The sequence below is a fragment of the Flavobacterium turcicum genome, assembly GCF_011365745.1.
Classification (GTDB): Bacteria; Bacteroidota; Bacteroidia; order Flavobacteriales; family Flavobacteriaceae; genus Flavobacterium; species Flavobacterium turcicum.
Genome location: NZ_JAAOBY010000001.1, coordinates 692059 through 915606 on the forward strand (window position 1 = coordinate 692059; position 223548 = coordinate 915606).

Annotated in this window: 195 protein-coding genes and 7 tRNA genes (1 of these 202 only partly in view); 111 read left to right on the forward strand and 91 right to left on the reverse strand. The window is 35.5% G+C overall.

Features of this window, described 5'->3' with window-relative positions; all coding sequences use genetic code 11:
• The 8 genes from murI to G9Q29_RS03035 all read right to left on the reverse strand — a co-directional run.
• Positions 1–594, reverse strand: the 5' portion of a protein-coding gene (gene murI, locus G9Q29_RS03000) for a glutamate racemase (RefSeq protein ID WP_166133135.1). 186 nt of this gene lie to the left of the window's left edge; 594 of the gene's 780 nt are visible here — the first part of the coding sequence; it begins with the start codon at positions 592–594; the stop codon falls past the left edge of the window.
• A gap of 103 nt (positions 595–697) precedes the next feature.
• Positions 698–1198, reverse strand: a complete 501-nt coding sequence (locus tag G9Q29_RS03005) for an OmpH family outer membrane protein (RefSeq protein WP_166133137.1) — start codon at positions 1196–1198, stop codon at positions 698–700.
• Between the two features lie 25 nt (positions 1199–1223).
• Positions 1224–2243, reverse strand: a complete 1020-nt coding sequence (locus G9Q29_RS03010; protein ID WP_166133139.1) for an OmpH family outer membrane protein — start codon at positions 2241–2243, stop codon at positions 1224–1226.
• A 35-nt stretch (positions 2244–2278) separates the two neighbouring features.
• Positions 2279–5014: a BamA/OMP85 family outer membrane protein gene (locus G9Q29_RS03015; RefSeq protein ID WP_166133141.1), complete on the reverse strand. Its 2736-nt coding sequence runs from the start codon at positions 5012–5014 to the stop codon at positions 2279–2281.
• Complete coding sequence (locus G9Q29_RS03020) at positions 4947–5687, reverse strand: isoprenyl transferase (RefSeq protein WP_166133143.1); 741 nt, start codon at positions 5685–5687, stop codon at positions 4947–4949. Before G9Q29_RS03020 ends, G9Q29_RS03015 begins: the two co-directional genes overlap by 68 nt.
• A 3-nt stretch (positions 5688–5690) precedes the next feature.
• The gene (porG, locus tag G9Q29_RS03025) at positions 5691–6365 is read right to left on the reverse strand and encodes a type IX secretion system protein PorG (RefSeq protein ID WP_166133145.1); all 675 of its coding nucleotides are present in this window, start codon (positions 6363–6365) and stop codon (positions 5691–5693) included.
• A gap of 169 nt (positions 6366–6534) precedes the next feature.
• The gene (locus tag G9Q29_RS03030; protein ID WP_166133147.1) at positions 6535–7419 is read right to left on the reverse strand and encodes an NAD kinase; all 885 of its coding nucleotides are present in this window, start codon (positions 7417–7419) and stop codon (positions 6535–6537) included.
• A gap of 50 nt (positions 7420–7469) precedes the next feature.
• The gene (locus G9Q29_RS03035) at positions 7470–8129 is read right to left on the reverse strand and encodes a CBS domain-containing protein (protein ID WP_166133149.1); all 660 of its coding nucleotides are present in this window, start codon (positions 8127–8129) and stop codon (positions 7470–7472) included.
• Between the two features lie 115 nt (positions 8130–8244).
• On the opposite strand from G9Q29_RS03035, the gene G9Q29_RS03040 reads away from it, so the two are divergent.
• The 15 genes from G9Q29_RS03040 (at position 8245) to serB (ending at position 20509) form a co-directional block, all read left to right on the forward strand.
• Positions 8245–8958: a pyridoxine 5'-phosphate synthase gene (locus G9Q29_RS03040; RefSeq protein WP_166133151.1), complete on the forward strand. Its 714-nt coding sequence runs from the start codon at positions 8245–8247 to the stop codon at positions 8956–8958.
• Positions 8959–9106: 148 nt separating this feature from the next.
• Entirely contained in the window at positions 9107–9886 is a 780-nt protein-coding gene (locus G9Q29_RS03045) for an alpha/beta fold hydrolase (protein ID WP_166133153.1), read from the forward strand.
• A 40-nt stretch (positions 9887–9926) separates the two neighbouring features.
• Complete coding sequence (locus tag G9Q29_RS03050) at positions 9927–10271, forward strand: phage holin family protein (RefSeq protein ID WP_166133155.1); 345 nt, start codon at positions 9927–9929, stop codon at positions 10269–10271.
• A gap of 195 nt (positions 10272–10466) precedes the next feature.
• The gene (locus tag G9Q29_RS03055; RefSeq protein WP_166133157.1) at positions 10467–10838 is read left to right on the forward strand and encodes a hypothetical protein; all 372 of its coding nucleotides are present in this window, start codon (positions 10467–10469) and stop codon (positions 10836–10838) included.
• A gap of 156 nt (positions 10839–10994) precedes the next feature.
• The gene (locus tag G9Q29_RS03060; protein WP_166133159.1) at positions 10995–11381 is read left to right on the forward strand and encodes a heavy-metal-associated domain-containing protein; all 387 of its coding nucleotides are present in this window, start codon (positions 10995–10997) and stop codon (positions 11379–11381) included.
• Positions 11382–11465: 84 nt separating this feature from the next.
• Positions 11466–11936 carry a TlpA family protein disulfide reductase gene (locus G9Q29_RS03065; protein WP_166133161.1) on the forward strand — a complete coding sequence of 157 codons (471 nt, stop codon included), beginning with the start codon at positions 11466–11468 and terminating at the stop codon, positions 11934–11936.
• Between the two features lie 4 nt (positions 11937–11940).
• The gene (locus G9Q29_RS03070; protein WP_166133163.1) at positions 11941–12462 is read left to right on the forward strand and encodes a heavy-metal-associated domain-containing protein; all 522 of its coding nucleotides are present in this window, start codon (positions 11941–11943) and stop codon (positions 12460–12462) included.
• Positions 12463–13266: a hypothetical protein gene (locus tag G9Q29_RS03075; protein ID WP_166133165.1), complete on the forward strand. Its 804-nt coding sequence runs from the start codon at positions 12463–12465 to the stop codon at positions 13264–13266. It abuts the gene before it with no gap.
• A 39-nt stretch (positions 13267–13305) separates the two neighbouring features.
• Positions 13306–14040, forward strand: coding sequence for a DUF3347 domain-containing protein (locus G9Q29_RS03080; RefSeq protein WP_166133167.1), 735 nt, complete (start codon positions 13306–13308; stop codon positions 14038–14040).
• A 214-nt stretch (positions 14041–14254) separates the two neighbouring features.
• Positions 14255–14326 (forward strand) — tRNA-Glu (locus tag G9Q29_RS03085).
• Positions 14327–14763: 437 nt separating this feature from the next.
• A complete protein-coding gene (locus G9Q29_RS03090; protein WP_166133169.1) occupies positions 14764–16089 on the forward strand; it encodes a trigger factor in 1326 nt (441 codons plus the stop codon).
• A 420-nt stretch (positions 16090–16509) separates the two neighbouring features.
• A complete protein-coding gene (gene clpP, locus G9Q29_RS03095; RefSeq protein ID WP_166133171.1) occupies positions 16510–17184 on the forward strand; it encodes an ATP-dependent Clp endopeptidase proteolytic subunit ClpP in 675 nt (224 codons plus the stop codon).
• A gap of 77 nt (positions 17185–17261) precedes the next feature.
• On the forward strand, positions 17262–18494 hold the full coding sequence (gene clpX, locus G9Q29_RS03100; protein WP_166133173.1) for an ATP-dependent Clp protease ATP-binding subunit ClpX: 1233 nt from the start codon (positions 17262–17264) through the stop codon (positions 18492–18494).
• Positions 18495–18626: 132 nt separating this feature from the next.
• A complete protein-coding gene (locus G9Q29_RS03105) occupies positions 18627–19037 on the forward strand; it encodes an SRPBCC domain-containing protein (RefSeq protein ID WP_166133175.1) in 411 nt (136 codons plus the stop codon).
• 239 nt (positions 19038–19276) lie between these two features.
• Entirely contained in the window at positions 19277–20509 is a 1233-nt protein-coding gene (gene serB / locus G9Q29_RS03110; protein WP_166133177.1) for a phosphoserine phosphatase SerB, read from the forward strand.
• Between the two features lie 120 nt (positions 20510–20629).
• Here the strand turns inward: serB and G9Q29_RS03115 are convergent, their stop codons facing one another.
• Together G9Q29_RS03115 and G9Q29_RS03120 are read right to left on the reverse strand one after the other, a co-directional pair.
• On the reverse strand, positions 20630–21931 hold the full coding sequence (locus G9Q29_RS03115) for a DUF2927 domain-containing protein (RefSeq protein WP_166133180.1): 1302 nt from the start codon (positions 21929–21931) through the stop codon (positions 20630–20632).
• Positions 21932–22058: 127 nt separating this feature from the next.
• Positions 22059–23570 carry a GH3 auxin-responsive promoter family protein gene (locus G9Q29_RS03120; protein ID WP_166133181.1) on the reverse strand — a complete coding sequence of 504 codons (1512 nt, stop codon included), beginning with the start codon at positions 23568–23570 and terminating at the stop codon, positions 22059–22061.
• Positions 23571–23715: 145 nt separating this feature from the next.
• Between G9Q29_RS03120 and G9Q29_RS03125 the strand changes: the two genes are divergently transcribed.
• On the forward strand, positions 23716–24510 hold the full coding sequence (locus tag G9Q29_RS03125) for a DUF2797 domain-containing protein (protein WP_166133183.1): 795 nt from the start codon (positions 23716–23718) through the stop codon (positions 24508–24510).
• A 230-nt stretch (positions 24511–24740) separates the two neighbouring features.
• On the opposite strand, the gene G9Q29_RS03130 is transcribed toward G9Q29_RS03125, so the two are convergent.
• Together G9Q29_RS03130 and sppA are read right to left on the reverse strand one after the other, a co-directional pair.
• Complete coding sequence (locus G9Q29_RS03130; protein WP_166133185.1) at positions 24741–27359, reverse strand: AsmA-like C-terminal region-containing protein; 2619 nt, start codon at positions 27357–27359, stop codon at positions 24741–24743.
• 166 nt (positions 27360–27525) lie between these two features.
• The gene (sppA, locus tag G9Q29_RS03135) at positions 27526–29286 is read right to left on the reverse strand and encodes a signal peptide peptidase SppA (RefSeq protein ID WP_166133187.1); all 1761 of its coding nucleotides are present in this window, start codon (positions 29284–29286) and stop codon (positions 27526–27528) included.
• 139 nt (positions 29287–29425) lie between these two features.
• Here sppA and folK point away from each other — a divergent pair, with 139 nt between their 5' ends.
• Entirely contained in the window at positions 29426–30571 is a 1146-nt protein-coding gene (gene folK, locus G9Q29_RS03140) for a 2-amino-4-hydroxy-6-hydroxymethyldihydropteridine diphosphokinase (RefSeq protein ID WP_166133189.1), read from the forward strand.
• A gap of 15 nt (positions 30572–30586) precedes the next feature.
• Here the strand turns inward: folK and G9Q29_RS03145 are convergent, their stop codons facing one another.
• The 3 genes from G9Q29_RS03145 to G9Q29_RS03155 form a co-directional block, all read right to left on the reverse strand.
• The gene (locus tag G9Q29_RS03145) at positions 30587–32752 is read right to left on the reverse strand and encodes an Ig-like domain-containing protein (protein ID WP_225872877.1); all 2166 of its coding nucleotides are present in this window, start codon (positions 32750–32752) and stop codon (positions 30587–30589) included.
• Positions 32753–32779: 27 nt separating this feature from the next.
• Positions 32780–33319 (reverse strand): RNA methyltransferase, encoded by a 540-nt coding sequence (locus G9Q29_RS03150; protein ID WP_166133192.1) that lies wholly within the window; start codon positions 33317–33319, stop codon positions 32780–32782.
• Positions 33320–33388: 69 nt separating this feature from the next.
• On the reverse strand, positions 33389–33838 hold the full coding sequence (locus G9Q29_RS03155) for a DUF1573 domain-containing protein (RefSeq protein ID WP_166133194.1): 450 nt from the start codon (positions 33836–33838) through the stop codon (positions 33389–33391).
• A 158-nt stretch (positions 33839–33996) separates the two neighbouring features.
• Here G9Q29_RS03155 and mutS point away from each other — a divergent pair, with 158 nt between their 5' ends.
• The 4 genes from mutS (at position 33997) to G9Q29_RS03175 (ending at position 37416) form a co-directional block, all read left to right on the forward strand.
• Complete coding sequence (gene mutS / locus G9Q29_RS03160) at positions 33997–36633, forward strand: DNA mismatch repair protein MutS (protein WP_166133197.1); 2637 nt, start codon at positions 33997–33999, stop codon at positions 36631–36633.
• Between the two features lie 142 nt (positions 36634–36775).
• Positions 36776–36848 (forward strand) — tRNA-Gly (locus G9Q29_RS03165).
• 15 nt (positions 36849–36863) lie between these two features.
• Positions 36864–36949, forward strand: a tRNA-Leu gene (locus tag G9Q29_RS03170).
• A 119-nt stretch (positions 36950–37068) separates the two neighbouring features.
• Positions 37069–37416: a YegP family protein gene (locus G9Q29_RS03175; RefSeq protein WP_166133199.1), complete on the forward strand. Its 348-nt coding sequence runs from the start codon at positions 37069–37071 to the stop codon at positions 37414–37416.
• A 135-nt stretch (positions 37417–37551) separates the two neighbouring features.
• On the opposite strand, the gene G9Q29_RS03180 is transcribed toward G9Q29_RS03175, so the two are convergent.
• From G9Q29_RS03180 to G9Q29_RS03190, 3 genes are all read right to left on the reverse strand, one after another.
• Positions 37552–37779: a PG1828 family lipoprotein gene (locus G9Q29_RS03180; protein ID WP_166133201.1), complete on the reverse strand. Its 228-nt coding sequence runs from the start codon at positions 37777–37779 to the stop codon at positions 37552–37554.
• A 171-nt stretch (positions 37780–37950) separates the two neighbouring features.
• Positions 37951–40149 carry a S46 family peptidase gene (locus G9Q29_RS03185; protein WP_166133203.1) on the reverse strand — a complete coding sequence of 733 codons (2199 nt, stop codon included), beginning with the start codon at positions 40147–40149 and terminating at the stop codon, positions 37951–37953.
• A 341-nt stretch (positions 40150–40490) separates the two neighbouring features.
• Entirely contained in the window at positions 40491–40937 is a 447-nt protein-coding gene (locus G9Q29_RS03190; RefSeq protein ID WP_166133205.1) for a GNAT family N-acetyltransferase, read from the reverse strand.
• 319 nt (positions 40938–41256) lie between these two features.
• On the opposite strand from G9Q29_RS03190, the gene G9Q29_RS03195 reads away from it, so the two are divergent.
• From G9Q29_RS03195 to G9Q29_RS03210, 4 genes are all read left to right on the forward strand, one after another.
• Entirely contained in the window at positions 41257–41751 is a 495-nt protein-coding gene (locus G9Q29_RS03195) for a hypothetical protein (protein WP_166133207.1), read from the forward strand.
• Between the two features lie 403 nt (positions 41752–42154).
• Positions 42155–44155 (forward strand): S9 family peptidase, encoded by a 2001-nt coding sequence (locus tag G9Q29_RS03200; protein WP_166133209.1) that lies wholly within the window; start codon positions 42155–42157, stop codon positions 44153–44155.
• A 165-nt stretch (positions 44156–44320) separates the two neighbouring features.
• Positions 44321–45415: a sensor histidine kinase gene (locus G9Q29_RS03205; RefSeq protein WP_166133211.1), complete on the forward strand. Its 1095-nt coding sequence runs from the start codon at positions 44321–44323 to the stop codon at positions 45413–45415.
• Positions 45416–45421: 6 nt separating this feature from the next.
• Complete coding sequence (locus G9Q29_RS03210) at positions 45422–46144, forward strand: LytR/AlgR family response regulator transcription factor (protein WP_086453683.1); 723 nt, start codon at positions 45422–45424, stop codon at positions 46142–46144.
• A 244-nt stretch (positions 46145–46388) separates the two neighbouring features.
• Here the strand turns inward: G9Q29_RS03210 and G9Q29_RS03215 are convergent, their stop codons facing one another.
• The gene (locus G9Q29_RS03215; RefSeq protein WP_166133213.1) at positions 46389–47615 is read right to left on the reverse strand and encodes a 3-deoxy-D-manno-octulosonic acid transferase; all 1227 of its coding nucleotides are present in this window, start codon (positions 47613–47615) and stop codon (positions 46389–46391) included.
• A 222-nt stretch (positions 47616–47837) separates the two neighbouring features.
• Between G9Q29_RS03215 and G9Q29_RS03220 the strand changes: the two genes are divergently transcribed.
• Positions 47838–48968 (forward strand): DegT/DnrJ/EryC1/StrS family aminotransferase, encoded by a 1131-nt coding sequence (locus G9Q29_RS03220; RefSeq protein ID WP_166133215.1) that lies wholly within the window; start codon positions 47838–47840, stop codon positions 48966–48968.
• 75 nt (positions 48969–49043) lie between these two features.
• The gene (galE, locus tag G9Q29_RS03225) at positions 49044–50057 is read left to right on the forward strand and encodes a UDP-glucose 4-epimerase GalE (protein WP_166133217.1); all 1014 of its coding nucleotides are present in this window, start codon (positions 49044–49046) and stop codon (positions 50055–50057) included.
• 42 nt (positions 50058–50099) lie between these two features.
• Here galE and G9Q29_RS03230 read toward each other — a convergent pair whose 3' ends face one another.
• Together G9Q29_RS03230 and fabD are read right to left on the reverse strand one after the other, a co-directional pair.
• Positions 50100–50351, reverse strand: coding sequence for a hypothetical protein (locus tag G9Q29_RS03230; protein ID WP_166133219.1), 252 nt, complete (start codon positions 50349–50351; stop codon positions 50100–50102).
• 95 nt (positions 50352–50446) lie between these two features.
• A complete protein-coding gene (gene fabD / locus G9Q29_RS03235) occupies positions 50447–51319 on the reverse strand; it encodes an ACP S-malonyltransferase (RefSeq protein WP_166133221.1) in 873 nt (290 codons plus the stop codon).
• A gap of 165 nt (positions 51320–51484) precedes the next feature.
• Between fabD and G9Q29_RS03240 the strand changes: the two genes are divergently transcribed.
• Positions 51485–53128 carry a hypothetical protein gene (locus G9Q29_RS03240; protein WP_166133223.1) on the forward strand — a complete coding sequence of 548 codons (1644 nt, stop codon included), beginning with the start codon at positions 51485–51487 and terminating at the stop codon, positions 53126–53128.
• A 62-nt stretch (positions 53129–53190) separates the two neighbouring features.
• Here the strand turns inward: G9Q29_RS03240 and G9Q29_RS03245 are convergent, their stop codons facing one another.
• Both G9Q29_RS03245 and G9Q29_RS03250 read right to left on the reverse strand, forming a co-directional pair.
• Complete coding sequence (locus tag G9Q29_RS03245; protein WP_187038233.1) at positions 53191–53520, reverse strand: DUF6370 family protein; 330 nt, start codon at positions 53518–53520, stop codon at positions 53191–53193.
• Between the two features lie 36 nt (positions 53521–53556).
• Entirely contained in the window at positions 53557–53919 is a 363-nt protein-coding gene (locus G9Q29_RS03250) for a DUF983 domain-containing protein (RefSeq protein WP_166133225.1), read from the reverse strand.
• A 91-nt stretch (positions 53920–54010) separates the two neighbouring features.
• On the opposite strand from G9Q29_RS03250, the gene G9Q29_RS03255 reads away from it, so the two are divergent.
• Entirely contained in the window at positions 54011–54874 is an 864-nt protein-coding gene (locus tag G9Q29_RS03255) for an AraC family transcriptional regulator (protein ID WP_166133227.1), read from the forward strand.
• A 228-nt stretch (positions 54875–55102) separates the two neighbouring features.
• Here G9Q29_RS03255 and purT read toward each other — a convergent pair whose 3' ends face one another.
• From purT to G9Q29_RS03275, 4 genes are all read right to left on the reverse strand, one after another.
• Positions 55103–56263 (reverse strand): formate-dependent phosphoribosylglycinamide formyltransferase, encoded by a 1161-nt coding sequence (gene purT / locus G9Q29_RS03260; protein WP_166133229.1) that lies wholly within the window; start codon positions 56261–56263, stop codon positions 55103–55105.
• Positions 56264–56741: 478 nt separating this feature from the next.
• A complete protein-coding gene (locus tag G9Q29_RS03265) occupies positions 56742–58610 on the reverse strand; it encodes a peptidase U32 family protein (RefSeq protein ID WP_166133231.1) in 1869 nt (622 codons plus the stop codon).
• Between the two features lie 259 nt (positions 58611–58869).
• Positions 58870–60057, reverse strand: a complete 1188-nt coding sequence (locus tag G9Q29_RS03270; protein WP_166133233.1) for a pyridoxal phosphate-dependent aminotransferase — start codon at positions 60055–60057, stop codon at positions 58870–58872.
• A gap of 46 nt (positions 60058–60103) precedes the next feature.
• Positions 60104–61201, reverse strand: coding sequence for a fatty acid desaturase family protein (locus tag G9Q29_RS03275; protein ID WP_166133235.1), 1098 nt, complete (start codon positions 61199–61201; stop codon positions 60104–60106).
• Positions 61202–61307: 106 nt separating this feature from the next.
• Here G9Q29_RS03275 and rsmG point away from each other — a divergent pair, with 106 nt between their 5' ends.
• On the forward strand, positions 61308–61937 hold the full coding sequence (gene rsmG, locus G9Q29_RS03280; RefSeq protein ID WP_166133237.1) for a 16S rRNA (guanine(527)-N(7))-methyltransferase RsmG: 630 nt from the start codon (positions 61308–61310) through the stop codon (positions 61935–61937).
• Between the two features lie 125 nt (positions 61938–62062).
• Here the strand turns inward: rsmG and pruA are convergent, their stop codons facing one another.
• From pruA to G9Q29_RS03295, 3 genes are all read right to left on the reverse strand, one after another.
• Complete coding sequence (gene pruA, locus G9Q29_RS03285; RefSeq protein ID WP_166133239.1) at positions 62063–63691, reverse strand: L-glutamate gamma-semialdehyde dehydrogenase; 1629 nt, start codon at positions 63689–63691, stop codon at positions 62063–62065.
• Between the two features lie 286 nt (positions 63692–63977).
• Positions 63978–64364: a Co2+/Mg2+ efflux protein ApaG gene (gene apaG, locus G9Q29_RS03290; protein ID WP_166133241.1), complete on the reverse strand. Its 387-nt coding sequence runs from the start codon at positions 64362–64364 to the stop codon at positions 63978–63980.
• Positions 64365–64445: 81 nt separating this feature from the next.
• Positions 64446–65711, reverse strand: coding sequence for a type IX secretion system plug protein (locus G9Q29_RS03295; protein WP_166133243.1), 1266 nt, complete (start codon positions 65709–65711; stop codon positions 64446–64448).
• Positions 65712–65881: 170 nt separating this feature from the next.
• Between G9Q29_RS03295 and G9Q29_RS03300 the strand changes: the two genes are divergently transcribed.
• Positions 65882–68692, forward strand: coding sequence for a M16 family metallopeptidase (locus tag G9Q29_RS03300; protein WP_166133245.1), 2811 nt, complete (start codon positions 65882–65884; stop codon positions 68690–68692).
• 53 nt (positions 68693–68745) lie between these two features.
• Here G9Q29_RS03300 and G9Q29_RS03305 read toward each other — a convergent pair whose 3' ends face one another.
• From G9Q29_RS03305 to G9Q29_RS03375, 15 genes are all read right to left on the reverse strand, one after another.
• Positions 68746–71652 carry a DEAD/DEAH box helicase gene (locus G9Q29_RS03305; protein ID WP_166133247.1) on the reverse strand — a complete coding sequence of 969 codons (2907 nt, stop codon included), beginning with the start codon at positions 71650–71652 and terminating at the stop codon, positions 68746–68748.
• A gap of 111 nt (positions 71653–71763) precedes the next feature.
• Positions 71764–72528: a class I SAM-dependent methyltransferase gene (locus G9Q29_RS03310; RefSeq protein ID WP_166133249.1), complete on the reverse strand. Its 765-nt coding sequence runs from the start codon at positions 72526–72528 to the stop codon at positions 71764–71766.
• A gap of 101 nt (positions 72529–72629) precedes the next feature.
• Entirely contained in the window at positions 72630–73004 is a 375-nt protein-coding gene (locus G9Q29_RS03315; RefSeq protein WP_166133251.1) for a GxxExxY protein, read from the reverse strand.
• A gap of 57 nt (positions 73005–73061) precedes the next feature.
• The gene (gene map, locus G9Q29_RS03320; protein ID WP_166133253.1) at positions 73062–73880 is read right to left on the reverse strand and encodes a type I methionyl aminopeptidase; all 819 of its coding nucleotides are present in this window, start codon (positions 73878–73880) and stop codon (positions 73062–73064) included.
• Positions 73881–73923: 43 nt separating this feature from the next.
• The gene (locus tag G9Q29_RS03325; protein ID WP_166133255.1) at positions 73924–75312 is read right to left on the reverse strand and encodes a TolC family protein; all 1389 of its coding nucleotides are present in this window, start codon (positions 75310–75312) and stop codon (positions 73924–73926) included.
• A complete protein-coding gene (locus G9Q29_RS03330; protein ID WP_166133257.1) occupies positions 75312–76658 on the reverse strand; it encodes an HlyD family secretion protein in 1347 nt (448 codons plus the stop codon). The genes G9Q29_RS03325 and G9Q29_RS03330 overlap by 1 nt, the downstream gene beginning before the upstream one ends.
• Before the next feature lie 2 nt (positions 76659–76660).
• Entirely contained in the window at positions 76661–78328 is a 1668-nt protein-coding gene (locus G9Q29_RS03335; RefSeq protein ID WP_166133259.1) for a peptidase domain-containing ABC transporter, read from the reverse strand.
• Positions 78329–78334: 6 nt separating this feature from the next.
• Positions 78335–79006 (reverse strand): TetR/AcrR family transcriptional regulator, encoded by a 672-nt coding sequence (locus G9Q29_RS03340; protein ID WP_166133261.1) that lies wholly within the window; start codon positions 79004–79006, stop codon positions 78335–78337.
• Positions 79007–79045: 39 nt separating this feature from the next.
• On the reverse strand, positions 79046–79678 hold the full coding sequence (locus G9Q29_RS03345) for a leucine-rich repeat domain-containing protein (RefSeq protein WP_166133263.1): 633 nt from the start codon (positions 79676–79678) through the stop codon (positions 79046–79048).
• A 156-nt stretch (positions 79679–79834) separates the two neighbouring features.
• Positions 79835–80611: a DUF2490 domain-containing protein gene (locus tag G9Q29_RS03350; protein WP_166133265.1), complete on the reverse strand. Its 777-nt coding sequence runs from the start codon at positions 80609–80611 to the stop codon at positions 79835–79837.
• Positions 80611–81378, reverse strand: coding sequence for a carbonic anhydrase (locus tag G9Q29_RS03355; protein WP_205729822.1), 768 nt, complete (start codon positions 81376–81378; stop codon positions 80611–80613). Before G9Q29_RS03355 ends, G9Q29_RS03350 begins: the two co-directional genes overlap by 1 nt.
• A 190-nt stretch (positions 81379–81568) precedes the next feature.
• The gene (locus tag G9Q29_RS03360) at positions 81569–81727 is read right to left on the reverse strand and encodes a hypothetical protein (protein ID WP_166133267.1); all 159 of its coding nucleotides are present in this window, start codon (positions 81725–81727) and stop codon (positions 81569–81571) included.
• The gene (gene gpmI, locus G9Q29_RS03365) at positions 81724–83241 is read right to left on the reverse strand and encodes a 2,3-bisphosphoglycerate-independent phosphoglycerate mutase (protein WP_166133269.1); all 1518 of its coding nucleotides are present in this window, start codon (positions 83239–83241) and stop codon (positions 81724–81726) included. The genes G9Q29_RS03360 and gpmI overlap by 4 nt, the downstream gene beginning before the upstream one ends.
• 140 nt (positions 83242–83381) lie before the next feature.
• Entirely contained in the window at positions 83382–85799 is a 2418-nt protein-coding gene (locus G9Q29_RS03370; protein WP_166133568.1) for a DUF5916 domain-containing protein, read from the reverse strand.
• 136 nt (positions 85800–85935) lie between these two features.
• Positions 85936–88323: a DUF5916 domain-containing protein gene (locus G9Q29_RS03375; RefSeq protein ID WP_166133271.1), complete on the reverse strand. Its 2388-nt coding sequence runs from the start codon at positions 88321–88323 to the stop codon at positions 85936–85938.
• Between the two features lie 192 nt (positions 88324–88515).
• Between G9Q29_RS03375 and G9Q29_RS03380 the strand changes: the two genes are divergently transcribed.
• The 3 genes from G9Q29_RS03380 to G9Q29_RS03390 all read left to right on the forward strand — a co-directional run bounded on the left by G9Q29_RS03380 (position 88516) and on the right by G9Q29_RS03390 (position 89692).
• On the forward strand, positions 88516–89238 hold the full coding sequence (locus tag G9Q29_RS03380) for a murein L,D-transpeptidase catalytic domain family protein (RefSeq protein WP_166133273.1): 723 nt from the start codon (positions 88516–88518) through the stop codon (positions 89236–89238).
• Between the two features lie 263 nt (positions 89239–89501).
• Positions 89502–89574 (forward strand) — tRNA-Gly (locus tag G9Q29_RS03385).
• A gap of 45 nt (positions 89575–89619) precedes the next feature.
• A tRNA-Gly gene (locus G9Q29_RS03390) sits at positions 89620–89692 on the forward strand.
• A gap of 120 nt (positions 89693–89812) precedes the next feature.
• Here the strand turns inward: G9Q29_RS03390 and pepE are convergent.
• Entirely contained in the window at positions 89813–90520 is a 708-nt protein-coding gene (gene pepE, locus G9Q29_RS03395) for a dipeptidase PepE (protein WP_166133275.1), read from the reverse strand.
• A 135-nt stretch (positions 90521–90655) separates the two neighbouring features.
• Between pepE and G9Q29_RS03400 the strand changes: the two genes are divergently transcribed.
• The 7 genes from G9Q29_RS03400 to G9Q29_RS03430 all read left to right on the forward strand — a co-directional run bounded on the left by G9Q29_RS03400 (position 90656) and on the right by G9Q29_RS03430 (position 96982).
• Positions 90656–91414: a hypothetical protein gene (locus tag G9Q29_RS03400; protein WP_166133277.1), complete on the forward strand. Its 759-nt coding sequence runs from the start codon at positions 90656–90658 to the stop codon at positions 91412–91414.
• Positions 91407–92138, forward strand: coding sequence for a hypothetical protein (locus G9Q29_RS03405; protein ID WP_317164725.1), 732 nt, complete (start codon positions 91407–91409; stop codon positions 92136–92138). The genes G9Q29_RS03400 and G9Q29_RS03405 overlap by 8 nt, the downstream gene beginning before the upstream one ends.
• On the forward strand, positions 92128–92886 hold the full coding sequence (locus G9Q29_RS03410; protein WP_166133279.1) for a hypothetical protein: 759 nt from the start codon (positions 92128–92130) through the stop codon (positions 92884–92886). Before G9Q29_RS03405 ends, G9Q29_RS03410 begins: the two co-directional genes overlap by 11 nt.
• Positions 92887–93089: 203 nt before the next feature.
• A complete protein-coding gene (locus G9Q29_RS03415; protein ID WP_166133282.1) occupies positions 93090–93593 on the forward strand; it encodes a DUF6702 family protein in 504 nt (167 codons plus the stop codon).
• A gap of 64 nt (positions 93594–93657) precedes the next feature.
• Positions 93658–95901, forward strand: coding sequence for a M1 family metallopeptidase (locus tag G9Q29_RS03420; protein WP_166133284.1), 2244 nt, complete (start codon positions 93658–93660; stop codon positions 95899–95901).
• A gap of 110 nt (positions 95902–96011) precedes the next feature.
• On the forward strand, positions 96012–96413 hold the full coding sequence (locus G9Q29_RS03425) for a twin-arginine translocase TatA/TatE family subunit (RefSeq protein ID WP_166133286.1): 402 nt from the start codon (positions 96012–96014) through the stop codon (positions 96411–96413).
• On the forward strand, positions 96413–96982 hold the full coding sequence (locus tag G9Q29_RS03430) for a phosphatase PAP2 family protein (RefSeq protein WP_166133288.1): 570 nt from the start codon (positions 96413–96415) through the stop codon (positions 96980–96982). Before G9Q29_RS03425 ends, G9Q29_RS03430 begins: the two co-directional genes overlap by 1 nt.
• A 113-nt stretch (positions 96983–97095) precedes the next feature.
• Here the strand turns inward: G9Q29_RS03430 and G9Q29_RS03435 are convergent, their stop codons facing one another.
• Positions 97096–97737: an O-methyltransferase gene (locus G9Q29_RS03435; RefSeq protein ID WP_166133290.1), complete on the reverse strand. Its 642-nt coding sequence runs from the start codon at positions 97735–97737 to the stop codon at positions 97096–97098.
• A 110-nt stretch (positions 97738–97847) separates the two neighbouring features.
• Here G9Q29_RS03435 and rlmN point away from each other — a divergent pair, with 110 nt between their 5' ends.
• The 6 genes from rlmN to dnaG all read left to right on the forward strand — a co-directional run bounded on the left by rlmN (position 97848) and on the right by dnaG (position 105118).
• On the forward strand, positions 97848–98891 hold the full coding sequence (rlmN, locus tag G9Q29_RS03440) for a 23S rRNA (adenine(2503)-C(2))-methyltransferase RlmN (protein WP_166133292.1): 1044 nt from the start codon (positions 97848–97850) through the stop codon (positions 98889–98891).
• A gap of 78 nt (positions 98892–98969) precedes the next feature.
• Positions 98970–99947, forward strand: a complete 978-nt coding sequence (locus G9Q29_RS03445; RefSeq protein ID WP_166133294.1) for a polyprenyl synthetase family protein — start codon at positions 98970–98972, stop codon at positions 99945–99947.
• Between the two features lie 149 nt (positions 99948–100096).
• Positions 100097–100657: an RNA polymerase sigma factor gene (locus tag G9Q29_RS03450; RefSeq protein WP_166133296.1), complete on the forward strand. Its 561-nt coding sequence runs from the start codon at positions 100097–100099 to the stop codon at positions 100655–100657.
• Complete coding sequence (locus G9Q29_RS03455; RefSeq protein ID WP_166133298.1) at positions 100644–101381, forward strand: hypothetical protein; 738 nt, start codon at positions 100644–100646, stop codon at positions 101379–101381. Before G9Q29_RS03450 ends, G9Q29_RS03455 begins: the two co-directional genes overlap by 14 nt.
• A gap of 36 nt (positions 101382–101417) precedes the next feature.
• Positions 101418–102998, forward strand: a complete 1581-nt coding sequence (locus tag G9Q29_RS03460; RefSeq protein ID WP_166133300.1) for an OmpH family outer membrane protein — start codon at positions 101418–101420, stop codon at positions 102996–102998.
• A gap of 131 nt (positions 102999–103129) precedes the next feature.
• Positions 103130–105118: a DNA primase gene (gene dnaG, locus G9Q29_RS03465; RefSeq protein ID WP_166133302.1), complete on the forward strand. Its 1989-nt coding sequence runs from the start codon at positions 103130–103132 to the stop codon at positions 105116–105118.
• Here the strand turns inward: dnaG and G9Q29_RS03470 are convergent.
• Both G9Q29_RS03470 and nadE read right to left on the reverse strand, forming a co-directional pair.
• Complete coding sequence (locus tag G9Q29_RS03470; RefSeq protein ID WP_166133304.1) at positions 105115–105744, reverse strand: response regulator transcription factor; 630 nt, start codon at positions 105742–105744, stop codon at positions 105115–105117. The two genes, dnaG and G9Q29_RS03470, sit on opposite strands and share 4 nt — an antisense overlap.
• A 97-nt stretch (positions 105745–105841) precedes the next feature.
• On the reverse strand, positions 105842–106639 hold the full coding sequence (gene nadE / locus G9Q29_RS03475) for an NAD(+) synthase (RefSeq protein ID WP_166133306.1): 798 nt from the start codon (positions 106637–106639) through the stop codon (positions 105842–105844).
• A gap of 100 nt (positions 106640–106739) precedes the next feature.
• Here nadE and gldB point away from each other — a divergent pair, with 100 nt between their 5' ends.
• Positions 106740–107696 (forward strand): gliding motility lipoprotein GldB, encoded by a 957-nt coding sequence (gene gldB, locus G9Q29_RS03480; RefSeq protein ID WP_166133308.1) that lies wholly within the window; start codon positions 106740–106742, stop codon positions 107694–107696.
• The gene (gene gldC, locus G9Q29_RS03485) at positions 107696–108037 is read left to right on the forward strand and encodes a gliding motility protein GldC (protein ID WP_166133311.1); all 342 of its coding nucleotides are present in this window, start codon (positions 107696–107698) and stop codon (positions 108035–108037) included. Before gldB ends, gldC begins: the two co-directional genes overlap by 1 nt.
• Before the next feature lie 59 nt (positions 108038–108096).
• Here gldC and yihA read toward each other — a convergent pair whose 3' ends face one another.
• Together yihA and G9Q29_RS03495 are read right to left on the reverse strand one after the other, a co-directional pair.
• Positions 108097–108717 carry a ribosome biogenesis GTP-binding protein YihA/YsxC gene (gene yihA / locus G9Q29_RS03490; protein ID WP_166133313.1) on the reverse strand — a complete coding sequence of 207 codons (621 nt, stop codon included), beginning with the start codon at positions 108715–108717 and terminating at the stop codon, positions 108097–108099.
• A 29-nt stretch (positions 108718–108746) separates the two neighbouring features.
• Positions 108747–109520, reverse strand: a complete 774-nt coding sequence (locus tag G9Q29_RS03495; RefSeq protein WP_166133315.1) for an alpha/beta fold hydrolase — start codon at positions 109518–109520, stop codon at positions 108747–108749.
• 383 nt (positions 109521–109903) lie between these two features.
• Here G9Q29_RS03495 and mraZ point away from each other — a divergent pair, with 383 nt between their 5' ends.
• From mraZ to G9Q29_RS03580, 17 genes are all read left to right on the forward strand, one after another.
• The gene (mraZ, locus tag G9Q29_RS03500) at positions 109904–110377 is read left to right on the forward strand and encodes a division/cell wall cluster transcriptional repressor MraZ (RefSeq protein WP_166133317.1); all 474 of its coding nucleotides are present in this window, start codon (positions 109904–109906) and stop codon (positions 110375–110377) included.
• Positions 110352–111260 (forward strand): 16S rRNA (cytosine(1402)-N(4))-methyltransferase RsmH, encoded by a 909-nt coding sequence (rsmH, locus tag G9Q29_RS03505; RefSeq protein ID WP_187038234.1) that lies wholly within the window; start codon positions 110352–110354, stop codon positions 111258–111260. The genes mraZ and rsmH overlap by 26 nt, the downstream gene beginning before the upstream one ends.
• An 11-nt stretch (positions 111261–111271) precedes the next feature.
• Entirely contained in the window at positions 111272–111619 is a 348-nt protein-coding gene (locus G9Q29_RS03510) for an FtsL-like putative cell division protein (RefSeq protein WP_166133321.1), read from the forward strand.
• A complete protein-coding gene (locus tag G9Q29_RS03515; protein WP_166133323.1) occupies positions 111610–113613 on the forward strand; it encodes a penicillin-binding protein in 2004 nt (667 codons plus the stop codon). Before G9Q29_RS03510 ends, G9Q29_RS03515 begins: the two co-directional genes overlap by 10 nt.
• Positions 113610–115073, forward strand: a complete 1464-nt coding sequence (locus tag G9Q29_RS03520) for a UDP-N-acetylmuramoyl-L-alanyl-D-glutamate--2,6-diaminopimelate ligase (RefSeq protein WP_166133325.1) — start codon at positions 113610–113612, stop codon at positions 115071–115073. The genes G9Q29_RS03515 and G9Q29_RS03520 overlap by 4 nt, the downstream gene beginning before the upstream one ends.
• A 62-nt stretch (positions 115074–115135) precedes the next feature.
• Positions 115136–116365, forward strand: coding sequence for a phospho-N-acetylmuramoyl-pentapeptide-transferase (gene mraY, locus G9Q29_RS03525; protein ID WP_166133327.1), 1230 nt, complete (start codon positions 115136–115138; stop codon positions 116363–116365).
• 1 nt (position 116366) lies between these two features.
• Positions 116367–117698, forward strand: coding sequence for a UDP-N-acetylmuramoyl-L-alanine--D-glutamate ligase (murD, locus tag G9Q29_RS03530; protein ID WP_166133329.1), 1332 nt, complete (start codon positions 116367–116369; stop codon positions 117696–117698).
• A 38-nt stretch (positions 117699–117736) separates the two neighbouring features.
• Complete coding sequence (locus G9Q29_RS03535) at positions 117737–119023, forward strand: FtsW/RodA/SpoVE family cell cycle protein (protein ID WP_166133573.1); 1287 nt, start codon at positions 117737–117739, stop codon at positions 119021–119023.
• 28 nt (positions 119024–119051) lie between these two features.
• The gene (gene murG, locus G9Q29_RS03540) at positions 119052–120146 is read left to right on the forward strand and encodes an undecaprenyldiphospho-muramoylpentapeptide beta-N-acetylglucosaminyltransferase (protein WP_166133331.1); all 1095 of its coding nucleotides are present in this window, start codon (positions 119052–119054) and stop codon (positions 120144–120146) included.
• Positions 120147–120210: 64 nt separating this feature from the next.
• Complete coding sequence (gene murC, locus G9Q29_RS03545) at positions 120211–121560, forward strand: UDP-N-acetylmuramate--L-alanine ligase (RefSeq protein ID WP_166133333.1); 1350 nt, start codon at positions 120211–120213, stop codon at positions 121558–121560.
• On the forward strand, positions 121547–122269 hold the full coding sequence (locus G9Q29_RS03550; protein WP_166133335.1) for a cell division protein FtsQ/DivIB: 723 nt from the start codon (positions 121547–121549) through the stop codon (positions 122267–122269). Before murC ends, G9Q29_RS03550 begins: the two co-directional genes overlap by 14 nt.
• 6 nt (positions 122270–122275) lie before the next feature.
• Positions 122276–123649, forward strand: a complete 1374-nt coding sequence (gene ftsA / locus G9Q29_RS03555) for a cell division protein FtsA (RefSeq protein ID WP_166133337.1) — start codon at positions 122276–122278, stop codon at positions 123647–123649.
• Positions 123650–123699: 50 nt separating this feature from the next.
• Complete coding sequence (gene ftsZ, locus G9Q29_RS03560) at positions 123700–125640, forward strand: cell division protein FtsZ (RefSeq protein ID WP_166133338.1); 1941 nt, start codon at positions 123700–123702, stop codon at positions 125638–125640.
• Positions 125641–125963: 323 nt separating this feature from the next.
• Positions 125964–126413 (forward strand): GatB/YqeY domain-containing protein, encoded by a 450-nt coding sequence (locus G9Q29_RS03565; protein ID WP_166133340.1) that lies wholly within the window; start codon positions 125964–125966, stop codon positions 126411–126413.
• A 168-nt stretch (positions 126414–126581) separates the two neighbouring features.
• Positions 126582–126655, forward strand: a tRNA-Arg gene (locus tag G9Q29_RS03570).
• Positions 126656–126733: 78 nt separating this feature from the next.
• Positions 126734–127534: a zinc-dependent peptidase gene (locus G9Q29_RS03575; protein WP_166133341.1), complete on the forward strand. Its 801-nt coding sequence runs from the start codon at positions 126734–126736 to the stop codon at positions 127532–127534.
• A 195-nt stretch (positions 127535–127729) separates the two neighbouring features.
• Positions 127730–128989: a YeiH family protein gene (locus G9Q29_RS03580; protein ID WP_166133343.1), complete on the forward strand. Its 1260-nt coding sequence runs from the start codon at positions 127730–127732 to the stop codon at positions 128987–128989.
• A gap of 89 nt (positions 128990–129078) precedes the next feature.
• Here the strand turns inward: G9Q29_RS03580 and rpe are convergent, their stop codons facing one another.
• The 6 genes from rpe to G9Q29_RS03610 all read right to left on the reverse strand — a co-directional run bounded on the left by rpe (position 129079) and on the right by G9Q29_RS03610 (position 135642).
• Positions 129079–129741: a ribulose-phosphate 3-epimerase gene (gene rpe, locus G9Q29_RS03585; protein ID WP_166133345.1), complete on the reverse strand. Its 663-nt coding sequence runs from the start codon at positions 129739–129741 to the stop codon at positions 129079–129081.
• Positions 129742–130291: 550 nt separating this feature from the next.
• On the reverse strand, positions 130292–131155 hold the full coding sequence (locus tag G9Q29_RS03590; RefSeq protein ID WP_026707723.1) for a sigma-70 family RNA polymerase sigma factor: 864 nt from the start codon (positions 131153–131155) through the stop codon (positions 130292–130294).
• Between the two features lie 307 nt (positions 131156–131462).
• On the reverse strand, positions 131463–133598 hold the full coding sequence (locus G9Q29_RS03595) for a polyribonucleotide nucleotidyltransferase (RefSeq protein ID WP_166133347.1): 2136 nt from the start codon (positions 133596–133598) through the stop codon (positions 131463–131465).
• 234 nt (positions 133599–133832) lie between these two features.
• Positions 133833–134099 carry a 30S ribosomal protein S15 gene (gene rpsO / locus G9Q29_RS03600; protein WP_086453034.1) on the reverse strand — a complete coding sequence of 89 codons (267 nt, stop codon included), beginning with the start codon at positions 134097–134099 and terminating at the stop codon, positions 133833–133835.
• Between the two features lie 120 nt (positions 134100–134219).
• Positions 134220–135185, reverse strand: coding sequence for an energy transducer TonB (locus G9Q29_RS03605; RefSeq protein WP_166133349.1), 966 nt, complete (start codon positions 135183–135185; stop codon positions 134220–134222).
• 1 nt (position 135186) lies between these two features.
• On the reverse strand, positions 135187–135642 hold the full coding sequence (locus G9Q29_RS03610; protein WP_166133351.1) for a GAF domain-containing protein: 456 nt from the start codon (positions 135640–135642) through the stop codon (positions 135187–135189).
• Between the two features lie 77 nt (positions 135643–135719).
• On the opposite strand from G9Q29_RS03610, the gene xrtF reads away from it, so the two are divergent.
• The 3 genes from xrtF to G9Q29_RS03625 all read left to right on the forward strand — a co-directional run bounded on the left by xrtF (position 135720) and on the right by G9Q29_RS03625 (position 137499).
• Complete coding sequence (xrtF, locus tag G9Q29_RS03615; protein ID WP_166133353.1) at positions 135720–136256, forward strand: exosortase family protein XrtF; 537 nt, start codon at positions 135720–135722, stop codon at positions 136254–136256.
• A complete protein-coding gene (locus tag G9Q29_RS03620) occupies positions 136246–136689 on the forward strand; it encodes an exosortase F system-associated membrane protein (protein ID WP_166133355.1) in 444 nt (147 codons plus the stop codon). Before xrtF ends, G9Q29_RS03620 begins: the two co-directional genes overlap by 11 nt.
• A gap of 129 nt (positions 136690–136818) precedes the next feature.
• Positions 136819–137499, forward strand: a complete 681-nt coding sequence (locus tag G9Q29_RS03625; RefSeq protein WP_166133357.1) for a DedA family protein — start codon at positions 136819–136821, stop codon at positions 137497–137499.
• Positions 137500–137693: 194 nt separating this feature from the next.
• On the opposite strand, the gene groL is transcribed toward G9Q29_RS03625, so the two are convergent.
• The 7 genes from groL to miaB form a co-directional block, all read right to left on the reverse strand.
• Positions 137694–139325 (reverse strand): chaperonin GroEL, encoded by a 1632-nt coding sequence (gene groL / locus G9Q29_RS03630; protein ID WP_166133359.1) that lies wholly within the window; start codon positions 139323–139325, stop codon positions 137694–137696.
• Positions 139326–139397: 72 nt separating this feature from the next.
• Positions 139398–139673, reverse strand: a complete 276-nt coding sequence (locus G9Q29_RS03635; RefSeq protein WP_007137725.1) for a co-chaperone GroES — start codon at positions 139671–139673, stop codon at positions 139398–139400.
• Between the two features lie 138 nt (positions 139674–139811).
• Positions 139812–140150 (reverse strand): preprotein translocase subunit SecG, encoded by a 339-nt coding sequence (gene secG, locus G9Q29_RS03640; RefSeq protein WP_166133361.1) that lies wholly within the window; start codon positions 140148–140150, stop codon positions 139812–139814.
• Positions 140151–140153: 3 nt separating this feature from the next.
• The gene (locus G9Q29_RS03645; protein WP_166133364.1) at positions 140154–141005 is read right to left on the reverse strand and encodes a tetratricopeptide repeat protein; all 852 of its coding nucleotides are present in this window, start codon (positions 141003–141005) and stop codon (positions 140154–140156) included.
• A 73-nt stretch (positions 141006–141078) separates the two neighbouring features.
• On the reverse strand, positions 141079–141582 hold the full coding sequence (locus tag G9Q29_RS03650) for an LptE family protein (RefSeq protein ID WP_166133366.1): 504 nt from the start codon (positions 141580–141582) through the stop codon (positions 141079–141081).
• A 36-nt stretch (positions 141583–141618) separates the two neighbouring features.
• Entirely contained in the window at positions 141619–142875 is a 1257-nt protein-coding gene (locus G9Q29_RS03655; RefSeq protein WP_166133368.1) for a sigma-54 interaction domain-containing protein, read from the reverse strand.
• 79 nt (positions 142876–142954) lie between these two features.
• On the reverse strand, positions 142955–144400 hold the full coding sequence (gene miaB, locus G9Q29_RS03660; RefSeq protein ID WP_166133370.1) for a tRNA (N6-isopentenyl adenosine(37)-C2)-methylthiotransferase MiaB: 1446 nt from the start codon (positions 144398–144400) through the stop codon (positions 142955–142957).
• 459 nt (positions 144401–144859) lie between these two features.
• Here miaB and topA point away from each other — a divergent pair, with 459 nt between their 5' ends.
• The 7 genes from topA (at position 144860) to G9Q29_RS03695 (ending at position 154422) form a co-directional block, all read left to right on the forward strand.
• Entirely contained in the window at positions 144860–147388 is a 2529-nt protein-coding gene (topA, locus tag G9Q29_RS03665) for a type I DNA topoisomerase (protein WP_166133372.1), read from the forward strand.
• Between the two features lie 3 nt (positions 147389–147391).
• Entirely contained in the window at positions 147392–148543 is a 1152-nt protein-coding gene (locus tag G9Q29_RS03670; protein WP_166133374.1) for a formimidoylglutamase, read from the forward strand.
• Positions 148544–148670: 127 nt separating this feature from the next.
• The gene (gene porK, locus G9Q29_RS03675; protein ID WP_166133376.1) at positions 148671–150077 is read left to right on the forward strand and encodes a T9SS ring complex lipoprotein PorK/GldK; all 1407 of its coding nucleotides are present in this window, start codon (positions 148671–148673) and stop codon (positions 150075–150077) included.
• Between the two features lie 39 nt (positions 150078–150116).
• Entirely contained in the window at positions 150117–150764 is a 648-nt protein-coding gene (gene porL, locus G9Q29_RS03680) for a type IX secretion system motor protein PorL/GldL (RefSeq protein WP_166133378.1), read from the forward strand.
• A 44-nt stretch (positions 150765–150808) separates the two neighbouring features.
• Positions 150809–152350, forward strand: a complete 1542-nt coding sequence (gene porM / locus G9Q29_RS03685; protein ID WP_166133380.1) for a type IX secretion system motor protein PorM/GldM — start codon at positions 150809–150811, stop codon at positions 152348–152350.
• Positions 152351–152397: 47 nt separating this feature from the next.
• Positions 152398–153288, forward strand: a complete 891-nt coding sequence (gene porN, locus G9Q29_RS03690; protein ID WP_166133382.1) for a type IX secretion system ring subunit PorN/GldN — start codon at positions 152398–152400, stop codon at positions 153286–153288.
• 84 nt (positions 153289–153372) lie between these two features.
• The gene (locus G9Q29_RS03695; RefSeq protein ID WP_166133384.1) at positions 153373–154422 is read left to right on the forward strand and encodes an NAD(P)/FAD-dependent oxidoreductase; all 1050 of its coding nucleotides are present in this window, start codon (positions 153373–153375) and stop codon (positions 154420–154422) included.
• Between the two features lie 4 nt (positions 154423–154426).
• Here the strand turns inward: G9Q29_RS03695 and G9Q29_RS03700 are convergent, their stop codons facing one another.
• A complete protein-coding gene (locus tag G9Q29_RS03700; RefSeq protein ID WP_166133386.1) occupies positions 154427–154810 on the reverse strand; it encodes a DUF983 domain-containing protein in 384 nt (127 codons plus the stop codon).
• 85 nt (positions 154811–154895) lie between these two features.
• Between G9Q29_RS03700 and G9Q29_RS03705 the strand changes: the two genes are divergently transcribed.
• Complete coding sequence (locus G9Q29_RS03705; RefSeq protein ID WP_166133388.1) at positions 154896–156803, forward strand: ABC-F family ATP-binding cassette domain-containing protein; 1908 nt, start codon at positions 154896–154898, stop codon at positions 156801–156803.
• Between the two features lie 30 nt (positions 156804–156833).
• Here G9Q29_RS03705 and G9Q29_RS03710 read toward each other — a convergent pair whose 3' ends face one another.
• A complete protein-coding gene (locus G9Q29_RS03710) occupies positions 156834–157802 on the reverse strand; it encodes an App1 family protein (RefSeq protein WP_166133390.1) in 969 nt (322 codons plus the stop codon).
• Positions 157803–157863: 61 nt separating this feature from the next.
• Here G9Q29_RS03710 and G9Q29_RS03715 point away from each other — a divergent pair, with 61 nt between their 5' ends.
• Positions 157864–158751 carry a diacylglycerol/lipid kinase family protein gene (locus tag G9Q29_RS03715; RefSeq protein WP_166133392.1) on the forward strand — a complete coding sequence of 296 codons (888 nt, stop codon included), beginning with the start codon at positions 157864–157866 and terminating at the stop codon, positions 158749–158751.
• Here the strand turns inward: G9Q29_RS03715 and G9Q29_RS03720 are convergent.
• On the reverse strand, positions 158744–159892 hold the full coding sequence (locus tag G9Q29_RS03720; protein WP_166133394.1) for a GNAT family N-acetyltransferase: 1149 nt from the start codon (positions 159890–159892) through the stop codon (positions 158744–158746). The two genes, G9Q29_RS03715 and G9Q29_RS03720, sit on opposite strands and share 8 nt — an antisense overlap.
• Before the next feature lie 97 nt (positions 159893–159989).
• Here G9Q29_RS03720 and G9Q29_RS03725 point away from each other — a divergent pair, with 97 nt between their 5' ends.
• Positions 159990–160271 (forward strand): 4a-hydroxytetrahydrobiopterin dehydratase, encoded by a 282-nt coding sequence (locus tag G9Q29_RS03725; RefSeq protein WP_166133396.1) that lies wholly within the window; start codon positions 159990–159992, stop codon positions 160269–160271.
• 37 nt (positions 160272–160308) lie between these two features.
• On the opposite strand, the gene G9Q29_RS03730 is transcribed toward G9Q29_RS03725, so the two are convergent.
• Positions 160309–160791, reverse strand: a complete 483-nt coding sequence (locus G9Q29_RS03730) for a DUF1761 domain-containing protein (protein ID WP_166133398.1) — start codon at positions 160789–160791, stop codon at positions 160309–160311.
• A 177-nt stretch (positions 160792–160968) separates the two neighbouring features.
• On the opposite strand from G9Q29_RS03730, the gene G9Q29_RS03735 reads away from it, so the two are divergent.
• The 6 genes from G9Q29_RS03735 to G9Q29_RS03760 all read left to right on the forward strand — a co-directional run bounded on the left by G9Q29_RS03735 (position 160969) and on the right by G9Q29_RS03760 (position 168800).
• Positions 160969–161823 carry a leucine-rich repeat domain-containing protein gene (locus tag G9Q29_RS03735; protein ID WP_166133400.1) on the forward strand — a complete coding sequence of 285 codons (855 nt, stop codon included), beginning with the start codon at positions 160969–160971 and terminating at the stop codon, positions 161821–161823.
• A gap of 313 nt (positions 161824–162136) precedes the next feature.
• Entirely contained in the window at positions 162137–163168 is a 1032-nt protein-coding gene (locus G9Q29_RS03740; protein ID WP_166133402.1) for a LacI family DNA-binding transcriptional regulator, read from the forward strand.
• A 463-nt stretch (positions 163169–163631) separates the two neighbouring features.
• Positions 163632–163802 carry a hypothetical protein gene (locus G9Q29_RS03745; RefSeq protein ID WP_166133404.1) on the forward strand — a complete coding sequence of 57 codons (171 nt, stop codon included), beginning with the start codon at positions 163632–163634 and terminating at the stop codon, positions 163800–163802.
• Between the two features lie 335 nt (positions 163803–164137).
• Entirely contained in the window at positions 164138–164653 is a 516-nt protein-coding gene (locus tag G9Q29_RS03750) for a cupin domain-containing protein (RefSeq protein ID WP_166133406.1), read from the forward strand.
• A 795-nt stretch (positions 164654–165448) separates the two neighbouring features.
• A complete protein-coding gene (locus tag G9Q29_RS03755; RefSeq protein WP_225872878.1) occupies positions 165449–167755 on the forward strand; it encodes a GH92 family glycosyl hydrolase in 2307 nt (768 codons plus the stop codon).
• 208 nt (positions 167756–167963) lie between these two features.
• Positions 167964–168800 carry an alpha/beta hydrolase gene (locus tag G9Q29_RS03760; RefSeq protein ID WP_166133408.1) on the forward strand — a complete coding sequence of 279 codons (837 nt, stop codon included), beginning with the start codon at positions 167964–167966 and terminating at the stop codon, positions 168798–168800.
• Between the two features lie 209 nt (positions 168801–169009).
• Here the strand turns inward: G9Q29_RS03760 and G9Q29_RS03765 are convergent, their stop codons facing one another.
• The 5 genes from G9Q29_RS03765 to G9Q29_RS03785 all read right to left on the reverse strand — a co-directional run bounded on the left by G9Q29_RS03765 (position 169010) and on the right by G9Q29_RS03785 (position 172010).
• Entirely contained in the window at positions 169010–169579 is a 570-nt protein-coding gene (locus G9Q29_RS03765) for a hypothetical protein (RefSeq protein WP_166133410.1), read from the reverse strand.
• Entirely contained in the window at positions 169566–170060 is a 495-nt protein-coding gene (locus G9Q29_RS03770; protein WP_166133412.1) for an RNA polymerase sigma factor, read from the reverse strand. The genes G9Q29_RS03765 and G9Q29_RS03770 overlap by 14 nt, the downstream gene beginning before the upstream one ends.
• 1 nt (position 170061) lies before the next feature.
• Entirely contained in the window at positions 170062–170898 is an 837-nt protein-coding gene (locus tag G9Q29_RS03775; RefSeq protein ID WP_166133414.1) for an alpha/beta fold hydrolase, read from the reverse strand.
• Positions 170899–171489: 591 nt separating this feature from the next.
• Positions 171490–171741 carry a GIY-YIG nuclease family protein gene (locus G9Q29_RS03780; RefSeq protein WP_166133416.1) on the reverse strand — a complete coding sequence of 84 codons (252 nt, stop codon included), beginning with the start codon at positions 171739–171741 and terminating at the stop codon, positions 171490–171492.
• Between the two features lie 196 nt (positions 171742–171937).
• Positions 171938–172010: transfer RNA gene (locus G9Q29_RS03785), tRNA-Met, on the reverse strand.
• Positions 172011–172422: 412 nt separating this feature from the next.
• Between G9Q29_RS03785 and G9Q29_RS03790 the strand changes: the two genes are divergently transcribed.
• The 7 genes from G9Q29_RS03790 (at position 172423) to G9Q29_RS03820 (ending at position 179484) form a co-directional block, all read left to right on the forward strand.
• Positions 172423–172617 (forward strand): hypothetical protein, encoded by a 195-nt coding sequence (locus G9Q29_RS03790; protein WP_166133418.1) that lies wholly within the window; start codon positions 172423–172425, stop codon positions 172615–172617.
• 304 nt (positions 172618–172921) lie between these two features.
• Entirely contained in the window at positions 172922–173803 is an 882-nt protein-coding gene (gene era / locus G9Q29_RS03795) for a GTPase Era (protein ID WP_166133420.1), read from the forward strand.
• A gap of 486 nt (positions 173804–174289) precedes the next feature.
• Complete coding sequence (locus G9Q29_RS03800; protein WP_166133422.1) at positions 174290–174838, forward strand: DUF2975 domain-containing protein; 549 nt, start codon at positions 174290–174292, stop codon at positions 174836–174838.
• Between the two features lie 3 nt (positions 174839–174841).
• Positions 174842–175051, forward strand: coding sequence for a helix-turn-helix domain-containing protein (locus G9Q29_RS03805; RefSeq protein ID WP_086453359.1), 210 nt, complete (start codon positions 174842–174844; stop codon positions 175049–175051).
• A 170-nt stretch (positions 175052–175221) separates the two neighbouring features.
• Positions 175222–176532: a ribosome biogenesis GTPase Der gene (gene der, locus G9Q29_RS03810; RefSeq protein ID WP_086453366.1), complete on the forward strand. Its 1311-nt coding sequence runs from the start codon at positions 175222–175224 to the stop codon at positions 176530–176532.
• A gap of 332 nt (positions 176533–176864) precedes the next feature.
• Positions 176865–177932: a protein kinase domain-containing protein gene (locus G9Q29_RS03815; protein ID WP_166133424.1), complete on the forward strand. Its 1068-nt coding sequence runs from the start codon at positions 176865–176867 to the stop codon at positions 177930–177932.
• A gap of 1 nt (position 177933) precedes the next feature.
• Positions 177934–179484: a tetratricopeptide repeat protein gene (locus tag G9Q29_RS03820; protein WP_166133426.1), complete on the forward strand. Its 1551-nt coding sequence runs from the start codon at positions 177934–177936 to the stop codon at positions 179482–179484.
• 166 nt (positions 179485–179650) lie between these two features.
• Here G9Q29_RS03820 and G9Q29_RS03825 read toward each other — a convergent pair whose 3' ends face one another.
• The 8 genes from G9Q29_RS03825 to G9Q29_RS03860 all read right to left on the reverse strand — a co-directional run bounded on the left by G9Q29_RS03825 (position 179651) and on the right by G9Q29_RS03860 (position 187257).
• Positions 179651–180391: a DUF2490 domain-containing protein gene (locus G9Q29_RS03825; RefSeq protein WP_166133428.1), complete on the reverse strand. Its 741-nt coding sequence runs from the start codon at positions 180389–180391 to the stop codon at positions 179651–179653.
• A gap of 146 nt (positions 180392–180537) precedes the next feature.
• Positions 180538–183135 (reverse strand): TonB-dependent receptor, encoded by a 2598-nt coding sequence (locus G9Q29_RS03830; RefSeq protein WP_166133430.1) that lies wholly within the window; start codon positions 183133–183135, stop codon positions 180538–180540.
• Between the two features lie 223 nt (positions 183136–183358).
• Positions 183359–183772, reverse strand: coding sequence for an RrF2 family transcriptional regulator (locus G9Q29_RS03835; protein ID WP_166133432.1), 414 nt, complete (start codon positions 183770–183772; stop codon positions 183359–183361).
• Between the two features lie 102 nt (positions 183773–183874).
• Positions 183875–184681 carry a TPM domain-containing protein gene (locus G9Q29_RS03840; RefSeq protein WP_166133433.1) on the reverse strand — a complete coding sequence of 269 codons (807 nt, stop codon included), beginning with the start codon at positions 184679–184681 and terminating at the stop codon, positions 183875–183877.
• Complete coding sequence (locus G9Q29_RS03845) at positions 184681–185118, reverse strand: TPM domain-containing protein (protein ID WP_166133435.1); 438 nt, start codon at positions 185116–185118, stop codon at positions 184681–184683. Before G9Q29_RS03845 ends, G9Q29_RS03840 begins: the two co-directional genes overlap by 1 nt.
• Positions 185119–185200: 82 nt before the next feature.
• Positions 185201–185782 carry a LemA family protein gene (locus G9Q29_RS03850; RefSeq protein WP_166133437.1) on the reverse strand — a complete coding sequence of 194 codons (582 nt, stop codon included), beginning with the start codon at positions 185780–185782 and terminating at the stop codon, positions 185201–185203.
• 55 nt (positions 185783–185837) lie between these two features.
• Positions 185838–186170, reverse strand: coding sequence for a MerR family transcriptional regulator (locus tag G9Q29_RS03855; protein WP_166133439.1), 333 nt, complete (start codon positions 186168–186170; stop codon positions 185838–185840).
• Between the two features lie 109 nt (positions 186171–186279).
• Positions 186280–187257 (reverse strand): M23 family metallopeptidase, encoded by a 978-nt coding sequence (locus G9Q29_RS03860; RefSeq protein ID WP_166133441.1) that lies wholly within the window; start codon positions 187255–187257, stop codon positions 186280–186282.
• A gap of 338 nt (positions 187258–187595) precedes the next feature.
• Here G9Q29_RS03860 and alaS point away from each other — a divergent pair, with 338 nt between their 5' ends.
• From alaS to G9Q29_RS03880, 4 genes are all read left to right on the forward strand, one after another.
• The gene (alaS, locus tag G9Q29_RS03865; protein ID WP_166133443.1) at positions 187596–190232 is read left to right on the forward strand and encodes an alanine--tRNA ligase; all 2637 of its coding nucleotides are present in this window, start codon (positions 187596–187598) and stop codon (positions 190230–190232) included.
• Positions 190233–190348: 116 nt separating this feature from the next.
• Entirely contained in the window at positions 190349–191116 is a 768-nt protein-coding gene (locus tag G9Q29_RS03870; protein WP_166133445.1) for a hypothetical protein, read from the forward strand.
• A 95-nt stretch (positions 191117–191211) separates the two neighbouring features.
• A complete protein-coding gene (locus tag G9Q29_RS03875; RefSeq protein WP_166133447.1) occupies positions 191212–192162 on the forward strand; it encodes a GSCFA domain-containing protein in 951 nt (316 codons plus the stop codon).
• 2 nt (positions 192163–192164) lie between these two features.
• Complete coding sequence (locus tag G9Q29_RS03880; protein WP_166133449.1) at positions 192165–192785, forward strand: DUF4230 domain-containing protein; 621 nt, start codon at positions 192165–192167, stop codon at positions 192783–192785.
• Between the two features lie 208 nt (positions 192786–192993).
• On the opposite strand, the gene G9Q29_RS03885 is transcribed toward G9Q29_RS03880, so the two are convergent.
• From G9Q29_RS03885 to G9Q29_RS03910, 6 genes are all read right to left on the reverse strand, one after another.
• Positions 192994–194751: an aromatic amino acid hydroxylase gene (locus G9Q29_RS03885; protein WP_166133577.1), complete on the reverse strand. Its 1758-nt coding sequence runs from the start codon at positions 194749–194751 to the stop codon at positions 192994–192996.
• A gap of 219 nt (positions 194752–194970) precedes the next feature.
• Positions 194971–196107, reverse strand: coding sequence for an esterase-like activity of phytase family protein (locus tag G9Q29_RS03890; RefSeq protein ID WP_225872879.1), 1137 nt, complete (start codon positions 196105–196107; stop codon positions 194971–194973).
• Positions 196108–196153: 46 nt separating this feature from the next.
• Entirely contained in the window at positions 196154–196552 is a 399-nt protein-coding gene (locus G9Q29_RS03895; RefSeq protein WP_166133451.1) for a group III truncated hemoglobin, read from the reverse strand.
• Between the two features lie 59 nt (positions 196553–196611).
• Positions 196612–197148, reverse strand: a complete 537-nt coding sequence (locus G9Q29_RS03900; RefSeq protein WP_166133453.1) for a DUF4136 domain-containing protein — start codon at positions 197146–197148, stop codon at positions 196612–196614.
• A 45-nt stretch (positions 197149–197193) separates the two neighbouring features.
• The gene (locus G9Q29_RS03905; RefSeq protein WP_166133455.1) at positions 197194–199206 is read right to left on the reverse strand and encodes a urocanate hydratase; all 2013 of its coding nucleotides are present in this window, start codon (positions 199204–199206) and stop codon (positions 197194–197196) included.
• A gap of 51 nt (positions 199207–199257) precedes the next feature.
• On the reverse strand, positions 199258–199434 hold the full coding sequence (locus tag G9Q29_RS03910; RefSeq protein WP_166133457.1) for a DUF5522 domain-containing protein: 177 nt from the start codon (positions 199432–199434) through the stop codon (positions 199258–199260).
• Positions 199435–199527: 93 nt separating this feature from the next.
• Here G9Q29_RS03910 and G9Q29_RS03915 point away from each other — a divergent pair, with 93 nt between their 5' ends.
• The 5 genes from G9Q29_RS03915 to hemL all read left to right on the forward strand — a co-directional run bounded on the left by G9Q29_RS03915 (position 199528) and on the right by hemL (position 205180).
• Positions 199528–199857 (forward strand): hypothetical protein, encoded by a 330-nt coding sequence (locus G9Q29_RS03915; protein WP_166133459.1) that lies wholly within the window; start codon positions 199528–199530, stop codon positions 199855–199857.
• 300 nt (positions 199858–200157) lie between these two features.
• Positions 200158–201993, forward strand: a complete 1836-nt coding sequence (locus tag G9Q29_RS03920; protein ID WP_166133461.1) for a T9SS sorting signal type C domain-containing protein — start codon at positions 200158–200160, stop codon at positions 201991–201993.
• 91 nt (positions 201994–202084) lie between these two features.
• Positions 202085–202981, forward strand: a complete 897-nt coding sequence (locus tag G9Q29_RS03925) for a 1-aminocyclopropane-1-carboxylate deaminase/D-cysteine desulfhydrase (protein ID WP_166133463.1) — start codon at positions 202085–202087, stop codon at positions 202979–202981.
• Entirely contained in the window at positions 202974–203864 is an 891-nt protein-coding gene (locus G9Q29_RS03930; RefSeq protein WP_166133465.1) for a glucosaminidase domain-containing protein, read from the forward strand. The genes G9Q29_RS03925 and G9Q29_RS03930 overlap by 8 nt, the downstream gene beginning before the upstream one ends.
• A gap of 29 nt (positions 203865–203893) precedes the next feature.
• On the forward strand, positions 203894–205180 hold the full coding sequence (gene hemL, locus G9Q29_RS03935) for a glutamate-1-semialdehyde 2,1-aminomutase (protein WP_166133467.1): 1287 nt from the start codon (positions 203894–203896) through the stop codon (positions 205178–205180).
• 72 nt (positions 205181–205252) lie between these two features.
• Here hemL and G9Q29_RS03940 read toward each other — a convergent pair whose 3' ends face one another.
• Positions 205253–205717, reverse strand: a complete 465-nt coding sequence (locus G9Q29_RS03940) for a hypothetical protein (protein WP_166133469.1) — start codon at positions 205715–205717, stop codon at positions 205253–205255.
• 389 nt (positions 205718–206106) lie between these two features.
• On the opposite strand from G9Q29_RS03940, the gene G9Q29_RS03945 reads away from it, so the two are divergent.
• Positions 206107–207642: a DUF4394 domain-containing protein gene (locus tag G9Q29_RS03945; RefSeq protein ID WP_166133471.1), complete on the forward strand. Its 1536-nt coding sequence runs from the start codon at positions 206107–206109 to the stop codon at positions 207640–207642.
• A 78-nt stretch (positions 207643–207720) separates the two neighbouring features.
• On the opposite strand, the gene G9Q29_RS03950 is transcribed toward G9Q29_RS03945, so the two are convergent.
• Both G9Q29_RS03950 and lysS read right to left on the reverse strand, forming a co-directional pair.
• Positions 207721–208236, reverse strand: coding sequence for a porin family protein (locus G9Q29_RS03950; RefSeq protein ID WP_166133473.1), 516 nt, complete (start codon positions 208234–208236; stop codon positions 207721–207723).
• Between the two features lie 225 nt (positions 208237–208461).
• Positions 208462–210171 carry a lysine--tRNA ligase gene (gene lysS / locus G9Q29_RS03955; RefSeq protein ID WP_166133475.1) on the reverse strand — a complete coding sequence of 570 codons (1710 nt, stop codon included), beginning with the start codon at positions 210169–210171 and terminating at the stop codon, positions 208462–208464.
• 262 nt (positions 210172–210433) lie between these two features.
• Here lysS and G9Q29_RS03960 point away from each other — a divergent pair, with 262 nt between their 5' ends.
• On the forward strand, positions 210434–211162 hold the full coding sequence (locus G9Q29_RS03960; protein WP_166133477.1) for a hypothetical protein: 729 nt from the start codon (positions 210434–210436) through the stop codon (positions 211160–211162).
• 112 nt (positions 211163–211274) lie between these two features.
• Positions 211275–211991: a lipoyl(octanoyl) transferase LipB gene (lipB, locus tag G9Q29_RS03965; RefSeq protein WP_166133479.1), complete on the forward strand. Its 717-nt coding sequence runs from the start codon at positions 211275–211277 to the stop codon at positions 211989–211991.
• Between the two features lie 4 nt (positions 211992–211995).
• On the opposite strand, the gene G9Q29_RS03970 is transcribed toward lipB, so the two are convergent.
• Entirely contained in the window at positions 211996–212655 is a 660-nt protein-coding gene (locus G9Q29_RS03970; protein WP_166133481.1) for a ribonuclease HII, read from the reverse strand.
• 196 nt (positions 212656–212851) lie between these two features.
• On the opposite strand from G9Q29_RS03970, the gene G9Q29_RS03975 reads away from it, so the two are divergent.
• The 7 genes from G9Q29_RS03975 to G9Q29_RS14850 all read left to right on the forward strand — a co-directional run bounded on the left by G9Q29_RS03975 (position 212852) and on the right by G9Q29_RS14850 (position 223474).
• On the forward strand, positions 212852–215962 hold the full coding sequence (locus G9Q29_RS03975) for a SusC/RagA family TonB-linked outer membrane protein (RefSeq protein WP_166133483.1): 3111 nt from the start codon (positions 212852–212854) through the stop codon (positions 215960–215962).
• A gap of 19 nt (positions 215963–215981) precedes the next feature.
• Positions 215982–217478, forward strand: a complete 1497-nt coding sequence (locus tag G9Q29_RS03980) for a RagB/SusD family nutrient uptake outer membrane protein (protein WP_166133485.1) — start codon at positions 215982–215984, stop codon at positions 217476–217478.
• 211 nt (positions 217479–217689) lie between these two features.
• A complete protein-coding gene (locus G9Q29_RS03985; protein ID WP_166133581.1) occupies positions 217690–219648 on the forward strand; it encodes a putative porin in 1959 nt (652 codons plus the stop codon).
• Between the two features lie 175 nt (positions 219649–219823).
• Entirely contained in the window at positions 219824–221185 is a 1362-nt protein-coding gene (locus G9Q29_RS03990; protein WP_166133487.1) for a pyridoxal-phosphate dependent enzyme, read from the forward strand.
• Positions 221186–221320: 135 nt separating this feature from the next.
• Complete coding sequence (locus tag G9Q29_RS03995; RefSeq protein WP_166133489.1) at positions 221321–221815, forward strand: 3'-5' exonuclease; 495 nt, start codon at positions 221321–221323, stop codon at positions 221813–221815.
• A 97-nt stretch (positions 221816–221912) separates the two neighbouring features.
• A complete protein-coding gene (locus G9Q29_RS04000) occupies positions 221913–223187 on the forward strand; it encodes a DUF2851 family protein (protein ID WP_166133491.1) in 1275 nt (424 codons plus the stop codon).
• Positions 223188–223246: 59 nt separating this feature from the next.
• Positions 223247–223474 (forward strand): PspC domain-containing protein, encoded by a 228-nt coding sequence (locus tag G9Q29_RS14850; RefSeq protein WP_166133493.1) that lies wholly within the window; start codon positions 223247–223249, stop codon positions 223472–223474.
• Positions 223475–223548 lie beyond the last annotated feature (74 nt).

Consider the following 223548-nt stretch of genomic DNA (forward strand, 5'->3'; position numbering starts at 1 on the left):
TAAAATCTTTTTTATTTGCGGAATTAAGTACGGATAATGACTACAGCCCAATACTAGATAATCTATGTTTGCAGCAATCATCGGGGTGAGATACGATAATAAAAGTGCTGTCATCTCGGGTGAATTCATAGCGCCACTTTCTATCAAAGGGACTAATCCGTGGCCTACTTGTTCAATTATTTTAGTGTTTTGGTACTTGGCTACCGTGCTGTGAAATAAATCGCTATTTAGCGTGCCTTGCGTTGCTAGTATTCCTATTACTTGTGTTTTAGAATGAGTCACGGCTGGCTTTATAGCTGGCTCAATCCCTATAAAAGGAACGGTATAGCGCTTACGTAATTCTTGAATGGCATTTGTAGTTGCGGTATTGCATGCTACAACAATCAGTTTACAATTAAGATCTAAAAGATACTCGGTGTTTTTTATACTTAAAGCAATAATGTCTTCCTTCGGTTTTTGTCCGTAGGGCGCATTTTTACTGTCTGCTAAGTAAATAGTTTGTTCGTTAGGTAATAAGTCATGTACGGCAGACCATATAGAAGTTCCACCTACCCCTGAATCAAATATTCCTATTGGTTGATTGTTGCTATTCATAAAAGCAAAGTTACTGTTTGTAGTAAGATTTGCAATATGGTTACAAAAAAAAACTGCTCTTATCTCATAGAGAAAGAGCAGTTTTATTCATATTATTAGATTATTAAAAACCTAAATCTTTTTTAACGTCTGCAGTCAAGTTTGGTCCGTCTGCAAGTAAAAGTGAAGATCCGTCTAAGATGTATTGGAAACCTTTAGCTTTTCCTACCTTTTGAATAGAAGCTCTCACTTTTTCCATTAATGGCTTCATGATGTCTGATTCTTTTTGCTGTAATTCTTTTTGAGCGTTGTCTCTGTATGCTACAATTCTAGTTTGCATTTCTTGAACTTCTTTTGAACGCTCACCATTTACAGCCTCAGTTACAGTAGCAGCTTCAGCTTCGTATTTTTTTAATTTACCTTGGTATTCATCTACCATTTTTTTGTAATCAGCGTCGTATGTAGTCGTCAATTTTTCTAATTGTTTTTGACCATCCAAAACTGCAGGCATTTTTGTCATGATCTCACTAACATCAACGTGAGCTGTTTTTGCTTGCGCATTAATTGTCTGGTTTGCTCCCATCATTAAAACTGCAGCAATTAATAGAGTTTTGATTTGTTTCATCGTTTTTAAAATATTAAGTAAGTAATTAATTATTGGTTGATTTTTCTTTTAATTGTTCTTCTTTTGCTTTTTTCGCTGCTTCGCGATCTTCTAATATTTTCTTTCTTTTTGCTTCAAAAGCTTGCTTGCGATCTTCAATTACCTTTTTTCTTTCTTCAATCAATTTGGCACGATCGGTTGCAGCTTTTTGTTTTGCCTCTTCGGCTGCTTGCTTCGCACTATCAACTTTAGAATTCGTGTCAGTAGCTGTTGTACTAGCCTCTTTTGCTACATTTGCAGAAACCGTGCCATTTTTTTTGGCAGCTCTTGCTTCTAGCATTTGCTTTCGTTTGTCATCGAACTCTTTCTTCTTTTGTTCTTGTAAAGCCTTGCGATCTTCAATAAGTTTGTCTCTCGCTGCTTTTTTCTCTTCTAGTGCTTTTTGTCTCTCGGCTAAAACAGGATTGTCGTCAATTGCATCTTCTTTGCTTTCTCGAGCCTCTGCTTCTTTTTGTTGCTTTTTGGTAAGTTGCTCTCTTTTTTCAGAACGTGTTAAAGAACGTAAAACTTGCTCACTAATGTCAAATTTTTTCTCTGAATAAAGCATAGTTAAATCAGAAGTTTTGTCAAATATAAAATCATACTTTAAGCGTTCTGCAATGTCTTGTACTGCTGTAAAAACTTGATCTTGTATTGGCTTAGCTAAAACTGATTTTTGATTAATTAAGTCTCCATTTGCTCCAAAGCGCTGTTGCTGGTAGTCAGAGTTTTCTTTTTCTAAAAAACGAATTTCAGTTTCTCTTTCTTCAATTAATTCCTTTGTTAATAGAGCTTTTTCAGACTTCAGCGCCTCTTTTAACTTGTTGATTTCATTCGTTTTTGCATCAATTTCTGACTTCCATTTTTGAGCTTTTATTTCCAATTGGTTTTTTGCTTCGGTGTAGTCAGGTACATTTTGCAAAATGTACTCCATATCGATATAACCAATCTTTGTACCTCTTGTTTGTGCAGAGGCTGTTTGCGCTAGTACAAAGGCTAAAAAAAGTAACAAAAATTGTTTTTTCATATCAATACGTTGTTAAATGATAGATGTTATCAGTATTAAAACTGTTGTCCAATGATAAAGTGTGTTTCCCATCCGTTTGCTTTTGCTTGTCCCGGTAAAGCATCAAAGCCGTGTCCAAAGTCAATACCTAATAAACCAAACGCTGGCATGAATACACGTAGACCAATACCTGCTGAACGGTTTAATGCAAATGGATTATAGGTTTTAAAATCACTAAATGCTGCTCCACCTTCTAAGAACGCTAAAGCATAAATAGACGCAGAAGATTTCAATGTAATAGGATAACGTAACTCCAAAGAGAATTTGTTGTACACTGTTCCTCCAATTTGTTCTCCTCTTTCATTAGTAGGAGTGAGGGAGTTGTTAGGATAACCTCTTAATTGAATATTCTCACGACCGTCCATTGCAAAGTTAGCTAAACCATCACCTCCCAAATAGTATCTTTCAAAAGGTACAGCTCCTCGTGCTTGGTTGTAAGCACCTAAGAAACCAAACTCAGACAATACGCGTAGAACGATTTTACCATATAGTTTAGTATACGTATCAGCTTTGAATTTTACTTTATAATATTCTAACCAATTGAATCGTTTTTGATCTACTTTACCTTGGTCAACTGCAGCCAAACGGAAGTCTGTTTCTGCTACTTTGTTCCCATTTGCATCTACCAAATCCCCAATTGCCACTATATTTCCATTAGCATCGGGAACATTTTGTCTATCAGTTGTATTTCTTAATTTGTATTGCTCTTGATCACCTAGTGAAGCATAATCCACTCCATTAAACAAAGAGTACGGTGGTGTAACTTTTGCCGAAAGGCTGAATTCCGAACCATAGGTTGGGAATATCGGGTTAAATCCTTTACTGTTTCTAGTTAAAGATACTGTATAGGCCAAATTACGAGAAGTTCCGTTACCAAAGGTAAAAAGACCTGTGTTGTAGTTGTTTAATGAGTAGTGTTGATAACTTACAGATTGTGATAATACAAAGAAATCATCTGGAACTGTAAGTCTTTTTGCTAGTCCTACAGATAAAGTTAAAATGTCAAAACTTCTGGTTCTATCTGCTCTTTGAGTGATAAAGTTATTTAAAAATTGTTTACTGTAAGACAATGATGTACTGAAAGAAACTGGTTTTTTACCTCCAAACCATGGCTCCGAAAATGATAAGCTGTAGGTTTGAAAAAATGTACTTGCTTGCAAACGTAACGATACTTTTTGTCCGTCTCCCATTGGTAAAGGTTTGTAGGCTTCCTTATTAAACATATTTCTCGCTGAGAAATTGTTGAATGATAGTCCCAGTGTTCCAATAAATCCGCCACCGCCGTAACCACCTTGTAGTTCGATTTGGCTAGATCCTTTTTCTACTAAGTTGTATTCAATATCTACTGTTCCGGCACCTGAATCTACGTTTTTAAATTTAGGGTCAATTGCTTCTGGATCAAAGAAACCTAACTGTCCGATCTCACGAATGGTACGAACTAATTCTTCTTTACTGTATTTTTCACCAGGTTTGGTTTTTAATTCACGGTAAATGACGCGGTCATTTGTTTTGTCGTTACCTACTGCTGTAATTTTATTGAAATAAGCAATCGGTCCTTCGGTAATTCTAATTTCAAAATCTATAGTGTCATTAGCGGTTTTTACCTCCACAGCATTAACATTTGAGAACAAATAACCACTATTTTGGTATAGGTTGGTAATGTCTTCACTGTCTGGTTTTGTTTTGTCAGCAATTCGTTTTTCAAGTAATACGCCATTATAGGTATCTCCTTTTTTAATTCCAATAAGTCTTGCTAAACCTTGATCGGTATAAATTGTATTTCCTAAAAATTTAATATCTCCAAAATAGTATTTGTTTCCTTCTTCTAATTTGATTTTGATATCTAAAGCATTTTTTTGTTCATTGTAAACAACAGAATCAGACACTATTCTGGCATCACGAAAACCTCTTTCTTTGTAAGAAGCAATTACTTTTTCAAGGTCAGTTTTGTATTTGTCTTTAATGAATTTTGAAGCTTTTAAAATTCGAATAGGATTTTTTTGCTTCGTGTCTTTCATTGCTTTACGAAGTTTTTTATCAGAGATTTTGTTGTTGCCAATAAAATCAATCGAGCTAATTTTAATTTTTGCACCTTTATCGATGCGAACTAGCATGTTTACTTGGTTTGTTGCGCTAGTGTCTTTATTAGTGTTGATGGTTACTTTTGTATTAAAAAAACCATCCTTACGGTATTTGTTTTCGATATAATTTTTAGTGGTAGTAATTAAATTTTCGTTTACTACTTTTCCTTTATTTAAAGAGTTGTCCTTAATAAGGCCTTCTATCTTGCTTTTTTTAACACCAACAATTTTAACTTGGTTTAGTTTAGGGAGTTCAACAATATTTAAATCTAGATATATACTGTCGTTTTGTATCTTATTTACGTAAAAAGAGATCTCGTCAAACAAACCTAATTTTCCTAATTTTTTAATTGCAGCACTAATTTGCTCCCCAGGAATTGTTATTTCCTGACCTTTTTGCAAGCCAGTAAATGTAACTACCGTTTGGCTATTAAAACTTATGTCACCTACTACAGCTACATCTGCTAAAATGTATTTTTTTCCTTGATCAAACGGAACACGATCTTGTGCTTGAGATTGAAAAAAACTGATAAAAAATAAAACGCTAAGTACGGTTTTGATGCTCTTATTTAACACTAAAAAATTATTTAATTTGTTCACTTGTTTTTCCAAATCTACGTTCTCTTTTTTGATAACTAATGATAGCCTCATATAAATCCTGTTCTTTAAAGTCTGGCCACAATATATCAGTAAAATACAACTCTGAGTAGGCTATTTGCCACAGCAAGAAATTACTTATTCTATGTTCTCCACTTGTTCGTATTAATAAATCTACGTCGGGTAAATTTTGCGTGTAAAGATGCTCATTAATAATTGAATCGTCAATACTGTCTATTGAAATTATATTATTTTTAACTTTACTACAAATCTTCTTCATTGCAGATACGAGCTCTTCTCTGGAACCATAACTAAGGGCCAAAGTTAAGGTCATTTGGGTGTTGTTTTTTGTTTTTTCCATAACATCCAACAACTCTTTTTGAGCAGATTTTGGTAGCATTTCTAAATTACCAATAGCGTTGAGTTTGATGTTATTTTTTTGCAGGGTAGTCAATTCTTTTTTTAATGAATTGATTAAAACTTTCATCAATGTTTCTACCTCAAGTTTGGGTCTGTTCCAGTTTTCTGTCGAAAAAGCGTATAGCGTTAAAAACGGAATGCCCAATTTTGCAGTTGCTTCAATAATCACTTTCACAGATTTTGTTCCGCTTTGGTGTCCTAGAGCTCGTAAAAGCCCTTGCTGTTTTGCCCAACGTCCATTGCCGTCCATAATGATGGCAAGATGTTGTGGTAATCTTTCTTTATTGATCGTTTCTACTAAATTCATTTTTTATTCTGCACAATAACAGGGCGACTTACCAAAGGTGTAGGTAAGTGTTAGTCCTGAAAAAACGTACCAATCATTATTATTTATATTCCCAAATTTTTCATTAAAACTTCCGTCCATGTTATCGCTTTGGCTGTATCTTGCTCCTGCTTCTATCGCCAAGATAAATTGGGGCATTACGGTAGCTTTCAGTCCAACAATCATCGGAATCGCAATTGATTTTTTTCGTTCGCTTCTTCCCGTTATTTTTACATCCGCAAAGTCATTTGTCAATGTGAAATTATCAAAAAAGTAACTTAAACCTGTTGCTACATAAGGGGTAAGTTTTGGCTTTCCTTCATGTAGATTAAAGTCGAAAAAATTAAATTCAAGACCTAAAGATAGTTCTTTTACGTTGTTTTCTAAGTTGAAGCCGCGTTCATACCTACTTACTTCCTTTGAGTCAAAGTCTCTAGAACTAATTTGCGACTGTATATATGAAATTCGATACGAGTGTCTCGGACTTTTATTCCACTTATACAAAATTCCAATAGCAGGTTCATTGGGGTTGATGTAAGTCGTTGGTCCAATGTCTCCTATGTAATTACTCCCGCCAACAAAAACGCCAATCTCATGAATTTGAGCTTGTAGGTTTGTCAAGGAAAACAGACTTAGAAAAATAATAAAAATCTTCTTCATTAAATCAAAAATTGCGTGCAAATATAATAATAATCACTTCGATACAATGCCCAATCTGTTAAATGTGCGTTTTTTTAATAATTAGTACTTTAAGCGCTTTTAAATAAAGGGATTGTTTTGTTAAAACGTCAAAGATTGAGAAAATTGTATCTGCGCAGGTTATTTCGACTTAATTGCGTTTGTCTTGTCCCCAAAGTAATTTGTTTCTAAGGGTTTTTAGGAATGTTTCGCCGGGAATTTCGACCATGTTTATGTAGAAAGGTGTTTTCTTTAAAGTCAATATAGATTCGTTTTTAATTGAGGTTACTCTTGAATCTAGTGATACTAAATAATTCTCTTCGCGACCAGATACTTTTAGTTTTATTTCTGTTTCGTCAGGAACTACTAGTGGTCTTGCGGTTAAGTTGTGTGGTGCAATTGGCGTTATAACAAGGCTTTTTACATCAGGGGTTAAAATTGGTCCGCCACAACTTAATGAATAACCAGTTGAGCCAGTAGGTGTCGATATAATTAAACCGTCGGCCCAATACGAATTTAAGAATTCGCCGTTTAAATACGTATCTATGGTAATCATAGAGGTAGTATCTTTGCGGCTTACTGTAATTTCGTTCATGGCAAAATTCATTTCATCAATTGCTGCATTACTTGGTGTGCAATGCAAACTTAGTAAAGCGCGTTTTGAAAGTGTGTATTTTTTATCAATTACAAATTGCATGAAAGAGGCAATATTTTCTTTTTGAACCGTAGCCAAAAAGCCGAGTCTTCCTGCGTTTATACCTAAAATAGGGATTCCAGAGTCGCGAACTAAAGTAGCTGCCCTTAAAATAGTACCATCACCACCAATACTTATCAGCATATCAAAGCTACTGTCTAGTTCGTAGTGATTTGAAAAAGTTTTGTACCCTGCAGCTACTAATTTCTTTTCATCAAGTATTTGCATGAACTTGTCTTCAATAATCAACTCGACATTATTTTTGTTGAAAAAATCAAAAATGTCGTTTATAATAGGTTCCGTGCTGTTTTGATAATATTGACCGTAGATTGCTACTTTCATGATTTTAGATGTCGGGTTTAAAGCTGCGCTTGTTGTTTTTGAGGTGCTCCTTAAATATTTAAATACTTATCCAAATAATCAGAGCGCTCTTTTAAATTATTGATGTAATTGTCTTCTTGGTGGTCTGATAAAATCTCGTAATTGTATCGTCTAAAGGTTTGAATGATTTCGTTCATGGCGCCCAAAGAAATTTTTAAAGTAACCACAACGCTATCAACTGCCGCTTCCGAAACGAATAAGCCAAGAAGTTTACCATTATTACTTTCTACAATTTGAGTAATCTGACTCATCGAGTATTCTAAAATTGGTTTTTGAACCACAATAATTCCACCTGGTTCTTTCAAAAACGGTGTCTCGTGAAAAAAACGCATGACATCTTCCATTTCGTAATAACCAATATAGCTATTGTTTGGATCTAAAACGGGTACCAAATTAGTATGGTTTTTGGCAAAAACTTCTAAAACATCCAGCCAAATAGTTGTAGTTCGTACAAAAAAGCCTTCGAGAGTAAAGCGGTAATCAATAATTTTTTTATCACTGTCAAAGGTCTCGCTATCCTCAGCAGCAATACATCCCAAGTACACGCCGTCCTCTACCACCGGAAAGTGAGAGAACGAAATATCACTAAAAAAATCCTGAACCTCCGCAATAGTTTCTTGGCTGTCAAGGGCTTTATAGTCGTTGTTGATAAATTGGAGTAGTTCTGTCATAAGTTTGCGAGCAATATTTCATGCAAAATAATCAAAAAATAGCAAAATCTCCTAAGTTTTACTTTGTATTTTTGCTTTCAATTAAACACTAGTAAATCAAACTAAACCTGTATTCATGACAAAGTTAAGTGTAAACATCAATAAAATAGCAACTTTACGAAATGCTCGCGGCGGCAATGTGCCTGATTTGTTAAAAGTAGCTACCGATATTCAGCGATTTGGCGGTCAAGGAATCACCATTCACCCAAGGCCTGACGAACGACACATCAGGTATCAAGATGCGCGCGATTTAAAACCGATTGTTTATACCGAGTTTAATATTGAGGGTAACCCGCAGCATAATTTTATCGATTTGGTTTTAGAGTGTCAGCCTACACAAGTTACTTTAGTGCCTGATGCCATTGGAGCTATCACTTCTTCGGCTGGCTGGGATACGGTTAAAAATCAAGCCTACCTGACCGAGATGATTCAGGAATTTCAGCGCCACAACATTCGAACTTCTATTTTTGTAGATCCAAGACTCGACATGATCGAAGGAGCGAAAAAAACAGGTACTGATCGCATCGAACTCTATACCGAAGCTTTTGCTCACCAATACAATTTGGGTGATACGTCAGCCATCGAACCGTATATCGCTGCAGCCGAATTAGCCAATGAATTACAGTTGGGTATCAATGCCGGACATGATTTAAGTCTGGATAACATTCAGTTTTTCAAACAAAACATTCCTGGGCTTTTAGAAGTTTCCATCGGCCACGCCTTGATTTCTGAGTCTTTGTATCTCGGACTTGAGAATGTGCTTAATATGTATCTTCAAAAATTAAAATAAAATAATTGGGGCGTGACCCTGCTTCCACTAGCGTTGCAGCAGGGTCGGGCTATCCGCTACAAGTCCTCACAAAACTAAATTGCATTCCGTTTTGTTCCGGGCTTTCTGCTACTATCCCTCACGCGATCCCAACAAAATTAAGACTATTATGGTATCAACATCTATTTTACATAGCGTTATTTTAAATCCTACGGCAAGTCCAGTACTTCTAATCTTACATGGGTTTTTAGGTATGTCAGATAATTGGAAAACCCTAGGAGCACAATTTGCTGAGCAGTATCAAGTACATTTACTCGATTTGCGCAATCATGGCCGTAGTTTACACACAACTGAATTTAGTTATGATTTGATGGCACAAGATGTGGTAGCTTATTGCCAAGCGCACAACATACAAAACGCTACTATTTTAGGACATTCTATGGGAGGAAAAGTAGCTATGCTGTTGGCTTGTAACCAGCCTGATTTGGTTAGTAAATTAATTGTTGCTGATATCGGACCTAAATTTTACCCACAACACCATCAAGATATTTTGGCAGGACTTAATGCGGTCGATTTTTCAACGCAGCCGAGTCGTGCAGCAGTAGAGGCTATTCTTGAAACGTATATTCCTGATTTCGGAACGCGTCAATTTTTAATGAAAAGTTTGTACTGGCAGCAACCAGGGCAGCTCGCCTTTCGATTTAATTTGGCTGCTTTCAATGCCAATCTCGAAGCGGTTGGAGTTCCATTATCAGAGTCTACTCGCTTTGAAAAACCTACATTGTTCCTTCGTGGTGGAAATTCAAAGTATATTTTAGATAGCGATATCGAAAACATTCAAAAACATTTTCCGCAATCCACAATCGAAACGATTCCTAACGCGGGTCATTGGTTGCATGCCGAAAATCCTGCAATGTTTTACCAAATCGTTATAAATTTTTTATCGTAATCAAATACTAATTAACTCAACCTCTTAAAAACAAACAAAAATGAATTTACTTATAAAAATTATCGTTACCGCGCTTCTTGTTGTAATCTTGTCTCACTTTATGCCGGGTGTTCGCATTGCCGGTTTTACAACAGCGCTTATTGTTGCTGTAGTGCTAGGATTGTTAAACATCTTTATAAAACCAATCATTGTGTTCTTCACATTGCCTGTAACTGTGCTTACTTTAGGTTTGTTTCTTTTAGTTATTAATGCATTAATGGTATTGCTATGTACAAAAATTGTTGGCGGTTTTGCGGTTGATGGTTTTATCACAGCCTTTATATTTAGTATTGTTTTATCGGTTTTACAATCAGCTATGAACCTTATTTTAGGTGTTAAAAAATAATTCAAGGCCATAATCAAAAGTTTCTTTTGGCTAGCTAGCCGTTTTTGTATCTAGTGATTTGAATCTCGATGCGTGGCTGTTTACGACAGTTCAGGCATCGAGATTTTTTTTAACTGCATTTTTAACAGCTATTTAGCAGTTAATTGCTTGTTTGCATTTGTCTTTTTAATACTTTTGTATTACTGAATTTGTAGCATGACAAAAAGAATTTACATTTTGCTTTTCCTAGTTTTTGGCTTCTTGATGATGCCAAGCGAAGCTATGGCTTGTAGTCAAAAAGTAGAGATGTCTTGTTGCAAAAAGAAATCTGCAACATCGTCAACTGACAAAAAGTGCTGCAAAAAACAATCCTCTTCATCAAAAGATTCTTCTAAAAAGTGCAGTGGTGCTTGTAAAGATTTATCTTGTGGTAGTTCAAGTTTGGTTCTAGGCTTGACTAACGCTATTGATGTTGATTTTAAATCGGTAGTATTCGGTTTTTCAACAAAACAAACTCCTTATTTTTACACTAAAGTGTTTATTTCAAATGATTTTAGTGCAATTTGGCTTCCACCTAAAATAAGCTAAATTCTTTTGGCAACAGCCAAAAGTGTATTTTCTTCGTATATTCCTAAAAGGGATCAATTATTTTCAAAAAAGAATTAATGGATTTATAACTGTTTGGCTGTCGCCTCATTTTGTTATTTCCTTATTCTAAATTTTCAATTATTTAAAATCAAAACAATGAAATCAATTCAAAGAATATTGATGGCAATAACGCTTTTGTTATCTGTAGTAGGTGCAAGCGCACAAATTAAAAATTCAGTTACCGAGAAGGTAAAAATCAACGGAAATTGCGGTATGTGTAAAAGCAATATCGAAAAAGCGGGTTCTGTTAAAAAGGTAGCAACCGTAGTGTGGGACAAAGACACCAAAATGGCAACCCTTACTTATGACAGTAAAGTAACATCGCAAGATGAAATTTTGAAAAGGGTAGCTGCTGCTGGTTATGATAGCACCCGTTTTAAAGCTGCAGATGAAGTGTATAATAATTTGCATAGTTGTTGCCAGTACGATCGTGAAACAAGTTTAGATACTGCGCCAGTTATCAAAAAGGAGTCTGAAAACTAAAAAACAACTATCTAATTACAAAAGTTAAGTTGTGGTAAGGTTATTGAAACTATTCAATAAATTAAAATTTAAAAGAAAAGAATTATGAAAAAAATAGTTATGATGTTGTTTGTAATACTAGGTATGACAACAACAAATGCGCAATTAAAAATAGGTGATGCAATGCCGAGTTTTCAACTTTTGAATCAAAAGGGAGTAAGTGTATCGAGTGCATCTTTTAAAGGCAATGTAATTTTGGTTGATTTTTGGGCGTCTTGGTGTGCGCCATGCCGAATTGCTAACAAAAAATTAGGGCCTTTTTACACTGCTAATAAGGCAAAGAATTTTGAAATGATCGGAATTTCGATTGATACCAAAAAAGACAAATGGTTAGCCGCAATCGAAAAAGACAAGTTGTCAAACGTGCAATTGATTGATCCGAATGGTTTTGAGGCAAAGGTTGCAGCGCTTTTTGGCGTAGAACAATTACCAAGTGCTTTCTTGTTTGACAAAAACGGAAAATTAGTGGCAATTAACCCGAGCTTAGATCAAATTGCAGCTCAGTTAAAAAAATAAATATATGAAAAATAGTAAAATAAAAATCGTGTTGACCGCTGTCCTATTTGTTTTGGCTGTGGTTCAAGGAAACGCGCAAATTTCGAAAGCGGAGATTGTGGCAACAGGATTAACGTGTTCGATGTGTTCCAATGCCATAAACAAGCAATTGAAATCAATGCCAGAAGTTGAAAGTGTATCGACTGATTTGAATACCAATACATTTACGGTACAGTTAAAAGCAAATAATACTTTAACGCCAAAAGCGTTGAAAAATAGTATCGAGAAAACTGGTTTTTTTATTGGGTCGTTAGTATTAACTGTTGATTTAGGAGCTGTAAATGGACAAGAAAATGAAAAAGTACAAAATCAATCAGGAACCTACGTGTTTGTAGAAAGAGGTAAAAAATCAGCTGGATCTTTACAAATACAAGTGCTTAATGAGGGTTTTGTAACTAAAAAAGAATTCAAAAAGTCGGCTAAAATGCTTGCCAAGTATGCTGATTTTTTGGGTCAAGAAAATACGTATTTGGTAAAATCAATTTAGATGAAGTATTTTATTTTATTGATGCTGGCCTTTTTTACGATACAAATAAATGCGCAAGAATTATTTGTAATGACAGAGCCGGCAAGCAATATGCCAACAGGAGCAATAGGTGTGCGTCAAGCCTCGATGCTTACTTGGAACAAGCAAGGAGAGACTAATTTTCACGCCATGCCTGAGGTGATGTGGGGAGTTAACAAAAACTGGATGGTTCATGCTACCGCTTTTTTGAATACCACTCAGAATCAATTCAAGTTACAAGGCGGAAGCGTGTATGCTAAATACCGCTTTTTTTCCAGTGATGATTTGCACAGCCATTTTCGTTTGGCGGCATACGGGAGATTGAGCGCTAACAGCGCTCCTATTTTTCAAGAAGAAATTGAAACTATGGGAATGAACTCGGGCTACGAAACTGGTTTGGTTGCAACGCAATTGGTAAACAAAACTGCAATTAGTGCCACAGTTAGTTATGAGCGCGCATTGAATAATGGCGACTTTGTTTTTCCTGCTTTGCAATCTAACAGTGGTTTAAATTATTCTTTGTCGATAGGACAATTGTTGCATCCCAAAAAATATACTAGTTTTGAGCAGACTAATATCAATGCAATGGTGGAGTTTTTGGGTCAGCGCCTAAATGATAACGGAAAGTCATTTTTGGATGTTGTGCCGTCAATTCAATTTATTGTGAATAGTCAGGCCCGAATAGATTTGGCCTACCGTCATCAGCTTTACAGTAATATGAGCCGAATGGCAACCAATAGTGTGTTGTTGAAATTAGAGTATACTTTTTTTAACACAACCAAGTAAGTTCTTAAAATAGTAAATTAGAATAATAATATCAAACAAATGAAAAATACCATTATAGCAGTCTTGCTAGGGGCAGTAGTCACTGTTTCCTGCAATTCTAAAAACAATTCGTCAACAGAAACTAAGGATTCTAAAATAGAAACAAGTGCGGCGTTATATTCATGTCCGATGCACCCGAATGTGAAAGGCGAGTCTGGTGCAGAGTGTCCAGAATGTGGCATGGAGCTTACGGAGAAATTAGAAACGAAGGTTTATAAGAATAACGAGACTATTGCAGGAGATACGTTGGATGAGGATGTCTCGTTGCGTAAAATTAAAATTCGTGCCGAAAAACAACAAGCTTTTCCAACGGAGCAAATAGTGGAGGATTATCTAAAAGTAAAAAATGCGTTAACAAGAGATGATTCTGGAAATGCAGCCGTATTGGCTAATAATATGAAATACAATTTAGACGTACTAAAGTCTAGCTCGCCAGATAAAAAAGCAGCGGCTGAATATGCTAAGTTGGTAAAAGAAATGAGAGAAAACACCAGTTACGTGGGAGATTTTCCCGGAGGAATAAGTGAGCAGCGAGAATATTTTGCAAAACTGAGTAAAAACATGTTCGACTTCATTAAAACCTATGGCACCATGCAGGTTTTGTATCAAGATTATTGCCCGATGTACGAGAATGGTAAAAGCGGTTATTGGATAAGTGAAACGAAAGATGTGGTCAATCCGTATTTTGGTGCAGAGATGTTGCATTGTGGTCGAAGAATTGGCGCTGTGCAGTAATAAATTAGTAATGTTACTACAGGAAGCTGGTTCAATTATAAAGCCAGCTTCTTGAATTAGCTAAAGAATATTTTTTTTTGTTTTAGAAAATAGTAGTATTGTATTGATAATTAGTAATTTGTTTTTGTCGTAATTAAAAAAAAAGTATTTTTTTTGTAAATGGTGTTGCAACATTCAAAAAAAGTTCTAATTTTGCACCCGCAATACAAAACAAGGCCCGTTCGTCTATCGGTTAGGACGCATGGTTTTCATCCATGTAAGAGCGGTTCGATTCCGCTACGGGCTACAAAAAACGCAAGTATTAAGAAAGATTATCTGTATTATTTTGCAACTGTACGCAATTAGTTAAAGCCTCAAGAAGTAATTCTTGAGGCTTTTTTTATTGGGGTTAATTCAATTTTGTGGTGTTCTAGATAATTTTGCGAATAATTTTTCGTGGTTTTATCAAAGTCGTGTTCGGAAATTGTGCCGCGTGAAGGATGGCAGTGGAGCTCTTTGGGTTTTTGTCCCGCAGGGCAAAACCCCAAAAGCGGGAACGAACAGCCTGACGCACCATAGAGAAACGGCGGTGCGGCACGCCTAAATAAGCCGAATTATAAGGGGTTTTAGTGGTGAAAAGATGTTGAATTTCAAGGCAAAAGGTTCGCGTATGAAAAACTTGGTTAGCGTGTAAAAATTTTATAATTTTGCCAACCGAATTTCTAATGTAAAGTAAAGAACAAGATGGATATCAAAAGAGTAGCAATAGACGCAGTAAACGAGAAAATTGTAATGACCGTTGTACACATGGATTACAAAGGTCAAGTAGCAAAAAGAATCAACGAGAAAATGCCTTTGGCTACTGTAAAAGGGTTTAGAAAAGGGCAAGTTCCTAAAGATCTTGTTGAAAAACAATACGGAAAAAAAATCAAACAAGAAGAAGTACAAAAAGTGGTTGACTTGGCGTTAGAGCGTTTTGTGCAGTCTGAAAGATTGAACCTTCTTGGAACTCCACTACCAATCGCTAATGAAAACTTTGATTGGGATGCTGAAGAATTAACTTTTGAGTACGAAATTGGTTTAGTACCAAATTTCACTTTAGACTTAGAGGCTAAAAATGAAATCGTAAAATATGTAGTAACTGCTGACGATAAATTAATTGATGGTCAAGTAGCTAGAATTCAAAAACAATTTGGTACGGCTATTCCTCAAGAGGTTGTAGCGGCTAACAGCGATGTTACAGGTACTTTTTTAAATGAAGAAAAAGGAATCAATAACAGTACTACAATTGCAGCAGATCTTTTTAAAGATGCAGCTACATTTGAATTGTTTATTGGTAAAAAAGTAGGTGATGTTGTAACAGTAAACACTAGCGGTTTATTTGAAGATGATCACCAATTGATGGATGTAATGAAAGTGGCTCATGATGACGTTCACGGTTTAGCAGTTGATGTTGAATTTACTATTGAGGCGATCAACACGGCTGAATTGGCTGAATTGAACCAAGAGCTTTTTGATAAATTATTTGGTGCAGGTGTAATTTCTACTCTTGAGGAGTTGAAAACTAAAATCAAAGAAGATGCTGAAAGCCAATTCGCGCAACAAGCAGATCAAAAATTATTAGGCGATGTTACAGAATGGTTAATTGAAAACACAAAATTCGATTTGCCAGCTGAATTCCTAAAAAGATGGTTGCAAACTGTAGGCGAGAAAAAATTAACTCCAGAAGAAGCTGAAGTTGAGTATGCACGTTCTGAAAAAGGATTGCGTTTTCAATTGATCGAAGGTAGAGCTATGGCACAATCTGACATCAAAATTACTTTTGAAGACTTGAAAGATTTCACCACAAGAAACATTCGTTTGCAAATGGCTCAGTTCGGACAAACAAATCCAACTGACGAAGAAGTGCAAGGTATTGTAGCTCGTGTTTTATCAAACCAAGACGAAGTAAAAAGACTTTCAGACCAAGTTGTTGCTGAAAAGTTATTAGAATTGTTCAAAGAAAAAGCAAACCCAACTACTAAAGAGGTTACTTACGAAGAGTTTATTGCTGCTTCATACGGAGAATAAATTCTAGTCGTAAAGTCAAATGTTATAAAGTCAAAAGTTGAAAAATCGGAAAACAATTTCGTTTTTTGTTTCAAATTTTAAGATTTTATTACAAATGCAAAACGATAAAAAATAGTTATATTTGAGCGTCAGAAAATTTTTTTTGGCGCTCTTTTGTTTGAAATGAATAGCTCATTTTTTCAGGAGCCAATCCAGCTTTACGTTCTAAGTTTTTTCTTCCGTTTCTGTTTTTTTAAATTCCTGCAAGAGCTTCCTTTGGTCGCTTTGCATGAATAAAAAAACTAAAAAACGGAATTCAAAAAGCTTTCCACTTCAATCTGGGCTAAAAACAAGACATATTGGCACCAATTCGAAAGAGGTACAACCTTTGCGTTGTTAATAATTCAAACATTAGACTTACAAACTTTTAAACCTATACAAATGAATTACGGTAAAGAATTTAAAAAATTTGCTACAAAGCACCAAGGGGTAAATGCCATGTACTACGATAAAATCGTTGCAGCAATGAACCCAACTAATATGACACCTTATATTATTGAAGAGCGTCAATTAAACATTTCACAATTAGATGTTTTCTCTAGATTGATGATGGATAGAATTATCTTTTTAGGAACTGGAATTGACGATCAAATTGCTAACATAGTACAAGCACAATTGTTATTCCTAGAAAGCGCCGATGCTTCAAAAGACATTCAAATTTACTTGAATTCTCCTGGAGGTAGCGTTTATGCTGGTTTAGGAATTTATGATACCATGCAGTACATTAAGCCTGATGTAGCTACAATTTGTACAGGTATGGCAGCATCGATGGGTGCAGTATTATTATGCGCTGGTGCCGAAGGAAAACGTTCTGCATTGCCACACTCTCGTGTTATGATTCACCAACCATCAGGCGGAGCACAAGGTGTTGCTACTGATATGGAAATCAATTTAAGAGAAATGTTAAAACTAAAAGAAGAGTTATACAACATTATCTCGCACCATTCTGGACAATCATTCGAAAAAGTACACGCTGATAGCGAACGCGATTACTGGATGAAAGCAGATGAGGCAAAAGAATACGGAATGATCGACGAAGTGTTGAGAAGAGGATAAAAAAATGGTTTCAGGTTTCAAGTTTAAAGTTATTATGGAAACTTTAAACTTGGAACTTTAAACTTGAAACAAAAAATATGGCGAAAGAAAAATTAGAATGTTCGTTTTGTGGAAGAAAAAAGCCAGAAACTAAATTATTAATTGCAGGTATCGAAGCGCATATTTGCGACAAATGTATTGAGCAAGCGCACGGTATTGTTCTTGAGGAATTAAGAACTTCAAGTAGTAGCGCGCTAGCAAGCGATTTGGTTTTGCAAAAGCCGAAAGAAATAAGAGCGTTCTTAGATCAATATGTAATTGGTCAAGACCAAACCAAAAAAGTAATGTCTGTAGCTGTTTACAACCACTACAAACGATTGATGCAACAGCAGCAAGACGACGAGGTTGAAATTGAAAAAAGCAACATCATTATGGTAGGGCAAACTGGAACCGGAAAAACATTGGTGGCCAAAACCATCGCAAAAATGTTAGATGTTCCTTTGGCTATCGTAGATGCTACCGTGCTAACCGAAGCAGGATATGTAGGTGAAGATGTAGAGAGTATTTTAACGCGTTTGCTACAAGCTGCTGATTATGATGTGGCGAAAGCAGAACGTGGAATTGTATTTATTGACGAAATAGACAAAATTGCACGTAAAAGTGACAACCCATCTATTACACGTGATGTATCTGGCGAAGGAGTACAACAAGCCTTACTGAAATTATTAGAAGGAACCGTTGTGAATGTACCACCAAAGGGCGGACGAAAGCACCCAGACCAAAAATTTGTTGAGGTAAATACGCAAAACATTCTGTTTATTGCCGGAGGTGCTTTTGATGGTATCGAAAGAATTATTTCGAAACGATTGAACCGTCAGGCTGTAGGATATTCTACTTCAAAAACAGCAGATGCCATTGACAAAGACAATTTATTGCAGTACATCATCCCAAAAGACATCAAAGATTTTGGATTAATTCCAGAAATCATTGGTCGTTTGCCGGTACTTACACACATGGATCCTTTGGATAGAGCAACTTTGCGTTCTATTTTAACAGAACCTAAAAATGCCTTAATCAAGCAATATGAAAAGCTGTTTTTAATGGACGATGTTACTTTTACCATTACCAACGAAGCCTTAGATTTTATTGTTGATAAAGCCTTAGAATACAAATTAGGTGCTCGTGGTTTGCGTTCCCTATGCGAAGCGATTCTAACGGATGCTATGTATGAATTACCAAGTTCAGATGATAAAGTACTCGAGATCAATCAAGAATATGCAGAGGAAGCTTTGAGTAAAAATTTATTGAAACGTTTGGAGATTGCTTCTTAACAAATCAATTTCTGTTTAAAATATAGAGACCTGTTCATTCATTTGAGCAGGTTTTTTTATTAGTTGTAAAAATGAGAACCGATTTTAATTATTTTGTAATTTTATAATCCTAATTGATAAAAGCAACTTCAAATGATAACAGTACAAAACACCATAAACGCTCCTATAGAACAAGTTTGGGAAAAATGGACAACACCACAACACATCATGAAATGGAACAATGCTTCTGATGACTGGTATACTCCTTTTGCGGAAATTGACTTGCAAGTGGGCGGGAAATTCAAATACACAATGGCTTCTAAAGATGATACCATGCGCTTTGATTTTGAAGGAGTCTATACTACTGTTTTAGATTTTTCGGTAATAGAATATGAAATAACAGATGGTAGAAAAGTAAAAATTACTTTTGAGCAAAATGAAGCAGGTACCAAAGTCACTGAACGTTTTGATCCCGAAACAGAAAATTCAGAAGAACTACAAGAACAAGGCTGGCAGGCTATTTTAGATAATTTTAAAAAATATGTTGAAGAGGCAAATCTTTAATTTTTTTACAATGCATTACCTTGAAATTGATCATCTCCAACGGTAGAAAAACTTAGATTACATTTTTTGATTTACGCTATAAATTGCGATTTTCGTAAAAACAGCAAGCTGTTCATTCGTTTGAACAGGTTTTTTTGTACTTAAATTATCGGATTTGTTTTTGTGTGCAAAAAGGAATTTTATTTTTTTTTATCCCCTTTCAATTGTCGATTTTTGTTTGGTATTTTAAAGCCAATCGTATGCAAGTAGCAGATAAAGAAGTCATTTTATTAAAAGTTTCAGGTCAAGACAAACCTGGAGTAACCGCTGGTTTAACTTCTATTTTAGCAAATTATGACGCTATTATTCTAGATATTGGTCAAGCCGATATTCATGATACACTTTCACTGGGCATTCTATTCGAAATCAAAGCAGGCTCTACATCGGGACCAGTTTTAAAAGATTTGTTGTTTAAAGCGTATGAATTAGGTGTAAAAGTGAAGTTCATTCCCATTTCTATCGATGATTATGAAATTTGGGTTAAAGGACAACGCAAGCAACGTTACACAATTAATGTTTTGGGCGAAAGTCTAACTGCGGTACAAATCGCTGCTGTGACTCGTATTTTATCCAATCAAAACTTGAATATTGATGCAATTAAACGCCTTACGGGCAGAGTATCTATCATTGAAAAAGAAGAATTTCCTCGTGCTTGCATTCAGCTTTCGGTAACAGGAACTATCGTTGACAAGTCGTTTATGACGGCTAGTTTTATGGAAATTTCCCGATCATTAGATGTGGATATTTCATTTCAAGAAGACAATATGTACCGACGAAACCGCCGTTTGGTGTGTTTTGATATGGATTCGACGCTCATACAAACCGAAGTAATTGATGAATTGGCAGAGCTTGCTGGAGTAGGTGAGCAAGTGCGTGCCATAACCGAGTCAGCTATGAATGGCGAAATTGATTTTAGCGAAAGCTTCAAACAACGCATGGCTTTACTTGAAGGTTTGAGTGAAGCCGTGTTACAAACCGTTGCCGAAAATTTACCCATAACCAAAGGTGCGCATCGCTTAATGAAAGCCTTGAAATATTACGGATACAAAACGGCCATACTATCCGGAGGTTTTACCTTTTTTGGAAAGTATTTGCAAAAAGAATTGGGTATTGATTACGTACACGCTAATGAGCTGGAAATCATCGACGGAAAATTAACGGGCAATTATTTGGGCGAAATTGTTGATGGTAAAAAGAAAGCTGAATACCTGCAAGCCATTGCAGACAAAGAAGGCATTCACATCAATCAAACTATTGCAGTGGGTGATGGCGCGAATGATTTACCGATGTTGAATTTAGCAGGATTAGGCATCGCTTTTCATGCCAAACCAACTGTAAAGGAAAAAGCCGAAAGTTCTATTTCTAGCTTAGGTCTTGATGGTGTTTTGTACTTGTTAGGCTACCATGATCGACATATTGACATGATGGAGTAGGAGTACAATTTTTTTAGGGAAATAATCTTTTTACAAGTTTTTGAGCTGCTCCAAGTAATCCCTCTGATTCGATAATCTCGGTATTTTAACGTTTCTAAAGTTGATTTTGACTGCTCTTTACTACAAATCCGTGATTAAATCTTCAAGATCATCTATAGAAAAACCATCTACAAACTCATCCTGATAAATTGTTTTTAATATGTCGGTGTATTTCTTAGCAATTATAATTTCATTATTTTTATTGATAAACCAATCTATATCGAATTTTGCTGTTTCTGTAGGTCCTAATGACTTATAAAGTGATTTAAGAATGACACTGTGCTTTTTATTAATATCAATAGATTTTTTATGATTTATTAGAACAGTACTTTCTTTTCGTTTAGATTTAAACAGTTTTCCCTTTTCATTTAATATTGTTGTTTCAGTATCTGTATCTTGTGTTTCTTTTTCTTTTAATGTTATTGAAATACCTGATATTGGTGACAAATCATCTTTTTTTGTAAGCTTTAAAATAAGGTTTTTTGAGATTGTATTAATAGATTTTATTGATTTTTCAATAAAAATAGAATCCGATTTATTAAATCCATATATGTAAATTGGAACTATTTTTGGGTGTTTGTAAAACTCATTTTCTATATAACACGTTTTTTTAATTTCTTCAAGTGTTGATTTACTTATCTTATTTTTAACAATATATTTTTTTAACTTGTTAGATGAGTCTACATACTTTAAAATATTTGCAAAATCTTTTTCAAATTGTCCTAGAGAATAATCCACTGGAAACAATGGATCATATATTAGCTTCATAACTTCAATATCGAGTTCTGTATAATTTATTGGAGAATTTTCTCCTTCAAAAAACACACTTTCTGGATAAGAAAAACTATCATCACAAGAACCAATAATTTGTGTCATTTCTTCTAGTAGTAATGCCTCTCTCTTTATTGGATTTCTCTCTTCATCAACTATAACTATCTGTCCTTTGTAGATAACTCTATTTTTTACAAAAGGAATATATCGGCCTAGTGTATTGGATGAAATATTAAAATGTTTTAAGCTTGTTCTATCACCAAAATAGATTATCACATTTGATTGTATACTATCATTTACGATTAAGAACTTTATTGGTAAATTTAAACTGTTTAATTTTTCTACACAATTTTTTACATACCTAGTGTCATTGGTCAAAGTATCCCCTTGGATAAAATACTTGATATCAGTTTTCCATTTTTTTGTAGTTATTCTCTCCTTGTAACTGTCTGTTTGAAATGCTATTTCGTACAAATAATTGAATGCCTCTGCTGAATATTTTTTTTGTAACTTTTTGATATTATTTTTTTGGATAATAACAGGATTGCTTTGGGAAAAGTTTTGACAACTGAACAAAATAAAAATCATTATTAGGGAGAAAATATTTTTCATAGTTTATTTTTGCATATTGATTAATAACATTTAAAGTTTGCCTCATGTTATTAATTTTTAATAATTCGTGGAATTGACCTTCATACGAGCATTAAAATGAGGTTTTATAAGTAATTTACTTGTGCTTTTACTGCAACCCCTTCAATTGCTCCAAGTAATCCCTCTGGTTGGATAATCTCGGTATTTTGTGTTGTCCACCAAGCTTGCTATTGTCTTTGAGCCAATCATAAAATAAATTTTTACGAGCTACATTAATTACCAGAGGGTTTAAAGTCATGTTGTTGTAGCGTTTGGCCTCGTAGTCAGAGTTGAGCGCTTGTATAGATTCATCTAAAATTTTCTGAAATTGAGCTATATCAGCAGGAGGATTTTTAAACTCAATCATCCATTCGTGAGCGCCTTTTTCTTTGCCTTCCATAAAAATGGGTGCCACGGTATAATCCACCACTTCGGTTTGGGTAATTTTACAAGCTTGTGCAATGGCTTGATCGGTGTTTTCGACCATTAATTCTTCGCCAAAAACGTTGATATGATGTTTCGTTCTGCCTGTAACTCGAATTCTATAGGGATTTAAGGAGGTAAAACGCACCGTATCACCTATCATGTAGCGCCACAAACCAGAGTTGGTCGTAATCACGATGGCGTAGTTTTTAAACAATTCTACATCTGCCAGTCGAATAATTTTTTGATTCGGAGTACCAAAAGTATCCATCGGAATGAACTCATAAAAAATCCCGTAGTCCAACATCAACAACAAATCACTAGAATAATTTAAGTCTTGAATGGCAAAAAAACCTTCGGAGGCATTGTATATTTCATAGTATTTAAAATCCTTTTTAGGAAGTATTTTTTGATACTGCTCGCGGTACGGTTCAAAATTGACGCCGCCATGAAAATAGACTTCTAAGTTAGGCCAAAGCTCCAGTAAATTGCCTTTGCCGGTTTCCTCTAGCATTTTGTTCATCAAAACCAACATCCAGGAAGGAACGCCAGCAAAACTGGTCACATTTTCGTTTTTAGTTTCGTTAATAATAGCTGCAATTTTGGTTTCCCACTCGCTCATTAACGATGTTTTGTTACTTGGCGTGCTGCTAAACTCCGCCCAAATAGGCATGTTTTCTATCAAAATAGCCGACAAATCACCAAAAAAAGTATTTTTGTCCTCGTAAATTTGAGAACTTCCACCTAAGCGTAAACTCTTGCCTATAAACAACTCCGAATCCTCGTTATTATTCAAATACAAACACAGCAAGTCCTTACTGCCTTTGTAATGACAATTTTCTAATGCTTCGTTGCTTACGGGAATAAATTTACTCTTGGCATTGGTGGTACCGCTCGATTTGGCAAACCATTTTATAGGAGTTTCCCAAAAAACATTTTGTTCTCCTTGTCGCGTTCGTTCAATAAGGGGTTGCAATTCTTCGTAGGTAGAAATAGGTACGCGTGATGTAAAAGTAGCATACGATTTTATAGATGCAAAATCGTATTCCTTACCCAAAACCGTATTTTTCGAGGCTTGTATCAAGTTCATAAGCAATTCCTCCTGAACCTCGTTCGGGTATTTTAGGAACAATTCTATCTGATGAATTCTTTGCTTTAAAACCCAAGAGGCAAACGAATTAATGATGGTTAAAGGCATTTTTTTTATTTACAATTTCTAAAAGTCAGGCGCAGTTTTACAGTTTCCCATTTGAATATCGGTACACAAATACTAACTTTACAACTTTACCAAAAATAACAAAATTTGTTTAACCTAAAAATTTAAACAACAAACTTTAGGAATAATGACATACGAAGGTGTACTGGCCAAAATGCAAACCGAAATGGGAGCTCCCATTCAATACTATATCGTTTTTGAAAATAGTTTTTTAAACGTCAATCAATTTTTAAACAAAAATTTTTCGATACAATTTGTAGGCTACCAATGTCTCAATTGCAACAAAAAGAAAAAAATTTTCCGTCAAGGTTTCTGTTACGACTGCTTTTATTCAAGTCCGGCCGTGGGCGATTGGATCATGAAACCCGAACTCAGCACCGCGCATCTTGGTATTGCTGATCGTGATTTGGCCTACGAACAAAAAGTACAATTGCAGCCGCACATTGTTTACTTGGCTTTGTCAAGCGAGGTCAAAGTAGGAGTTACACGCAAAACGCAAGTCCCAACCCGATGGATTGATCAAGGCGCCAACCAAGCCATTTCAATCGTTGAGGTTCCGAATCGCTATCTTGCCGGAATCACCGAGGTCGCTTTAAAAAAACATTATGCAGACAAAACCAATTGGCGCAAAATGTTAACCAACACGATTGAGCCAGTCGATTTGGTGGCGGAGCGCTTAAAACTGGAACACTTAATTCCATCCGAAGTTCAGGAGTATTTTTACAATCAAAACAACGATTTGTATGAAATGAATTATCCTGTTTTGCAGTATCCCGCGAAGGTAAATAGCTTGAATCTTGATAAAACACCGCAGTTCGAAGGCAAGTTAACAGGCGTAAAAGGGCAGTATTTACTCTTTGATGACGGCACCGTTTTTAATGTTCGCGGCTCCGAAGGCTATGTGGTGTCCATCACCGTGTAAAACAGTTGGGCGTACCCTTTTTTAAAATAGAAAAAATTTTAAAAATGTCAGGCTGTTCGCTGTATCTTTTATTTCGCTGCCGCTGCATAAAAGGATGCCGCTTCCATCCTTTACGCAACACAATATACAATACCCGTTTTGGCTTTCAATGACAAAACGCCACTATGTTTCACAAAAAAAAGAGGAATTTCAAACCTATTGAAATTCCTCTTTTTTTAATGTACTTCTACCTAGTTTACTTTTGTGGTATCAGCTGGTTTCTTTTTCTTTTTAAACAAACCATTCAATAAATCAGCAGCTTTGGCTTTTACTTCTTCTTTTGTGGCTGGTTTGGTAGGCACAGCTGTTTTTGTGGTATCTCCTGGTTTTTTGTTTTTATTGATATAATCCGTTATCGCTGAAGTTCCTTTTTTTACCAAACGGTCTTTTTGTTGTTTCACCAATTGGTTTGTTAATTGTGTCAGCGCCGTTTTGATATCTGTTGTTATTCTCGGATTGGTAAAATTACCGCCCAAAATCGCATTGATAGGCAGGTTTTCAATTTTAGCAGCTTCGGCAGGAGTTAATTTTGCTAGTAAGGCATTGGCTTCGTTACCCAAATATTTAGCAGGAACATCAAATTTTAGGTTGTAACTCATGCTTTGATCAAAACCGTGTGTGCCGCCAATTGTAGCTTTGATGTCTTTGTACTTAATGTCAAATGGTTTGATATTTACTTTACCATCTTTAAATGTGATTGCTGCTTTGATGTCATTCAAATTTATTTTGTTTACATCTATAAACTTAATGTTTGACCCAATTGCTTTCAACAAAGTCGAATTTTTTTCATTGACAGTAGTTGATAACAGTTGGCCCAATAAATCACCGGTTAAAGTTTTTAAGTCAGGCGTAAACTCGGTGGCATCTAGATTTCCGTTTAGTTTAATATTCGAATTCAAACGGCCGTTAATGATTCCCGCAATAGGAGCAATTTTCTTCAGCATTTCCAATTGGGTAAATGACTGCGCAATATCGACTTGGTTTAATTTTAAATCCATATTAAACACAGGTACTTTCCCTTTTGTAGAGACGGCTCCGTTTACTCCAATCGATCCACCAAAAATAGAAGTTTTCACATTTTCTAGTGTTACCTTTTGGTCTCTCACAATTAACTTTCCTGCTACATTTTTTAGTTGCAGGTTGTCATACAATACCGTATTGGCTTTTGCGCTAAGCGTACAGTTTAAGAAAGCGGGGATTTTCATCGCCTCGGCTTTTTTTCCAGCAGTGTTGTCTTTTGCCGGTTCTTCAGTCGTCATAAAATCGTCAACCGCTAATTGATTTGACGACATGAAAAAGTTTCCTTTCAACTCCTGATTTCTAAAAATAAAACCATAAAAGTTTTCCAGAATTCCACTTACGCTAATATCACTTCTTCCAGTTGTGGCATTTAATTGTTTCAAATTAACTTGGCTTGGGTTAAACTGAACCACCGCCGTACTAATGTTCATGGTTTTGCCATTTTCATCAGCATATTTAAAGCCAGACAAGCTCATGGTGCCCGCATTATTTATCTTTTCATATTCACTTTTTTCAACACTTTGCATGTCAAACTTTGTGGTAACATCGGCTTTTAAAATCCCAGATAATGGTTTGTCAAGCTTGATAGGGTAGGCTTTTGATAGGTTTGCTAAATTGATAGTTCCTTTTAAAGCGGCATCTACTATTGCGTTTTGGGTGATGTTTTTTATGTTTGCTTTGGCATTAAATACATCTTGATCAATTTGAAACGAGAGTTTATCTAAGTTCACATAAGTGTCATTAAGAATTCCGGTTTCATTTATAATTTTAGTGTCAATAACAATTTTTTCAACAGTTTTAGGCAAGTTCGGGTATTTAAAAGAAGCATTGTTAGAGGCAATTGCAATATTGAATTTGGGTACGCTGCTTTCAGAGTATAATCCTTTTGCAAAACCAACAATGGTAAAGTCACCTGTGGTTTGTACATTATCTAAACTAGCTGCGTAGGCAGCTGGTATTATGCCCAAAAAGTTTTTAAATGACGAAGTTGGTGTTTTAAATTTCAAGTCATATTCTTGTCCTGAATCAGCAATTTGTATAAAGCCATCAAATTCTAACGGAAGTTGATTAATTAATGCCTTGTTTTCTTTAAAGCTGTATTTACTGTTTTTTAAATCGATTCCTAATACGGCATCAAGTGTTAATGCTACTTGATTCATGTAATTGACTTTATCCAGATTCAAGCTCACTTTAGCTGTGGTTTTGGTTGTTAAGTCTAGTTTTTCAGCTGCAAAATCACCTGTACCTTCGTGATTCAAGCTGTCAATAACCATTTTAATTTTTGAACTTTCGTCAAAATAGCGAAACTGAAAATTTTCAATTTTGTATTCTTGAATTTTTAAAGCCAGCGGATTACTAGTTGAAGCTTCTTCTTTTTTGGCGTCTTTAAGTGCAATATCAAAGTTTCCAACACCATCTTTGTTAAAAATAATGTTGATCAACCCGTCTTTTGAAGTAACTCCATCAATAGCTATTGGTTCTTTTTTATCTTTAAAAAGTTCTTTAATTGACATTTTAAGGTTGACTTCGCCTAGTGAAACCAATGTGTCTCCCGCAAAAGGCGCTTTATTGATGATTACTAGTTTTTCTAGCGTTACATTAGCATTTGGAAAGTTTTTGAACAAACTTAAATCGGCATCAGCAAAGGATACCGTGGCGTCAACTTTTGCATTAATGGCATCGGTAATTTTTGCTTTTATTTGATCTTTAAATAAAAAGGGTGCTGCAAATAATGTTGCTACTAGCAACAAAAGGACTATACCTACTATTTTTAAAATTTTCTTTACCATGTGATGTTGCTTATTTTGAATTGCTTACCAATTACTTTATTGTACAAAAATACTGGATTTTGACTTTTTATCTTTCTAATGTTTTCATAAAAGCTTATATGATTTAAAGAAAAACCCGCTAAAGTAATGACAATAGCGGGTTTAAAAGTATTTTCAATTTTTTTATTTATTTCATTTTGATCGCAAACGGAAGCATGGCTTGCACGCCTTGTCTGGCTTGAAGTTTTTTAATTTCGTTCAACATGCGATAGTTTTCTTCTCCAATTTCCTCTTTAATAAAACGCTCTTTTGATTGTGCAAAAGGGAAACCTGCTAGTAAATCATCGAAATTTTTGTCGTATTCTGGATAATTTTGAGTTCGGTATTCTTTTATTTTTGCTAACGAAGCCGCTTTTGCAATAGCGTCATCCAAACCACCAATTTTGTCTACAAGACCAATTTTTAGTGCTTCGGCGCCAGTCCACACACGTCCTTGTGCAATGTTGTCTACTTGTGCAAACGACATTTTTCGGCCTTGAGCTACGCGAGTCACAAAAGTTTTGTAAATGTGCTCCACACCTTCAAGCGTTACGGCTTTGAAATTTTCATCCAATGGTACAAACGGACTATAATCAGCAGCGTTAGAATGGGTTTTTACTTGTTCTGTATGAATGCCAATTTTGGTAGCTAGAGTTGTAAAGTTAGGTAATACGCCAAATACACCAATTGATCCTGTGATGGTACTTTCTTCAGCAAAAATAGTATTTGCATTACAAGCTATATAGTAGCCTCCTGATGCTGCATAATTACCCATAGATACCACGATTGGTTTTACTTTTTTAGTCAACTCAATTTCTCTCCAAATTAAGTCCGAAGTTAAGGCGCTTCCACCCGGACTATCAATACGCAAAACAATCGCTTTCACGTCTTTATTAGTTCTAGCTTCTTGCAAAGACCTGCGCATTGAACCTTCGCCTATTACAGTTACATCTCCTTCACCGCCCATAATTTCGCCTTGCGCATAAATGATGGCAATTTCATCCGTAGCGCTATTTATACTTGCAGTTGTTGCTGTTTTTTGAGCATAATCAAGTATCGAAACACTGTTGTAATCCTCATCTTTATCTACCTTTAATGCTTTTTTAATGGCATCATGGTATACATCTTCGTAAGCAATTACGTCAATTAGTTTTTGTGCCTTTGCCATTTCAGGAGTACGTGCTAAAAGACCGGTAGCAATTTCATTCAATTTTGTTACACTAAGATTTCTGCTTTTTGCGATGTCTTTTATCATTGAATTCCAAACAGAGGTCAATAATGCAGTAGTTTGCTCTCTGTTGGCCTCGCTCATTTGGTTTTCTAAGAAAGGTTCAACCGCACTTTTGTATTTTCCATGACGAATAACCTCCATTTTCAAACCTGATTTTTCTTGAAAATCTTTAAAAAACATAACTTCTGACGACAATCCTTTAAAATCCATTTCGCCTACTGGATTCAAGTAAACGGTGTTAGCAACCGAGTTCAAGTAGTATTCTTTTTGTGAGTAGGTATTGCCGTAGGCCATTACAAATTTACCTGATTGTTTAAAGCTTTCTAAAGCATCGCGCAAGGCTTTGCTTTGTGCCATTCCTAAATACGAATTGTTATTCAAAATAGAAATACCTTTGATATTATCATCGGTTTTTGCAGCCTCTATAGAATTAATAATGTCAATAACACCTATTTTTTCATTTTCTGAAAAAGCAGTAACCCAAGGATCGTTGTATTTACCAGCGTAATCATTTTGAACGTTTTCTAGATTCAATTCAATAACCGAATTACTATCTACCACAACGCCATCAGATTCACCACCAAAAATGGTTCCTATTAAAACGATTCCAAAAAAGAATAACATAAAAAAGACAAATATCCCAATGACAGTTGCCAGTACATTTCCTAAAAATCTCATATAATTTATTTTTTGTATCAGTCGCAAAATTCTTGAAATGTTACAGCACAGTTGTATAGGATTTCAAAAATTAAGCAAATAAAAGTGGTCGCAAATATATTCCTAATTCTAAAATTCTTTTAGTTAATTTGCATCAATTATGAAATCACAGCATCAAGTTATTCTATCTATAGGCAGCAATCAAGGCGATCGTTTGGCTACGATTGAGCAGAGTCTTCAATTGATTCATCAACAAATAGGCACTATTTTGCGTGTTTCTAGATTGTATCAAACCCCTGCGTGGGGTTTTGAGAGCGATGATTTTTATAATTGTGCTGTAGTGATTCATACCTATAGCAGCGCGCACAAAGTTTTGAATCAGGTTTTAAAAATTGAGAAACAATTGGGTAGGTTACGAAAGAGCACAACTGGATATGCTGCCCGAACTATTGATATCGATATTGTTGCTTTTGATAATGATGTAATCCAGTCTGAAAAATTACAAGTGCCACACCCATTAATGCAAGATCGTAATTTTGTACTGTTGCCTTTACAAGATTTAAATTTAGATTGGGAGCATCCCGTTTTGGGCAAAACGATAACCCAAATGATATCTTTGTCAGCAGATGTTAGCCCTTGTGCCGTTGTGCAAAATATGACACAACCTTTGCAAGGTATTCCACTTGAACGCTACAATTATGTTGCTTTCGAAGGGAATATTGGAGCGGGTAAAACCACGTTGGCAACCAAAATTGCAGAGGATTTCAACGCGAAAACCGTTTTAGAGCGTTTTGCCGATAATCCTTTTTTACCAAAATTCTATAAAGATCAAAATCGCTACGCGTTTCCGCTAGAGATGTCATTCCTTGCTGATAGATACCAACAACTATCCGATGACTTGGCACAATTCGATTTGTTCAAAGATTTTTTAGTAGCCGATTATCATATTTTTAAGTCTTTAATTTTTGCGAAAATCACTTTAGCAGAAGATGAATACCGCTTGTATCGCAATCTTTTTGATATCATTTACAAAGAAATGCCAAGGCCTGATTTGTATGTGTACTTATATCAAAATTCAGAACGTTTGTTGCAAAACATCAAAAAAAGGGGACGCAGTTACGAGCAAAAAATTCCAGCTGATTATTTAGATAAAATCAACAGCGGTTATTTGGATTATATCAAGTCGCAAACCAATTTAAATGTACTAATCATCGATGTTTCTGATCGTGATTTTGTAAAAAATCAAGAAGACTATCTGTACATATTGGAGGAAATCAAGAAAAAAATGCTTTCCCAAAATTTTTAACTTCTTTCTCGTCTCTTATCTTTTAAGTGAAAAGTGCCCTCTTTTTTCTGGTGATGTAGCGTCTAGTTTAAGTACAAACCAATAATCATCAGCCGGCAAAGGAATTTTATTAAAAGTGCCATCCCAAAATGTTTTGAATTGGTTGAGAACTACAATTAATTTTCCGTAACGATCAAAAATAGAGACTTTTGCTTGCGGATAATTGATAAGACCTTTGATTTCCCAAATATCATTGTAAGAATCGTTATTAGGGGTGAAGAATTTAGGAGCAATAACCACTACGAAAGGCGCTGAATCAATGCCGCAACCATTTTTTTCTCTTATAAAAGCAGTTCGTAAACCACTTGGAACATTAAAAAACACATTCGAATTTTGGTAATTAGTACCATCTACAGAGTATTCGTAATAATTTTGTTCCGTTTCAGGATAAATTACAACTCTATTTTCGTTTACATCAATTCGATCTATTGTAGGCGCTAAATATTCTACTACATTAATTTTTTTAACGGCGCTGCATCCTTGGCTATCGGTTACTTTTACAGTATATGTGCCACCTGAGGAAACTTGAATAGTTTGAGTTCGTGCACCGGTTGACCACTCATAACTTACATTTGCTATACCTGCATCAAGAGTTAGGTTGTCGTTTTGGCATAAGATTAAATCTTGATCAATAACTGATGGAGGTATATTGATTTCTACAGTAACTGCTGTTCTAACGCCATCAGTACAGCTATTGTTAAAAGCTTGTGCGTAGTAAGTAGTATTTTGTGTTACGTTGGCAAATGTTACACTAGTTCCTGTGGCAATAATTTGAGTTGAAGTAGCGCTTTCGTACCAGTTGATGATTCCTGTATTTGTAGTTGCTTGTAAAGTTACGCTGCCAGCGCCACAGCGTGTAACGGGTGAATTAGTACTTGTAATACTCGGAATTTGTTGTACGGTAGCAATTACTGCTGTACGATTCGTTGGACAGCCTGCTGAAACATAATAGGTTTTAGAATTTGTTAAAAACTCGGTAGTAAATGAAGGGCCGCTAAAAAGTATACTCCCACCAGTTGGAGTGTCGTACCAGTCTAATGTGCCCGTAGTGGCGGTTGCTTGAAGAATGAGGGTTCCAGAGCCACAACGGCTATCAGGTGTAGTAGTGGTGATTTTGGCAATAGTCATAGTGGTGCTAGTTGCAATTTCAAGTACAGGATCACCTGGCATGCCACCATATTCAACAATATATCCTTTGGGTTGATAATCTCCGCTAGTATCTCCGGTGTTAGATAAATCATTCCATGAACCAGGAATTCCAACACCAGGCGCTGTGATATGAGCAAAATCTTCGTTACCAGAATTATTGGGTTCATTTCTATTCCAGAACGCAAATTGATTAGCGGGTGCCGATCCATTGGCGAGTCCATTCCAAAATATAGTTCCGTTTTCAGGGCCAGTTACCCATTTCCAAACACCTTCGGTTTCTGCATCACTTCCTCCAATCCATCCTGTTCCTTGGGCTTGCTCTCCAGATATTTGTGCTTCATCTGCAGCTGTTAATGTGGCTAAATAGCCTCGTAATCCAAAGTAATTGCTGTTTTCTGCTGCTATTTTTGCATCCTGCCACGGTATATTTATTGCTGAAATAAATCGGTAATAATGACCATTTCGCGGTAAGTAATTGGCTTGTCCTAGAGTTATAGAAAAAGTTCTCGCAGTTCCCGCTGGATTCGCGCTTGAGTTGCTAAAGACAACATTTTTAATGGCGCGCACAAAATCTTGATAAAGTACTTTTGCACCACTAATTGGACTTGACAATTGTAACTTACCTTCAACAGCACTCCACGTCGCAATTATGGTGGGATGCATGGCTGTGTTGGTTAATGTAAGTAGATCTTGTCCGTTAGCGTAACCGCCAGTGATTTGTATGTAAACTGCTTCTGTTCCTATGTCAGTTGCATCGGCGCCAGTAATGGTAATATCAGTAACTACATTTAAAGGACTTCCTGGGCAAAATATTTGATTACCACTTGCTGCTATTCGAGGTGAATTAACCGCAAGAGTTGTTTTTGTTTTTTTAGAAATTGAGTCACCTTCTTTTTTAAAAATCAGATTTGTATTAGCAATCGCTGCATTTGCAATCATTGGGGCAAATACTAGGAAAGCCAACGTTATTTTTAAAAAAGTATTTAATTTCATGGGGAACAAATTACTTGATATAGTACTTTAATTAGCAGGCCAATTTAATTTTTGAAATAAATCCCAAATCACAATTCCTGCACTTACTGCAATATTCAAGGAATGTTTGGTGCCCAATTGCGGAATTTCTATTGAGCCATCGCATAGTGCCACTGCTTCTTGTGAAACTCCGTGAACTTCATTTCCAAACACAATTGCATATCGTTTTTGAGGTTCTATTTTAAAATTTTGCAATAAAATTGCACTTTCTACTTGCTCAATTGCAAGTGTTGTAATGTTGTCATCTTTTAGTTTAGTGATTACGTCAAGAACGCTTTCACAATGCTCCCAAGCTACTGTTTCGGTAGCGCCAAGAGCTGTTTTATGAATTTCTTTGTTAGGAGGTGTGGCTGTAATACCGCAGAGGTAAATTTTTTCGATCAAAAAGGCATCCGAAGTACGAAAAACAGAACCAATATTATGCAAGCTTCTTACATCATCAAGAACTACGATGAGTGGTGTTTTTTCTGATTGTTTGAAATCAGCAATCGATTTTCGCTCTAACTCGCTATTTTCTAGCTTTCTCATATTTTATATTTTATCAAAAAAAAAGCTTCCAGATGGTTATGGAAGCTTTTCTAGTATGTTTGGTATTCCTTAGCTTTTCGCTGCCTCAAGAGGTAAAACGTTTCCTTTGATAGTTAATGTTTTACTTGGAGTTACTGCATTTGTAGTCAAAGTAACTGTTTTTGTAAACGGTTGTCCCGCTCTTGAAGTATCATATTTCACACCAATAACACCTTTTGCACCTGGAGCGATAGGTTGTTTTGGGTAAGTAGGTACTGTACATCCGCAAGAACCTTGAGCGTTTGTAATAATTAACGGCTTGTTACCGTTGTTAGTAAATACAAATTCTCTTCTTCCGTCAGAGTTAGCGGCAATATTTCCGTAATCAATAGTTTCTGTAACAAAAACCATCCCGGCACCATTAACTTTAGCGCTAGTAATTTTCGTGTTTTTAGCTTTTAATTTTTTTGAAGTCTCTTGCGCATTCGAAGTAGTAACTCCCAAAGTAACTAGCAAGGCTAGAGCAATTATCTTTTTCATTTCTTTTAATTTTTATTATATTATACAAATTTATGCAATTTTTCGTTTTATAGGCCTAATTTTTTCTTAAATAACTTGTTTAATTTTTTTGAATCTCCACATTTTTGGTCAAAAAACTATAAATTCGCCCTGAAATTAAATTTAAAAAGCAAAATACATTGGCCTCTAAAGATAAAGCAGTTAAGGAAACACCGTTGATGAAACAATACAATGAAATCAAAAGGAAGTATCCGGATGCTTGTTTATTGTTTCGTGTAGGTGATTTTTATGAAACCTTTGGTGAAGACGCTGTTCGAGCCTCGAAAATTTTAGGAATTGTTTTAACTAAACGTGGTGCAGGATCTGAGGGAGAAACTGCTTTGGCCGGATTTCCGCACCATTCATTAAATACGTATTTGCCTAAATTGGTCAAAGCGGGACTGCGAGTGGCTATTTGCGATCAGCTCGAAGATCCTAAAATGACCAAAACGATTGTGAAACGTGGCGTAACCGAATTGGTAACACCTGGAGTTTCATTAAACGATGAGGTGCTTCAGTCTAAAACTAATAATTTTTTGGCAGCCATTTATTTTGCCAATAAATCAATAGGTATTTCATTTTTAGATGTTTCAACAGGCGAGTTTTTAACCGCTCAGGGCAATGCGGAATACATTGATAAATTATTGCAAAACTTCAACCCAAGTGAGGTTTTGATTCCGAAAAATAAAAAAGTAGAATTTAAAGAAACTTTTGGCGAAGATTTTCACTGTTTTTATCTCGAAGATTGGATTTACAAACAGGACTACGCATTTGAAACTTTAACCAAGCATTTTCAAACGGTTTCCTTGAAAGGATTTGGAGTAGAGGAGTTGGCGGATGGAATTATTGCATCGGGAGCTATTTTGTATTACCTCTCGGAAACACAACATAATAGAGTACAGCATATTACTTCAATTCAGCGTATTGCTGAAGATGCTTATGTTTGGATGGATCGTTTTACCATTCGTAACCTAGAATTATACCATAGTTACAATCCAAATGCGGTCACATTGCTTGATGTAATTGATAAAACGCTTTCGCCAATGGGTGGGCGATTACTCAAAAGGTGGCTAGCTTTGCCTTTAAAAGACAGTCATAAAATAAAAGGTCGACATGAAGTGGTGACCTATTTAAAAAACAATCAAGAAGTTTTAAGAGACATTCAAAATCAAATCAAGCAAATATCTGATTTGGAGCGACTGATTTCAAAAATTGCTGCTGGAAAAGTGTCGCCTCGTGAGGTAGTATACCTGAAGGAATCGTTAGACGCGATAGTGCCTATCAAAAAGTTGGCTTTGGCTAGCCCGCAGGAAGCTGTAAAAATCATTGGTGATAGTTTGCATGGTTGCGATTTACTTCGCGAAAAAATAAATACGGTATTAAATCAAGATGCGCCAGTGGCTATTGCCAAAGGAAACGCGATTGCTACCGGCGTACATGCGGAGCTAGATGAGTTAAGAGCAATTTCAACTTCGGGGAAGGAATTTTTAGAGGGTATTGAAAAACGCGAATCACAAGCAACGGGGATTTCGTCATTAAAAATATCGTTTAATAATGTTTTTGGTTACTACATCGAAGTGCGAAACATGCACAAAGATAAAGTTCCTGCCGAATGGATTCGAAAACAAACCCTGGTAAACGCAGAACGTTATATCACAGAAGAACTAAAAGAATACGAAACTAAAATTTTAGGTGCCGAAGAAAAAATTCACAAAATAGAAGTAGAGTTGTTCGAGCAATTGGTAGCTTGGATAGCAACTTACATCAAGCCTGTACAAATGAATGCTAATTTGATAGCGCAATTGGACTGTTTGTGTTCCTTTACGCAACTCGCCATCGAAAATCAATACGTTTGTCCTGATTTAGACGAGAGTTTTGAGTTGGATATTAAAAACGGTAGGCATCCTGTTATCGAAAAGCAATTACCGGTAGGTACGCCCTACATTGCTAATGATGTTTTTTTAGATCGCGATACGCAGCAAGTTATCATGATTACAGGTCCCAATATGTCGGGTAAGTCGGCTATTTTGCGTCAAACCGCATTAATTGTATTGCTGGCGCAAATGGGAAGCTTTGTTCCTGCAGAGAGTGTTCGAATGGGCGTTGTAGATAAAATTTTTACGCGGGTAGGAGCAAGTGATAATATTTCGATGGGAGAATCTACTTTCATGGTTGAAATGAATGAAACGGCATCTATCTTGAATAACATCTCAGAGCGCAGTTTGGTTTTATTAGACGAAATTGGTCGTGGAACGAGTACTTATGACGGAATTTCGATTGCTTGGGCCATAGCGGAGTTTTTGCATGAGCATCCGGCGCAGCCTAAAACTTTATTTGCTACGCATTATCATGAATTGAATGAAATGAGTGAATCACTGACTCGAATTCAAAACTATAATGTAGCAGTGAAAGAATTGAAGGACACTGTTCTTTTTGTTCGAAAATTAGTAAAAGGAGGAAGTGCTCATAGTTTTGGAATTCACGTGGCTAAAATGGCTGGGATGCCACAAATAGTGATTTTAAAAGCACAAAAACTCCTCAAGAAGCTTGAGAAAAATCATTCAAGTGAATCGCTTAATGGAAATTCAGTTGCGAAGAGAGGCGCTAGTTTAAAAGAAGCGCAAACCGAAACCATGCAAATGAGTTTTTTCAACCTTGATGATCCTTTGCTAGAGGAAATAAAAGAGGAAATTATCAGTCTTGACATTAATACCATAACGCCTATGGAGGCGTTAATGAAACTCAATGAAATTAAAAGAATGTTGACCCGAAAATAATTTAGTTTTTTAAGCGCACGTTATCAGATTGTTATCGTTTTTGTTTGATTTTTTTGCAAAAAAGACTTGTTTAATCCAATAAATGTCCTAAATTTGCATCCGCAATACAGAACAAGTGTTGTAGTTCTTTTAAATACAAAATGCGAAAATAGCTCAGTTGGTAGAGCGCGACCTTGCCAAGGTCGAGGTCGCGGGTTCGAGCCCCGTTTTTCGCTCAAACACCTCTTAATGCTCGGATGGTGAAATTGGTAGACACGCTGGACTTAAAATCCAGTGAACAGCAATGTTCGTGCGGGTTCAAGTCCCGCTCTGAGTACAAAAGCCCCTTCAATTGAAGGGGCTTTTTTTATGACCTAAAGTCAAAGGATATATTTTGTTCTGATTGAAAAATGGTCAAGTCGTAAAGCGAGGTTTAATTTTGAAAAAACAATCAATATGGGGGCTTTTGTGATAAGTAAGCGTTACAATGACGAGTATAAGTTTGTTTTTACCTCAAGGAAAGGGAAAGTGATTTTTACAAGTTTGAGTTACGAATTAAAGTTCGAGGCCGAGGAGGCTATTGAACATTTTAAAAAAGTACTTTCGTCAGCTGATTTTTTAAAATTTAAATCGACCAGTGGGAAGTTTTTTTTTAAAGTAGTTCTCGAAGGGCATCATTTTGCTACCAGTCGAAAATACACAACGGCTTTGCGTTTGCAAAAAGGGATAGATGAAATTGTGAAATACGGCTCGGCAGCAGAGATCTTAGATTTCTCAACCAACGACTGTATTTTTTTAGATTAAAAGAAAAGAGTCTTGAAAACGATAACGTATTCAAGACTCTTTTTGTTTTGCGCAATGAAATTATTTCATTTTACGACATAAAAAAGCCATCTCGCTAAGCGGATGGCTTTAAAATTTTTAGAATTTAAGTTCTAATTATTTTTTTGCAGCTTCAGTAGCAACTTCAGCAGCTTCAGTTCCAGCAGCAGCAGCAGAATCAACTACTTGCGCAGCAGAATCAACAACTTGTGCAGCAGAATCAACTACCATAGCAGCAGAATCAACAGTAGCAGCAGCTTCATCAGTAGCAGGTGCATCAGCTTTTTTACAAGAAACAACAGTTAATACAGCAACAGCAGCTAAACTTAAAAATACTTTTTTCATCTTAATTTAATATAAAGGTTAATTATTAATTCGTGGCAAAGATATAAATTTTTTAATATGGAAAATATTTTTTCATTTATTTTTTAAAAAATATTATTCTTTCCCAATGCTCAGCAAATTTACAATTATTGTGCCAGTTTTTGCACATCAAATGCATTTTTTTTTAAAGTTTTATTTGGACTTTTTTTCTGACTGCTTTTGTTTTAATGGTTTATTTATCAATGCCTTGTCTTTTTTAGGGTGTACAAGTTTTAATTCGGCCATTAAGTTTTTTGCGCCAGCGTATTTGTCCATGATAAATAATACGTATCTAATGTCTACCATGATGTTTCTACAGATACTAGGATCATAGTAAATATCACTCATTGTACCTTCCCATACACGGTCAAAATTAAGACCAATCAAATTACCGTTTGCATCCACTGCGGGGCTTCCTGAGTTACCTCCTGTCGTATGGTTGGTTCCAATAAAGCACACGGGTATTTTGCCGGTAGCATCGCTATAATTGCCATAATCTTTGTTTTTGTACAGCTCCACTAATTTTGAAGGTACATCAAATTCATAATCTCCAGGAATGTATTTTTCCATTACACCTTCTAGGTAGGTAACAGGAGTGTATAAAGTAGCGTCTTTTGGTTCGTAACCTTTTACTTTTCCGTAGGTAACACGCAAGGTGCTATTAGCATCTGGAAACAAACGACCGTTAGCATTAAGTTCTAATTGTGCTTTCATATACATGCGCTGCAAAGCTGTGATCGTTTGGTTTATCTCATCGTATTTGGGAGCAATTTGGGTGTTGTAACTATCCGCAAGTTCTTTTACCAATTGGTAAGCTGGATCTTTTCTTAGGTTGCCCAAAGTAGTAGCCGCATCACCAGAAAGTAATTCTTTTAAGCCCGCGTAGCTCGTGATTTTAGAAGTGCTGTATATGGCGGTAGCTAGTTTTTTTGCATCTACATTAGCTAGACTATTTGGTAAAAATTGTTTTGGTGATTTAGTGGCATACAAAGCGATCAATTGTTCGAAAACTTTTTCATCAACAGTTGCATTGAAGTTTTTATAAAAATCAGCTAGCCCGCCAATTAAATTGTTTTTTCGGTCATTGAAGGCTTGTTCACCTCTTGCGTTGTACACTTGCTCTAGTTGGTACAAGCGGTATGCAGCACTTAACAACTCAGTGTTGCGCTGTACGGTTTCCATAAAGTAATCTCTAGCTAGAGCGTAAGGAGCAATTGCTGTGTAGTTTTTATCAAAATCAGCAAGTAGGGTTCCGTATTCTTTTTCTTTGCCTGCTTTTTTTACTTTTTCTTGAAAAGTTTTTTCGTCATTGCGTTTTACAGCTACAGCATTCGATTTTTGAAGACCTTGGGTTTCTCCAATCCATTTTTTCCAATAATTAGCAATACTAGCATATTTAGAGGCATACTGAATTTTAATAGCATTGTCTTTACGCATGAATCCGTCAGCTACTTTTAAGGCTTTATCACGAATCTCAATTTTTGCAGGATTAAGTTCGTTTACAATTTGTTCGATGGCTACAGATGGTAGGTATTCGTTGGTTTTTCCTGGGTAACCAAAAACAAGCGTAAAATCATCTTCGGCAACACCGTCAAGCGAAATAGGTAAGAAGTGTTTTGGAGTGTAAGGTATATTGTCTTTGGAGTATTTTGCGGGACGATTATTTTTGTCAGCATAAATGCGGAACAATGAAAAATCTCCTGTATGACGTGGCCAAACCCAATTGTCTGTGTCTGATCCAAATTTACCGATTGATGTAGGCGGAGCACCAACCAAACGCACATCAGAAAAAGTTTCTGTTACAAAAAGTAAGTATTGATTGCCTTCGTAAAATGTACGAATTTTGTTTTCTTGCCAAGATTCTTTCGGGAAAGAGGCGCTCAATTTTGTGATGTTTTCTTGAATTTTTTTCTGTTTGTCGGCTTCGTTTGCAAGTGTTGCTGTACCTTCAAGTATTTGCGTAGTTACGTCTTCAATTTTCACCATAAAAGTAACAGTCAAATTTTCGTTTGGCAATTCGTCTTCCATTTTATAGGCCCAAAAACCGTCGGCTAAATAATCTTTGTCAACTGAGGAGTGCGATTGAATTTGCGAATAACCGCAGTGGTGATTGGTAAGCAATAAGCCTTTTGGAGAAATTACTTCAGAAGTACAGCCACCGTTAAAATGCGGAACAGCGTCTTTCATGCTAGACTGATTCACATCATAAATGTCTTTGATTGACATTTTCATGCCTAGATTCTTCATTTCGGTTTCATTCATTCCTTTTAGTAAGGAGGGAATCCACATACCGCCTTGTTGCGCTTGTGTTTGAATGACAAATAGTAATAAGAATAATTTTAAAAATTTCATTGGTATATAATTTAGTTTGAGAAAAGTGTGATACAACTGGATGATTGATTTAAATTATAGTGGAACAGAAAATGACTTAATGTCGTTTGCCTTTCCAAGTGCCTCCGTATTTATATTGGGGCAATGATTTTGATTTTTCGCAGCAAGATTGACAAACGAAAATCCAGTTTTTTCCCGTGGCGATTTGAACCCGAAACATTGTACTGGCTGCAATAGAACAAATTTCACATATTTTGGTTTTCATTTTTAAAATCAATACTTACTTTGAATAGGTTTCTATAAAACGAACCAATTTAATAGATCTTTTAAAAAGGCCGTGTTTGATTATTGTATTAGCAATTTCAATCGGTTTTAAGACGCATTAATTTTCGATTATGCATTTCGAAACCGCTGGCAAGATACAATTTTTGCGCTTTTATATTGTGTGGTTCTACCTCAAGATAGATCAGTTTTAACGATAATTTAGGGCTTTCGGCTTTTATAAAATCTATGGCTTTGCCGCCAATGCCTTTGCCTCGAGCTGTTTCTGTGACGAATAACTCATCCAAAAAAGCAATTTTCCCTTGGTATTCAAAACTAAACACAAAGGTTAGAATAAGGTAACCTACCACTTGCTCTTCCCTGTAGATCAACCAACATTTTCCTAACTCTGGATTGTCTATAAATTGATCTAGTAATTCTCTCGTCGTTTCAATAGCAATAGGATAGCCGTCAATGGCGTAAAAATCGACCATCAAAGTACTGACAGTATTTACATCTTGTTTATCTATTGGTTTAAAGTGAATCATATTGATCTATTTAGTAGCGTAAAGGTAGTTAATATCGAATTTGGTCTTGCCATAACCGTTCGTCATTTCGATACAACCGTTCGTCATTTTTCGGTAAAACAAGAGCAGAAGCCGTTCTATATTTGTCTCATCATAACAAACAAAAACAATTTAAAACAAATGACAATGAGAACAGAAATTTTAAAAAAAGGAGTAGTCGTAGCAAAAGCAGTAGTAGGTTTTTTAATAGGCTTTGCATTGTTTCATCTAGTTAAAACGTTAATCGGCTAAACTCAAATTGGCCTAGGCAATTCGAACATCAATCAATCAAGTAACATCTATGGGACAATACAAGGCAAACTCAATAAATTCTCAAAATTTCAATTTAACATTTGGCAATCAGAAAATTGGGGAACTAATTTATGAAAAATGGTATTCTTTCAACGCTGAAATTTTAATGTCTGACGGTGCAAAATATCAACTTGAACCACAAGGTTTTTGGGACTCTAAAATTGAGTTGAAAGACGGCACAAAAGCTTTATTAGAATTTAAAATGGGTTGGAAAGGAATAATTATCAAAACCTTTTTTGATAACAAAGAAGATACTTTTTTACTAAAACTTAACGGACTTTTGAGTAGTAAGTTTGTTTTAATTGACCCAGACAATAGAGAGTTAATGGTTGCTGAAACTGATTTTAAATGGAATAAACTTAACTATGACTATAATATTGAAACAACCCAAAACTTCGACAAGTTTGACAATAAGGAATTATTAATACTTACAATATTGCACTGCATAAATTACTATATGACAATTTTTGTATCAGCAGAATAAAATGACAAAAGAAGCACAAAAAATGCCAGAACCCTTAACAGCTTGGCGAGATTGGGGTTTTGGGCTGAATTTAAGGATAGATTTGTGTTTGGAAAATTTGTGTTTAACCGAAAAATCCCGCATCTTAAATCCCCAACCTCGCTAAGCGCTAGAACGTTAAAATGTTAATTACCTAAATTTAAATTTGCGTAAGCAATTCTATCAATCAATCAATCAATCACAAAAAGTATGAAAACAGAATTTCTAAAAAAAGGAATAGTTGTAGTAAAAGCAGTTTTAAGTTTTACGATTGGAGTTTTACTAGCTTACTTAATAAAATTAATAATGGCTTAAAAAATAGATCATCAATCAAAATCAATCAACCAATCAAATCAAATCAATCACAATCAAATCAATTTAGATCATGAAAAAAAATATCATTGTACTTGCACTAGCAATAATGGGATTGTCAAATGCCACTGCACAAACAGCTCAACCTGAAGCAAAAAGACCTGGCGATATTTCGCTGCCTTCATCAAAAGGAGCGCTAGAAAAATTAGCCTCTTTTGACAATGGAAATTACAAATATGCTGTTGAAGATTTCTTTACAAAAGCAAAAGCAAGAACGTTTAGATTATCACCTGACGGATCACGCATGTCTTATTTTCAAAAAATGGATAACGGCAAAACCAATGTGTACGTAAAGGAGATTAAAACAGGCAAAGTTTCTCTGGTAATAGAGGAAAAAGAAGAACTCATCAAAACGTATTTTTGGTTGAATAATGAGCGATTAATTTATGCCATGGATAAAGGAGGAAATGAAAACATACATGTTTATTCTGCTGGTATTGATGGTTCTACTTCAATTGATTTGACGCCTTTTGACGGTGTACAGGCAGAAATTAATACGGTACTAAAAAATCAAAGAGATTTTATTATCGTTTCTATGAATAAGGAAAACAAGCAACTTAAGGAACCTTATAAAATCAATACCAAAACGGGAGCGATAGAAAGATTATATGCCAATACGGACCTTAAAAACCCAATACTGGTCTATAATTTTGATCAAGATGGTAATCTAATAGGCTTTGTAAGAGTGGCTAATGGAATAAGTATGCAGTATTACTATAAGCCTTCAGGTGCTAACGATTTTAAATTGTTAAAAGAATTTGAATCTACAGAAACCTTCACATTTGTTTCTTTAAATTACCAAACGCCCAATCCCGATGATGCTTATGTAATATCAAATTTAGAATCTGATAAAACACAAATTGTTTTGTATGATTTGAAGCAGAATAAGATGATTAAAGAAATTTATTCTAACCCGACCTTTGATTCTAATATTCTAGGGCTTTCTGAAAAAAGAAATTTTGAAGTGGACTACGTTGGTTTTAACGGAGAAAAAAACACCATCATCCCAATAAGTAAAACTTTTAAAAAGATATACGACAACATACAAAAGGAATTTAAGGATGCGCAATTTTCAATTGTTTCCCAAAGTGATGATGAAGAAAAAATGTTGATCATTGTTTCTAGTGATAAATTTTACGGGAAATATTATCAGTACGATTCAAAGTTAAATAAATTAACTTATATGTTCGATTTGATGCCAAAACTAGAACAAAAAGATATGGCTGTAATGCAACCGATTTCTTTTAAAAGTCGTGACGGAATTTTAATTTACGGGTATATCACCTTGCCTAAAGAGGCTTTAGAAGGAAAAAAGGTACCTTTAATTGTTAATCCGCACGGTGGCCCACAAACGTTAAGAGACAGTTGGGGATTTAGTCCAGAAGCACAATTGTTTGCTAGTCGCGGCTATGCTACTTTACATGTAAACTTCAGAATTTCAGGAGGATACGGAAAAGGATTTTTGAAAGCAGGATATGGTCAAATTGGACGTAAAGTGATGGATGATCTTGAAGATGGGGTGCAATATGTATTGACACAGGGATGGATAAATAAAGATAAAATTGCTATTTATGGTGCAAGTCACGGAGGATATGCTACTTTGATGGGATTAGTAAAAACACCTGATTTATATGCGTGTGGAGTGGATTATGTGGGAATTTCAAACATTGAAACTTTTTTTAGTTCTTTTCCTGAATATTGGAAACCTTATACAGAAGCGACAAAGAAAATTTGGTATGATTTAGACAATCCTGCACAGGCTAAAATTGCCAAAGAGGTATCGCCTTTTTATCAAGTCGATAAAATCAAAAAGCCTTTGTTTGTGGTTCAAGGTGCAAATGATCCAAGGGTTAACATTGGAGAATCAGATCAAATTGTGACTGCTTTGCGCAAAAAAGGATTTGAAGTTCCTTATATGGTAAAGTACAATGAAGGACATGGTTTTCTTAGAGAAGAAAATCAAATTGAGCTTTATAAATCAATGCTTGGCTTTTTTGCACAACACTTGAAGTAGTAAAAATTAATTTGAAAAAGTTTACTTTTGGCGGAGTAGTTGTACTTCGCCAAAAGTTTTAAAAGGAATATTTTAATTTAAAACCCAAAATGATGGTAAAACTAATTTTGATTACAGTTATAAAGATTGTGGAGTACTTCACAGTACTAATTTCATAATAAAGCAATGAAAACGAATTCAATAGAAAAAATATCAAAAAGAAAATATACGTTTTGGATCATTCAAATTGTGATCTGGACCATTATATTTGGATTTATATTTCTGCCTTCAATACTAAATCCCAAAAGCAATGTATTAGGATACGAAACATGGCAACTCCTTTTAGATTATTTTTCTCATACGGTTGCAATACTTTCGATAACCTATGCAGTTCGTTACTTTTTTAAAAAGTACATTGATTTTGAAAGTTTTTCTAAGAAAGATTTTTTTAAGTTATTGCTTGTTTTTTTAGTATCAAGCATTCTGTTTTTTGTATTCGTTAATGGATATAATTACTTGATGGCCACTTTTGTTTACGACAAAGCCGAGATTATCGATCATCCTAGCCAAAATCTAAAAGCTGGTGCGCTTGTTATGTTGACAGTTGCATTTTTGTTTTTTATATGGATGATTGCTTACACCGTAATTAAAACAATTTTCTTACTAAAAGACAATAAAATGAATCGGTTAGAGCTAGAGTCTACACTCAAAGAGTCACAGATCAATGCTTTAAAAGGGCAAATTAACCCGCATTTTATGTTTAATAGTTTAAACAATATCCGCGGTTTGATTCTGGAAAACCCAATGAAATCAAGGGAAATGATCACGCGATTGTCTGAAATGCTGAGGTATTCTTTGACAAAAAGCGAGGTAAATACAATTGCACTTGAAGAAGAAATTGAAATGGTTGAAAATTTTATTGCCATTTCAAAAATTCAATTGGAAGATCGATTGCAATTTATTTCAGAAATAGAAGAAGAGACTTTAAAATTACCTATTCCGCCTATGATCATTCAAATGTTGATTGAAAATGCAATAAAACATGGAATTTCGCAACTAAAAAACGGCGGTATTTTATTGTTGAAAATAAAAAAAGAAAATACCGACTTGCACATTCTGGTTAAGAATACAGGAAATTTGTCTCAACAAACAGGAACTACACAATTAGGTCTCAAAAACATTCAAAGAAGATTACAGTTGATTTACGGCGAAAGCGCCACTTTTTCACTAAATGAATTTGAAAATGAAGTCATTGCTAAAATAACATTACCTATTTCTTAGTAACCGATGAAAAAAATAAAAGCTGTCATAGTCGAAGATTCTCGTTTGGCTCGCAATGAGCTAAAGGAATTAATTAAAAATCACCCTGAAATTCAAATAATTGGTGAAGCCGAAAATGTAGATTTAGGTTTTGAACTCATCAACAACACGCAACCTGATTTGCTTTTTCTGGACATTAACATGCCTGAAAAAGATGGTTTTGCCTTGCTTGAAATGCTCGATAATGTACCTATTACGGTTTTTACAACCGCCTTTGATGAGTATGCCATCAAGTCATTTGAATATAATGCGCTCGATTATTTATTAAAACCAATCAATCCAAAAAGGTTTGCACAAGCAATAGAAAAAGTAAATACAAACTTGATCGAAAGAGCCGAAAAAAATGAGAAGAAACTAGCTTTAGATAATCAGATTTTTATCAGAGATGGTGAAAAATGCTGGTTGGTGAAAATCTCTGATATTTACTTATTTGAAGTTGATGGCAATTACACCAAAGTATTTTTTCAAAATGAAAAAGCCACGATCAACAAATCATTAAACCAAATTGAAGAAAAACTTCCCGAGAAATATTTTTTTAGAGCCAATAGAAACCAAATTGTAAATGTGCAATACATTGGTAAAATTGAAACCTGGTTTAGCGGTAATCTTTTAGCAGAACTTCCAAAAGATATCAAAGTCGAAATTTCCCGAAGACAAGCCAGCAATTTCAAAGATAAGCTAAGTTTATAGCAATGACTTAGTCTTCATTCAAGGCGTCAATGGTTATTAATTTGAATTCTAGTTTACAGCTCTTTTGCAAGAATTTTTAAAATTAGCTTGTTCTCTAAATCATAAAGAGAATTATGCAACAGTAAGCGCAATGATTCTTAATTTTCTTAATGAACTTAATGGTTTATTGATTTGTGAAAGTTCTATTGGTTGACTAGACTAGTTTAATTGTTATAACTTATTTGACAAAACCCACTAAAGCGAGTTAAATTCGACTCACAATCATTTGCGTTGCGCCTTTGTTCATTTGTACAAAAGTGCTGCACATATGTCCTTTTTCGTGACGGATGTCTTCATTTCGAATTAAATTTTCAAAAGTCTCGTTCAATTCTTGTTGATTTTTTATGGAAGTACAAGCGTCCATGTTAACCAATGCGATTGCTTCTGCAAAATGCGAATAATTGGCACCAATAACGATTGGAACACCAAAAGTAGCGGGTTCTAAAACATTGTGCACGCCAGGATTTCCAAAGCCTCCACCCACATAAGCAATATCAGCATAACTGTAAATTTTGGTTAAAATCCCAATAGTGTCAATGATAAAAACATCAAAATCGGCTAGGTTTTTATTTTCTTTTTCAGAGAATAAAACAGTTTTTCGGCTGATGCTATTTTTGAGTTTTTCAATTTGCTCGTCTTTAATATTGTGTGGAGCAATTATAAATTTCACATTCAAAGCAGTCGAGTTAAGGAAGTTTATTATGAAATCTTCATCCTTTGGCCAAGAACTTCCCACAACAATTGTGGTAGTGTTATCCTTAAATTGAGCAATAAAATCCAGAGTATTGTCTTTTTCTAAAATGGTGGCCACACGATCAAAACGGGTGTCACCAGACACGATAACATTGGTTTTACCTAATTGTTGCAAGAGTTTTCTAGAACTTTCATTTTGTACAAAAAAGTAAGTAAAAGCATCGAGTGCTTTTCTGTAAAAGCCGCCATACCATTTAAAAAAGGCTTGGTTTTTTCTTAAAATTCCAGAAATCAAATAGGTTTTTATATCGCGTTTTTTGAGTTCGTTTAAGTAATTCGGCCAATATTCGTACTTGATAAAAAACACCATTTCAGGATGAACGAGGTCAAGAAATTGTTGTGCATTATCCTTTGTGTCCATTGGTAAATAAACCGTCACATCAGCTATAGCATTGTTTTTTCGGACTTCGTAACCTGATGGGGAAAAAAAAGTAAGCACTATTTTATGACTTGGGAATTGTTCTTTTATTTTTTCAATCACGGGCAATCCTTGCTCATATTCGCCAAGGGATGCGGCATGAAACCAAATGGTTTTGTCTGTTGGTTTTATTTGCTGTTCAAGTTGCTTAAAAACACCTTTTCTTCCGTCTACAAAAAGTTTCATTTTTGGACTAAAAAGCGCCACAATTTTCAAAAGAAAACTCGCAACTAAAACTAATAAATTGTAGATAAAAAGCATGGCTAAAAATTTTGGGCTAAAATACGTTTTCTTTAAATGAATTTCTAGCGCATCATTTTTTTAAATTTCAAGACTGCGCAGTTTATTTTATTTTATTGCCTGCTTTTTAAGAAACGTTGTATTGGTATCAAGACATAAATAACTATTTTTGTTCTTCGTTTTAAGAAAGAAACCAGAATGTAATCGCAGGCTTCTCTTTCGAACATTAAACTGAAAATCGAAATGAAAAAAATCCAAATGGTTGACTTAAAAAGTCAATATGAAAAAATAAAAGAGGTTGTAGATGCTTCTATTCAAGAAGTTTTAGACACCAATACGTATATCAACGGACCTAAAGTGCACGAATTTCAAAAATCACTAGAGGAATATTTAGATGTAAAGCACGTAATTCCTTGTGCTAATGGTACTGATGCTTTGCAAATTGCAATGATGGGCTTGGATTTAAAGCCAGGTGATGAGGTTATTACTGCCGATTTTACTTTTGCAGCCACTGTTGAAGTAATCGCTTTGTTGCAACTAACTCCCGTATTAGTTGATGTAGACATGTACAACATGAACATCTCTATTGATGGGATTCGCAAAGCCATAACTCCAAAAACAAAAGCCATTGTACCTGTTCATTTATTTGGACGTGCGGCCAATATGGAAGCGATTATGGCTATTGCCAAAGAACATAATTTGTACGTGATTGAAGATAACGCACAAGCTATTGGTGCTAATTGCAAATTCTCTGACGGTACCAAAAAGAAAGCAGGAACTATTGGTCATGTGGGTGCGACTTCATTTTTTCCTTCTAAAAATTTAGGATGTTATGGAGATGGTGGAGCAATTTTTACCAATGATGATGCTTTGGCTCACAAACTTCGCGGAATAGTAAATCACGGAATGTATGAGCGTTACCACCACGATGTAGTGGGTGTAAACTCAAGACTAGACAGCATACAAGCAGCAGTTTTGAATGCTAAATTACCTTTATTAGATCAATACGGAAAAGCCAGACAAGATGCAGCACGTAAATATTCTGCGGCTTTTGAAGGGCATAAAAATATAATTGCACCAAGTATTTGTGATATTTGTGACTGTCACGTTTTTCATCAATATACTTTAAGAATTCTTGATGCTGATAGAAATGGTTTGATGCAACATTTGTTAGACAAAGGAATTCCTTGTGCTATTTATTACCCAATTCCGTTGCATTCGCAAAAAGCATACGCTGATGCTAGGTATAAAGAAGAAGACTTTCCGGTAACCAATCAGTTAGTAACTGAAGTACTTTCGTTACCAATGCACACTGAGTTAGATGATGAGCAAATTGCTTTCATTACATCAAGTGTTTTAGAATATCTACAATAATTTAAGAGACGCGGTTTTCGCGTCTTTTTTATGAATTAAGTCAGTGTAAAAAATACACTTATAAAATAACTTATTATGAAAATACTAGTAACAGGAGGTTTAGGATTTATAGGATCACATACCGTTGTTGAATTGCAAAACGAAGGATTCGAAGTTGTGGTCGTTGATAATTTATCGAACACTTCTTTGGATGTATTAGATGGAATTCAAAATATTACAGGAGTAAAACCCGAATTTGAAAAAATTGATTTAAGAGAGAAAGATAAAGTTCAAGATTTTTTTAAAAGACATGATGATATCGCAGGCGTGATACATTTTGCTGCCTCAAAAGCGGTGGGCGAAAGTGTTGAAAATCCGTTGTTGTATTATGAAAATAACATCAGTGCTTTGATTTATCTGTTGCAGGAATTACAACAAAAACCTGAAGCCAATTTTATTTTTAGTTCCTCTTGTACGGTTTACGGTCAAGCCGAAACAATGCCGATTACTGAGAATGCGTCTATTCAAACTGCCATGTCTCCATATGGAAATACCAAACAAATAGGGGAAGAGATTATTACAGATACAGTCAAAGTTACCAATATCAACGCGATTTTATTGCGTTATTTTAATCCAATTGGGTCTCATCCATCAGCTGAAATTGGAGAATTGCCATTGGGTGTTCCACAAAACTTAGTGCCTTTTATTACGCAAACCGGAATGGGATTGCGAGCAGAATTATCAGTTTACGGAAACGATTATCCTACGCCCGATGGTACCGCCATTCGCGATTATATTCACGTAGTTGATTTGGCGAAAGCCCATGTTATTGCATTGCAGCGCTTATTGAATAAGAAAAATCAAACCAAAGTTGAGACGTTCAATTTAGGTACCGGTACCGGAAGTTCGGTTCTGGAAGTAATTGAAACTTTCGAGAAAGTAAGTGGGAAGCAGTTGCCTTATAAAATTGTAGGTCGACGCGAAGGAGACATTACATCAGCCTATGCTAGTACTGAAAGAGCTAATGAGGTTTTAGGTTGGAAAGCACAATCAACACTAGAAGAAGCCATGGCAAGTGCCTGGAAATGGGAACAGAAAGTAAGAGCATAATTGAAAAAAGGCAGTCTACAAAGACTGCCTTTTTTTATTGATTTATTTTTTCGCTGCTTCTTTCATTTTTGCAGCCGCTTCATCTAATTTTGCTGCACCTTTTTCAAGTGCTTTTCCAGTTTTTGATTGTAGAGTATCTACTGCTTTGTCCATTTTAACTTCAGCAGTATCTAGTTTTTGCTCTAGTTCAACTCCTACAGCATCTTTTGCATCGTCTAATTTTTCTTTTGTTTCTTCTTTACAAGATACAGATACTAATGCTAAAAAGGCTATTCCTAAAATTACTTTTTTCATATTTTATTAATTTATGGGTTTGTATATTTTAAAGATATAAAAAAAATCCTCATAAACGCATGCCTATGAGAATTTTTTATAAACTGAAAAGTAGCTTATGCGTTGGCTGTAGCTGCTTCTTTATTGATTTTTCCAATTAACCCAGCAAGTACTTTTCCAGGACCAACTTCGGTAAATAAGGTTGCTCCATCAGCAATCATTTGCTGTACAGATTGCGTCCATTTTACAGGAGCTGTTAATTGAATGATTAGATTTTTCTTGATTTCGTTCGGGTCCGAAACGGCATTTGCAGTTACATTTTGATACACCGGACATATTGGAGTTGAAAAAGTAGTGGCCTCAATAGCTGCAGCTAATTCTTCACGAGCTGGCTCCATCATTGGAGAGTGGAAAGCACCACCTACTGGTAAAATCAAGGCTCTTTTGGCACCCGCTTCTTTCATTTTTTCGCATGCTAGTTCAACAGCTTTGTATTCACCAGAAATCACCAATTGTCCAGGACAGTTGTAATTTGCAGCTACTACAACACCATCGATAGCAGCACAAATGTCTTCAACAATTTTATCGTCTAAATTTAAAACAGCGGCCATAGTTGAAGGAGTAATTTCGCAAGCTTTTTGCATAGCTAAAGCTCTTTGAGAAACTAGCTTTAAACCATCTTTAAAAGATAAAGCGCCATTAGCAACTAGTGCAGAGAATTCGCCAAGAGAATGTCCCGCTACCATTTCTGGAGTAAAATTTTCTAGAGTTTTAGCCAATATTACAGAGTGTAAAAAAACTGCTGGTTGTGTTACTTTGGTTTCTTTTAACTCTTCGGCAGTTCCTTCAAACATGATATCGGTGATGCGAAATCCTAAAATTTCGTTCGCTTTTTCAAATAATTCTTTTGCAAGAGGACTGCTCTCGTACAAGTCTTTACCCATACCTGTAAATTGTGCGCCTTGCCCAGGAAAAACGTATGCTTTCATGTGTTTGTTTTAAATATTGAAAATTACTATGGATAGAATTTACGACTCTATCTCGCTGCAAAAATACTATTTTTTTGCATCAATCAATAGTTCCTTTTTAGCAAGCAAATGTGTAACGCTTTTTGATGTACAAAGACTAATCAGGTACACAAATAACTTTTCAAAATGAAAAAGACAATTAGTATTATTTTTTTACTGTTTTTGGGGTTTTTATTGGTTTACAATAATTTACCCGTTTTCAATTACGGTTTTACGGGCTTTGCATTTATTCTGCTTATTTTAGTGGTTTTGGCTCTTTTGTTTTCGGCAGGTTTTGCAGTTTCAGGTTCTAATAATCAGCTTAAACTCGTTTCAAAGCCAAGTAGGTTTTTAGTGTATGCTTTTTTGGTTGTTTTGGGTTATTGTACGGTTTTACCTTTTGTAGCCAGTCTCAAAATGTTTCGATCTGATTCGTATCAAAAATTATTAGGCCCGGTTAAAAATGGTCAAAAAATCACCAATCATATAGCACCAATCGCTATTGATCAAATTCGTGTTGTTGACGAAGAATTGGCGCATTTGTTGGGCGAAAAAATATTGGGATCGCAACCAGCTTTAGGAAGTCAAGTTGAGTTGGGCGATTTTTGTATTCAAAAAGTAAACAACAGTTTGTATTGGGTGGCGCCTTTGTTACACTCTGGTTTTTTTAAATGGTTCAACAATCAAGAGGGAACAGCAGGATATGTAATGGTTTCAGCAACCAATGAGCGTGATGTAAAATTGGTGCAGAACGTAGCCGGCAAAGCGGTCAAAATTAAGTACCAGCAAGGTGCGTATTTCCAAAGTGATATTCACAGACATGTTTACTTTAACGGAAATGCTACAGTAGGTTTGACTGATTTTAGTTTTGAAATTGACGATGCTGGAAATCCGTTTTGGATTGTAACTAAATACGATAAAAAAATAGGTTTTTCAGGAAAAGAAGCCACAGGAACCTTGGTTGTTGATGCGCAGTCTGGTGCTATTACCGAATATTCTATTGCCAATACTCCAAAGTGGGTTGATCGCATTCAACCTTTAGCCTTTATCGAGGATCAATTGAATGATTGGGGCGAATACGTGCATGGTTATTGGAATTTTTCGAATGCAGATAAACTTCAAATCACAGAAGGTTTAACATTGGTTTATGGTAAAGATAACAAGTCTTATTGGTACACAGGCTTAACTTCGGTTGGGAAAGATGAATCGGCAGTAGGTTTTGTTTTGGTAGATACCAGAACCAAAGAAACTACTTTTTACAAACAAGGCGGCGCAACTGAATTTGCAGCTCAAAGTTCGGCTCAGGGCAAAGTTCAAGAAAAAGGATACCGTGCCTCGTTGCCAATTCCGTATAACATAAACAACATTCCAACCTACGTAATGACTTTAAAAGACGATGGTGGTTTGGTGAAAATGTTTGCTATGGTGGCCATTTCAGATTATACGATTGTAGGTGTGGGCAATACCATGCGCGAAACGCTGACTTCGTTTAAAAATGTCTACAATATGGCAGATAACAAAATCAATCCGAATGGTGCTTCGACTCAAAAATCAGTACAATCTATTGTGACGCGCATTCAAAATGATGTAAAAAATGGAAATAGCTTTTATTATTTCAAAGTAAAAGACTATCCTAATATTTTTGTAGGCTCATCGCAAATATCCAATCAATTGCCTGTGACAATGGTGGGCGATAGTGTGATGATTTCTTTTGATGTTGATATGGAAGAAGTAATTGATGTAGCTACATTCGCTAATAAAACTTTGAAGTCAAGTTCAAAAGCAAAATAAAGGGCTAATTTATTTAAAAAAAAAACACCCCAAAAAGTTCACGACTCTTTGGGGTGTTTTTTTTAGGATTTCTTTTTCTCTTTTGGCAAAAGGGTAAAGGCAGTTGCTTTAAAACGATTATTTACCACTTTTCCTTGTACAGATGCTTTTCTAATAGCAGAACAAAACCCATCTTTGGCATGTGCATCACCGTGGGAATCGATCGAGCTACCATCCACAAAATAAGATTTTCCGTCTATGCGAACGGCTAAATCGCATCCGTGTCCGGTCATTCCAAATTGACATTGTCCACAAGAGGCTTCAACAATTTTAGCTTTTTGGTTTTCTTTTTTATCCTGAGCATTGGCAAGGGTAGCTACAATTATAAATGCTAAACAAAGTATTTTTTTCATGGTAATAGAGTTATAAAAAACAAAGATACCGGTTTTTTACATCGAATAGTTTTTGAACATGTAAATCCACAACAGTCTTGATAATCGGATGTTAAAAGAAGATAAGCTGATAATTACAAAAGCAATAATAGGAATGATTCTTAAATCAAAAGTCTCTTTGAAAAAAAATTGGGCTAACACATAAGTTGCAATTCCTTGCGCTACCGTTAGACCATAATTGACGTACATAGCTCCAAAAAAATAGCCAGGTTCTTTCTCAAATTTGTAATGACAATGAGAGCAGTACTCGTTCATTTTAGGGAAACCAAAATTAAAAAAGATATTTTTTTCATTAAAAACTTTTCCTTTTTGACACTGAGGACAATCATTATTTAGAATATGAGCGATAGCGTGTGACATGATATTTATTTTTATCAAAGGTATTTCTTATTGCTATGCATAGTATTTTCTATCTTCGCTACTTCTAGGACAATAAAGACATTTAGAAATCATGGCGAAGTATCCCATTTACAATATTCAGCGGTTTAATTGCAATGCAGTCAATAGTAATTTGTATATCAATACCTTTAAAAATCATTTAATTACGCATAGTTTTGTAGAGGAGCCACACCGTCATAACTCTTATGTTTTAGTGTTTTTTACACAAGGCTCTGGAACGCATGAAATTGATTTTGATGTTTTTGACATTCAGCCGGGAAGTATGTTTTTTATGCAACCTGGACAAATTCACCATTGGCATTTATCCGAGGATGTCGAAGGATATGTTGTTTTTTACTCTCAGGAATTTTACAATCTTTACTTTGGACAAAAAGATATTGCCGACTATCCTTTTTATTCTGCTGTGGATAATAAACCCGAGCTTGTTTTGCAAACTGCCGAAAGTCTTGCCATTGTGCCCTATTTTGAAAGACTTATCGAGGAATCACAGTATACTCAGCCTTGGCAAAAGGATTATATTTTGAATCTTTTGGACTGCATTCATATTCAAATTGCTCGTAAGTATCAAAAATCGAATTTGCATCAAGCACATGCTTATAATGTAAAAATTAAAGCTTTTGAAACGGAGTTAGAAAAGCATTACAAGACAGAGAAAGCGCCTTCTTTTTACGCAGCCCAGCTTCACATAACACTGAAACATTTAAATAGAATTTGCAACGAAAGACTCCAAAAAACCACCACCGAAGTGATCACGGACAGAGTTATACTCGAGGCCAAACGAATGCTGTTTGACAAAGATTTTACGGTAAACGAAATCGCATTACGTTTAGGATATGAAGATTACTCCTATTTTACCCGATTGTTCAAGAAACATACAGGATTGACACCTAGCCATTTTAGAACCACCAAAAATTAGTTTTTGGTGGAAATGCTTTGTTTTTTCTTTGTTAGCACCACATAAATAATACACAAACTGCAAACAGTATTAGTGAAATATAAATAATTAGGCTTTATAAAAGTCACTTCAAGGATTAATAAAGTACTGTTTATCATTAGCGCGCAACTAGATAGCAAGAGTAGGATGTTTTTAAATTTCATATTGGCAAAAATTTAGATTTTATGTCTTACGTTTTAATGTATGCACTTATGGGTGAACCGTTATTTGTGCTGCCGCTTTCTCCGCTTTTTCTACAACCGTTTCAATAGGTGTTTCAAGACTATCATTTACCAAAGCTACACCCATGCGTCGATAAGGTCTTGAAGTGGGTTTGCCAAAAATTCTAAAATCAGTTTTGGGCAAAGCAGCAATTTTTTCTATTCCTGTAAAACTAGGATTTTCAGAGTTTTCAGATGCTAGAATCACAGCACTAGCACCTACTTTTTCTAACTTAATTTCAAAAATAGGTAAACTTAAAATGGCACGTAAATGCAATTCGAATTCGTTAAAGTTTTGCGTTCCCGCCAAAGTTACCATTCCAGTATCATGTGGTCTTGGCGATAATTCTGAGAAATAAACACCATCATCTGCCAAGAAAAATTCGACTCCAAAAAGTCCTGCGCCTCCCAAAGCTTCGGTAACTTTTTCGGCCATATCTTGGGCTTCGTATAAATCTTTGTCGGATATCAGGGCAGGTTGCCAGCTTTCCTGATAATCACCACGTTCTTGTCTATGACCAATTGGGGCGCAGAAAAGCGTAGGATTATTATTTTGCGTGACAGTCAATAAGGTAATCTCCGAATTGAATTTGACAAAGGCTTCAACAATTACTTCTACCACATCTCCGCGAGAACCATCAACAGCGTATTGCCAGGCTTTTTCGATATCAGATTCCGTTTTTATGGTTGATTGTCCTTTTCCAGAAGAAGACATCAATGGTTTTACCACGCATGGCATTCCGACTTCGGCTACCGCTTTTGTCAATTCTTCGGCGGTGGTGGCGTAACGATAGTTGGCCGTTTTTAGCCCAAGTTCTTTGGCGGCCAAATCACGAATGGCTTTACGATTCATCGTAAAGTTGGCTGCTTTTGCGGATGGTACTACGGTAATACCTTGTTTTTCGTAATCATAAAAACGTTCTGTGCGAATAGCTTCTATTTCAGGAACGATAAAATCGGGTTGGTGTTTGGCAACGATGCGGTCTAATGCCTCGCCATCGAGCATATTGATGACTTCAAAACCGTGCGCTACTTGCATAGCAGGGGCATTTTCATAACTGTCTACTGCAATTACAGTTTGCCCAATGCGTTGTGCAGCGATTACAAATTCTTTACCTAATTCACCAGAGCCGAGGAGTAGTATTTTCATTTTGAAGTTTGTTGTATAGTTGTGGGTTTTTAGAATAGTAAAAGTAGTTAAAAATGTTTTTAACCGCAAAGTTCGCTAGGAGTTACGCGAAGAGCGCAAGGCTTTGTGGTGAATTAAAAAAGGTTCACAAAGACTTTCGTGTGAAATCTCTTTTGAACTTTGATATCACAGTTTAATCGCCTGAAAAGTAATTAAAATATTTTTAACCGCAAAGTCTGCGAGGATTTACGCGAAGAGCTCAAGGCTTTGTGGTGAATTAGAAAAGGTTCACAAAGACATTCGTGTGAAATCTCTTTTGAACTTTGATATCAAGGTTTAATCGCCTGAAAAGTAACAAAAAATGTTTTTAACTACAAAGTTCGCGAGGATTTACGCCAAGAGAACAAGGCGTTGGTGTTAATTAAAAAAGGTTCGCAAAGACCTTATGAAAAAATCTTTGCGAACCTTGCGTAAGCTTTGAGCCCTTTGCGGTTAAGATCTAATGAAAGTGATCTTCTTCAATTTCGAATTCAGCGTCTTTTTCCCAAATTTCCATTTCGCAGGGTTTGCAATTGAATTTGAGTTTGTATTCTAATTCGCCTTGTTTTAATACCAAAGGTTCTTTTACCTTCTTGTCCATATTTTCACGATGGTATTTCGGGCAACGTTCCAACTCATATTTGATGCAATATTTGGTAGTCATTACACGTGATTTTCCAGGATCCCATTGCAATTCAAAAGCTTTTTCGATTTCGGTAACGCCATGACGTTCGTAGAATTTACGTGCCAGTTTGTTCGAAACATTGTACATAAAATCCAGTTTTGTCTCAGGATAAGGATGCGATGTTTTAACCAATTGGTGTTCCTCAACTTTGTAATTAGCCAAACGAGTTTCCGAAAGTTGTTCGTAGACCGTTCTTCGCATTTCGTTGATTTTAGATATTGGTAAGAACCAATTTTCAGAAAAAGCAATTGTAATTTCATCAGCTGTGTAAGGTGTGAAACCCGTTTTGGCCAAGTTAATTTTAAAGTTTTCTTCAATCGACTCGTTGTTCTTGGTTCTTTCTTTTGGATGCGCCAATTGAACCGTACTCACATTACCATCTTCGTCAGTAGCAGTTAGCTCAAAACCATTTTCGGTTTCGTTTAGGTGCAAAGTGGTGCTTATTTTACGAACCGCACTGTCTTCACGTTCTACAATTTTGATAAAAGCCGCGTCGTTGTTACGGTATATAAAAGTGCCTTCTTTTAGTTCTTTTAAAACATTTGGGTAAGCCAAGCCGTTTTCGACTTTGTTTACATAAATTCCGTCAGCTTCATTATTTTCATTGATGTAACACAAACCGTCGCCGTTGTTGAGTAATTCGCCGTTTTCTATTTCATAAGCGTTGCCCACAGTGCGAATTAGTTTCCCGATGTATTGCCCTTTTGATTTTGGACTTTCCCAAGAACCGATAGATTGGTGTCTTTCGTTTACAAAATAATCGGTGTATCCACGGTTGAAACTTTTGTTCAAAGCTGAGTCAAAAGTGTAGGTACATTTTCCAGAAGAAGCTTTGGTGTAGTTTTCATTCCCTTCCAAGAAAGCATCTAATTTTTGACGTAAATACGAAACGTTATTTTTTACATAAACGATATCTTTTAAACGCCCTTCGATTTTAAAGGACATCACGCCGGCTTCTACAAGATTTGGAATTTGATCCGAAACATCAAAATCTTTAATCGAAAGTAAGTGACTGTTCTTGATTAAAGTGTCGCCATTACCATCGATTAAGTTGTACGGTAAACGGCAGTTTTGAGCGCAGGAACCACGGTTAGCAGAGCGTTCGCCATTGGCCACACTCATATAACAGTTTCCGCTGAACGACACACAAAGCGCTCCGGTTACAAAGAATTCTAATTCAACATCAGCCGTATCTGCGATTTCTTTGATTTGGTGTAAATTTAATTCACGAGCCAAAACGACGCGTTTCATTCCGGCATCTTTCAAAAATTTAATTTTATGAGGATCACGGTTGTTGGCTTGTGTACTAGCGTGCAATACAATAGGAGGTAAGTCCATCTCCATGATGGCCATGTCTTGTACAATTAAAGCATCAACTTTAATATCATACAATTGCCAAATCATCTGGCGGCAAGTTTCTAGCTCGTTATCGTACAAGATCGTGTTGATAACCACAAAAACTTGTGCGTTAAAAAGGTGTGCGTACTTTACTAAAGCCGCCACATCTTCGATAGAGTTGGTTGCATTTGAGCGTGCGCCAAATTGCGGAGCACCAATATATACAGCATCAGCACCTGCGTTAATAGCTGCCATACCGTGAATGAGGTCTTTGGCGGGTGCGAGGATTTCTATTTTCTTTTTCATCTTTGGGATGATAATGGGTTAATTGCTAAAACATTAGATTTTTGGGCTTTCGCCGAAAAAAGTGTGCAAAGGTCTAATAAATTATTCAAGATTTCTAATTCAAAACCGTATTTTTTGGATTTTATCTTTTGCCGTAAGCTCATAAGTTATACAATACAAATGATGTTTGAAAATTTGCTCTCATTTGGCGTTGATTTTGGCTTTAAATAATAAAGCCTCTTGTTTGATCAAGAGGCTTTTAGGTATGTGCGTATAGGTATTAAACCGTTAATGCATTTTTGATGCGAGACAGCGCTTCGGTTAAAAGGGCCTCGCTTGTGGCGTATGAAAAACGAATACAGTTTGGGTTTCCAAATGCGTCTCCAGTAACGGTAGCTACATTGGCTTGCGCCAAAAGATACATCGATACATCATTGGCGTCTTTAATTTCGGTTCCGTTTAATGTTTTTCCAAAAAACGAAGACACATCTGGGAATACATAAAAAGCACCTTCAGGGACATTGATTTTTACTCCCGGAATTTCTTTTAGCAGCCCTACAACTAAGTCTCTGCGACTATGAAAAGCATTCACCATCTCTTTCAATACACTTGGGTCAGCGTCAAGAGCAGTGATAGTAGCGCGTTGTGCGATAGAATTGGCTCCTGAGGTAACTTGACCTTGGATTTTAGTACACGCTTTGGCAATAAATTCAGGTGCTCCAATATAACCTATTCTCCAACCTGTCATGGCAAAAGCTTTGGCAACTCCGTTTACAGTGATTGTTCTTTCGAGCATTCCTGGGATGGATGCAATACTGCAAAAAGTTCCTGAAAAATTGATGTGCTCGTAAATTTCGTCAGCAACTACGTAAATGTTTGGATATTTTTCTAAAACTGCCGCAAGCGCCGTTAATTCTTCACGGCTGTAAACAGATCCTGATGGGTTACATGGTGAGGAGAACCACATCATTTTAGTTTTCGGAGTGATTGCTGCTTCTAATTGTTCTGGAGTGATTTTGAAATCGGTTTCTACAGATGTAGGAACTTCAACAGGAACTCCACCTGATAATTTTACAATTTCGAAATACGATACCCAATACGGAGCTGGCAAAATTACTTCGTCACCGTCATTCAACATTACTTGAGCTATGTTGTACAATGATTGTTTAGCTCCAGTAGAAACTACAATTTGAGTTGGTTTATATTCTAAATCATTATCTCTTTTGAACTTTCTGCAAATCGCCTCCTTAAGCTCTAAGTACCCTTCAACAGGTGAATACGTACTGTAGTTTTCGTCTATGGCGCGTTTTGCTGCTTCTTTGATAAAATCAGGAGTATTAAAATCAGGTTCACCAAGGCTAAGGCTAATAATGTCTTTTCCTTGTGCTTTTAATTCTCTGGCTAAAGCCGCCATGGCAAGGGTTTGCGAAGTTGATAAGTTGTTAATTCTATCGGATAATGGATTCATTAGTATATAGTTGTAGTTAGTTTTATTCTTTTGCTGCTATTGAGAATTAAGCAGTAATTGCTGGGTTTTGTCCCAAATCTTTCAAATGTTTGAAGTGAGCAATGACAGCGCTTCGCATTGTTTTGTATTCGTAGTAAGGTAAGTTGCACTCTTGCGCCGTTTCTTTTACAATTTTTGCAATTTTCCCGTAGTGAATGTGACTGATATTTGGGAAAATATGGTGCTCAATTTGATGATTCAAACCACCTGTGTACCAGTTTACGATTGCGTTTTTGGGTGCGAAATTAGTAGTGGTAAACAATTGGTGAATAGCCCAAGTATTGTCCATTTCACCTAATTCGTTTGGTGTAGGATTGATTGTTTCCTCTACCACATGCGCTAGTTGGAACACAACACTCAAAATCAAACCAGCAGTATAATGCATCACAAAAAATCCTATCAGTACTTTCCACCAAGTGATTCCAATTACGATTGGTAATGCAATCCAAATAGCAACATAAATAACTTTAGTAATAATTAAAGTAGTCCATAATATTTTTGGACTCTTAGCTTCTCCGTAAGATAATTTTCTTTTTAAGTAGTTACGCATTTGCTTAAAATCAGTCGTAATCGCCCAATTGAAAGTCAATAAACCGTACAAGAAAATAGAGTAATACTGTTGAAAACGGTGAAAATTATACCATTTTGCTTCTTTCGTAAATCGGATTACACGACCAGCATCTAAATCTTCATCATGTCCCGGAATATTCGTGTAGGTGTGGTGTAGTACGTTGTGTTGCACTTGCCAATTGTACACGTTTCCAGCCAATACATAAATGGTACCCCCCATGAATTTATTGATCCATGATTTATTCGAATAGGATCCGTGATTTCCATCATGCATTACATTCATTCCAACGCCCGCCATACCAATTCCCATGACAATTGTCAATAAAAGGTGTGCCCAAAATGGCATATCAAGTGTTAATATTAAAAAGTAAGGCGCAAGAAAAACAGTGAATAAAATGATGGTTTTTAAATACAGTTTCCAGTTTCCTGTTTTTTGAATGTTGTTTTCTTTAAAGTAGTTGTTAACCCGTGAGTTAAGTGTTCTAAAAAATTTCAAGCTATCTTGCTTAGCAAAAGTAGGCGCAGTGTTATTCATATAATTGTGATAAAGTTCAAAGGTAATTATTATAAATTTTTGGATATACAAAATTGGCATAAATATTTTAACTGTAAAGTATTACTTTTGTTAAAAAAAAGAAGAGATGGACGAGATTCTTAAGTGTTTTCCTAATTTGACACCAATTCAAATCGAACAGTTTCAAAAATTAGATGCGCTGTATCACGATTGGAATCAAAAAATAAATGTGATTTCTAGAAAAGATATTGATGCTTTGTATACCAAACATATTTTACATTCACTTGGTATTGCCAAAGTGATGACTTTTGAACCAGGAACGTATGTTTTAGATGTAGGAACGGGTGGTGGATTTCCAGGAATTCCATTGGCGATTCTTTTTCCGGAAACTAGATTTTATTTGATTGATGTTATTGCCAAGAAAATAAAAGTGGTTCAGGCTGTTGCCGAAGGTTTAGAGTTGAAAAACGTAAAAGCAGAGCAAATGCGTGCTGAAAATGTAAAAGGTGATTTCGATTTTATCGTGAGTCGCGCCGTAACCAACATGCCTGATTTTGTGTCTTGGGTAAAAACAAAAATTAAAAAACAACACAAACACGAATTGAAAAACGGAATCCTCTACCTAAAAGGAGGTGACTTAACCGAAGAATTAAAAGATTTCCCAAAAGCTACCGAGTACAACTTAGCAGATTATTTTGAGGATGAATTTTTTGAGACTAAAAAAGTAGTTCACTTGCCGTTGAAGTTTACGGTTTAGTCTTAAGGTCAAAAGTCATAAAGTCTAAAGAAAGAATTAGATAAAAAAAGCCGAATCTAAATTTTAGATTCGGCTTTTTTATATTTGCTAAAGTACTTTAAGTACTTTTGACTATAGGATTGAAATTACTCTCCTAAAAACGGGTATCTGTAATCAACAGGAGTTACAAAAGTTTCTTTGATAGTTCTTGCAGAAGTCCAACGCAATAAGTTTTGCATAGATCCTGCTTTATCATTCGTTCCTGATCCTCTTGCTCCACCAAACGGTTGCATTCCTACAATAGCTCCTGTTGGCTTATCATTGATGTAGAAGTTACCAGCTGCGTTTTGTAGTTTTACTGTAGCTTCTTCAATAGCATAACGATCTTGACTGAAAACAGCTCCTGTCAAAGCGTACTCTGATGTAGTGTCTACTAATTCCAATGTTTCTGCCCATTTAGCATCTTCGTAAACATAAATAGTCACAACTGGTCCGAATAGTTCGGTTTCCATTGTAGCGTATTTTGGATTGGTAGTTAAAATAACAGTTGGTTCAATAAAGTAACCTTTTGATTTGTCATAATTCCCTCCCATAATTACTTCTGCATCGCTATCAGCTTTGGCTTGGTCAATGGCTTTAGCTAATTTATCAAATGAACCTTCAGAGATTACCGCAGTGATAAAGTTGCTCATATCTTGTGGCGACCCCATTTTCATTGATTTCAAATCAGCTTCTAGTTCAGCTTGTACAGCTGGCCATAAACTTTGCGGAATGTATACGCGTGAAGCAGCACTACATTTTTGACCTTGGTATTCAAAAGCACCACGAGAAATTCCTGTGCTAACTTGTTTTGAATGTGCAGATGGGTGTGCAATAATGAAATCTTTACCACCAGTTTCACCTACAATACGTGGATATGTTTTGTATTTGCTGATATTAGTACCAATTTTTGCCCAAATATCATTAAATACGCCTGTAGATCCTGTAAAGTGAACTCCAGCTAAATCACGGCTAGCCAATAAGGTTTCGGTAATCATTCCTGAGTCTCCCATGACCATGTTGATTACACCATTTGGTAAACCTGCTTCTTTGAAAATTTGCATCAATAAGTTAGCAGAGTACACTTGAGTTGCTGCAGGTTTCCAAACCACAACATTCCCCATTAAGGCAGCACTTGTTGGTAAGTTTCCAGCAATTGCTGTAAAGTTAAAAGGAGTAATGGCGTATACAAATCCTTCAAGAGGTCTGTATTCAACGCGGTTCCACATATCAGCAGTAGATTTTGGTTGCTCGTTGTAAATTTGTGTCATGTACTGTACGTTGAAACGTAAAAAGTCAATAAGTTCGCAAGCGGCATCAATTTCTGCTTGGTATATTGTTTTTGACTGTGCGATCATTGTTGCAGCGTTGATCTTAGCTCTGTAAGGTCCAGCCAATAATTCTGCTGCTTTTAAGAAAATTCCAGCGCGTTGTTCCCAAGCCATATTAGCCCAAGCTTCTTTTGCTTGAAGTCCAGTGGCAATAGCGGCTTCAATATGTTTTTTTTCGGCTTGATGATACACACCAACCACATGCTGATGGTCGTGCGGTGCAGTCATGTTTTTTGTATCTCCAGTTCTTATTTCTTCGTTTCCGATATAAAGGGGTACGTCTACTGTGTTGTTCCACATTTCAGCGTATGCTGCAGAAACGGCTGCGCGTTCTGGCGAATTAGGGGCATAGCTTTTTACAGGTTCGTTTACCGCATTGGGTACGTGAAAAAATCCTTTTAACATATTGATGTTTTTATTGGGTTAAAAATAGTGTTGTATTGTTGTTTAAACTAAAAACAAAAGTACAAAGGTTTCTTTAAAGATTTGTACTTTTTTGAAGTTATGTACAGTGCACTTTTGTATAATGGTAGGTTTAGCCCTGATTGAAGTGGGAAGCTTTTTGAAGTGGAGAGCCTCATTTTTAAGGACTAAAAAAGCAACTGCAAGAAGCTCTTTTTAGGACTATAAAAAAGGGCTTAACACAAAAAAACTTGTAGCGAAAAGCAGGATGAGCTCCTGATAATGCGATTTAGTTTAATGCAAATGGCGCACAAAGTCTAAAAGTAGGAACCATGACTTTGAAGTTTCGGGTGGTGGTGAAGTTGATCATGTTGAAATAGCCTTTCATAGCGCCATACGGTGATGATAATAGGCAACCAGAGCTATAAGTGTGCTGTTCTCCTGGTTTAAGGACTGGTTTTTTACCAATTACTCCTTCGCCATCAACAATTTCGAGGTCATTAAGCGAGTCAGAAATCTCCCAGTGACGAGTAATAAGTTGTACAGAGTCCTTACTATGATTTTCGATAGTAATTACGTAACTAAAGGCAAAGTGAATTTTGTAGTTTTTGAAGTAGGTGCCTTCAAAACTAGTTAATACTGAAATTTTTATGCCTCTTGTTATTTGAGAAACCATATTAAAAGGATGAATATGTGTTTATTATTGACAAATTTACAAAAAAAGAGTGTTATTTTAATGGTTATTGCCAAAGTTTTTTTAATTGATGATATTCACTGAACTTGCATTTCCTTTTCCGATGACGCGGTCGTAACGGTCAATGGCTTCTCGGTAATATACTAGAATGGTATACTCGTTTTCTGTTTCAAAGAAATTGCCGTCAATAGCGTTTTCATAATCGATATTTCCTTTAGAGTCTGCAATGGTGTACTGGAAATTAGTAAACCCTTGTTTGATTAAAATGGCTTTTTCATAAATGGCTTTTTCAGGGTTGTAATCCATTTTATTTTCATCTGTAAGGGCGTAATTGTTGAACATTCCTGTCACGTAAATGTTTTTGTTGAGTCTAAAAGTAGGTGCAGATACGCTAAAATATACCCAAACATAATCGGCTTCGATTTCGTTTTTTTGCGCGTTGAGGTTGTTTACCACAAATCCGCCGTTGACATCTTGCATGAAAGTGTAAGGCGTATTGGCACGAGCGGCACTAGTATATAAGTAGGCGCTATAAATGTCTGTTTTGGCATTGATTCTCGCTACATTGTTGCTAGCAGATCGAATGTCTTTATTTTCAAAAAACAGAAATTCGTTTCCTGCCCAGAATTGTGTTTCGGTATCGTATTTATAAATCAAATCGTTGCCAATCGTATATTGCGGCGCTATATTTTGAATTGCTGTGTGCCATTGTCCGTTTTGTAGCAAAACTACTTTGACATTTTTAAGTGGATTTTGAAACGTAAGGCTGTTGCTTTTTACGCTAAAATCTAAATTGTGTTTGCTAACTAGAGTGTTTACAGTTCGTGCTCTTTTTACTTGAATGGGTACTTTGGCTAGGTCTTCAAATAAAATGAATTTTCGACTAAACACTACATCGCGGTTTTCGTCTAAAATTTTAAGTATGTAGTTACCGCTTACTTTAAGCTGTTGCGTAAATTGATTGGGAATGGACAACTTGTAATGAGAATACAGCTGCAATGCGTTAAAAGAGTTACTGTAATCTTGAATGCGTTGGTTGTCGAAACCTTGTAAGTATTCGTTTTTAGGAATGGGAGACGGTTCCCATTTAAAATTGCAGTGAACAATTTCGTAGTAATAGTTGGCTTCGTTGCCGTATAAGTCGTCAAATTCCAATTGAAAACCTTCGCCAAGCTGAAAAATTGGCACTTTGTTTTGATCGTTTTGTACGAAAGCAACTGTTTTGATATGAAAAGGCGGTGTAATTTCTTTTTCAACTTGTGCAAAAAGAGCAAACTTGCCAAACAAAATAAGGGATAGGGTAGTATATAGTATTCGGATTTTTGACATTTTTTAGAAATAAGTTCAAGTTTTAAAGATACTAAAAAACGTAAAACTGGAATGATTTATTTTGATTGCTTCTTGATTATGTTTTCGTGTGTAATTTCTGTTAATTATTTTAAAAAATGGTAATAAAGTATAAAATTACTCGTTAGTTTTACAGCAAACAAAATAAACATATGAAAAAAATCAACCATTTATTAGTAGGAATTTTTATTATTCCTGCTGCGCTTTTTGCGCAAAAATTAGATTATAATGCGACCATTCCGCTTGATCCAAGTGTAAAGACTGGGACTTTGCCAAACGGATTAACCTATTACATCAAGAAAAATGCCAAACCAGAAAAGAAAGTAGATCTTAGACTAGTAGTTAATGCAGGTTCTATTCTCGAGGAAAATGATCAGCAAGGACTAGCGCATTTCATGGAACACATGTGTTTTAATGGAACAAAGCGTTTTCCTAAAAATCAACTGGTAGATTACTTACAAAGTATCGGAGTTAAATTTGGACAACATTTAAATGCCTACACTAGTTTTGATGAAACGGTGTATTTCTTGCCAATTCCATCAGATGATCCTGAAAAATTAGAAAAAGGATTTCAAATTATTGAGGATTGGGCTTTCAACACGGTTTTGACACCAGAAGAAATTGATAAAGAAAGAGGCGTAGTATTAGAAGAATATCGTTTAGGTCTTGGCGCTGGAAAAAGAATGATGGGTCGTTATCTTCCTAAAATGATGCACGATTCAAAATACGCTACTCGTTTGCCAATTGGTCAAAAAGAGGTATTAGAAAAGTTCAAACATCAGTCTTTAATTAACTTTTACAAAGATTGGTACCGTCCAAACTTGATGAGTGTTATTGTGGTTGGTGATATTGATGTAGCCGAAATGGAGAAAAAAATTGTTTCTCACTTCTCTACTTACAAAAATCCTGCAAATGAAAAACCAAGAAAAGTATTTGAAGTTCCTAATCACAAAGAAACTTTTGTAGCTGTAGAAAGCGACAAAGAAGCATCGAATACACAAGTACAATTATTGTACAAAGATTATGCTGCACCTAAGAAAATGGTAAATCTAGGTGATTTTAAAAATTACATGATCGAAAATTTATTTGCAACGCTTTTAAATACGCGTCTTGATGAGTTAACAAATTCTGCAACACCACCTTTCACTTATGGGTATTCTTATTATGGTGGTACTTTTGCAAGAACCAAAAAAGGATATCAATCTGTGGCAATGTCATCAGAAGACAAGCAACTAAGTGCCTTGAAAACATTGGTAACAGAAAATGAACGTGCTAAGAAATTTGGTTTCACACAAGGAGAATTAGACCGTGCTAAGTCTGAATTTATGGCTTCTATTGAAAAAGCCTACAATGATAGAAGTAAAACGAACTCTGAGAATTTTGTAGGCGAGCTTCAAGCAAATTTCTTAGAAAAAGAACCAGCTCCAGGTATTGAATGGACTTTTCAAACCTTCAAGCAAATCTTACCGTTAATTGAGCTAGCAGATGTAAATGGTTTAATTAAAGAGTATGTTAAAGAGGATAACCGAGTTATTATTTTAACGGGTCCTGAAAAAGAAGGCTTGAAAAAAGTTACAGAGCAAGAAGTATTAGCTGCAATAAAAGTGAATACGGACGAATTAAAACCTTACGAAGATGCTGCAGTAGCTACTAGCTTGCTTAGAAAAGAGGTAAAAGCAGGAACGGTGGTAAGCCGAAGTAGTAATGAAAAATTGGGTACAAAAACCTTAGTTCTTTCCAATGGTGCTAAAGTGACATATAAAAACACCGATTTTAAAAACGACGAAGTGCTTTTTGAAGCGGTTAGTTTAGGTGGATCTAATTTGTACTCAAACGAGGAAATGAAAAAAGTTCAGTTTGCTAATGGAGCACTTGCTGAAGCTGGTTTCTCTGGCTTAAAACTGAATGACATCAACAAATTCATGACAGGTAAAATTGCAAGAGTCAATCCTTATATTGGAGGTACTAGCGAAGGACTTAGAGGTACATCAACTCCTAAAGACTTAGAGTACTTAATGCAAATGACGCATGCTTACTTTACAGATTTAAATTTTGACCAAGAAGCTTTTGAAGGATTCAAACAAAAACAATCAAGCTTTTTCAAAAACATGGCTTCTACGCCACAGAATTACTTCCAACAGGAGTTTTATACTTATTTGAACCAGAATAACCCACGATTTTTTGGAATCATGCCTACTGATAAATCTTGGGCTGATACCGATTATAAATTAGCGTACGAAAAGTACAAAGAGCGTTTTGCAAATGCTGCTGATTTTGAATTTTTCTTCGTAGGAAATGTTGATGATGCAACAATCGAAGCTATGGCTACTAAATACATTGCTTCATTGCCAGCGAATGACAAAAAAGAAAAAGCAGTTGATCTAGGTTACCGATTGCTAAAAGGCGACTTGAAAAAAGTAGTAAATAAAGGAGCAGATCCTAAGAGTAACGTGACCATCATGTTTTATGGAGATGCCAAATATTCTGCTAAAGATGCTATGAGCATGCAAGCGTTAGGAGAAGTACTTACTATTAAACTGGTAGAGCAATTACGTGAAAATGAAAGTGGTGTTTATGGTGTAAATGCCAGAGGAAGTATGAACAAAATGCCTTACGGATCGTATACTTTTTCAATAGGTTTCCCTTGCGGACCAGAAAATGCTGAGAAGTTGACTGCTTCAGCATTGAAAGAACTTCAGAATATTATTGACAAAGGACCAGATGAAAAAGATGTAGCTAAATTCAAAGAAGGTGAATTAGCCGATTTTAGAAAAGATAGTAAAGAAAACCGTTTTTGGTTGTCTAACTTGACAAGATCGTATGTAAACGCATATAATCCTGAAGATGTTTTGAAAATGGAAGAAATGGTGAATGCCGTTACTGCCAAAGATATTCAGAACATCGCAAAACAATATCTTACAAAAGATAAAGTGATCGGTATTTTGATGCCAGAGAAAAAATAATTTTTTTAGTCTTAAAACCAAAACCTGCTATTTCACTAAAGTAGCAGGTTTTTTTATGCTAATATAAAATCTAAATTTTCTTCAATTTCAGGGCTGATGTGGTTTTCATCAAGCAGTGCATCCGAAAGTAGTTTTTTGTTTTCTTGTAATCGAATGATTTTTTCTTCGACGGTATTCTTGGTAATGAATCGAACGACATTTACTTTATTCAACTGTCCAATACGATGCGCGCGACCAATTCCTTGCTTTTCAGCAAAAGGATTCCACCATGGGTCCAAGAACAAGACATAAGAAGCTTTAGTAATATTGAGTCCCACGCCACCCGCTTTTAAGGAAATGAAAAACAATTTTGAGCGCTCTTGTTCTTGAAATTTCTGAACTTGGTATGCACGTTCATTTTGTGGTGTTGCACCAGTCAATTCACAAAAATCAATTTTGTTTTCGATGCTCCATTTTTTATAGAATTCCAAATTCGACACAAACGAACTGAATACTATTGTTTTTTGATTGGATTGCACTAAGGTTTCTAAATATCGGGTCACCGCAATATATTTCCCCGAATCAAGTTCTGATTTTTTATCAATCATTTTAGGATGATTACTCAATTGTCTTAAGCGCATCAACGTATTGATAATATTGATTTTGTCAATGCCAGAACCATCGGTTTTTAAAAGTGCGTTTCTAGCTTTCGACTTTTCTTCTTCGTATAATTTCTCTTGTTCAGGTTCCATATCACAATAAAAAACTTGCTCAGAAAGTTCCGGTAAGTCTTTTAAAACTTGTTCTTTTGTCCGACGTAAAATAAACGGACTGACGAGGTTTCTGAGTTCCAGTAGACTATTTTCGTCTTGGTTTTTCTCGATAGGAATTTTGTAATGCTCCGCAAAAAAAGCGTAACTCCCCAAAATATTCGGATTGATAAATTGCATTTGTGACCACAAATCGTCTAATGAGTTTTCGATAGGAGTACCACTCAGAGAAATTTTATGGCTTGTTTGAATTTGATTAATCGCCTGAAAAATTTTCGAGTTTTTATTTTTAATGTATTGACTTTCGTCCAAAATCAAAAAACGAAATTGATACTTTTCTAAAATGGAAAGATCTCTCGCCACCACCGCATAACTCGTAAAGATCAAGTCGTATTTTTCTAATTTTTTAGAAATTAGTTTTCGATCTTGTCCAACATATTGAATTCTCCTGAAATGAGGCGTAAATTTTCTAGCTTCGTTGTACCAGTTGAACACCAAAGAGGAGGGAAGTACAATCAAAGCTTTTAGATATTCTTTGGCAACAGGGATTTCGTTTCCAAACAAATCGAGTTGCATGTTTTCGGCTTTTTCAAAATCCAATTTTTCTTGAACGGTGACTAGTGTTGATAGGGTTTGCAATGTTTTTCCTAATCCCATATCATCCGCCAAGCAAGCACCTAAACCGTTGTTGTAATGTTCTAAAAGCCATTGTACGCCTTCTATTTGGTACGGTCGCAACGTGGCTTTAACCAAATCCGAAGGTTGGTATTGAACCGTTTCTTTTACATGCAAGGTCTGTTTTAATTGCGGAATGTCTTCAAAAACACCAAAATTGCTTTTGAGAACAGCCATCGTTCCGTTGCTGATTTTAGCCAGCTTAGCCATAGCTCCGTAACGCGTCATCCATTCTAACGGAATCAAAAAATAATTCCCGTTAGGTAAGAGAAACAAGCGATTTTGGTTTTTAATATTCGGAATCAAGTCGCTGAAATTAAATTCAAAATCAGCACAAACTACAGTCATTTTAATATCAAACCAATCGTTTTGAATGGTGTTGGAGAATGTAATGGTAACTGCGTTATTATCAATATATTTTCCGTCGATTTTGAGATTTTCTAATGAAAAACCTAACGATTCTAATTTTACACGATTTTCTAATGCCCATTGCACACAAGCGTAGGTATCTTTTTGTTCTGGTTTTTGCAAAAGTCCAAAAAGTTGATTTTCTTGTTTGCCAAGACCAAGCGTTTGTAGGGATTCAATAAATTTATCCTCAGCTTGAGTGCGCTTGTATTGGATTAATTTTATATTCGCTAAGTCTTTTAAATCAATTTCAGTTTGCGTGTTTTTGGTTTTAGTGGCATCAAAAATGTATCCGTCATAATCAAAAGTAAGACTAATGAAATAGGTGTTTTTAAAAAAATCATGTACCAATTGAATGTTGCAAGAACGAATACTGGTTTGGGTAATCACCTCAAATCCCGTAGCGCTGATAGCTGCTTTTTGGGCAATATCCTTAATGAATTTTTCAAAATAGTCGGGTACTAATTTCGAAGGAATTTCGACCGTTTTTTTATTTAAAAAAGGGGTTATTTTTTTAGAATTGATGCTTTTTAACGCATACAGTTTATGGTGTGCCACAAGCCATCCCGGTTCGTTTAACAACAATGTTACTGTTGTGTCTGAGGGATAAAAAGAAAGGTCATTTTCCTTGAGTTTTAAAGTATATGAAATTCCGTTTTCGTGTTTATCAAAATGGAGTTCGGTTTCTAAAGCTGGATTTTGAGTGCCAATACGACTGATGCGAAAATCTTTTTCTTTACCTAATTGAAATGAAAGCGGAAAATCATGTTCGCGAACTAAAGCATAAAAGGACGCTAATTGTACTTGTATGAATTGTGTAATTCCGAATTTTAGCTTCTCGTCTTGCAACAAGTCCTCAATCTTCTTAGCGGCTTTACTTTTTGTACGGTATTTTTTAAACAGGACTTCTGGCTGCAGGCTTTCGCAAATGTTGAGTGTTTTTTGGGTTGCAAGTGGGAGTTGTTTTGCCTCAACGCCCATACTTTGCAGCACTTCTGAACTTGCTTTTTTTTCTAAATACGTGATGGTATCCGCATGTCCGACCACATAGATAGTAGGAATGTAGCAATTGAGTTTCGCTTCAAAACTAAGATCAAAGCAAAATTGGAAATGATTTTCGGATTGCAAAAGTAAAACGTTATTTGATTGTTAGGTAATAAAGACAAAGATTCCACAAATTCACACAGATAATTTTGTGCAAATTTGTGGAATCTGTGTTGGGTTTTAATCTACTAAATATTATTTAAAACAAACTGGTATAATTTCGCCTTTGGCTAAACAGTACTTTTCTACTAATTCAGGTGCAATTTTATTGGTATAATCTTCTTCAATAACTGTAAAACCGATACTTCTTAGCTTGTTAAAATAATCACGACCGTAAATGCGCACGTGGTCGTATTGTCCAAATATTTTGGCGCGTTCTTTCTGGTCGGTTATGCTGTCATCCGCAAAAGTTATTTCTCTTTTTAAGTCTTGTGGAATCTGTAAAATAGCCATTCCGCCAGGTTTTAAAACACGATACAATTCCTGCATCGCTTTGGTATCGTCAGGAATGTGTTCCAAAACGTGGTTACACAAAATAACATCGTATTGATTGTCCTTGAAAGGTAAATTGCAAATATCTGCTTTTACATCTGCTAATGGTGAAAACAAATCGGTAGTCGTATAATCTAGATTCTTTTGTTTACGGAACAATTTATAAAAAGCTTGCTCAGGTGCAAAATGCAAAACTTTTTTGGGAGCTGTAAAAAAATCGGTTTGCTCGTTGAGGTACAACCACAATAAACGGTGTCTCTCTAATGAAAGCGTACTTGGCGAAAGCACATTGTTACGCTGTGTTTCGTATCCGTATGGCAACATTGATTTGAAACTTTTTCCATCAATAGGATCAGTAAACTTTTCGCCTTTCAAGGTAAAAGCAATAATAGGTCTCGCGATATAACTCAAGCGAATTAAAAGCGGACGTGGAATGGTATTGAGGATAAGTTTAAAAGCAGATTTCATTTAAAATTTATTATTGAACACGAATTTCAGATTAATATAATTATACGACACAGATTGCACAGATTTTAACAGATTCAAATAGGAGCGAAATAGATTTTTTATCATAATATAACTCTTTTGTATTTTAAACTATCCTCGCCAAAGTTAATAACAAGTCCTATTTTATTTTTCGAACAAGCTAAATAATTTAGAGTTTGCCCCGTATCACTTGCTGTTAATTGTGAGATTGCTTTTATTTCTAATATTATTTCATCAAAAACTACAAAATCAGCAAAATATTTTTTTGATAAAACAATATCCTTGTACTCAATTTTGTATTCTTTTTCTCTTTCAAAAGGAATATTATTTTTTATAAATTCATGTTGCAAAGCTTCCTTGTAAACAATTTCATTGAAACCTTTACCGAGAATTTTATGTACTTCCATACAGAGTCCAATAATTTTGTATGTTTCTTGTTTTAAATAAAATTCCTCCATATTCAAAAAATAAATAATCTGTGAAAATCTGTGTAATCTGTGTCAATCAAAGAAATGTTACATCACCAAAGGCACTTTTCTAAACTCATCTTCTTCATTGCTCACAATTCCCAAAGCTTTGTATACGTAGGCAAAAGTTGAGAGTAATTCTGGTTTTCCATCGATGATTGCTACATCATGTTCAAAATGAGCTGATGGTTTTCCATCGGCAGTGGTAATTGTCCAGCCATCTTTGTGTTGTTTGATGTTACGCGTTCCCATGTTGATCATCGGTTCAATGGCAACAACCATTCCTTCAACCAACATTTTGCCACGCCCTTTTTTACCATAATTGGGCATTTCTGGATCTTCGTGCATTTTTTGGCCAAGACCGTGTCCTACTAATTCTCGAACCACGCCATAACCGTGCGCTTCGTTGTACTTTTGAATGGCATTACCCACATCTTCCACACGATTCCCCGCACGAAGTTCGCGTATACCTACATATAAAGATTCTTTAGTAACTTGTAAAAGCTTTTTAGTTTCTGGAGCTACGTCACCGATCTCAAACGAGTAGGCATGATCGCCATGGTAACCGTTTTTAAAAGCACCACAATCTACTGAAATGACATCGCCACTTTTTAATGGAGTATTATTTGGAATTCCGTGTACTACTTGCGAGTTAGGACTCATACACAATGAATTCGGGAAACCATATAAGCCAAGGAAACTAGGCACAGCGCCGTGATCACGAATGAAGGCTTCTGCTAATTTGTCAAGGTATAAAGTAGTTACGCCTTCTTTAATTTCAGAGGCAATCATTCCTAATGTTTTAGAAACGATTAAGGCACTTTCGCGCATTAATTCAATCTCCTCACGTGTTTTTTGAATAATCATATTTTCGAATTTTCAGTTCGCAAAAGTACAATTTTAAAATTATTTAATCCGGATTGGCCATAATTTTAAAAAGTTCTGAGTTAGAAATGAAAAAACGGTTTTCTAAAGCAATTCTAGAGAGTTGTGCGCTAACCAAATTGTTCTCTCTGGTGTTGATTAAAAATAAAGAGCTTTCGCCAAATGAAAACAGTCGCTCTTCTGATTTTAGCATCGTTAAATTATCATTTACTAAACCTTTAATCAATTGTTGTTGTTTGATGAGCGATTCAATTTCTGTTTTTTGAGAATTAATTTTATTGGTCAATTGTACTTTTTCCAGATTTAAAGCAAATTGAGTTTCTTGAACCTTGAATTTGGCTAACTTAAGGCTTCCTCGCTCTTTTCTTAAAAACAGAGGAAAGTAAAAGTTAAGTCCAATTTTGTAATCTTCAAAGCGGTAATTATCGATATAACTTGGTTCCGATAAATAACTGTAACCCACGTCAATTTTGGGTAATAGCATATTGGCCTTCAATTTTTGCTCGACAGTAAGCATATCAATTTTACTCTCAAGAGCATTAATCTTTGGGTGATTGGTAATTGAGAAATCTTGATTGACCAAATCATTGGTACGTAAACTTTCTTGAATAGTAAATTCTAGTTGTGACTCTGGAATTAATTCTTCGGCAAGTTCAAGCGGAATATTGTTTTCTAACCATAAAAAGTTAGACAACTCTAGCTTAGCTTTGGTAAGTTTTAGTTGCGAATCCTCTAGACTTAAACGTCTATTTTTTACAATAATACCAGCCTCCACGCTATCAATTGCAGGTTTGTCGCCTTGAACAATTAAGGATTTAATTCCTTTAAATCGGATTTGGGCATTCTCGTTATACTCTTTATAAAGTGCAACCTCGTTAAAGTTTTTTTTCCAATTGAAATACGCTACAGATGCATCATAGAGAACTGCAATTGCCTGTAATTTGCGTTCGGCTTGGCTCAATTGCAATTGCATTTTTGCTTTGCGTACATCTGCCATTCGTTGGTTAATCAGTAATCCTTGACCCAAAGGCACAGTGATTCCTAAGGATGTCAGTCCTTGATTTGGTACCGTATTTTCAGGATTTAGGTAAACACCTTCATTGTTATCAAAACCAGCTTTAATTTCAATTCCGTACCAAGTCGGAATTTTGAAACTGCTGTTCAAAATAGAATAATATTCAGTGTCTTTGAATTGTTTTTTGCTAAAATCGACTTCAATTTTCGGGTCAAATCCACCTCTAGCCATCATTAAATTTGCCTGTGCTTTACTAATCTCTAGGTTTGCATTTTTTACCAAGGGATGGTATTTTTTTACATATCCTAAATATTCGTTGTAGGTAAATTCTTTTGATGGAATGTTTTGAGCAGAGGCAACAAAACCAAAAAATAAAAACGCAATAAGTAGTTGTTTCATTATTTCTTTTCTTTTGAAGTCGCAGTTGTAGGTGTGTAGTAATTAGGAGGGAAACCGTTAAGTGTTCTCCAGATTTCAAACCAAACGGGTACATTATTCAATAAGGCAAGTGTTTGTGCACCTGCACCAATGCTTAGTTGTTTTGGCCATTTGTGATCATTTTCGTCAGGAGCAATCAAAACTCTGTATTTTCCGTTAGGACTGATGAAATTTTCGATAGCTACAATTTTTCCACCAAAGGTTCCGTACGACATATTAGGCCATCCCGAGAAAACAATAGTTGGCCATCCATCAAACCATACGCGTACTTTTTCGCCTTTGCTTATAAGTGGTAAATCTATGGGATTCACATACGTTTCTACAGCAATATCATATTTTGCAGGCATTATGGTTGCAATTGGAGTTCCTTCTTTTATGGTTTCTCCAATTCCTGATTGTAACGCCCTGTTTACGTAGCCGTTTTGCGACGCTTTGATATAGTACATTCCGTTACGAATGCTGTAGTTCGCATATTGATTTTGTAGCTTATTCACTTGTGCGTCGGTATCAAACTGATTGCTCAAGGCTGTAAATTTATCACTATTCGCTTTCGAAGCTTTTTCAGCGTATTCTGCACCAATTCTGTTGATTTCAACTTTGGCGTTGATAAACTCGTTTTTACTCGTCAATAATTTGTTCTCCTGAGTAATGATTTTAGCTTCAACTTCTTGTAATTTAAGTCGTTTTTCTTCAATATCAGTTAAAGGTTTTAAGCCTTCTTTGTTCAGTTCAACTGTTCGATTGTACTGTGTAGTTGCAATTTTTAGTTGAGTACGAACTGCTACTAAATCAATACTATCGCTTTTTATTTTCAGCACAGCTTGTTTGATTTTATTACTGGCTTGCTGTAGTTTTAAAACTTTTTCGCGTTCAATTGCTTCTATTTGGCCTTCTAAAGTAGTTACTTTTGATCCGTATGAAAGTAAAGATTGTTTCTTGGCATTCATTTGGTTCTCGGTGTTTTGTACCAAGTTCGGATCCATATATTCTTCTTTAATCTCTGAGATAAAAAGAATGGTATCGCCTTTTTTTACATAATCACCTTCTTGCACGTACCATTTTTCGAGTCGTCCAGAAATAACACTCTGAATAGATAACGGGCGTTGGTTAGGTTTAAGAGTGGTTACGCTACCGGAACCTGAAATATTTTGTGTCCAAGGCAAAAACAAGGCAATAAGCCCAATTACAGATACACCGCCTATTATTTTATTTAAAATTTTATAATGAGGTCGGTTTACTAAATTTTTTACAGTAGTAAAGCGTTCTAATGAAGGCAGCTTTGAAGTGTTTTCAGATATGTTTAGCATGTCTAAATATTTTTTGAATCAAGTTGTATGATGCCATTTTGCATGGTTATTCTTCGTGTGCATTTTGTTTTCCAATACGGATTTTTAGAGGAAACAATGATGGTCCATTTATGTGAATCGGCCGTAATGAAATCAATAATTTCATTAGCCACTTTTTCGTCCATTACATCCGTTGGGTCTTCGTAAAACAAAATTTTTGGCTTGTGAATGATGCTTCGTGCCAAAAGTACTTTTTGAGCATTAGATGAAGAAAGTTGCTTGCCCTCCGGAAAAATAGGAGTATCAAGACCTTTTGGTAAAGCTTTGATAAAACCCGATAATTGAACGCCATCAATTGCCCATTTTAAATCCTCAGTTTTGATACTTGGATCATTAAAGGTTATGTTTTCTAGCAAAGTCCCTTCAAAAGGAGTTTCGCCCGAAATGATAGTGCCAATTTGAGATCGGTATTGTTTTAAATTTATTTTCTTGAATGTATCGTCATTTATATAAAAAGCGCCAGAAGTTGGTTGTAATAAACCTGAAAGGATTCGGATAAGTGTCGTTTTTCCTGATCCGTTAGCGCCATCAATTACAATTTTTTCACCTTGTTCGATTTTGATCGATAAAGATTGTAAAATTTCGATTGGAGAGTCAGGGAATTTAAAGCTTAAATTTTCAGTTTCTAATGCTATCCTGTTGTAGCAGGTATCGCTATCAAACCCAACTTCTTCCTCCAGATTTAAATCGGTTACCTGCCCGATTTTTTCAACTGAAGTCAGTACATCATAAAAAGTTTCAAGACCTAAAATGATTTTTTCAACCGAATTAATAACCAAAAGGATAATAATTTCTGCAGCAACAAATTGACCAATGTTCATTTGTTGTGATAAAACTAAGAAACCACCAATTGATAATAAACTGGCCGTGATTATTACTTTAAAAAGGATCAATTGCGTAAATTGTCTTTGGATAACTTTAAAGTGTTTTTCGCGATAGTTTAAATAATCGGACACAATAGTATTGTTTTTTTGAAGTCCGAAATTATAATTCAAATCGTTTTTAAAACTAAAGCTATTTCGTGCCATTTCTTGCAACCAACCTGCAACTTTGTATTTGAATTTAGATTCTTTTAAACTGGTTTCAAGACCTGAATTGTAGGAGAATTTAAATATGAAGTACAAAAGCAAAAAGAGTAAAAGTCCAAAAACTATAAAATACGGATGGTAAAGTGAGAGTAAAATGATTCCAAAAGCGATTTGTAATAATGCTGCTGAGAAATCAATTAGTAATTTAGAGGTTCCTTTTTGAATAGTCAAAGTATCAAAAAATCGATTGGCTAATTCTGGCGGGTAGGTATTGTACAAAGCCTCAGTTTTTATTTTAGGAAGTCGAGCCCCAAATTCAAATGAGGAGCGAACAAATATTTTTTGCTGTAAATTCTCGGTGATTCGCAATTGCATTAAAGATAAAATACCAACAAGTGCTACTCCAAATACTACTAATATTATCAAGACAATCCAAGAGGCACTAACTCGACCTGATTGTATGAAATTGGTAATGGCCTGAATTCCTAATGGCAACGACAAGCTAATTAAACCTGCGAAGATGGCATAGAAAAATATTTGATAAACATCTTTTTTATCTAACGAAAGTAAGTTGTAAAATCTACGTAACGGTGTTTTTTTCATAGTTGTTTATATTGCAATTTTTTCTACTAAATCAAGGTAAAAATCAGTAGGTGATACTGATTCATTACAATTAGTAATTGTTTTTAAATGGTCTTTTAGAAAGTGTTGGTGTAAGGCGCCTTCTACAATTGATGAAGCTAAACTTTTAGCATACAAATAATTTGGATTGACAAGCGCTATCATCTCGATTAAGCGATTTATGATTCGTTTGTAAACCAAGAAAAAGCCTTCCTTATTTTCCTCATCAACTTCTTTGGTTAATAAGGTTTTGGTAAACTCTGCAATGATGATCTTGTTCAAGATAGATTCGTTGATATGTGCAGTGGTCGAATCGTCTTCTATTTTTTCAGTAACTATTACAATTGCTTTTTTTAATTTTTCTAGTGGATCTAGAATGTTGTTGGTCGCGAAAACTAATTTGTATTCAATCCATCCCCAATACCATGAAGATAAGTACAGCATTAATTTATGCTTGCTTTCAAAATATCGGTAAATAGAACTTTCGTTTGAACCAATTGATTCACCTAATTTTTTAAAAGTAAAATTTTCAAAACCAATTTGATCAATCATCAAAATACTGTGTTCGATAATCTTTTTACCCAAGGCTGAAGTTTCAGGGTTTTTAACGTATAGTTTTTCGTTGACTGAGATAATTATATTTGTTAAAATGGAATCCATTAGAGGTATTTTTGCTGAATAAAAGGGATGTTCGTTTTTTTAAAAATTGATTTTAAAGCCAAAATTAGTATTTCTAGTATCTTGTAAATCAACTTTGATTTTGTTCCCTTTTAAATCAAGGTATTTCAAATGATCTAAAGTTTTAATCACTGGAATGCTTTGCAGTTGATTATTTCCTAGATATAAATTTTCAAGATTTTTGAAGTTTAAAATCTCATCGGGTAATGTAGTAAGTTTGTCTCCCTCTAGATGTAGTGATTTTAAATTAGGTAATTTGGCTAAAATGGAAAGTGTTTTGGGCACATCCATCTTTTTGTCATCGTTTAAAACTATTTCTTCTAAATTAGATAACTCCCAGAAATTAGCAGGTAAAACGCTGAAATCATTGCCACTCAAATCTATTTTTTTAAGAGATTTTAGCGTACTTATTCCTGTGGGAATTTCATTTAAATGGTCATTTTTTAACGTAAGGTATTCTAAATTGGTAAATTTTGACCAATCAATGGTATTGAATTTTAGTTTTTGATTACTTAAATTCAAATTGATAATTTGTTCCGGATGTTGCAGCGCCTCCTCAAGATTGGTGTATTCCTTGTTTGATTCGGTTTTGATTTGTGCAAAAATTGAGGAATTGTAAATACAAAGAAACGCGAGCAAAAGTACTTTTTTCATTTTTCAACTATTTACGGTTTTTACAAAGGTATCAAGAAGGTTAATAGTAACACTATCAATATGGTGTTTTTAACTTTAATTTAATAATCGAGTATGTAGCGTTGTAAAAATTTCAAGTGGCTGCTTGCGCAATTCATGGCTTGCAGCCCTTGAGATTTACTTTTTTGTGGCATCAATATTTATAATGGTGTTCAATATGAAACCATTGTTGTTTTGAAAAACATTGCGTTGCTCTATTTCTCGGCCTAATTGGACGGTTTGGTTCAAGTAGCCAGCCTCTAAACGAAGTTGATTGTTGAACTTGTATCCTAACAAAAGTCCTAACCTGTTTTGATCAAATATATTTTCATTTACATTCTTCCCAAAACCAATTAAGATTTCATTATACGCAGCAAGGTAAGGTGTATGGTCTGCAATACTGGTTCCTTTTAATGGCACTTGTACGCGAAGCATATAGCGCAAGCGATGCAATAACAAATATTCGTCTTCACGTTCTAATTCAGCATTGGTGTAGCGGCCAACAAAACGTTGCTCTAGCATAAAGCGATGCGAAATATCTACGAGCGCAAGTTTATCTGTTAATGTAGCCATTTGAAAAATGCGATGCTCGGTAAAGTCCTTACCAAAACCATTTATAGGAAAATCTCCGTAAGGTTGTGTTTCGATCCAAGCGTAACCTAATCGAAGTTGTAATTTTGGATTTGCTTGATAATTGAGTCCAACACGCAATAATCCTTGTAATGGGTCCTGAATGTAGTTGTCACGACGCCACTGATATTCAGAATGGATACTGTACTTGTCGCTAATTTTTACGGCACCAAAGTAGCCTAGCCAGCCTATTTGGTTGCGATCAGTAATGCGGGTATTTTGCGAAAAAGTCCTGTTGCCTACTAGAGACAACAGGGCTAAAAAAAGAATTGCGTTTTTTTTCATTATTTTTTGAGTTGTGGTAAGTTATGTAAAGTTTCTTGTAAAAACTCTACTTTTCCGGTGTGAATATCATAAACCGCTCCTACTATTAAAATTTCACCGTTTACGTATTTTTTGTGCAAGATAGGTTCTAAATCTCTTAAGTTATTAACCTGATCAATCACATTTTGTCTTACAGAATTGTTAACTGCGTTACCTGGTAAATGAGCACATTTTGCTACTGCTGGTTTGATTTCATTGATTAAGGTTACAATATGTCCTGGAACATTTTCTGGACGCTCTACAGCTGCTGCAACTGCGCCACATTCTGTGTGCCCCAGCACAACAATCAGTTTTGTTTTTAATTTTAAAGTAGCAAATTCCATGCTCCCATATGATGCCGCCGCCGATACTTGTCCTGCGGTACGAATGATGAACAAATCTCCAAGACCTTGATCAAAAATCATTTCGTTTGGTACTCGTGAATCAGAGCAAGCTACAATTGTTGCAAAAGGCTCCTGTCCGTTTTCAAGTTTTTTGATAGTCTCCATGTTTTGCCTTGGTTTGATGCTCTTGCCTTCAACAAAACGTTTGTTGCCGCCTATTAATTTTTTGAGTGCAATTCGAGGATCAGCATACGCTGAATCTCTATTGACTACATAATGTTCTTTTCTCCATTGCACAGAATCAATGGCTACTTTTTTGTTTTTGATTTTTTTTAATTGCTTATCCTGAGCATAGCTTGATACAGATAAGGACAAACACGTGAGCAATAAAAGCATTGTTTTCATACTATTAAAATATTAGTTGTACATTTTTATTTGATACAAATGTAATTAAAAATAATAGTATTACTATCGATAATAATTATTTAACTTTTATTTGTGTATTGATTAATCTCAATTATTATAGTGAGGAATAAAAAAAGGAGCTGTTCAAAATTACTTTTGACAACTCCTAGATTTTTATTTATTGTTTGGTCTATCGTGGCTCACCGTTTTTACCGGGAGCGCCATTTTTTCCATTCTCGGTTCCTATTGCATCTGATCCATTCTCGCCAGGGCTACCGTCTTTGCCTGTTTTAAGTGAGATGCAACTAGCCAAAGTGATACTTAACAGCGCAATGATGTACTTTTTCATAGTAGAGAGTTACAAGTCATTACCGCAGGTTTTTCAATACCCATCAATTCAAGTATTGTTGGGGCTATATCACCTAAAACTCCGTCGTGAACGTTTCTTATTTCTTTGTCTACCAATAAAAACGGAACTGGATTGGTGGTGTGTGCGGTATTGGGGCTACCGTCAGGGTTAATCATCGTTTCGCAATTTCCATGATCAGCAATTACAAGTGTAGTGTAGCTGTGAGCTAGAGCTGTTGTAATGACTTTTTCTACGCATTTATCAACTGCTTCACAGGCCTGAATTGCTGCGCTCATGATTCCGGTATGTCCTACCATATCGCCATTGGCAAAGTTCAAACAGACAAAATCAACTTCTTCTTTTTCTAACTCAGGAATCAATGCTTCAGTTAATTCATAGGCACTCATCTGGGGTTGTAAATCGTAAGTGGCTACTTTTGGTGAGTTTTTTAAAATTCGGCTTTCACCAATGAATGGCTGCTCTCTACCACCCGAAAAAAAGAAAGTTACGTGTGGATATTTCTCTGTTTCTGCAATTCGAATTTGTTTTTTGTTGGCTTTTTCGAGCACTTCACCTAGTGTTTCGGTGATATTATCTTTGTTGTAAACTACTTTAACGTTGGTATAGGTTTCGTCATAATTTGTTAACGTAACATAATACAAGTTTAGTTTGTGCATGTTTTGTTCGTGACAATCCATTTGGCATAAAACCTCTGTAAGTTCGCGCCCTCTATCAGTTCTGAAATTAAAAAACACTACCACATCATCCTCTTCAATTAATGCAAGCGGTTGATGACATTCGTTAACCATTACAATCGGATTGATGAATTCATCGGTAATATTTTCATCATAACTGGCTGCTATCGACGCTGCTGCATCAGTCGATGGAGTTCCAACACCATTAACCATTAAATCGTAAGCAAGTTTTACGCGTTCCCAACGTCTGTCTCGGTCCATTGCGTAATAACGGCCAATTACAGAGGCAATTTTTACTTTAGTAGGAGCAATATAGTCTTGAAGATCTTGAATGTATTTTTTTCCTGATTTAGGATCAACATCGCGTCCGTCAGTAAAAGCGTGTACGTATACATTTTCAAGTCCGTATTCTTGTGTGGCATCAATCAATCCGCGTAAATGCGAGGTGTGTGAGTGTACTCCTCCGTCAGATACAAGACCTAAAAAATGTACTTTTTTATTATTCATTTTAGCATAGGTGAAGGCATCAATAAGTACTTGCTCTTTTGCAAGTGTACCGTGTGCTACCGCTAAATTAATTTTTGCTAAATCTTGGTAAACAATACGTCCTGCGCCAAGATTCATGTGGCCTACTTCGCTATTACCCATTTGTCCTTCTGGTAGGCCAACATTTAAGCCATCGGTGCGCAATTGCGCACTAGGATAGTTCACATACAAACGATTTATAAACGGTACATGAGCGTTGTCAATTGCAGATACTTTCGGGTCGGGTGATTTTCCCCAACCGTCCAAAATCATTAGAATTACTTTCTTATTCATCTGTTTTAGTTTTAAACAAAGGTAAAGTATTTCTAAAAATCTTGAGGAACATGAAAACCACAATTGCGTAATAGCTTAAATAGCTTTACAAAAAATGATAATTCTTTTATTTGCAGTTGTAATTTTTAAAATTAATGCAGTTATAAGTGTTTTGATACCTGATTTGCATCTATAAAATAGCGTATGCTAATAGAGAAAACATGATTCAAGGCATCATTATTTAATAAAGAAGTTACGTTATTTGCGAATTCCTTATTGATGCTTCGATCAAATTTACCAGCGTTATTGCGGTATAAAACTGATACTTGACTGCCAGGAGCAAACCACCAATTGTATGATAAGTCAGCATTCCAAGTGTAAAAACTTGAATTCTTGTTCGCGCTGTACGTATTGTTTGAGTTCAAGCGGCCATCATTACCCAAAGTAAGCGCATTTTTGTTTTCGGCATACGACCAATAATGACGTAATGCGATGTTAAAAGTCATTTGACTGTTTAGTGAATATTTACCTGATAAGGTGTTGGCATAAGTTACCACATTGCGGTTAGCAAAAACTATTGTGTTGGGAGTTGCCGCATTTTGGTCATCATTTACACTATCAATAAAACCTTTGTTGTTGTTTTGTCGTGAGAAATTAAAATTGTAATTCAATGATAATTTGTCATTGAAACGGTATCTCGGTCCCACAGAGAAGCCATATGATTTACGACCTGCTTCATCAAAAATAGAGAATGATGGATTAAAATCAAGAGCAAAAGGATTGTTGTAATTGGTTGAAATATAAATAAAACCGCCAATTCTAGTTGGGCGAATTACAAACCTATCAGCGGCACGAGGTTCGTAATAATCATAAGTTTCTACAGGGTTAGCATCAAATCCGAAACCAATGTAGTGGTTTTGTTTAGTGTTTGAATTCACCTGATAATTGATGTTACTAGACTGAATTTTTCCAGTCTCTTTTTGAAATTGATGGTAGGTATTAATTCTAGTATTAAAACTATTGAAATATTTGGTTGATTTTAAAATACGGTAACTGGTATTCCCATAAATGCTGTAATAGTTGGTTTCAAAATTGATGCCCAAATCATTATTATCAAAATCTTTGGTCATCACATCAGCACCAATCCCGTAGCGGAATTTTCCGCTTGTTTCTGCAAAATTAAGTTGCGAATTGATTCCTGTTTTGGTTGTGCCCTCATTGACATAACTGTATTTAAAATCACCCGATAAATTGTAGGTGTTTTTTTTAGTATTCAAATCCCATACTAGCGCCGTTACGTTTCCGTCTCTAAAATTTCCGTTGCGGGTTACATTGGTATTCACAAATGAAACTGAGGAATTTTTGCGAAAGCGCTGGTCAAGTACCAAGACATTGTAATTTGCTAACGGTTCTAATAATTCTCTGCGTGTTTCTCCAGTTACGGTGTTAGCAATAGTTGCCGATGTTTTTTGAGTAACGGCATTTAAAATTCCTACTCCAAGGCCATTTTTAGTTCTTCCCGATACTTTAAAGGCATTTATTAAACTTACGTTAGCAGGATTTTCAATAAGAACTTCATTGGTTCCTACTGATGGTGAATTTGTCGGATTACCACCAATTCTACGAGAATACACCAAGTTTCCTTTGCTAAATAAATCAGTTCCCTCTGTAAAAAAGGGTCTGTTTTCATTGAATTGCTGTTCAAAAGGACCTAAATTTAGGATTTGATCATCAAATTTTGTTTGTCCAAAATCAGGAATCAAAATCATATCTAAGGTAAAAGCGTCATTGATACCGTACTTTACATCTAGACCACCTTTGAGTGTACCTACTGTTTTTTGTCGAGAATTTGCATCAACATAAAAAGAGGAGTAAGGCAATAAAAAGAGTCGAGTTGGTGGTTTTATATTTTCAATTCCTTCTAAAATTCCGGTTTGTTGTGTAAAAGTACCTAATTTAGAGTCGATAAAATTCCAAGTGTATTTAAATCGGTCTCTTCGTACTTCTCTGAAAAAATTAAGTCCCCAAGTTTGTTTTTTCTCAGCTGAAAATCGCAATGCAGCATAAGGAATTCGCATTTCTACGTTCCAACCTTTATCTGTAATAACAGCTTTACTTCGCCACACAGCATCCCAAGAATAGTCCTCGCCATTGGTATCGGTTGTAATACAATCGGCTTGACCATCAGCAGCATTTACAAAAAATTGAAAATCTTGCTGCCCATCATTAAATCCATTGATAAATACTCCAAATACATCCGAAGTACCAAAATCATCGCGTTGTGTAATTTCACGAAGAATTTTTTCAGGATTTTCGTCATTCATTACAGCCGCGATATAAATAGCATCATTGTCATATAGAACGCGCACTTCAGTTTTCTTGTTCTCAGGAATGGGTTTGCCGTTATCTGGTTCAAAGGTGATAAAATCGCCCGCTATTGGTGCAGTTTGCCAAATTGCTTCGTTGACTTTTCCGTCTATCTCAATTTTATCTGTAATGAATTTAGTTTCTAATTTTTTTCTTTGACCAAAGCTGTAAATGGAGCTTAAAAAAAGTGTCAACAAGATTAGTTTTTTCATGAAACGATTGATTGGTTGATTTGATGATGATTGTAAAACCAAAATAGCTTCAAGAGAAATCTCTTTTAAGTGCATTACAGTTTGCATTAATAGACTAATTTGTATGTGAAATGTTACAGTTGTGGATTGAAAAATATTATTTTAACACATTCGCATCAATAAAATAGCGTATACTAATCGATAACACACTAGTTAGGTCGCTGTTAAAGACGTTTTTTAAATTCGTGTTTAAATTTTTCTCTACTGTACTAGCACGTTGCAAGCCGTAATTGCGATATAAAAGTGAAATTTCACTGCCGGGCGCAAACCACCATGAGTAGGATAAATCAAAGTTCCAAGAGTTAAAATTACGGTCTTTGTTTAAATTGTAACTATTGTTAGAAGTTAAAAATCCATTAGGCTGCAGGGTGAAAAATTCTCGATTTTTGGAGTATGACCAATAGTAGCGTGCAGTTAGGTTGAGCGTCATCTTATTATTGATGGAGTATTTTCCAGTAAGGTCGTTTTGCAGGATTTCGCGGTTTCGTTCGGTAAAAATAACTTCATCATTGTCTCCAAAATCAACCCATCCGCGATCTTGATTTAATTTTGAGTAATCGATAGCAAATGCTAAAGATAGTTTGTCATTAAAACGGTACTTTGGAGCAGCGTAAAATTCGTAAGTATTGCGCCCACGTTCGTCAAATTTTACATAGCTTACAGTCATATCCACCAAAAAAGTATTGTTTCTATTTAACTCAAAACCAAAATAAGTGGCTAAATTTCGTGGTCTGTAAACGTAACTGCCTTCAGAGCGTGGTTCATAGAAATCATATACTGTAAAAGGACTTGCTGTTACTCCTAGTTCAAAATAGTTGTTGTTTAAGGTAGTTCCTTTAATAACAGTTTTATACCAAGCTTCTTGCATTTTACCGGTAGTGTTTTGCAATTCTAAATTCAGTTCTTGCTCCACTTTTAAAGTGTTAAACACTTTGGTAGGGTTTAAAATGCGATAGCTACCATTAACAGAAGCAGCATGATAATTGGTATAAAAAATAATACCTAAATCGTTGATATCGTAGTTCTCAGATAAATATTTTCCTGAAAATAAATAACGATAGCGACCACTAGTTTTTTCAAAATTGATGCTTGTTTTGTAGCCACTGAAATTTTGTGTATCGTTTACATGGCTGAACTTAAAATCGCCGTACAAATTATATGTGTTTTCTTTAGTGCTTAAATCATAAAGTAAAGCAGATGCATTGGCATCTCTAAAACCGCCATTTCTAGTAGTGTTAGCATTTACAAAAGTAACCGATGAATTTTGATTGAATCGTTGGTCCAGCACTAACATATTATAATTAACCAAGGGTTCAATCACGGCTTTGCGTTTACTTCCAGTGGCTTCGTCTAGAATTGTTGCTTTTGTTACCTCGGTAATGGCATTCAAAAATCCAACTCCAAGTCCTTTTTCGGTACGGCCTGAAACTTTTACTGCATTTATTAAATTGACTGTACTTGGATAATCGACAATCTGTTCAGTGTTATTTAATTCGGGTTCACTAGTTGGAGATCCGCCAATTCTACGGGAATAAAATAATCCACCTTTGTTAAATAAATCTGTTCCTTCAGTAAAAAAAGGTCTATTTTCTTCAAAACGTTGTTCGAAGGGTAATAAGTTTAAGATGGCATTATCAAATTTTGTTTGTCCAAAATCAGGTACAAGAATGGCGTCTAGCGTAAATGAATCATTGATTCCGTATTTAATGTCAAGTCCCGCTTTAAAAGTATTGTCATAACCAATATCACTTTTTTGTGCATAGGCTGATGCATACGGAATAAGAAATAATCGAGTAGGGGTCTTGATATTTGAAATCCCTTCTAAAATTCCGGCTTGCGGAATTACAGCGCCAATTTTGGTATCAATACGATTCCAAGTATATTTTTGAACGTCTCTTTTTATTTCACGCATAAAGTTTAAGCCCCAAACTTGCTGTTCTGATTTTGAAAAACGCAAAGCAGCATATGGGATTTTCATTTCTACAGACCATCCAAAATCAGTCAATAAAACTTCGCTGTCCCAAATAGCATCCCAAGTAAAGTCTTCAAAATCTTCTGTTGCTAAGCAGTCCATTTGTACTCCTGCAGCACTAACAAAAAAACGAAAATCTTGCTGTCCGTCGTTAAACCCGTTGATATAGACCGCAAAATGATCCGATACTCCAAAAACATCTCGGTTAGTTAATTCCTTTTGAATTTTACTCGGTTCATTATCATAAAGCAGTGCCGAAATGTAAATAGCGTCATTGTCATAAACGATTTTTACCTCTGTTTTTTTATCCGCACTAATGGGTTTTCCATTATCGGGTTCAAACATGATAAAGTCCGAAGCTGCTGCAGTTGAAGCCCAGATAGCTTCGTTTGTTTTGCCGTCAATAATGATGCTTTCGGTGGTTTTTTTAGCTTGAAGTATTTTTTTTTGACTGTAATTATTTACAGAAAATAATAGCAGAACAAGTGCTATTACGTATTGTGGTTTTGGCATGAAATGGTTAGTTAGTTGTATACAAAAGTAATAAAATTAACATAGAAATTGCTGTTTTTGTCAATCTCTCCTGCTAATTTGTTTAAATTACAAAAGCACTTGTCAGAATAAAATTGTGTTAAAAATTATTCATTTCTCAATAAATACCTTAGGTTTGCAAACCCAAATTTATTTACAACCTAAAGATAATCAATGATTTATAATACACTTCTTACGCTTTTTATTGCCTTTTGCTCACTATTTTTACTTTCTAAAAATGTTGCTGCCATTCCATCAGAAACCAAACATTCATTTGTTGCTAGTAACGACGTCAAGAACCTTGACGAAGTAGAGGCTATCTATCAAGATTTACAGCTTAAAAACAAACAAATCCCAACTTTAGAAAGTTTTCAGCAAGCAGTAGAAGCTTACACCAATCTAAAGAACAAAGGACTCGTGCAAAAAGAACTGCTTACTATTATTGATTTTAGTTTGTCAGCAAATACCAAGCGACTGTGGGTAATTGATATGGCAACTAACGAAGTTAAATTTCATTCTTTGGTATCGCATGGACGCAATACTGGCGAAGAGTTTGCTACTTCATTTTCGAACGCTGCAGAATCTTTTAAAAGTAGTCTTGGTCTTTATCTAACTGCTGAGGTTTATTCTGGCAAACATGGTTTATCTCTTAAATTAGATGGTCTCGAAAAAGGAGTAAATGATCACGCAAGGGCAAGAGGTATCGTTATGCATGCCGCCGATTATGTTTCGGAATCTTTTATAAAAAACAATCAAAGGTTGGGCAGAAGCCAAGGTTGTCCTGCTGTACCAAGTAATATTTCTAAAGAAATTATTAATCTTATTAAAAATAAATCTTGCTTTTTTATCTATCATCCTTCGCGTGCAGTTGCTTTGGGAGGAACATTTGTTTCATAATTTATAGTTGAAAAATCCAATTATCTAAAAAAAGAATCAAATTTTGGTTTAAAACTGAAGGTTAGAAAGTTTGATTTTCGGTTTTGATTATTAATTTTTAATTTTTTTTTCGTCAAAATTATTGATGATAAGATTTTCACTGTAAATAAATTAGGTACGAAAATGTACTTTGTTGAGGTCTAAAAGCGGAGTGAATTTTAGTTTTTTTCAGAAAAAAACTTGCAGGAAAGCAAAGTTATTAAGTATATTTGCACCGTTGTAATGCGAAAGTAGCTCAGTTGGTAGAGCTCCAGCCTTCCAAGCTGGTTGTCGCGAGTTCGAGCCTCGTCTTTCGCTCTAGGTTTCAAATCTAGCTTTGAAACAAAAAATAAGTATTACAATGCGAAAGTAGCTCAGTTGGTAGAGCTCCAGCCTTCCAAGCTGGTTGTCGCGAGTTCGAGCCTCGTCTTTCGCTCAAAGCCTCAAACATTTGTTTGGGGCTTTTTTTATGCAATGTATTCACCTCTTATTTGTAGATTCAATTTAAACCATAAAAAAAATCCAAAGCAAACTACTTTGGATTTTTTTAATTTCCTTATTTCAAAGCGCTCAAATCAGAACCAGATGGTAACTCCTCTGCTAATTGATTTTTCAAGAAGAGTCTTGCTGTTAAGGGGCCTTTTAGTTTTACTTTGTCTGATTTCACCTCAATCCAACTTCCTTCGCGCAGGCCCAAAACTGGAGCCGAGTTGTACGCGTGAAATTCTTTAATACGGGTTTCTCGTGTTTCGCCCATGTGAGTAGATCTTGGATCAGGATCCAAATAGTGTGGGTTGATATTAAACGGTATGATTCCTAATGTTTGAAAACTTGGTGGATAAGCAATTGGCATATCATTTGTCGTTTGCATACTCAAGCCACAAATATTACTTCCCGCACTACATCCCAAATAAGGAGTTCCTTTTTTTACTACATCAGCGAGAACGGTCATGATTTTGTTTTTGTATAATTGGGATACAAGCAGAAAAGTATTGCCACCGCCGGTAAAAATCCCTTCAGCATTGCAAATAGCACTTTCAGGATTGTCATATTCATGAATGCCAACGACTTTTTTATTGATCTTGGCAAATGCACTTTTTACTTTATCGGTATATTCTTCATGGCTCATTCCGCCTGGCCTTGCAAATGGAATAAAAAGAATAGTATTGCATTGACTGAATAGCAATTCTAATTCAGGAAGTAAATATTGTAAATAATCTTCATTAGCTAATGTCGAGGTACTCGCTATGATGGCGTTTTTCATAGATTAATATAATTTTTTTGATAAAGGTATTAAAGTCTGTTTTTGTATTCCTTTTTAATTAACATTTTTTTACCACGGCATTAGTATTAAATTTGGAGTTGAGTATGATACTTTTACGTGCTTAGGGATTAAGGTATGCTACAAACAATAAGGATATACTGTTTATTTTTGGTTCTTTTTGGTTTTAATTTGTTTGCGCAAAATGCAAATAGATCAATTGTAAAAGGTCGAGTTGAGGTTGTTCGTGCAGATGCGGCAGGGATTTATGTCGCTAATAAGACTACAAATGATGTTGTGCAGACAGATGCAGAGGGTAATTTTGAAATAAAAGCTACCGCGGGTGATGCCCTTTGTTTCACTGCTCCTCAGTATAAAGAATTTTGTTTGGTGCTCACTGCAATTATTTTACAAAAAGAGGTTTTGTCAGTTTTTTTGAAACGAATTGTCAATGAACTCGATGAGGTAGTTGTTTCAGAGAAAGTAAGTGCTACCAGTTTGGGGATTATCCCGAAGGGGCAAAAAGTATACACGCCTGCAGAACGGAAGTTATATACGGCTACACATTTAAATGCTTCGGCAAATGCGGGCACTATGATGGGAGGATCTATTTCGGCTGATCCACTTTTGAATTGGATTTCTGGAAGAACGAAAATGTTAAAAAAAGAACTGCAAATAGAGAAAAAGGAACGATACATGCAGCAATTTGAAGCTTTATTTTTGTCTGATTATTTAATTAGTAAACTTAAAATTCCTGCAGATTATGTAAAAGGTTTTGAGTACTTTGCCATCGAAGATCCTCAATTTGTGGCCTCTTTACAATCTAAAAATAAATCAATGAGTCAATTTTTAATTAATGATTTGGCCATAAAATATAAAAAAATAATAAGTGAATAAATACAGAGTCCTATTGTTGCTATTTTTTTTGCTGTTGATGCAAGGCATTAGTGCGCAAGTCAATGTAAGTCGTCAGTTAAAAGGTCGGGTTGTTGCGGACTCGGTAAGTGTTGACAGAATCAATATCAACAACATAACAAGCAAAGTTTTGGTGCTTTCTCAAAGTGACGGTACTTTTGAAATTGAGGTTAAAAACGGTGACGTACTTGTCTTTTCTGCCGTTAATTTAGAAACCGTGCGAAGAACAATTTCAGCGATAGATCAAGGATCTGGAAATGAAATGCAAATTCGAATGTATTCTAAAAGTATCATTTTAAAAGAAGTGGTTATTGCCGAATCGTCTATTACGGCTGAAAGTTTAGGGATTATTCCGTATGGTCAAAAAAAATATACCGCAGCAGAACGTAAGTTGTATACTGCAACTTCTGGGGGCGGAATAGACGGCTTATTAAACACTATTTCTGGAAGGAAGGCCATGCTGAAAAAGGAGATTTTGGTCGAAAAAAAAGAAAGCAATTTATATCGATTAGAAGCTTTATTTGACGAAACCTATTTTACTGAAACCTTAAAAGTGCCGCAAGATTATGTAAAAGGATTTTTATATTATTGTGTTGAAGATAATGCTCTTGCAGCGGCATTGAAGGCCAAAAACAAAACATTAGTTATGTTTTTAATTGTGCCATTGGCTGAAAAGTACAACCAACTTCGAATGAGTGAAAACTAGTATCTACCTCCTTTTGTTTGGATTTAGCACTGCGGTAATGCTGGCGCAAGATCAAAAACTAACTTCGATTCGAGGTTTAGTTGTATGTCAAGAGCAATCCATCGCCGACGCTACAATTAGAAATTCGACAACGGGGCAAGAAGTTAAAAGCACCACTATGGGAAGTTTTTCTATTTTAGCAAAAACAGGAGATGAACTACTTGTTTCGGCGTTCAATTATGAGACTGTTCGAAAAATAATAACAGCACAAGATTTACTTTCAAGCGTTATAAAATTTGAACTTCCACAAAAAATCACGGTATTACCCGAAGTCATTGTAAAGGATCAATCGATTACGGCACGCTCGATTCGAGCTCAGATCACAGAACCCAAACGCTTCACGCCAGCCGAGCGAAAACTTCAAACAGCTGGAGATTTTAAACCAATTATGTTGTTGGGATTACTTGGTGGTTCAATGCCGCTCGATCCTTTGATTAATAAAATTAATGGGCGAACGAAAAGATTAAAAGTATTGGTTGCCTTAGAGAAAAAGGAGCAAGTAGTAAAGCTTTTGTCGGAATGGTTTGAGCCTAATTTCTACACCGATCAACTACAAATTCCATCGGAGTTTTGTTCTGGTTTTAAATTTTTCGTTGCTGAAGAACCTTCTTTTGTAGTTTTAATGGATACTCGGGATACAAATAAAATTGCTTTTGAGCTGGCTATATTGGCTGTAAAATACAAAGGTTTTTTGGATTCACGTGAATAGAGATAACCTTTATTTATTTGATAATGAATTGTATTAAATTACTTTTAATCGTATATTCCTAAAGTCATTTGCTGTTTTTTTTGCATTCTATTAAAAAAATCATAATTTTTTTCGAAACGATATGAAACCTTTTGCGTTTTTTGGCGTCTAACAAGTTCTAGTTCGTAAATGCTATTGGCTTAAAAGGAATTATTGTTTAAAAAATGAAAAAATCTGTTGTAGTTATTTTACTGGCATTGTTAAGTTTAACGGTGTCTTCATTTGCATATCACAAATTTTATGTAGGTCTTTTTCAGGTAAATTTTGTGCCTGAAAAGAAAATGCTACAAGTAACTGCTCGGTTGTTTGTTGATGATTTAAATTTGGCATTGGGGAAAAAATACAACAAAAAAGTGTACTTGGGAGACCAAAAAGAAACCACAGAAGATGTCGTTTTATTGAAAAAGTATTTGAACGAAAAATTCAATATCAAAATAAACAATCAAAGTAAACCGTTTTTCTTTGTTACTAAAGAATTAGAAGGCGATGTTTTGGTTTGTTACCTTCGGGTAAATGAAGTAAAAAAAATATCGGAGCTCGAAGTATTTAACAGTTTGCTTACGGAGAGTAGTTCAGAGCAACAAAATATCATGCATTTTAATATAAAAGGAACTAAAAATACGTTACTGTTGACCAATAGTTCTGTTCGAGGAATGTTAAAGTACTAAATTAACAGGCTTGTAATCACTAAAATTCTTAATTTCACACCAGATAATAACCAGATTTCTACCTATGAAAAAATTGTCCTTTTTACTATTTTTTCCTGCGATGCTTTTCGCACAGGAAAAACCGGCTACAGTCGCGCCAAGACAACCAGGCAAATACGACACCAATAAGTTTAGCCAAATGTACGATTTGATGGCTACGCCAAACATGTTTCGTACTGCTTCTGGAGCGCCAGGTCCAGCTTACTACCAACAGCAGGCAGACTACAAAATCAACATTGAGCTTGATGACAAAAAATCAAGATTAACTGGTTCTGAAACCATCACTTATACTAACAATTCACCAGATACTTTAGAGTATTTATGGGTACAATTAGACCAAAACCAACAAAATAAAAACTCACAAACTCCTTTGGCAGAAAGTCAGAGAATGGATCAAGTTTTGCCTGCATCAAATTTTGCAAGCAAGTTTTTCAAAGATCCATTAGAGCGTGGTTTTAATATTGAGCAAGTAAAAGATGCAAAGGGCAATCCTTTATCATACGTGATCAATCAAACCATGATGCGTATCAATTTAGCTACTCCTTTAAAACCGGGTGAGAAATTCTCATTTGGAATTAATTGGTGGTACAACATTAACAATTATAGAGCAGAAGGTGGTCGTTCTGGCTACGAATTATTCGAAAAAGAAGGCAATAAATTATATGTAATTGCTCAATTTTATCCAAGAATGGCAGTGTATAATGATGTTGAAGGTTGGCAAAACATGCAATTCTGGGGAACAGGTGAGTTTACTTTACCTTTCGGAAACTTTGACGTAAACATTACTGTTCCTGCTGATCACGTGATGGAAGCAACTGGAGAGTTAATGAACCGTAGCGAAGTATTTACCCCAGAGCAGGTTAAAAGATACGAATTGGCAACAAAATCATATGATAAGCCAGTAGTTATTGTAACTCAAGCAGAAGCTGAGGCGGCTGAAAAAGGTTTCTCAGATAAAAAGAAAACATGGAAATTTAGCGCAAAAAACGTAAGAGATTTTGGTATTGCTACGTCTAGAAAGTTCATATATGATGCAATGGCTGTAAAACTGAGCGAAAAAACAGTTATGGCAGTATCAGTTTATCCAAAAGAAGCAAACCCATTGTGGGGAGAAACTTCAACTAGAACTGTGGCGCACACTTTAAAAAGCTATTCAGCACACACTTTTGATTATCCTTACCCAAAAGCAGTTTCAGTATCTGCCGAAGATCAAGGAATGGAATACCCAATGATTTGCTGGAACTATGGTCGTCCTGACGAAAAAGGAGTAACTAGCGATCGTATTAAAAACGGAATGATTGGTGTAGTAATTCACGAGGTTGGACACAACTTTTTCCCGATGATCGTTAATTCAGATGAGCGTCAATGGTCTTGGATGGACGAAGGATTGAACACGTTTATGCAATACATGGCTGAGCAAGAAATGAATGTTAATTTCCCTTCAAGCCGCGGACCTGCTAGTAAAATAGTTCCTTACATGAGCGGTGATCAAAAATTCTTGGAGCCAATTATGTCTAACTCTGAAACGATTGTTCAATTTGGATCTAATGCTTACGGAAAGCCAGCAACAGGTTTGAACATTTTGAGAGAAACAATCATGGGAAGAGAATTATTTGACCATGCATTCAAAGTTTATGCTAACAGATGGAAATTCAAACACCCAACTCCAGAAGATTTCTTCAGAACAATGGAAGATGCTTCAGCAGTTGATTTAGATTGGTTTTTTAGAGGTTGGTTTTATTCTACAGACTATGTGGATATCGGCGTAAAAGAGGTGAAGCAATATTTTGTTTCTGAAACTGCAACTAAAGAATTAAAAGATGCGGTAGTACGCAGAGGTCGTTTCGGACAAGAAAAAGGACCTTTCGTTTACTTAGTTCCTGGAACAAGCGAGGAATTACCTGCGAAAGATAAAAAAGCATTGGCTATTTCAGATGTGAATTTACTATCTGATTACGTAAACAAAAACTTCTCAGCAGAAGAAAAAGCGGCGATTAAAGCACCTAAATTCTTTTATGAAGTAGAGTTCAACAAGCCAGGCGGAATGTTAATGCCTATTATTGTGGAGTTAACTTACGAAGATGATACTAAAGAAGTATTCAAGTATCCAGCTCAAATTTGGAGAAAAAATAATGATACTGCCAAAAAAGTTTACGCTACTGCAAAGGCAATCAAAAAAATTCAAGTAGATCCAAAATTAGAAACTGCTGATATTGATGTAACCAATAACACTTGGCCAAAAGAAGAAGTAAAATCTAAATTTGACTAAACTTAAAAACAAAAAAAGACTCTGTAAAGAGTCTTTTTTTTTTATGAAATAATTAAAAGTCAAAGTAGCAAAAAGTAATATCTTTGTCTTTGAAATAAAACAACACTATTATGTTCGGTATAGGAGGAGGCGAATTAGTTTTTATCATGTTTATTGTGCTCATGCTTTTTGGATCAGATAAAATTCCTGAAATCGCTCGCACTTTGGGTAAGACTATGGCACAGCTAAAAAACGCAACAAACGATATTAAGAATGAAATTCAAAAAGGAGCAGAAGCTAATGGTTTTGACTCTAAATCATTAACTGATTTCACAGGAAATATTACTAGCGAAATCAATAAAGCAAAAGAAAATTTGCTAGGTGATACAACTCAATTTACAAGTATTACAGAGGGTTTTAATAACGAAATCAATACTGTGAAAGACAATTTAATTGTAGATACAACGAAGCCTGTTGATGCTGCTAAAGAAGTTATTGAGGAAATTGAAGGTCCTATCAAACGCCAAATGTAATGATTGACAAACTACGTGCAATTGATATTGATTTATTCGTTTTTCTTAACGGTTTAGGTTCAGAGTCTTTCGATCCGTTTTGGTTGTTGGTAACTAAACAAATCAACTGGATTCCTCTTTTTTTGTTATTGCTATACCTTATTTACTCTAAGATAGGTGTCAAACAAACCATTTATTTACTTGTTTTTGTAGCGTTGTTAGTGACGTTTACGGATCAAGTTACGAACTTATTTAAAAATAGTTTTCAACGCTTGAGACCATCCAACAATACTGATATTAACTCTTTCATTCGAGTAGTGCAGCAACGTGGCTCATATAGCTTTTTTTCAGGCCATGCTTCTAATTCTATGGCAGTTGCGACTTTTATATTTTGTATTTTTCGATCTCAATTTAAATATTTTGGCTTCATTTTTTTATGGCCGTTGGTTTTTGCTTACAGCCGAATTTATCTTGGATTACATTATCCGTTAGATATTCTTACTGGCTATTTATTTGGAGTTTTAAGTGGTTATTTAGTATTCAAAACCTATTCTCATTTTCAAAAAAAGTTTTTTCCGCTAGGACGATAATGTTGAAAACAGTTGAATTAAATTTTTAGTATAAAATTCAAAATCCGAAATCATCTTACTCATTGTAGTAACATGATTTCGAATTTTTTATGCAGAAAAGTGATTCCTGCTATTTACAAAACACGGCTGACCGTCAAACCATCTCGAATGGGTAATAAAACAGTTTCCACTCTTGGGTCTGTAGCTAAAAGTTGGTTGTATTCTAATAATACTTTTGTGCTCACATCTTTTGGGTTCAAGGGTTCTAAAACTTTACCACTCCAAAGTACATTATCAGATAAAATAATGCCGCCCGTATTCATTTTTGGCAGAATCAATTCAAAATACTCGAGGTAATTTTCTTTATCTGCATCAATAAAAACCAAATCAAATTTAAGTTCTAGCGTGGGTATAATATGTACTGCTTCGCCTAAATGTTGCACAATTTGTGCTCCCCAAGGCGATTTGTCAAAGTGCTTTCGCTGAAAATCGATTAACTCTTCTTTGATGTCAATCGTATGCAATTGCCCTCCTTTTTGCATGCCTTCGCAAAGGCATAATGCAGAATAGCCAGTATAGGTTCCTATTTCTAGGATGTTTAATGGTCTAATTAGCTTAGATAACATGCTCAAAACACGACCTTGAAAATGACCGCTTAGCATTCGCGGCAGCAGAATTTTTTGGTAAGTTTCTTTATTCAAAGCCGCTAATAATGCAGGTTCTTTTTCAGAATGTTGTTCGATGTAATCCTCTAATTCAGGCGAAATAAAATGCATGATTCAATTTTTTTGCTGTGGAATGCAAAGGTACCAAATTATAAAATCAACAAGTGTGCATTTCTTTAAATTGATGGAATAAATCAACAAATAGTCATTAAATTTGCAGCATGGAAATCGATAAAAAAGACATACGATCTTTAACAAAAGAGCAACTTCGTGATTTTTTTGTGGCTAATGGCGAAAAAGCTTTTCGAGGCAATCAAGTGTATGAATGGTTGTGGAGCAAAGGAGCCCATAGTTTTGAAGATATGACTAATGTTTCAAAAGGAACACGCAGCATGCTCGAACAGCACTTTGTTATTAATCATATTATGGTTGATACGATGCAACGGTCAGAAGACGGAACGGTTAAAAACGCTGTTCGTTTGCATGATGGTTTGGTTGTGGAGTCGGTTTTAATTCCTACCGCTACCAGAACAACTGCTTGCGTTTCTAGTCAAGTTGGGTGCAGTTTAGATTGTAATTTTTGTGCTACGGCACGACTAAAAAGAATGCGCAACCTGGAACCTGCCGAAATTTATGATCAGGTTATTGCCATCGATAAGGAAAGTCGTTTGTACTACAATCATCCCTTGTCAAATATTGTTTTCATGGGAATGGGTGAACCGCTTATGAATTACAACAATGTTTTGAAGGCGATTGAAATGATTACTTCTACAGAAGGTCTTGGAATGTCTCCAAAGCGTATTATGGTTTCTACATCAGGCGTTCCTAAAATGATAAAAAAGCTAGCTGATGACGATGTGAAATTCAAATTGGCTGTCTCTTTACACTCTGCAATTGATGAGGTTCGCGCACGAATTATGCCTTTTAGCACTAGTTTTCCATTAGCTGATTTGCGTGAATCGTTAGAGTATTGGTACCGTAAAACAAAAAGTAAGGTTTCGTATGAATACGTGGTTTGGAAAGGTATTAATGACAACAAACAAGCCGTTGATGCATTGGTTAAGTTTTGTAAATACGTGCCTTGCAAAGTGAACTTGATTGAATACAACCCAATTGATGATGGCGAATTTCAACAAGCCTCCGAAGAGTCGATCAATAACTACATTAAAGCACTAGAAGCTAGCGGAATTGTGGTAAAAGTACGTCGAAGCCGTGGTAAAGATATTGATGCTGCCTGCGGTCAATTGGCAAACAAAGAAGCTTAAGAAATTACTGCTTAATAATAATCCAAAAGAAGATGCTTTGTTGCCTGATTTCTTGCTAATATCGTATCTTTGGAACTCATGAATATCACTTCGCAAATAAAACAGCCCATTTTTGATGAAATGGAACTTTTTGAAAAAAAGTTCTACGAGTCGATGTCTTCACAAGTGGCGCTTTTAAACCGCATTACGTATTATATTGTCAATCGCAAAGGCAAGCAAATGCGTCCGATGTTTGTTTTTTTGACTGCAAAAATGTTAGCGTCAGGCCAAGTTAATGAACGTACCTATCGCGGTGCTTGCGTCATTGAACTTATTCATACTGCTACTTTAGTTCATGATGATGTAGTTGATGATAGTAACAGACGCCGAGGTTTTTTCTCCATAAATGCACTTTGGAAAAATAAAATTGCCGTTTTAGTAGGCGATTATTTGCTCTCTAAAGGTTTGTTGCTCTCTATTGATTACGGCGATTTTGATTTGTTGCGCATTATTTCAGTTGCCGTTCGCGAAATGAGTGAAGGCGAATTGTTGCAAATAGAAAAAGCCCGCCGACTTGACATTACCGAAGAGGTTTACTACGAAATTATACGTAAAAAAACGGCAACACTAATTGCTGCTTGTTGCGCGCTTGGTGCACAATCAGTGATTGAAGATGCCGTGCAAGTAGAAAACATGCGCAAATTTGGCGAACTCATTGGTATGGCATTTCAAATTAAAGACGATTTGTTTGACTACACAGATGAAGCCATCGGAAAACCAACAGGAATTGATATCAAAGAGCAAAAAATGACCTTGCCATTGATACATGTATTGAATACTTGCACTTCAAAAGAAAAAAGTTGGTTGATCAATTCCATCAAAAATCACAATAAAGATAAAAAACGCGTCAAAGAGGTTATCGCTTTTGTAAAAAATAATCAAGGTTTGGCTTACGCCGAAAATAAAATGATGCAATTTCAAGCTGAGGCATTGAGTTTACTGGCTAATTATCCAGATTCCGACTTCAAAGCAGCCTTGGTTTTGATGGTGAATTATGTAATAGAACGTAAAAAATAGTCCCTTTTTTTGCTTTCAGAATTCCTTTTTTAAATTTTTTTTGAAAAAAATTAACCTCCCATGCAACCATTTTACAACGACAAGCGTCTATGCTAATAGAAGTCTGTATGAAACGGACTTGAGATAAAAGTAGAGCAAGAACCACGCACATGAAAGTGATACACTTACATCAAGAAGAACGAGAATTAATTCAGTTGGCTGTCGAGCAAAACCGACAAGCACAACAGAAAATTTATTCGCAATTCGCTCCCAAAATGTTAAGCGTATGCAGGCAATACATCAAAGACTTGCAGCAAGCAGAAGATGTAATGCTAACCGCTTTCATGAAGGTGTTTACCAATCTTAATCATTTTGAACACAAAGGAAGTTTTGAAGGTTGGATACGCCGCATCATTGTAAATGAGTGTATTTCATTTTTAAGAGTTCATAAAAAAATGAATTATACCGAAGATGAATTTTTTGTTGAAGAATCTCAGGATACAATAACAGATCAATTTTCGGTGGAGCAAATTCAATTTTTAATTGATAATTTACCTGAAGGGTACCGAGCTGTTTTTAACTTGTACGCTATCGAAGGCTACAAACATCATGAAATAGCGAGTCTTTTAGGCATTGCCGAAGGAACTTCAAAATCTCAGTTATCGCATGCGCGCAGAATGTTACAAGAACAGGTGCAAACCTTAAAATCATACCGAAATGGAACCGAATAATTTCGAAAAACAAATAAAAGAACGCTTGGATGCTCGTGAGATTCAGCCTTCTGAAATGGCTTGGTCCAAACTAGATGCTATGTTAACTGCAGCTAGCCCAAGTTTAGGTGAGCAGTCAAAACCAAAAAATAAATTTCCGTGGATGTACTTGGCAGCAAGTTTTGTTGGTGTTTTATTGCTATCTACTTTGTTTTTTAGGAGTAATAATAGCGATATAATTCCATCAAAAACTACTGTAGTTGGTGTTGAAAGTAGGACTTCGAATGAAATTGAAAAAGGACAGCCAGGTTCGGAAAGTCCAAAAGAGGAAGTGGCAGTACAAACTTCTTCTGCAAAAGGGCTGCAGGCTGTAAAACAAAATGTTAGTCTAAAGTCTTTACCTATTCTAAACTCGAATAGTGTACATAAAAATGAAATTGCTCAAAAAACAACTGCTGAGAACAAGGGAGTAATGCCAATGACAACAGTTGACGATGTTCAAAAAAGAACTATTTCATTATCTGCGGCGCGCTTGTTGGCAGAGGTAACTAACGAGAATTTTCAATCTGAGGCTAATTTAAAAAGTAACAATAGATCTGCAACATCAATTGTAGTTCAGCCTGATCAGTTGTTGTCAAAGGCTGAATCAGAATTAAATCAGACCTTCAAAGAGTCGGCAATTAATAAATTCAATAAAAACTTTAACGCGATTAGAACGGTCTTAGTAAACAGAAATTACGAATAAATATTAAATTCAATCATCAATCAAAAAACGAAAATCATGCAAAAAATTATTTTAATTACAGCGATGTTGTTGCTTTCAGTTTTCAATAAAATGAACGCACAAGGAGTAGAAGCCATTAAAAATAGTACCGATTGGCATTATCGAGGTTCAAAACCGGATAGTTATGTTATGGGACCAGATGCAAATGATGCGAATGTGTATCAAATTAAATCCAATCAATCAAAAATATATGGTTTTGGAACCATAATGAAAACGGTAGCGCCATCACAATACGCAGGAAAAACGATAAAGATGACAGCCACTGTAAAAACAGAAAATGTAAAATCATGGGCTGGTTTATGGATGCGTGTCGATTATTACAATACTGCAGTATTAGCTTTTGATAATATGCAAAGACGACCAATTAGAGGTTCGAAAGATTGGGCAAATTATGAAGTAGTTTTGTTTGTTCCTGAAGAGGCTACTGCCATATCTTACGGAGTATTGTTGAATGAAACAGGTCAGGTATGGTTTAAAGATTTAGTAATAACTGTTGTTGATGATGCAACAGCCGAAACGGGTCAAACCAAAGGTAGAAATAATGTTTCTCTTCCATTTGAAACGAGAGCTAAAGCGATAAGTAACGAAATTAAAGACATTACTAGCACAGAGAAAAAAGCGCTAAAAGTAGCCATTGAAAGTATTGATGCTGATCTTGCAAAAGGAGCTATCACAAAAGAGAAAGCCAATGAGTTGAAAATGCAGAAAGCAACCCTTCATGCAAATAATATCGAGTCAAAAGTAGCCGTAGAACAAGCTAAACTAAACAAACTGGTGCAGGATAAAGTAGACGGTAAAGTAGAAGATGCTAAAGAATACAGATCTGGCGGTAGAACAGTTGTTTTGGGTAATAATTCAAGCTCAATTGGTTCACAAACCGAAATTAACCTTACCTCGATGAAGGTCTACAACGGACAAGAGGACAAAGAGGCACGTCAATCTAAAAAAACAACGTCACAATTTGTTTTTGCTACAGGGGTTAATAATGTTATTACAGACGGAAAAGTCGCCAACTCAGATTTCAAATATGTAAGATCTCATTTTTATGAATGGGGATTGAGTTACAACACGCGTTTGTTGCAAAACAATAACTTGTTGCATGCCAAATACGGTTTGTCATTAATGTACAACAACTTAAGACCTACGGATAATAGAATTTTTGTGGATAACGGACAACAAACTGATTTGGTTATCAACCCAAACACTCATGATGATTCACGTTTTAGAAACGTAAACCTAGTTATTCCAGTTCATTTAGAATTCGATTTTACCAAAACTTCACAACGAGATGGAAAAACTTATTTTAAAACGCATGACAGTTTCCGCCTTGGTCTAGGAGGATATGTTGGTGCCAACTTAAAATCGAAGCAATACATCAATTACGATGAGGCCGGTTATAAAGAAAGAACGGTTACCAAAGGCGATTTCAATACTTCAAATTTTATTTATGGTTTGAGCGCTTACGTTGGGCACAAAGCAACTAGCTTGTATTTGAAATACGATCTAAATCCGTTGTTTAGAAACAATGCAGTGAAACAAAATAATGTATCCTTAGGATTGCGTTTTGATTTTAATTAAAAATTGTTTTAGTTAGTTACATAATTTGAAAAGCACTTTGAAAGAAGTGCTTTTTTGTTTTTTTAGAGTATGAATAATCCAATTTGATTTGCGTAATTTTACATTTTTCAATCCCTAAATAATTTTTCAACTTGATTTCAAAAGCTACTATTGATACTGTTTATGAAACTGCTCGTGTAGAGGAAGTTATTGGCGATTTTGTAAATCTCAAAAGAGCAGGGAGTAATTTTAAAGGATTAAGTCCGTTCTCTGAAGAGCGATCTCCTTCGTTTATGGTTTCGCCAGCCAAAGGAATTTGGAAAGATTTTAGTTCTGGAAAAGGAGGGAACTCGGTTGCATTTTTGATGGAACATTCGCATTTTACCTATCCCGAAGCCATTCGGTATTTAGCGAAAAAGTACAATATTGAAATTGAAGAAACAGAGCAAACTGATCAAGAAAAAGCAATTACGGACACACGCGAAAGCATGTATTTGGTATCAGAATTTGCAAAAACCTATTTTCATAATACACTTTTAAATTCCGAGGAAGGCAAAGCCATTGGCCTTTCGTATTTTAAAGAGCGTGGTTTTACCAACGAAACCATCAAAAAGTTCAGTTTAGGCTATTCTCCTGAATCTTGGGATGCCTTTACTAAAGAAGCACTCGGAAAAGGATATAAATTAGAATTTTTAGAGGCAACAGGTTTGACCATTCCCCGTGAGGACAAACCTTTTGACCGTTTTAAAGGGCGTGTGATGTTTCCAATTGAAAGCATGTCTGGCCGTGTTCTAGGTTTTGGAGGTCGAATTTTAACCAACGATAAAAAGGCTGCCAAATACTTGAACTCTCCCGAAAGTGAAATTTACCATAAGAGTAAAGTTTTGTACGGGATTTTTCAAGCCAAACAATCAATTGCCAAATTAAATAATTGTTATCTAGTTGAAGGATATACAGATGTGATTCAGTTCAATCAAGCCGGAATTGAGAACGTAGTAGCTTCCTCCGGGACAGCACTGACGCCAGATCAAATTAGATTGATTAACCGATTGACCAAAAACGTGACGGTATTATTTGATGGTGATGCCGCTGGTTTGCGCGCTTCTGTTCGCGGAATTGATTTGATCTTGGAAGAAGGCATGAACGTAAAAGTATGTGCTTTCCCTGATGGTGAGGATCCAGATAGTTTTGCTAAGAAAACACCTTACGATGATTTAGTTCGTTATTTAGAGGATAATGCTAAAGATTTTATTCAGTTCAAAGCATCGCTTTTGATGAATGAAGCCAAAAATGATCCGATCAAAAAAGCAGATTTGATTAGAGATATGGTGGGTAGTATCTCAAAAATTCCGGATCGCATTCAGCGTGAAATTTATATTCAGGAATGTTCCCGAATTATGGATATCTCGGAGCAAGTTTTGCAAAGTACGCTCGCTCAGCTCATGCAAAAAGATATTGCTGAAATTGGTAAAAAGCAAAAACAAGCTGAAGGTGGAGCTCCAAAAGCATTTGAAGTAGTTAAAAACGAAAACCCAATTGCTACTGAAAAAGTAGATGTGCTTTACAGACTAGAGCGTAAAATTATTGAAATATTGTTGCTCTATGGTAACCTTGAAGAAGAGTTTGAGGATGCTTTTCATAGAGCCAACGAAGAAGGCGAAATTGTGATTGTTACGGAGCGTAAGCTTTATAAAGTGTATCAGCGCATTTATTTGAGTTTGCAAGAAGATGAGGTTGAATTGGCAAATCCGCTTTTTAGAGGGATTTACAATGATTTAATTGCGTATTATCACCAAAATGAAAGTTTTACCATTGAGCAGTACTTGATGCAATTGCATGCTGATTTTGCACAAGAAGTAACTGATATCTTGATGGAAGACGAGCAATTGGTATTGCACAATTGGGTAGGGCAAAATATTTTTCCGAAATCAAAAACTGAAACTATTGCACAAGAAGTTTCAGAAACTATTTTAACTTTAAGATGGTATTTGGTAGGCAGTCTTATCGAAGAATTAAAAAACTCCCTATCATCTGAACCAAATTCAGACAATAGGGAGTCTTTATCTCTTGTGATGGATTATAATATTTTAATCCACTCTTTTTCGAAAAAATTAGGTAGAGTAATGTCTAGGTATTACTAAACGATCTCTAACTTTTTAGCTTTGTCAACTAAGTCAACTAAGTTGGTTACGTTCAGTTTAGTTAACAAACGCAATTTGTAAGTACTGATTGTTTTTTCGTTTAAGTTCAAGATTTCGGCAATTTCGTGGTTTTTTTTGCCTCCGCTTAAATAACGTAAAACTTCAACTTCTCTGTTCGATAGTTTTCTGTACAAACGCTCGCTCTTACTTTGCTTAGCGATTAGGGCTAAGTTTTTCTTAACAGTTTCGTTCATAATGATTTTTCCTTGTTGTACTTTAACAATAGAAATACCAAGAGTTTCTAACTTTTCAGACTTGTGCACAAAACCAGAAACACCTGCTTTAATCGCATTTGGTGCGTAGATTTGTTCCGAAAGGCCACTGTAGATAATAATTTTAGTTTTTGGAAAGTTTTTCAAAAGGGCTTTCACTTCAAAAATACTAGAAAGTCCTTCTAGCTCCAAATCTAAAACTAATACATCAATTTCCTTCGTCTGAAGAATATCCCTTACCATCATAAAATTGCCCACGTTAGCAGCAATTGAGATGTCAGCATTATCTTTAAAGTAAGATTTTACTCCAAAATGCACAACAGGGAAATTGTCGGCGATACATACTTTAATCATAATAAAAATTTTTTAGAATTGTTTGTAATTGGAGCTGTAAAATTAATAAATAAATTCTGTAAATATTTGTAAATCAACAGAAAATATTTTTTTTTAATTAAATTTTAAGAAAACACACCGGAATTGGGTCCATTTTATGGCGATTTGCAGTGTTCAAACGGGTGTAAATTTCAAAAACAGTACGTTCTCTTCCTTCAAATTCAGAAGCTGTTTGTCCTGCTTCAGAAGCTAACATTGCCCATTCTAGTTCATCGTAGGAGGCACCGAGTTGGTCCTCGTCGGTTCGGTCGTCTCCAAATAGTCCGTCTGTAGGTGCTGCGGTCAAAATTGAATTCGGAATTTTTAAATAAGTACCCAAAGCATACACCTCGGATTTCATTAAATCAGCAATCGGACTCAAATCAACACCACCATCTCCGTATTTGGTATAAAAGCCTACGCCAAAATCTTCAACCTTATTTCCAGTTCCCGCAACGAGTAATCCGTGAATACCCGCGAGATAGTATAAGGTCGTCATTCGTAATCGAGCACGAGTATTAGCCAAGCTCAAGTTCAGTTTGGCAGTATTAGAACTTGTTGGTACTGCACTTTTAAAGGTTTCAAAAACAGGTGTCAAATCTACTCGATCGCTACTCACGTTTGGGAATCGTACTTTCAACTGTTCAATATGTTCTTGTGCACGGGATACGTGACTAGGCGCTTGGTGAATAGGCATTTCGACACACAAAACTTGTAAGCCTGTTTGCGCGCACAAAGTGGAGGTTACGGCCGAATCAACTCCTCCTGAAATACCAACAACAAATCCATTTACTTTTGCGTTTTGGGCATACGTTTTTAACCAATTAACGATTTGCTCATTGACATTCTCTACGTTGATAGTTCTTTTTTTAGTCATAATAATTACGTTTTAAAAAGCAGGAATGTATATTTGCAAAAGCAATTTGTGCTGCTCTCCTTTTTTCAGGATTCCTTACTAACAAATTTAAAAAATTAATATGAAAAAATACCTGTTTCTTATTGTCTTTTGTTTCTTTATTGCATCCTGTGATAAGAAATCTAAGGTTGAGAAAGAAGTTGAAGCAATCCCAGTCGAAATGAAAGTGGAACGTTTTGATCAATTGTTTTTTGAAACAAAACCAGAAGATCTTCAAAAAATCAAAAAATGTTACCCTTACTTTTTTCCGGAAGGAACTCCTGATGAGGTGTGGATTGAAAAAATGCAAAACCCGTTGTGGCGAGAATTGTATACCGAAGTACAAAAAAAGTACAGCAATATTGATTCTGTAAAGCAAGAGGTAACCGAAGTTTTTAAACATGCAAAATATTATTTCCCAGAAGTAAAAACGCCAAAGTTAGTCACCATCATTGCTGAAATGGATTATAACAGCAAAGCTATTTATGCAGATAGTTTGGTAATTGTTTCGTTAGAATTGTATTTAGGAAAAGGACATAAGTTTTATCAGTTTCCGAAGTATCTCAAACAAAATTTCGAACCCAAGCAAATTGCACCTGATGTGGTTGCTAGTTTTGCTGGTAGCAAAATACAAGTGCCAATCGAGAAAGATTTTATGAGTCAGATGATTTATCAAGGGAAACAATTGTATTTAAAAGATTTGTTGTTGCCTGCTTACTCAGATGCTGACAAAATGGGATATACTCCAGAACAAATTAAATGGTGCGAAGAGAATGAAAGCTACATCTGGCGTTACTTTCTTGAAAAAGAAATGCTGTATAGCACCGACCAAAAATTAGCGCCACGATTTATTAATCCGGCGCCTTTTTCTAAATTTTATCTTGAAATTGACAACGATTCACCAGGTCAAGTGGGTGCCTGGATTGGATGGCAAATTGTTCGAGCTTACGCGAAAAATAACGAAGTACCTTTGTCAGAATTATTAAAAACCAACGCTAAAGAAATATTTGTTCAATCAAAATACAAACCTAAAAAATAATGTCTAATACCAACACATCCGAAATTAAGTTTCAAATTGAACTTGATGAAAATAGAGTACCTGAAAAATTAACGTGGTCTGCTGCTGATGGTGGCGTAGAACAAGAAGATACTAAAGCCATCATGCTATCTATATGGGATAGTAAAGCCAAAGAAAGTATGCGAATTGATTTATGGACAAAAGATATGCCTGTTGATGAAATGAAAATTTTCTTTCATCAAACTTTAGTGGCAATGGCAGATACTTTTAAACGTGCTACAAACGATGAGAAAATGGCTGATACCATGAAAGATTTCTGTGATTATTTTGCTGAGAAGCTAGAGCTTGTGAGCGGAAAATAAAAAGTAAAAAAAATCCAAATTCGAAAACTGAATTTGGATTTTTTATTTTGTACCAGTTCTTAAAACTGACTATTGTTTTTAAAAACTTCTTGGTTTACTTCATCAATATAGCTTAGTAATTCTTCTTTTCCGATGCCTTCTGTAGCGGAGGTTACAAAGTATTGAGGCATTTCGGCCCAGTTGTTAGCGAACATTTTCTTTTTGTATGCCGCAATATGCGAGTCAATTTTTACTTTACTAATTTTATCAGCTTTGGTAAAAATGATGCAAAACGGAATTTCACTTTCTCCCATGTACGACATGAATTCTACATCAATAGTTTGCGCTTCGTGACGAATATCAATCAATACAAAAGCGCACACCAATTGCTCTCTAGTTTCAAAATAATCTGTGATGAATTCCTGAAAAATAGATTTTGTTTTTTTAGATACTTTGGCGTAGCCGTAACCAGGTAAATCAACCAAAAACCAATTGTTGTTGATTAAAAAGTGATTGATTAATTGTGTTTTACCAGGTCGGCCTGAAGTTTTTGCAAGCTTTTTGTGATTGGTAATCATATTAATCAACGAAGATTTCCCCACGTTAGAACGACCTATGAAGGCATATTCTGGCAAGAAGTCCTTCGGGCACTTTGAAACATCAGAGTTACTAATTACAAATTCGGCGGTATTGATTTTCATATTAAATTGGGAATGTGAGGCTGCTGAGATTAATGTATTGCTAAATGGGTGTGCGTAAGCCATTCTTCTAACAGCCTATTGAATTCTTCCGGATGCTCCATCATAGCGGCATGTCCGCATTTATCAATCCAATACAAGGTAGAGTTTGGTAATAGTTTATTAAATTCTTCAGCAACATCTGGTGGCGTAACTTTATCATTTTTACCCCAAATAATACAAGTTTGCACGTGCATTTTTGGTAAATCTTTGGCCATGTTATGACGGATGGCGCTCTTAGCAATAGTCAAAGTTTTAATTAATTTGATTCTGTCATTTACTGATTCGTACACTTCATCAATCAACTCTTTTGTGGCAACTTTAGGATCGTAAAATACGTCTTCGGCTTTTTTCTTGATGTATTCGTAGTCACCTCTTTTTGGGTAACTATCCCCCATAGCGCTTTCGTATAATCCAGAACTTCCTGTAATTACTAGTCCTGCTACTTTTTCTGGGTACATTTTAGTGTGGTACAGCGCAATATGGCCTCCTAGTGAATTACCTAATAGAATAACGCGTTCTAATCCTTTGTAAGTAATAAAATCTTTAACGTATTTGGCAAAGCTTTTTACGTTGGTTTTTAAAATATTCTGGGTATAAATTGGCAAATCAGGAATGATGATTCTGTATCCTTTTGAGGAAAAGTGATTGGCAACGGCATCAAAGTTGCTTAGTCCGCCCATCAAGCCATGTAAAATGACAATGGGAGTTCCTTCACCTGCTTCATAATAGCTGTATTTACCTTCTTTTTTATAATGTTTTTCCATTTTTTTTGAATGCCTATTTTCAATTTCGACAAATATAGGATTTAATAAACAAAAATGAATTTTTCGGGTGTTTTTTAATTCTAAAATTATCATTAAACCTTGCGTAAGAGACCTATTTTTTATTGCCAAAATCAGTATAAGAATGCCTCTTTTTATCGATTAATTCTGTCTAAATATCGATGAAATACAGATAGTGTTTTTGGAATGTTTAATCTAACGTTAGGTTTCCTACATTTTTACTTTTCGAATGCTAATATGTTGACAGTCTATGAACTACCTATTATGGGATGAAAGTGATTAAACTTATTAACAAAGTGGTAGTAAGTGGTAAATAGTGGTAATATTTTTTATATTTTTGCTCTATATCAATAAACACTTTTTGTTTGAACACAATTGTCGGAACATACGAATGTAAAGTCGATGCTAAAGGAAGGCTGCTCATGCCAGCGCCTCTCAAAAAGCAGTTGGCCTCTTCTCTTCAAAACGGATTTGTTTTGAAGCGTTCGGTGTTTCAGCCTTGTTTGGAGCTGTATCCGATGCAAGAATGGGATGCAATGATGGCAAAAATTAACAAGTTGAATCGATTTGTTAAAAAGAACAACGATTTCATTCGTCGTTTTACGGCAGGTGTAAAAGTGGTTGAAATTGATGCTTTAGGAAGAGTTTTGGTGCCAAAGGATTTAGTTTCTTTTGCCAGTATTTCAAAAGATGTAGTGTTTTCTTCTGCAGTAAATATTGTAGAGATTTGGGATAAAGATTTATACGAAAAATCAATAAGTGGTGAAGATATGGATTTTGCTGATCTAGCCGAAGAAGTAATGGGGAATTTAAATGACGACGACAATGGAATATCATAATCCAGTTTTGCTTCACGAATCAGTTGATGGTTTGAATATAAAACCTGATGGAGTTTATGTAGACGTAACTTTTGGTGGCGGTGGTCACTCCAAAGAAATATTAAAAAGATTAGGTCCGAATGGTAAATTGTTTGCCTTTGACCAAGATGAAGATGCGTTGGCTAATGCTTTGAATGACGATCGCTTTACCTTAATAAATGAAAATTTCAGATTTATCAAGCGCTTTTTACGATTTTATGGTGTTAAAAGTGTAGATGGAATTTTGGGCGACCTTGGAGTTTCTTCACATCAGTTTGATGTGCCGGAACGCGGTTTTTCTACTCGATTTGATGCAGGTTTAGACATGCGCATGAGTCAAAAAAACGATCTAAACGCTTATAAGGTTGTAAATGAATATGAAGAAGCGGAATTAAAAAGAGTGTTTTTGGATTACGGGGAATTGAAAAATGCGCCTGCTCTTGCCAGAACAATTGTGGAGGAACGCGAGCGATATCCGATAAAAACTACCGACGAATTGAAAGAAGTTTTAGCTCGTTTTTTACCAGATCGTGTAAAGAATAAAATTTTGGCGCAAATCTATCAAGCCATTCGTATTGAGGTAAACCAAGAAATGGATGTTTTAAAAGAATTCTTAGAGCAGTCATTAGAAATATTAAGTCCTGAAGGCCGCTTAAGTATTATATCGTATCACTCACTCGAAGATCGTTTGGTGAAACGCTTTATGAAAAACGGACTTTTTGATGGGGAACCAGAACGTGATTTTTTTGGCAATTTTTCTGTTCCTTTTAAAAGTGTAGGCAAGTTAATTGTTCCAAACAACGAGCAAATTAAGGAGAACAATAGAGCAAGAAGTGCAAAACTGCGCATAGCAGAAAAAAAATAAGGGCATTACTGATGAAAAACGGAGTGTACAATATTTTAAAAGCCCGATTTCTAGTTAACGATGATGCATTCAAAAACTGGAGATTCATTGTCTTTATAATAATACTGGCGATAATCATGATTGCCAATACGCAGCGTTACGAGCAAAAGGTGTTTAGAATTGTAGCATTAACTAATGAAGTCAAGGAGTTACGATCAGAATTTGTAGATCGTCGTTCAGAGTTAATGAAATTAAAAATGGAATCAACAGTGTCGAAAAAAATGGAGGAGAAACAAATTTTTCCAGCGACGGTTCCTCCAATTAAAATTAAAGTGGTTAAAAAAGAAGAGAAAAACTTTTTTCAAAAAATATGGCAGTAGACGATAAAAATATTTCCTACCGAGTTTACCTAGTAGCAGGCTTCATCTTTTTGATGGCAATTGCTATTGTGGTAAAGTTGACCAACATTCAGTGGGTCGAAGGAGCATATTATCGTCAGCTTGCTAAAGAAAGAACGGTTAGGAATTTTGTTATTCCAGCCAACAAAGGGAATATCTACTCGGCAGATGGTAGTTTATTGGCAACATCTATACCTAATTACGAAATTCGTTTTGATGCTTTGGCCCCAAAAAGCGAGGCATTTGAGAAAAACGTAAAGTCATTATCAGACTCGCTAGTCACTGTTTTGGGTAAAACCGCTTATTTCTACGAAAATGAATTGCGCAAAGCCAGAGCCAACAAAAACAGGTATTTTTTAATTGGTCGAAAATTAAGCTATACGCAATATTTTAAAATTAAAGGTTTTCCTCTTTTTAATTTAGGCGCATACAAAGGCGGAATTATCGTAGAGCAAGAAACAGTTCGCGAGCATCCAATTGGTAAAATAGCCGAAAGAACTGTGGGTTACGAGCGTACTGCAAATGGCGTTTCAGTTGACGGAAAAGGAATTGAATGGGCTTTTAGAGAATATTTAAACGGAAAAGACGGAAAAATTTTAAAACAAAAAATAGCTAAAGGTCAATGGAAACCAATTCGTGATGTAAATGAAGTTGATCCTCAGGACGGATACGATGTGATTTCAACAATTGATGTGTACATACAAGATATTGCGCATCATGCTTTGTTAAAACAATTGGAAGCCTATGAGGCAGATCACGGATCAGTAGTAGTGATGGAGACAAAAACAGGTCATGTCAAAGCAATTTCAAACTTAGGACGCGCCAATGACGGAACTTATTATGAAACGACTAATTATGCTGTTGCCGAATCGCATGAACCTGGTTCTACCTACAAGCTAGCCGATTTAATGGCGCTTTTTGAAGATAAAAAAGCTGATACGAGTACTGTTTTTGATAGTAAAGGTGGAGAGGTTACTTATTTTGGTCGCAAAGTTCGCGACTCTCATAAAGGAGGTTATGGCAAAATTTCATTAGGACGTGGTTTTGAGGTTTCTTCAAATACGGTTTTAGTTCAAGCGGTTTACAATGCCTACAAAGACAATCCGTCACAGTTTGTAAATCACCTTAATAATTATGGTTTAAGTAAAACTTTGGGACTTTCTATAAAAGGAGAGGGAATTCCGTATGTGCCGCAACCTACTGATAAAAATTGGTCAAGAGTTTCTTTGCCGTGGATGGCTTTCGGGTATGGCGTACACATTACACCGATGCAAACCTTAGCTTTTTATAATGCTGTTGCTAATGATGGAGAAATGGTGAAGCCACAGTTTGTTTCTGAAATTAAGGAGTGGAACAAAACCATTAAAAAATACGATAAAGAGGTCCTTAACCCGAGAATTTGCTCGAAGGAAACCATTGTAAAACTGAAAGCAGTTTTGGCTAATGTGGTTAAAAAAGGAACAGGGGAAAAATTATATTCGAAAGAGTTTTCGATGGCAGGAAAAACAGGAACCGCTCAGGTCAATTACGGTAAAGCAGGTCGAACAGGAATGTATTATGCTTCTTCGTTCGTGGGCTATTTTCCAGCTGAAAGCCCAAAATACTCTTGTATCGTAGTGGTTCACAAGCCGAACACAGCACTGAATAATTTTTATGGAGCAGATGTAGCCGGACCTGTTTTTAAACGAATTGCACAAAAGATTTTTACTGATGCGCCATCAACAAACGCAATAAGAAATATTGATCGAAAAATCAAAAAACAAGAAACACATTATGCTTCTTTTTATTCAAAAGTGCAAAAGAAAGCCAATGTTATGCCAAACCTCAAAGGAATGTCTGGCATGGACGCTGTAGCTTTAGTAGGTAATCTTGGACTTAAAGTTAAGGTGATTGGCGTAGGTAAAGTGAAAAAACAATCTTTGCAAGCAGGAGATGCATTGGTGAAAAACGCAACGGTATTATTAGAATTATCATGAAAGTATTGCAAGACATATTACATAAAGTAGCCATTGAATCTATTCAAGGGGTAACTACTGTAACTATCAATAAAATTGATTTTGACTCCCGAAATATTGGAGTAAATGATGTTTTTGTGGCTATCAAAGGAACAATTTCTGATGGGCATGATTTTATTAGCACTGCCATTTCGCAAGGTGCAGTAGCTATTGTTTGTGAGCAGTTGCCAGCGGTATTGGAGCCGAATGTGACTTATATCCGTGTGGCTGATGCGAATGCTGCTCTAGCTTTTATGGCGGCGAATTTTTATCAAAATCCATCAAGTGAATTGAAATTGGTTGGAATTACGGGTACAAATGGTAAAACGACTATCGCCTCTTTATTATATCAATTGTTTAAAAAAGCGGGTTTTAAAGTTGGTTTGCTTTCTACCGTTAAAATTTTAGTTGATGATGTAGAATACAAAGCAACGCATACTACTCCAGATTCTTTGACTATCAATCGTTACTTACTTGAAATGGTTGATGCTGGCGTAACCCACTGTTTTATGGAAGTAAGCTCGCACGGTATTCATCAAAAAAGAACGGAATCTTTGCAGTTTGTGGGTGGGATTTTCACCAATTTGTCGCACGATCATTTGGATTATCACGCAACGTTTGCAGAATACAGAGATGTCAAGAAAGCATTTTTTGATGGTTTGTCAAAAAGTAGTTTTGCACTCGTAAACGCCGATGACAAAAACGGAATGGTGATGATGCAAAATACGGCAGCAAAAAAATGTACGTATGCTTTAAAATCTTATGCTGATTATAGAGCGCAAATTTTAGAGAATCAACTAGCAGGTTTACTGCTTAAGATAAATGGAAATGAAGTTTGGGTGAAGTTAATAGGAACCTTCAACGCTTATAATTTATTAGCAATTTATGGTGCCGCAGTAGAATTAGGCTTAGAAAGCCTTGAGGTTTTAAGGTTGTTATCAAATTTAGAAAGTGTTTCAGGTCGCTTTCAGTTTATCGTTTCGAAAGAGAATATTACGGCTATTGTGGATTATGCTCATACACCAGACGCTCTTGAGAATGTTTTGAAAACCATAACCGATATCCGCACCAAGAACGAGCAATTGATTACGGTAGTTGGTTGTGGAGGAAATAGAGATAAAGCTAAGAGACCTATTATGGCAGCTTTAGCAACTACTTGGAGTGATAAAGCCATTTTTACAGCTGATAATCCGCGTAACGAGGATCCGGAAATCATTATCAAAGAGATGGAGGAAGGTGTGCCTGCGCAAGATTTCAAAAAAATGGTCTCAATCACTGATAGACGCCAAGCTATAAAAACCGCCTGTCAATTGGCTCAGTCCAACGATATCATTTTAATTGCTGGAAAAGGGCATGAGTCGTATCAAGAAGTAAACGGTGTTCGTCATCATTTTGATGATATGGAAACGGTAAAAGAGTTATTACAATTATTAGAAAAATAAAATCAAGTTCAAGTTTGCTTTTCATCGTAAATCAAACCGAATCATAAAATAAACAACGAATTATGCTATACTACTTATTCGAATATTTAGACAAAGTAATGGATGTGCCGGGCACAGGAGTTTTTCAGTACATTACCTTCCGTTCTGCCTTAGCTTTAATGCTTTCGTTATTATTGTCTACCATTTACGGTAAAAGAATTATTCGTTTTTTACAAAGACAGCAAGTAGGAGAAACAGTTCGTGAACTTGGTTTAGCGGGACAAAATGAAAAAGCAGGTACGCCAACCATGGGTGGCTTGATCATTATTTTTGCCACATTGTTGCCGGTTCTTTTGTTTGCTAAACTGCATAATATTTACATCGTTTTGTTGATAGTGACCACTTTATGGATGGGAACTATTGGTTTTATTGACGATTATATCAAAATCTTTAAAAAAGACAAACAAGGTTTAAAAGGAATTTTTAAAGTAATAGGTCAAGTAGGATTAGGGTTAATAGTAGGTACTGTTTTGTACTTTCATGCGGGAGTTACGGTGCGCACTGATACTTCGACATCGGATATTTTTAAAGCGCCAAATAGTACAGTAATAACTCCAGCTCCTATCGAAGAAAAGTCGACAGCAACAACAATTCCGTTTTTCAAAAACAACGAATTCGATTATGCTGAGGTTTTAGCTTGGACGGGTGATGGTTATGAAAAATGGGCTTGGTTGGTTTTTATTCCAGTTGTTATTTTTATTATCACAGCGGTTTCTAATGGAGCGAATTTAACTGATGGTATTGATGGTTTGGCCGCAGGAACATCGGCAATCAGTGTCTTGGCACTCGGTATTTTTACTTTTGTTTCTGGAAATATAATCTTCTCGAACTACCTTAATATTATGTACATCCCCAATTCGGGTGAAATGACTGTATTTATAGCCGCATTTGTTGGGTCGTTAATTGGTTTTTTATGGTACAACTCTTATCCCGCATCGGTTTTTATGGGCGATACAGGAAGTTTAACAATAGGAGGAATTATCGCTGTACTAGCAATTGCAGTGCGTAAAGAAATGCTGATTCCTTTATTATGCGGAATTTTTCTAGTCGAAAATTTTTCAGTAGTCCTGCAAGTGAGCTACTTTAAATATACCAAAAAACGTTTTGGCGAAGGACGAAGAATTTTTCTAATGTCGCCTTTGCACCATCACTATCAAAAGAAAGGTTACCACGAAAGCAAAATTGTAACTCGCTTTTGGATTGTAGCCATCATGTTAGCCATTTTGTCTATCGTTACTTTAAAATTAAGATAGTATGAGGCTAGTAGTTTTAGGAGGAGGCGAAAGCGGTGTAGGTACCGCGATCCTTGGAAAAAGTAAGGGATACGATGTTTTTGTATCCGACTTTGGGAAAATCAAAAACAATTACAAAGAAGTTCTTCTAATTAATGGTATTGCTTGGGAAGAAGAAAAGCACACGGCAGATTTAATTTTAAACGCCGATGTAGTGATGAAAAGTCCTGGTATTCCTGATCGTTCGCCAATGGTGCAACAGCTTTTAGAAAAAGGAATTCCGGTAATATCAGAGATTGAATTTGCAGCTCCTTTTACAAAAGCAACAATTGTGGGTATTACAGGTAGTAACGGTAAAACGACTACGACCATGCTTACGCATCACTTGCTAAAATCGGCAGGTTTGAATGTTGGGTTAGGAGGTAACATCGGTAAAAGTTTTGCTTGGCAAGTGGCCGATAATAAGTACGATTCGTACGTACTCGAACTAAGTAGTTTTCAGCTAGACGGAATAGAAAAATTCAAACCGCATATTGCTATAATTACAAATATAAGTCCAGATCATTTGGATCGCTACGAATACAATTATGATAATTACATAGCAGCCAAGTTCAGGATTACAATGAATCAAACCGAAGAGGATTATTTGATTTACGATGCCGACGATGAGGCGATCACAAATTGGTTAAAAAACAATACAACAAAAGCAAAATTAATTCCTTTCTCATTGACACAAACTTTCAGCGAAGGAGCCTTTATAAAAGATAACAAAATGGAAGTAAAGATTACTAAAGACGAATTTACAATGGACACAGAGCACATTGCATTAGAAGGAAAACATAACATGAAAAACGCAATGGCAGCAACTTCTGTAGCTCGATTAATGCAAATAAGAAAGGCTACCATCAGAGAAAGTCTTTCGGATTTTCAAGGAGTAGAGCATCGTCTTGAAAAAGTCCTTAAAATTCAAAACGTACAATATATCAACGATTCAAAAGCAACGAATGTAAACGCAACTTTTTTTGCATTAGATAGCATGAATACACCAACAGTTTGGATTGTGGGTGGTGTAGATAAAGGAAATGACTATAATGAGTTAATGTCTTTGGTTCGCGAAAAAGTAAAGGCTATTATTTGTCTTGGAGTGGATAATAAAAAAATTATCGATGCTTTTGGCAATGTAGTTGATATGATGATTGAGGTAACGAATATGAATGATGCAGTTCGTATGTCACAGCGTTTAACAGAGAAAGGTGATACGGTATTATTGTCGCCAGCATGTGCTAGTTTTGATCTGTTCGAAAACTACGAAGACAGAGGAAGACAATTCAAGCAAGCGGTTAAAAGTTTATAATAGAAATCCATTCCCAAAGTTCAAAACTACAAGCAATGATTAAAAATCTAGTAAACAAATTAAAAGGAGATAAAGTAATATGGTCATTTGTGGCCTTATTGGCTTTGTTTTCGTTTATGCCTGTTTTTAGTGCGAGTAGTAATTTAGCTTATTTAGGCCATGGTACGGGAAATACCCTGGGATATTTATTGAAACATTTGGTTCACATTTGCTGTGGTTTTGCCATTATTTTTTATGTACACAAAATTCCGTACCAATATTTTCGTTCTTTATCTAGATTGCTATTGCCTCTTGTTTGGGTGATTTTGTTGATTACAATGGTAAAAGGAACCGTTATTGGTGGCGCAAACGCTAGTAGGTGGTTACAAATTCCGTTCATCGGTTTGTCCTTTCAACCATCGGCATTTGCTGCGCTGATTTTGTTTATTTATGTTGCAAGATACCTTTCTAAAACTAGAGAAACTCCCATAGATTTTGTACAATCCTGTAAGGAATTGTGGTTGCCTGTTTTCATCACCCTAATGTTTATTTTACCATCGAATTTTTCAACAACTGCCTTGATTTTTTCAATGGTAATTATGTTAGTTTTTATTGGTAAATATCCTTTAAAGTATATCGGATTTATAGTTGGATCAGGTATTGTAGCTTTAGTATTTTTTATTTTAGTTGCTAAAGCTTTTCCCAATGCTTTTCCTAATCGTGTAGATACTTGGATAAGCCGAATAGAAAGTTTTACAAGCGACAAACCAGATGAAGACGATTACCAAATAGAAAAAGCAAAGATTGCTATAGCGTCTGGTAAAATTTACGGTTTGGGTCCAGGTAAAAGTGTACAAAAAAACTTTTTACCACAATCTTCCTCCGATTTTATTTTCGCTATAATCGTTGAGGAATATGGACTTGTGGGAGGAATTGGAGTTTTGATTATTTATATGTTTTTGCTTATTCGTTTCGTAGTAGCATCTCATAAAGCGCCTACCATGTTTGGGAAATTAGTGGTTATCGGTTTAGGATTTCCGATGATATTTCAAGCAATGATCAATATGGCTGTTGCGGTTGAGTTATTACCGGTTACAGGTCAAACTTTACCATTAATTAGTAGTGGAGGAACTTCTATTTGGATGACTTGTATTGCACTTGGTATTATTTTAAGTGTGACGAAAAAAGAAGAAGAAATCGCCGAAGAACAGAAAGAAGCGGCCAAGCGTGATGAAGTTTTACAGCGTTTAATTGATGAGACTATCGAGGCTGAAAACAATGCAGAACCTTCTTACTCAATTGAAGAAAAAGGTTCAAATCCTTTGAAGGCAGTTTACAATAAATAAAGTACAGTAGATATTTAAGCATACAAAAATGAAAAACTATAAATTCATATTGAGTGGAGGCGGGACAGGCGGACATATTTATCCAGCTATCGCTATTGCAAATGAATTAAAGTCGCGTTTTCCTGACTCTTCTTTTCTTTTTGTAGGTGCCCAAGATAAAATGGAAATGCAAAAAGTACCTCAAGCAGGATATGCTATCGAGGGTTTATGGATTGCTGGTTTACAACGTAAGCTCACATTTGATAATGCTGTATTTCCACTAAAAGTAATGTCAAGTTTATGGCGATCAAAAGCTATAATTAAAAAATTCCAACCAGATGTTGTTATCGGTACGGGAGGTTTTGCGAGTGGTCCGCTATTGCAAATGGCAGGATCGGCAGGAATTCCTACTGTAATTCAAGAGCAGAATTCCTTTCCTGGAATTACAAACAAAATATTGAGTAAAAAAGCACGCAAAATATGTGTGGCTTATAGCAATTTGGAACGCTTTTTTCCAAAAGATAAAATTATTGTAACAGGAAATCCTGTTCGTCAAGATCTGTTAGATATTGAATCAAAAAGAAATCAAGGAATTGAATATTTTAATTTAGATGCTTCTAAAAAAACGCTTTTGGTTTTAGGCGGAAGCCTTGGGTCACGAAGAATTAACCAATTAATTGAAAAAGAATTGGATTTTTTGATTGCTTCTGGTGTTCAAGTTTTTTGGCAATGTGGCAATTTTTATAAGTCAGAGTATGAGCATTTGAACAGCAAACCTGGCGTTCAAGTGGTAGCATTTATTGACAGAATGGATTTAATTTATGCAGCTGCTGATTTCGTGATTTCACGTGCTGGTGCTTCATCTGTGTCTGAATTATGTTTGGTAGCAAAGCCGACTATTTTCATTCCGTCACCAAATGTTGCCGAAGATCATCAAACTAAAAATGCACAAGCAATTGTTGATCAAAAGGGAGCACTTTTATTAAAAGAAAGCGATTTAGAAGTTAAATTTCAGCCACTTTTCAACGATGTATTGCACGATGAAAAGTTGCAAAAAAGTTTAAGCACAAATATGAAAGCTTTGGCTAAGCCCAATGCGACTAAAGATATTGTTGACGAAATTGTGAAACTGATTCGGGATTAAGGAAATTAAGTTTAGTGTAAAACAGTGATACTTCGTTAGAATAAAATTTTAAACAGAATAAAAAATGAATCTAGAGCAAATACATAACGTTTATTTTATCGGTATAGGTGGTATTGGTATGAGTAATCTGGCGCGCTATTTTAAAACCTTGGGAAAACAAGTAGCGGGTTATGATAAGACGCCATCGGTATTAACCAACGAGTTGATAGCGTCTGGTATTGCAATTAATTTTGAAGATAACGTAACTCTTATTCCATCTCATTTTTCTGTTGAAAGCACATTGGTAGTAGTGACTCCGGCTGTTCCAGTTTCGCACTCACAATGGAATTTCTTTCTGCAAAACAATTTTGTGATTAAAAAAAGAGCCGAGGTACTCGGAATTATTACTAAAGATACTTTTTGTTTTGCCGTTGCGGGTACACATGGTAAAACAACTACTTCTGGAATTTTAGGTCACATATTGCATCAAAGTGGCGCCGATGTTACCGCTTTTATTGGCGGCATTGTAGAAAATTACAATTCAAACTTAATCGGAAACGGAAAAACGGTCACTGTTGTCGAGGCCGACGAATTCGATCGTTCGTTTTTACATTTGCATCCAAATATAGCATGTATTACTTCTATGGATGCAGATCATTTGGATATATATGGCACGAGCGATGCAATTGAAGCGTCGTTTATCGAATTTGCCTCTAAAGTAGAAGATAAAAACAAGTTATTCATAACAAGTGAATTACCAATTGATGGGGTGGTTTGCTCAATTAATACGGATGCACCTTATCGTGCCTATAATGTGCGAATTGGCAACGGAAGTTATGTTTTTGATGTACAGACACCTACTGAAATCATCAAAGACCTACATTTTGGATTGCCAGGAAAACATAATTTAATGAATGCATTAATGGCGATTGCAATGGCTAATTTATTCGGCACCCCAACCGAGGCCATTGCAAAAGGCATTGCTTCTTTTCAAGGGATTAAAAGAAGATTTTCGTACCAGATTAAAAGTGATGAAAAGGTTTATATAGACGACTATGCTCACCATCCTACTGAGATTAATGCAGTACATCAAGCCGTTAGAGAATTGTATCCTGGGCAAAAAGTACTTGCAGTATTTCAACCACATCTTTTTAGTAGAACGCGAGATTTTGCAGTTGATTTTGCAAAAAGTCTTTCAGCTTTTGATGAAATCTTGTTACTTGATATTTATCCAGCAAGAGAGCTACCAATTGAAGGAATTACCTCAAGTTGGTTGTTAGAAATGGTGTCAAATGAGCATAAAAAGTTATTAACAAAATCGGAGGTTATTCCTGCTGTTTTGGCTAGCGATGCAACAGTGATTGTGACTATTGGTGCAGGTGATATAGGAGAGATGGTTCCGCAAATTAAAATGGCTATCAATGAAACGCTTTAATTGGACAAATACCCGATTAGTCCTGATGTTTGGACTAGTTATTTTTCTTTTTTCGTTCACTTCAAAACGAAATGAAAAAAGGAAATTAAGAGCTACAGAAGTTATTTTTGTTGAGCAATTAGATCCGTATGTTAAACAAGAATCGGTTAATAAATTGTTAATAGAAAAAAACAGGGATGTAAAAAGTATTGAAAAACTTACTTTAGATTTGAGGGAGTTGGAGCAAACTATCAATTCACAAAAAATGATTAAAGAATCAGATGTTTTTGTGACTATTGATGGCGTGCTTAAAGCAGTAGTAAAGCAAAAGACCCCAATAGCAAGAGTTTTTGCCAATGAAAGGTCTTTTTATATTGATTACGAAGGTGGTACAATGCCTTTGTCAACCAATTTTACTGCAAGAGTTCCGCTTGTTTCTGGAGTAATTGGGTCAGTAAATAATGAAGAATTGGTGAATTTGTTTCGGTTGATTTACGAAGATGATTTTTTGAAAAAAAATATTATTGGAGTCGAGATAATGCCGAACAGTAGCCTAAAAATGTACAATAGGAATTTTGATTACCGCATCGATTTTGGTAATTTAAAAAATGCGGCAGTGAAATTTAAAAACTATAAAGCTTTTTTTCAAAAAGCAGTTTTAGATAGTTCGTTGTATAAATATAAGAAAATTGACCTCCGATTTACGGATCAAGTAGTTTGCACTAAATAATAGAGAATGGAAAAAGAGAACATTGCAGTAGGTCTAGATATTGGGACAACTAAAATTGTTGCCATGATAGGTAAAAAGAATGAGTACGGGAAACTCGAAATTTTAGGATTAGGTAAATCCAAAAGTCTTGGTGTGGCTCGAGGTGTGGTAAATAATATTACCCAAACTATTCAATCTATACAGCAAGCAATTCAGGAAGCGGAGATAGATTCAGGTTTTAAAATTAAGGATGTTGTTGTTGGTATAGCGGGTCAACACATTCGTAGTATACAGCATACAGATTATATTAGTAGAAATAATCCGGAAGAGGTTATTGGCGGAAATGACATACAGTTTTTAATTGACCAAGTCAACAAGCTTGCTATGTTGCCGGGAGAAGAGATTATTCATGTTTTACCACAAGAATTTAAAATTGATGGTCAATCTGAAATAAAAGAACCTATCGGTATGTACGGCGGACGCTTAGAGGCGAGTTTTCATGTTGTGGTAGGGCAAGCTGCTTCTATTAGAAACGTAGGACGTTGCATTCAAAGTTCTGGTATTGATTTGTCAGGACTTACTTTAGAGCCGTTGGCTTCGGCAGACGCAGTTTTGAGTCAAGAAGAAAAAGAAGCAGGTGTTGCTTTGATTGATATTGGTGGTGGAACTACTGATTTGGCTATTTTTAAAGATGGAATCATTCGTCACACAGCTGTAATTCCTTTCGGTGGAAATGTAATAACAGATGACATCAAGGAAGGTTGTTCAATCATAGAAAAACAAGCTGAATTGCTTAAAGTAAAATTTGGTTCTGCTTGGCCAGGTGAAAACAAAGACAACGAAATTGTTTCAATTCCTGGTTTAAGAGGTAGAGAGCCGAAAGAGATTTCTTTGAAAAATCTGTCTAAAATTATTCACGCACGAGTTGTAGAAATTATTGATCAAGTTTTTACAGAAGTAAAAGCATACGGACACGAAGATCCTCGCAAAAAATTAATTGCAGGTATTGTATTAACTGGAGGTGGTGCGCAACTTAAGCACATCAAACAATTGGTGGAGTACATTACCGGTATGGATACGCGTATTGGTTATCCTAATGAGCACTTGGCAGGTAATTCAGATGAAGAAATTTCAAGCCCTTTATACGCGACAGCAGTAGGTTTGGTAATGAAGAGTATCGAGAATAATTCTCAAAGTGCTGTTCGAAAAGGTCAAATAGAACAACCAAAAGAAATTGTAAAAAGAGTTCAAGAAACACCAACTGTTGTTTATGAACCAGAAGAAGAAGTGCAGGTAGAGCCAGAAGCAGTGAAGGCACCTTCGACAGTAAAAGGAATACAAAAAAACTTCTTTGATCGTTATGTAGAAAAAATTAAAGAATTTTTAGATAACGTAGAATAAGAAGTCAGCAAAGAATAAGAATTAATAATAAATATCAAAAACCCAAAATTATGCCAAGCAACACAGAATTTGGAAGTATTTCATTTGATTTACCTAAAAATCAATCAAATGTAATAAAAGTTATAGGGGTCGGTGGCGGCGGTAGTAACGCTATAAACCACATGTTTAGACAAGGAATCAAAGGGGTAGATTTTATCGTTTGTAATACAGATTCTCAAGCATTGCATAATAGTGCTGTTCCAAACAAAATTCAATTAGGTGTACACTTAACTGAAGGTTTGGGAGCAGGCGCAAATCCAGATGTAGGACAACAATCAGCCATCGAAAGTATCTCTGAGATAGAGAAAATGTTAGATGTAAATACCAAAATGGTTTTTATTACTGCTGGTATGGGTGGAGGTACAGGTACTGGTGCTGCTCCTGTAATTGCACAATTAGCTAAAGAAAGAGATATTCTTACTGTAGGTATTGTGACTTTACCTTTCTTATTTGAAGGTAAAGTACGTCAGGAACAAGCCTTAATTGGTATCGAAAAATTGCGTAAGCAGGTTGACTCTTTAATTGTAATCAACAATAATAAGTTAAGAGAAGTTTATGGTAATCTTGGTTTCAAGGCAGGATTTTCAAAAGCGGATGAAGTTTTAGCTACAGCCTCAAGAGGTATTGCAGAGGTAATCACACACCACTACACGCAAAATATCGATTTACGTGATGCTAAGACCGTGTTGTATAACAGCGGAACAGCAATTATGGGATCATCTGTTTCTTCTGGCGAAAACAGAGCAAAAGAGGCTATTATCGCAGCTTTAGATTCTCCTTTATTGAATGATAATAAAATTACTGGTGCCAAAAACGTATTGTTGCTTATCGTTTCTGGAACTAATGAAATTACTATCGATGAAATTGGCGAGATCAATGACCACATTCAAATTGAAGCAGGTCACAATGCCAATATTATTATGGGTGTTGGTGAGGATGAAGCTCTTGGTGATTCTATTGCAGTTACAATTATTGCTACAGGTTTTGATATCGAACAACAGAATGATATCGTAAACACAGAGCCAAAAAAAATTATTCACACCTTAGAGGATGAGCAAAGAAGTGTTCATAATTTAAGTAATACGTCAGTAAATACTTTTGATATCAATATTGAAACTCCAGTATCTTCAAGTTCAAGCGAAAGAATTGTCTTTGATCTTATGGAAGATGAAGTAGTCGTTCCTACTCCTGTTGTTGCAGCTCCAGAGGTAAATGCTGAGGAGTTAATTGGAATGTCTGACTTTATCAAAAATTTGGATGTTACTTTCGAGATAGTTTCTCCAATCACTGATATCGATTTTGTAGTAACCAATGCTATTCCAGAAGTAAAAGCAGTTCAGCCAAAAGCGCCAGAAAAGCAAGAACAAACCGCATTTTCTTTTGACTTGCCACTTTTTAAGACTGAAGCAGCAGCTCCAGTGCAAGAAAATAAAGTAGTTTGGGAACTAACCAACGAAACAAAAGAAATCAAAGTAAATGATGCGGTTCAGTTCGTTCCTGTAACAGAACTTTCAGATAACGGCATTATCAAATATTCTTTAGAGGAGTTTATGGAGCCAGAAGCAGAGTTCATGCCAAAGCCAGTTGCTAAAGTAGTTGAACCTGTAATTCCAGCTGAATTAAATATTACACTAAAGCATGTTGAGCGCACAGTAAATGAGGCGCCAGTTGATTTCGCAGCAATTTCGCCAATGGAAATGACTATTGAGGAATCAATGCGTATGAAAGCAGATGAGCGTCGTCAAAAATTAAAAGAATTCAACTATAAGTTCAATAACAACGTAGCGAATCGTGACGATTTTGATAAAGGACCAGCCTACAAGCGTTCTGGAGTCGATATTTCAACTAATCAAGTGAACAGTGCTAATTCAAGAATTTCATTGAGTACTGACAGTAACAACGATTTACAATTCAGATCAAACAACTCGTATTTGCACGATAACGTTGATTAATACGCAATAATACCAAATGTAAATAACCCGAAAATAGAACTTATTTTCGGGTTATTTTTTTTGATGTTATGACATTAACAGCAGTTGCTATTACGGTTAAAATGCTGTAAATTTGTCGAGCCTATTTCCAGCTGCCGTTACAAGCTTTTGGCACAAAACACTTTTTTCTACCTCCTTAAAATAGCTTCCTTTGGTCGCTTTTTAAGTCCAAGAAAAAAATGTGTTTTCCTCTCAAAAGGCTTTTCACTTTCATCTGGGGCAAAAATGCATCATTCATAAGTTGTTTCAACTACAACACTAAAACAAAATTTAAAACCCAATATATGAGTTTATCAGTACAAATCATGGACGAAATGAAAACCGCCATGAGAGCCAAAGATACAGTTGCTTTAGAAGCTTTAAGAGCCATAAAAAGTGAGATTCTTTTAGCGCAAACGGCTTCTGGATCTAAAGAAGAAATTACCGAAGATGAAGAGGTGAAGTTATTACAACGTTTAGTAAAAACACGTAAAGAAAGCGCAAGAATTTTTACAGAGCAAAACCGTTTGGATTTGGCTGAGCCAGAATTGGCTCAAATCGCTGTAATCGAAAAATTCTTGCCAGCTCAGTTAAGTGAGGAGGAAGTAGAAGCTGTAATTGCTAAAATTATTGCTGAAACAGGAGCTTCTGGTATTGCAGCAATGGGTAAAGTAATGGGATTGGCTTCTGCACAACTTGGTGGAACCGCTGAGGGTAGAACGATTTCAACAATAGTAAAAAAATTATTGACCTAGTCAGAAATTTATGCATAACGATTTTATTTTGTAAATCTAAAATCGTTACTTGCGCCTCTCAAAAAAAACAAAACTTTTCCGTTTGGTTTGTAATCGGCAGTTACATTTTTGCATACCAACAGTGTTTTTAACACTCCAATGAAAAACTGTTTTGTTTGAGATTTTTTTGGCTGTGTAGTTCAACTGGATAGAATATCAGATTTCGACTCTGAGGGTTGCAGGTTCGAACCCTGTCGCGGCCACTTTTAACTTTAAAGCTTCAACTGATTTCCCAAGGAGGGAGCATGGTTGAAGCTTTTTTAATAAATCCATCTTTTCGTATGACAATTGCATTGATAATTTCTGGGTTTGTTGCTGTATCTCTTTTGCTCTATGTGATCTTTGTGATTGTAGAGCCCATTTTTTTATTTCTTTTTAATAAGCCACTTTATGTTCATTTTTATCCGGTACAACGCAAATTGTCACCGAATCAAAGAGAATTACTTCTTGAAAATTTTCCTTTCTACACGGCACTTTCCACACGATACAAATCCTATTTTGAACATAGAATAGTGTGTTTTATCGAGCGTTATCAATTTGTAGGTAGGAAAATTGAAGTTACCGATGAGATGCGGGTTTTAATCGCTGCTACTTACGTCATGCTGAGTTTTGGTTTGCGTAAGTATTTAATAGCTGTTTTTGAAGTAATTATTATTTATCCTACTTCTTATGATTCGGATGGCAATGGTGTCTTTCACAAAGGGGAGTTAAATATAAAAGCGAAGGCAATAGTTTTCTCTTGGGAAGATTTTATGTCCGGTTTACAAACGAAAAATGACAATATTAATTTGGGTTTGCACGAGTTTGCGCATGCCTTACAAGTGCATGGCGTAAAAAGTAAAGATGCAAGTGCAATTGTGTATCACGATTCTTTCAACCAATCACTAAGTTATTTTTTAGACCCTAATCGTCAAAATGAATTACTTCGAAAAGGATATTTTAGAGCTTATGCTTATGAAAATGAGTTTGAATTTATGGCCGTGGTTTTAGAGCATTTCTTTGAATCTCCTTTAATTTTTAAAGAGAATCATCCCGCATTATACCAACATGTTGTTAGGATGCTAAATTACAAAAGCAGGTAATTTTGTGCTCTGCCGCCAAGCGAATTGAGTTGCGTCTTTTTGTTATTTCCCAATTGTAAAGCTATTTTTTATAATTATTTACCAAGATTTGTATAGTAGTGACAAGTGGGGAAAGTAAATTTTTAAAGGTTGCTATTTTTGATAAGCCTACTTTATCGCTACACAATATTAATTTTATAACACAAACTAATTCTAATGGAAAAGAAAGAAAAGAATTTTGGTCTTCACGAAGATTGGACTGTGGTACTCATTGGATTTTTAATTATTGCTATATCGCTGTTTGTATTTCTGCCAGAGGTGCCTGTTTTTAAATGGTCCACGGGTTCTGATTTGATGGATACGGTTTTTTCAAAAGAAAATGTGCTGCTTATCCTTGTTCAATTTTTCTATTTTGGAGCATTAGGCAGTCTTGCAGCATTGTTGATTGGTAAGTCAGTGCGGTATTTTGCTATAGTTTTTCCAGTACTGTATGCTCTTACCCTTTTGGCTCTTATTTGTGCCGGAAACAGCTGGGTAAAAAATTATAATTTAGAAGCGGTTATTTTTAGTTTAGCAATAGGGTTGTGTATCGGTAATTTGGTTATACTTCCTGACTGGTTTCGTACAGCGCTTTCAACTGAAGTCTTTGTCAAAATTGGTTTGGTGCTTTTAGGAACGAGTGTGATTTTTTCAGATATTCTAAAAGCTGGTTCGTTGGGACTTATACAAGCATTGGTTGTGGTTTTGTCAGTTTGGTACTTTGCCTTTTGGTTGTGTAAAAAACTTAAAGTTGACGATGAACTGACTATGATGATATCTAGTGCCGTTTCCATCTGTGGCGTATCAGCAGCTATTGCTACTTCGGGAGCTATTAAAGGAGATTCAAAAAAGTTATCTTACGTAATTTCGATGGTGTTGGTTACTGCAATCCCAATGATGATTTTTATGCCGATGATTGCTAAATATTTTAACTTTCCAGAAACAGTTACAGGAGCTTGGTTGGGCGGAAGCATTGATACTTCGGGAGCGGTTGTTGCTTCGGGGTCATTAGTAGGCGAGACGGCTTTAAAAATAAGTACTATCGTTAAGTTTTCTCAAAATGTTTTATTAGGAATTGCTGCTTTTGCGATTTCAGTTTATTGGACGTATACGCAAAACCAAACAGCCGATGTTCAGGCTGCCAAACCTACTTTAGGAGTTATTTGGGAGCGTTTTCCGAAGTTTGTTTTGGGTTTTATTGCTGCCTCTTTGTTTTTTTCTTTTTTGGTTCCATCTGAAACGAGAGAAGTTGTAAAAGAAAGTTTAAAAAATATTCAAGGTCTTTGGTTTGCTTTAGCCTTTACTAGTATTGGTCTTGAAACCAATTTTAAAGAGCTTTTTTCAAATAGTAGTAAAAAACCATTGTTCGCTTTTTTATTGGCGCAGTTATTTAACGTGATTATGACATTGATTGTTGCTTTTCTATTGTTTGAATAACTTTTGTAATAGGAAGCCCTGAAAATTTTTGAAAGTAATTCTTCTAGAAATAAAAAATCCCAATCTATGTGATTGGGATTTTTGTCGTTTTATATGGTAGTAATCTTTTTTAAGTCGGCAACCGTGGCAATTGGGTCAGTAGCTCCAAATACGTAGCTTCCAGCAACTAAAACATCGGCTCCAGCTTCTGCTAGCTGACGCGCGTTTTTGTTGGTTACACCGCCGTCTATTTCAATAATTGTTTGCGCTCCTTTGCGGTTTATTAAAGCTTTTAGCTTTTCTACTTTTGCGTAAGTGTTTTCAATAAATGATTGTCCTCCAAAACCAGGATTTACACTCATGATACAAACCAAATCAATATCATTAATTACATCTTCTAACAGATCAATTGAAGTGTGTGGATTAATGGCAACTCCTGCCTTCATTCCTTCTGCTTTTATGGCTTGCAGCGTTCTGTGCAAGTGTGTGCACGCTTCATAATGTACGCTCAGGATATTAGCTCCTAGGTCAGCAAATGTTTTGATGTAACGATCAGGATCTACAATCATTAAGTGTACATCAATTGTTTTGGTAGCGTGTTTTGCTATAGCTTGTAAAACTGGCATTCCGTATGAAATGTTTGGTACAAAAATGCCGTCCATGATGTCTATATGAAACCAATCGGCTTCACTATTGTTGATCATTTCAATGTCTCGCTGTAGGTTTCCAAAGTCAGCCGCTAATACTGATGGAGCAATAAGTGTATTTTTCATTGTGTAGTTGTTTAATCTGAATATGTTTCAGATTCTTAAGTTGTTGGTGCAAAAATAGTTTTTTTAGACCAATTGAAGTACTTTTTCATTAAGAAGAAATAGCGTCTTTTTGTAACGAAGGTAGCGTAAGGGATAACAGCGACATTCTTTTGTGCAGCGTTAGCGAAACAAAAGATATAGCGAATAGCCCGACCCGAAGTTTTTACGGAGGGTTACGCCCTTAAAGTGAATAGTGAGAAGTGAATAGTGAGAAGTGAATAGTGAGAAGTGAATAGTGAGAAGTGAATAGTGAGAAGTGAATAGTGAGAAGTAAATAGTGATTTGTGGTTATATTGAAAAAAAATAAAACCTCGGAAACTCGATCCGCCGTGGCGGAGAACAGACCGAGGTTTTATTGAAAAAAATAAAACCTCGGTAATCAGCCGAGGTTTCAATCATCAATCAAAAAACGAACAGTTAATCAGACTGTTGTTTGCTTTAAAAAAGTTTCAAGTTTAAGGTTTCAAGATGTTTTGAGCAACTTTAAACTTTAAACTTGAAACAAATATAGTTATCCTAAATAGGTTTTTAAAATTTTACTTCTAGAAGTATGTTTTAATCTACGGATTGCTTTTTCCTTGATTTGACGTACACGCTCACGAGTTAGGTCGAAAGTTTCTCCAATTTCTTCTAAAGTCATTGGGTGTTGGTCACCAAGACCAAAGTACAAACGAACTACATCAGCCTCACGAGGTGTAAGAGTTTCAAGAGAACGCTCAATTTCAGTACGTAATGACTCGTGAATTAACTCTCTATCTGGGTTTGGAGACTCTCCAGAACGCAATACATCGTAAAGGTTAGAATCTTCACCTTCTACAAGTGGCGCATCCATTGATAAGTGACGACCAGAGTTTTTCATAGACTCTTTTACATCATTTACGGTCATATCTAGTTCTTTTGCAATTTCCTCAGCAGATGGCGGACGCTCGTTAGATTGTTCTAATAAAGCGTACATTTTGTTGATTTTGTTGATAGAACCAATTTTGTTCAAAGGTAAACGCACAATACGAGATTGCTCAGCTAAAGCTTGCAAAATCGATTGACGAATCCACCATACAGCATACGAAATGAATTTGAAACCACGAGTTTCATCAAAACGTTGTGCTGCTTTTATAAGTCCAAGGTTTCCTTCGTTAATTAGATCGGGAAGGGTTAAACCCTGATTTTGATATTGTTTTGCCACCGATACTACGAAACGTAAGTTGGCTTTTGTTAATTTTTCTAAGGCGCGCTGGTCACCAGCTTTAATCTTTTGTGCTAACTCTACCTCTTCATCAGCCGTGATAAGATCAACTTTTCCAATTTCTTGTAAATATTTGTCTAATGATGCAGTTTCACGATTCGTTACCTGCTTGGTAATTTTAAGTTGTCTCATGGTGTTGTCTCCTCAATTTTAAAGTGTACAAATAGTTATACGTAAGGAGTTGCAAAAAAGTTACAATGTTTTTAAAATAATTTTATTTAGTTTAATTCTGAGCGAAGCCGAAGGAGGGCATTCCCTGCGGTCCGGGCTATTCGTTACAATCTTTTTATTCGCCGCGGCGAATAAAAAGGATTTCCACTGCTATCCCTAATGCGGTTTAGTTTACATTATAACGTTATGTGTTTTTAGAAAACAAAAATCCCGTTCGCATTGCGAACGGGATTTTCTATAAATAAACCTTTAGTAAACTAAGATCTGATTACTCTTTTTTCTCCTCGCGTGGAGGTCTTGGTAAAAGAGCTTTTCTTGATACTTTCTCTTTTCTAGTTTTAGGATCAAGTCCTAGGTATTTTACTTGGAACACATCGCCCATGTTTACCACATCACTAACGTTTTCAGTACGTTCCCAAGCTAATTCAGATACGTGTAATAAAACTTCGTTTCCAGGAGCTGCAGTATACTCTACAACCGCACCAAAATCTAACATTTTAATTACTTTCACTTCGTAAGCTTCACCCATTGCTGGTTTGAAGATGATAGAGTCAATTTTTGCTAATACAGTTGCAATTCCATCTGGATCAGTTCCTAAGATCTCAACTACTCCTTGTTCGTCTACTTCGTTGATTACGATAGTTGTTCCTGTAGCTTTTTGTAATTCTTGAATCACTTTTCCACCAGGTCCAATCAAAGCACCAATAAAGTTACCTGGAATAGTTCTAGTGATGATTTTTGGAGCGTATGGTTTCACATCTTCTTTTGGAGCAGCAAGAGTTTCAATTAATTTTCCAAGAATATGCAAACGACCGTCACGAGCTTGAGCCAATGCAGCTTCCATAATCTCGTATTTCAAACCGTCAATCTTGATGTCCATTTGACAAGCGGTAATTCCTTCAGAAGTTCCAGTTACTTTAAAGTCCATGTCTCCTAAATGATCTTCATCACCAAGAATATCAGACAATACCGCGAAACGTTCTCCGTCAGTAATTAATCCCATTGCAATTCCAGAAACTGGACGAATCATTTGGATACCAGCATCCATCAATGATAATGTACCAGCGCAAACAGTAGCCATAGAAGACGAACCATTCGATTCTAATACTTCAGAAACGACACGAATTGTATAAGGACAATCAGCAGGAATCATGTTTTTCAAGGCGCGTTGTGCCAAGTTTCCGTGACCAACTTCTCTTCTTGAAGTTCCTCTTAATGGACGAGCTTCACCAGTTGAGAAAGGAGGGAAGTTGTAATGCAAGTAGAATTTTTCTTCACCTTGTTCAGATGGAGAGTCAATTTGATTAGCTTCTCTAGAAGTTCCTAAAGTAGCTGTAGCCAAAGCTTGTGTTTCTCCACGTGTAAACAATGCAGATCCGTGTACTGATGGTAAATAATCTACCTCACACCAGATTGGTCTGATTTCTGTAGTTTTTCTTCCGTCTAAACGAGTTCCTAAATCTAGGGTTACGTTACGAACTGCTTCTTTATTGGTTTTATAGAAATATTTAGAAACTAAATCTCCATTTTCAGCCAATTCTTCTTCAGTAAATAAAGCTTTTACTTCTTCTTTTACTTCTGCAAATGCAGAAGTACGTTCTTGTTTAGAAGAACCTTTGCTAGCAATAGCATATATTTTATCGTAAGCTGCTTCTTTTACTTTAGCGTAAATAGCTTCATCAGATTTTTCATTTTCGTATTCACGTACTTCTTTTTTTCCAAAAGCGGCAGCTAATCTTTCTTGCGCAGCAATTTGTACTTTAATGTGCTCGTGAGCAAATTTAATTGCTTCTAGCATTTCTGCTTCTGAAATCTCTTTCATTTCACCTTCTACCATGGCGATAGAATCGGTTGAAGCTCCAATCATCATGTCAATGTCTGACAATGCTAATTGTGCGCGAGAAGGGTTGATGATGAATTTACCATCAATACGACCAACTCTAGCTTCAGAAATTAAAGTTTCAAATGGAATATCAGATAAAGCAAGTGCTGCCGAAGCTGCTAATCCTGCTAACGCATCTGGCATTACATCCTCGTCATGAGACATTAATTGAATCATAACTTGAACTTCAGCATGGTAATCATCTGGGAAAAGCGGACGCAATACACGGTCTACCAATCTCATTGTTAATACTTCGCTATCACTAGGGCGTGCTTCTCTTTTGAAGAAACCTCCAGGGAAACGACCCGCTGCAGCAAATTTTTCACGGTAATCTACCGTTAATGGTAAAAAATCAATACCTGGACTTGCTTTTCTTGCGGAAACAACTGTACCGAGAATAACAGTTTTTCCAATTCTTACTACTACAGATCCATCAGCTTGTTTGGCTAAACGACCTGTCTCGATTGTGATGCTTCTGCCATCACCTAAATCGATACTTTCTACAAATAATTGTGGAATCATAAATTTAATTTTTTAGTTAAACATGGGTTCTAGTTGTGTTGTAGTTGTTGTTGTGCGTAGTTAATGCCTAAAACCCAATGAAAAACCAAACTTTTTTTAATAATCAATCCAAATGAATTGATGCTGCGATTTTGTCTTAGCTCTAATCCCTTTTGTGTCAGGACTTCTGTAGTGATTTAAGACAATATTATATAAAATAAAAAAAGAGGCACTTTCGCACCTCTTTCCTATTGATTATTTTCTGATATTCAATACTTTGATAATTTCACGGTATCTGTTGATTTCTTTCTTTTTCAAGTAATCTAACAACGATCTTCTTTTACCTACTAGTAATACTAATGAACGCTCTGTATTATAATCATGACGATTTTTTTTCAAGTGCTCAGTTAAGTGACTAATTCTGTAAGTAAACAAAGCGATTTGCGCTTCAGCTTTTCCAGTATTCGTTTTTTCTCCGTGTTGTGCGAAGATTTCTTCTTTAATCTCTTTAGTTAAATACATTCCAATATTATTTAATGATTCTTATGTATGTCTGCCATCTATTGGTAGACGGGTGCAAAAGTAAAAAATAATTATGAATAAGGAAACATTAATCGGTTTTTATTTTGAGGTTGTTGTAAATTATCTAGAGCCTTGTAGTGCAATAGGCAGGGAGTATAGTACTCTAACATTTTGCCCTCTTTGTATACCTGGTTTCCATTTTCCGTAACTCTTAACGACTCTAATTCCTTCTTGATCTAAAACATCGTTCAATGATTTGAGGATTTTCACTTCGCCCAAGTCACCATTTTTCTCTACAACAAACGAGATGTATATTTTTCCTTTTACTCTGTCGTAAGCTCTAGGGATTTGGAAGTTTTTCCCGATATGTTGGTAGAAATCTTTCATACCGGTTAATGGTTCTGGTTTAACTTCTAATTGGGTATAGGAATATTCATTATTGTCTTGATCTGTGCTCACTCCTGAAATCAACTCGCCGTCTCTATATTGTTCAGTATAGCCATAAATAGTGATAAAGGTTCCTGTCCAAGAACCTTCTTTCAGTCCATTTTTATACATTCCTTTTTCAGTCCCGAACTTAAAAGTTTTTTCATAGGTACCATTGCCATTAACAACGGTTTGCTTGCCGTTTTCCAGCCAGTAGTTTTTAAGTTTTTGTAACGTCGAAAATCCATCTTCTGATTCAAAATATTCTGATTCAGATTCCTTTGTACCGTTTTCGTACCATAGTTCTTCATTTCCAACTAATCTGCCTTTTAAGTAGTTGGTAATGCTCTTTTTATTCCCGTTTTCGTAATAATTAATAAACTCTCCAGATTTACTTTCAACATTGGCAGTGAGTGCTTGACCTGACATTGATATAGCTCCGGATTTATAATACTCTTTAAAACTATACATATTTGTGGTCGTATCGAAAGATTCAATCACACGATAGTACAAGTGATTATCGTAGTTTGTTTCTACACCAAGTGAGTCAAGATATATTTTTTTACCAACTGATTCTTGACTAAAACCAAATACAGGTGCTAGCATTAAACACCAAAAAATAAGTTTTGAGTAATTATAGGCTTGCTTTTTATTTTTCATGCTAAAATAATGTTGCAATCTCTTGATTTACAAACTCTAAAAAGCGCTCATCTTCTTCAGTAAAAGGGTCTATTACATGGCTATCAATATCAATTTGGCCAATATTTTGTCCGTTTACGAAAAGAGGCACAACAATTTCAGATTTTACGGTAAAGCTACAAGCAATATAATTGTCCTGAGCGCTTACATCGGGCACCACAAAATTTGCATTCGACTCGGCAACTTGTCCGCAAATTCCTTTTCCGAAAGGGATTACAGTATGATCTGTTTCTGCACCTACGTAAGGTCCTAAATGAAGCGTTTTTGTTTCGTGATTGGCAAAATAAAATCCTACCCAATTGTAGTAAGGGATAGAATTGCTCAAAAGTTGACAGATAGACAAAAGTTTTTCGCCTCGGGTTTGAGTTGTATTTTGAGTAATTTCGGTAACTTTAGGTTGTAATTCTTGAAAGGTCATGTTTTGTTAATTTTATTTTACAAAAGTATTTAAAGACGGTTTTATATTTTGTATAAATTTGTTAAAAAAAAATTAAGTTGAAAAAATATTATTACCAATACAAACCCTTTTTACTTTTTTTAGGTTCTTTTTTTCTGAGTTATGTTGTTTTGACAGCTTTGTATCAATACTACTTATCTGGATTTGAAATGAATAAAGTGGATGGGATCACCAAGATGGTTAGCAATCATACCGCTTGGGTTTTGGACTGTTTTACTACTAATTCTTTTGTAACCGAAAGTTCAAAACACGCTTACATGAAGCTTATGTATCAAAATCATTACGTAGCTAGGATTGTTGAAGGTTGTAATGCAGTGAGCGTTCTAATATTGTTTGCTTCATTTGTGATTTCTTTTTCTGGTCGCTGGGCTATTACAATTGGTTATGTTTTGTGCGGTAGTGTTTTAATTTATGTGTTAAATGTACTTCGCATTGCAGCCTTGAGCGCCTTAATTTTTTATTATCCAGCCCAAGAACCTTTGCTTCATGGAGTCATTTTTCCATTATCAATTTACGGTGTGGTGTTTTTATTATGGTTAATTTGGGTGCGTAAATATTCAAGTTATGCTGCGTAAACTACTTCAAAACAAGTCGCGTTTTTTCTTTTTGATGGTTCTTGTTGTGCTTTTAATTTTGGTACGTGCTTTTGAGAATCAAATGTTTTATGATCCCTTTCTAGATTTTTTTAAAAACGATTTTGAAGACTCAAAACTTCCTATTTTAGATGAAGGTAAATTGTTTTTAGGATTGTTTTTTAGATATTTTTTAAATACCGTTTTTTCGCTGGCAATCATTTTTATTTTATATCGAGACAAAGCTTTAATTAAGTTTGCATCACTGCTGTATTTGTTCTTTTTTGTGGTATTAATTGTTGCTTTCTACATTGTGCTTTTGAACGATTTACCAAATCAAAACTGGGTTTTGTTTTACATCAGAAGATTTATTATTCAACCTCTTTTTTTACTATTATTTTTGGCAGGTTTGTATTATCAAAAGCAAGTAAAATAATTCAATTTTTGTCTTTTTCGAGGGTTTTTACAACCGTTAATAAAACTTTAAAATAAAACAATAAATTGTTCTTGATGTTTATTATATGTACTTTCACGCGCTAATAATTGTAGTACAAAAAAACTTAGAATGAACAATTTTGATTGGAAGAATTTAATAGACCCACTTTTTTACATCCATTTTGATATTAACGGGATTAAGTTGGGGATTTATATCGTTTTATTTATTGTTTTTGCCGAAACGGGTCTCTTTGCAGGTTTCTTTTTACCAGGGGATAGTTTGTTGTTCTTGGCAGGGATTTACAGTCGCGAATTAATTGAAAATATAGTTTTTATTGATAATGATTTCTTAAATGTGGTCTTGTTATCTACATTGGTTGCGTTAGCTGGTATTTTAGGAAACGTAGTGGGATATTGGTTTGGGTCAAAAAGCGGATATTATTTGTACAATAAACAGGATAGTTTTTGGTTCAAGCGTAAGTATCTAGTACAATCAAAAGATTTCTTTGAAAAGTATGGTGGCAAGGCGATTATTTTTGCTCGTTTTCTTCCAATATTTAGAACTTTTGCACCAATAGTTGCTGGTATCGTTTCTATGAACAAGCAAAAATTTATGTTTTATAACATCCTAAGTTCTTTTATTTGGTCTTTTACATTAATCTTTGCGGGTCATTATTTGTATGGTTTCCTTTTGACTAATTATCAAATCGATTTGAAAGAGCACATTGAGTTAATTGTTCTTACTTTGGTTGGAATTACGATTTTGCCTGTTATTTATAAATTTAGCCGAAAGTCGAAGACTCAAGAATAAAATAATTAGGACTTTAATAACAACTGATTAACATAAAAAAGGATGTGGTTTATAGAAAACTGCATCCTTTTTTTTACACCACTTTATTAGATTTTATTTTAGTGCAAGTCATTCTATTAACGCGGTTTTATTGGCGTATAAAAAAAGGTCGAAGCAAGAGCTTCGACCTTTAATTTATTTACTAATCTTTAGGATTACATCATTCCTGGCATTCCACCGCCCATTGGCATTCCGCCTCCAGCGCTTTCTTCTTTAATGTCAATTAATGCACATTCTGTTGTTAATATCATTCCAGCTACAGATGCTGCATTTTCTAATGCTACACGTGTTACTTTCTTCGGGTCTATAATTCCGGCAGCAAGCATATCTACATATTGATCTGTTTTAGCGTTGTATCCAAAATCACCAGCGCCTTCAGCAACTTTAGCAACTACAACAGATCCTTCAAGACCTGCGTTTTCAACGATAGTTCTTAATGGAGCTTCTACTGCACGAGAAACAATTTGAATTCCTGTAGCTTCATCAGCATTGTCAGCTGTAAGTGCAGCAAGAACATTTTTAGCTCTTAATAATGCTACACCACCTCCAGCAACAATACCTTCTTCTACAGCAGCACGAGTTGCGTGTAATGCATCGTCTACACGGTCTTTTTTCTCTTTCATTTCTACTTCAGAAGCAGCACCAACATAAAGAACAGCAACGCCACCAGCTAACTTAGCTAAACGCTCTTGTAGTTTTTCTTTGTCATAATCAGAAGTAGTAGCTTCCATTTGACTTTTAATTTGGTTCACACGATTTTTGATCATGTCTGCATCTCCAGCACCACTTACAATTGTAGTATTGTCTTTGTCGATAGTTACTTTTTTAGAAGTTCCTAACATTTCAATTGTAGTGTTTTCTAAAGTGTAACCTCTCTCTTCAGAAATTACAGTTCCTCCAGTTAAAATTGCAATATCTTCTAGCATTGCCTTTCTTCTGTCGCCAAATCCAGGTGCTTTTACAGCAGCAATTTTTAATGCTCCTCTTAATTTGTTTACTACTAATGTTGATAAAGCTTCGCCATCAACATCTTCAGCAATAATCAATAATGGCTTACCTGATTGTGCTACTGGCTCAAGTACCGGCAATAATTCTTTTAAAGAAGATACTTTTTTGTCGTACAATAAGATGAATGGATTCTCTAATTCAACTTCCATTTTCTCAGAGTTGGTAACAAAGTACGGAGATAAGTATCCTCTGTCAAATTGCATACCTTCAACTACATCTACATATGTATCTGTACCTTTTGCTTCTTCTACAGTGATCACTCCTTCTTTTCCTACTTTTGCGAAAGCAGTAGCGATTAGTTCACCAATAACCTCGTCATTATTAGCAGAGATAGAAGCAATTTGCTTGATTTTTTCAGAGTCGCTACCTACAACTTTAGCTTGCTGAGCTAAGTCAGCTACAATAGCCTCAACTGCTTTGTCAATACCGCGTTTCAAATCCATTGGGTTTGCTCCGGCAGCTACGTTTTTTAATCCTTCTTTTACAATTGCTTGCGCTAAAACGGTTGCAGTTGTAGTTCCATCACCAGCTAAGTCATTGGTTTTTGAAGCTACTTCTTTTACCATTTGAGCTCCCATATTTTCTAAAGGATCTTTTAATTCGATTTCTTTAGCAACGGTAACCCCATCTTTGGTTACGTTTGGACCTCCAAAAGCTTTTCCAATAATTACATTACGTCCTTTTGGTCCTAATGTTACTTTTACAGCATTTGCTAATGCGTCAACTCCACGTTTTAATCCGTCACGTGCTTCAATATCAAATTTTATATCTTTTGCCATTTTTAATTTAGTTTAAAGTTGTTTTAGTTTAAAGTTGCTTGCAGGAATCTAACCTGAAACTTTTAACAAAATTTAGATTATCGCTAGAATATCATCTTCGCGCATGATCAAATAATCTTTTCCTTCTAGTTTTAACTCGGTCCCAGCGTATTTTCCGTAAAGAACAGAATCTCCGATTTTTACGGTCATTGTGTGTTCTTTAGTTCCATTTCCTACAGCAACAACAGTCCCTTTTTGAGGCTTTTCTTTGGCTGTATCTGGTATAAAAATTCCTGATGCAGTTTTTGTTTCTGCGGCAACAGGTTCGATAAGAACTCTGTCTGAAAGTGGTTTAATGTTTAATGCCATGATTTATGTTTTTAAATTATTTATTTTGGAATGCTAAGCAACTTTCAGAAATTATGCCATGCTAATAAAACTGACATAATTTCTTAAAAAAAAATGCCAGCTTTGACAGGCTGGCATTTTCTATATTATATCAAGTAATTATTTTGCTGGATTTGTAGCAGCTGGTGCGTTTTGAGCTGGTACAGCTGGAGCTGGAGCTGCAGAAGCTGGTGTATTTTCAATAATTTTAGAATCAGTATCACTTAATGATCCAGTGAAACTTAAGCTTGAAAGTAAAATAAGCGCAATTAAAATAGCAGAAAGTGTCCAAGTACTTTTGTCTAAGAAATCAGTTGTTTTTTGTACTCCACCTAACATTTGTGAACCACCAACATTAGATGATAATCCGCCACCTTTAGGGTTTTGTACCATGATTACTACTATTAATAGGAAACAAACTATAGTTATTAAAACTAAAAAAATTGAAAATGTGCTCATTGTTTAATTATTATTATGTTGTAAAATCTTAATATCCGATATGCGGTCCGCAAAGAAACTACTTTTTTCTGGATATTTCAAAATTAATATTTCATAAGCTTGTATCGCTTTTTGATATTTTTTTTGCTCCAAATAAACTCTCGCTAAGGTCTCTGTCATTAATGCCGAATGATCGGCTGTAGGAAGTTCAATATTCACAGGTGGACTCGAGTTCTGCTTTACAGGAGAAATTTTAGGACTAGTCTCAATGAACTTATCAATAATAGCTAATTTTTTTAATTTTTCAGGATCAAGCGCAGGTTCCTCTGGAATACTTTTCTCAATTTCGTCGCGTTTGATTGGCTCCGTTCTTGATAGTTGTAGCCATTCTTGAAACGAATGTTGCTCTTTTTTAGAGAATTCAAGAGGGCTTCCTATTTCGAGTTTTTCGATAAGTATGGCTTCTTGCTCTTTGGGTTCAGGCGTTGAAGCTTCTTTAATCGAGGTTAAAATCGATCTTTCAACAGGGCTTAAAACTGGTTCTATAATTTCTGGTTGTTTGATTTCTTCGCTATCAATAACATTAATGTCTAAAATGGCTTGCAGTTTCTTTTCATACAGGCGTTTGTGTATAGCGACAAAATTTTCGGAAGTGATAAAATCAAAAAGTACAGAACGATCTGTAGTGTGGGCGGCCGTTAGTTTTAAAGCGCCATTATATTTAAAGCTGTTTTGACTGTATAGTCCTTTAAGCTGAATGGCTTTCGCGCTTTGAAAATAAGGATACGATGCAATCACGTCATCTAACGCTGTGGTTTGCTTCTCAAGGATAGCATCCGGCTTGGTTATTAAGTAGGTAAAGTCAGCTAATTCCATTTTGTTTTAAATCAAGTTGTATGCTAAGATACAGCTATTTGGTCATATAATTGTGAGTGCAGGTTGGATTGAGTTACCACTTGGCTAAAGACTCGTTGAAGATATCTTGTGTAATACGATCAAAAATTTCTTCTAAAGCAGAATTAAGTGGTGCACCTATTAATTGTTGTTCGGCAGGATAATCAAAGAAAAAGCTAAACGATTTTTCAAAATCATCTGTTTCTTTCTTCTTGTTTGTAAAACGAACATTTACTCGAACGGTCAAGCGGTTTTGTGCAGCTCTTTGATCAGCCGTGGCAGTCATTGGACTAATTCTGTAATCTACAATTTCACCTTCGTAAGTCAAGTCGGCGCTATTTGTTACAAGGTTTAAATTCGTTTGATTCTGAATCAAATCTTGTAATTTCAAGGTGAATGTTCTGTCAATTCCAGGTTCAATTAATTCAGCATTATTTTGGAAAAATCCAACTTGAAAGGTTTTGGCATCAATGTTACCTGTTCCCGTAAAATTATAGACAGAGCAGCTGTTTGTACTTGCAATCAATAGGGCTAAAAGAAAATATTTTATAAATTTCATGTTCTTGAAAGTAATTGGTGAAAATCTGATCTGTAGTTACAAATCAAATTGCTTAATTTTTCGATATAAAGTGCGCTCCGAAATTCCTAATTCATCAGCAGCAGCTTTTCGTTTTCCTTTATTTTTTTCTAACGATTTTTTTATCATTTCGATTTCCTTTTGCTCTAAGCGCAAGGTTTCTTCTTCCTCGACTGTTTCGGCAAAAAGATAATTATCATCGTTCTCTTGGTATAATTCTTCAGCAGAAGGTGTGGTGATTAAACCGGTTCTTGGTTCTTCTTCAAAATCTATTTCGTTATCGCTATCTTTTGTTCCGTAGATTTTCTTGATCAAATGTTGATTCGTTTCTTGAACCTGAGTACTTCCGTTTTGAATTAATTCGAGCGTTAGTTTTTTGAGATCATTCAAATCGCTTTTCATATCAAAAAGTACTTTGTACAAAATTTCCCTTTCGGTCGAAAAGTCATTTTCACTTTTTTTATCCTTAATGACAGATGGCAAATTACTTCCTTGCTCCGGTAAATACGATTGCAAAGTTGCAGCAGAAATATCGCGATTGGTTTCAAGAACTGAAATTTGTTCCGCAACGTTGCGCAATTGCCTAATGTTACCACTCCATCTAAATTTTTGCAGTAACAGCACCGCATTTTCATCTAGTTTCAACGGAGGCATTTTGTATTTGTGTGCAAAATCAGCAACAAACTTTCTGAATAACAAATGAATATCGTCCTTGCGCTCTCGCAAAGGCGGTAAAGTAATGTCTACGGTACTCAAACGATAGTATAAATCTTCTCTAAAGTTTCCTTTCTCGATTGCATCAAACAAATTTACATTGGTAGCAGCCACAATTCGAACATCAGTTTTTTGTACCTGTGACGATCCCACTTTTATAAATTCACCATTTTCAAGTACGCGCAATAATCGCACTTGGGTGGTAAGAGGCAATTCGCCCACTTCGTCAAGAAATATAGTTCCGCCATTAGCTACCTCAAAATAACCTTCACGCGTACTTGTAGCACCTGTAAAAGCGCCTTTTTCGTGACCAAATAATTCGCTATCAATAGTTCCTTCCGGAATAGCCCCACAGTTTACTGCAATGTATTTGCCATGTTTTCTATGAGATAAGGAGTGAATAATACGAGGCATATTCTCTTTACCAACTCCGCTTTCGCCGGCAACCAATACGGTGATGTCAGTAGGAGCAACCTGAATGGCTTTTTCTATGGCGCGATTGAGCTTCGGATCGTTCCCGATAATCTCAAAGCGCTGTTTTATATTTTGAACTGATTCCATTTGATTTTTGTTTAAAGTTTTTTTTTTCAGGTTTCAAGTTATCGAGTGAACTTTAAACCTGAAACTTGAAACTAACTTTCTAATTCATTTCAGAATATCCAACCGCTTCACCTTTTAAAGTTCCGCTTGTGCAACTTGTAATTTTCACATTCACAAAATCTCCAATCTTATAATTTTCTTTTGGGAAAACTACGGTTATGCTTTGTGAATTTCTGCCTGAGAATTCTTCAGTTGATTTTTTAGAAACTTTTTCGACTAAAACCTCTACGGTTTGACCAATAAATTCTTCTGAACGAAACCAAGCGTGTTTTTGCTGCAAGTCTACAATTTCTTGCAGTCTGCGTGCTTTTGTTTCTTCGGGTACATCATCTTCCATTTTTCTACCGGCAAGTGTTCCTGGGCGCTCAGAGTACGAGTACATATAACCAAAATTATATTTCACATATTCCATTAACGCTAAAGTGTCTTGATGGTCTTGTTCTGTCTCTGTTGGAAAACCTGCAATCATATCTTGCGAAATAGCGCAGTTTGGAATTACAGTTCTTATTTTATCAATCAAAGTCATGTATTCCTCACGCGTATGCAAACGATTCATTTCTTTTAATATACGATTACTTCCTGATTGTACCGGTAAGTGAATGTGTTTGCAAATGTTTGGGTATTTAGCTATCACTTGCAGAATACTTTCATGCATATCCTGCGGATTCGAGGTTGAAAATCGAATGCGCATTTTAGGAAAAGCAACGGCAACCATTTCAAGCAATTGATCAAAGTCAATTGCAGTAGCTTTTTGAATTTCGCTAGCATTTACAAAATCTTTTTTCAAGCCGCCACCGTACCACAAATAACTGTCAACATTTTGACCTAATAATGTAATTTCTTTGTAGCCTTTGCTCCATAAATCTTGAATTTCACTCAAAATGCTTTGTGGTTCACGGCTGCGTTCGCGTCCGCGGGTAAAAGGAACTACGCAAAAAGTACACATATTATCACATCCTCGAGTGATAGAAACTAAAGCAGTTATACCATTAGTCATTAAACGAACAGGCGAGATATCGCCATAAGTTTCATCCTTTGATAAAATTACATTGATAGCATCACGACCTTCTTCAACTTCGGCTAATAAATTAGGTAAATCTTTGTAGGCATCTGGACCAACTACCATGTCAACGATTTTCTCTTCGTCTAAAAACTTTTCTTTCAAACGCTCTGCCATACAACCTAAAACTCCCACTTTCATTTTTGGATTGATGCGTTTTACGGCATTGTATTTTTCCAATCTTTTTCGGATGGTTTGTTCTGCTTTGTCGCGAATAGAACATGTATTTACTAAAACTAAATCGGCTTCCTCCAATACTTGAGTCGTATTGTATCCATTTCCGGATAAAATAGAAGCTACAATTTCGCTATCTGAAAAGTTCATAGCGCAACCATAACTCTCGATAAATAGTTTTTTAGTGTTTTCGGGTTTATTTTCTAAAACGAGACTTTCGCCTTGTTTACTTTCTTCAATTATCTTTTCCATTCCATTTTTTCAAAGCACAAAGATAACGTAATTTCAGTAAATATGACAAGATGTCAGCCTACAAATTAACAATGTTTTGCATTTTACAATTGAATGCTTCTAGGATAAATGAAGTTGTCAAAAAAGTTTCAATTTTGCTTTACTTTTTACTTTGTACTGCGAAATAAGAAATTCTTTTTTATGCCATTACTAAAATTTGGTTGATGGTTATTTTTATAAATAGAGTCAGTGTTTTGAAAGAGCGGAAACAAATGTTACTGTTTAAAATGAACCTTAAATGAGTTATTTTCGTAATACAAGAGGCGGAATTTATTTATTTTCAAAGTATTTTTCGAGAGATATGAAACAAGGCGTTTCGCAACAAATAATCTAATCAAGTAGGTTTTATTCTATTTTAAAAACCGGCAAAAGCCCGATATATAAAAAAAACTTCTACTTTTGTCCCAGAAAAATAGAGCAATGGCAAAGAATTTAGTTATCGTAGAGTCTCCTGCAAAGGCAAAAACAATCGAAAAATTTCTTGGAAGTGATTATCAAGTAGAGTCCAGTTATGGGCATATTGCCGATTTACCTTCACGAGAAATAGGAGTAGATGTGGAGCAAGGTTTTAAACCAAAGTATGAGGTTTCTGCAGATAAAAAAGCATTGGTTACCAAGTTAAAAGGTTTGGCTAAAAAAGCAGAAATGGTATGGCTAGCGAGCGATGAGGACCGCGAGGGTGAGGCTATTTCTTGGCACTTAGCCGAAGAGCTAAATTTGGATATTAAAAAAACCAAACGCATCGTTTTTCATGAGATTACAAAAACAGCCATTTTAAAAGCGATTGACAATCCACGTGAAATTGACTATAATTTAGTAAATGCCCAACAAGCCAGACGTGTACTTGACCGATTGGTTGGTTACGAATTATCGCCTGTTTTATGGAGAAAAATTAAAGGCGGTTTATCTGCTGGTCGTGTACAATCGGTTTCGGTTCGATTAATTGTTGAACGCGAGCGCGACATTCAAAACTTTAATGCAGTAGCAACTTACTCTGTAGTAGCCGAGTTTACTAACGAAGCAGGAAAAGCATTCAAAGCTAAGTTGCCTAAAAATTTTAATACAAAACAAGAAGCAGAGGCTTTTTTAAAAAATAACGTAGGTTCACAATATAAAGTAGGGGAGTTAGAAACAAAACCGACCAAAAAGTCGCCTACAGGTCCGTTTACCACTTCAACCTTACAACAAGAGGCAGCTAGAAAATTGTATTTACCGGTAGGTATTACCATGCAGTTAGCACAACGTTTATATGAAGCGGGATTGATTACTTATATGAGAACGGATAGTGTTAATTTATCAAAAGAGGCGATGGAGGCAGCTCAAGCTGAAATCATCAAATCCTATGGCAAGGAGTTCTCAAAACCAAGGACTTTCACCAATAAAAGCAAAGGCGCTCAGGAAGCTCATGAGGCTATTCGACCTACAGATATGTCACGCCACACGGTAGATATTGATCGTGACCAAGCCCGTTTGTACGATTTGATCTGGAAACGTACACTTGCTTCACAAATGAGTGACGCACAACTTGAGCGCACCAATGTAAAGATTGAAGCTAATAATCACAACGAGGTATTCACAGCTTCTGGTGAAGTGTTGCTTTTTGAAGGATTTCTAAAAGTTTATTTAGAAGGTCATGATGATGACGAAGAAGAGCAAGAAGGCATGTTGCCAGCCATGAAAGTGAACGAAAAGTTACAGAATAATTATATCACCGCTACTGAACGCTACTCAAGACCGCCAGCTCGATTTACAGAAGCGTCGTTGGTGAAAAAATTAGAGGAGCTTGGTATTGGTAGGCCATCTACCTATGCACCAACAATTTCTACAATTATCAACAGAAATTATGTTGAAAAAGGGAATCTTGACGGGCAAGAGCGTAAGTATACGCAACTTACTTTGCAAGCAGGCACGCTTGCTGAAAAAGTACTAAAAGAAAACACAGGCTCTGATAAAGGAAAATTAGTTCCAACAGATATTGGTACCATTGTTACTGATTTCTTGGTTAAGAATTTTGGAAACATTCTCGATTATAATTTTACTGCCAAAGTAGAACAAGATTTTGATGAAATAGCCGAAGGAAATATCGTTTGGACCAAAATGATGCAGGAGTTTTACGATCAATTTCATCCAACGGTGAAAGATGTGGAAGCGAACGCAGAACGTGAAAGTGGCGAACGTATTCTAGGAACTGATCCTAAAACAGGCAAACCAGTTTCGGTGCGTTTGGGTAAATTTGGCCCAATGGCTCAAATTGGCGCTGCTGATGATGAAGACAAGAAGTTCGCAAGCTTGATGAACGATCAAAATATTGGTAACATCACGCTAGAAGAAACTTTAAACTTGTTTTTGTTACCAAAAAACTTAGGTGTTTATAAAGATGAAGAAGTAGAGGTGAGTAATGGTCGTTACGGTCCTTATATTCGTCATGGTGCAGCTTTCGTATCTTTGCCAAAAGGCGAAAACCCGCTCGATGTTGATTTTGAACGCGCCAAAGAATTAATTGATGAAAAAGCACTTGCTGATGCGCCAATAGCTGTCTACAAAGGCGAAGGTGTTCAGAGAGGAGTCGGGCGATTTGGTGCCTTCATCAAATGGAATGGCCTTTTTATCAATGTGAGCAAGAAATATGATTTTGATAATTTATCTCAAAATGATATTGAAGCCTTGATTGAGGATAAATTACAAAAAAATATAGATAAAGTGCTTCACAACTGGGAAGATGAAGGAATCTTGGTTGAAAAAGCAAGATGGGGACGCTCTGTTATTACTAAAGGAAAGATAAAAATTGAATTAAGTAAGGATGTTGATGCTGCAAAATTGACTTTGGCCGAAGTACAAGAGATGATCGCAAAGAAAACTCCAGCCAAAAAAGTAGCGGCCAAAAAAGCGCCAGCCAAAAAAGCAACAGCAAAAAAAACAGTGGTAAAAAAGCCAGTAGCAAAAAAATAGAAAATGGAATTTGATTTTTTGAAACCCATAGACTCAGATGTTCTTGATTTTATAGGTAACCTTAAGGCGCAGCAATTAGGAAGTAAGGTTGTTTTACATACTAATGATCAATTTCCGGATTTAGATCAGGTTCAAATTGCCATTTTTGGTGTTTTGGATAATCGCGGCGATTGTAATGCTATTTCTGAGGTGGAGGTTAATCCAATAAGAAGGCAATTTTATAGTTTATTTCCAGGAAATTGGGACGCTTCTATCGCTGATTTGGGAGATATTCCCGCAGGAAGTAATGTTTCAGATACTTATTTTGCGGTAAAGCAAATTGCTACCGAATTAATTAAAAAAAGAATAATACCTATTGTTCTTGGCGGCTCTCAGGACATCACCTATTCTTTGTATCGTGCGTATGATACTTTAGAGCAAATGGTGAATTTGGTTGCCGTTGATGCAAAATTTGATTTCGGTACAGATGAAGAAGATCTTTCAGCTACTTCATACCTTACCAAAATGATTGTAGAGGAACCAAATAATTTGTTTAATTATTGCAATATCGGATATCAGACTTATTTCAACTCGCAAGAAGAAATTGATTTGATCGAAAAATTATATTTTGATGCCTACCGATTAGGTGAAGTTTCTAATAATATTGCAATTGCAGAACCAGTTTTTAGAGATGCTGATATGGTTAGTATTGATCTGAATTCTGTTAAATCTTCTGATTCTGGAAATACAATTCGTTTTCAGCCAAATGGCTTTAATGGTAAAGAAATTTGCGCATTAAGCAGGTATGCAGGAATAAGTGATAAAGTATCTTCATTTGGTATTTACAATCATAACAATACTGCTGCCGAAGCCGTGCTTGCAGCTCAAGTCGTTTGGTACTTTATCGAAGGGTTTCATTACCGTTCACATGAATATCCATTTGGAAGCAAAGAGAATTATTTGAAATATATTGTGCCTTTAGAAGAGGAGGAACTGGTTTTTTATAAAAGTGATAAAACAGACCGTTGGTGGATAGAAATTCCATTTATTTCAAATGTTAATAATAAATTAAAAAGAAACACGTTATTACCGTGTTCCTACGATGAATACTTACTTGCTTGCAACCAAGAACTGCCCGAAAGGTGGTGGAAAGCACAAAGAAAAAACATCGTTTAGATCGATTTAGGACATATTTATGATTTTTTTATAAAAAACAGTTTGTTTGGAACAAAAAAATTGTTTTTGTAAAAAATAATAAATAGGTTTACACACTTAAAAATAATGATTAGATAACCAAATTTATATGAAGAAGTTCATAGCTTTCACAGCGATTATAGCCCTTTTAACTGGCTGTGGTAAAACAAGCGACAGAGGAGAATTAGTTGGTGTTGATGGAGGGAAATGGCATCCTGAAAAACCTTATGGGATGACTTTGGTACCAGGAGGATCTTTTATTATGGGTAAATCAGATGCTGATTTAGCAAATATTGAAGATGCACCTACCAAAACTGTTACTGTGCGTTCTTTCTATATGGATGAAACGGAAATCACAAATAAAGAATACAGAAAGTTTGTAGAGTGGGTTAAAGATTCTACAATGAGAGTTCGTTTGGCTATTATGGCTGATATGAATGGTCAAACAGCAACCGCAAGTACTGGAAGAGGGAGAAATGCAGGTAGTATTGGCGATTTTGCATTCAATGATTCAGATCCAACTAAAATGACTGCTTACGATAAGTACATGTATGATAACTATTACAGTATCGGTACAGAGGATGATCAGTACGCTGGTAGAAGATTAAATAAAAAGGTGAAATTAATTAAGGATACCAAATTATATCCTGATGAATATTACACTGAGGTGATGGATTCTATGTATTTGCCAATTGAAGAGTCATACAACGGTTTGCGTACCATAGATGTAAATAAATTGAAGTTCCGCTATTCTTGGATGGATATTCAAGCTGCTGCCAAAGCTAAAGTTGGTAGAAGAAAAGATTTTATTAAAATTGAAACAATCAAGGTTTATCCAGATACTACAGTTTGGATCAAAGATTTTGCATATTCATACAATGAACCAATGCATAACGACTACTTTTGGCATAAAGCATATGGCGAGTACCCGGTAGTTGGTGTTACATGGACACAAGCTAAAGCCTTTTGTGCTTGGAGAACTTTATATAAAAATACATACATCAAGTCAAAAAGAAAAGGTCGTGATTTAATCAACTCATTCCGTTTGCCTACAGAGGCAGAGTGGGAGTATTCAGCAAGAGGTGGTTTAGAATCAGCTACATATCCTTGGGGAGGTCCTTACACGAAAAATGATAGAGGATGTTTCTTAGCTAATTTCAAGCCAAACCGTGGAGATTATGCTGCAGACGAGGCTTTATACACAGTAGAAGCTAAATCATATGAACCAAACGGATATAATCTATACAATATGGCCGGAAACGTTTCTGAATGGACGGATTCAGCATATGATCCTAACGCATACGAATATGTATCTACAATGAACCCAAATGTTTTAGATGCATCCAACAAACGTAAAGTATTACGTGGAGGATCCTGGAAAGATGTTGCTTATTTCCTACAGGTAAGCACAAGAGATTACGAATACGCTGATTCAGCAAGAAGTTACATTGGTTTTAGAACAGTACAAGACTACATGGGGCTTCAGACAACTGGAACAGGAAAAAAGAAAAAATAACAAAAACCCAATCTATTAAATTTTTAAATTACTATTATTATGGCATTACTAGGTAAAAAAGCAATGAATTTCGCTTACGGTATGGGAGCGGCAGTTGTAATCATCGGAGCATTATTTAAAATCACACATATTGAATTTGGTCCTATCACAGGAAACTTGATGTTGACAATTGGACTAGTTGTTGAAGCTGCAATTTTCGCACTTTCAGCTTTCGAACCAGTTGATGATGAATACAAATGGGAAAACGTTTACCCTGAGTTAGTAGGTGGAACTGCAAAACCAGCTGCTAAAAAAGCAGAACCAGCAGCAGATACGCAAGGTTTATTGTCTCAAAAATTAGATACATTACTTAAAGATGCAAAAATTGACGGTGCGTTAATGGCAAGTTTAGGAAACAGTATAAAAAATTTTGAATCAGCAGCTAAAGGAATTGCTCCTACAGTAGATTCTATTGCTTCTACTAAAAAATATAGTGAAGAGTTAAGTTTAGCGGCTACTCAAATGGAGTCTCTAAATAGCTTGTACAAAATACAATTAGAAAGTGCTTCTAAAAATGCACAAATTAATGAAGAAGTTGCAGCTAACAATTTGAAATTGAAAGAGCAAATGCAGTCTTTAACTTCTAATTTATCTTCTTTAAATAGTGTATACGGTGGAATGCTTTCTGCTATGAACAATAAAGGATAATTAGTCAAGCGACACATTAACAATAAACTAATTATTTAGAAAATATGGCAGGAGGAAAACTAACCCCTAGACAGAAGATGATTAACCTTATGTATTTGGTTTTCATCGCTATGTTAGCATTAAACATGTCCAAAGAAGTATTATCTGCTTTTGGATTAATGAATGAAAAATTTGAAGGATCAAATACAGCAGCAGAACAATCTAATGCTCAAATGTTATTGAGTTTAGATGCTAAAGCTGCAGAGGCAGGCGGAGAGTTTAAAGACGCTGCTGCAACTGCTCACAAAGTAGAAACACTTACTAAGAATTTCTACGACTATATTGCAGGTTTAAAAACGGAAGTTTTAACAGGTACTGAAACAAATCCAGATACAGGTAAATTACCTTATGAGGAAATGGATAAAGGAGACAACTTAGATAATTCTTGGTTTAGTCCTGCAGGATATTCTGCAAAAGGTAACGAAGTCGTTAAAACTATTGAGCAGTACAAAAATGATGTTAAGGCAGCTTTAGGTGGAAACAAAAAATTAGCGCCAATTTTAAGCGAAGTAGAGTCGAAATTTGATCTTGCACCAGTTAAAAACAAAGACGGAATAGCAATAGCATATTTAGATTACCATTTTAAAGGTTTTCCAGCTGTTGCTTCGTTAGCAAAGCTGTCTGCTTGGCAAAATGATGTTAAAAAAGTGGAGACAGATGTTTACAATACTTTATTAGGAAAAGCGGCCGTTGCTGCTGCTTCTTACAGCAATTATCAAGCGATTGTTGTTTTAGACAAGAGTGCTTACTTTCAAGGAGAACAAGTTACAGGTAAAGTAGTTTTAGGTCGTTATGACGAAAATACAAAACCAACTTCTTTTTCTGGTCCAGGAAAAATAGTTAACGGACAAGCTGTAATTTCGATGACTGCTGGAAGTGTTGGTGAGCAATCAATCAACGGCAAATTTACTTTCTTAGAAGACGGAAAGAACATTCCATTACCTTTTCAAGGAAAGTACGTAGTTGTTCCTAGACCTAACTCTGCTACTATCTCAGCAGACAAAATGAATGTTGTTTATAGAGGAGTTGTAAACCCAATTTCTATTTCTTTTGCAGGAATCGCTGATAACAATGTTAATGCTTCTGCACCAGGATTAACTAAAGTTGGTAACGGAAAATACAACATGAGCCCACAAGCTGGTAACGAAGTTGTAATCAATGTTTCTGGAAAAATGGCAGATGGTAAAGTAGCTTCTGATAAACGTGTGTTTAGAATCAAAGGTATTCCTGGTCCAACGGGTACTATCCGTGGAGAAATGGGAGTTGTTAAAGGTCCTAAATCAAGTTTAGAAATTTCTACTGTTGGAGCTAAGCTTGTTGATTTTGACTTTGAAGTAGGATTGAGTGTAGTTGGTTTTAACTTAAAAGTTACTGGTCAACCTACCGTAGTTGTTCAAGGAAACAAATTAAACGCACAATGTAAAGCTGTTTTGGCAAAAGCCGGACGTGGAGATCAGGTTACTATTTCTGAGATCAAAACAAAATTAGAAGGAGCGGGTAGCTACTTGTTGCCAAGAACCGCACCTGTAATTTATGAAATACAATAATACAACGGTTGTATAAACCAAAGTCAATATTTTATTAGGACACTATTATGAATGTAAGAAATCTTTTTATCGCTATCGTCTCTCTTTCTTGGAGCATTAGTTCCGTAGGGCAGTCGAATTTGCTAAATGCAAAAACTCCAGACCAAATTGGACTAAAAACTGCTGCACAGCTGGATTCAGATAACGATAAACCATTAGCCTACGGTTATGTACACGACCGTGATGTTTTAATGGGTAAAACAACATGGGAAATTATTGATTTAAGTGAGAAGATCAATTTCTCCTTATATTTTCCTATTGATACAGCGAATATTGGTTCTGATAGAAGGTCTTTATATGATGTATTGACTAAGGCAATGAAAAATGGTCAAATCACTGAAGTCTATACTGATAGTTATTTCAATACCAAAAAATCTTTGCAAGACATTCAGGGCTCTTTAACTCGTGTCGATACTACTGATGCTGGTAGAGAGCAATTAAATGCTGGTAATAGAATTTCTGATGAGTACATTGTCAGACAGGATTTATCTGCGCAAGATGTTACGCAATACAAAATCAAAGGGTATTGGTATTTTGACAAACGTCAAAGTGAGTTGAAATATCGTTTGTTAGGAATTTGTCCTATTACTCCTGACGTGTATACGATGAACAGTGATGAGAAAGATTATATCGAGTTGTTTTGGGTGTTTTTCCCAGCGGCGCGCGAAGTTTTACATAATGCAAAAGCTTTTAATGATAAAAATTCAGCGATGCCAGTTTCGTTTGATCAAATTTTGAACTCTCGCCGATTTAACAGTTTGATTTATAAAGAAGAAAACGTTTACGGAGATCGTGCAATTGAAGAGTACATGAAAGACAATGCTCAAAATCAGTTGTTAGAATCTGAAAGAGTAAAAGACAAGATTAGAAATTTTGAATCGGATATGTGGAACTACTAGTTTCCGTAAGATTAAAACAGATAAAACTCTTACCCTTGTGGTAGGAGTTTTTTTGTTTATTGGTGATATTTAAACTGATATTTTATGATTGATTATTTAATAGTTGGTGCTGGCTTGGGTGGACTTTCTTTCGCAGAATGGGCACTTGAAAATGATAAGACAATTTGTGTAGTGGATAATAATTCTCAAAACTCATCTCGTGTAGCTGGAGGTTTGTATAATCCGGTTATTTTGAAGCGGTTTAGCGAAGTATGGAATGCAAAGGAGCAACTTGAACAAATGAACGCTTTTTACAATAGAATTGAAAAACGATTATCTTTTCAGTTTGATTTTAAGAAACCAATTCTCCGTAAGTTTTTTTCAGTGGAAGAACAGAATAATTGGTTTACTGCTTCGGATAAAGTCAATTTAGCCCCTTTTTTATCAACTACTTTAATTCATGATACATTTATTGGTATTGAATCTCCTCATGGCTACGGTCAAGTATTACATACAGGTTATGTAGATACTGCTTTATTGCTTCAGGAATTTAGGGCTTTCCTTTCGGCATCAGGTCTATATGAAGAATTTGATTTTGAGTATGATGCTTTGGAGTTGATTACAGGAGGAGTGCGGTATAAAGGGATTATTGCCAAACATGTTATTTTTGCTGAAGGGTATGGCTTGCACGCTAATCCGTATTTTAACTCTCTTCCATTAGATGGAACTAAAGGCGAATTATTTATAATTGAGGCGCCTGGTTTAAAACTCGATGTAATAGTTAACACCAGCGTATTTATATTGCCGCTTGGAGAAAATCTTTTTAAGGTAGGAGCTACTTACAATTGGAAAGATAAAACCAATGACACAAGCGAGGAGGGCAAACAAGAATTGATTGATCGAATTCAAGAAATTATCAATTGTGATTTTAAAATTATATCTCATTTTGCAGGAATCAGACCCACCGTTCGAGATAGAAGACCATTAATTGGAACGCACCAAATACATCCTCAATTACACGTTTTAAATGGTTTAGGAACTAGAGGCGTTATGTTGGGGCCGTCAATGGCTAAGGCCTTGTATGATTTTATCGAGTTTGAAAATGCCTTAGACCCAAGTATTGACTGTTGGCGATTTGAAAAGCGTAAAAAGTAGGGATTTATTTTTTGTTTTGATTAGGGTCATACGAAACAAACATATTGATATAAATGTTTCGAGCCCAGCGTAAAACAAACGGAAATAGTGCTGTTAATGCAATGATTATAACAACAAATGCCTCTTTTAAATTTGATTTAAAGAAGAAAAAAGAAATGACAAACGCTGCAATACCAATAGCGACATTTAATCCGTAGCTTACGTACATGGCTCCGTAAAAAAAGGATGGCTCTATTTGATATCTCAATCCACAATGACTGCAATTGTCATGCATTTTTAAAACTTGGGTTAAATGCCATGGGTTTTTTTGTAAATACATGCTCTCATTGTGACATTTAGGACAAGTTCCTGTTAAAATGCTATATAATTTGGATCCTTTTTTTAACATTTGCAAAAAATTTAATTTTCCTGATTTTAGTCCTACCAGAAGATAGGCAAATTTAATAAATCACAGAGGAATAAAATCACAATACATGCTTAATATACATAATTTATCGGTTTCTTTTGGTGGCTCTTATTTGTTTGAAGAAGTTACTTTTAGACTCGGTGCAGGAGATAGGGTTGGATTAGTTGGAAAAAATGGTGCGGGAAAATCAACCATGTTGAAAATGTTAGCGCGTGACTTTGCTCCAGACTCGGGCGTCATTTCTCAAGAGAAAGATATCAAAATGGGTTTCTTACGACAAGATATCGATTTTGAACGCGGTAGAACTGTTTTAGAAGAGGCATACGAAGCATTTACAGAGATAAAAGCTGTTGAGAAAAAGTTAGCAGAAATCAACCACCAATTGGTAACAAGAACGGATTACGAAAGCGATGAATACAGCCAAATTATAGAAGATCTTTCTGATTATACGCATCGATTTGAAGTTTTGGGCGGTTACAATTATGTGGGCGACACTGAAAAAATTCTTTTGGGTCTTGGTTTTAAAAGAGAAGTTTTTGACAACCAAACCGAAACATTTTCGGGAGGTTGGAGAATGCGTATTGAGTTGGCCAAATTACTACTGCAATCGAATGATGTTTTATTACTGGATGAGCCTACGAATCACTTAGATATTGAAAGTATCATTTGGTTAGAAAGCTTTTTACGTAATTACCCAGGAGTTGTGGTGATTGTTTCGCATGATAAAATGTTTTTGGATAACGTAACTAACAGAACTATTGAAATTTCATTAGGAAAGGCATACGATTTTAATAAGCCTTATTCTCAATATTTAGAATTGCGTCATGAAATTAGAGAGAAACAATTAGCTACTCAAAAAAATCAGGCCAAGAAAATTGAGGAGACTGAAAAATTGATTGAAAAGTTTCGCGCCAAAGCATCGAAAGCATCAATGGCACAGTCCTTAATTAAAAAATTAGATAAGGTGGAACGGATTGAGGTTGATGAAGATGATAATTCAGTGATGAATATTTCTTTTCCAGTTTCAAAAGAACCAGGAAGAGTAGTTATTGAAGCTGAGAATGTAACTAAAAGTTATGGTGACACAACGATTTTAAAAGATATAAGTTTACTTGTTGAGCGTGGAAGTAAAATTGCTTTTGTGGGACAAAATGGTCAAGGAAAATCGACTTTTATCAAAGCAATTGTTGATGAATTTGAATATCAAGGTTCTATAAAGCTCGGTCATAACGTACAATTGGGGTATTTTGCTCAAAATCAAGCCGAATATTTAGATGGAGAGATTACATTGTTGCAAACTATGGAAGACGCAGCTGTAGATACCAACCGTATGAAAGTACGCGACATGCTTGGATCGTTTTTATTTCGTGGTGATGATGTTGAGAAAAAAGTAAAAGTACTTTCGGGTGGTGAGCGTAACCGTTTAGCACTATGCAAGCTTTTGTTACAGCCAATCAACGTGTTGTTAATGGATGAGCCTACCAATCACTTGGATATTAAATCTAAAAATGTTTTAAAAGCAGCTTTGCAAAAATTTGGAGGAACGCTACTTTTGGTTTCTCACGATAGAGATTTTTTACAAGGAATGTCGAATATTGTTTACGAATTCAAAGACCAAAAAATCAAAGAGTACTTAGGTGATATCAACTATTTCTTAGAGCAACGCAACTTAGAAAACATGCGTGAAGTGGAGAAAAAGGACGCTGGTAAAGCTACTGCACCTAAAGAGAGCAATAAAGCTTCGTACGAAGACCAAAAGAAAGGTAAAGCTTTGCAGAACAAACTCAGTAAGGTTGAGAGTCAAATCAAACAATTAGAGCGCGACATTCAAAATGATGATAAAATGTTAACGTCTAACTACGACAAACACATCGAGGATGCTAAGTTTTTTACCGCTTACAATAAAAAGAAAGCAGATTTAGACCAACTTTTGTTAGATTGGGAAATCATTCAAGAAGAAATAGATAATTTATAATTCAAAAAGAGCTTTAAAAAGGCTCTTTTTTTATGAAATAACTCCAATGGATTTTGAGTGCGCAATAGCTTCGCTACTGTCTTTAAAATAGCAAACAGAAACCTTTAGTGAAGCAATGTTGTCTAAGGTTGTTTTTATTTTCTTTTTTGGAGACAATCCCGTTTGTCTAATGTAAACAGCTTTTACCGTTACGGGGAAAATTTTACAGATTGCTTCGTATAAAAAAGCATCTTGTTGCGAATCATCGCCAAGCAATACATATTCAAGGTTGGGGTAAAACTCTAAAATGTGTTTGATTTTTTCAAATTTATGATTGTGATTGCCTCTACCTGTCGAAAAGAAATCCCAAAGGCTAGTTTTGATGTCCTTAAGTAACAAAACTGCTTCGGGTAACTGATGCATTTCAGTAAACTTAGTTATAAACCGATATAGATTCCACTCGCTACTTGAAACATAAAAAAACACGTTGAACTCCTCACTTTGCGATCGACCGGCTGTGCTAAGCGCTTGGTAATGGGTTACAACATCATCATATACTGTGCGTTTATTGATGTTTTTAAAAAGTAGTTCGTATAGTTTTTTTAACGGATTAAAAGTGTGCGATACCAAAAAAGTATCGTCAATATCAGATATTATTCCAAGATTGCCCTTGTGAGGTCGTATAAAGGAGCCTTTTTCCGAAATACTTTTCTGTTTGTAGGGCGTGCTTACTTTGTATTCGTTCCAACCGTACTGCATTTCTGTATCCATTGGAATACAAAACTTAAAGTAGCCATCGTCTAGTGTTTTTGTGTGTATGTTTAGTCCTTTGTAATGCAAATAGACATCAGCGTTTGCCAAAGTTTTAATTTGAAACAATTTAATAATCGAACTAGCATTTTTTAAATTCTTCTTTTGAAAATTATATTCTTCACGGGAGGAGGGCTTAAAAACATGCCCCATGACAATCAATTCTTGGTCATTTGCATAGCCGCGATATAATTTTAGAATTGGTTTCATAAATTTTGGTACTTTTGAAAGAGTACAAATTAAAGATTTTTAAGTAATAAACGACGCGAAAGTGAAAAAGAATATATTGTTGGTGGTTAATCCTATCTCAGGTGATATTGACAAATTAGAAATTATAACTATGGTTTCAGAATTTGCCGAAAATCTCGGAGTGAATCTTGAGGTGTACACCACATCTGGCGAGGATGATATTGAAAACATCAAAACCTTGTATGACAAATCTCTTTTTGAACGAATCCTGGTGGCTGGCGGTGATGGCACTATTAAAATGGTGGCTGAGGCAATGGAGGAGCACGATGTTATCTTGGGGATTTTGCCAGCAGGTTCTGCAAATGGTTTGGCGGTCGATTTGAATTTACCAACTACCATTGAAGAGAATCTTGAAATTGCATTTTCTGGAGAAACAAAAGCCATTGACATGATTGCAATAAACGGTAAAAAAAGCATCCATTTAAGTGATATTGGTTTGAATGCTGATTTGGTTAAGAACTACGAAAACGGAAGCATTAGAGGTAAAATAGGGTACATGCTGCAAACTGTTTCGACACTAATTGATTTAGAACCTCCTTTTTTTGCAACCATTACAGGAGATTTTCCTACTGTTGCTTGTGAGGCGCGCATGATTGTTATTGCCAATTCACAAAAATACGGAACAGGAGTAACCATAAATCCAGCGGGACTGATGGATGATGGATTGTTTGAATTGGTGATTTTAAAAAATATGGATTTAGTGCTTTTTGGTAAAATTATCACCGGAAACATGCCAATAAATGATGAAGATGTCGAAATTATTTCGACGAAAAAAGCAACAATAACGACTCAACAACCGGTTAATTTTCAAATTGACGGAGAATATTGTGGGAAGCAAACTAAGCTCGATATCGCTATTTTACACCAACAAATAAAAGTTGCAGTTCCTATTGTTACTAGCGCTACTTAAAAGGATTTCGTTCTTGCCAAATGGTTTCTGGCTCCAAATAAGGAAACAACAAGGGCATAAATCGATTAATGATTGGGTTGCTATGTCGCATCAAACCGAACATGTCAACTGGTACTGCACCAACGGAGCTTTTAATTTCAAGCGCCGTTCTTGCAAAAACAATTTCGTTAAATCCTTTATTGATTGAATAGGCAATCATATCGTATAACATATTCAAATACAACATCTTTTCTCGTTGTAGCAAATCATCGTAACCCAAAAAATAGGTTTCCATAGTGTTGCCGTTTTTCAATAAAGTGTTAAATCCAATTAGTTCATCATCAATAAAGTATCCGTAAAATAAAAACTGGTCTTTGAGAATTTCTTTCAGCTTCTGGAAATGATTTTTGGCTAGAAAAAAGGTGTTAAAGGGAGCGTTTTTAGCGACGTGTAAATACAATTCATAAATGCGCTCTTCAAAATAAATAATATCTTCTAAATGTAATTTTCGTTTTTCGATTCCTGCTGCTTTTTTGCGAGCTCTTTTGTATTGGTCTCTGTATTTTTTTGATAATGCATCTATGTAATCTTGTTCGTTTTTCCAAGATTCTTTAATACGAAACAACATGGAAGGCTGGGTGCTAAATCGATAATAATTTTTAAACGAAGGAATTTCAAAATCACTGATTTCCTTCTTCTCAAAATCCTTGTAAGTACTGATGTGTACTTTTTTACCTAATGACTTATATTTTTTTTCTAATGCTTTACTCGCTTGCTGAATGCATGCCAACGCTTCTTTTTTGGGAGTATCACTGGCGAAAGCCATAGCGTTTTGACCTGTAAGCATGTTGTTGCCCATAACTAATACGTGGGCTCCAAAATTTTTAAAGGCAAAGTTACGGATGTTTGTTTTTAATGATTTATCGCGAGCACCGTATGATGGTACTTGGTTTAAATCTAAAAATTGACCAAGTGCAATTCCTTTTAATTGGTTTTCCTGATAAATCCCAATAAAATGGCAATCCATATTTTCGGGTGCTGATTCCTCTAAAATTTGTAGGTAATTACGAGTAAGAAAAAGATTGGTCACAGCAATAGTGTCCCACTCTAAAGGAAGAGTAATAGCTGAAGTAAATAATTGAAATGAAAACGAGGAGGTCAATAGGATTTTTAATTTTCCTCAAAATTAAGTAATAATCTTAATGTTTTATATCTTCTTGATTAAATAGCTATCTTTAACCTGATAAAAAGATATAAAAATGAAAAAATTAACTCCAGATGTTCTCAAGCCAGCATTAGCCAAGCTTAGTGGTTGGGAATTGAATAACGATCGTATTTGCAAAGACTTTATTTTTTCTGATTTTAAACAAGCTTTTGCTTTTATGGTTCAAGTGGCGCTGCTGTGCGAAAAACAGAATCATCATCCAGATTGGTCAAATTCTTATAATAAAGTTTCAATTGCCTTAACAACTCACGATCATAATGGAGTTACTGATTTAGACCTGCAAATTGCGGAAGCAATTGAAACGATAAAACAATAAAAGCTAGTAGTTAAAAAATAATTACAAAATGCTTAGATTATTGCCAAGCGCAAATAATACCGCCCATAATCATAAATGATACGATCCAATATCCGCTAACAATTGCTGTGTAAGTAAAACTACGTTTTTCGTGTAAAGCGGTTGTTCCTATTATCGGTAAAACCAAGAAAAGCCCCGATAAGAAGCCATGAAGAGCTCCGTGTTTAAAGGTTCGAAAAGCTGTTCCGTAATCGTTCATAAATGCTCCATAAGATGGTTTAGCTGATGCTGGATCACCACCAATCATTCCTAATGCACCAAATTGATGAATAGTTAGTGTTTGCATTAAAAAACTAATCATTAGTGCGTAAATAATTGATACACCAAACAAAACAAATAAATTAGTTTGTTGCAATTGCGCCAAAGTTAGTCCTGTTTCTTTCATCCATCGTGTACCAAAAACTTTAGGGTGGTACCATATAGATCCAACTGCAAATGTTGATAAAGCGGCTACCAGCAGTGCTAAAAAATTGATTTCCATAATTTTAGTTTTTAAGTTGTTAAAACAAATATACTAAAACATTTGAAAAATGATTTCAACTACGTATTGTAAGGTATATCGTTAAAAAAAAACACAAATGATGTCGTTCGTCGATTTTATTTGCTGGTAAACCCGTTTAAGTGTACTTTCGTCCTGTTAAATCAAACATTTCAGCGTATGAAAACGAAAACTACTCTATTACTAACTATATTTTGTGCATTTTCAATGCTAGCTGCTGTTTCACCAAGCGAAAAAGAAGCACTTGTAAAATTGTACGAGTCAACTAACGGCAGTCAATGGAAAGTTAAATGGGATTTATCAGCTCCGGTATCTACATGGTTTGGAGTAAAGTTGCAAAACGATAAAGTTGTTGCACTTCAATTAGCAGATAACAATTTGATTGGAGAATTGCCAGCTGAAATTAAAAACTTAGAAAGTTTACAAGAATTAGATTTACACAAAAATCAAATTGCGGGGACAATTCCTTCTGCGATAGGAGAGTTAAAGCAAATGCAAGTATTGAATCTTTCGTTTAATAAACTTCAAGGTTCAATTCCAAACGCTATTTGTGAATTAAATAACCTAAAGAAATTAGAATTATACATGAATGGTTTATCTGGTGAATTGCCACAAGCCATCGGTGCTCTACGTCAATTAGAAGTGCTTTCGTTATTCAATAATCAATTAGAAGGTGAAATTCCGGTATCTCTTTATGAAATTAAAAATCTTAAAGCATTACTATTGAACAGTAATCTTTTGGTAGGTGCTTTGGACAGAAAAGTTGAGCAATTAACAGCATTAGAAAACTTAAGTCTTTTTGATAACAAAATGGTAGGTCAAGTTCCTTTTGAATTAGAAAAATTGAACAATTTGAAAGAAATGAATATATCTTACAACCAATTTAATGGTTTGGTTTCAAGAAATCTAGCTGTTTTAGATACCTTAAACATGACTATGGTAAACGATAAAGGCGTAGCAACCCTATTAGAGCTAAGCACTTCACGAAATACAGCGATTGCAGCCGAAGATTAACATTAATAATAGAATTCATATTTAGTTGCTTTTAATAAACTTAGTTCATTACAACCTGTGGAGTTTACTTTACAGGTTTTTTTGTGTTTTTTCATTTCTCGCTTTGCAAAAAAAACTATGCGTTGAAATCGTCGGTTACTAATGATTTTTTGGTTTAACGGAGATTTAAGAAAGATAAATCAAGGAAATATAAAAAAACAAACTGCATCTCGCATCGCTTATCCTTTGTTAATAATACTTTTATTATCTTTGGTGCTTACCATTTGGTAATCAATTAAAAGTAAATTGTCCGTTTTTTAATGCAGTTGTAAAGATGAAAAAAAAACCTGTTTCGATTAAATCAATAGCTGAACATCTTAAAATTTCAGTGACAACGGTTTCTTTCGTCTTGAATGGAAAAGGGAAGGAGAAACACATTTCTGATTTACTTATTCAGAAAGTATTGAATTACGCCAAAGAGGTAAATTATACACCAAATCAAATAGCGCAAAGTCTTCGTACCGGTAAATCAAATATTTTAGTATTTATGGTCGAAGATATTTCGAATAGCTTTTTCTCTAAATTAGCTCGTGTAATCGAGGATATTGCATACAGTAAAGGGTATAAAGTTATTTTTTGTAGCAACGAAAACAATGATGAAAAATCAATTGAGCTTATTCGTCTTTTTAAATACAGACAAGTAGACGGTTTTATCATTGTGCCTTCTCCCGGAATTAAAAGCGTGATTCAAGAATTGCTTGACGAAAATATACCAGTAGTTTTGCTTGATCGGTATTTTTCTGATTTAGATTGTAATAGCGTTGTGGTAGATAATGAACAAGCTACGTACAATGCAATTCAACATTTAATCGATAATAATTTTAAGAGTATTGGTTTTATTACAACAGATTCCACTCAAACCCAAATGACAGATCGTCTTGGAGGCTATGAAAGAGCTATTACAGAGGCGGATTTAGTTTCTAATGTATTAGTGATACCTTATGTTGAATCAAGCGCTGGAACATCTAGGGATTCTATAAAAAAATTCATTATTGAAGTCGAAAATAGAGACGCTGTATTTTTTGCAACCAATTATTTGGCTCAAACAGGATTAAAAGTACTCAAGAAAAACGCACCTCATTTAATTAATAAATTGGGCATTTTTACTTTTGATGATAATGAATTCTTCAAAATACATACCCCTACGATTTCTGCTGTATCTCAGCCTATGGTTGAAATAAGTACCGAAGTTATGAAAATTCTTTTACCGTTACTACAGCGAAAAGAAGTTCATGAAAGCCCAAAACGAGTTGTATTACAAGGAAAATTGAAAATTAGAGAGTCCTCTTTGGCAACTCCTAACTAGCAACTAGGCTCACGCTTTAAAACTAGTATTTAACTCTTTTTATTTTAACTATTCTTTGTCTTGTAAGGAAAGAACAGTACAATTTATTTTTTTAAATCCTGCCTAACGATTATAAAGAACTGTTTTACATCTTGATGTTTGACTTTTATTCAAAAAGTAATTTTTTTGTATGATAAATAGTAGGTTATCATACATTTTGAATTTAATTTTTTTAAAATTCAAATACTAGCCGTGTTACCAATTGGAGTTGCATTTTCATTAGCAAATAGGAATTGTCAATTTTGAATGAAATATGAATTAAGAAGCGCTGTCAGAAGTTTTTTTGTAGAAGAATTGCGAAATATCTCTGTTTAGCACAGTTGTCCGTTCTATTTTTAAATGATGCGAGTTGCTTTGCAGTTGGTAGAACATTGACTACTTATAAAAACACTAATGTTGTTTTAAGATTTGCTCCAAAAACATAATGTACCAATTATGGTGCTGTAACTTAAATGATACTTTGCCAATGGCTAAAGGCGTTACAATTCCGAAAACAGGACTTTTGCAGTATAAAGAATTGAAAGATGGTGCAGGAATAGATTATTTTCAGCTTGACAGTTTATTTAGTAATAGGGGAGGGCATATAGGGTTATAGCTACAAGCAGGAATAACGGAATTGGCAGAACTGAGTATTGAATCGGCTAAAAAGGTGTATCAAAAATTTACACTCAATTTAAGTTTATTTTTAACGCCTTTTCTGCGTAATTTTGCCGAAGTATATTAGTGTCGATAGGGAATTTACAAATAGTGAATGTATATTTCTGACTGCTTTAAAACAATAATTTGCTAATTTGGGATTAAAGATGCCTTTAGCAATTTTAGAAAACACCGAAGCAACTACTATATTGGAGGCAGCTTATTTTTACAATGAGGTTTTTTGGGAAAAAATAAAAGAGGAACTGCCTCATTTTTAATTTAATTATTTAAAAAATGCAAGTACAGTTAACAAACTTATTGGATAAAGCAGTTGTTTTTGATGAGATCAGAAATCAATTGCAAACGGCTAATTATACCATTGAAAATGAAGATCAAACTAGACCTTGGGGTGGTTTTTTTGTGATAAATGAAAAGGAAACAAATACTTTTGCTTCAAATTTTTTTCCTAATCTTGCTCCAGAGTCAGAAGATTTCACATCTAAGCGAAGCCCAAAAATTTTGGTTGTAGCGCCATCATGTAGACTTTCTTGGCAGTATCATTTCAGAAGGTCTGAAGTGTGGAAAGTAGTCAATGGACCGGTCGGAGTAAAAATAAGTGACACTGATGAAGAAGGAGATTTAAAAGTGCTTGAAGCGGGTGATTTTATCAAAATGAATACAGGAGAACGTCATCGTTTGATAGGTTTGAATAGTTGGGGTGTAGTAGCTGAAATTTGGCAACATACTGATCCCAATCATCCGTCAGATGAAGAGGATATTGTTAGGCTGCAAGATGATTTTGGTAGATAATTTTCAAGATGATTCTTTTCAACAAAGGAAGCTAATTACAAAAAAAGTAAAGTCTAAAAGGTTTATTGCAGATGCAATAGACCTTTTTTTATAGAATTTAGTCAGGGTATTTTAACGAATATTCTTTGTATCGAAATCTAAGATTTAATTTTTCTGGTAGATAAAAACAGAAAAAGTATTTTTCTAAAATTGTCTTTGGTTTGTTGTAATCCATTCATTTTTATAGACTTAAATAACTATTGTAGTCATTTGCTCGGTGAATTGAGTAATTCAATTGCTTTTTCGAATATCTACGTAATTATTCCTCCTATATTTATTTTTAAGGCTTACTTTTAATGAAGTGTTTTTTACGTTCTATGACTTTTTTAATGATTAATTTTTCAAAATTTTGATGTTCCTCAATCCAAATCCTATTAAGCTATCATGAAAATAAATTTAGGAAAAAATATTTTTTAAACTAAAACGTATTAGTATTTTTGTTAAGAAGGATTCTGGTATCACCTTTAATTTACTTTCGTTCAGTTTAATAAAATCCATGTTTGAAATTACAGTTTGGTGGTGCCAACAGTCTGTGTTAGTTAAATTGTATTTAAGCAAATAACTGCAAAATCAATATAATGTGTAATATAATTACAATCAGCAAAGTTGGTTTTGCAGGAGCAGTTTTAAAATAAACAAAAGATTTATAGTGAGAAGGAAACTGGTTTACAGCTTATTTTCGAAAGCTTGGTAAAAGATATTTTTAGAAATTCCGAAGTCAGAAAAGGAATAATTAACGCAATTAATAATGTAGTTTTGAGTATAAAAATAAATAGAATTCGGTTCGTGTTGTTGAGTCTGTTTTTCATAGTTTCGGGTACAGCACAAGAACTTGTGGTTACAGAAGCTAGGCAAGCTGTTGATTGGGTGAACCCGCTAATTGGTACCGATTCAGATTATGGAATCTCGAATGGGAACACCTATCCCGCCATAGCAATGCCATGGGGAATGAACTTTTGGACACCCCAAACAGGAAAAATGGGTGATGGTTGGGCATATACCTATAAAGCAAACCGCATTAAAGGTTTTAAGCAAACCCATCAACCTTCGCCGTGGATGAACGATTACGGTCAGTTTTCAATCATGCCGGTCACTGGTGATTTAAAATTTAAGGAAGAGGAACGCCAAAGTTGGTTTTCGCACAAAGCCGAAACCGTTACTCCATACTATTATAGTGTGTATTTGGCTGATCATAAAGTTACTACCGAGATTACACCTACCGAAAGGGCTGCACGATTTCGTTTCACTTTTCCTGAAACCAATAACGCATACGTTGTTATTGATGCCTTTGACAAAGGATCTTATGTAAAAATTATCCCTTTTGAAAGAAAAATTATTGGCTATACCACAAAAAATAGTGGTGGTGTGCCTCAAAATTTCAAAAATTATTTTGTCCTTGTTTTTGATAAAGATTTTGAAACAAATGCAACTTTTAATGGCGATGTTTTAGGAAATGCTTTAGAAATGCAAGCCAACCATGCCGGAGTAGTTGTAGGTTTTAAAACGAAATCTGGAGAAGCGGTTAATGTACAAGTAGCCTCGTCTTTTATCAGTTATGAACAAGCGGAACTGAATTTAAAAGAAATTGGGAATGATGATTTTGATGCGCTCAAAGAGAAAGGAAAAGCCATTTGGAATAAGGAGCTAAACCGAATAAAAGTAGAAGGCGGGACGACTGACCAAATGGGAACTTTTTATTCCTCATTGTATCGCTCGCTTCTTTTTCCAAGAAAATTCTATGAGTTTGACAAAAACAAAAATATAGTTCATTATAGCCCTTATAATGGTCAAGTACTATCTGGTTATATGTTTGTTGACACTGGGTTTTGGGATACTTTTAGGGCTTTATACCCATTTTTAAACTTGATGTATCCTGATCTGAATGCTAAGATGCAAGAAGGCTTATCGAATGCTTATAAAGAAAGCGGTTGGTTGCCAGAATGGTCAAGTCCTGGTTTACGCGATATCATGGTGGGTAATAATTCGGCTTCTATTGTATCTGAGGCGTATTTGAAGAGCGGAAAAAACTCAAAATACGACATCGAAAATTTATACCAAGCTTTAATTCACGGTGCCAATAATCCGGGGCCTTTGAGAGCTGTGGGTAGAGCTGGAGTTGATTTTTATAATACCTTGGGCTTTGTGCCACAAGACGCCGTTGATGAAAGTGCAGCTCGAACTCTGGAATATGCTTATGATGATTTTGCGATTTATCAATTGGCTAAAGCCTTGAAAAAGCCACAATCCGAAATCGACTTGTATAAAAAACGAAGTCTAAACTATAAAAATCTCTTTGATCCTTCTTATAATTTAATGCGACCAAAAAATAAGGACGGGAAATTTATTACGTCTTTTGATCCCTTTCTGTGGTTTAATGGTTTTACAGAAGGAAATAGTTGGCATTACTCGTGGTCCGTTTTTCATGATGTGCAAGGTTTGATAGATTTAATGGGCGGACCAAAGACATTTGTATCGCAGTTAGACAAAGTTTTTTCTGCTCCACCTGTTTTTGCGACGGGCAATTTTAAAGGAGGAGTAATCCATGAAATGAGAGAAATGCAAATTGCTAATATGGGCCAATATGCTCACGGAAATCAACCCATTCAGCACATGATTTATTTGTACAATTATGCCAATCAGCCTTGGAAAACGCAATATTGGGTTCGAGAGACGATGAACAGAATGTATCACGCCACTCCCGATGGGTATTGTGGTGACGAGGATAATGGGCAAACCTCTGCTTGGTATGTTTTTTCAGCTCTCGGATTTTATCCTGTGACTCCAGCATCTGATCAATATGTTTTAGGGGCTCCATTGTTTAAAAAGGCAACTATTCAGCTAGAAAACGGTAAGACAATTCAAATTAATGCTCCAGCAAATACTGTTGAAAATAGGTACATCCAATCATTGCAATTCAATGGTAAAACATATTCTAAAAACTGGATCAGTCATTCAGAGCTAATTAAAGGTGCTTCTTTAGAAATAGAAATGTCTGCAACGCCCAATCTAAAAAGAGGCACAAAAAAGGAAGATGTTCCGTACTCATTAACTAACGAAAACTAAAGGTAAGTTTGCTATCACATTTAGAACAAGTATTGATTTGTGGTTTCTATTTGTTATTGTGTTCCTACAAAATGATCAGTCCAAACAATTCAAATTAGCCTTTAGATAAGTTGTAATAATAATCAAGACTTTTTAGGTAGTATTAAATTGCCAGTGTACACGTTTTACTTAATTTTAGAGCTACAAAATAAATATGCTACCTTACGACATGATTAAAAAACAAATTTTCGCAATCTTTTTCCTTTTTACAGTTTCCATTTTATGGGCTCAAAAAACAGAATACGCTACGGTGAGTAACGTTTCTTATTATGATATTACTAACTCAAAGACCGATGAGTACGTTAAAGAGCGCTGCGTTTTAGATGTTTATTATCCAAAAAACAGCAAAGGTTTCGCTACGGTAATTTGGTTTCATGGTGGCGGACTTTCAGGTGGAAACAAAGAGCTACCGGACGGACTAAAAGACAAAGGTTTTGCAGTGATTTCTGTTAATTATCGGTTGTCACCAAAGGTAAAAGTCGAAAAATGTATCGAAGATGCTGCTGCTGCGGTAGCATGGACGTTTCAAAATATTGAAAATTACGGTGGAAATAAGTCGTTAATTTTTGTAGCTGGACATTCCGCAGGAGGTTACCTGGCCCTGATGGTTGGTATGGATAAAAAATGGTTGCAGGCAAAAAATACCGATGCGAATACAATTGCAGGTTTAATTCCGTTGAGTCCGCAAGTAATTACTCATTATGAATTGCGTAAAGAACGCGGAATTCCAGACACCCAACCTGTCGTTGACGCATTTGCTCCCTTGTATCATGTGCGCGCTGATGCACCACCGTTATTACTCATTACAGGCGATAGGGAGCTAGAAATGTTGGGTCGTTACGAAGAGAATGCTTACTTCATGCGAATGATGAAAGTTGTTGGTCATAAAGCTACAACGCTCTATGAAATTCAAGGTTTCGGACATAATATGGTAGAGCCTGCTTTGCCATTATTGGTCAATCAAGTGAAGAAAATAACCGCTGAGAAAATGGAACATTTAAAGTAATTTTTAGAATTGAAATATAAAATATAAAATTTTCAAAAATGCTTCGCTTCATAATTTTTGTTTTATTAAAAGTTGTGAGAATGTCTCTGACTTCGCACCTTCAATTTGAATAAAGCTCAGTAAATCTGAGATTAATAAAAAAAGCTCCAGATTTTAGACTGAAGCTTTTCTAGTAATGGGAGACGGTAAAACAGCTGCCAATTGTTTCTTTACGAAATGTTTTTCAAGAAGTGTAAAAGCTTGATTTCCTTTTGAATGAATCGTATCATAAAAAATGCAAAAAGAAATAAAAAAATATATCCGCTTAATAAAATGTAAAGATAAAAGCCTCTTGAGAAAATGTTTTTAAAGACAGGTAAAAGCAATGTAAATCCAGCTGTATACGTGAGGTAAATAATAGGAGTAAGGATGTAATGTATTTTTTTTCTCCAAGTATAAAACTGATATGCTAGTTTACTGTATTCTATTAATGTGAGATCAGTATTTAAATTGGCAAGCTTTTTTACGCTGATCCATTCTAAGGCTACGCGGCTCACAAGCATTACAATCATAATACACAAGCCAATACTAAACTGTATGTTTCTATAAGCACCTGACCAGATATAATAGAAGATTAATATTACAGAAGTTAAGCTCAAAATTATTCTGGTCCACAAATGACCGCGTTTTATTTTTTTAGTATGTGACTCCGCTTTTTTTATGATTTCGGTGGGAGTTGGTTGTGATTCAGATGCTGTCTGCTGATTCCAGATATTTTGTAATTCTTCAAATGTTTTCATTTTGTACACATTGAGTTAAACTTTTTTTGATTCTGTGAATTCTAACGCGAAGGGTTTCTTCGGTTATCCCGATTACTTCTGATATTTCCTGATATTCTAAACCGTCTAAAGTCATCAGGATGATCATCTTGTTCGTTTCTTCCAATTTTTGTATGCATTGATACATTTGTCTAAGCTGCTCATCTTTTTCGCTCGAATAGGTTTCTGAAACAATCTGAGGCAGGATATCGGTCCTGATTTCTTTCTTTGAAGATGATTTTCTCAAATAAAGAAGGCAAGTGTTTACTGCAATCCGGTAAATCCAAGTGCTGATATTTGATTCATTTCTAAAAGTGTCTAACTTCTCCCAGACTTTGATAAAGATTTCCTGAGTTGCATCAGAGGCTAATGCGGCATCGCCACAAAAATATCCTTTGCACAATCGAAACACTTTATTGTAATTTTTGTAATAAATCTCGTCGAATAATTCTTTTTTAGCCACCTTATTTTAATTCAAGTTTTACTTTATCCATAAACCATTCCGGTTGATCGTACATAACAAAATGAGCGGAGTTTGCTGCATACTCAATTTTAACAGAAGGCAGGTTTTCATACTGGGCTTTATAGGTTTTTTGTACTGTGGTAAGATCTGGATTTGAAGCAGCTAAAATTACAACAGGAATTTTAATTTTAGAAATTTCTTTTCGTAGGTCTAAATTTAGCATGTCGATATAACCGTGAACGTAAGTTTTTCGATCCACAAGACGCATCCATTCATTGATAGTCTTTTGTTTTTCTTTGTTCATACACATAAAAGAAGTGGATTGCGAATTCATTCCTTCAAACGCTTTTTGATCCATAGTCATCATCATTTTACTTTGCGTATTGTCATACGGTATAATTTCTCCTTTGTAGTTAGGTATCATTAAAGCGGCAGTCGCAGGCAAAGCATCAACAATAATTAATTTTTTGAACAAATTGGTTTCCTGAGAGGCTAACCACAAACTTAAAGTACCTCCTAAGCTATGACCAATTAATGTAGCATTCTTTATTTTTTTTGTTTTTACATAGGAAATGATCTGATCTTTGATGGTAGCCAACCAAGGGGTTTCAATAGGTGGGACATTCCCAAATCCAGCAAAAGTAAAAATATGACATTCGTTGTTTTTAGAAAGTTCTGCCACTGTTTCATTCCAAACTTCTCCGGTGCAGCCAAAACCAGGAAACAACATTACGGGAGCTCCTTTTCCTTTTACCTCTACTTTGAAGGCGGTTTGCGCAAAAACAGATTTTGAGATCAAAAGGAAAAATGCAATAATTAAAATAGATTTCGTTTTCATAAGATGTAATTTTTTAAAGTTTACCTTTTGATACAATACCATATTAATTGTTACCTCAAAAAAGCCTTTTTTTTTAATTTATTTTTTAGAGAATCAATTTTTGGATTTAAAGGCAAGAAAATCAGGGTGATTGTGAGTTTTTTAAAAGCAAAAAACACCAGCTTTTTCAAGTGGTGTTTTCGTAATAGTTCCCGCTTTCTCACAAAAGCACCTTATCAAAAGCTATGCGAACGTCTCCGACTTCGCACGCGCAAACTGAATAAGCTTAATTAAATCTGATGTAACCGCAGATTCGCAGATTGAATAATACCATAATCTGCGAATTTGCGGTAAAAAAATATTTTAAATGGCGCGAAGTCGGAGGCATTTGCTAAGCAAGGCCTTTCAAATTGCTCTCCTAGCTCTCTCATAAAAGCACCTTATCGAAAGATGTGCGAATGTCTTCGACTTCGCACCCTTAATCTATAACAATTTTCATTAAAGCTAATATAAACAAAAAAAGCTCCAGATTTCTCTGAAGCTTTCTAGTAGTCCGCCGTAGCGGAGACTCGAAATTGTGTCCGCCGCGGCGGATAAGAGCCCGACGAGTTTTTATTTTAGAATTAAGTTTTTAATAAACTCTCTTCCAATTCCTGACTTTAAATATTTTTCTCTTTTCATGGCTTCAGCTTTAGAAGAGAAAAATTCAACATGAATTACAGTCCAAGGTCTAAATTTCAAGGTGTATCCTTTAGTGCCTAAAACGTTATGTGATTTGAAACGTTCTATGAGGTTAGATGTAAATCCGGTATAGTTTTTATTGAATTTTTCAGAATATAAAATGTAAACCACAAATTCATCCATGATAGAAAGTTTTTAAAAACAAAAAACACCAGCTTTTTCTGAAGCTTTTATAGTAGTCTCGCACTGGTGGAGACTCGTATCTGTGTCCGCCGTGGCGGATATGAGCCCTCCTAATTCGTGTCGACAATCTGAATCAAGCTTCATTAAAGCTAAGATAAACAAAAAAAAGCTTCAGATTTCTCTGAAGCTTTTCTAGTAGCGGGAACAGGACTCGAACCTGTGACCTTCGGGTTATGAGCCCGACGAGCTGCCTACTGCTCTATCCCGCGATATATTTTTAATCAATGTTTCAGAACCTGTGTCCGCCGTGGCGGATATGAAACCTTACGAAAGCTTTATTGCTCTATCCCGCGTTGTTTCGGGTGCAAAGATAGTCATAAATTTGATAAATACAATTTTATTTTTTAAAAATCTCTGGTTGTTAGATAAACTATTAGTAATAAGTCGGTTATGTTTTTTTTTTTTTTGAATATCTTATAGTGAAGGAAATCATATAACAATAAACAATTATTGTATAACTGCAATTAGTGAACTTGAAGCACCTTTGTAAAGCGCTATGCAAAACTTAAAAGTTAAGTTTTTGGAGCGTTTTTACACAACAGACGATGTAATATTGGTGTTTAAAGACCACAAGTATAATTTCTATTTTGTTGGTTTTACTAATTTGAAATAAATAAGATTATGAATTTAAAGAGAATTTTTGGAGGACTGTTAACTGTTCTTGGAATTGCAGGTTTAGTCTATACTGCCATTGTTTTTACCAATACATCAGGTGAAACAAAAGATATTAAGTCACTAATTGTATATGGGGTTTTAGGATTTGTCTTTTTTTTGACCGGAATTGGTTTGGTAAAAAACACCAAGGACGAAGCTTAGCATTAATTTGACTTCTAAATTCTGGTATTTTAGACATTAAGGGCACGTTTCAAAATTTTAAAGTTTGATAGGCAATTACGTTAAGGAATATTTTGTATTCCCTTGCTCTAGCTTGAATGCTTAATTAAAAATAAATATTCAAATGTGGTGCCGTATATTGAATTCCGTTGTACCTTTGTCTGCAAAATGTCAAGGTGTTACAGTAGTAGCCTCAGTGTAAAATTGAGGTTTTTTTATGCTTTTAAATTGGTAATTTTAAAGTAGAAATGCTACATAATATTTTTGACTTAAATTATTTTAAAATATGTCACATAAAGCAGGTTTTGTAAACATCATCGGGAATCCAAATGTTGGTAAATCAACATTAATGAATGCCTTTGTTGGAGAGCGATTATCAATTATTACTTCAAAAGCACAAACAACTCGTCATAGAATTCTAGGTATTGTAAACGGTGAGGATTTTCAATTGATCTTATCGGATACGCCAGGAATCATTAAACCAGCCTATGAAATGCAGGAATCGATGATGAATTTCGTGAAATCGGCTTTTGAAGATGCTGATGTCTTGATTTACATGGTCGAAATAGGGGAGCAGGAACTTAAGGATGAGGCGTTTTTTAATAAAATCATTCACTCGAAAATTCCAGTTTTGCTATTACTTAACAAAATTGACAATTCAAACCAAGAACAATTAGAGCAACAAGTGGCTTTTTGGACAGCCAAAGTGCCGAATGCTGAAATATACCCAATATCAGCCTTGCAAAATTTTAATGTTCCTGAGGTTTTTCAAAGAATCATTACACTTTTGCCAGAGTCGCCAGCGTATTATCCAAAAGATCAGCTTACGGATAAGCCAGAACGTTTTTTTGTGAATGAAACCATTCGTGAAAAAATCTTGTTGAATTACAGCAAAGAGATTCCGTATGCAGTTGAAATTGTTACTGAAGAATTTTTTGAAGACGACAATATCATTCGTATTCGTTCTTTGATTATGGTGGAACGCGAAACTCAAAAAGGAATTGTGATTGGTCATAAAGGTGCCGCTTTAAAAAAGGTAGGAACTGAGGCGCGTGAAGATTTAGAGAAGTTCTTTGGAAAACAAATTCACATTGAACTTTACGTAAAAGTGAACAAAAACTGGAGAAGTAACGCGAATATGTTGAAGCGTTTTGGGTATAATCAGTAGTGATTAGTGAAAAGTGAGAAGTGAGAGGTGAGGAGTGAAAAGTGAGAAGTGAAAAGTGAGAAGTGAGGAGTGAGAAGTGAGGAGTGAGAGGTGAGGAGTGAGAAGTGAGAAGTGAGAAGTGAGAAGTGAAAAGTGAGAGGTGAGGAGTGAGGAGTGAATTGATGGTAATTTTTTAGTTTTCATTTAAATGCAATATTTAAAATCAGTACTAGAGTTAGTCTCTTGTACTGATTTTTTTTTAGCCCAGAGCGAAAAGGAAACCCCGCAGCGAAAAAAGGATGCTGTTGTTGCGCGTACAGAGCGACCAAAGGAAGCTCCTGCACGGGCTTTGCAACAGCTCCTTGAGGCGCGAGGAGTTGTACTGTAGCGCTGGATTAGCTCCTGAAAATTTTAAAAGCGATAAAAATATTTTGATAAATAATGTATTTTTATTGTTTTTCAATAAATATTGATATATTTGTGTTTTAATTTTAAATACTTTGTATCATGTCTAGAAAAACCAATTTTGTTTTTAAAGTACTGCAAGTGGTATCTTGGATTATTTTTGTAGGGCTTTGCATCCAGGCGGGTGGCTTTATTTTCAACACTGTTTTTACTTTAATGTTTAATCCTGCTGGGGCAAGTAAGTTTTGGACAGAAGTTGATTTGGCAGCTTTGTATCATTTCAACCAGTCGTATTATGTGACTTTGACCGTTTTAATGTGCATTGTTTCGGTGTTGAAATCGGTATTGTTTTACACTATTGTACTTGTTTTTCACAGTAAAAAAATTGATTTGGCACAGCCTTTTAATGATTCTCTAAAGAAATTTATTGATTTGGTGGCTAGTATTTCTTTTGGAATTGGGTTGTTTTCATTGTGGGGAGCAGGCTTTACAAAGAATTTGATTCAAGACGGACTACAAATGCCTAATGTTGCTGATTTAAGTTTTGGTGGTGGTGATGTGTGGTGGTTTACGAGTGTCATTTTATTGGTAATTGGGCAAATTATAAAAAAGGGAATCGAAATGCAGCAAGAAAACGAACTAACCATTTAAGTTATGGCAATAATTGTAAACCTAGATGTGATGATGGCCAAGCGCAAGATGTCATTGAACGAGCTTTCGGAGAAGGTGGATTTGACCTTGTCAAATTTATCCATATTAAAAACAGGAAAGGCTAAGGCGGTTCGTTTTAGTACTTTGGAGGCTATTTGTAAAGCCTTAGATTGCCAGCCAGGCGATATTTTAGAATATTCGAAGAACGAATAAATACAAAGGCTAGTGGTGCCGTTGTGAGTTTTGTTTTGAAGATGAGGTGATTAGGTTTTGCCAATGTGGCTAATATTCGAAAAAAATTGATAATCACGCTTTTAAACACTACCTTTGCCACCCGAAACGGAAAAATAAGGTTTCGGAAAAACGAATTTTCAAATTATATTATGAATAACATTGTTGCGATAGTAGGAAGACCTAATGTAGGGAAATCGACCCTTTTTAATAGGCTGATACAAAGAAGAGAAGCTATTGTAGATTCAGTATCTGGGGTGACCCGCGATAGAAACTATGGTAAAAGCGAGTGGAACGGAAAAGAATTTTCTGTAATTGATACCGGAGGATACATAAAAGGTTCTGATGACGTGTTTGAGGGCGAGATCCGCAAGCAAGTTGAACTGGCTATTGATGAGGCCGATGTAATCATTTTTGTGGTTGATGTTGAGGAAGGCATTACGCCTATGGATGATGTTGTGGCGCGCTTGTTGCGTAAAGTGACTAAGCCGGTTTTGCTAGCCGTAAACAAGGTTGACAACGCCATGCGTGAGAAAGATGCCTTAGAGTTTTACAACTTAGGTTTAGGAGATTATTTTACTTTTGCGAGTATATCAGGTAGTGGAACTGGAGATTTATTAGATGCTTTAATTGATGCTTTCCCAGTAAAACCAGAACCTGTTCAAGAGGAAGTGGTATTGCCACGTTTTGCAGTAGTTGGGCGACCAAATGCTGGTAAATCAAGTTTTATCAATGCCTTGATTGGTAAAGAACGTTTTATGGTTACGGACATTGCGGGTACAACGCGTGATGCTATTGATACAAAGTTTGACCGTTTTGGGTTTGAATTTAACTTGGTGGATACGGCGGGAATTCGTCGTAAGGCTAAGGTAAAAGAAGATTTAGAATTTTACTCGGTAATGCGTTCTGTGCGTGCTATTGAACATGCAGATATTTGTATCCTTGTTATTGATGCCACACGTGGATTTGAAGGACAAGACCAAAGTATTTTTTGGTTGGCCGAAAAAAACCGCAAAGGTGTTGTAATCTTAGTAAACAAATGGGATTTGGTTGAAAAAGATACCATGTCAACCCGCGATTACGAAGAAAAAATCAAGAAAGAATTAATGCCGTTTACGGATGTGCCTATTCTTTTTGTTTCGGCATTGACCAAGCAGCGTTTGCTAAAAGCATTAGAAGCTACGGTAAAAGTGTATGAAAACAGACAGCAGCGTATTGCGACATCTAAATTTAACGAATTCATGCTTAAGGTAATTGAGGCTTATCCGCCACCAGCTACCAAAGGGAAATATGTGAAAATTAAATATTGCATGCAGTTGCCTACACAAACGCCTCAGTTTGTGTTTTTTGCCAACATGCCACAATATGTTAAGGAACCGTACAAACGTTACCTTGAAAATAAAATTAGAGAAAATTGGGATTTTTCAGGAGTGCCAATCGATATTTATATTAGAGAGAAATAAGACTAGAAACCACTTTGTAACGAAGTGGTTTTTTTGTTGAGACAAATTCCAAAAGCCCAAGATTTGATTCTTGGGCTTTTTTTGTAGTATTTATTTCCTATTAACGGATTTATTAACCGTTTGTAGATTTTTTATTTTTACTGTAATTGTTGTAGTTATATTCGTAGAAATAAGAGTTATTGAACTGAAAGGAGCTATCTATATTTGGGTAGATTGGAATTATTTCATGGTTCATATATATTAGTTAGCAGTAATTCGAAAATTTCGTGGTACAATAACTTCGTAGTTTAACAATAAAGTCTTGATTTTTAGAAAAGTAAAAAAATAAAAAAATGATAAGTAATCCTATTTCAAATATTTCTGATGATCAAATTAGTGCCGTACACGCTCTCGAAGGCAGAACTTTAAAATCTGGGTGGGAAGTAATAGAAAAAACAAAAATCAAACCCGGAGGTAGCGGCGGTAATTTTTCAGTTTGTTATATTGTTAAAAAAGACAATCAAATTGGTTTTCTAAAAGCAATAAACACACTTACTTTTTTGAGAGCCGAAGACGATCAAATTAAAGCTCAAGCAGATATGTTAAATACATATAACTTTGAAAAAGAAATTTTGAGTAGATGTAAAAATAGAAATCTTACTAAAGTTTCAAAATTACTTGAAGCTTCATTTGAAAACATTAGTGGATTTTTAATTCCGGGAGTATATTATATGGTATTTGAAAAAGCGGATAGTGATGTTAGAGAGCATATAAACTTTACAACTTTAGTTGATAATTCATGGAAGTTAAGATCATTGCATAATATTGCTACTGGAATAAAACAACTTCATAGTATTCACGTTTCACACCAAGACTTAAAACCATCAAATGTATTTATTTTCGATAATGGAATATCTAAGGTTGGAGATTTAGGAAGGGCTTTAAGTCATGATTTAAATGCTCCACATTCAAGCTATGACTTTTCTGGAGATATCAGATACGCACCACCTGAAGTCTTCCATAAATATGTACTTTCTGAATGGAAAGATAAAGTCTTTGCAATTGACTGTTTCCTTTTAGGCAGCATGGCTAGTTTTTATTTTACTGGACAAAGTATGATTGCTTTATTAGGTTCTAAAGTAAATCCGTCGATAAATATATTAACTTTAGATTTTGAAAATGCTTTGCCATATTGGATTAATGCTTTTGAAGAATCATTATCAGTAGTAGAAGAGCATACAAAAGACATTGATGGTCAAGATAAACTCTTAGAAGCTATAAAAATGCTGTGTCATCCAGATCCTAGAAAAAGAGGTCATATAAAAAATTTAAAGGAAATTGGTAATAACTATCAAATGGATAGATTCGTTGAAATTTTTAACTTTTTAGCAAAAAAAGCTGAATATAAAATAACTAAATAAATTGGCAAATTTTTTCGAAAAAAAAGATAGACATATAATTCCAAACTGGAGAAGCTTTGAAAACACTTCAAAATTAGGTGAATTAAATGGTAGCAAGAATATTAAACTTGATTCTTCTTTTAAGCCTGATATTTCAGATTTAATAGATAGTTGGAATGATTCTAATTGCATCGGAATAGCAGGAGATATTTTGGGTGTAGCATTAGTTTGTAACCAAGAAAATAACCAAACGGTTAAAGATGTTTCGGAATTTGTTTTACAAAACAAATCATTGGCTTCAAAAGCAATAATCGATGTTGCTACCAAAATACTAACACATAAAAAGGAAGAAATTGAATTAAATTTGGACATTACAAATCCTACTACATTTAATGATAAATCAAACTTATTTGAAATTTATTCTAAAATAAATAATCTCAAGAAAAAATTAATTAAAACCCCATATAATCCAATTAATTGGATTGAACTTGCACGATATTATTCTATATTAGGCCAAGACTTAAAAGCTGAAAGAGCTATAAAAAATGCTTTATACTTAGCTCCTGAAAATCGTTTTATTTTGAGAAGTGTCGCAAGATTTTATGTACACATTGGAGATTTTGAAATTGCACATGACATTATTAGAAAAAGCAATTTAACTAAATTTGATCCTTGGTTATTGGCAACTGAAATTTCAATCGCTTCATTAAGGGATAGAAATTCAGTTTTTACAAAATCTGGTATTCAAATTATAGAATCAAATAACTTTCATCCATTTAATATCACTGAACTTGCAAGCTCTATTGCTTCAGTAGAGTTAAAAAATGATAAAATTAATAAGAGTAGAAAATTATTTGAAAAATCATTAATCCATCCTAATGATAATTCTTTAGCGCAAGCAGAATGGGCTTCACAAGAAGAAAGAAATTTAATTAAATTAAATATTAATGAATTTCAGCTAGTTAACTCATTTGAAGCATTTGCTAGAGAAAACTCCGAACATCAAAAGTGGCAAGATTCAATAGATTTTTCAAAAAAATGGTTTTTTGACCAACCTTTTTCGAAAATGGCAGTTTTGTTTGGAAATGAAATCGCATCTAGGAAACTTAAAGACTTTAGTCAAGCGAGTGAAATTGCTAAATTAGGTTTATTATCACATCCAAATGATGCACACTTATTAAACAATATAATTTACTCATTATGTCTTCAAAACAAACTTGATGAAGCTGATAAGTACTTAAAAGATGTCAGAAAAGAAGATTTAAACTCAAATAGTTATTCATCAATTTGTTTAACTGCAACAAAAGGTCTTTTATATTTCAGAAGAGGATATCACGATCTTGGAAGAAAATATTATTTTGAATCCATGGAAATGTCTAAAGCAGAAAACAATTCTTACTTGAGCTCACTTGCTTTTATAAACTACGTCAGAGAAGAAATTCTTGTTGAAAATAAAGAAATGTCAAAAGCAATGCCAGATCTAGATAAAATTATAAAAGCAAATTTAAAAAATGAAGATATACAAAATGATGCTAAAGAAGTAATTCAATTGTATAAAAATAAATTTGCATAAAAAATGAACTGTAGCTAACAAATACAAACAGAAATTTGGATATTTAATTTAAAAACGGTTTTGTATTTATGATGCTTTTTCAAATCCGTAGAATGAACTTAATTTATTTATAAACCCGTTGTAACGCGAGAACAAATGATAATCCCGAAGAAATTCGGGATTTTTTCTAGGATTTATTTTTCCAATTCAAACGATGAAAAACACTCAATCGAATAATATCACGATCAAAAAAGTCAACACCGCTAGGTCGCCTTTGATAACTGTTGAGGTAGCCTAACTCATACGAAAAATGGTTGCTAGCTTGAAAATGTATCGCTGCGTAAATTCTGTTTTGGTCAAAGGTGTTTTTACGAGTTGATTTTCCAGCATTGAACATGATTTCATCAGAGAGAATGGCTTTTATAGCTTGGTTTTCTTTTTTCCAAAACGTATAATCTCCTTGCAGACGGTATCTAAAACGCCAGGAAAAAGTACTTCCGGGTAGTAATCCTGAGGAATTAGCATTGTGAATAAAACGTTCCTCTACTTGAAAACGCTGATTAAGTACTAGTTTTTTGCCGCTGATTCGCCAAGTCAAGTCTTGTTGCCCGCGGTATTCAGGAATCCTAAAGTTGGGATTGATTTCAGGTATTTGTGTAGTAACCGAAAAATGAGCAAAACCAGCACCTGTTTCCAGATGGCTGTTTATTCTGTAACGTCCTTGCACACGCAACACATAAACATTTTGCTGAATGGGTTTTGTGAAAACTCTATTGTCAATTTCAGAATGCAAGGACCATTTTTCACTCAACTGTAATTGGTTGTAGTAGCGCGTCCATACAATACTTTGGTGGTCCACTTTTTTTACGGTTTGTGCTTGCAACCCCAAACAGAGTAGTGTACAAATGAAAAGGAATTTTTGAGTCATTAGTTTTAAAATGGTTGCAAATGTACACAAAGTCAGCCATTTTAAAGTAGTTACATATTTGTTGATTCAATTTATTACCCATAAAAAAAAAGCACCGCTAACTTATAGGATAGCGGTGCTGTGTTATAAAAGACTGAAGTTGTTGTTTACAACGAATACTTCAAGGTAATTCCGTACGTTCTTTGGTCGCCTAAAACACCAGCATAATGTCCAGAATTTCCGCCAGCTGGTAATAATTGCTCAAAGTAATCTTTGTTCAAGAGGTTTCGACCCCAAAAGTTTACAGATAATCCTTCGGTTGCTCTAAATCCGAAACGACCGTTAAAGATAGCATATCCTTGAACCACCAAGAATTTTGAAGCTGATGGACTTGATGAAAATTCAGAACGCGCATACGAGTCAATTGCCACAAAGAATTTACCTAGGTTGCTAAAAAACTTAGCTGATTTGGTATATTCTCCGCCTAAACTTCCGGCCCATTTTGAAACACCAGGCAAAGTAGTTCCAGACACATCTTTGAATGATACAGGAGCTCCCGTTTCTTCAAGCGGTAGCGGAGCATTAGTGAATTTAACATATTTACCATCCGTGTAACTCACAGCCCCGTTGAAGGCAAAATGTTCATTGATTACAAAACTAGCATCAACTTCAGCACCTCGTACACGTACTTTGTCAGCATTGGCTAGGTAACCACGATTAACTCCTAATTCAGCTGCTTGTACATTGGTTTGGAAATCTTTGATATCCGTATTGTACAAAGTCAGGTTTAAAATAGCTCTTTTGAACGGAGAGGTTTTTATTCCAATTTCATAATGATTTACGTCTTCGGGTCTAATTACAGCAAGATCGGCCAATGTTTGTCCTGCGGCAGGAGTAGGCAAACCGGCTACATTTACACCCACTGGTTTGTAACTTTTAGCATATGTAGCGTAGCCATTTATTTTATCAGTCGCTTTGTAATTCACCGTTATATTTCCTGAAAAGTCAAACTTATCTTTGTTTGCAGAGAAGGTTTGGTTGGTGTACACCGCTCTTTTTATTGCCAATAATTGTGGATCGTTGGTTTGTAAACCACCATACGTTTGACGGTCGTAGTTCGATTCCTTTTTGTCGTAATTGTAGCGCAATCCCGGTAGAATGTGCAATCTATCGGTGATTTGCCAATCTAATTGACCAAATAAAGCCGCACTCACAGCATGAATATCAGCAATGGTGCGTATTCCGTAGCCTTCAAGTAATCCTGGTTCAGCCCATCTAGCAAGCGGTACAGGAGTTGAAACCCCGTTATTGTTGTAGTTTACCGGCGATTGAGAAAAACGCCATTGTGCATTTCCAGATTCTTCTGTTCCTCTAATTTTTACCGTTTGATCGATAAAAAAGGCACCAATTACTCCGCTTAATTTAGTAGACACTTGTCCTGCATAGCGAATTTCTTGTGTCAACTGCGTATGTCTGGCAGGGTTTTGTGATTTAGCCAAAACTTGAAGTCCTGTAAAATCTCTATCGTTTGAAGGATCCCAGTTCCAAAAACGCCATGCTGTAGTTGAGGTCAAAGTTCCTTTACCAATTTTAGTATCTACGTTAAGCGATGCGCCACCTAAATCTTGTCCAGAACGCCAAGGTGTATCGTGATCAATTTTACGGTCAAAAGCATTTCTGCTAGGGAGTTGGTAATTCAAATCGGCAATGATGGCATCAAATTGGCGGTAAGCAGCTCTTTGTGTTGGAGCTACACCAGCAATAACTTGCGCATATCCATCAGGGCGTTGTGTAGTGATGTCAGCAGCGAATAAAATGTTCGTGTTTTCAGTAACATTGTACAATAATTGGCCTCTAATTCCTTGATTGTTTAACGTATTTGTGGCTCTTCCAGTCACTACATTATCAATTAATCCGTCTCTTTGAGTTCCCGAAAAGGAGATTCGACCAGCCAGTTTTTTACTTAACGCACCTGTTATTGATGTTTTAGCTTGAAGGAAACCGTAATTTCCGTAGCTTACTTCAAAATCAGCACCAGATGTAAAACTTGGTTTTCTGGTGGTTATGTTAAAAGCACCTGAGGTTGTGTTTTTGCCAAAAAGTGATCCCTGTGGTCCACGCAATACTTCAATACGGTCAATGTCTACAAAGTCTAAAGTGGTGGCTGCTGGACGTGCATAATACACACCATCAACATAAAAACCAACACCAGGATCAATCCCGTCATTAGTAAGTCCGTATGGCGAACCAAGTCCTCTAATGTTGATACCCGTATTTCTAGGATTGGAGGAGTACAATTGTACCGAAGGAATCAATTCTTTCACGCGATTTACGTTGAAAGCACCTGCTTGTTCGGCTTGTTTTCCGGTTACTACAGATACGGCAATTGGAATATCTTGTGCTTTTTCTATTCTTCTACGAGAGGTAACAACCACTTCAGAGAGTACTTTTTCTTCTCCGTACGAAATGATAATCTCCAGCGGTTTTATGTTGGTAGGCAATTCAGTAATTTTAATTTCTTTGGTATTATAGCCTGCATATTGCACGATCAGCGTGAAAGGAAGTGACTTTGCTTCGATACTGAAAGTCCCATCAGCTAGCGTTGTAGTAGTGTTTGTGGTACCTTTTAGAACGATGTTGACACCTTCAATTGGCGCATCTTGTTCGTCTTTTACTTTTCCTTCAAGAAGTACTTGCGCAAAAGAAGTGGAGAAAACTAGAAAAAATAATAAAGTTGTGCTTAGTTTTAGATAAATATTTTTCATTTATATTATATATATGTAATTAGTAGAGTTTTAAAATAATTTTTTTTATTTCTAACACATACACATCATACAGCCGATTGATTTGGGGTTTAATTTTTTGAAAACTTCTAGGGATTTTTGTACTTGCATCTTTTTCATCTTGCTTTAAATAGAGTTACTATTAATATTTCGATGCAAATATATATAAATTCTATAAAATTAGTAGAGTTTAAAATATATTTTTTTAACGATGTATTAACGAAGCAATAGTAATGCCTTGCATAGCTTTGAGTGTTTCCTCACGAATGACAATTAGCCCGTGACGTAAGGCGCATGTTGATTCATCAGTACAGTCAGAACAGCGTTCGTAAAAATTTAAAGAAGCACAAGGCAGTAAAGCGATTGCACCATCAAAAAGCCGATGTATATCAGCTAAAGTGATTTCATTTTTAGATTTTAAAAGGTAATAGCCGCCAAGTTTACCTTGTTTGCTACCTACAAAATGCCCGCGTTTGAGGTCAAGGAGTATTTGTTCCAAGAATTTTTTCGGAATAGAAGCTGCGTCAGCAATTTCAAGAGTTCTTGACACGTGTGTGTCCTCTTGTTGTGCTAAATATAAAAGGGCTTTTAAAGCATATTTGGCTTTTTGTGAAAGCATGAAAATCTAATTTTAAATAAACACTCTTATTTATGCGTGGCATGAAATAAGAGTGTTTCAATTATAAAGGGAATCATTTTAATCTTAAAATTGCTGCAGTGTTTACCAACCTCCGCTAGATCCTCCGCCAGAGAAACCGCCTCCGCCAAAACCACCACCGAAGCCACCTCCTCCAAAGCCTCCACCTGAAGAGCCACCAAATCCACCTCCGCCACCACGGCCAAGGTTGCTTAAAATGATCACATCGAGTAGGGAAGAGCCAATGCCTCCGCCACCGTTATTGCCATTATTTCGGTTGCCTTTACTGCGCGATGCTATAATTATTAAAACAATCACAATTAAAATGATGGGTCCAATAGGAAAGCCTTTGCCCGATTTTTTTTCAACGCGTTTGCCTTTGTATTTTCCTTTAAAAACATCAATTAAGGCATCCGTTCCTTTATCTAAACCGTTGTAAAAACTTCCGGCTTTAAATTCGGGAACAATAATATTTCGAATAATTTCGCCACCTAAACCAGCAGTTAATCGGTCTTCTAATCCATATCCAGGATTAATAGCAATTCGTTTTTCGGCTTTAGCCAAAAGAACAATTACGCCATTATCATCTTGAGCTGAGCCACCTATTCCCCAAGTTTGTGCCCACTTGGTAGCGAGTAAACTCACATCTTCGCCTTTTAAACTTTCAATGGTTATGACTACAATTTGCGTAGTGGTCGAATCAGAATATCGGATGAGTTTTTGCTCTAATTGTGCTTTTTCGGTACTGCTCAAAACATTAGCATAATCGTATACGGATGTTTGTAAATCTGGTTTAGCCGGAATAGTAAATTGAGCATTTGCTGCAAAACTTATCAGTAAGAAACCAATAAAGCAAAGTGTAGTTAAGATATTTTTTGGATATAGCTTCATTATCCTTTTGAGATTTCGTTTGATAATTCGTTTGTATCGCCTTCTTGCCAAGGAAAGTAGCGTTGTAATTGCTCGCCAGCGCGGTGAATGCCATCAATCAAGCCTTGTTTGAAATCGCCTTTTTTGAAGTGTGCAACCATGATGTCACGCGTACAGTCCCAAAAATCATCTGGAACCACTTCGTTGATGCCTTGATCGCCACAAATAACAAAATTGCGATCTTCTACTGCCAAATAAATCAATACACCGTTTTTCAATTCGGTTGCATCCATTTTCAACTCATGAAAAACATCCATAGCGCGGTCGTATGGATCTTGATCAGTAGTTTTTTCAATATGAACTCGAATTTCTCCTGAGGTATTTTTTTCAGCACTGCAAATGGCAGCTACTACTTCTTGCTCTTCGGCACTGCTCAACAAATCTTCTACTTTTGACATAAGAAAGGGATTGAATTACAAATAACGATTTTTAACTGCAAGATTGCAATCAAAAATCGTTATTCAAAATTAAAAATAGGATTTAGAATTTTACTTCAACAGGTTTTTCAGCACCTGCAACAGCTTTAAAGGCAGCTTTTTCTTTGTAGTCTGATAAAAACAATTTTCTAGGATTTTTCAAAACATAATTGTTGTACACTTCTACTGATTCGTTAAAACGAGTTCTAGCTGTTAAAATTTGATTTTCAGTACTAGCCAGTTCATCTTGCAATTTCATGAAATTAGAATTTGCTTTCAATTCAGGGTAGCGTTCTACAGAAACCAATAATTTAGATAATGAGCTGCTCACACCGCTTTGCGCTGAGTTAAAAGCTGCTAATTGTTCTGGGCTCACGTTAGCTGGGTCAATTGTTACAGAAGTAGCTTTGGCACGAGCTTCAATAACCGCTGTTAAAGTTTCTTTTTCAAAATCAGCAGCTCCTTTTACCGTATTTACCAAGTTGCCAATTAAATCATTTCGTCTTTGGTACGAAGTTTCCACGTTACCCCATTCTTTTTTAACTGCTTGATCAACTACAACAGCTCCGTTAGTTACGTTAATGTAGTACATAATAGCAAGTACAACTAATCCTCCAATGATAATCCAAGGCAAAAATCTTCTCATGTTTGTTTAATTTAATGTTTATTTGTTTTAATTGTTTGGTACTCCTAGCGTCACGCTAAAGTTCGTTTTTAATATTAGTTAATTGATTTCTAATTGCTTCTAGTTTTTTAATGATTTCGAATTTATCCAAGGTTTTCTTTTGACCTTCTTTCAAATGAATTTTTGCTCCTTCAAGTGTAAAACCTCTTTCTTTTACCAAATGATAAATCAATTGCAAATTGGTAATATCCTCAGGCGTAAACATTCTGTTGCCTTTTGCATTTTTCTTAGGTTTTAAAATATCAAATTCACTATCCCAAAATCGAATGAGCGATGCATTTACATCAAACGCTTTGGCTACTTCGCCAATGCTGTAATATCGTTTGTCTTTTGGTAAATCAATTTGCATTTTTATTTATTTTCTAATTTTTTACTTTATTTAATTTTCGCCCAATGAAACTAAACTTCTCACTCCTCACAATTCACTTCTCACAATTCACTTCTCACGATTCACTCTTTTAATCCAACGACTGATTCTCTTGATTCGCCAACTGCGCAATAACCACATATTCAACCGCTGAAATATTTCCGTAATAAAAATTAAGCGGGTTCACTACTTTACTATCCTTATGAACTTCGTAATGCAAATGCGGCGCTTCTGAACGTCCCGTGCTGCCTACATATCCAATAATATCACCTCTTTTCACGCGTTTTCCAGCTCTAGTGTTGTATTTGCTCAAATGCGCGTATAAGGTTTCATATCCAAATCCGTGCCGAATTACAATATGATTGCCGTAACCCGAGGCAGTATTATCTGCTTTTGCCACAACTCCATCGCCAGTAGCATAAATGGGAGTACCTGATTTGGCTGTAAAATCCATTCCTTCATGCATTTTTCGCGCTTTCGTGAAAGGATCTGTTCGATACCCAAAACCAGATGCCATGTGTTTTAAATTCTCGTTTCGTACCGGTTGAATGGCAGGAATGGCTGACAAAAAATCACTTTTCGCATCGGCAAGCTTTAAAATGACATCCAAAGATTTTGATTGTATGGCAAGCTGTTTGCTTAAAACATCTACTTTTTTGGTAGTTGATTTTACCAACTCTGAATTGTCAAATCCGGCAAGCAATTGGTAACGATTATTATCCTTAAAACCCGCTTTCCTGATCGAATCCGGAATCGCAGCTTTATTAAAATACACGCGATACAAATTATTATCTCTGTCCTCAATTTCGGCAACAACATCGCTCATTTCGTCTAAGCGTTCGTTTAAAATAGCATAATTTAGTTTCAAATTTTCAATTTCACGAGCTTGCAAGCGGTCTTTTGGCGTTTCAAAATAAGGAGTGTTCAACAATACAATGAAACTCAAAAAACCAAACAAAGCTGCAGCAACTATAAAAAGCAATGCAACACCTATTTTTTGCCTTTTTTTAGTTTTTATTTTTCTATAGGCTAGATTTTCAGAATCGTAATAATATTTTACTTTCGACATATTTTAAAATACCCTATTTTTGCGCTTTGTAAAGGGTTAGTCGAACAAATTTAAGAAATGTTTCATTCGATACCGCCTTTTTTCAGGAATTAATAATACATGTGCCCAATCCAGCTATCCGCTGCAAGGTTGTTTCATGAAATTGTTTTTTCTATTGCCCTTGCAGGAGCTTCCGTTGGTCGCTCTGCCAGCGCAAGAAAAAATAAATTTCATTTCACAACGCTTTTCGCTACTATCTGGGGCAAAAGGAACAAAAAGATTTAATGATTAAAAAATTGAAAAATTCAATTCTAAATAATCTTTAAATTGTTAAGTCTTTAAATTTTTAAATTAAAAAAATGACATCACAACAAGTACGCAAGCAGTTTTTAGAGTTTTTCGCATCCAAAGGGCATTTAATTGTGCCTTCGGCGCCCATCGTTTTAAAAGACGATCCTACCTTGATGTTCAATAACTCAGGAATGGCCCAATTCAAAGAATATTTTTTGGGTAACGGAACTCCAAAAAGCAACCGAATTGCCGATACTCAAAAATGTCTGCGCGTTTCAGGAAAACACAATGACTTGGAGGATGTAGGTTTTGATACCTACCACCACACCATGTTCGAAATGTTAGGAAACTGGTCTTTTGGTGATTATTTCAAAAAAGAAGCTATCAATTGGGCTTGGCAACTTTTAACCGAAGTGTACAAAATTCCAAAAGAAAATTTATACGTTTCTGTTTTCGAAGGAAGCGCAGAAGACAATGTGCCTTTTGACCAAGAAGCTTGGGATATCTGGAAAACATTAATTGATGAAGACCGAATCATTCTTGGAAACAAGAAAGACAACTTTTGGGAAATGGGAGATCAAGGACCGTGTGGACCTTGTTCTGAGATACACGTTGATTTGCGTACCGATGCTGAAAAAGCTTTGGTTTCAGGAAAAAGTCTCGTAAATAATGATCACCCACAAGTTGTTGAAATCTGGAACAATGTATTCATGGAGTTCAACCGTAAAGCCGATGGATCACTGGAGAAACTTCCAGCACAGCATGTAGATACCGGAATGGGATTTGAGCGTTTGTGTATGGCGTTGCAAGGCAAAACATCTAATTATGACACGGATGTTTTTACACCACTTATTGAGAAAGTAGAACAAATTACAGGGTTGAAATATACATCTGATGAAGTGAAAAACATTTCAGAGGAACAGAATAAAACTAATATTGCCATTCGTGTTATTGTAGATCACGTGCGTGCCGTAGCGTTTGCAATTGCTGACGGACAATTACCATCAAACACAGGAGCTGGTTATGTAATTCGTAGAATTTTGCGTCGTGCAATTCGTTACGGATTTACATTTTTAGATACCAAAGAACCTTTTATCAATAAATTAGTTGCTGTTTTGGCAAATCAAATGGGAGAATTTTTTCCAGAGATTAAAGCACAACAACAATTGGTTACCAACGTAATTCGAGAGGAAGAAGCGTCGTTTTTACGAACTTTAGATCAAGGATTACAATTGTTAGACAAAGTGGTTGCAGAAACTTCAGGAAATGAAGTTTCAGGAGCAAAAGCTTTTGAATTGTACGATACTTTTGGTTTTCCGAAAGATTTAACGGCTTTGATTTTAAAAGAAAAAGGAATGTCTTTCAACGAAGCTGAATTTGATGCTTCTATGCAAGAGCAAAAAAATCGTTCACGTGCTGCATCTGAAGTTTCAACCGAGGATTGGACAGTGTTGATTCCTGGAAATGTAGAAACATTCGTAGGTTACGACCAAACAGAAAGCGAAGTAAAAATCACTCGTATTCGTAAAGTAGATTCTAAAAAAGATGGTGTTTTATACCAGATCGTTTTAGACAATACGCCTTTTTATCCAGAAGGTGGAGGTCAAGTAGGTGATAAAGGAACATTGGTTTCGGCAAACCAAACGATTGATATCATTGATACAAAAAAGGAAAATAATCTGATTTTACATTTTGCTAAGCAACTTCCAGAAAATATTGAAGCTAGATTTGTAGCAAAAGTAAATACGGATTTAAGAACGTCAACTTCTAAAAACCACTCGGCTACACACTTGATGCATTTGGCTTTGAGAAGTATTTTAGGAACACACATAGAGCAAAAAGGCTCGTTAGTAAATCCAAACTATTTGCGTTTTGACTTTTCGCATTTCTCTAAAGTTTCAGATGAGGAATTGCGTCAAGTAGAAGCAAGTGTGAACGCTCAAATTGAAGCACAGTTACAATTGGTAGAACACCGTAACATTCCAATTCAAGAAGCATTAGACAAAGGAGCAATGGCTTTGTTTGGAGAAAAATACGGCGATTCAGTTCGAATGATAGAATTTGGTGAAAGCAAAGAATTATGTGGTGGAATTCACGTAAAAAACACCGCCGAAATCTGGCATTTCAAAATCATTTCAGAAGGAGCAGTAGCAGCAGGAATTCGTCGTGTTGAAGCCATTACGGGTGATGCAGTGAAAAATTTCTACCAAAATCAAGAACAAACTTTGGCAGAGATTAAAGAAACGCTGAAAAACCCACAAGATGTTTTAAAATCAGTAACTTCATTGCAAGATGATAATGCGAAGCTGAAAAAACAAATCGAGCAATTATTAAAAGAGAAAATCGACGGATTAAAGAATGTTTTGGTTGCTGATTTTCAAGAGGTAAACGGTATTAACTTTTTGGCAAAACAAGTTGATTTATCAATGAGTTCTACCAAAGATTTGGCGCAAGCTATTGGAACTACTAAACCAAATTCATTTGTATTTTTAGCTTCAATTGAAGAAGGTTTGCCTAACATCCATTGCTACATTTCAAAAGAATTGGTTGCAGAAAAAGGCTTGAACGCTGGAACTGTAATTAGAGAATTAGGAAAATTAATAGACGGGAATGGTGGCGGACAGCCGTTTTTTGCTTCTGGAAAAGGGAAAAATGCAAACGGAATCCAACAAGCATTAGAACAAGCAATTGCCTTTGTACAATAAGGCAAAGAGTTAAAATTTTTTAAATGTGAGCTATTTTGTGTAGCTTTGACCGCTTGAAGTGCTGCAAATAAAACAGTTAATCAACTGTAAAAATGCAGTTGCAACTTTTAAATGAAATGAAAAAATTAAAAATAGTACAGCTTATTGGTTTGTTGGTTTTGCTTTTTACTTCTTGTAGCCAAGAGAAAAATGGAGAGGTAAAATTAGTCAATAAAATAGTTGAAACCACTGCAGATGATAAGACAGTAACCACTGTTTTTAAGTACCAAGGAGATAAACTTGTAAATACAAACAGCGAGTTGGTTCGCAATGATTTTACTTACGTTGATAGTTTAATTTCGCAGATTAAAACTACAGATAAGAAAAATAATAAGGTAACGGTATACAATTACACATACCAAAATGGTAAGTTGGCCCGTGTCGAATCATCTGACAAAAAAGTGGTACGCTACCAATACAATACGGATGGAACAATTAACTATGAAGGTTTTGAACTACAAGATCAAAAAGAAAAACCTTTATATATAGGCGTATTCACTGTGAAATCCGCAAACATTATTACAAATAAAAAAACCTTTGTGGTAGATCAAAAAGGAGGTAAAAGCACTGAATTAATTACCTTAAACTACGATCAATTTAAAAACCCTTGGAACCAGATTGCAGGTGTTAGCAAATTACTAGATCATTTTGCTTTAATTTCTGCCAATAACGGTATTATGACGGTTGTTGAAAACTCGACTATTTTTGCTGACGACAGTGTTACATCTTCTGCTAACATGTACAGTTGTACAATGAAATATGATGACGACAATTATCTTATTGAACAGATTTTCGAAGACGCACCTGATGATCGAGAATATTTAAAAGTCACCTATTTTTATTAAAGATAAAACTTTATCAAAAGCCCTTTTCGATGTTTTGAAAAAGGGCTTTTTTTGTACCCATAATACAAAAGCAATACTAGTTTAAATTTTTTTCTATGCAGTTTACTACACCAATTCCCATTCCTAAAAATGAATTCCTTATTGATTACACTTCTAAAATCATGTCAATAGGTTCTTGTTTTGCTGTAAATATGGCTGAAAAATTAGACTATTATAAATTTCAAAATAGCTGTAATCCATTTGGAATTCTCTTTCATCCACTAGCAATTGAAAAACTTATCGAGTTGGCTGTTTCTGAAAAGAAATTTACTGATAACGATGTCTTTTTTTACAACGAACGTTGGCATTGTTTTGATGCGCATTCTGATTTAAGTACATCAAACAAAGACGAATTGTTGGCCACACTAAATGCTATTCTTGCGTCCGTTCGCGAATACATCATGCAAGCAAGCCATTGCATTATCACTTATGGGACTTCGTGGGTTTATCGTCATATCGAAAGCCAAGAAATTGTTGCAAATTGTCATAAAGTACCTCAAAAACAATTTCAGAAAGAATTGCTGACTGTGGCAACAATACAAGAAAGTATCACCAATACAGTCAATTTAATTCGTACTCTAAACCCTCAATGCAAGCTTATTTTTACAGTTTCACCAGTACGACACATCAAAGACGGTTTTGTTGAAAACCAAAGGAGCAAAGCCAACATTATTAGCGCGCTTCATGAGACTTTTGACTTTCAACTTTCGACTGTAAGTTATTTCCCCTCGTATGAAATCATGATGGACGAATTGCGTGATTATCGTTTTTATACCGATGATATGTTGCATCCCAATCAAACAGCGATTAATTACATTTGGAAACGATTTGCAGACGCCGTCATTTCAGGAAAAGCTTGGTCAACAATGGATGAGGTAGAAGGTGTGCAAAAAAGCCTTGCTCACAAGCCATTCAACCCCGAATCAGAAAGTCATTTGAAATTTCAAGCCAAAGTCAGAGAAAAAATAACTATATTAGAATCTCAATACTCATTCATGAAATTTTAATTATGCTGAAAAGAATATTAATCGGAATAGCAGCAGCTCTAATCATATTTTTGCTATTTAAATTCTGCGACTTCAAGAAAGACGAGGATCAAGATATTACGTATAACACCAATCTTATTCAGCAACAAATTTTAAATGTTGGGAAATTAGTGGTTACTGAAGGGCATTTTTCTGAGGTGATTACTTATAAAAACCAACAGAAATATTTGATGGATATGCTTTCTTTTGAGAAAAAAGCCTTGGTTGTGGTTAATGCTGATGTTACTGTAGCTTACGATTTGCACCTAATGAAATACGATATTGATTCCATTAACAAAATCATTACGATTGTTCAAATTCCAAAGGAAGAAATCAAAATCAGCCCCGATATTCAATTTTATGACGTCGAACAAAGTAAATTAAATCCTTTCACGGGTGACGATTACAATAAAATCAACAAGTCGGTAAAAGCCAATTTGGCTAAAAAAATTGAAAAATCGTCCTTGAAAACTAACGCACAAAACCGATTAATTAGTGAGTTATCTAAGTTATTGATTACCACAAGTCAGTTGGGCTGGACATTGAAATATGACGGTCAAGTAATTGAAACCGAAAAAGATTTTGGGCAAAAAATCAAAATGTAAAGCAAAGAAAAACCGCAAATTCGCAAATTTTAAATACTTTTAAAAATCTGCGAATCTGCGGTTAAATTTTTATTAAACTGTTTTCTTCCACAAAATTCAGCTTTATCTTATTTGATATAAATCTGCGAATTTGCGGTTAAATTTTTTTCAAATGTTTTCCGATACCAAATCCAAATCTCTTAAATCTGCGAATTTACGGTTCATAGCTTTAAGCTTTCGCTTTGTCAAAAATCAAGTCTAAGCCACCAGCAATCAAATGAGCTACTTCGGGTCTTTTACTTTGCAATTGTTCTAAATATACCATGATTTCCTGAGCCAACTGCGGTTCATCTCTTTCTTGTAACAATTCTGTGATTTCAACTGCGAGTAGCCAATCGTTAGGGTGGTTGTTTTGTAACTTTTCAAAAATTGGAGCCAATGATGTTTGTGTATCTTTTGTAACTCTAATATTTCGAACGGTTTGGTACAAAACTTCCAAATCATCGCGCTCAGCAGATTGTTTCGCTTTAATAGTTTTGCTCGATGGCAAATGCGTAATCAAATCAAAACTCTTCACATCAGCAGGTCCTGAAAATGCCGAAGTTATCTTTTTCCCAACTGCCATATCATAAACTCCCCATTCTGGTTGAAACAATACTTTCTCACCATGCGTTACCGTACAGTTTTTAAAACGAATTAAAGTAATTTCGCCTTGTAAGTTTCTCGATCCAGTAATAATTTCACCTGTAACTTTAATACCGCCTTCAAAATCCAAAGTAACTGTTTTCGATTCTAAAATATCGTAAGCATTCAAGTCTTTCGGACTCATGTCTTCAATAGCCAAGTTGATGCCTTCTAATTTTCCAATTGGGCTACCAAAACCTTCCGGATGCGTTAAGTTGCCGTGTCCTACCAATTCTTTTTCGCGATAAGCCAATGCCGTTTTTCCAGTAGTTTGTAGGTAAATCGGTTTTCCGTCGTGCTCAATAACCGAACTGAAAACACCTGAAATCTGTAAGCCGGTACTCAATTCAACGGTACCCAATGCTTTCGAATCAATAAGTTTTTTAATCCCTGATAAGCCGCCAGTTCGCAACGCCATTTTATTGGCAAACTCTTCTAAAACCAAATTCAAATACGCAAATGTTGGTGTAACATACAACTGCGGCTGTAGTTTAGTAATGTCAAAACTCTGGTTAGCTGCCGAGATATCGTAAGGTATTTTTTTTACCGCAGGAGTCATGCAGTGTGCACTTTCGCCAATTGATGACAGTAGTCCTGCACCGTAAATTTTCGGATCTTCTACCGTACCAATCAAGCCGTACTCTACTGTCCACCAATGTAGGTTTCTAATCTGAGCCATTTCTGAGAGTTCTCCCATATTATTTTGCAAATCTTCAACCGCTTTTTCAGCAGCAGCAATCGTATCTTCAGGCGTATCTTCGGCTTCTTTTACAATCGATAAGTAACGAATGGCCTCATACATTTCGTAATCTTTGTGCGATGATATCGCTTTACAACCAATTTCACCAAATCGACGCAAATATTCAGCATATTCCGGATTAGCAATAATAGGCGCATGTCCGGCACCTTCGTGAATAATATCGGGTGCTGGAGTATATTCAATGTGTTCGAGTTGTCTGATGTCTGACGCAATAACCAATACATTGTAAGCTTGAAATTCCATAAAGGCATTTGGCGGAATAAATCCATCAACTGCAACCGCAGCCCAGCCTATTTCGCTCAAAATACGGTTCATTCCGTACATACTCGGAATATCGTCAATTTCAATTCCTGTCTTCTGCAAACCGTCTAGGTACGAATTGTGGGCTACCTTCGATAAATACGCCACATTTTTACGCATCACATAACGCCAAACCGCTTGGTTAATGGGCGTGTAATCGCTATAATCCTGAGGTTTAATAAATTGTCGTAAGTGCTTTGGCAATCGGTCTAATAACGGATTGCTTTCTATAGTTGAGTTCATGTCGAAAACGTTGTAGTTCAGCCGCAAAAATACGAATTTCAGGAGCCATTTCCCGCTTTTCATGGCAAGTTTTTGCACATCCGTTTGTTTTTCTACAGTTTCGGCAGGAGCTTCCGTTGGTCGCTCTGCCGCAACAAGAAAAATCAAAACGGCTTTTGCAAAAAGCTTTCTATTTCAATCGGGGCTAGGGGTGTATTGCAAAAAAGTCGCCTCGATTTATTACTCGATTACCTCAAATAACAAAAATTGTGTTTTTTGTTTCTCTGAAAAATTATTGTCAGATACCAACACTAGCGATCTGTTGCCATTTTCAAGTCGAGGGCCAAAGGTAATTCCCTCAATATTGTCAATAAAAATGCCGAGTTCATCCAGATTCAAAATCAATTTTTTCGATGCTAATTGAATGCTGTTTACTAGCAGTGACGTGCTGTTTTTTACATCAGTCGCATTTTTTAAATCACATAAAAAGATTTTTACCGTGCACGCTTGCGTACCCGTTGAGTAGGAGCGCTCTACCACCAAAAGCTGATTTATTCCATAATATTGAATGGCCGAAATACCATTAACAGCAAAGGCACCTGCCGGCGATGGCGCTTTTGCAATCGGTTCTAATCGATAACCGAATTGCGCTATATTCTGATTTTTTTGGGTATCAAATTGATATAGTCTAATCAAACCTCCGGTGTTTAAATTCGACTGTGGACCGTCTTCAAACAAAGGTTCTTCTAAATTGGCAAAGCAATTTTTATAATCGAAATCGAAAGTTAAACCTTCTAGCGTGCCATTGTTTCTTGGGCCTTTTTCAATTTCCTGCACCTGTAAATTTTCAGGGAGTTTCATTTCGGTCACATAGGTTCCTTTCGTGTCCATGATGGTCAAGGCCGGATTTTGCAACACTTTTTTCCCGGAGCTTAACACGCGAGCGCCTTCACTAGTCCAAAGTAAACTTTTAGTTTTTGCATTGTAACGTAAGTCTTCGGGATCAGTTGATAGGTTGGGTGTCGTTTCCCAATTGGCAAAGGATTCTCCTTGTTCGTTTTGCAAACGATAGGTATTTTTAAAAGCGACCTCGCTAATGGCGTTGTTTTGAATCGCGATTGAAGCAGTGTAAAAACGAGCTTCTTGGTAAATAGAGCGATCGTCGCAAGCTAAATAATACAAGTCGTTTTTTGCATCGTAATCAATTCCAGATAAACCGCCTATCGTTGTGTTTTGAAAACTAGTGTTAAACGGAATTTCAATTTGATTCAAAAATCGCAATTGTGGTGCTTTTTCTGCTGCCAGACTTGGTTTGTTTGTCGCGCAGGCTAAAAATAAAAAGGAACTAAGTAAGGCGAATATGGAGTTACGCATCATTATTTTGTAGGGTTTGAAAGCTTTTGAACTGGAAAGTTAATTGGTTTTAGTCTTTGTTTTGTTGCTGTTCTAAGTTTCTGAAATAATCAATTTTATAATGAAACATATCGGCCATTCCTTTGGCTCTGTATTTAGCTTCATCAACCAGCGGTCCCGCAAATTGCGCATCAGCATTTTCAGTAAACAGTTGCATCCAACGGTTAAAATGTTCTTTGCCAATAGGCAAATGCTTGTGTGGCGGAAACGGACTGCCAGAATAGGAGTGTACTTCGAGTAGAATTGTTTCCCAAAAACCGTACATTTTTTCTAAGTGTTCGGGCCATCTGTCGCCTATTTTAGCATTGAAGATAGGTCCTATCAAATCGTCTGTTTGAACTTTGGCATAAAAGGAATTAACCAAAATTTTAATATCATCTAATGTTTTTATATCGTGTAGTGTAGTCATAATAAAGTATAAAAAAAGCCTACACAAAGGTAGACTTTTCGTTTAATTAAGTGGTGTTCTTATTTCGCTTTTGGCGGAAACTGAGCTAGAATTTGGTTCACAAATTCGTTGATTCTTTTTTCTTTGTTACCGTTATTTTGGGTAATATTACCGATGCCTTCTCCTTGCCAGATTAATTCTTTCTTTTTAGCATCGATTAAATCAATAAACAAAGTACCCTCAACGCTAGAAGATGCAAAGGTGTTGTTGCCACCCCATAAAAATGGATTCCAACCCCAACCCCAGCCGTAACCCCAACCCATGTTGAATTGGTTTACGTCGATTCTTTCTCTTTCTTTGGTAAAAATGTTGACTAATAAATCAGGATTTTCGCTTTTGGTCATTCCTTTTGCGCTAAGCTCAACGTCAATTGCGTTTAAAATTCGTTTTTTATCCAGTTGCGAAATTTCAACCTTATCAATTCCGTTTTTATGGAATGCATATGTTTTGTATTGTGAAAAATCAACTTTCGAATCAAAGTCAGATTGCACCCGAACAGAGGCGCAGGAAGCCAATACAAAAACGAATAGTACAGAGAGTAATTTAATTGTTTTCATGGTATTTCAGTTTGATATTAATGGGACTTATTTTATGTTCTTACTTTAATTGCTGAGTAAATCATCGCTAACTTCATTAGGGATGGTCACTTGCAGCAAAGGTTGCGCGGCCATTGCTCGTTTGATTGCAAAAATTGCACCTTCGTTGCGCGCCCAACTGCGTCTGGAAATTCCGTTGTTCACATCCCAGAAAAGCATTGATTCTAAACGTCTTGATGCTTCTTTAGTGCCATCAAGAACCATACCAAAACCACCGTTAATTACCTCGCCCCAACCTACGCCTCCACCATTGTGAATAGATACCCAAGTTGCGCCTCTAAAACTGTCTCCAATTACATTTTGAATGGCCATATCGGCTGTAAATCGGGAGCCATCATAAATGTTAGATGTTTCTCTGTACGGAGAATCGGTTCCGGAAACGTCGTGGTGATCGCGTCCTAAAATTATGGGTCCTATTTCGCCGCGGGAAATGGCTTGATTGAATGCTTCGGCAATTTTTATTCTTCCTTCGGCATCAGCATAAAGAATTCGGGCTTGTGAGCCTACAACTAATTGGTTTTCTTGAGCGCCTTTTATCCATTGAATATTATCGGCCATTTGTTGCTGAATTTCTTCAGGTGAATTTTTCATCATTTCTTCGAGAACATCACAAGCAATTGTATCGGTTTTAGCTAAATCCTTTGGGTTACCTGAGGCACAAACCCAACGGAATGGACCAAATCCGTAGTCGAAACACATTGGACCCATAATATCCTGAACGTAACTGTTGTATTTAAAGTCGATGTGGTTTTCGGCAAAAACATCGGCTCCAGCACGCGATGCTTCTAGTAAAAAGGCATTCCCGTAATCAAAGAAATAAGTTCCTTTTGCTGTATGCTTATTAATCGCAGCCGCATGGCGACGTAATGTTTTTTGTACCTCCTCCTTAAATTTATCAGGATGATTTGCCATTAAATCATTGGATTCCTCGAAAGTATTTCCAATTGGATAATAACCTCCAGCCCACGGATTGTGCAGTGAAGTTTGATCAGAACCCAGATCAATATGCAAATTTTCTTGGTCAAATCGTTCCCAAACATCAACGACATTTCCGAGATAGGCGATTGAAACTACTTCTAGATTTTCTAAAGCGTTTTTAACTCTTGGGACTAATTCATCAATATTTTCAATCACTTCATTGATCCAACCTTGTGAACTACGAATATGGGTAATTTTCGGATTCACCTCTGCACAAACGGTTACGCAACCTGCAATATTTCCTGCTTTTGGTTGCGCGCCAGACATTCCGCCTAATCCAGAAGTTACGAATAAACCGCCTTTTGGAGCTTTTTTAATTTTTCTAAAACCGTTTAAAACCGTGATTGTCGTTCCGTGAACAATTCCTTGTGGACCGATGTACATGTAACTTCCCGCCGTCATTTGTCCGTATTGCGACACGCCTAAAGCATTCATTTTTTCCCAATCATCTGGCTGAGAGTAATTTGGAATCACCATTCCGTTCGTAACAACCACCCTCGGCGCCTCTTTGTGCGAAGGAAATAATCCCATTGGATGCCCAGAATACATGCTGAGTGTTTGCTCGTCGGTCATTTCGGCTAGGTATTTCATGGTAAGTAAGTACTGCGCCCAATTTTGAAATACAGCGCCATTGCCACCGTAGGTAATCAATTCGTGCGGATGTTGCGCAACAGCATGATCCAAGTTGTTTTGAATCATTAACATGATCGCTTTTGCTTGCGTACTTTTTCCGGGATATTCGTTTATAGGTCGGGCATAAATTTCGTAATCCGGTCGAAAACGATACATGTATATACGACCAAAAGTTTCTAATTCAGCTTTAAATTCTGGAAGTAATTCGGCGTGATGCTGTGGCTCAAAGTAGCGTAAGGCATTTTTAAGCGCTAGTATTTTTTCATCATCTGATAAAATGTCTTTTCGTTTGGGAGCATGATTAATTGCTGTAGATGCAGTTGGATTAGCAAATCGGGCACTGTCATACGGCTTAAGCTGTGGTAAAACTGTTGGTATTCCTTGAAGTATTTGTTCTTGAAAAGTCATTTTTTGATGTGTGTTTTTTCGTTTTTACCTGAATTTTTGACTGCAAACCGCTTACTTTTTTACTGTACCTGTTTTTTTATTAAATCCATACGGACAATGTCTGCAGCCATTTTTACAGCAATAACCGCGTTTTAAATGGTGTTTTTCGGTAAAGCATTTGTATCCTTCTGGAGTATAATAGAAATCTTCGCCCTCTGTTAATTTATTTTCATTACTTTGGCTTGTCATAGTGCAATTTGAATTTATTGGGTCTTATTTTGTTGCTAATTCGAGCTTTTAAAAGAGCACCGACCCACTACAAACTTATAAATTTTAAAGCGAATGTTTTTGATTGTGGCCAAATATTTAATTCCGAAAGGATACCGCAGCATCACTCTTTTTCCGTTTATCATTTTTAACGATAAATGTGAGAAACAAGATCTTGTGTTGGTTCAACATGAAAAAATACATCTGCGACAGCAATTAGAGCTTTTAATTATTCCCTTTTTTTTGTGGTACGCTATTGAATTTTGTTGGCATTTAATTAAACTAAAAAAATGGCAACTCGCTTATCGTGCTATTAGTTTTGAGCGTGAGGCGTATGCAAACGAGCACGATTTGTCATATTTTACCAAACGCCCTATTTTTAATTTCTTCCGTTTTTTAAGTTAGTCCAGTTTATTTATTTGATAAAACGATTTTGAAAAAGCTTGTAAACAAAAAATAACTGTTTCAAGTAATCAACTTCTTTAGTACAATTTTTTATTGTCTAAATTTTATTTATAAGAAAAAGAATATATTTTTATTAAAAATATGTATTTTATCGATATTTTGTACTTTTTATCGGTTTTTTTAGTGTTTTGTAATTCTTTTTTTTTGTAGCTTTGTCTCGTTGCTTAACGGGAAGATTTGATTTAAACCAGAGCAATCAATTTAAGAGAAACAGGAGTCACGAATTTAATTCTAGCAATTATGAAGACAAAATTACTTAAGAGATCAGCCGTTTTGGTAATGGTGCTTTTTCAGTTTCACATGTATGCGCAAATGTATGTGAGTCCTAATAGTTTTGTATTTGCTAAAAATCAAGTTGTTTTTGTTAAAAATCAAGTCGAGCTTAATGCAACAACGAGTAATCTCTACTTGCGCGAAAATGCACAATTGGTACAAGCAAGTACTGCCGGAAGTGCCAATAAAGGCTTAGGTGCTTTATCTGTTTTTCAAGAAGGCACCACAAATAATTTTCAGTTCAATTATTGGTGTTCACCAGTTGGAGGAGCTAGTGCAACTGCAGGTAATTCGCCATTTGGTATTTCACAATTAAAAGATGTAACGGGTTTGATCAGTTTTAATGAACCTACCATTTTACCTATGAATAATTACAATGGTCAGGCAAATCCTTTATCGATCGCACCATATTGGATATACAAGTTAATTGGAACATCCAATTATGCAAGTTGGATTACAGTAGGTTCTGCGTCATCAATAAATGCTGGTGAAGGCTTTACAATGAAAGGGACTGCAGGAACCAATTCTACAACAGTCAATGGAGTTCAAAATAATTCAGGAAGCAAGCAACGCTATGATTTTAGAGGAAAGCCGAATGATGGAACCATTCAAATTCCAATAGCTGCTTCGCAATTTACTCTAACAGGAAACCCATATCCTTCTGCTATTGATTTGTCAGCCTTTTTAACAGAACAACTTAAAACTACCGGTATTGCTTACTTTTGGGAGCATGATAAAACGGTTGCTTCTCATTACATTGCTGACTATAAAGGTGGTTACGGAGCTTTTTCGCCAGCAGGTGGTGGAGCTGGAGTTTATGTCCCAGCTACCTTTTACTCGTATGATGGCTCAGGCAACCCAAGTACAATGATTGCAACAGGTGGCATGTTTAATAGACGATTTTCGCCAGTTGGGCAGGGTTTCATGATTATGGGTAATGTAAGCGGAACGGTTGAAATGAAAAATGCATATCGCGTTTTTGTAAAAGAAGGTGCAGCGAATAACTCTCAATTTGAAAAGGTGCAGCCTAAAAAGGATAAAGCTGTAGATCCCAATGTTGCATTTTTATCAAGAGTACAGTCTGTTTCTGGTTTTGATTATAATAAAGTAAGTGTTGCAGTAACACCTCAAATAAGAATCAATGCCTTATTAAATAATCAAGGAATCCGCCAATTGGCATTAGCTTTTATGCCAGAAGCTACAGATGGTATAGATCGTGCGATGGATGCTTTATCTTCAAGCGATAGTGCAGCTGCAGATATGTTCATAGCTCTTAACAACGCAGAATATATTATTAATGTCACCAATTTTGACCTTGATAAAAAAATAGCTGTTGGTTTTAAAAATGATAAGCCTGCGAATTATAAAATTACTGTCAAAGATATTATGAATTTGGATGCAGTAGAAGCCGTTTACCTTCACGATAAGGTGAGTGATTTGTATTACGATATCAAAAATAACTTTCATGAGTTAGATTTACCGGCAGGAAAAAACACAACGCAATTTGAAATTACGTTCCGTAAAAACACTACATTAGGAATTGATGAATTGAAGGCTGAAAGCTTTATCGTTTATCACAATAACAGCGCAAAAAACGTTGTAATTGAAAATCCAGAATCATTAGATTTGAGCTATTGTGGCATTTATGATATTGCTGGAAAATTGTTGTTTACTAAAAAAGATATTGGTTCAAATGTCAAATATGAATTCCCTACAAATGGTTTGGCTGATGGAATATATATTGTTAAATTAAGCACAGCAGACAATAAAACAGTTGGGAAAAAGATTATTGTAAAAAATTAAGTTGGTGGATTTGGTTACTTAAAAGGTGCAACTCGTAAGGGTTGCACTTTTTATTGTTGAATAGTTTTACCTTTGTGATAAATTTAGAACATTGAATCAAATCTTGCCGCAGCTGTTTCCTAATAATTGTACTATTGCTATTAAGCGAGAGGACTTACTACATCCATTTGTTTCAGGAAATAAATTCAGGAAACTAAAATACAATTTGCAACAAGCTAAAATTGAACATCACTATACATTACTGACTTTTGGAGGTGCTTTTTCAAATCATATTGCCGCAGTAGCGTACGCAGGTAAAGTCAATGGTTTTAAGACAATTGGCGTAATTCGCGGTGAGGAACTCATTGATAAAATACTCGATAATCCCACATTGCGTTTTGCTCAAGAGTGTGGTATGCAATTTCATTTTGTCACTCGGTCACAGTATAGAGAAAAAGAAGATCCTACGTTTTTAGAACATTTAAAATCGCAATTTGGTTGGTTTTATAATATACCAGAAGGAGGGACAAATGAACTTGCAATCAAAGGATGTACTGAGATTTTAACGCAAACTGATGCTGAATTCGATTTTATTTGCTGTGCCGTGGGTACAGGTGGTACAATATCTGGAATCATTGCTAGCGCGCAACCTTCTCAAAAAGTTTTAGGCTTTCCTGCTCTAAAAGGTGATTTTTTAAGCAATGAAATTCGTAATTTTGTAAATCGAGATAATTGGGAATTGATTACCGAATATCATTTTGGAGGCTATGGAAAGGTGAATTTAGAGTTGGTAGATTTCATCAATGAGTTCTATTCAAAGTTTAAAATTCCGCTTGATCCAATTTACACAGGAAAAACAGTATTTGGAGTTTTTGACTTGATTCAAAAGAATTACTTTCCTGAAAATTCTAAAATATTGATTGTGCACAGTGGCGGTTTACAAGGTGTTGCAGGCATGAATTTAAAATTAAAAAACAAACAGTTACCAACGATAGATATCCATGTTTAAAAAAATAGTACTTCTTTTTGCCGTCATATTATTGGGGTCTTGCAACACAACAAAGCCCATAATTACGACTAAAAAACCGGTTTCCAATACTAAGACAACTCCAACTAGGACGATAAAAAAAAATCCAGTTTCTACCGTTGGTAAAACGAAGCCAATTCCGAAAAAAGTAACCGCAACATTTCCGAAAAAAACCGAAACTGAAACAATTGTTTCTACCTCAAAAACGGTGGTTACCTCTGATGTAATTGTAATGTACGTCGCAAAATTTAAGGATATTGCCATGAATAACATGAAGTCCTATGGCATTCCAGCCAGTATTATTTTGGCTCAAGGAATATTAGAATCAGGTGCTGGAAAAGGAGATTTAGCCTTCAATGCTAACAATCATTTTGGTATAAAATGCCATGTAGGATGGACCGGTGATAGCGTAAAACACGATGATGATGCTTCGCAAGAATGTTTTCGTAAATACGAAAGCCCATCAGAATCGTTTCGAGATCATGCCTTATTTTTAACAACAAGAAATCGATATGCCAAGTTGTTCTTATTGCCAAAAGGCGATTACAAAGCATGGGCACATGGATTACGTGCGGCAGGTTATGCAACTGACCCTAAATACCCAGACAAACTTATTTCGTATATAGACCGATACCAATTGCATCAATACGATAATCAAGTTTTAGATAGTAATTATGTGCCATCAAAAGAAACCGTGGTGCTAGCGCAAAATAATGAGCTAAATGAGGCTGAATATGTGGTGCAAAAAGGGGATACTTTGTATTCGATTTCTAAAAAATTTGCATTAAAAGTAGAAGAATTGAAAGAAAAAAATAAGTTATCAGACAATATCCTTTCTGTAGGACAGCGTCTGGTTGTAAAATAATCACTAACACTAATTCTCAAAATAATACAATGTTATATCAAAGAAGTAGTCAGCTTTTTGCTGAAGCAGAAAAAGTAATTCCTGGAGGAGTAAACTCGCCAGTTCGTGCCTTTAGGGCAGTAGGAGGAACTCCTATTTTTGTAAAAAGTGCCAAGGGAGCCTATTTGTATGATGAAGATGGTAATCGTTTAATTGATTACATCAATTCTTGGGGTCCGATGATTTTGGGTCATGCTTATGAACCAGTTGTACAAGCAGTAATTGATAAAGCTAAGTTAGGTACCTCATTTGGAATGCCCACCGCTTTAGAGACTGAAATTGCAGCTTTAGCCGTTAAAATGGTGCCAAATATTGATAAAATTCGGTTTGTCAATTCAGGTACTGAGGCTTGTATGAGTGCAATTCGTTTGGCAAGAGGATTTACTAAAAAAGACAAAATCGTAAAATTTGCAGGTTGTTATCATGGCCACTCTGACTCGTTTTTAATTCAAGCGGGTAGTGGAGCAATTACTTTTGGTTCACCAAATAGTCCTGGTGTTACAGCGGGTACGGCCAAAGATACCTTGTTGGCCAAATACAATGATTTAGAGAATGTAAGAGCACTTATCGAGGCAAACAAGGACGAAATTGCCGCTATTATTGTAGAGCCTGTAGCAGGAAACATGGGCTGTATTCCGCCTCAAAAAGGATTTCTAGAAGGTTTACGAACACTTTGTACTGAAAACGGGATTCTGTTAATTTTTGATGAGGTAATGACTGGTTTTCGTTTGGCTGCAGGTGGTGTTCAAGAATTAGTTCAAGTAAATGCAGATATCGTTTGTTTTGGTAAGGTAATAGGTGGTGGTTTACCAGTAGGGGCCTTTGCAGCACGTGAGGAAATCATGAATTATTTAGCACCACTTGGTCCTGTTTATCAAGCAGGAACCTTGTCTGGAAATCCTTTGGCTATGGCTGCAGGATTGGCTATGTTGCAAGCATTAGATCGAGATAGAAGCATCTTTACCAGATTGGCAGAGAAAACGGCTTATTTGGCTGCTGGTATAGCACGCGTACTCGAGGCGAACCAAGTAACGTTTACAATTAATACTATTGGTTCAATGATTTCAGTTCATTTTGATGCTGAACCAGTTGTTGATTTTCAAACGGCTGCTAAAGGAGATAATGAAACTTTCAAGAAATTCTTTCATGGTTTGTTACAAGAAGGGATTTATATTGCGCCTTCAGCCTATGAAACGTGGTTTATCACAGATGCTTTAACATATGAAGATTTAGATTTTACAATTGAAGCCATAGATAGAGTTTCTAAAACTTTTTAGTAAATTATGATTTAAAAGTAAAAGCCCAAAATGAAATTTCATTTTGGGCTTTTTAATGTGTTAAAACTAATTTTATTTATTTGTATTAGAATTACCTCCTTTACGTTGCTTATGCATTGCAAGGCGGTGGTTCATGCGATCATTTTTCTTTTCTTTCATGGTTTCCCACTTTTTAAACTGCTCATTAGAAAGTATTTTTTTCATTCTTGCTTTCATTGCAATTTGATCGTCTAGCATTTGATTTTTTATTGCAAAACGTTCGTCAGCAGTTGGTTTTTTAGCATTTGCTGCTTGCTTTTCTTTTCTGTTTGCCAATGCAGTCTCTCTTTTGTTACTTTGCTCGTTGAGAACAACTTGAATTTCTTTTTGTTGGGCTGTAGATAAATCAAGGTCTAAAGTCATTTTTTTTAAATGCAACTCTTGTCTTTGTTCTTTTGTTAATTGATTCTCTCTCGCATTTCTGCGGCCTTCCATTTTTTCTTGAGCATTACTTGCCATTCCTACAATTAATGCAACTGCAATTAGTACTTTTTTCATCGTGTTTTGTTTTTTGGATTAATACCATTAAGATTGCTTTGAATGCTAAAAGTTTAATCCTTAACATAAGTTTATTAGTTTTTGTATTTTGTTTTAAGTGTTTTTTTTAAAAGAATATATGTTATAATTACTTGATATTCAGTCACTAAAATTTTATAGCTGATAACTTATCTCTTTTTATTTTAGTGAAGGGATAAAGATATAAAGGCCAAAAAAATTACCACAGCATTTTTTTTTACAAAAAAATTTAGATCGTGCGAAGCCAATAAAATGCGGTCTTTTTGATTTCTAGAACTGAAAATGATCTTGTTTTTTAATTTTTTTCATAGGAATAGGAAACCAAATTTGAAAATCCTTCGTACATCTCCTTATAACTAAATAAATAAACAATGAAAAACAATCAACAAAACTTAGGTTTAGCTTCCACTTTTGGATTGGCTATTTTATCACTATTTACGGTTTCATGTAATGATGATGATGTAAAAGAAATGGAAACTCCTGTAACACCACCTGCCGTGGTAGCACCAGATGTTAATTTTACTGCCTTGGCTAGTAACAATACTATTTTAACTTATAATGCACGTAATTTAAATACTGCTACGTCAACTACCGCTATTCTTGGTCTGCCTATGTCAGAAAACATTGTGAGCATTGACTACAGACCAGCAACCGGCCAACTATACGGTTTAGGTTCTTCAAGCAGATTGTATGTTATTAACGAAAAAAGTGGTCAAGCAACGGCACTTGGAGCTGTAGCATTCACTCCGCTATTAGCTGGAGGAAACGCATCAATTGATTTTAACCCAACAGTTGATAGAATTCGTTTGGTAACTGACTCAGGTCAAAATTTAAGACTACACCCTGAATTGGGAACAGTTGCAGCAACTGATGGTGCCATAAATGGTGGTGGTTCTGCTAAAATTGGGGCTGTAGGATACACAAATAGTATGGCTGGTGCAGCTTCTACTTTATTATATGATATTGACTTTGAACAAGATAAATTATATATTCAAAATCCACCAAACAACGGAGCTTTGCAATTAGTGGGTGATTTAGGTGTAAATTTTGAAGGAACTGGTGATATGGATATTTTGCCAGATAATTCTACTGCATTAGCAGTGACTAACAGTAACAATGTTTCTACATTATTCACAGTTAGCTTGTTAACTGGTAAAGCAGAAAATGTTGGTAAATTTACAGCATCGGTAATCAGTATTGCATTCAAAACTAATCCAATAGCCTATGCTACAACAGCAGGAAATATGTTAGTTCGTTTCAATCCAACAAACGGTTCAAACAATAGCGTTGCCTTAACAGGTCTTGCTTCGGGAGAAAGTGTAGTAGGAATCGATTTTAGACCTGCAACAGGAGCTTTGTATGCTATTACAAATCAAAGTAGATTATTTTCTGTTAATACTGCTAGTGGAGCTTTGACTCAAGTAGGTACAGGTTTGTTGACAGCTTTATCAGGTACTTCTTTTGGATTTGATTTTAATCCAACAGTAGATAGAATTCGTTTAGTGAGTAATACAGGTCAAAACTTACGTTTGCACCCAGACACAGGAGCGGTTACGGTTGATGGAAACTTAAATCCAGGAACTCCAGTTGTAAATGCTGCAGCATATACCAATAACTTTGCTGGTGCTACAACAACGGTATTATTTGTGCTTGATTCACAAACTGATACAATGTTCCGTCAAGATCCACCAAACAACGGAACACTAGTTTCTATTGGAAGTTTAGGAGTTAATATTGATGCGGATAGCGGATTTGATATTGGAGGAACAAGCGGAAGTGCTTTTGCTCTACTAAAAGTTAACGGTGTAACAGGAGTTTACAGCCTGAACACTACTACAGGAGCTGCAACAAAAGTAGCAGATCTTAATATACAAGCTACTGCAATGGCCGTAGGTTTAGGGTTTTAATAGTTAGATTGTTTTTTGCATTAGTAAGCCAACTCTGGGAAGGGTTGGCTTACTTGTTTTTATATAGTGAAGAAGTGCTTAAAAATGCAGTGCAAAACCTATGTTTAGTTGTAAAGCATTATCATAGAATTGTTTGTGTGTAGCTAGATTGTATCTTATTCCAGGTTCAATACTCACGTTTTTTCCTAAAAATAAGGCGTAACCAATTTGTGTACCAACATATGTAGGATTTAATTCAGCATCCCCAAAACCGATACCGTTATACGATAGTTCAACAGGAATTAAACCTTTGAAATAGTATTTTGCTCCAATTTTGTAGGCAATAGGTTCACCAATACCATCAATTTCTCCGTAGCCCAATCCAAGTTTAATAGCTAGATTATCCTTAATAAAATAGCCACCCTCTGCTCCAATATTAAAGGAGTTTACGCCATTGGAATTACTGAAATATAAAGCAGTAGAACCTACATTATTTCCAAAACCAGTATTGGCTTCAATTAACCACTTGCCTTTTAATAGTTGGCCATCTTTGGCTTGACCATTTGCAAATGCAAATGCGCAAAGTGTAAATAAGGATGTTGTAAATTTTTTCATATCTATTTTTTTAAGTAAAAATAGAACTTAAAACAAAATATGTATGATTTTTAATACATATTTAACATCTTTGTGGTTTTGTCGAAAATCATCGAACTCAAATGTATCTTTTAAAATTAGCTAAGGTTTAGTAGCAGGAAAGCTCTGTTATTGTAACTGGAGTTGTTCCAAAAAAAAAAGGAACTCCATTACGAAGTTCCTTTTAATGTTCTATTATAAGATCTGTTATTCCTTCAATCGGCAAGCTTTCACATCGCCATCCACTACAACTTCGGTCATTCCTAATGACGAAAGGTTTTTCATGGCTTTATCCCATTTTTTACCGCTAAGTCCTGCATTGTTCTTTAATAAACCAAACTCCATTTGATTGTTATTTGCTTGCAAAAGTGTTACAATTAACTTTTCGTCTTCTTCAAGTTCAATTTTAACTTGTTTTTTCTCAGGACGCATTTGTGGAAACAATAATACTTCTTGAATTGATGAATTATTAGTTAAAAACATCATCAAACGGTCCATTCCAATTCCCAATCCAGAGGTAGGTGGCATACCATATTCAAGAGCTCTCAAGAAATCTTCATCTATTGTGCCGTTCGCTTCGTCATCACCTTTTTCTGCCAAACGCATTTGATCTTCAAAACGTTCTCTTTGATCAATTGGGTCATTTAATTCTGAGTAGGCGTTGGCAACTTCTTTACCGCAAACCATTAATTCAAAACGTTCTGTAAGTTCTGGATTGTCGCGATGTTGCTTGCAAAGTGGCGACATTTCCTTTGGGTAATCCGTAATAAAAGTTGGCTGAATGTAATTTCCTTCACATTTAGCGCCAAAAATCTCATCAATAAGTTTCCCTTTCCCCATCGTTTTATCAACGTCAATTCCCATTCCTCTCGCTGCTTCAAACAATTCCGCTTCTGTTTTTCCTGAGATATCAAAACCAGTAAAGTGTTTGATAGAATCTGTCATCGTAACGCGTGCGTAAGGCGCTTTAAAATTGACTTTATGTTCTCCAAAAGTAGCTTCGCTAGTACCATTTACGCTTACAGCGCAATGTTCCAGTAAGTTTTCGGTAAATTTCATCATCCAGTTGTAGTCTTTGTAGGCTACATATATTTCCATAGCGGTAAATTCTGGGTTGTGCGTGCGGTCCATTCCTTCATTTCTAAAGTTTTTAGAAAACTCATACACCCCATCAAATCCACCAACAATTAATCTTTTTAAGTACAATTCGTTCGCAATTCGCATGTATAACGGAATGTCTAATGAATTGTGATGCGTAATAAATGGCCTTGCAGCGGCTCCTCCAGGAATAGGTTGCAAAACTGGAGTTTCAACTTCAAGGTAGCCCGCGTTGTTAAAAAAAGAACGCATGGCGTTAAACAACTTGGTACGTTTGATAAACGTTTCTTTAACGTGATCGTTTACAGTTAAATCAACATAACGACGGCGGTATCTTTGCTCAGGATCGGCAAAAGCATCATAGGTTTTACCATCGGCATCTGTTTTGACAACAGGAAGTGGTTTCAACGCTTTAGCAAGCACCGTTAATCCGTAAACATGAACAGATATTTCACCAACTTGAGTCTTGAAAACCGTTCCGCGTACCCCTATAAAATCACCAATGTCCAAGAGTTTTTTGAACACTACATTGTACATTGTTTTTTCCTCGTCATTCGACACATCATCTCTCGAAATATATACTTGAATACGGCCTTCGGCGTCTTTCAATTCAGCAAATGAGGCCTTTCCCATGATACGTTTTCCCATCAAACGTCCTGCTAAAACCACTTCTTTTCCTTCATACTTTTCGAAATCGGCAAGGATTTCGCTAGAATATGCGGTGGTGATAAATTCGGCTGCTGGGTAAGGCTCAATGCCTAAATTACGTAATTCGGTTAGTGCTTCTCTGCGTAATATTTCTTGTTCGGATAATGCCATTTTATGCTGATTTTAAGAGCGCAAAGATACTATATAAGTTTTTAAATCTAAAGCTTAAAATACAAGGTTTTTTGAAGCACATTTTTTCGTTTTTTATAAACGTTTTTCCCGCTTTCCACTATATCTTTTTTACTTGTTTAAAAAAAACAAGTAAAAAAGGATGCCGCTGCAATCGGGGCTAAGGGAGTCGTTTTATTTTTTCAGTAGCTGATTTTTTAAATGTAAAATTCGTACTTTTGAATTCTTGTTCTAAAATGAAATTATGAAGTATCCAATCTTGGCTTTATTGCTATGCTTTTGCTGTCTAAGTTGTCAGGTAAGCGAAACCTTAACTGTAGATGAAAAGGGTCAAGGTTCAATTACCGTCACCGAGCTTCGAGATGAGCAAAGTTACATGCAGCTTGTAGGCGAGGAGTATACAAAAGAAACTTTTTTTAAAGATACTACTTATTTTTTTCAAGATGTGATTTCGAAACATCAAGAAACATTTGGGCGACTTCCTGATTCTGAAAAAGCAATTTTTCAAAAGTACGCAGCTGTTACCGTACATGAATTTAAAAGTGCAATCGAGAAAATCTTTCGAACCACAATAAAACACTCTTTTAATTCAGTAGAAGAAATTCCTGATTTGTACAAAACAGAAGATTATGCAGATGATATTGTAAATAATTATGCATTAGTAGCCGAGGAACATTATTACTTGGTCAGCTTTGGTTTAAAAGACAATGTATTTTCTCGGAAAGTGAAAATTACGAATCCAACCGAATTGAAAAAGCAGCAAGATGAAATTAGCAATCTTAAAAAGCGATACGAAGCATTTAACCTCAAACAAGATCTAGTACTAGATTATCATTTTGCTCGAAAAATTAAATGGGTTTCCAATCCATCAGCTCAAATTAGTGAAGATCGTAAATCATTGCAGCTAAAATTGCTGCTCTCTGATTGTTTATCTAACCCTGAAAGTACGAATTTAGAGGTATTTTTTGAGTAAGGAACGAAACTCATAACAACTTTTCTTCGCTTTAAACTTTGTACCTTTGCACTCATTATATATATAGGTTGTGCACTATGTACTGCATAATCTCCAAAAATTGCATCTAGGCATGAACAAAACCATTCAATTACAGGATTTAGGATTACAAGATTATAAGCAAACTTGGGAGCTTCAAGAGGAACTATTTAAAGGAATTGTTGATTTAAAAATTCGAAATCGCAGAGAAGAGCTCGACTTGGCTACGCCCAATTATTTTCTTTTTGTTGAGCATCCTCATGTGTATACACTTGGTAAAAGTGGTGACTTAGATAACTTGCTTTTATCCGAAAATCAATTAGAGGCAAAAGGCGCTAAGTTTTATAAAATAAACCGAGGTGGTGATATAACTTATCACGGACCGGGACAAATTGTAGGTTATCCTATTTTAGACCTTGAAAATTTCTTTACAGACATTCATAAGTATTTACGTTTCCTAGAAGAAGCCATCATTCTTACCCTCCAAGAATATGGTCTAACCTGCGGCCGAAGCGAAGGCGAAACAGGCGTTTGGTTAGGTGTAGGAACACCATTTGCCCGAAAAATATGTGCGATGGGAGTGCGTGCCTCTCGTTGGGTGACTATGCATGGCTTTGCTTTAAATGTAAATGCTGATTTGGGATATTTTGATAATATTATTCCGTGTGGTATTCGTGGTAAAGCAGTAACTTCTTTGCAAGTAGAGTTGGGGGTTGAAAAAGTAGATGAAGCCGAGATGAAAAGTAAGATAATCAAACATCTTACCGTTTTATTTGAAGCCCAATTTGAAGAGACCACTATTAAGGAGTAAATTTTTATAATTCTAATTCGTATTGTTCTGGTAAAAGTCTAAACGACATACGGTGGTATTTAGTAACTCCGTATTTACGTATAGCTTCTCGGTGTTCTTTAGTTGGGTAGCCTTTATTTTTTTTCCAGTTATACATTGGGAATTCTTCGTGTATTTGATCCATGTACGCATCGCGATAGGTTTTTGCTAGAATAGAGGCAGCTGCAATACTCCTATATATAGTGTCACCTTTGATAATGCTTGTGCTTTTAATATTGTTCAGGGTTTCTATTTCATGTGTGGTGAATAATCTGCCGACTCTTTGTTTAATACCGCCTTTTGGAATAAAAGGGCTGTTACCATCGACTATTATAGATTTGGGTTGAACAGTAAGGCCAATAATACATTCTTGCATTGCTCTTATAGATGCGTTTAAAATGTTTAACTCATCTACAGCGGTAGCGTCCAAATGAACTACTGAAAAAGCTACTGCTGCGCTTTCTAGAATAGGTTGAAGTTTTAATCTAGTTTTCTCTGATAATTGTTTGCTGTCGTTTAAAAGTTCATGTTTGAAATTTGGTGGTAAAATAATAGCTGCAGCTGTGACGGGGCCTGCTAAGCAACCGCGGCCTGCCTCATCAGTGCCAGCCTCCAAAACAGCTTCTAAAAAGTAAGATTTTAACATTTTGTATTTTTTGTGTAAAAGTAGATAAATTCTTTAAATTTTGAGTTATATGGAGGCGAAGTGCTGCTATTGTTGTGATGTTAGTTTTTTTTATGTAAATCTTTTAAAGATTATATTTTGTTAAAAAAAATCAAATGCTTGCTTATTTAAGATTTATTTGTGATTTTTGCGATATAACTAATTCAATTTATTAAATATGAGATCAAAGTACAAATGGATTATGACGCTACTTGTAGCGTTTTCAATGCACTTATCGTTTGCTCAGGAGAAAACGATAACTGGGGTGGTAACAGATGTTACCGGTCCTCTTCCTGGAGTTAATGTTGGAGTAAAGGGTTCTAAGACTGGTGTGCAAACAGATTTAGACGGTAAGTATTCTATTAAAGCTAAAACGGGCGATGTTTTAGTGTTTTCATTTGTAGGTATGACTGAAACAACTAAAGTAGTAGGTGCTGCTAGTAGTGTTAATGTCTTAATGACGGACAATGCGAAGGTTTTATCTGAAGTTGTTGTTCAAGGGTATAGAACAGTTACCAAGAAAACTGCCGTTACTGCCGTAGCTACAGTTACGTCTGCATCTATTGAAAATCGTCCTAATGCGAATGTTATGAATACATTGCAGGGACAGTTAGCAGGTGTAAATATTGCTACAGGTACTGGTCAACCGGGTTCAAAATCGACTGTTATTATTAGAGGTCTTGGTACATTAAATGGAAATTCAGATCCATTATATGTTATAGATGGTTTTCCATCTAATAGTGATAACTTTAGATCTTTTAATCCAAATGACATAGAGTCTGTATCGGTTTTAAAAGATGCTGCTGCAATTGCTGAATATGGATCTAGAGGTTCAAATGGTGTGATTGTAGTTAAAACTAAAGGTGGTAAATTTACAGACGCTAGAACAACATTTAAATATTCTACAAACTATGGTGTAAGTGAGCTTCAAAAACCTAAATATAGAATAGCCAATGCAAAACAATTACTTCAAATTGAGAAGAATAGAGGTATAGGTTATGGATCTACTTTGACAGATGCTCAAATTAGCGCCTATAATATTGATCAAAACTGGGTAGATGTTTTCTTCAGACAGGGAACCTCTGTTAATCATAACTTAGGTATTGAAAACAATGGTAAAAATCTTAATTCATATACATCTTTGGGGTATTTTGAACAAGAGGGTACATTGAAAACAACTAAATTGCAAAGATTTTCATTGAGATCGAATATTAATGGTAAATCAGCCAATGAAAAGTTCAGATTTCAAGTAAATTCAGCCGTAAACCATAGTAAAAGTAATGAGGCGCTTTCACTTGGAACTGGTGGTGTAAATCAGAATTATGTGTTAGGAGCATATCAAGCTGCACCATATTTAAGTGCAGATAAGTATGTAAGCTCTGCTCAGACATTTTTAGATTTCTCTGGGGTAGGTAACACATTACCTGGAACTGCAGATTTATCGCTGACTCCTTATTTTTTAATTGACAAATTAAGAACTTTTGCTACTTCTAATGAGGAGACAAGAGTAGATGTAGCAACTGATTTTTCTTATAAATTAACCAATGATTTGACAGCTAGATCAAGAGTATCAGGACAATTGTTGTCCAATAGATTTTTCCAAGCTACATTTCCTCGTTCATTTAATGCACTTCTTTTTAACTCAGCTGGTTCAGCTAGTACTGTTAATAGTACACTTAATAATCTTCCGTATGTTGAATTTGATGGTTCAGAATCAATCGGTCAAAGGAGAGAATTCTTCTTTAACAATCTGTATCAATTAGCTTACAACAAGGTTGTTGGTTCGCATACGCTTAATGTAAGTTTAAACGCTGAGTATAATTATTCTCAACTTAACGTTAATAACTTTACTCAAAATGGTTTGGACATTGCTTTGTATAAGCCTAATACTGGTGCTGGATACATTGCTGACAATACAACTGGTGCTAATGACTTTTATGTTCCAACTGTTGCTGCGAGTAATTTAAGAAATGATTTGATTTCGTATTTCGCATCGGTTGACTATGATTTCAAAGGGAAATACGGTTTATTAGGGTCATTTAGGAGAGATGCTTCAAGTAGATTCTTGAAAGAAGATCGTAATGGTGATTTTTATTCTGTAGGAGCAAGATGGAATATAGATGAAGAAGATTTCATGAGCTCGCTAGAATTTGTTGATGTATTAAAACTGAGAGGATCTTATGGAACTGTTGGTAATCAGAGAATCATCAATGGTACTGTTTTTGCAGGAATTGTTCCGCCAGCCTATGTTACAACATTTGCAGGAGTTACAGGTGGTGCAAGTTATGCAGGGCAAGCTACGTTTAATCCTACTTTTGGAGCACCTGGTTTAAAATGGGAAACAACAAAGCAATGGAATATAGGTTTAGATTTTGAGTTTTTTAAATCGAGAATAAGAGGTTCATTTGATAAATACAACAAAGAAACAGTTGATCAATTTTTTACTGATCCTCAGTCACCTGCATTTGGAGCATCTGGATTCTTAAGAAATTCTGACGCTACTGTATCCAATGATGGTTATGAATTAGGTATTGCATTTGATGTTATCAGAAATCGTGATATGACTTTTACTTTAAGAGCTAATGGTTCTTACAATAAAAATACTTTATCAGGCATTACTGCAAATGATGGAAGAATACCTAATGGGAATTTAATTAATAGAAATGGTGGACCTGCATTTGAATATTATACAATTCCTTACGCTGGTGTAAATCCTGTAAATGGTAATTTGTTATTTGTAAGTAAATCAGGCGGAACTACTGAGAATCCTATAGAAAGTGATAGAGTTGAAACTGGTAAAAATTATTTACCTGTGTATCAAGGTGGGTTTGGTTTTGACTTCAATTACAAAGGATTCTTTATTGCTTCTACTTTCACTTTCGCTGCAGAGGTGTTTAGATTTGATCGTGATGAGGAAATCTATTACCAACAGTCAGGTTATGGTGATTTTAACAAGTCATATGATCTTTTAAATGCATGGACTCCTAATAATACTACTTCAAATATTCCAAGTTTAACTGCTGGTAATGAAGGACAAGATGATAATTCTGATCGTTTTTTACGTGATGCATCTTACATTAGACTTCGTAATGCTCAAATAGGGTATAACGTTCCACAGAAGTTTTTGGATAAAACGTTCTTGACTGGATTGTCTTTTACTCTTCAAGGAGAAAACTTAGTTAACTTCACTAAATGGCAAGGTTTTGATCCAGAGAGTGATAGAGCAGCTGATAGTCGTCAGTATCCAACACCAAAGATTTTTACCTTCGGAGTGGATTTAAGATTTTAATTTAAAATATATATATATCATGAAATTTAATAATAAATTATTGTTTTTTGCGGTTTTTTTGTCTCTAGCATCATGTGATACTGACTTATTAGAGCCACAAACACCAGGGGTGCTTACTGAAGAGTTAGCAATAAGGTCTTCTGCTGATTTAACAAGGCTAACAAATAACATATATGTGGCTTTGTACGGTAGATCTGACATTGAATTTACTTCTGTTTTTACAGATGAAATTGCTCCCGGAATTACTAATGGTGGTCAAGGTATTAATGATAGTTATGCATTTCTTCTTACCCCTTCATCTGCATCTGCAAATGGTATTTGGACCACTGCTAATGTTACTTTAGCAAGGGCTAACAAAGTTATTGTAAATGCCGATCGTTTGTTGCTTGACCCTATAATCAGTGCCAATGCTGCACAAGTTAACGCAATTAGAATTTTGAAAGCAGAGGCTTTAACATTAAGAGCTTATGCACACCTAAGATTAGTATCTTACTTTTCACCTAATCCAAAGGATGATGCTGCTTTGGCCGGTGTCCTTGCACTAACTGAATTAGCTTTAGATGCTAATTTTCCTAGAGCTACAAACGGAGCAACTTATGCTGCTATTCATACTGACTTAGATAATGCAATTGCTTTATTTGGTACTGCTGGTTTGAATCCTATCAGAGCAAATAGATTTGCTGCGAGAGCATTGAAAGCTCGTGCTTACGCTCTTAAGGGTGATTATCCTAATGCTTTAACTCAAGCAAATTTAGTTATTACTGCTTCTGGTGCTCCGGCATTATCTACATTTAGTACTTATCAATCTGTTTTTACTGATGCTTCAGCAGGTGAAACTTTATTGAAGCTTGGAAGAGTAGTTAATCAGTCAGCACAGGCAACTAATTTAGGTAATATCTATGCATCAGTAAGTTCAACCATAAACGGTTCTCCATTTTATGAAGTTAATAGAGCTTTGTATAATGCTTTACCTAATGGTGATGTTAGAAAACTTGTAATCCCTGATGCTACTTCTATTATTGATCCAAATTATTTAACATCGACGAGCTATAAAACTACAGATGTCATTCCAGTTGGTAAACATCCTGGTACACCTGCAAGAGGTCAATTAAATGCTGATTTCAAATTAATTAGAATGTCTGAAATGCATTTAATTAAAGCAGAAGCTGAGGTAGCTGCAGGACAATTGTTGACTGCTGCTAATACATTAAAAGTTTTACTTGATGCACGTTTTGCAACTCCGCAGCCTGCTCCAGTATTTGCCACTGCTCAAGATGCTTGGAGGTTCATATTGAACCAAAGAAGGATTGAATTTGCTTTTGAAGGATACAGATTTATTGATCTTAAACGTTTAGGTGGTGCTGCTTTTGCTAATGTTAGTATTGACAGACATCCGTTAGACTGTACGGCTAGTGTTAATTGCACCTTGCCAGTTACTGATTATAGATTTGCTTTGCCAATTCCAACTGTAGAGACAAATCCTAATCCAACGATTACTCAAAACCCTGGATACTAATTAGATTTTAAATCTTTTTTGGAGATTTAGTATATTTATTAAGACCGCAAGTACATACTTGCGGTCTTTTTGTTTTATTTTACTTCGCTAATTTTGAATTTGTAAATGTTTAGTACTGTTTTCAGTAGTAATTTTTAGAGTTTTTTTTTAATTGACTCATCATTTAAAGGATTAGATTTATCTTTACACCTTAAATTATGATATTTTGAATATGAGAATCGTTTTTCTACTTTCCTTTATTTTGTTTTCTGTATTTGTGAATGCGCAGGATAAAGAACAAAACGCAAACAAAGACCAATCCCAATCAGGTATGGTAAACGCGCAAAAGAAAAGTGTCGACAAGGTTGCTACTTTAGATTTGTACCGTTTCATTAGTTTAGAAAACGACACAACCTATATAGATACGTCGCTTACCATTCAAAAGGAGTACAGTCACAACTATTTGCGAAGAGATATTTTCGGGCTGTTGCCGTTTTCAAATGATGGGCAAACTTATAATACTTTGCAATTTGGTTTAAATGGGTATTCTCCATTTCCTGAAATGGGATTCAAGGCAAAACATTTTAATTTTCTTGAGGCTAATCAAATTCGTTACAACTCTGTAGCTACGCCTATAACCGAACTTTATTTTAAAAGCACGGTTGGTCGTGGCCAATCTGTTGATTCGTTCCTTAGTTTAAATACATCTGAAAATTTGAATTTTAGTATCGCTTATAAAGGTCTTCGTTCAGAGGGTAAATATTTAAACCAACTTTCTAGTACTGGTAATTTTAGGTTTACAGTTAATTTTAATTCTAAAAACAAAAGGTATTTTGCCAAAGTACATTATACCTATCAAGATATTTTAAATGAGGAAAATGGTGGCATTACGACAATAAATGATTTTGAAAGTGAGAATCCAAGTTTTAATAACCGACAGCGTTTTGAAGTTTTTTTAAACGATGCTAAATCTTTTCTAAAAGGAAGAAGGATTTTTTTGGATCAAAATTTCAGAATCAATCCTAAACAAGGTAGCAATAACTTATCGGTAACACACCAAATTAATTATGAAAATAAATTTTTTGAATACAACCAACTAACAGTACCCTCAAATGTTGGCAGTACAGAGGTGAATCGTTTTGGAGCCTCATTTACCGATTCTGGTATCAATGACCAAACTCGTTACAACCGAATGTATAATAAAGCAGGTCTTGTTTACGAGAATACTTCTTTGGGTTTGTTTGAATTTTTTATTGATGATTTTCGTTCTAATTATTACTACAACCGTGTTTTGTTTTTTGATAATCAAGTACCTATTCCAAATGCGTTTAGTCAAAACATTAATTCAGCTGGTGGGCAATACACATATAAAAAAGACAATGTTCAAGGTAAATTTTTATACTCGCGTAGCATTACTAATCAGTCTTTGTCAAATCTGGATGTACAAGTCGCTTATGACTTGAACGATGATTATCAATTCACTTTTCAGTACCAAAATTTAAATAAGTTACCCAATAATAACTACAATTTATACCAAAGTAGTTATATAGAATACAATTGGTCTAATAATTTTAAAAACGAAAAAATCAATGTTATCAAAGGAACGGCTACTACTCCTTTCTTGAATGCTGAGCTTAATTTATCGGTTCTCAATGATCATTTATATTTCGCAGATGTAGCAACCGCTGAACAAAAAAGCGAGCGTACACAAATAATTGCACCTGCACAGTACAATGGAACAATTAAGTATCTTTCTTTAAAATTAGGTAGAGAATTTCAGTTTGGCAAATTCGCTCTTGACAACACCGTGGTGTATCAAAAAACAGAACAAAATGATGCTATTTTAAATGTTCCAGAACTAGTGACGCGCAACACCATTTATTACTCTGATTACTTGTTCAAAAATGCACTCTTCTTGCAAACAGGTATCTCTTTAAATTATTTTTCTAAATATCTTGCCAATGAGTACAATCCCGTAATTGGTGAGTTCTTTGTGCAAAATGAGAAAGAAATTGGGAATCATCCTAATTTAGATTTCTTCATCAATGCAAAAATTCAGCGCACGAGAATATATTTCAAAGTAGAGCATTTCAACTCTCCTTTTACCGGTAATAATTTCTACTCATCTCCAAATAATCCTTCTCGTGATTTCACGATTCGTTTTGGTTTAATTTGGAATTTTTTCAATTAATCCGTTTGGGCGTTTTTACGTGCTATCCGCTCTATCTTTTCTTGCTTTAAGAAAGCAAGCAAAGGATGCCGCTACTATCACGAACGCAATCTGTCCTGAACATATTTATTTTGTAACAAAACACTATCTTTGCGATCGTTTTTGTAACAGATCTTAATTTTAAATACACTTTTTTATGCATTACGCAGAAAATATATTAGGTACTATTGGTAATACTCCACTAGTAAAACTAAATAGAGTTACCGCCGAAGTTGATGCCTTGGTACTAGCAAAAGTAGAAACTTTCAATCCGGGAAATTCTGTAAAAGACAGAATGGCTATGAAAATGATTGAAGATGCTGAAGCTGATGGTCGTTTGCAACCTGGAGGAACTATTATTGAAGGAACTTCTGGTAACACAGGTATGGGATTGGCTTTGGTTGCTATCATCAAAGGATATAAGTTAATATGCGTTATTTCAGATAAACAATCCAAAGAAAAAATGGATATTCTTCGTGCCGTAGGTGCTAAAGTTGTAGTTTGCCCAACTGATGTTGAGCCAACTGATCCACGTTCTTACTATTCTGTTTCCAAACGTTTGGCTGAGGAAACTCCTAATTCTTGGTACGTCAATCAATACGATAATCCTTCGAATGCAATTGCACATTACGAGCAAACAGGTCCGGAAATTTGGAAACAAACCGATGGTAAAATAACTCATTTTGTAGTAGGAGTAGGAACCGGTGGAACCATTTCTGGGACAGCGAAATATTTAAAAGAACAAAATCCAAACATTAAAATTTGGGGAATTGATACTTACGGTTCTGTTTTTAAGAAATACCACGAAACTGGAATTTTTGATGAAAATGAAATTTATTCATACATCACCGAAGGAATTGGAGAAGATATTTTACCTAAAAATGTTGACTTTTCTCTAATCGATGGTTTCACAAAAGTGACTGATAAAGACGCCGCAGTTTACACCAGAAAAATTGCTTTAGAAGAGGGTATATTTGTTGGGAATTCTGCTGGTGCAGCCATTAAAGGTTTGTTGCAATTGAAAGATCATTTTACACCTGAGGATGTTGTTGTAGTACTTTTTCACGATTCAGGAAGTCGCTATGTGGGTAAGATGTTCAATGATGATTGGATGCGTGAAAGAGGTTTTCTTGAAGATGAAATCACAAAAGCAGCTGATGTAATCAAAGATCATATCGATAAACCGCTTGTGGTTGTTCGCACCGAGGAGTTGGTTTCGCATGCTATTGAGCGTATGCGTAAATACAAAATATCACAAATCCCAGTAATAGATATTAATGGATTTGTTGGTTCAGTTGACGAAAGTGACTTATTTCAAAGCTATGTCGCGAACAAAGACGTTGCCGATAAACCGATTAAAGATGTCATGGGCAAACCATTTCCAGTTGTAAGCGAGAGCACTCCAATTGATGAAGTGTCTCGTTTGTTTACAAAAGAAAATGCTGCTGTTTTAGTAGAACTTTCTAATGGCAAACACCATATTATCACAAAGTACGACATTATTGGGTCGATAAAATAGGGTCAGAATTTCAACCGCAGTACAGCAAGATCTAGCTATATACGTTTTGATTTGTTGTACTGTGGTTTTTTTATGTCCTGCACCCAACCTTATCCCACAGCTTTCAATTCGTTTAATTCTTATCATTCACAATCTATGACATTTACAGCTATTGATTTTGAAACTGCAATTTCTTTCCATCCTTGTTCAGTTGGTATTGTTACCGTTCAAGACGGAATAATTGTCGATGAATACGTAAGTTTGATTCAGCCACCTAATAATAGTTATAGTCCGTACACTATTGCGGTCCATGGCATCACACCAAAAGACACGCGTTTCTCGCCTACTTTTCTGGATGTTTTTCCTGAGATTAAAAAACGCTTGCAAGGGCAAATTGTAGTAGCGCATAATGAAAGTTTTGATCGGTCTGTACTTCAAAAATCGATGGCGATGTATGAATTACCATATCAAGATTTAGATATAAAAGACCGTTGGGAGTGTACAGTGAAATTGTACAGAGCAAAAGGTCTAAAGCCTACAACACTTAAAGATTGCTGTAGTGTGATGAATATTATATTGCAGCATCATGAGGCTTTATCTGATGCGCGTGCTTGTGCGAAGCTATATGTAGCTCATCTTTTAGGTGCGTAGTTATCTGACTGTGTGGCTTTAACTGTTTTATAAATCTTTATTTTCTTATTAAATTATAATCTTTTTTTGTACATTAGGTCTGTTTAAATTTAGATCTATGAAGGAAGATTTTTTACATTATATCTGGAAATTTAAAAAATTCAGCAGTTTCGAAATGACAACTACAAGTGGTGAGGCTGTAACTGTGATTGCTGCTGGTCAGTATTTGGAATTAGCAGGTCCTGATTTTTTTAATGCTCAAATCACAATTGGTGAACAAAAATGGGCTGGAAATGTTGAAATCCATGTAAAATCGTCTGATTGGTATCTTCATCATCACGAGCAAGATCCTGCTTATGAAAATGTGATCCTTCATGTTGTGTGGGAACATGACACCGAAATTTTTAGAAAAAACAACAGTACCATTCCTGTTTTAGAACTTAAAAATTACGTAGACGCTCAAACGGTGCAAAATTACACTGTTTTAGTAGAGTATAAGTCTTGGATTTTTTGTGAAAAACAGCTAGCAAGTACAGCAAATTTTGTTTGGAGTAATTGGAAAGAGCGTTTGTTTTTTGAAAGATTAGATCGTAAAGCTACACCTATTTTTGCGTTTTTAGTCCAGTCACAAAACGACTGGGAAGCTACTTTGTTTTGGTTATTGGCCAAGAATTTTGGGTTAAATACCAATGGGGATATTTTTTTAAGGATGGCGCAGTCTATTCCTTTTTCAATTATTCGCAAAGAGCGCTCAGAGCTTGCTAATTTGGAAGCTTTATTTTTTGGTTTGTTAGGCTTGTTGGAGCCAGAGCATGAAGATGCGTACTTCAAGGATTTAAAATTTAGATTTTTGTATTTGGTCCACAAGTACAATTTGGAGACACGAGTTGAAGGTACAGTGCAGTTTTTTAAACACCGTCCTGATAATTTTCCAACTGTTAGATTGTCACAACTAGCACAATTATACCATCAAAATGCCAATTTATTCGAACTTTTGATGCAAGTACAAACTATTGAAAAATGGTATCAGCTGTTTGAAATTTCAGCATCTTCTTATTGGGATTTGCATTATCAATTTGATAAAAATAGTATTAAAAGAACTAAAAAACTATCTAAGTCTTTTATCGATTTAATCCTAATCAATACCATAATTCCGATGCAATTTGCTTACGAAAAGAGTAAAGGAGGTGAGGTTTCAGATAATCTATTGACGATTATGGAAGGAATTGCTGCAGAGAAAAACGCTATAATTACTAAATTTTCTAGTTTTGGTATTGATGCTAGTAATGCATTTGATTCGCAAGCCCTATTACAGCTCAAAAATGAATATTGTAATAAAAGCAAATGCTTAGAGTGTGCAATTGGGGTCGATTTATTAAAAGCGGGACTTTAATTTTACTAGAGTTATTTCATCCTGTATTTTTTGTAGATTTGTTCTAACAATTAAATAGTATGTCAGTAATTATAAAACTTAAGTTTTTTTTCGAAAAACACGGATTCCATGTGTCTTCACGATTGGCAGATACTTTAGGAATGCGTGCTAGTAGTGTGCGACTTTTTTTTATTTACTTATCGTTTGTCACCGCGGGTTTGTGGTTTGCAGTGTATCTAACACTGGCTTTTTGGATTAAGTTAAAAGATCTTATTCGCGCTAAGCGAACATCAGTTTTTGATCTATGACTAGTCCTAAATAATCGATACAGATTATTAAACAAAAATAATTAATTAAACACTTGCTGGATCGTTCTTGCAAG

What these genes read in the sequence shown, in the direction of transcription:
- G9Q29_RS03005 (WP_166133137.1), bottom strand. Translation starts at nt 1,198, where the DNA reads ATGAAACAAATCAAAACTCTATTAATTGCTGCAGTTTTAATGATGGGA.
- G9Q29_RS03010 (WP_166133139.1), bottom strand. Translation starts at nt 2,243, where the DNA reads ATGAAAAAACAATTTTTGTTACTTTTTTTAGCCTTTGTACTAGCGCAA.
- G9Q29_RS03015 (WP_166133141.1), bottom strand. Translation starts at nt 5,014, where the DNA reads ATGAGGCTATCATTAGTTATCAAAAAAGAGAACGTAGATTTGGAAAAA.
- G9Q29_RS03020 (WP_166133143.1), bottom strand. Translation starts at nt 5,687, where the DNA reads ATGAATTTAGTAGAAACGATCAATAAAGAAAGATTACCACAACATCTT.
- porG (WP_166133145.1), bottom strand. Translation starts at nt 6,365, where the DNA reads ATGAAGAAGATTTTTATTATTTTTCTAAGTCTGTTTTCCTTGACAAAC.
- G9Q29_RS03030 (WP_166133147.1), bottom strand. Translation starts at nt 7,419, where the DNA reads ATGAAAGTAGCAATCTACGGTCAATATTATCAAAACAGCACGGAACCT.
- G9Q29_RS03035 (WP_166133149.1), bottom strand. Translation starts at nt 8,129, where the DNA reads ATGACAGAACTACTCCAATTTATCAACAACGACTATAAAGCCCTTGAC.
- G9Q29_RS03040 (WP_166133151.1), top strand. Translation starts at nt 8,245, where the DNA reads ATGACAAAGTTAAGTGTAAACATCAATAAAATAGCAACTTTACGAAAT.
- G9Q29_RS03045 (WP_166133153.1), top strand. Translation starts at nt 9,107, where the DNA reads ATGGTATCAACATCTATTTTACATAGCGTTATTTTAAATCCTACGGCA.
- G9Q29_RS03050 (WP_166133155.1), top strand. Translation starts at nt 9,927, where the DNA reads ATGAATTTACTTATAAAAATTATCGTTACCGCGCTTCTTGTTGTAATC.
- G9Q29_RS03055 (WP_166133157.1), top strand. Translation starts at nt 10,467, where the DNA reads ATGACAAAAAGAATTTACATTTTGCTTTTCCTAGTTTTTGGCTTCTTG.
- G9Q29_RS03060 (WP_166133159.1), top strand. Translation starts at nt 10,995, where the DNA reads ATGAAATCAATTCAAAGAATATTGATGGCAATAACGCTTTTGTTATCT.
- G9Q29_RS03065 (WP_166133161.1), top strand. Translation starts at nt 11,466, where the DNA reads ATGAAAAAAATAGTTATGATGTTGTTTGTAATACTAGGTATGACAACA.
- G9Q29_RS03070 (WP_166133163.1), top strand. Translation starts at nt 11,941, where the DNA reads ATGAAAAATAGTAAAATAAAAATCGTGTTGACCGCTGTCCTATTTGTT.
- G9Q29_RS03075 (WP_166133165.1), top strand. Translation starts at nt 12,463, where the DNA reads ATGAAGTATTTTATTTTATTGATGCTGGCCTTTTTTACGATACAAATA.
- G9Q29_RS03080 (WP_166133167.1), top strand. Translation starts at nt 13,306, where the DNA reads ATGAAAAATACCATTATAGCAGTCTTGCTAGGGGCAGTAGTCACTGTT.
- G9Q29_RS03090 (WP_166133169.1), top strand. Translation starts at nt 14,764, where the DNA reads ATGGATATCAAAAGAGTAGCAATAGACGCAGTAAACGAGAAAATTGTA.
- clpP (WP_166133171.1), top strand. Translation starts at nt 16,510, where the DNA reads ATGAATTACGGTAAAGAATTTAAAAAATTTGCTACAAAGCACCAAGGG.
- clpX (WP_166133173.1), top strand. Translation starts at nt 17,262, where the DNA reads ATGGCGAAAGAAAAATTAGAATGTTCGTTTTGTGGAAGAAAAAAGCCA.
- G9Q29_RS03105 (WP_166133175.1), top strand. Translation starts at nt 18,627, where the DNA reads ATGATAACAGTACAAAACACCATAAACGCTCCTATAGAACAAGTTTGG.
- serB (WP_166133177.1), top strand. Translation starts at nt 19,277, where the DNA reads ATGCAAGTAGCAGATAAAGAAGTCATTTTATTAAAAGTTTCAGGTCAA.
- G9Q29_RS03115 (WP_166133180.1), bottom strand. Translation starts at nt 21,931, where the DNA reads ATGAAAAATATTTTCTCCCTAATAATGATTTTTATTTTGTTCAGTTGT.
- G9Q29_RS03120 (WP_166133181.1), bottom strand. Translation starts at nt 23,570, where the DNA reads ATGCCTTTAACCATCATTAATTCGTTTGCCTCTTGGGTTTTAAAGCAA.
- G9Q29_RS03125 (WP_166133183.1), top strand. Translation starts at nt 23,716, where the DNA reads ATGACATACGAAGGTGTACTGGCCAAAATGCAAACCGAAATGGGAGCT.
- G9Q29_RS03130 (WP_166133185.1), bottom strand. Translation starts at nt 27,359, where the DNA reads ATGGTAAAGAAAATTTTAAAAATAGTAGGTATAGTCCTTTTGTTGCTA.
- sppA (WP_166133187.1), bottom strand. Translation starts at nt 29,286, where the DNA reads ATGAGATTTTTAGGAAATGTACTGGCAACTGTCATTGGGATATTTGTC.
- folK (WP_166133189.1), top strand. Translation starts at nt 29,426, where the DNA reads ATGAAATCACAGCATCAAGTTATTCTATCTATAGGCAGCAATCAAGGC.
- G9Q29_RS03145 (WP_225872877.1), bottom strand. Translation starts at nt 32,752, where the DNA reads ATGAAATTAAATACTTTTTTAAAAATAACGTTGGCTTTCCTAGTATTT.
- G9Q29_RS03150 (WP_166133192.1), bottom strand. Translation starts at nt 33,319, where the DNA reads ATGAGAAAGCTAGAAAATAGCGAGTTAGAGCGAAAATCGATTGCTGAT.
- G9Q29_RS03155 (WP_166133194.1), bottom strand. Translation starts at nt 33,838, where the DNA reads ATGAAAAAGATAATTGCTCTAGCCTTGCTAGTTACTTTGGGAGTTACT.
- G9Q29_RS03175 (WP_166133199.1), top strand. Translation starts at nt 37,069, where the DNA reads ATGGGGGCTTTTGTGATAAGTAAGCGTTACAATGACGAGTATAAGTTT.
- G9Q29_RS03180 (WP_166133201.1), bottom strand. Translation starts at nt 37,779, where the DNA reads ATGAAAAAAGTATTTTTAAGTTTAGCTGCTGTTGCTGTATTAACTGTT.
- G9Q29_RS03185 (WP_166133203.1), bottom strand. Translation starts at nt 40,149, where the DNA reads ATGAAATTTTTAAAATTATTCTTATTACTATTTGTCATTCAAACACAA.
- G9Q29_RS03190 (WP_166133205.1), bottom strand. Translation starts at nt 40,937, where the DNA reads ATGATTCACTTTAAACCAATAGATAAACAAGATGTAAATACTGTCAGT.
- G9Q29_RS03195 (WP_166133207.1), top strand. Translation starts at nt 41,257, where the DNA reads ATGGGACAATACAAGGCAAACTCAATAAATTCTCAAAATTTCAATTTA.
- G9Q29_RS03200 (WP_166133209.1), top strand. Translation starts at nt 42,155, where the DNA reads ATGAAAAAAAATATCATTGTACTTGCACTAGCAATAATGGGATTGTCA.
- G9Q29_RS03205 (WP_166133211.1), top strand. Translation starts at nt 44,321, where the DNA reads ATGAAAACGAATTCAATAGAAAAAATATCAAAAAGAAAATATACGTTT.
- G9Q29_RS03210 (WP_086453683.1), top strand. Translation starts at nt 45,422, where the DNA reads ATGAAAAAAATAAAAGCTGTCATAGTCGAAGATTCTCGTTTGGCTCGC.
- G9Q29_RS03215 (WP_166133213.1), bottom strand. Translation starts at nt 47,615, where the DNA reads ATGCTTTTTATCTACAATTTATTAGTTTTAGTTGCGAGTTTTCTTTTG.
- G9Q29_RS03220 (WP_166133215.1), top strand. Translation starts at nt 47,838, where the DNA reads ATGAAAAAAATCCAAATGGTTGACTTAAAAAGTCAATATGAAAAAATA.
- galE (WP_166133217.1), top strand. Translation starts at nt 49,044, where the DNA reads ATGAAAATACTAGTAACAGGAGGTTTAGGATTTATAGGATCACATACC.
- G9Q29_RS03230 (WP_166133219.1), bottom strand. Translation starts at nt 50,351, where the DNA reads ATGAAAAAAGTAATTTTAGGAATAGCCTTTTTAGCATTAGTATCTGTA.
- fabD (WP_166133221.1), bottom strand. Translation starts at nt 51,319, where the DNA reads ATGAAAGCATACGTTTTTCCTGGGCAAGGCGCACAATTTACAGGTATG.
- G9Q29_RS03240 (WP_166133223.1), top strand. Translation starts at nt 51,485, where the DNA reads ATGAAAAAGACAATTAGTATTATTTTTTTACTGTTTTTGGGGTTTTTA.
- G9Q29_RS03245 (WP_187038233.1), bottom strand. Translation starts at nt 53,520, where the DNA reads ATGAAAAAAATACTTTGTTTAGCATTTATAATTGTAGCTACCCTTGCC.
- G9Q29_RS03250 (WP_166133225.1), bottom strand. Translation starts at nt 53,919, where the DNA reads ATGTCACACGCTATCGCTCATATTCTAAATAATGATTGTCCTCAGTGT.
- G9Q29_RS03255 (WP_166133227.1), top strand. Translation starts at nt 54,011, where the DNA reads ATGGCGAAGTATCCCATTTACAATATTCAGCGGTTTAATTGCAATGCA.
- purT (WP_166133229.1), bottom strand. Translation starts at nt 56,263, where the DNA reads ATGAAAATACTACTCCTCGGCTCTGGTGAATTAGGTAAAGAATTTGTA.
- G9Q29_RS03265 (WP_166133231.1), bottom strand. Translation starts at nt 58,610, where the DNA reads ATGAAAAAGAAAATAGAAATCCTCGCACCCGCCAAAGACCTCATTCAC.
- G9Q29_RS03270 (WP_166133233.1), bottom strand. Translation starts at nt 60,057, where the DNA reads ATGAATCCATTATCCGATAGAATTAACAACTTATCAACTTCGCAAACC.
- G9Q29_RS03275 (WP_166133235.1), bottom strand. Translation starts at nt 61,201, where the DNA reads ATGAATAACACTGCGCCTACTTTTGCTAAGCAAGATAGCTTGAAATTT.
- rsmG (WP_166133237.1), top strand. Translation starts at nt 61,308, where the DNA reads ATGGACGAGATTCTTAAGTGTTTTCCTAATTTGACACCAATTCAAATC.
- pruA (WP_166133239.1), bottom strand. Translation starts at nt 63,691, where the DNA reads ATGTTAAAAGGATTTTTTCACGTACCCAATGCGGTAAACGAACCTGTA.
- apaG (WP_166133241.1), bottom strand. Translation starts at nt 64,364, where the DNA reads ATGGTTTCTCAAATAACAAGAGGCATAAAAATTTCAGTATTAACTAGT.
- G9Q29_RS03295 (WP_166133243.1), bottom strand. Translation starts at nt 65,711, where the DNA reads ATGTCAAAAATCCGAATACTATATACTACCCTATCCCTTATTTTGTTT.
- G9Q29_RS03300 (WP_166133245.1), top strand. Translation starts at nt 65,882, where the DNA reads ATGAAAAAAATCAACCATTTATTAGTAGGAATTTTTATTATTCCTGCT.
- G9Q29_RS03310 (WP_166133249.1), bottom strand. Translation starts at nt 72,528, where the DNA reads ATGAAATCTGCTTTTAAACTTATCCTCAATACCATTCCACGTCCGCTT.
- G9Q29_RS03315 (WP_166133251.1), bottom strand. Translation starts at nt 73,004, where the DNA reads ATGGAGGAATTTTATTTAAAACAAGAAACATACAAAATTATTGGACTC.
- map (WP_166133253.1), bottom strand. Translation starts at nt 73,880, where the DNA reads ATGATTATTCAAAAAACACGTGAGGAGATTGAATTAATGCGCGAAAGT.
- G9Q29_RS03325 (WP_166133255.1), bottom strand. Translation starts at nt 75,312, where the DNA reads ATGAAACAACTACTTATTGCGTTTTTATTTTTTGGTTTTGTTGCCTCT.
- G9Q29_RS03330 (WP_166133257.1), bottom strand. Translation starts at nt 76,658, where the DNA reads ATGCTAAACATATCTGAAAACACTTCAAAGCTGCCTTCATTAGAACGC.
- G9Q29_RS03335 (WP_166133259.1), bottom strand. Translation starts at nt 78,328, where the DNA reads ATGAAAAAAACACCGTTACGTAGATTTTACAACTTACTTTCGTTAGAT.
- G9Q29_RS03340 (WP_166133261.1), bottom strand. Translation starts at nt 79,006, where the DNA reads ATGGATTCCATTTTAACAAATATAATTATCTCAGTCAACGAAAAACTA.
- G9Q29_RS03345 (WP_166133263.1), bottom strand. Translation starts at nt 79,678, where the DNA reads ATGAAAAAAGTACTTTTGCTCGCGTTTCTTTGTATTTACAATTCCTCA.
- G9Q29_RS03350 (WP_166133265.1), bottom strand. Translation starts at nt 80,611, where the DNA reads ATGAAAAAAAACGCAATTCTTTTTTTAGCCCTGTTGTCTCTAGTAGGC.
- G9Q29_RS03355 (WP_205729822.1), bottom strand. Translation starts at nt 81,378, where the DNA reads ATGAAAACAATGCTTTTATTGCTCACGTGTTTGTCCTTATCTGTATCA.
- G9Q29_RS03360 (WP_166133267.1), bottom strand. Translation starts at nt 81,727, where the DNA reads ATGAAAAAGTACATCATTGCGCTGTTAAGTATCACTTTGGCTAGTTGC.
- gpmI (WP_166133269.1), bottom strand. Translation starts at nt 83,241, where the DNA reads ATGAATAAGAAAGTAATTCTAATGATTTTGGACGGTTGGGGAAAATCA.
- G9Q29_RS03370 (WP_166133568.1), bottom strand. Translation starts at nt 85,799, where the DNA reads ATGAAAAAACTAATCTTGTTGACACTTTTTTTAAGCTCCATTTACAGC.
- G9Q29_RS03375 (WP_166133271.1), bottom strand. Translation starts at nt 88,323, where the DNA reads ATGCCAAAACCACAATACGTAATAGCACTTGTTCTGCTATTATTTTCT.
- G9Q29_RS03380 (WP_166133273.1), top strand. Translation starts at nt 88,516, where the DNA reads ATGATTTATAATACACTTCTTACGCTTTTTATTGCCTTTTGCTCACTA.
- pepE (WP_166133275.1), bottom strand. Translation starts at nt 90,520, where the DNA reads ATGAAAAACGCCATCATAGCGAGTACCTCGACATTAGCTAATGAAGAT.
- G9Q29_RS03400 (WP_166133277.1), top strand. Translation starts at nt 90,656, where the DNA reads ATGCTACAAACAATAAGGATATACTGTTTATTTTTGGTTCTTTTTGGT.
- G9Q29_RS03415 (WP_166133282.1), top strand. Translation starts at nt 93,090, where the DNA reads ATGAAAAAATCTGTTGTAGTTATTTTACTGGCATTGTTAAGTTTAACG.
- G9Q29_RS03420 (WP_166133284.1), top strand. Translation starts at nt 93,658, where the DNA reads ATGAAAAAATTGTCCTTTTTACTATTTTTTCCTGCGATGCTTTTCGCA.
- G9Q29_RS03425 (WP_166133286.1), top strand. Translation starts at nt 96,012, where the DNA reads ATGTTCGGTATAGGAGGAGGCGAATTAGTTTTTATCATGTTTATTGTG.
- G9Q29_RS03430 (WP_166133288.1), top strand. Translation starts at nt 96,413, where the DNA reads ATGATTGACAAACTACGTGCAATTGATATTGATTTATTCGTTTTTCTT.
- G9Q29_RS03435 (WP_166133290.1), bottom strand. Translation starts at nt 97,737, where the DNA reads ATGCATTTTATTTCGCCTGAATTAGAGGATTACATCGAACAACATTCT.
- rlmN (WP_166133292.1), top strand. Translation starts at nt 97,848, where the DNA reads ATGGAAATCGATAAAAAAGACATACGATCTTTAACAAAAGAGCAACTT.
- G9Q29_RS03445 (WP_166133294.1), top strand. Translation starts at nt 98,970, where the DNA reads ATGAATATCACTTCGCAAATAAAACAGCCCATTTTTGATGAAATGGAA.
- G9Q29_RS03450 (WP_166133296.1), top strand. Translation starts at nt 100,097, where the DNA reads ATGAAAGTGATACACTTACATCAAGAAGAACGAGAATTAATTCAGTTG.
- G9Q29_RS03455 (WP_166133298.1), top strand. Translation starts at nt 100,644, where the DNA reads ATGGAACCGAATAATTTCGAAAAACAAATAAAAGAACGCTTGGATGCT.
- G9Q29_RS03460 (WP_166133300.1), top strand. Translation starts at nt 101,418, where the DNA reads ATGCAAAAAATTATTTTAATTACAGCGATGTTGTTGCTTTCAGTTTTC.
- G9Q29_RS03470 (WP_166133304.1), bottom strand. Translation starts at nt 105,744, where the DNA reads ATGATTAAAGTATGTATCGCCGACAATTTCCCTGTTGTGCATTTTGGA.
- nadE (WP_166133306.1), bottom strand. Translation starts at nt 106,639, where the DNA reads ATGACTAAAAAAAGAACTATCAACGTAGAGAATGTCAATGAGCAAATC.
- gldB (WP_166133308.1), top strand. Translation starts at nt 106,740, where the DNA reads ATGAAAAAATACCTGTTTCTTATTGTCTTTTGTTTCTTTATTGCATCC.
- gldC (WP_166133311.1), top strand. Translation starts at nt 107,696, where the DNA reads ATGTCTAATACCAACACATCCGAAATTAAGTTTCAAATTGAACTTGAT.
- yihA (WP_166133313.1), bottom strand. Translation starts at nt 108,717, where the DNA reads ATGAAAATCAATACCGCCGAATTTGTAATTAGTAACTCTGATGTTTCA.
- G9Q29_RS03495 (WP_166133315.1), bottom strand. Translation starts at nt 109,520, where the DNA reads ATGGAAAAACATTATAAAAAAGAAGGTAAATACAGCTATTATGAAGCA.
- rsmH (WP_187038234.1), top strand. Translation starts at nt 110,352, where the DNA reads ATGACGACGACAATGGAATATCATAATCCAGTTTTGCTTCACGAATCA.
- G9Q29_RS03510 (WP_166133321.1), top strand. Translation starts at nt 111,272, where the DNA reads ATGAAAAACGGAGTGTACAATATTTTAAAAGCCCGATTTCTAGTTAAC.
- G9Q29_RS03515 (WP_166133323.1), top strand. Translation starts at nt 111,610, where the DNA reads ATGGCAGTAGACGATAAAAATATTTCCTACCGAGTTTACCTAGTAGCA.
- G9Q29_RS03520 (WP_166133325.1), top strand. Translation starts at nt 113,610, where the DNA reads ATGAAAGTATTGCAAGACATATTACATAAAGTAGCCATTGAATCTATT.
- mraY (WP_166133327.1), top strand. Translation starts at nt 115,136, where the DNA reads ATGCTATACTACTTATTCGAATATTTAGACAAAGTAATGGATGTGCCG.
- murD (WP_166133329.1), top strand. Translation starts at nt 116,367, where the DNA reads ATGAGGCTAGTAGTTTTAGGAGGAGGCGAAAGCGGTGTAGGTACCGCG.
- murG (WP_166133331.1), top strand. Translation starts at nt 119,052, where the DNA reads ATGAAAAACTATAAATTCATATTGAGTGGAGGCGGGACAGGCGGACAT.
- murC (WP_166133333.1), top strand. Translation starts at nt 120,211, where the DNA reads ATGAATCTAGAGCAAATACATAACGTTTATTTTATCGGTATAGGTGGT.
- G9Q29_RS03550 (WP_166133335.1), top strand. Translation starts at nt 121,547, where the DNA reads ATGAAACGCTTTAATTGGACAAATACCCGATTAGTCCTGATGTTTGGA.
- ftsA (WP_166133337.1), top strand. Translation starts at nt 122,276, where the DNA reads ATGGAAAAAGAGAACATTGCAGTAGGTCTAGATATTGGGACAACTAAA.
- ftsZ (WP_166133338.1), top strand. Translation starts at nt 123,700, where the DNA reads ATGCCAAGCAACACAGAATTTGGAAGTATTTCATTTGATTTACCTAAA.
- G9Q29_RS03565 (WP_166133340.1), top strand. Translation starts at nt 125,964, where the DNA reads ATGAGTTTATCAGTACAAATCATGGACGAAATGAAAACCGCCATGAGA.
- G9Q29_RS03575 (WP_166133341.1), top strand. Translation starts at nt 126,734, where the DNA reads ATGACAATTGCATTGATAATTTCTGGGTTTGTTGCTGTATCTCTTTTG.
- G9Q29_RS03580 (WP_166133343.1), top strand. Translation starts at nt 127,730, where the DNA reads ATGGAAAAGAAAGAAAAGAATTTTGGTCTTCACGAAGATTGGACTGTG.
- rpe (WP_166133345.1), bottom strand. Translation starts at nt 129,741, where the DNA reads ATGAAAAATACACTTATTGCTCCATCAGTATTAGCGGCTGACTTTGGA.
- G9Q29_RS03590 (WP_026707723.1), bottom strand. Translation starts at nt 131,155, where the DNA reads ATGAGACAACTTAAAATTACCAAGCAGGTAACGAATCGTGAAACTGCA.
- G9Q29_RS03595 (WP_166133347.1), bottom strand. Translation starts at nt 133,598, where the DNA reads ATGATTCCACAATTATTTGTAGAAAGTATCGATTTAGGTGATGGCAGA.
- rpsO (WP_086453034.1), bottom strand. Translation starts at nt 134,099, where the DNA reads ATGTATTTAACTAAAGAGATTAAAGAAGAAATCTTCGCACAACACGGA.
- G9Q29_RS03605 (WP_166133349.1), bottom strand. Translation starts at nt 135,185, where the DNA reads ATGAAAAATAAAAAGCAAGCCTATAATTACTCAAAACTTATTTTTTGG.
- G9Q29_RS03610 (WP_166133351.1), bottom strand. Translation starts at nt 135,642, where the DNA reads ATGACCTTTCAAGAATTACAACCTAAAGTTACCGAAATTACTCAAAAT.
- G9Q29_RS03620 (WP_166133355.1), top strand. Translation starts at nt 136,246, where the DNA reads ATGCTGCGTAAACTACTTCAAAACAAGTCGCGTTTTTTCTTTTTGATG.
- G9Q29_RS03625 (WP_166133357.1), top strand. Translation starts at nt 136,819, where the DNA reads ATGAACAATTTTGATTGGAAGAATTTAATAGACCCACTTTTTTACATC.
- groL (WP_166133359.1), bottom strand. Translation starts at nt 139,325, where the DNA reads ATGGCAAAAGATATAAAATTTGATATTGAAGCACGTGACGGATTAAAA.
- G9Q29_RS03635 (WP_007137725.1), bottom strand. Translation starts at nt 139,673, where the DNA reads ATGGCATTAAACATTAAACCACTTTCAGACAGAGTTCTTATCGAACCT.
- secG (WP_166133361.1), bottom strand. Translation starts at nt 140,150, where the DNA reads ATGAGCACATTTTCAATTTTTTTAGTTTTAATAACTATAGTTTGTTTC.
- G9Q29_RS03645 (WP_166133364.1), bottom strand. Translation starts at nt 141,005, where the DNA reads ATGGAATTAGCTGACTTTACCTACTTAATAACCAAGCCGGATGCTATC.
- G9Q29_RS03650 (WP_166133366.1), bottom strand. Translation starts at nt 141,582, where the DNA reads ATGAAATTTATAAAATATTTTCTTTTAGCCCTATTGATTGCAAGTACA.
- G9Q29_RS03655 (WP_166133368.1), bottom strand. Translation starts at nt 142,875, where the DNA reads ATGGAATCAGTTCAAAATATAAAACAGCGCTTTGAGATTATCGGGAAC.
- miaB (WP_166133370.1), bottom strand. Translation starts at nt 144,400, where the DNA reads ATGGAAAAGATAATTGAAGAAAGTAAACAAGGCGAAAGTCTCGTTTTA.
- topA (WP_166133372.1), top strand. Translation starts at nt 144,860, where the DNA reads ATGGCAAAGAATTTAGTTATCGTAGAGTCTCCTGCAAAGGCAAAAACA.
- G9Q29_RS03670 (WP_166133374.1), top strand. Translation starts at nt 147,392, where the DNA reads ATGGAATTTGATTTTTTGAAACCCATAGACTCAGATGTTCTTGATTTT.
- porK (WP_166133376.1), top strand. Translation starts at nt 148,671, where the DNA reads ATGAAGAAGTTCATAGCTTTCACAGCGATTATAGCCCTTTTAACTGGC.
- porL (WP_166133378.1), top strand. Translation starts at nt 150,117, where the DNA reads ATGGCATTACTAGGTAAAAAAGCAATGAATTTCGCTTACGGTATGGGA.
- porM (WP_166133380.1), top strand. Translation starts at nt 150,809, where the DNA reads ATGGCAGGAGGAAAACTAACCCCTAGACAGAAGATGATTAACCTTATG.
- porN (WP_166133382.1), top strand. Translation starts at nt 152,398, where the DNA reads ATGAATGTAAGAAATCTTTTTATCGCTATCGTCTCTCTTTCTTGGAGC.
- G9Q29_RS03695 (WP_166133384.1), top strand. Translation starts at nt 153,373, where the DNA reads ATGATTGATTATTTAATAGTTGGTGCTGGCTTGGGTGGACTTTCTTTC.
- G9Q29_RS03700 (WP_166133386.1), bottom strand. Translation starts at nt 154,810, where the DNA reads ATGTTAAAAAAAGGATCCAAATTATATAGCATTTTAACAGGAACTTGT.
- G9Q29_RS03705 (WP_166133388.1), top strand. Translation starts at nt 154,896, where the DNA reads ATGCTTAATATACATAATTTATCGGTTTCTTTTGGTGGCTCTTATTTG.
- G9Q29_RS03710 (WP_166133390.1), bottom strand. Translation starts at nt 157,802, where the DNA reads ATGAAACCAATTCTAAAATTATATCGCGGCTATGCAAATGACCAAGAA.
- G9Q29_RS03725 (WP_166133396.1), top strand. Translation starts at nt 159,990, where the DNA reads ATGAAAAAATTAACTCCAGATGTTCTCAAGCCAGCATTAGCCAAGCTT.
- G9Q29_RS03730 (WP_166133398.1), bottom strand. Translation starts at nt 160,791, where the DNA reads ATGGAAATCAATTTTTTAGCACTGCTGGTAGCCGCTTTATCAACATTT.
- G9Q29_RS03735 (WP_166133400.1), top strand. Translation starts at nt 160,969, where the DNA reads ATGAAAACGAAAACTACTCTATTACTAACTATATTTTGTGCATTTTCA.
- G9Q29_RS03740 (WP_166133402.1), top strand. Translation starts at nt 162,137, where the DNA reads ATGAAAAAAAAACCTGTTTCGATTAAATCAATAGCTGAACATCTTAAA.
- G9Q29_RS03745 (WP_166133404.1), top strand. Translation starts at nt 163,632, where the DNA reads ATGTACCAATTATGGTGCTGTAACTTAAATGATACTTTGCCAATGGCT.
- G9Q29_RS03750 (WP_166133406.1), top strand. Translation starts at nt 164,138, where the DNA reads ATGCAAGTACAGTTAACAAACTTATTGGATAAAGCAGTTGTTTTTGAT.
- G9Q29_RS03760 (WP_166133408.1), top strand. Translation starts at nt 167,964, where the DNA reads ATGATTAAAAAACAAATTTTCGCAATCTTTTTCCTTTTTACAGTTTCC.
- G9Q29_RS03765 (WP_166133410.1), bottom strand. Translation starts at nt 169,579, where the DNA reads ATGAAAACATTTGAAGAATTACAAAATATCTGGAATCAGCAGACAGCA.
- G9Q29_RS03775 (WP_166133414.1), bottom strand. Translation starts at nt 170,898, where the DNA reads ATGAAAACGAAATCTATTTTAATTATTGCATTTTTCCTTTTGATCTCA.
- G9Q29_RS03780 (WP_166133416.1), bottom strand. Translation starts at nt 171,741, where the DNA reads ATGGATGAATTTGTGGTTTACATTTTATATTCTGAAAAATTCAATAAA.
- G9Q29_RS03790 (WP_166133418.1), top strand. Translation starts at nt 172,423, where the DNA reads ATGAATTTAAAGAGAATTTTTGGAGGACTGTTAACTGTTCTTGGAATT.
- era (WP_166133420.1), top strand. Translation starts at nt 172,922, where the DNA reads ATGTCACATAAAGCAGGTTTTGTAAACATCATCGGGAATCCAAATGTT.
- G9Q29_RS03800 (WP_166133422.1), top strand. Translation starts at nt 174,290, where the DNA reads ATGTCTAGAAAAACCAATTTTGTTTTTAAAGTACTGCAAGTGGTATCT.
- G9Q29_RS03805 (WP_086453359.1), top strand. Translation starts at nt 174,842, where the DNA reads ATGGCAATAATTGTAAACCTAGATGTGATGATGGCCAAGCGCAAGATG.
- der (WP_086453366.1), top strand. Translation starts at nt 175,222, where the DNA reads ATGAATAACATTGTTGCGATAGTAGGAAGACCTAATGTAGGGAAATCG.
- G9Q29_RS03815 (WP_166133424.1), top strand. Translation starts at nt 176,865, where the DNA reads ATGATAAGTAATCCTATTTCAAATATTTCTGATGATCAAATTAGTGCC.
- G9Q29_RS03825 (WP_166133428.1), bottom strand. Translation starts at nt 180,391, where the DNA reads ATGACTCAAAAATTCCTTTTCATTTGTACACTACTCTGTTTGGGGTTG.
- G9Q29_RS03830 (WP_166133430.1), bottom strand. Translation starts at nt 183,135, where the DNA reads ATGAAAAATATTTATCTAAAACTAAGCACAACTTTATTATTTTTTCTA.
- G9Q29_RS03835 (WP_166133432.1), bottom strand. Translation starts at nt 183,772, where the DNA reads ATGCTTTCACAAAAAGCCAAATATGCTTTAAAAGCCCTTTTATATTTA.
- G9Q29_RS03840 (WP_166133433.1), bottom strand. Translation starts at nt 184,681, where the DNA reads ATGAAGCTATATCCAAAAAATATCTTAACTACACTTTGCTTTATTGGT.
- G9Q29_RS03845 (WP_166133435.1), bottom strand. Translation starts at nt 185,118, where the DNA reads ATGTCAAAAGTAGAAGATTTGTTGAGCAGTGCCGAAGAGCAAGAAGTA.
- G9Q29_RS03850 (WP_166133437.1), bottom strand. Translation starts at nt 185,782, where the DNA reads ATGAGAAGATTTTTGCCTTGGATTATCATTGGAGGATTAGTTGTACTT.
- G9Q29_RS03855 (WP_166133439.1), bottom strand. Translation starts at nt 186,170, where the DNA reads ATGCAAATTGATTTACCAAAAGACAAACGATATTACAGCATTGGCGAA.
- G9Q29_RS03860 (WP_166133441.1), bottom strand. Translation starts at nt 187,257, where the DNA reads ATGTCGAAAGTAAAATATTATTACGATTCTGAAAATCTAGCCTATAGA.
- alaS (WP_166133443.1), top strand. Translation starts at nt 187,596, where the DNA reads ATGACATCACAACAAGTACGCAAGCAGTTTTTAGAGTTTTTCGCATCC.
- G9Q29_RS03870 (WP_166133445.1), top strand. Translation starts at nt 190,349, where the DNA reads ATGAAAAAATTAAAAATAGTACAGCTTATTGGTTTGTTGGTTTTGCTT.
- G9Q29_RS03875 (WP_166133447.1), top strand. Translation starts at nt 191,212, where the DNA reads ATGCAGTTTACTACACCAATTCCCATTCCTAAAAATGAATTCCTTATT.
- G9Q29_RS03880 (WP_166133449.1), top strand. Translation starts at nt 192,165, where the DNA reads ATGCTGAAAAGAATATTAATCGGAATAGCAGCAGCTCTAATCATATTT.
- G9Q29_RS03885 (WP_166133577.1), bottom strand. Translation starts at nt 194,751, where the DNA reads ATGAACTCAACTATAGAAAGCAATCCGTTATTAGACCGATTGCCAAAG.
- G9Q29_RS03890 (WP_225872879.1), bottom strand. Translation starts at nt 196,107, where the DNA reads ATGATGCGTAACTCCATATTCGCCTTACTTAGTTCCTTTTTATTTTTA.
- G9Q29_RS03895 (WP_166133451.1), bottom strand. Translation starts at nt 196,552, where the DNA reads ATGACTACACTACACGATATAAAAACATTAGATGATATTAAAATTTTG.
- G9Q29_RS03900 (WP_166133453.1), bottom strand. Translation starts at nt 197,148, where the DNA reads ATGAAAACAATTAAATTACTCTCTGTACTATTCGTTTTTGTATTGGCT.
- G9Q29_RS03905 (WP_166133455.1), bottom strand. Translation starts at nt 199,206, where the DNA reads ATGACTTTTCAAGAACAAATACTTCAAGGAATACCAACAGTTTTACCA.
- G9Q29_RS03910 (WP_166133457.1), bottom strand. Translation starts at nt 199,434, where the DNA reads ATGACAAGCCAAAGTAATGAAAATAAATTAACAGAGGGCGAAGATTTC.
- G9Q29_RS03915 (WP_166133459.1), top strand. Translation starts at nt 199,528, where the DNA reads ATGTTTTTGATTGTGGCCAAATATTTAATTCCGAAAGGATACCGCAGC.
- G9Q29_RS03920 (WP_166133461.1), top strand. Translation starts at nt 200,158, where the DNA reads ATGAAGACAAAATTACTTAAGAGATCAGCCGTTTTGGTAATGGTGCTT.
- G9Q29_RS03930 (WP_166133465.1), top strand. Translation starts at nt 202,974, where the DNA reads ATGTTTAAAAAAATAGTACTTCTTTTTGCCGTCATATTATTGGGGTCT.
- hemL (WP_166133467.1), top strand. Translation starts at nt 203,894, where the DNA reads ATGTTATATCAAAGAAGTAGTCAGCTTTTTGCTGAAGCAGAAAAAGTA.
- G9Q29_RS03940 (WP_166133469.1), bottom strand. Translation starts at nt 205,717, where the DNA reads ATGAAAAAAGTACTAATTGCAGTTGCATTAATTGTAGGAATGGCAAGT.
- G9Q29_RS03945 (WP_166133471.1), top strand. Translation starts at nt 206,107, where the DNA reads ATGAAAAACAATCAACAAAACTTAGGTTTAGCTTCCACTTTTGGATTG.
- G9Q29_RS03950 (WP_166133473.1), bottom strand. Translation starts at nt 208,236, where the DNA reads ATGAAAAAATTTACAACATCCTTATTTACACTTTGCGCATTTGCATTT.
- lysS (WP_166133475.1), bottom strand. Translation starts at nt 210,171, where the DNA reads ATGGCATTATCCGAACAAGAAATATTACGCAGAGAAGCACTAACCGAA.
- G9Q29_RS03960 (WP_166133477.1), top strand. Translation starts at nt 210,434, where the DNA reads ATGAAGTATCCAATCTTGGCTTTATTGCTATGCTTTTGCTGTCTAAGT.
- lipB (WP_166133479.1), top strand. Translation starts at nt 211,275, where the DNA reads ATGAACAAAACCATTCAATTACAGGATTTAGGATTACAAGATTATAAG.
- G9Q29_RS03970 (WP_166133481.1), bottom strand. Translation starts at nt 212,655, where the DNA reads ATGTTAAAATCTTACTTTTTAGAAGCTGTTTTGGAGGCTGGCACTGAT.
- G9Q29_RS03975 (WP_166133483.1), top strand. Translation starts at nt 212,852, where the DNA reads ATGAGATCAAAGTACAAATGGATTATGACGCTACTTGTAGCGTTTTCA.
- G9Q29_RS03980 (WP_166133485.1), top strand. Translation starts at nt 215,982, where the DNA reads ATGAAATTTAATAATAAATTATTGTTTTTTGCGGTTTTTTTGTCTCTA.
- G9Q29_RS03985 (WP_166133581.1), top strand. Translation starts at nt 217,690, where the DNA reads ATGAGAATCGTTTTTCTACTTTCCTTTATTTTGTTTTCTGTATTTGTG.
- G9Q29_RS03990 (WP_166133487.1), top strand. Translation starts at nt 219,824, where the DNA reads ATGCATTACGCAGAAAATATATTAGGTACTATTGGTAATACTCCACTA.
- G9Q29_RS03995 (WP_166133489.1), top strand. Translation starts at nt 221,321, where the DNA reads ATGACATTTACAGCTATTGATTTTGAAACTGCAATTTCTTTCCATCCT.
- G9Q29_RS04000 (WP_166133491.1), top strand. Translation starts at nt 221,913, where the DNA reads ATGAAGGAAGATTTTTTACATTATATCTGGAAATTTAAAAAATTCAGC.
- G9Q29_RS14850 (WP_166133493.1), top strand. Translation starts at nt 223,247, where the DNA reads ATGTCAGTAATTATAAAACTTAAGTTTTTTTTCGAAAAACACGGATTC.